A 230,686-nucleotide genomic window follows, 5' to 3' on the forward strand; every position below is an offset into this window, starting at 1 on the left:
CGCGCACATGGTGGGCCTCGATATCTGCGGCGTGGACGTCGTTTCCGACAGCATTCTGAAACCGCTGGAAGAGCAGAACGCCGGCATCGTCGAAGTCAACGCAGCACCGGGTTTGCGCATGCACCTGGCGCCGTCGTTCGGCAAGCCGCGTCCCGTCGGCGAAGCCATCATCGCCGCCATGTTCGCCGAGGGCGACGATGGCCGCATTCCCGTCGTCGCCGTCACCGGCACCAACGGCAAGACCACCACCGTGCGCCTGATCGCCCACCTGCTGACCACCTCCGGCCTGCGCACCGGCATGACGAACACGGATGGCGTGTACATCGAAGGACGCCAGATCGACAGCGGCGACTGCAGCGGCCCGCGCAGCGCGCGCAACGTGCTGCTGCACCCGGACGTGGACGCGGCCGTGTTCGAGACGGCGCGCGGCGGCATGCTGCGCGAAGGCCTGGCCTTCGACCGCTGCCAGGTCGCCGTGGTGACGAATATCGGCGCCGGCGACCACCTGGGCCTGAACTACATCACCACCGTGGAAGACCTGGCGGTATTGAAGCGCGTGATCGTGCAGAACGTGGCTGACAGCGGCGTGGCCGTGCTGAACGCCACCGACCCGGCCGTGGCCCGCATGGCCAAGAATTGCAGCGGCACGGTGACCTTCTTCGCCGCCGACAAGACGCATCCCGTGATGGCCACGCACCGCGCGCAGGGCAACCGCGTCGTGTACGTGGAAGACGGCAAGCTGGTCGCGGCGCAAGGCAAGGAACGCCACGAAATCGCCCTGTCGCAAGTGCCCATCACGCGCAACGGCGCCATCGGCTTCCAGGTCGACAACGTCATGGCGTCGCTGGCCGCCGCCTGGGCCGTGGGCCTGGACTGGAAAACCATCGCGCTGGGCCTGAAAACCTTTGCCAATGAAGCCGACAATGCGCCGGGCCGCTTCAACGTCTTCGACTATCGTGGCGCCACCCTGATCGCCGACTACGGCCACAATCCGGACGCCATCCTGGCGCTGGTGCAGGCCGTCGAAAGCATGCCGGCCAAGCGCCGCTCGGTGGTCATCAGCGGCGCCGGCGACCGCCGCGACGAAGACATCCGTCAGCAGACGGAAATCCTCGGCGCCGCCTTCGACGACGTGCTGCTGTACCAGGACCAGTGCCAGCGCGGCCGCGCCGACGGTGAAGTCGTGGCCTTGCTGCGCCAGGGCCTGGACGGCGCCAAGCGCACCAGCCATATCGATGAAATCAACGGCGAATTCGTCGCCATCGACAAGGCCCTGGCGCGTTTGAGCGAAGGCGATCTGTGCCTGATCCTGATCGACCAGGTGGAAGAAGCGCTGGCGCACATCGCCAAGCGCGTCGCCGAAGCGTAAGCGCGCCAACTGCGCACAAGGGCGGCCTGCGGGCCGCCTTTTTTTTCGCTCCTGCGCGGCCGGCGCACCGGCGCGCATTTCATCGGCAGCGAACAGCGATGCCTGGGGGCGCCGCCAGGGCGCATGAATGCAGCAGGGATACCGGAATTGATATTGACTTCGCAAAAGAAGTCATTTGTGGGGCAAAGTCATTCCCACCTACCATGTTTCTTGAGCAGGTTCCAGCTCTGGCGGCGACTGCCGCAGCGTTCTCAACATAACTAAAATACAGGTGGAGACAAGATGAAGCAATCGATGGCAACGGGCACCCGCACGTCCCGGCACAACACACGTCTGACCTTGAAGGCCACAGTGGCCGCGCTGGCCGGCGCCGGCCTGCTGAGCAGCGCGTCCGTCTGGGCGCAACAGGCACCCGCCGCGGAAACACCGGCGGCAGAAGCGGCAGAAACAGCACCGGCGGCAGCGCCAGCCGACAGCGGCATCGCCGTCGTCGCCGTCACGGGCGTGCGCAGGGCGGCACAGAGCGCGCAGACGATCAAGAAAAACAACGACCAGGTGGTCGACTCCATCGTCGCCGATGAAATCGGCAAATTCCCCGACAAGAACGTGGCCGAAATCCTCGGCCGCGTGACGGGCGTGCAGATCCGCCGCGAAAGCGGCGAGGCGGGCACCGTCATCATCCGCGGCTTGCCCGGCGTGGTGACCCTGCTCAACGGCCGCGAGATGTTCACCTCGGTGGGCCGCAGCCTGTACCTGGCCGACATTCCGACGGCCATGCTGCAGCGCGTGGACGTGTACAAATCGCAGGGCGCCGACATGGTCGAAGGCGGCACGGCCGGCGTGATCGACGTGCGCACCAACCGCCCGTTCGACTTCAAGGGCTTTACGGCATCGGGCAATGTGCGCGCCGAACACCGCGACAAGGCCGGCTCGACGGACCCGAACGTCAGCGGCATGGTCTCGAACCGCTGGAAGACCCCATACGGCGAATTCGGCGCCCTGCTCGGCCTGTCCTACCAGCGCGGCAGATACTATGACGAGACGATCTGGAACGCCGAACCCGTCAAACGCCCCGAAGCGGGCAACATCACGGGCCCCGATTCCGTCGGCATGATCCCGACCGTGGGCGACCGCAAGCGCTACGCGGCCAATGCAGCTTTCCAGTGGCGCCCGAACTCGCAGGTGGAAGTGTATGCGGAAGGCATGTCGACCCTGATCAAGCATGCGTTCGACAGCCAGTTCTTCGTCGGTTCGCTGCCCTGGGGCCAGAACCCGGACATCACGCTGATCCCCGGTACCAGCCAGGCGGCCACGGTGGGCAAGATCGACGGCCCGTGGTCGCCGTTTACCCTCGGTTCGACACAGGCGCGGCGCGACCGCTCGATCGGTTCGCAAGGCGCCATCGGCGCGCGCTGGGACATCACGCCGCAGCTGCGCGCCACCACGGAGCTGGCGCGCACGGTGAGCAACTTCGAGCGCGAATTTCCCATCCTCGACTTCCTCGCCCACCCGACCAGCGTGATCGGCAGCACGAATGTGAACGGCGGCGCGCAGATCAGCTACCCCGGCTACAACATGCTGGACCCGAAGAACTACACGCTGCTCGGCTTCTACGATAACCACAGCCACGACGAAGGCAGCTCGACCGACTGGCGCGGCGACCTTACCTACGACATGGACAGCACGGGCTTTTTCCGCGAATTTTCGGGCGGCGTGCGCCTGGCCAAGCGCAAGGCCGAATCGATCCGCGAAAAAAATGGCCAGGGCGGGTTGACGTCGATTATGACTGCGGACGCGATTCCCGGCCTGGCTTGCGCCTCGCACGAGAACACGGGCAACTTCGGCCTGCAAAGCTGGCTCACGCCCTGCCGCGACTTCATGCTCAACAACACGGCCGCGCTGCGCCAGCTGTTTACGGGCAGCAGCGAACGCAGCCCGGACGATCCGATGACCCACTACAAGGATGTGGAAAAAACCAATGCCGTCTACGGCAAGGCGCGCATCGGCTTTGACCTGGCGCAGGTACCGGTCGATGGCACGCTGGGCGTGCGCGTGGTGCAGACCAAGCAGGACTTGCAAGGCAATTCCTCGCAAAACGGCATCGTCACGCCCGTGCGCGTGAAGACGTCGGATACGGACGTGCTGCCCAGCCTGACCCTGAAAGCCCTGCTGCGCCAGGACCTGATCGCCCGCCTGACCGCCGGCAAAGCCGTGCAGCGCCCGAACTTCGCCGACTTCAACCCCGGCGTGAGCCTGGGCCAGAGCCTGGAAATGGTGCGCCCGACGGGCAGCGGCGGCAATCCCGACCTCAAACCCGTGGAAGGCAAGAACCTCGATGCGGCGCTGGAATGGTACTTCGCCCAGACGGGTTCCGTCACGGCCACCGTGTTCCGCCACAACTTCAAGAACTACATCCTCTCCGGCTCGGCCAAGGAAACGTACGGCGGCATCGAGTACGACATCACGCGTCCGCGCAACACCTCGAAGGGCCATCTGCAAGGTCTGGAAATGGCTTACCAGCAGTTCTACGACAAGCTGCCCGGCTGGATGAGCGGACTGGGCCTGCAGGCGAACGCCACCTACATGACGGGCGAGCTGGAAGAGTTGAATGGCAGCGTGCACCCGTTCACGGGCATGTCGAAGTGGTCGGCCAATATCGTCGGCCTGTACGAACAGGGACCGTGGTCGGCGCGCCTGGCCTACAGCTGGCGCGACAAATATGTCGACGACTACAACTACCGCGGCAAGGGCATCCACCTGACCGTGGCGCCGACCAAGACCCTGGACGCATCGGTCTCGTACAAGCTCAATCCGAACACCACGGTGACGCTGGACGCGAACAACCTGCTCGACTCGACCTACCGCGACTACCACGACACGCCGGACTATGTGCGCGATGTGCGGCGCTATGACAAGGTCGTCGGTTTATCGATACGCTGGAGCTACTAACTCATATCCCCCTTTCTTCCTTCGAGGGTTTTCAGCGCCAGCCGGCAACGGTTGGCGTTTTTTTTGCCTTGTGGAATCTATCCGACAGTGGAATTGATCTGGCGCAAAGCGATGGCATCGGGGCGCTTTTATGCTGGCAGCTTGACTAGCGAACCCGGCGGGGGACAGCATGCGCGATGCACGGCACGTCGATATACAGTTATTTCAACCCGACATCCCGGTACGGCTCGACATGCGCACGGCGGCGCTGGTCGAACATGCGCTGGCCTTGCAGGAAATGGCCGGCACGGGCGCCGCCGCCCTGTTTTTGCATTGCCACGACGTGCCGCTGCCCACCGCCTTGCGCGTGCTGACGACGGGACCGCGCCGCAAACCGGCCGGGCCGCATCTGTTTGCCCGCCTGCGTCCACGCACGGCCGCCCGGGTGCAAGGCGCGCCGCTACCGGCGCGCTGACGAATCCTGTACCATCGCCGCAACCTATCAAATGAGGCACGGCGATGCAGGCAGCGACACCCCACGATTCCTATGCGGCACTGATGGACCTGATCAAGGCGCGCCATGCGGAACTGAGCCCGCAATTCCAGGCCGGTGCCCGCTACCTGGCCGACCATCCGGACGAAGTGGCCGTCTCATCGATGCGCAGCATCGCCGCGCGCGCGCAGGTGCAATCGGCCGCCCTCGTGCGCCTGGCGCAGCAGCTGGGCTTTGCCGGCTGGCCCGAACTGAAAGCCATCTTCGTCGAACGCCTGCGCGCGGGCCAGGCCGGCTATGCGGCAAAGGCGGGCGCGCTGGCCGGCAAAGAGGGGAAAGAGCGCGACCTGGTCACGGAAGTGTTCACGGCGCAGCAGCGCAACCTGGCCGCCACGGAAAGCGCCAACCACACCGCCCTGGACGCGGCCGCCAGCCTGCTGCAGGCGGCACCCCGCGTGCACGTGGCCGGCTTTCGCGCCGCCCATCCGATCGCCTACACCCTGCACTACCTGTACCGGCTGCTGCGTCCCAGCGTGCAGCTGCTGAGCGGCCAGGGCGGCACCCTGGAAATGGACTTGCGCGCCCTGCAGGCGGGCGAAGCCGTCGTCATCGTCAGCTTCGCGCCGTATTCGAGCGAAGCGCTGCTGGTGGCGCAGGCGGCGCGCCAGGCCGGCTGCCAGGTCGTCGCCATCAGCGACAGCGCCATGTCGCCGCTGGCCCTGCAGGCCGACGCCAGCATCGTCATCGCCGTCGACAGCCCCTCGTTCTTCCCTTCCATCGTGGCCGGCGTCGCTGCCGTGGAAAGCCTGGTGGAATTGCTGGTGGCGCGCGCGGGACCGGACGCCGTGCACGCCATCGGCGCGGCGGAAAGCCAGCTGCGGGCGCTGGGCGCCTATGCCTCAACATCAAATGATGTAAATTAAAACAAAATACATCAATCGTTGCAATGCGGCGCAACGCCTCCTATAATCGGCCATTCCCCCCTTTGCCGATAAGAAAGCGATGCCATGAGCCATGTCTTCCACCGCAGCCTGACCGCCACCTACCCTGTCGCCACGGGCGGCGACGGTCCCTACCTGATCGATGCCGACGGCAAGCGCTACCTGGACGCCTGCGGCGGCGCGGCCGTCTCCTGCCTCGGCCATTCGGATGCGGCCGTGACCGCCGCCGTGCAGCGGCAGATTGCCACGATGGCGTACGCGCACAGCGCGTTTTTTACCAGCGAACCGATGGAGCAGCTGGCCGATTTTCTCGTCGCGCGGGCGCCTGCCGGCATCGACAGCGTGTATTTTGTCTCGGGCGGCTCGGAAGCGGTGGAAAGCGCGCTGAAAATGGCGCGCCAGTATTTCGTCGAGCGGGGCCAGCCGCAGCGCCGCCACGTCATCGCGCGCCGCCAGAGCTATCACGGCAACACCCTGGGCGCGCTGGCCACGGGCGGCAACGCCTGGCGCCGCCAGCAGTTCGAACCGCTGCTGATTGGCGTGACCCACGTATCACCCTGCTATGCCTGGCGCGACCAGCAGGCGCATGAAACGGATGCTGATTACGTGGCGCGCCTGGGCCAGGAGCTGGAAGACAATATCGCCGCACTGGGCGCGGAGAACGTCATGGCCTTCATCGCCGAACCCGTCGTCGGCGCCACGGCCGGCGCCCTGCCCGCCGTGGCCGGCTATTTTGCGCGCATGCGCGCCATCTGCCAGCGCCACGGCATCCTCCTGATCCTCGACGAAGTCATGTGCGGCATGGGGCGCACGGGCAGCCTGTTCGCCTGCGAGCAGGAAGCCATCACTGCCGACCTGATCTGCATCGCCAAGGGCCTGGGCGCCGGCTACCAGCCCATCGGCGCCGTGATGGTGTCCAAGGACATCCGCGAGACCATCCGCACCGGCACGGGCTTCTTCCAGCACGGCCACACGTATATCGGCCACGCCACGGCCTGCGCCGCCGCCCTGGCCGTGCAGCGGCAGATCGAGGAGCGCGATTTATTGGCCAACGTGCGCGCCATGGGCAGCTTGCTGCAGGAGCGGCTGCGCCAGCGTTTCGGCGAGCACCCGCACGTGGGCGACATCCGCGGCCGCAGCCTGTTCCTGGGGCTGGAACTGGTGCAGGAGCGCGCCAGCAAACAGCCGTTCGACCCCGCCCGCCGCCTGCACGCGCGCATCAAGGCGCAAGCCATGCAAAACGGACTGATGTGCTACCCCATGGGCGGCACCATCGACGGCCTGCACGGCGACCACATCCTGCTGGCGCCGCCCTACATCATCGACACCAGCCACGTCGAGGAAATCGTTGACAAGCTGGGCATGGCCATTGATGCCTGCATCAGCTAAGGCCGCCCACTGTTGCCCACGGTAGAGATCAGGCTGGCGCCGCAGCTCGTCTTGTGCCCCTCGAAGGCCACGGGCACGCCATCGATCAGCACCTGCGGATCGCCCTCGGCGATCACGCAGCGCACATGGCCCTTGATCGGGCAGACGCAAGGGTCGCCCTTGCGCGCCACGGCCACGCCCAGCACCGTGCTGTTCGGCGCCGCGCCTACCACCTTGCCACCGTGGCTGGTAGGGTCGTTCAAGCGGATCACGCCACGCATGCTCTTCTCCTTGAATAGGTCAAACGCCTCATTGCGAAAACCCCTGGTAATACTCGGGCGCATCGTGGCGCAAGCCCCACCAGGGCAGATACGCGTGATTACCGCTGCGCGCGCGGAACCAGGGTTTGCCGGGCTGGATCGGCCGCACGACGGCGGGCGGCGCCACCACCAGCGCCACAGGGGCAAGCAGGTCGCTGGTGCCGGCCACCAGCACGGGCTTGCCGAAATGGTGCGCGTAAGCGATGCCCAGCGCCACGTTCGTCAGCGCCGTGCCCGCGCCCGTCTCGCCCAGCACGGCCGTCAAGTTGAAGCTTTGCTTCAGCAGATCGAATTCCGGCAATTGCACGGTAAGCGTCTGCGCCAGCGCGCCGAGCCGTGCCGACGAGTCATGATGCGTATTGCCTGCGTCGTGGATGAGATAGCCGATGTCAGCATCCGGCCTGTTGGCCTTCGCCGCCGCCTCCTCGATGGCCGCCGTCCACGCCTGCACCAGGCGCGGCGGCTCGCCCTTTTTGATTTCAAAATCCGCCACCTGTTTGGTGCTCGGATAGCCTAGCCACGCCAGCGGCGCCCGTTCCGTCTTGTAGTCGGGACCAGCCAGCACCAGCAGCACCAGATTCTCGTTGATCTGCCGGTCCAGGGGACGGCTGGGCGCATCCCAGTTCATGGCCCAGACGGTTTCCTTGGGGTGGGTTTGCAGATAGTCGAGCGCGGCAGCCAAAGAGGTAAAACCGGCGTTGGGGCCGCCCATGGTGACGCGGACGTCGGGTGGGGTGGAACGGGTCCACAGGGTGGGAGAGTGGATGTTGCCGATGCTAAAAGTCCTTGCAACTCTTTTGCGCACAAATGCTATCGTTTCGACCGGATCGAGCTTACCTTCTGGCAGGGCATATTCGATATGAATACCAGCCAACTCTCGCCAGCGTGATTTGTCCTCGGCTGAATGAACGTTATAAAAATATTCCGAGTCGGAGTAATACACATCATGGTACAAGTTCATTAACTCATTAATGTATTTTTCATGGTATCCATCGAAAGTTTCAGAGCCTTCATTACCTATAGCAATGGAGGCAATACTCTGCAACTTAGAATATTTTTCAGGTTTTTCTTTTACCATATCATCGTTCGGATTAGGCCGTGCCAGGCCAAGGGTCCAAAGTAGCTGCCATTCAGTGGGATAGTCTCTACGATGCAAAGGATTTAACCATTGCAACCCGACTACCTGAGCCAGAAATGGTCTCTGCACTAAAGATCCATCAATAGGAACGACAGGAGTCACTATGTTTGCCGATGTACGTAAACGGGCGCAAGCTGACAAAACTAAAACAATCAAAAACGCACCGAGTATAGATAACAATATAGATCTAGCCATGACATGATCTCCAACAAGATAAATATTTACTTAATATTTAGGAATTTATATGAAATGTGATTTCTCTTTATAAAAATGCTCGTTCACCGAAATTAGGACGAGAATCAAGAGCAGGGTTCTCTCTCACGTCAACTATGGATACAGGAAGATTTCCTTCTCCACCAGTCTGCTGAGACCATTGAGTAATGGTCAAACCATGCAATTTCCCATCATTAAAATATTCTTCGAACAATTTAGCGGATTCAGTATTATTTAGTGCCCTCAACAACCGCCAATCCGCCGCCACCCTCAACTTGCGCAGCTGGTCCGGCTTGATGCGGCACACGCCCACCGCCACGTCATACGCAAGCGCCCGCTCTGAGTGCATGGGGTTGGTCAGGATGGTGGAATGGTCGGTGGCGTAGGCGCCGGCCTGACTGGACATCATTTCCCCTACCCGCGTGCTGCGCCATTGCAGGTACTCGGCGTCGGGCGTGGCGTTGGGCATTTCCTGTTGCACTTTTTGACCCTCGGGACTTTTCCCTTCCCGTACGGCTTGCGCGCGTATCACCGCGCGCTGCTCGAATCGCAGGCGCGCCTCGTCATCGGCCGTGCCCCTGGCCCTGTCCATGCGTTTGGCTTCATTTTTCGCCGCCCGCCCCTGCAGGCCGCCGGGCGGAATCTCATGATCGGCAAGGAGATCGTCGCCGGGCGCGCGCTGCTTGCCCACCTGGCGCGATTCGCCGGGGGGCTCGTAGCCTTCGTCGAATTCCTCGCTGGTCTGGCCAAAGCGCAAGGACTGCGGCTTGAAGGGCGGCAGCAGGTCGGGCGCGTTCAGTTCGATTTTCCAATCTTTGTGGGGCGAGGCATTGCAGGGGCTGCGAGCCAGGCCCGTGGCCACGATGAACAGGGGCGCAAACCCGACCGTCAGGATGGTGGACAAGCGGCTCTCCTGACTGGCCTCGACGCCCTGTTTAATGGAATACGACGCATATTTCTGCGCCGGAAACCAGAAATCGTTGCCGCCCGGCGCAGGCTTGCGCCAGTGATCGCGCCAGTAGTGATAGCTGCCCTGCTTGCCCACCTCAAAACCCTGGGCAAACACGCGCTGCACGCACACGCCTGCCGCCTCGGTGGCAGCCAGTTCGCCGCCGTCCTTGCCGTCCTTGGCCAGCGAACCCGACAGGCCGCGCCAGCCGATGCCCTCGATGGCCACGGACGACACCACCACATCGTGCGGATTGCAATAGATGGTCACCCTGCCATACGATGATTTCTTGCCGCCCCGGGCGGCGCCGGCAATCCCGTATTGCTCGCGGTCCGCCGCGGCGGAAAAACCGTGCTCCAGATTGGCCATGCAGCGGTCGATTTCCTCGTCTGTCTGCACCTCGCCCAGGCTGGCGCGCTGGCCGATGATGGCAAAGAAGTTTTTCAAGGTGGCAATGCGCGCCTGCACCGTCACCCTGCCCGTGCTGCCGTCCGCCGCGCGCAGGTTGCCGGCCACCCAGTTCTCGGCGCTATTGCATTTCGCCAGGCTGTACGGCGAATTACAAATCACATAGTTGTCGGCCACGCAGGGAACGCCATCCACCTTGGGCAGACGGGTGCCCAGAAAGGCCGCCGCCATCGCCACCATCGTGCCCTGGCTGTGGCACACGATGGTGACGGGCACGTCGGCCTGCTGTTGGCGGATGGCTTCGACCAGCTTGGCCAGGCGGTAGGCGGCCAGCACGAAATACGGGCGCGGCGGGCAGCTGTACACTTGCCGTTCCGGGAAGGGATTCATGTGCTGAATCTTGTTCCACAAGAATAAATCCTCGCTCAACCCTGTTTTCCACAAATCTGCCAGCGCGCTGCAGCCATTGGCAAACGGCCCGCCACCCCAGTAATTGTCTTCATTCAGGTAGATGCCCTTGCCGTATTGCTGCAGTTCCTCGCCGGAAGCCTTGTAGCCCCAGCGAAAACGGATCACGGGAGAAAAAGTGCCGGCATCGCGGATCAAGGTATCGGCCGACATCTCCGGATGGAGAAAGCCTTCGGCCGTGATTTCGGCGCCATAGCTGACCGGCTTCAGTTCGCCGCCTTCCACGCCACGGTGCTGCATATGATGGCAGGAACGCTTGAGGCGTTCGTTGAGGCCGTTGCACAGTCCCTCTTCGGCCGCCGCGTACCACTCGCCATCGGAATTGACGCCGTGCACGAAGATCACGATGCCGGGCAGCGGCAGTTGCTGCAGCGTGTCCCGGTCGCTGCTCTGGAAATTGGCGTTGCAGGAAAACTGACCGAGGATATCGATTTCGGGGTCGTCGCACAGCGGCGGGTGGGGATCGAATTGCATGGTGTGCTCTCCAGTGACGGGGGTTCAGGAACGGCGGCGGAAGAAAAATCCCTTCAGCCGCTGCAGGTGGTCGGTCGCCACCTTCGGCCCGCGCCCGTCGGCACCGCTGACGCCCGTCAAGGGACTGTCGCCTTCGCGCTCGATGTGCACTTCCACGCCTTCGACGGGCAAGCCGTCGGTGGGACGCAGCAAGCGCGGCACGCGGCCCAGCTCGCCTTCGCCGAAGGTGGGCAGTTCCGCCTTCATGCTGGCCGGGCCGCTCCAGTGGTGGCCATCGGTCTTCACCGTCAGTGCGCCGGGACCGCCCAGTTCCACCGCGCCGCCGGACAGTTTCAGGTAGGCGCCACCCGCCGTCATGAAGGTGATTTCGTCCTGCGCCATGCCGACCAGGCGCGTGCCGGCCGTCAGGCGGATGTCCTTGGCGGCGTCCGCCTGCAGCAGGTCGTGCTGGCTTTGCAGCAAAAATTTGCCGAAATGGGCCACCTGCACGATGCCATCCTGGTGCGCGAACAGGGAAATGCCCTTGCCCCCGTTGACGTTGCAGCGCTGGGCCGCGCTCAGTTGCAGATGCTGCTGGGCCACCATGTCGATATTCGCGCCCGCGTTGCCGGCAATGGTCCGGGGCGTGCTCAGCGCCACACCCTCGGGCGCCGTGATGCTGACGGCGGGCTGGTCGGCGGCAATCGCCGCTCCCAGCGCCTTGCTGCCGGCCGCGTCCAGCGCCAGTGCCTGGTGCTGGGCGGCAAACTCGCCCAAGGAGCTAAACAATTCCAGGCACTCCTTCATCACGGCGGCATGCTCGTTGCCGTCGAGCTGCTTGCCGCTGGCACCCAGCTGTTTCCAGGCCGAAATCAGCAGCGAGCGGGCCGTGCGCACGCTGCCGCTGGCGTCGCTGCGCAATTCAAAGCCGTCGCCGCGCTGCCGCCCTACGCCGTCGCTGCGCGGCTCGGTCAGGTAGCCGAGGTTCAATTGCGTGGCCGCCTGGTCGCTGGCCAGTTGCGCGCTGATTTGCGACGGCGTGTCGTCAAAGCACAGCTGGTTGCCGCGCCCGCCCCGCACTTCGCGGCTGCGCATGCCGGACAGATAACGGTTGCCCGGCAAGGCGCCGCGGCTGCTCAGGCCGGGTGGCGCGCCCACGGCGTTGTACAGCTGGCCCACGATGATGGGCCGGTCCGGGTCGCCGCCAAGAAAATCGATCAGCACTTCCGCGCCGATGCGTGGCAAGCTCAAGGTGCCGCATTGTTTGCCGCTGCCCGGGCCATTGCCGGTCCAGCTCGACGCCACGCGCACCCAGGCTGAATCGCGCTCCGTATCGGAAGCACCGGAACCGTTGGCATGCGCGTGGTCCGGCGCGCGCGTCGCAACAAAACGCACCTTGACGCGCCCCAGCGCATCGCAATGCACTTCCTCGCCGGCAGGCCCGACGACCAGCGCGCTTTGCAGGCGGACGACGGGGAAATCGCTGCGCGGATCAAAAGCGGGCACGATGGCGATGCCACGCCGCACGCAGGTAAAACGGTTGCGGTAGCGCAAAGCCGCCTGGCCATCGGCGCCGGCCCCTTGTGCCAGAGCGGCATCGCACTGCCAGCCGCTCTGTGCAAACAGGCGCCCGACCCTGGCATCGAGCCCTGTCGGCAAGTTATTGCTGGCAGCCACGCTCAAGGCCGTGATGACGAAACTGCGCTCGGCCACCGGGTGGCAGTCGATATCGGCATGCCCTTCCAGGCTGAACCATTGGCCCGCGCAAAAGTCGCGCACGCAGCCTTCTCCCTGGAAACACTTGCTGTCCATGTCGTGACGTGCCATCGCCAGCTGGCCCAATTGCCGCAATTCGTCATTGCTGCCGGCGGCCAGCGGCGGCTCCACGATATAGTCGTCGAGACTGGCCGCCAGGCGATTGCCATTCCCGCCCTGATCTGCTCCGCTGTGAGACTGCGTGGCCATGAACTGCGGACTGTGCGGGTGGCCATCGTCCCAGCTGTAGCATTCGAACTTTCCCGCTTGCAAGCGACGCACCGCACTCCAGGCCGTCACGGTATCCCTTTCCTCGGTGGCGTCGTCGCGGTGATAGCGTACCGTGCCGGCCGCATTTTCCGGCAGGCGGCTGGCGTCGTCGAACAGCAGCAGAGCATGCACGGGCATGGTGGTGGCGTTCGCGCTGGCGGTCGCTGCCGCCTGGAAACACCAGGCGATGCCGCGGCGCCTGAGCAGGCGGCGGATAAAGGCGGCATCGGATTCATTGTGCTGCATCGTGAATTCGCGCACGGGCAAGCTGCGCGCCGCCAGCGCCGCATCGATGGTGAGATCCAGGCTGGCGGCGAGCACGCTATTGCCCTGCCGCCACTCCTCAAACAGGAGCTGCACGATCTGCAATTCATGCTTGTTGCGAAACACGCGCGTGTTGACGCGTTTTTCCATCAACGCCAGGCCGTCGCGCAGCACCAGTTGATAGGTCGCCAGACCGCCATCGCTTTGCCCCGCGCTCGCTTCGGCGACGATGCCGCAGACCCTGCGCAGCTGCCCCTGGTCCGTCACGATCTGCAATTCGGCCGGCACGGCGATGAACTGTTTCAGCGGCAACCGCGCTTCGGTGGCGACGCACAGGATGCGGTATTCCAGGCCACCGCAGACGGCCTCGCTTCCGCTGATGCGCTGCGGCAGCAAGACATCCTCATTGCTGCCTTCCGGATAAGCGAGGCGCAGCCGCAAGGCTCGGTTACCAGCGGTCAAGGCCTTGTCCACGGCCAGCCATTGCGCGAAGTCTTCCATGGTTTTCTTCCTTCCAGCGGTCATCGGGGCACAATATGTATGGCGGTCTCAGGCGGAACCATCGAATCGTATGTCGTAATGCATGTCGTCACGGTCGCGAGCCGGCAGCTTGCCGGCCAGAAAGGCATCCTGCGCCAGGCAGGCGCCCATGCCCAGGACGCAGGTGCGCACGTCTTCCCGCCGCAGCACCAGGCGTATCTCGAAGCCCACGCCGGGCAAGCCGAACAGCGCCAGCATCTGGCGCAGGGCCAGCGCGCCCGTCCGGCCGGGCAAGAAATCCTCGTAGACACGGCGCTCCAACGGTCCCAGCACCAGGCGCACGCGCAAGTCGGCGCGCCGGCAGCGCTCGCCCAGCATGGCGCCGTGCCCCAGCCGGGCGTGCGCGGTGGCCAGCAGGGTGCGCTCCTGCGGCGCGCGCCGGAACCAGGCACCCACAAAACGCTGCATGCGCACGGGCACGCCAAAATACTCGGCCAGCACCGCCTGCATCACATCGGCCGCCACGGGCCGATGCCGCAGCAAGGCCGCGTAATGGGCCAGCACATGCGCAGGCAAGCCATCCGCCTGCCGTGCCACCTCGGCAGGCCAGGCACCGGCCAGGGCCAGTTGCAGGGGCAGGAAATCGCCGCCGTTGGCGTCCATCTGGCATTCGATGCGGTAACGTGCCCAGGCCTGGTAAAACAGGGCCAGCGCGCGCTGCGACAGCGTATCGAGCCAGTCACGGGGACCGCCATCGCCCGTTTGCCGTTCGTGGCGGGCGAACGTTTCCGTGTAATGCAGCGGCAAGCTGCCATGCACGCCCAAAAAACCCAGCATTGCCGCTCGCACATGCACCTGCGTATGACCATCTGCTTCCTGCTCCAGCCACAGCTGTTCGATTTCTCCCGGCGCAAACGACAGCGATGCGCTGCCATGCAGGCGCAGGCAATCATCAAACACCTGCTCCTGCGAGATACCCTGCTGCATCAGCCAGGCAGACAGCAGCCGCACCGCCTGAAAGAAAGTGGTGCCGGACGGGTCGGCCAGCAGGCGCGCGACTACACCAGCGCCTGGTTTCCATTGCGGGGCAGGCAGCACAGCAACTCCTTTCCAGTCTTCTGCGACAAGACGATCAGGCGGGTAAACGAGCCCAGGTGCACGTACAGTCCGAGAAAACGTTCGATCACCTGGGCAAACGCATGCAAGCCGCTGCCGACAAAGGCTTCCTCATCGACGGATAGCAGGACGTCAATGCCGAACACCAGGCTGCCGCCCGCCTCGTCGTGCAGCCAGGTACTGGCGGCGCGCTGGCGCAGTCCGGTCATGCCCGCGATCTGGCGCGCGGCGCTGGCCGAACCGGGCAAGTTGTACAACTCGAGTATTTGCTTGAAGAGCGGCAAACCCTGCTCGCTCAGCGACTGATGATTCAGGGACAGTTGCGCGATCAGCCGCCAGTGCGACGCCACTCCCGCAGGGAAGCGGCCTGCAGCGCTGGGCTTGCGCAGCAGGCGCACCGGCAAGGCGCTGGCCATGCCGTCATGGCGCAAATCGCCAGCGGCATTGCCGAACACCAGGCGGCTGGGCAAATCGCGGTTGCTGCAGGTGAGCATGATGGACACCGTTTGCGTCGCGTCGTGCAGCGGCTGCATGGCGCCATCGACAAAGGCGATGCGCATGTCATAGCCGGGATTGCTCAGCGCCATGTCTTCGTCGCGCCGCGTCACCCAGTAGCGCCCCTGACGGCCGCCCGCCTCGCCGTGGCGCATCGAATAGAACGGGTGAAACGTGTCCAGCGTGGCACCCTGCGGCGTTTCACCGAGCACCTGCACACTGTCGACGCTGTGGATATCGTAGCAATGCGCCTGCCTGACCGATGGCAGCAGCACATGCTCAGCGCTCGTGTGCGTCAGGCGGATGGGATTGGCCGCCTGGCGGAACAGGTTGACGACGGGCGTGCATCCCAACACCAGATGCCTTGCCGACAGCGGCCGCAGGATGCGCGCGATATCCGTATCGACCTGCACCTCGGCCAGCAGCAGATGCACGGTGCAACGCCGGCACGCCGGAGGCAACAGGGGACGCATCGCGGCCATATCCAGGTCGACGAAATTGAATTTATCCGGGAAGGCAAACCATTCGCCCAGCAGGCGGTAAGCGGGATGCGATGCGGCCGGGGCCGGTATCAAGGCGTCTTCGGCGGAAAAACCGACCGGATGCAAGGGCACCGCGTCCAGCGCATGCCAGGCGCCATCGACTTCCACACAGGCGCGCCGGGTGCGCAGGAACAGGCTGTCGCGCAAGGTGGCGCAAAACGCAGGCTCGCCGTCGAGGAACAGACGCAGCATCGACAGCGGCAGCCCATCCAGCGTGGCTGTGGCGCCCGTCGCTTCGAGCGTGATGCTGATCGCCGCCCCCAAATCCGACGTCAGGCGCAATGCGGGCGGCGCCGACACGATGGACTGAAAGCGCACGTCGGACAGGCGCAGCGGCGCCACGGCGACATCGTAGACAGTGGTGAACTTGCAGGTGACTCCCTGATGCTCGGCAGCATGCATGACCGTGCCGTACGGGATCATGGCCGGCTCGGTCACCGTCGCAAGGTCGTTATCGATGCGGGCAATGGCGCAGGCAGGAAACGGGCGCAAATAATGGGGGAAATTCACTTCCAGCAAGGTTTCGCTGAAGGTGCCGAAACCATCAGCCAGCCGTTTGGCCGTACGTGCGTTGAACATGGCAAACGCCTGCAGCATGCGCGCCAGGTGCGGGTCGCCCGTGTCTCCGCCCTGGATGCCCAGCGCCCCCGCGATGGCCGGATAGCGCCGGGCAAACGCCTCGTTGTGCGCATGCAAGGTGCCCAGCTCGTGCTCGTAAAATTGCAACAACTCATCCATGCCAGCTCCCAACGCCTGACCCGCATATGTAGGTACAGCCCCATCAGCATTATTGAGGAAGCGGGGAAAAGGAAAATTGAGTTTGAACAAGATTGCAAGCATGAATCGGCAAGCAATGCCTTGCCCACGGCAGCAACTTTTGTTCACTCCTTGTCAATACCAATTGACTTATTCGAAACAATCGTTTTAAATCAGGAAGTTACTCAAAATCAATCATTTTGCGCACACAGCCATCGCAATTCCCTTCCCGATGCCTGCTGCGCACCTTGATGCACTCTGAAGCCAAGGTATATGGAACTGCTCGACTCCCTGCGTCAGACCCCGTCGCAAGACGACACGATCAGCGGTCACTACGAAGTGCGCCGCTTGCTGGGCGAAGGCGGTTTCGGCCATGTATTCGAAGCGTGGGATGCCAAGCTGTGCCGTAGCGTGGCGCTGAAGCGCCTGAAACCGCAAGCCGATGTGCTGCATCCCGAAAAACTCATCAATGAAGCGCGCCTGGCCGCCTCGCTCAGGCATGCAGCCTTCGTACGCATTTTCGCCATCGAAGGCCAGGGCACGAGCCAGTCCATCGTCATGGAACTGGTCGAAGGCCAGACCCTGGGGCAATTCATGCACAGCGGCAAGGCTGACCTGCAGTCTGCGCTCGACATCGCCTACCAGATCGCCGACGCCATGGACGAGGCGCATGCGATGGACTTGGTCCATGGCGACCTGAAACCATCGAACCTGATGCTGGAAGCAAACGGCAGGGTGCGCATCCTCGACTTCGGCCTGGCGCGCCACATCGACCCGCAAGCCACACAAACGACCACCCTGTGCGACCTGCAGGGCACGATCGCCTACATGGCGCCCGAGCGCCTGATGGGGCGCCTGCCCGACACGCGCGGCGACGTGTATGCCTTGGGCGCCATGCTGTACGAAATGCTGGCCGGCCAGCGCCACTTCGCCCACCTGAACGGCCTGGCCCTGGCCGCCGCCCACATGCAGGCAACAGAACCGTGGCCCGACCTGCCGGACTCCGTCCCGCCCGCCATCAACGCCCTCGTGCGCGCGATGACGGCGCACGATCCGGCCGAACGGCCACGCACCATGCGCGACGTGCGCGAGGCGATAGGCGGGGGGCACAGGGAGACGACAACATTGGCAACACCTGTCGTGGCGACGCCACCGCCAGTAGATGTGGCGCCCGCAGTCTCTATCCGCTTGCCCATTCCACGCAAGCGCACATTACAAATCACTGCCGGGATTGCGCTGCTGGCTTTGGCTGCATGGCAAATGCCAATCATTTCTTCCACAGTGAAGTCATTCATCACAGCCAAAGAAGCGCCCGCACCTTTTTCGGAAATCGCCAGCATGGCAGCCGGTATGGAAGCTCTGCGGGTTTTCGACCGCGAGACCAGCCAGACGCAAGCGATCGAACATTTCAACACGGTACTCAAGCATAGTCCGCACAATGCGGCCGCAGCGGCAGGTCTCTCCCTCGCCTACAGCCTGCGCTATATTGGCGATGGCCGCGATGATACCTGGCTCCAGCGCGCCGATGCCAGTGCCCAGCAGGCCCTGATGTCCGACAATCAAGTGGCACTGGCCCATGTCGCCCATGCTTGGGTTCTGGATCTTCAAGGCAAGCAGGATGCGGCAATGCAGGCAACGGCGATTGCGCTCAATCTCGATCCACATAATATGCTGGGACTTGCAGGCAAAGCACGCCTGTTGATACAGGCAAGTAAATTTGACTTGGCTCAAGTGACGCTGGACAAGGCCATCGAAATTTATCCACGCGAACGCCTTTTCCCTTTGCTCTTAGGCATGATGCGTTATCGTCAAACAGATTATGCAATGGCAGAGCAAGCCTTCCGCACCAGCATAAAACTGGACCCGCAATCGTCAAACGCCTACGCCTATCTGAATGCGGTTCTCCTACGCCAGAATCGCAATGATGAGGCACTTCAAGTACTTCAACAAGGCTTGCAACTACAACCGCATTGGGAGCTATACAGCAACCTTGGTACAAGCCTCTTTGCGAAAGGCGACTATTTAGGAGCAGTGCAGGCTTTTGAAAATGCAGTCTCATCCAATAAGGGTGGCCCTGGTATTTATATGCTTTGGGCTAACCTTGCCGATGCACAACGTTGGATCCCTGCACAAGCCGCCGCCTCCAAAAAATCTTATCAACGCGCAGTCACATTGCTCAAGCCGATATTGGCGCGCCAGCCTGACAATGCCACCTTTAACTCCCGTATGGCGCTGTACTCAGCCTATCTGGGAGAAAAAAAATATGCCATGGAACGGATGCGGCAAGCTATTTCAATTGCACCTGACAGCGCTGATGTCCATTTCAGAGCAGCCTTGACCCATGAGTTACTTGGCAATCGTACAGAAGCGATTCAGGCAGTGCTACATGCCTCCAAACTCGGCTACCCCATCAACCTGATCGATTCGGCCCCCGATCTGTTGAACCTGCGGCGAGATGCCCGCTACCAGCAATTTCTTATCAACATGGAAAGAGATAGTAAAAAATGACACTTGTAAGCCCTTGGATGAAGCTATCCGTACACTTCGATGCAGATCAAATCACCAACCAATTGGATTACAGCTTCACCTCGTGCGATGGAACGGCAGACCCCCGCCACGGTCCCTACATGGGCGGCGTACACTTCCAGAAAGGCCAGCACGTTTACCTCGACGTTACCTGCTGTGGCTCCAAGGAAAGCGGCTTCACCTCGTTCCAGATCGTCGACTGCTGCATCATCACCGTACCGCAATTGACGCAAATCGGTCCGAAAGTACCGACCGTGTACTCGCCGCCATCCCCATTCTTGCAAGCCGTGGGCGCCACCTATCATTTACCACTGGACTTCGAAATTCAGCAACTGCTGGGCGAACCGGAACTGCCGCCCCTGCACCGCATCCGCCAGGAGTGGAAACACAATCTGGACGTAGGCTATGCTGCCGGTCGCTGGGAATTGTCCTTCGTCATGACCGTGCGCATTATGCGCGGCGAAGACGTTCAACCGGAACTGCGCGTATTTTCTTTCGACCCGGAAAGTTCGGTCGGCGGTACCGTCGCTCTTTAAGGTCTGGCACCACTGGCTGAAACAGAAACGCATTACTGGAACAGGGCGCGAGCCCTTACGCGCCACTACCCTGTAAAACGCGAATGACGCCAGGCTTTATGTCAGCACACAAGCTAGTGTGCTGACCGTCAGTAGTAGACGCGTTGTTGGCTGGAGATATTCCTTCCTCGCAGGTATCTACTCCGCCTCGGCCGACTTTGAAAAATGGACGTGTCCCGCGACCTTCGCCAGTTCCAGTGCCAAATTTCAGTAATATGGATGGTGACATAACCATTCTGACGCCACTCACTTCCTTGTCCTGACCGCATCGAAATAAAAGCCGTTCCAATAGACCAGGATGCGGCCCGGTTCCTTCAAAAAGAGGTGGGTGCAGCAGACGTCGATCGCCGTGACCGGGTCGGGCAACCCCATGTTTGCCGAGCTCACATGCCCCTGCTCTCGAAACGAGCGCGCCAAGTCGTTGACGCTTCGCTCGTAGCTCGGCGATGCACACGCCCCTCCATTAAACACGAACTTGTCCTTGGTGACCGCGACGGTTTTGCCGATCAACGCGCGCGCCTGCCGGTCCGACATCGAGGCGATGTCGGCGGCGTCGATCACCTTCGTCAACCGCTACTGGCCAAGGATGTCCGCGTTGAGCTCGGCTCCGGCGCGCACGCCAGGAACTGGCTCGGCATCCACAGCCGTCGTTATGACGGATGCCCACGCCAGCCCCACGAGGAAGAGCGCGAGACCACCTGCAATTTGCGGATCCTTCCAGGAACGGCGCTCATCGACATGACTCTTCCTTTCGTGATGTGGTCCTGATGCTCTGTGGCCTTATGCTGCGTGCCTTTGGTGCTGTGGCCAGGTGCTGAGCCTGAGCTGGCGGGCTACTTCGCCGCGTCGCGGAAAGGTGCGCGTTGCTGGTATGGCCGGTGAGAAAAGTCTATCCAATCGATTAGGTGTAGGGACGTATGACGCGCAGCGTGGCGTTTCCCCTCATGCGGCACCATAGCGATGCAGATGGCAATGCTAGATCAAATCCATACCTCGCCTGCTCTCGGTCTTGTTTTTCGCGCGGCAGTTGCGCCAGATTGCCACCGGCCATCGTGTAAAAATAGTCCAGAACCTGATTTGGGTCTTCGAGCTTCAGCATAGTGTGATGCCGATGCTCGGGCAGGACGATGGCCACGGCATGCGGCCCGCCTGTCCACATGCTACGCTCCATTGCGCCCCTTTGCAGTAGCCTGCGGAACAGATTCCATTCGTAGATTGCGACACCATCGATCTGATAAGCGCTGAAAGACGGCAGCGTGTGCACAACGACATAATGCGAGTTCGCGAGAATATGCTGGTCGGTCAGCCTGATATCGCCCAGTGCGCCCTTAATCTTTGCAAGCACGTCCTTTTCCGTAAGTCGTTGGCGCAAGGCGACCAGTCGCTTCACGCCTTTCGTCAGCGGCCAATTCTTGCCGCCCCAATAATTCAATTCATCGCCCAGATCAGCCGTACGGCTATTGCGCTTCCACTTCGCCTGGATGAAAAATATCTGCCGCCGCGCCACCTCGAAAATGATCAGGTCGCAGTCGTACATCTTGCCTTTGCCATTTTCGCTCCGCTTGAATCCGGCCCGCACCACATAATCCGCTGGAGAAACGCGTCGCGTGATGTATTCCGTAATTTCCTTTTCAAATTTTTCGCCGAGGTCACGGGCCTGCTCCCCGCTCAAGGCGGCGGATTTGCAGCAATGGACCGCGTGTCCGAGCCCCGTTTTTCCCAGGCTCAGGCAGCCGCCAGCGTGCACGTAAATGCCGCGATTAGATGGAATAGCAGCGGCGCGATCAGCCAGCACGAGGTTCAGCAGGTCTCGATCAAGTTCAAGTCGCTCACATAGAGCATCGTTCGGTATGACACCCGCTTCGTCGGCGAGTCGGACAATTTCAAGCAGCGCGAACCAACGACATAGTTCGCGCGCGCCGCTGATCAGTTCCGACGAGGAGGCATCGCGTGCCATATACGTGCCGATAGAGAAGAAACTGTCCAGAAAAGCGTCTTCCAGCGTGTCGAGCAGCTCGGGCCGCAACAGTGTCAGGATGCTGGCGGTGCGGGTCAGGTCGCCATGACGCAGGTGGGTAATAACGTCACGCAGCACCAGCGTCAACGACAGTTGAGACTGCGCCTCCATGGTCGTTGTGATCGTCCGGTTGTACAAGATTTCTCCACCGTGCGGCGTGAAGGAAAACGTCACCAGTTGGCGCGTTACCTGCGCTTCCAATATCCCCATCAGCGTCAGGAAGACCACTTCGTGGAAGCTGAATGCACGCACGGCAACCCGGCTGCTGTCAGCGTCGAGCTTGAACCGCTGGTTTGGCTGCTCGCTGCGCTGATGAACGAAGTCGGCGTGATCGCGGACGAGTTCCTCCAGCAGTTCGACCTGTCGGGCGAGCACCAGTTCCGGAACCAGCGGAAGTTGGTCAGGTCCCAACTGCGCGACCTGCTGAAAGACGCGCTCAGCCTGGTGCACCTGCGACAACAATGTTCCACCTCGCCACGTCGGCATTGAGCTTGCCAGCGCCCGATAAACCTGCGCCAGATGCGGCAACCGCTCAGCCACCAGCGCACAACTTTCGTCGGTAAAGGGCTTTCTAAAAAAACGGGAAAGTGTCTTCCTTTCCGGCTCTTCCAGCATGGCGGCATCGAGATATATCAGCATGGGCAACAGAAAGCGATGGCATCAGGTCGAATAATGATAAACGAGTTTATGATTGTTGCCACCTGTTGCTTTTGAGAGCGGCCCTATGACCAGCGTCTTTCCAGCTGCAATCGCCAGAGCGCAGCATGCCAAGATTGACTGGGCCCACGAATAACGATGGCCACTTTCGCGAAATGGAGAGCGGAGCCTCCCCGTCCCGAAACACTCGCTCGATGGTCTACTTGAAGACTTGCTCTGCAAAGGCGGCCACGGCCAAAGCAAGCACATCGTCTTGCGAAATGGAAATAGAATTTCATTCTACCCAGGCCGCCCCGACCTCCACAAGCGCGGCTTTTTCACATCCGCACGCAATACCCCGCTCCGCCCGCCGAAAGCGGTAAAATGACGGCCTTGAACCCAAGCTCCGCTCCACTGGCGCGGCTTGGCACGCACAACAGCACCACCCACAGCCCGGCACGCATGCCTTCCCTGCGGCCGGACCAACGACAAAGAACACATGACCACCGTCCCAAAAGAAATCAACGCCGCCGCGGCAAAGAAGAATTCGGCTGAAAAGCTCACGCCCATGATGCAACAATATATGGGCATCAAGGAAAACCACCCGACGATGTTGGTCTTCTACCGCATGGGCGATTTCTACGAGCTGTTTTTCGAGGATGCGGAAAAAGCGGCGCGCCTGCTGGGCATCACCCTGACGGCGCGCGGCGTGGCCAGCGGCAACCCCATCAAGATGTGCGGCGTGCCGTTTCACTCGCTGGACGGCTACCTGGCCAAGCTGGTCAAGCTGGGCGAGTCGGTGGCCATTTGCGAACAGATCGGCGACCCGGCCACCAGCAAGGGACCCGTCGAGCGCAAGGTCATGCGCGTGGTCACGCCCGGCACCCTGACGGATGCGGACTTGCTGCCGGAAAAGGCCGAGCGCCCGCTGCTGGCCATGTGCAGCATCACGCAGCGCAAGACGGTCACCACGGGCCTGGCCTGGCTGTCGCTGGCCAGCGGCGCCTTGAAACTGATGGAGTTTTCCGGCGACAGCGCCACCGTGGCGGCGCGCCTGCAGCAGGAATTGGAACGCATCGTGCCCGCTGAAATTCTCAGCGGCGACAACGGCAACCTGTTCGACGACTACGCGGGCACGCACATCAACCGCGTGCCGGATTGGCATTTCGATGTGGTGGGCGGCCACAAGGCCCTGCTCGACCAATTGGGCGTGGCGACCCTGACGGGCTTTGGCGCCGACGGCCTCGGTGCCGCGTTCGGCGCGGCCGGCGCGCTGCTGCGCTATGCGCAATCGACGCAAGGGCGGGGCTTGCAGCACGTGCGCTCCTTGACGACGGAAACGGAAAGCGAATTCATCGGCCTGGACGCGGCCACGCGCCGCAACCTGGAATTGACGGAAACCATCCGCGGGCAGGAATCGCCGACCTTGTTCTCCCTGCTGGATCATTGCCGCACGGCCATGGGTTCGCGCATGCTGCGCCACTGGCTGCACCATGCGCGGCGCGACCAGAACGTGGCGCGCGCGCGCCATGAAGCGATTGCCGCGCTGGCGCAAAGCGAGGCGGCCGGTCCGCTCGCCGCCACGTTGGCGCAAGTGCCCGATATCGAACGCATCACCACGCGCATCGCCCTGCTGTCGGCGCGTCCGCGCGACCTAGCCGCCCTGCGCGACGGCTTGCTGCAACTGCCGGCCCTGCGCGGCGACGTCGTGCGCTGCTATGGTCCCGGCCAGGGCGGCGAAACGGGTTTGCTGGCCGCCATCCACGCGGCACTGGCGACACCGACGGCCTGTCTGGACTTGCTGGTGCGCGCCGTGGCGCAGGAACCGGCCGCGATGGTGCGCGACGGCGGCGTGTTTGCCACCGGTTTCGATGCCGAACTCGATGAATTGCGCGCCCTGTCGGAGAACGCGGGCCAGTTCCTGCTCGACCTGGAAACGCGCGAACGGGCGCGCACGGGCATCGCCAACCTGCGCGTCGAATACAACAAGGTGCACGGCTTCTATATTGAAGTCACGCACGGCCAGACGGACAAGGTGCCGGACGACTACCGCCGCCGCCAGACCCTGAAAAACGCCGAGCGCTACATCACGCCGGAACTCAAAGTATTCGAAGACAAGGCCCTGTCGGCGCAAGACAAGGCCCTAGTGCGCGAAAAACTGCTGTACGACCTGCTGCTGGCCGAGCTGGCGCCACACATCGGCACCTTGCAGACGATTTCGCAGGGCCTGGCCCAGCTCGACACCCTGAATGCGCTGACGGAACACGCGCAGCAGCACAACTGGGCCGCGCCGCAACTGGTCGACGAGCCGTGCATCAACATCGTCGAAGGCCGCCACCCGGTGGTGGAAAAGCAGATCGAACGCTTCATCGCCAACGATTGCCGCCTCGTCAACGAACGCCGCCTGCTGCTGATTACCGGCCCGAACATGGGCGGTAAATCGACCTTCATGCGCCAGGTGGCATTGATCACCCTGCTGGCCTACGTGGGCAGCTACGTGCCGGCCGCATCCGCCACCATCGGCCCCATCGACCGCATCTTCACGCGCATCGGCGCCACCGACGACCTGGCCGGCGGACGCTCGACCTTCATGGTGGAAATGACGGAATCGGCAGCGATTTTGAACGGCGCCACCGAGCATTCGCTGGTGCTGATGGATGAAGTGGGCCGCGGCACTTCGACCTTCGACGGCCTGGCCCTGGCCTGGGCCATCGCGCGCCATCTGATCGACAGCAGCCGCAGCTTCACTCTGTTCGCCACGCATTACTTTGAGCTGACGCAATTGCCGGACAGCCATCCGAGCGCCGCCAACGTGCATCTGTCCGCCGTCGAACACAAGGACAGCATCGTCTTCCTGCACGCCGTGCAAGCCGGTCCCGCTTCGCAAAGCTACGGCTTGCAGGTGGCGCAGCTGGCTGGCGTGCCGCAACCCGTGATCAAGGCCGCGCGCAAGCACCTGGCGCGCCTGGAAGCGCAGGCGCTGGACGCCACGCCGCAGCGCGACCTGTTCGCGCTGCCTTCCGCCGATCCGTATGCGCAAGAGGAAGACGAGGCAGCGGCGGCGCCGCTGGCCGCATTGAACGCGGCGCAGCAAGCATTGCTCGACGCCATCGCCGACCTCGATCCCGACGCGCTCACCCCGCGCGATGCGCTGGAGCAGCTGTATCAGTTGAAACGGCTGGCCGCCGCATGACGATCCGGCGCGGCACGATCCGCCTGCTGGCTGCCGGCTTGCTGGCCGTCAGCCTGCCATGGCAAGCGGCGCTGGCGGCCCCGGGCGACCAGGCCGGCTTCGAGTTTGCCGTGCTGGGCCATTCCTTCAACGCGGGGCCCGACGATGGCCCCCTGAAAAAAGCCATCGCGGAAACCAGCGCTTTCAACGCGTCCTTCGTCGTGGCCACCGGCATCAAGGCCGCCAGCGAATCGTGCAGCGACAAGCTGTACAGCCAACGCAAGGACTTGCTGGACGCCAGCGGTCCGCCGCTGATCGTCTCGCTGTCGGCCAGCGACTGGGCCAACTGCCGCAATTCGCGCGGCCGCATCAACGCCATCGAACGCCTGAACCGCCTGCGCGACGTGTATTTCGCCGACGACCAGAGCCTGGGCCAGCGCAAGCTGACCCTGTCGCGATTATCATCGACGGCGAAATTCCGCAGCTATGCGGAAAACGCCCACTGGGAATACGGCGGCGTGCTGTTTGCCACCATCAACCTGCCCGCAAATAACAACCATTTCCTGCCAGAAGCCGGCCGCAACAGCGAATTCGAAGACCGGCTGGTCGCCAACCGTTCCTGGCTGCAGCGCCTGTTCGCCATGGCGCAACGCAAGAAACTCGACGGCATCGTGCTGTTTTCCGATGGCGACATGGGCGTGCTCGATGAAGACGACAATTCGCTGCTGCCCAGCTTCAGTTCGAAACAGGATGGTTTTGCCGGACCGCGCAAGCAGGTGCGCACCCTGGCGAAGAAGTTCAGCGGCAAGGTGTTATTGATCGATACGCAGCGCAAAGCCGAAGCGGACGGCAAGGAAGGCAAAAACAAAAAGGCTGCGGCCAGGACGGACGCGCCAAAAATCAGCTGGAAAGGCAACCTGGGCCACGTCAGCATCGACAACGACTGGTCCGCCATTGCCGTACGGCCCGGCAAGACGCCATTCTTTGAGGTACGTCAACGTGCCACCCGCCCATCGGCGCAAGCGAGGGCCAAGGCGTCAACGCTACGTCGTTAATTACAGCGGCACAAACGAACAGGCCGGCATATAGCCGGCCTGGAACAAGCGGTATTAATGAATCGGGTGCGTGCGGAAGTGATCGCCCTCTTCGCCTTCATCATCTTCATCGCCATGGTCATGGCCGTGTGCGCCATGCACGTGGCCATGGGCGATTTCTTCTTCGGTGGCTTCGCGCACGTCAGCGACGGTCAGCGAGAAGCGCAGCGCGATGCCGGCCAGTGGATGGTTGCCGTCCAGCACGACTTTGTCGTCGGCGATATCGGTCACGGTGAAGATCATCGCTTCTTCGTCCGGCGAATCGCTTTCCGGCATGCCTTCGAACTGCATGCCCACTTCCAGCGGCTCAGGCAGGCGATTGCGCGGCTCGACCTTGACCAGGGCGGGATCGTATTCACCGAAAGCATCATCCGGTTCGATCTGGATCGTGTTGGAATAGCCAACTTCCTTGCCGTCGAGCTCTTCTTCGATCTTCGGCAGGGTGTTTTCATAATCACCGTGCAGGTAGACCATCGGCTGACGGCCGTCTTCGATCAGATTGTCTTGCGCGTCTGACAGTTTGTAGTTGACAGTCACGACCGTATTTTTGGCAATCTTCATTATGCTTCCTTTCATTGTATAAGCTGGCAAATTATACCTTCACGCCGCCAACGGCAGGCGCATTCCTGCATTTCCGGTTGTTATAATGGGCGCATGAAAAAATTAACTCTCCTCGGCGATATCACGCCGGCGCAATTCCTGCGCGACTACTGGCATAAAAAACCCTTGTTGATCCGTCAAGCCGTGCCTGGCTTCAAGGCGCTGTTCGATGTCAAGGCCCTGGCCGAGCTGGCTACCCTGGACCACGTCGAATCGCGTCTGGTCAGCCATGCGGATGGCCACTGGAACATGCAGCAGGGTCCGCTGACCAGCCTGCCCTCGCTGAAACAGAAGGAATGGACCTTGCTGGTGCAGGGCGCCAACTTGCACAGCGCCAAGGCCGACGCCCTGCTGCGCCAGTTCCGCTTCCTGCCCGACGCGCGCCTGGACGACCTGATGGTCAGCTTCGCCACCGATGGCGGCGGCGTGGGCCCGCATTTCGATTCCTATGACGTGTTCCTGCTGCAAGGCCAGGGCAAGCGCCATTGGCGCATCGGTGCGCAGAAGGACCTGAGCCTCATCGACGGCTTGCCGCTGAAAATCCTCAGCAACTTCACGCCCGACGAAGAATTCACGCTGGAACCGGGCGACATGCTGTATTTGCCGCCCCACTACGCGCACGACGGCGTGGCCATCGGCGACTGCCAGACGTATTCGATCGGTTTCCGCTCGCCATCATTCCAGGAACTGGGCGAAGCTTTCCTGCAATTCATGGCCGATTCGATCGACTTGCCGGGCATTTACAGCGATCCCGACCTGAAAGCGTCGGGCAAGCCGGCGGAAATCCCCCGTGAAATGCTCAGCACCATCGCGGAAGAAATGAACAAGGTGCGCTTCACGGAAGAAGACGTGACCATTTTCCTGGGCGAACACCTATCGGAACCGAAGCACAATGTGTTTTTCACGCCGCTGTCCAAGCCGCTGACGGTGGGCCGCTTCGCGGATGCCGCACAGAAAAAGGGTGTCGTGTTGTCGCGCAAGACGCTGATGCTGTATCGTGGCAAGAATGTCTTCATCAATGGCGAATCGTTTGCCATTGGCAAGGCCGACAAAACGGCCCTGGAAACCTTGGCCAACGAACGCGCCCTCGATGGCGCCGCCGTGGCACAGGCGTCCGATGACGTGATGGATGCTTTGTATACCTGGTATCAGGATGGCTGGATCGAACTGGCTTGAATGAGCGTGTCGTAGCAAAGTGGTATTACAGTAGGTAAAATAACAGCTTCTGCGCCAGCGCAATGAAACATATTATTTTTATATCGTTTTGTCGCGCTTTCGCAAATCGCTTACACTTGCTTGCAATTTGCTTCGGCAAATATTGCGATATCACAAAATAGTTGCGAATTTGCCTCTTGCTCCTATTGCGACGCACCAAAAATCGCTATAATATTCGGTTAGGAAGTTTCCGTTGTCTGGCAGGCACCACCTGGTACGAAAAGCCTTCGAAGACGACCTAACGAGCGATAATTACCGGTAATTATTCATCGCAACAATATTGATTTATTTTTTGAAATAATTAAGGAAAACAAATGAAAAAATCCCTGCTGATCGCCTCCCTGATGGTTGTTGCTCTGGCTGCTTGCAGCAAAAAAGAAGAAGCTCCTGCACCAGCACCAGTAGTTGAAACCCCAGCACCAGCACCAGCAGTTGAAGCTGCTCCAGCTGCTGCTGCTGACGCTGCTGCTTCGGCCGCTACCGACGCTGCTGCTGCTGCTTCGAGCGCTGCTTCGGCCGCTTCGGACGCTGCTGCTGCCGCTTCGGCTGCTGCATCGGCTGCTAAGTAATTAGCACCCGGCACTAGAGAAAGCCGGCCTTAGGGCCGGCTTTTTTGTTGGGTAAACGCCCAACCAAACCTACTGCGCGCGGCGCTTTGCGGCCTGCGATGCTCACCGTACTAAAGTACGGTTGCGCTTCTTAGCCACAAATCACTGGCGCTCGCTACGGTTTTGTTGGGCGTTGCTACGTCCAAGTGCATTCACAATTAAAAAAGGCTGACCCGGTTTCCCGGGCCAGCCTTTTTAATGCGCGGCAGGTTCTGATGCCTGCCGCGAATGTAGCGCTTATTTCAACTGATCATTCAGCAGACCCAGGATCTTCTCGGCCACCGGCGAGGTATCGGGTTTGCCTTCGTTGCTGAGGACGCTGACCAAGCTGGTCGAGCCAGTGCCGGCCTTGACCAGGACGCGGTAGCGCTGCGCTTCCTTGTCCTTGTCGGACGACGAGCCCCAGCTGAACAGCTTCGAGAAGAAGCCATCTTTCTTGACCGCGTCCGGATCGACGTAACGCACGAAATACGTGCCTTGCGTGCGGTCGCGGTCTTCCACGGTGAAGCCGACGCGGTCCAGCGCCAGGCCGACACGGCGCCAGGCGCGGTCGAAACCCTCATCGACTTCGATGGCGCGCGCCGGCGTGGCGGCATCGCCCACCAGCTTGGCGTGCTGCGGCTGCACAATCGCGGCATCGACGGACGTCTTCGCTTGTGCTTCGTCGCTGGCCGCGCCCAGGCGCGTCATCAGCTTGGCCAGGAATTGCGCTTCCAGGCCCGGATCGTTCGGGCGAGCGGTCCAGGTGGTGGTTTCCTTGTCGCGGCCGGTGACAACCTCTTCCACGCCGCGGTGGCTGATGTAGATCTCGGTCGAACCGTCGGCCAGGCGCTCCACGCGGGTACGGAACTTGTCTTTTTCACCGGTCGAGTACAGCGAATCGAAGGCCTTGCCGATGGTGCTGCGGATAAAGTCTTGCGGCACCTTGGCGCGGTTTTCGTTCCACTCGGTTTCCATGATGCCAGCCGTCGGCTGGTCGACGGCAATGGTAAAGCCCGAATCTTCCCAGAATTGCTTGAGCTGCGGCCACAGCACCTCGGGCGACTGCTTGACGACCAGCCAGCGCTGGTTGCCCGCGCGCTCGACCTTCACGCCGCCTGCCGTGACCGGCACCACGCCGACCACGCCGTCGGCGCCCACGACGACCGGGGTACCGGCCGTGGCGTTGCGCTGCGCGTTGTAGCCGGACGCCGTGGCCACGCCGTTTTTCGCATCCGGCAAGGAGTAGCGGTTGTCCTGCTGCAATTGCGTCAGGTCAGGCGGCACGTCCAGGGTGCCGGCTTTCTTGACCGACTTGTAGTCGACCTTGTCGCCGCCGACTACCGAACTGATCATGCCGCAGCCCGCGAGGCTGGCTGCGACGGCGCCGATGACGATGCCGCGGACGGCGATGGTGGCAGGCGCCGATTGGTTTTTCTTGCAATTAGTCATGTCGTAACTGGATAAGAAGCTAAGTAGCAGCTGGAATCAGGGAAGGTCCGGACTGGTCAAGTCCGGGCTTGAAGTTCGGCCTTAAGACAGGACGCCGGCGTCACGCAAGGCATCGCGCACGGTGGCATGGCAGTTTTCAGCCAGCGGCACCAGTGGCAAGCGTATGCCGGCAGGCATCAGGCCCATTTCGGCCATCGCCCATTTGACGGGCACCGGGTTGGGCTCGACAAACAATTTCTGGTGCAGAGGGAAAACTTTGTTATTGATGGCAATCGCCTTGGCACGCTCGCCCGCCATGGCCGCGACGCACAGTTCGTGCATGGCGCGCGGCGCGACGTTGGCCGTCACGGAAATGTTGCCGTGACCGCCGCAGAACATCAGCGCCATGGCCGTCGGATCGTCGCCCGAGTACACGGCGAAGTCGGCCGGCACCAGGCGCAGCAGGTCGATGCCGCGGCCGATATTGCCGGTCGCATCTTTCACGCCGACGATATTCGGGATGGCGGACAGGCGCACGATCGTTTCGTTGCTCATGTCGGCAACCGTGCGGCCAGGCACGTTGTACAGGATGACGGGGATGTCGACGGCTTCGGCGATGGCCTTGAAGTGCTGGTACATGCCTTCCTGGGTAGGACGGTTGTAGTACGGCACCACTTGCAAGACAGCATCGGCGCCCGCTTCTTTCGCGTAACGCGTCAGTTTGATGGCCTCGGCCGTGGAGTTGCCTCCGGCACCGGCGATGATAGGAATGCGTCCCTTGGCATGTTCGACGGTCAACTGGATCAGTTCGCAGTGTTCCTCCACGCTGACTGTTGCCGATTCGCCCGTTGTGCCAACGATGACGATGCCGTCCGTACCCTCGGCAATATGCCAGTCGATCAGCTTGCGCAGACCTGGAAAGTCCAGACTGCCGTCTGCGTGCATCGGGGTGACGATTGCTACAATGCTGCCCTTGATCATAGTAAGTTTATAGCGCCGATAAATAAAACAACGATTGTAGCGGATAGCCCGCGCCTGTGGTGCATTCTGACATAGTATGGCCGCTCAAAACGTCGGCAGCAAGGCTGCCAACCGTGGAAAATCCGGCCGGACGGCACAAATTCGTTGCACCAGAGCAGCTTTTGGCTGTTCGACGCGCCCATCTTCATACGCTACCACACGCAAACCCTGCTGCACCGCCCAGGTCAGCATTTCGCCTTCCTTGAGCAGGAATTTCGGATTCGACGGCTTGCCGAACTGCTCATTACCCTCGGCAAACGTTTCATACAGCAGCACGCCATCGGGCGCCAGGCTGGCAATCATGGCTTCCAGCAACGGCCGGTGCAGATAATTGGTGACGACGATGCCGGCAAAGCGGCCGGGAGCGAAGGGCCACACGGCGCCCGGCGCCTCCAGGTCCACCAGCGAGGTGGTGATACCCGTGCCGGCCGCCTTTTCCAGCATTTCAGGATCATGGTCGAGCGCGAGCACCGGGTGGCCCAGGCTCACCAGGTGGCGCGCATGGCGGCCTGCGCCGCAGGCCAGGTCCAGCACTTCGCCGCCCGGGATCAGGGGCGCCCAGCGGCGCAGCCAGCCGGAAATCGCTTCGGTTTCTATTGTTGGTTCAGTTACTTGCATCGGTACTTCCATCAATTATTTACAACCATCCAGTTGCTTGCATCAAGTCAACAGGGCCGTCAGGGGCGTGACCACGGTGACAAAAATGCCTATGACAAATTCGATCGCCGTCAGCAGGGCGCGGTTCAGGATGCCCGTGTACATCAGCAGCACCAGGGCGCCGAACACATACAGGCTGTAGCGCTCGATGCTGGCGTACGGGCGCGCCAGCTGCATCGGCAGCAAGCCCGTCATGATGCGTCCGCCATCGAGCGGCGGCACGGGAATCAGGTTAAAGACGAACATGGCCGCATTGACGCTGACGCCGGCGCCCGCCATCTTGCGGAAAAACATGCCCATTTCCGTCGGCGGCAGCACGCTGAGCACGACAAAGGCGATCATCCAGCCCAGGCCCATGACGAAATTGGCGCCAGGCCCGGCAAACGCCACCCAGGCCATCTGTTTCTTCGGATTGCGCAGGCGGCTGAAATCGACGGGCACCGGCTTGGCATAGCCGAACGGTACCTGGATCGTGAAATACAGTATCAACGGCAGCAGGATCGTGCCGAAAGGATCGATATGCCGGATCGGATTGAGGCTCAGCCTGCCCTCGTTCGAGGCCGTGGGGTCGCCGAAATAGCGGGCGGCGTAGCCATGCGCCGCCTCATGCAGGGAAATGGCAAACAGCACCGGCACCAGGTACACCGCAACGGTCTGGACTATCGTATTGAAATCGCTCATGACCGCGATTCTACCAGAGGCGTCCCAGGCCCTTTCTTACGTTGTCATTAAGAACAAATGAAGAGCTGCGCCGCAACAGGTGGGCAATGCCCCTCTACAAGCCCAGCACGGCAGGGTCGCCGCGTCCCACGCGCACCACTTCCGGCTCTGGCCCCGTCAGGTCGATCACGGTGCTGGGGCCGTGCGCGCAGACGCCGCCGTCGATGATCAGGTCGACCAGTTTTTCCAGCCGTTCGCGGATCGTGTCGGCATCCGTCAGGCTCTCCTCGTCGCCGGGCAGGGTCAATGTCGCACCCAGCAGCGGCTGGCCCAGCTCTTCCAGCAGGCATTGCACGATGCGGTGCTGCGGCACGCGCAGGCCGATGGTCTTGCGCGAAGGATGGCTGAGGCGGCGCGGCACTTCCTTGGTCGCTTCCAGGATGAAGGTGTAGGCGCCCGGCGTGGCCGCCTTGAGCAGGCGGAACTGGCGGTTGTCGACTCTGGCATACACGCCCAGCTCGCTCAAGTCGCGGCACAGCAAGGTCAGATGGTGCTTTTCATCCACGCCACGGATGCGGCGCAGGCGCTCGACGGCGCCCTTGTCGTCGAGCTGGCACACCAGCGCGTAGCAGGAATCGGTGGGCAAGGCCACGACGCCGCCGGACTGGATGATCTGGGCCGCCTGCTTGATCAGGCGCAATTGCGGATTCTCAGGGTGAATCTGGAAAAATTGACTCATGTGTAAGCGTTCTGGCGAACCAGCTTGTTAAGTTAGCATTATTGTACGCTGCGCAGCGCGGCGATACGTTGTTCGATGGGCGGATGGGTGGCGAACAGCGCGCCCCAGCCGCCATTGCCGCCGCTGATGCCCAGCGCCTGCATCGATTGCGGCAGTTCGCCCGGCGGCACGCCGCCCAGGCGGGCCAGCGCATGCATCATCGGCGTGGGGCTGCCCAGCAGCTTGGCTGAACCGGCATCGGCGCGGAATTCGCGCTGGCGCGAGAACCAGGCGACGATGATGGAAGCGAGCAAGCCGAAGATCACTTCGCACACCATCACGGTCACAAAGTAACCGATGCCGCGCCCGCCGCCTTCGCGGTTGTTATTTTTCAACAGCACATTGTCGACAAAGAAACCCACTACGCGGGCCATGAAGACGACAAAGGTATTCACCACGCCCTGGATCAGGGTCAAGGTGACCATGTCGCCATTGGCAACGTGGGCGATCTCGTGGCCCAGCACGGCCTCGACTTCATCGCGGTTCATGCTTTGCAGCAAACCGGTGGACACGGCCACCAGCGCCGAATTCTTGAACGCGCCCGTGGCAAACGCATTCGCGTCGCCTTCGTACACGGCCACTTCCGGCATGCCGATGCCGGCCCGCTCGGACAGCGCACGCACGGTATTGACCAGCCACAATTCCGTCGACGAGGTCGGATTGTCGATCACGCGCGCGCCCGTGCTCCACTTGGCCATCGGCTTGCTAATCAACAGGGAAAAGATGGACCCGGTGAAACCCACCACCAGCGAAAACACCAGCAGGCTGCCCAGGTTCAGGGTACTGCCCCGCGCCGGATTGCCCACGCCCAACAAGCTGAGGACGAGCGACAGCACCAGCATCACGGCCAGGTTGGTTGCAATAAAAAGGACGATACGTTTCATGGGCGATGGCTCCAGATGACTATGTATAACAAGAATAACAAAAAGATATGCACGCAAACGCAGATTTCAAGCAGCGACACGACGGCGCATCGGCAGCCAGGAAAATCGTCGCGAGCGGCAGTGATTTGTGGCCGAGAAGCGCAACCGTACTGGAGTACGGTGAGCATCGCCGGCCGCAAAGCGCGCCGCGCAGCAGATTTGCCTGGCTGTCAGCTAAAACCAGTCGTGCCAGATGGGGGTCACGTTGGCAGGCAACGGCGGCAACATGGCAAAATCCACGCGCGATTCGCCCGGCGCATGGAAATCCGTGCCGCGCGAGGCGAGGAAGCCGTAGGCATTGGCCAGCTGCGCATATTCCGGATACTGGTCCGGACTGTGGCTGCCCGTGACGACTTCGATGGCCACGCCGCCGAGTTGCTTGAATTCATCGAACAGCACGCCTTGCGCCATGTCGCTGAAGCGGTAGCGGCCCGGATGGGCGATAACGGCCACGCCGCCCGCCCCGCGTATCCAGCCCACGGCTTCGGCCAGGGTGGCCCAGCGGTGCTCGACGTAGCCCGGCTTGCCTTCCGACAGGTATTTTTTGAACACGTCGGGGATATTCGCGCATTTGCCCATTTCCACGATGTAGCGGGCAAAGTGCGTGCGCGACATCAGGTCCGGGTTACCGACGAATTTCAAGGCCCCTTCATAGGCGTCGGGGATGCCAGCCAGGTCCAGCTGGCGGGCGATTTCCCGGCCGCGCGCATCGCGTCCCGAACGCGTCTGGTGCAAGCCCTGCACGAGGCCCGGGTTGTTTTCATCGACTTGCAAGCCCACGATGTGCACGGTTTCGCCGGCCCAGGTGATCGAGATTTCCACGCCGGCCACGAAACGCATGCCCAGGTCCAGCGCGGCCGCGCGCGCGGCAGCCACGCCGGACACTTCATCGTGGTCCGTCAGCGCCCACACATCGACGCCCGCCTTGCGCGCGTGCGCCGCCACGGCGGCCGGTGACAGCACGCCGTCGGAGATATTCGAATGACAATGCAGGTCGACTTTAAGCATGTGAAAACAATACCCTGCACGGGCTCAGCATGGAGGAGGGTAGGAAGGGCCTGTTACCAGAACCCCTCCCCCCTAAGAACCGTGCTTGCGACTTTCATCGCACACGGCTCAAGCTTAATAAAAATTCCTATACAGGAACAGGCTTAACAACTTGTAATTTCAGATTATGCACTTGATTATGACAGTTCGGGTGAAGTAGTACGCGATTTCCAAGGGCATCGGAGCCTCCCATCACACGGTATTCCATGTGGTGGTCGTGCCATCCAGTGTCCATGTTCATCTCATACCCACACAAAGCGCACAGGCCGCGTTGATCGAAATACAACTTCGCCCATTCCTTTCGGTAGCTCATCCTTTTCAGCATGCGCTCCTGTCGGAGGGTTTCGCCGTACACCTCCCATTGCGGATCATAGGGATGATAGTCCCCTTTGATCTTCCTGTGGCGCTCGATGAGCGTACCCGAAAGCGAATACAGCTCCATCACACCTTTACCGCCATCCTTTGTGACAACGTCCACAGCAAACACCCAATTTCGGTCACCGATTGTCCGCCAGTATTTCTTGCGAATCCAATCAGCATCTTTGTTCGGGTGTCTGCGCTTGGCCCACCTCATCAGTCGCCAGAATAGCAGCGACTGCATATACGAGAACGCCTGCTTGGCAACTACGGGACTGTGATATTGCGCCCAGCCTCGTAGCACCGGATTCAGCAGCCGGATCAAATCCTCCTGCTTTGCCGTCAATTGTTCGCCGATCACCTTCCTCAACTTTTCATAGAACGCTTTCACGTTTTTCTGACTCGGTTTGATGAGCAGCTTTCCCTCGTATTTCCGGAAATTCCACCCAAGGAAGTCAAAGCCTTGGTCAATATGTACGATATTGGTCTTGGCCTGCGACAGTCGCAGCCCACGCTTTGCGAGGAATGCTTCTATCCATGGCCGGATTTCTGTTTCCAGCAACTCTTGTGAAGCACTGGTTACCACGAAATCGTCCGCGTATCGCACGACACCAACTTTTAGCTTTTGGAATTTCGACGTTCCGAATCGGACACCGAGGTGTTCGATCAGTTCCGATTCCAGTCCATTCAGCGTCCAATTTGCCAATGCAGGGCTGATGATGCCGCCCTGCGGTGTTCCCGCTGTGGTTGCCAGCAATTGCGTCCGGTGAACCACCCCGGATTTCAACCACTTCCGAAGAATCAATTTATCCATGCAAACATGGTCAATCATCCAGTCGTGGTTGATGTTATCGAAGAAACCTTCAATATCCGCATCCAGTACCCATTGGGCCGAAGTCCTCTGGGACATTCTTACGAATATCTGGCTCATTGCATCGGCCGTTGAGCGGCTTTTCCGAAAACCATAAGAATTCGGGTCACTCACCGTTTCCAATACCGGATCAAGCGCCAGCAAATACAACGCCTGCATGGCTCGATCTTTCATGGTCGGGATGCCCAAGGGGCGCTCCTTCCCATTGGCTTTGGGGATATAAACCCTCCGTAGTGGCAGGGGTCGATACCGACGCTTCTCCAACTGCGCAATCGCCGCAAATTTCTGCGACGGCGTTTCCCATAACTGCCGGTCTACGCCTGCGGTACGCTTACCTTGATTCTCTGTCACCCGTTTAACTGCCAGCGCTTTTGCGCTGAACGAGCGGGTCAGCCACCGCTGCAAGGCTTTCACCCTGCGCCAGTCACCTTCCTGTGTTGCCTTCGTTAAACGAATCTGCATGACTTTCACGCTCTTCTGAACGCGTTGCCAGTTGATGGCAGCCCATTCATTGGGAACGTGCGAGGACGCAGAATCGATTGCGATACCTTCGATTACTTCCATTGCTGAACCTCGTCGTAGTAATGCCCGCCGAAGACGCAGCTTCCCCCGAAGGGGAGAACTGCATCCCTTCGGGGCGATTGAAATTAACCTACTTTTGTCTATGTAGTCGCTGACGACTATTGCACCAGATGGAAGTCTGCACGTTTTCACGTCGGGACAAATTTTGAATCCCTATTCCTGCCATTACAGCCGGACATTCACTTTTTCCATCCTCCCATACCCGCTCCGCCATGGGTTTCCCTCACGGGTTACTTGCCTTCGATGATCCGATAAGCGACGAGTCGGGCTTACCACGTTCCTTGAGATGCCCGCACGGCCGAATTGCGCCGCACATGACTGTTTAGGGTCTGACTTTCCCCCGGTGGTTTGACGACGACGTATCCCCAACTTCTACGGAGATATCCAACCACATACCTTTTGGTTCAGGCCAACAGCAGATTAGGCCTGTCAATGATCACGAGGGTTCAAGCGTCAGTTCACATTACATTACCCATGCAGCCTCACCTAGCCCCTCAACCGCCTTTCTGCTGGCAGTTTCCGCTCGACCATTCGCATGGCGTTCACGCCGCTTACGCGGGGGTACATTGTCATCGGAGCTTCAAAACCCCTCCGTTACCGGAGACGCATGTCCGAGTAGGTGACAAGTGGTCGCACACCCGGTCACAGCATCAGCATTCCAGGACGCAGAATAGTTGAGTGTGACAAGGCATCTCAGAGCTTGCGCGATCTTGCTGTTCCATTCTGTTTAGACAAGGCCGAAAATGACCTACCGTAGATTTCCTGCTAACGAGGAAATCAGATTGTTCAAAATCCCTAAAATTTCGTGGAATTTGTCGCAAATTAGCAACGCAATGACCGCCTTGTCAGCGGAGAATCGAGAAAAATAGTGCCTAAATTACAAATAACTCAGTAATCAAGACGTATTAAACCAAGTCATTGGAACATTGCGATTGTTTGATTTATCCCCGAATTTGCAGACGCAATTAGGGAGCCCACGGTGTTTAGTGCCAGTCTTATTTTTAAATTTAACGTAGTTAAATCAAAGACTTACCGCGAGGCTTGCAGGATGGATACAGCTTTCTTGATTACTACTTACTGCTTCGAATCAATGCCGCAGAGCGACGGATCGCGACTATCGTGTCGCACAGAAGTTTTCATTGTACGCTGCTTGTCAAATCGCGCTGCGGCGTTCCAGACACACATCAGGCCAAAAATGCTTCCACCAGCCGCGCCAATGCCGCCGGTTGATCATGATGCAGCATGTGGCCCGCATCCGCCATCATCTCGCAGCGCACATCCTTGATGCAGGCCAAACGCCGGTCGATCTCGATGCGCGCCTGTTCTTTTGGCCCCATCCATTGCCACATATTCGTCTCAATAGCCTCCACCCACAGCACGGGCGCCGTGATGCGGCGCCAGCAGGCCATCACTTCTTCCACCTGGTACAGGATGGGATTGACGCGCTTGTGCTGCGGGTCGCCCATGATGTCCCACTCGCCCGCCTCGTTCTGCGCCGACCAGTGTTCAGCCAGGAAGGCCGCGCGGTCGTCCGGCAGGCGCGGATTGGTCTTTTGCAGGCGCTCGGCCACGGCGCGCTGCGAAGGATAGCTGCGCATGGCGGGCGGCTCGCGCAATTCATCCAGCCACTTGGCGTAGCGGCCCGGCGCCTGCTCCGGTTTTGTTGCCATCATGCCGAAGCCCTCCAGGTTGATGAAGCGGCTGATGCGCTCGGGCCGCACGCCCGCGTACAGGCCAGCCACGTTGGCGCCCATGCTGTGGCCGAGCAGATTGACGGGTGCTTCCGGCGAATAGTGCAGCAGCATGGCGTCCAGGTCGGCCAGGTAGTCGGGGAACCAGTAGGTATCGGACTGCGTGTAGTCGCTCAGGCCAAAGCCGCGCCAGTCGGGGGCGATCACGTGCCAGTCGCCGTGCAACTCGTCGACGACGAACTGGAACGAGGCGGCCACGTCCATCCAGCCGTGCACCATGAACAGGATGGGCGCGCCTTCGCGGCCCCAGTGGCGCACATGCGTGCGGGCGCCGCGGATGTTGATGAATTCGGAACGGGAAAGTTTCATGGGTTTCATCTGATTGCCTGCCTTGAAAGTGGCGCAGATGGCGCCACATGCTGTGTCTGTAGATAGGATGGACATAAAAGTACGACCGTTCGATAATTATACCGGATTGACGGTCGGCGCTCGGACTTGTCTTGCAACAGCGTAAAATAGCGCAAAACTTTCGCGTCCGGCCGCGCCCGGCGCTTCCACCACCGCCACAGGCTGACGATGACACTCTACCAATTGGGCGACTATGCGCCGCAGATTGATGCTTCCGCTTTTGTTGCCGACACGGCCAACGTGATCGGCAAGGTGACCCTGGAAGCGAATACGTCCGTATGGTTCGGCGCCACGATTCGCGGCGACAACGAACGCATCACCGTGGGCGCCAACAGCAATGTGCAGGAAGGCGCCGTGCTGCACACGGACCCGGGCTACCCGCTGGACATCGGCCGGAACGTGACCATTGGCCACCAGGCAATGTTGCATGGATGCACGATCGGCGATGGCGCCCTGATCGGCATCCAGGCCGTGATCCTGAACGGCGCGAAGATCGGCAAAAACTGCCTGGTCGGCGCGGGCGCGCTGGTCACGGAAGGCAAGGAATTTCCCGACAATATGCTGATCATCGGCTCACCGGCGAAAGCCGTGCGGGCCCTGACGGCAGACGATATCACCAGGCTACAAGGCAACGCCGTGAACTATGTGCAGCGCGGCCAGCTATTTAATACGCAACTCAAGAAGATTGGATAAGAGAATGACGACTGAAACCACGGGCGCAGTCAGCGCAGCCGTTAGCGGCCAGGATACCCTGCAAAAATTTATTTTCGACAACGCCGCCGTGCGCGGCCAGTTCATCGACGTATCGACCACCTGGCAGGAAGTGGTGTCGCGCCACGCCTACCCCACGGCCGTGAAGAAAGTGCTGGGCGAAATGGTGGCCGCCGCCGCCCTGCTGTCGGCCAACCTGAAATTCAACGGCTCCATCATCATGCAAATCCACGGTGACGGTCCCGTGCGCCTGATGGTCGTCGAATGCGATTCCGACCTGCGCCTGCGCGCCACGGCCAAGCTGGACCCGGACGCCGCCATTCCCGACGTGGCTACCGTGCCGCAATTGCTCAACGCCACGGGCAAGGGCCGCTTCATCATCACCCTGGACCCGGCCGACAAGGTGCCGGGCCAGCAACCATACCAGGGCATCGTGCCGCTGGACGGCGACGACATGGCCACCGTGATCGAAAACTACATGTTGCGTTCGGAACAGCTCGACACGCGTCTGTGGCTGGCCACGGACGACACCGTCTCGCGCGGCCTGCTGCTGCAAAAACTGCCGCACCATGGCGGCAAGGCCGAGGCGACGCCCGTCTCGGAAGAAGACGCGCTCGACACGTGGAACCGCGCCGTGATGCTGGCATCGACCCTGAAAGAGGCGGAAATCCTGTCGACGGACATCGATACCCTGATGCAGCGCTTGTTCTGGGAAGAAACGATCCGCGTGTTCGATCCGCTGCACCCGAGCTTCCATTGCAGCTGCACGCGCGAAAAAGTGGGCAATATGCTCAAAATGCTGGGCGAGGAAGAAGTCAACAGCACCCTGGAAGAAGTGGGGCAAGTGGGAGTGAACTGCGATTTCTGCGGCCAGCATTACGAATTCGACAAGGTCGATTGCGCGCAGCTGTTCATCACGGATGCGCCGGCCGAGGTCTTGATTCCGCCAGCCGCCAGCATCAACTAAGCATTACAGTTTCGCCATGAATCTGCCGCGCCGCCCTTGAGGCGGCGCAATCGTTTCCACTGTCATCGTTCCGTCATCAGTTCGTCATCAGCCCGTCACGCGCCGCCGTTACGCTGCGCAGCTTGTATTACTTCCCACTTTCCACAGGCTGATGATGACCACCCACTTGACGCTGGCCCTGCGCCGCCATTCCTTCCACGTTTTGCTGGGCGCGTGCGCCGCGGGCTTGAGCTTGCCGGCCCTGGCGCAAACGGCCGTGGCCGCCGCCGTGGCATCCGCCACGACCGACATGGCAGCCGCTGCCGCCCCGGCTGCCGACGACAACGCCCCGATGGCCACCGTGGAGATTTCCTCGCGCAAGACGCGCTCCTCGGTTGCCCTGAGCAAGAATGAAATCCAGAAAATCCTGCCCGGCACGAATCCCCTGAAAGCCCTGCAAACCTTGCCAGGCGTCAGCTTCCAGACGGCCGATCCTTGGGGCAACAACGAGCAGAACCTGTCGCTGTTCGTGCATGGCTTTTCCGGCCAGCAACTCGGTTACACCATGGATGGCGTGCCGCTGGGCGACCAGCAGTACGGCAACTACAACGGCCTGTCGCCGCAGCGCGCCGTCATCAGCGAAAACGTGCGCAGCGTCGTGCTGTCCTCGGGTGCGGGCGACCTGGCGACGGCCTCGACCAGCAACCTGGGCGGCACCATCGAAACCTATTCCAGCGATCCGCTGGCCACGCAAGGCGCCAGCCTGCAGCAGACGGTGGGCAGCCACCGCACCTCGCGCACATTTGCCCGCTACGACACGGGCGTTTTCGGCGACGGCAGCAGCGCCTATTTTTCCATCCTGCACCACGAAGCGCGCGCCTGGGATTTCGATGCGCGCCAGGGCGGCGACCAGTTCAATGCCAAATACGTCAACCGCAGCGAGGCGGGCAAGCTGACCCTGTTCTTCAATTACTCGGACAAGATCGAGCCGAACGAAGACAGCACCGTGCACGTGGCGGGCGAAACGAGCGCACCGTACACGCGCCCCTTCCTGTACCCCGACTTCAAGGCGGCCCTGAACTACCTGTCGCCGACGGGCGCGACGCCTGCCGCGGACGGCAACAATTACCGCAATTACTACAGCGATGCGCAGCGCACCGATTACCTGGCCTACGCCAAGTTCGACGCAAACTTGTCAGATGGCATGACATGGTCGAACCAGGTGTATTACCACAAGGATGACGGCGCCGGCGTGGTGGCCGGCCCCATCGGCGTGGCCGGCTTGCCGGGCCTGTTCAGCGTGTACTACCCGAAACAGAACCTGAAACAAGTGTTCGGCAACTCGGGCTACGCCGTGCGCACCACGGAATACGACATCAAGCGCGGCGGCTTCATTTCCACCGTGCGCAAGGAAATTGGCGAGCATCAGCTGGAAGCGGGCCTGTGGCTGGAACAGAACCGCTCGTCCGCCTACCGCCGCTGGTATGCGCTGGACGTCAACAACCCCACCTCGCCGTATGACCGCCCCAGCAATCCTTTGATCACGCAGTACGGCAGCGAGATCGACAACAAGGTGGTGCAACTGCACCTGCAGGATGAATGGCGCATCCGCCCCGATATCGCCCTGCAGGCCGGTTTCAAGTCCAGCCTGCAGTTTGCCGACGGTCAATTCCCCGTGCAGCCGGCGCTGGGCGCCATCGCCGGCGGCTCGACGGCCTTGCCGGTCGGCACCATCAACACGAAAAAATGGTTCTTGCCGCAAGTGGGCGCGCGCTGGGACTTCACGCCGCAAGACCAGCTGTACTTCAACATCCAGAAAAACATGCGCCAGTTCGTCACCTATGGCGGCGGCGGCGCCTCGCCGTGGAGCTTGTCGAGTCAGGCCGCGTTTGATCTGTTCAAGCGCGACGCCAAGCCGGAAACGGCCCTCACCTATGAAGTGGGCGTGCGCGGCAGCCATCCTTTGAGCCTGGGCGCCATCACGGCCATCGATGGTCAGGTCAACGTCTACCACGTCGATTTCAGCAACCGCTTGCTGCAGATCAGCCCCACGCCCGTGATTTCGTCCATCATCGGCGGCAATCCCGTGCTGGCCAACGTGGGCAGCGTGCGCACGGACGGCATCGATATCGCAGGTACTATCCACTTCGGCAACAATTTTTCGTTCTACAATGCCCTGTCGTACAACCGCTCGCAGTACGCGGACAATTACAACAATGGCGCCGCGCTGGTCTTGACCGCCGGCAAGAACGTGCCCGGCTCGCCGGAATGGCTGAACAAGTTCGTGGCTTCGGCCACGTTTGGCGATATCGAAGTGCAACTGACGGGAGACTATGTGGGCAAGCGCTACGCGACGTACACCAACGATTTGTCGGTCCCCAGCTATTTCCTGATGGGCCTGGGAGTGTCGGGCAAGCTGCCGGCCATGGCCGGCTGGCTGAAAAACCCGCGCTGGCGCGTGAACGTCAGCAACCTGGCCAACCGCGAAGGATCGCTGAACGTGGTCGTGGGCGCGGCCGACAAGACGTACAACACCTTCCCCATCGCCCCGCGCCAGGGCTTCCTGACCTTGACGGCGGACTTCTGATGCGCGCGCCGCATCTCGCCCCTGTGCTGCCGCAACGGCACTTTTCGCGCCGCAACTTCGTCCAGGCGGCCGTGGGCGGCCTGGCCCTGGCGGCAGCACCGGGCTTTGCCGCCGGCCTGCTGGCCACGCCCCCGAGCCGCCCGCTCGTGTTCGCCCACCGGGGCGCCAGCGCCCTGCGCCCCGAGCATACCCTGGCGTCGTACGCCAAGGCCATCCTCGACGGTGCCGACTACGTCGAGCCGGACCTGGTGGCCACGCGCGACGGCATCCTCGTGGCGCGCCACGAAAGCAACCTGATCGACACCACCGACGTGGCGCGCCGGCCCGAGTTTGCCAGCCGGCGCGGCAAGAAGATGGTCGACGGCGAATGGCACGAAGGCTGGTTCGTTGACGACTTCACCCTGGCGGAACTGAAAACCCTGCGCGCCATCGAACGCTTGCCGAAAGTCCGCACCGGCAACACCTTGTACGATGGACAATTCCAGATCCCCACGTGGGAAGAAATCATCGATTTTGTTGCAGCGCAATCTACCGCCAGCGGCCGCGTCATCGGCCTCGTGCCGGAGCTGAAAAGCTCGACCTACTTCCGCGATGCGGGCCTGGCGCTGGAAGACCGTTTCCTGTCGACCATGCTGGCGCACGAATACACGCGCCGCGCGCCGATCGAAATCCAGTCCTTCGAAGTGGCGAATTTAAAGTACCTGCGCGAGAAGCTGGGACGGCGCGCCAACGTGCGCCTGATGCAGCTGGTGGTGGGCGGCGACGTGCGTCCGCTGGATGTCGTCAAGGCGGGCGGAAAGCTGACGTTCGGGCAGATGACCACGCCGGCCGGCCTGCGCGACATCGCCGCCTACGCGGACGTGGTGGCGCCGCCAACGCGAGCAATCATCCCGCTGGACGCCGACCAGCGCCTGGCAAAACCCTCGTCCATCGTCGACGATGCGCACCAGGCGGGCTTGCTGCTGCACACGTGGACCTTCCGCCCGGAAAACCGTTTCCTGGCGGCCGACTTCCGCGATGGCAATGGCGAGAATGCGCGCAACGAAGCCGGTTCCGTGGCGGAGATGCGGCGTTACATCGAGACGGGACTGGACGGCTTTTTCAGCGACGATCCCGGTCTGGGACGCATCGCCGCCGGATAAACATTTGGTAACAAATTCTTTTTCAGGGCGTGGCTGGCGGCTACGCCCTTATTATTCGTTTCTTGAATTTCTGAAATTGGAATTTGAAATTAGACATATATCGCCAACTCCATTATTGTGCAATGCAACAACAGACCATTCATGGAGGGCATATGTCCACTTTTACCAACACCTACAGCAACGACAACGACAACTACTTCAGCAACCTGGGCCGCGCCACGCGCGCCTTCCTGGGCGCCCTGCTCGCTTCCAAGCCGTACAGCGAACTGGCCCAGAAGGAAGTCATCGCCACCGCGACGACCAGCGCCGACGACGAGCGCTATGTGCGCCCAAGCAAGCGCGATTTCGCCCTGCTTAACTCGGAAGCGAACCGCTACGAAAAGCTGATGCCTAACCTCGCAGCCGAGTTGCGTTTCTTGGCCTCGCGCGGCTAACTAAATACTGAAAGGATTTTTATATGATGTTTCTCGAAACCGCACTGATCGCCGTAGCCGTCGTCGTTACCGGCATCCATTTCTACCTGATCTCGACCGGCAAGGCGCGTTTCTGATCAGCAAGCAACAAGGCAGTCGTGTATAGCAGTAGAAAGTAAGAAGTACCAGGTAGTAATACAGCTGTGATATGTCAGCCTGGCAATCGGTTCAGGCTGGCAAGTGGGAAGTACTCAGTGCGGCGCGGCAGCGTCCACCGGCGTTTCCTGCAGTGGCGGGGTTTGTCCCTTGCGCACGATCTGCACGAAAATCTCATTCTGTTTGACCATGCCCAGCTCATAGCGGGCACGCTCCTCGACGGCGCCGGTACCATCTTTCAGGTCGCGCACTTCGGATTCGAGCTTGGCGTTGCGCGCCTTCAATTCCATATTCTTTTTATTCGCCACCGCCACCTGGGCTTCCATGTCGGCAACGCGCAGCCAGCCGCCTTTACCCAGCCAGAGGGGAAATTGGATCAGCAGCAGCAGGGCTGCCAGGGCGAGCGTAATCAGGCGCATGGGGTAGTCGGTTAACAAACCGGCCGGATATCTCCGGCCGGCCAGTGGGTTTTACATCAGCTTACTTCAGATTATAGAACGCATCGCGGCCAGGGTAGCTGGCGATGTCGCCCAGGTCTTCCTCGATACGCAGCAGCTGGTTGTACTTGGCCATGCGGTCCGAACGCGACATCGAGCCGGTCTTGATCTGCAGGGCGTTCGTGGCAACGGCGATATCGGCGATGGTCGAATCTTCCGTTTCGCCCGAGCGGTGCGAAATGACGGCCGTGTAGCCGGCGCGCTTGGCCATTTCGATGGCGGCGAAGGTTTCCGTCAGCGTGCCGATCTGGTTGATCTTGATCAGGATCGAGTTGGCGATGCCTTTCGAGATGCCTTCTTTCAGGATCTTGGTGTTGGTGACATACAGGTCGTCGCCGACCAGTTGCACTTTCTTGCCCAGTTCCTGGGTGAGGATCGCCCAGCCGTCCCAGTCGCCTTCATGCATCGCGTCTTCGATCGAGATGATCGGGTACTTGTCGCACCAGGTCGCCAGCAGGTTGGTGAACTCGGTAGCCGTCAGGCTCAGGCCTTCGCCTTCCATTTCGTACTTGCCGTTCTTGTAGAACTCGGACGCGGCACAATCGAGGCCGATGGCGATCTGCGTGCCTGGCTCGTAGCCCGCTTCTTCGATGGCCTGGATGATCAGCTTGATGGCTTCTTCATGGTTGGCCAAGGATGGCGCGAAACCGCCTTCGTCGCCCACGTTGGTATTCAGGCCCTTCTTGTGCAGGATCTTTTTCAGCGTGTGGAACACTTCCGCGCCGTAACGGACGGCTTCCTTGAACGATGGGGCGCCCACGGGAATGATCATGAATTCCTGGATGTCCAGGTTGTTGTCGGCGTGCGCGCCGCCGTTGATGACGTTCATCATCGGCACCGGCATCTGCATGGCGCCCGAACCGCCGAAATAGCGGTACAGCGGCAAGCCCGCTTCTTCGGCGGCAGCCTTGGCGACGGCCATGGAGACGGCCAGGATGGCGTTGGCGCCCAGGCGCGATTTGTTTTCCGTGCCGTCCAGGTCGATCAGGGTACGGTCCAGGAAAGCCTGTTCATTGGCGTCCAGGCCCATGATGGCTTCGGAGATTTCGGTATTGATGTTTTCGCATGCTTGCAGCACGCCCTTGCCGAAGTAGCGCTTGGCATCGCCATCGCGCAATTCCACGGCTTCGCGCGAACCGGTCGAGGCACCCGACGGCACGGCCGCACGGCCCATCACGCCCGATTCCAGCAACACATCGCATTCGACGGTCGGGTTACCGCGCGAGTCCAGGATTTCGCGACCGATAATATCAACAATAGCACTCATGTCATTCTCCAAAGTTAAGCGTAACAGGGGCTGCACACTGCGTTCTGATGCGCAATTGCACAAAGGGGGCAAAGAAACTCCCGGCGGGAACCATCTGGCCGGGAGCTGTCTTACAGGTAATACTGTCGTGATCGACCGCGTTATTGCGCAGCGGCGTTGGCTTCTTTGTGCGCCAGCGCTGCCTTGATGAACGAGGTAAACAACGGATGGCCGGTGCGTGGCGTCGACTTGAACTCGGGATGGTATTGCACGCCCATATACCATGGGTGGGCATTTTCACCCGTGCGTGGCAATTCCATGATTTCGCACAAATCTTCGCTCGGCGTGCGGGCCGAGACGATCAGGCCAGCCGCTTCGACACGGGCCAGGTAGTGATTATTGGCTTCGTAGCGATGGCGGTGACGCTCGGTCACCACGCTGCCGTAGATCTCGGCGGCGAGGGTGCCCGGATTGACGGCGCAGGTCTGCGCGCCCAGGCGCATGGTACCGCCCAGGTCCGAGTTTTCATCGCGCAACTCGACTTTACCATCGTGGTTTTGCCACTCATTGATCAGTGCAACGACCGGTTGATCCGTATCAAGGTCGAACTCGGTCGAATTCGCGTTCGGCATGCCAGCCTTGTTGCGCGCGTATTCGATCAGGGCCACTTGCATGCCCAGGCAGATGCCCAGGTAAGGAATCTTGTGCTCACGGGCGAACTGGGCCGCCTTGATCTTGCCTTCCACGCCGCGCTTGCCGAAGCCGCCCGGTACCAGGATGGCATCGTACTTGGCCAGGTTCTCGCAACCCGTCGTTTCGATTTCTTCCGAATCGATGTACTCGATGTTGACGCGGCTTTCCGTGTGGATGCCGGCGTGGCGCAGCGCTTCGATCAGCGACTTGTACGACTCGGTCAGCTCGACATACTTGCCGACCATGCCGACGGTCACTTCCGCCTTCGGGTGCTCCATCGTGTAGATCAGCTTGCTCCAGATCGACAGGTCGGCCGGTGCGGGATCGAGGTCCAGCGCATCGCAGATGATCTTGTCGAGGCCCTGGTCGTGCAGCATTTGCGGCACTTTGTAGATGGTGTCGACGTCCCACACGGAAATGACGGCGTCTTCCTCGATGTTCGAGAACAGCGAGATTTTCGCGCGCTCGTCTTCCGGGATGGCGCGGTCGGCGCGGCACAGCAAGGCGTTGGGCAAGATGCCGATTTCACGCAGCTTTTGCACCGAGTGCTGGGTCGGCTTGGTTTTCAGTTCACCGGCCGAGGCGATGTACGGCACCAGGGTCAGGTGGACGAACGCCGTGTTCTTGCGGCCGGCGCGCAGGCTCAGCTGACGCGCCGCTTCCAGGAATGGCAACGATTCGATATCGCCGACGGTGCCGCCGATTTCGCACAGGGCCACGTCGTAGCCTTCGGCGCCACGGCGGATGTAATCCTGGATTTCATTGGTGATATGCGGGATCACCTGCACGGTCTTGCCCAGATATTCGCCCCGGCGTTCCTTGCGGATCACCGATTCATAGATCTGGCCAGTGGTGAAGTTATTCACCTTTTTCATGCGGGTGGAAATGAAGCGCTCGTAGTGACCGAGGTCGAGGTCGGTTTCGGCCCCGTCGTCGGTGACGAATACTTCACCGTGTTGCATAGGGCTCATCGTGCCAGGATCGACGTTGATGTACGGGTCGAGCTTGAGCATGGTGACTTTAAGGCCGCGCGATTCGAGGATCGCGGCGAGGGAGGCGGCGGCAATCCCTTTTCCAAGGGAGGACACAACGCCACCAGTGACGAAGACAAATTTGGTCATTGCAGATGGTGCCGAACGGCACGTGCGGGAAATTGAAATTATACACTAAAGCCCGCCTGCGTCGCCCCCCGCGCGCGGAAATTTGCGCCAAATACCGACTATCCCTCCCCCTCCTGCTGTCTACGCACAACAAAATTACCCGATAGCAAGAATTGAAATATTTCCAATTCCATACTTTGTGTGGGCGAGCGAACAGACCCTGCCGCGCCCTGGCCGCAGACTGGGATTTTTCAACAGGAGGTCACCATGAGCTACGAAGAACGCGACGCCTACGGCATGTATGTCAACCGCGGCCACAAAGGCCCCGGCCCTGAACTGATGGGTGCCGACACCCTGATCGGCGACCATGTGCACAACGCCAAGGATGAACACCTGGGCGAAATCAAGGAAATCATGATCGACATGCGCAGCGGCAAGATCGCTTATGCCGTCATGTCGCACGGCGGTGTCTTCACCATCGGCGAAAAACTGTTCGCCGTGCCCTGGGAAGCGCTGCTGCTCGACACCGTCAACAAGCGCTTCACCCTGAACGTCGACAAGGAACGCATCGAAAACGCGCCCGGCTTCGATACCGATAACTGGCCGAACATGGCGGACCAGACGTGGGCCAATTCGATCCACAGTTACTACGGCACCACGCCGCGTGAGTATTAATTAAGCCAAAGCGCGGGGCTGAGGTCTGCTCTAAAAGCGGTACTCCAGCCCCGCCACATAGGTCCTGCCCCGCGCCGTGCTCAGCGGCGTGTTGTCCTGCGACTGCGACGGCATCGAGTTCAGGCGGTTCAGCGCTTCCGAAAAATCCTTGTTCATCGCGTTCTGCACGGACAGGCGCAGGAACAAGTTTTTCGACATCTGGTAACTCGCATACAAGTCGATTACGGCCGGAATCTTCGGATTGTCGGCCTTCAGCACTTCACCCGTCGCTTCATCAGCTTCGTTGTCCGGCGACAGGCGGCGGTTCGACCCCGTGTGCTTGATGATCGCGCCGATCTCCATTTTATTGTCCAGCAAACGCGTGCCCACGTCGAGATTGTAATAAGTGCTGGGCAGCTCGCTGATGTCGGCCGCGCCAAACCAGGCGCTGGCGATCGAGGTGGGCTGGCTGGTCTTTTCACGCGTGTACGACAGGCGCGCATACGCCGAGCCCAGCTGGTACTGCGCTTCCAGCTCCCAGCCCCGCGTGCGCACGGGTGTGGCCGAGTTAATGTAGATATACATATTCGTCATGTAGTCATCGACATTCTGCCAATCATTGGCAAGCACTTCCGCGATATTGCACTTGCGGCCGCGGTCGCACACGAGGAAGGACTGGCTGGTGATATAGCCATCGATCTTGCTCTTGAAATACAGCGCCTTGAAATTCAGCACGTCATTCTTGCTCAGCAAGCCATGCAGGCTGGAATTGAAGCCCAGCTGATAGGTCGTCGCTTTCTCGCCCTTCAGAAACGGGTTCATCGAAGCCCCGCCGTCATTCGAGAAAAACACTTCCTGCGGATTCGGCCCGCGCATGGTGCGCTCGGCGCTGGCAAACGGCTGGAACCACGGCGTCACTTGCGCGGAAACGAGCAGCGAAGGGTTGATGCCGTGTTCTTTCAGCGCAATATTGCTCGCCCCCTGCGGGAAACACTGCACGCGCGGATCGCAGGCGGGCTTGTGGCCGGTCAAATCAAAGTGCGTGGTGTTCAGGCCCGCATTGACCTGAACCATGCCGCGGTTGTATTGCAGGCCCGCGTACAGACTGCTGATCTTTTGCACGCCCTCGGGGCCGAAGGTATTATTTTCAATCGATTGCTGGTTCGCATCCGGGTTGTCCGGATCGTCGACGAGGCTTTCCACGTGCTTGCTGTACTTGTTGCGCATCAGCTTGCCGCCGATGGTCACCAGCGCATCGCCGCCGGCCAGCTTGAAGCTGCTCGTGTTGTTGATGTCGATGGCATCGGCGCGGTTGGCCGCATTCGTGTTGATGAAATTGGTCAACGCTTCAGGCATATATTTCTGGTTACCACGGCTGCTGCTGGCCACCACATTGAGGTCGATCAATTCCGAAAACGGCGTGTAGTGATATTTGACGTAGTAGTCATTGCTGCGGATATCGCGGCGCGTAAACGTGCTGCGGTAGTCGCGCGCCGACAGCTCCAGGGCGTGGAAGTCGCTCAATGTGAGATCCAGCTTGAGCAGCTGCGACTTGGGCTTTTGCTTGTAATAGCGGTTGTAGCCGAAACCGAATTCCTCGCTGTTGACGCCCTTCGCATTCTTGTAGTTGTTGCCGATTACGCTCGCGCTGGTGGCGGCCATGAAGCCTACGCTGCCGCCATCGAAGGCCGGGTTTTTCATGGCCACGGCCAGCATGGCGCTGCGTCCGACACCGTTGTTCCCTGTCGACATCTTCGTGCGCGCGCCCACCTTTTCGCCGGCGAAGACCACGTCATCGACGCCGATGGTGCGGAAGTTGGCGCTGCCGGCCAGTGCATTGACGCCATCGCCGCCGACCACATTGCCGCGTGACACGTCCACGCCGATGATGAAGTTCGGGTCGATCAGGGCGCCGAACTGGCTGCTGGGCACGCCGCCGTGCGACACGGACGACGGTGCGCTGCCATAGTAATTCTGGCTCACGCCATCGACCATCATGTTGACGCGGCCCAGGCCCGACAAGCCGCGGATGTTGACGCTGACGGCGCCCTGCGCCGGATCGATCTGGGTAAACGTGCCCGGCATGCTGCGCACGATCTGGTCCACGGGTTGCAAGCGCGTGTCCGCGCCGCGTGCGCTGACGGCGCCCGGTTTTTCCAGCGCCTGCTGTTCCGCCGGAACCGTTTCACCCGATACATTCAGCGGCGAAAACACCACCTTGCCGTCGCTACTTTCTTGCGCCCATGTCTGCTGCGCCAGCAACGCCATGCAGACGCCCACGGCTCGTGTCATTGTCTTGATATGCATACACCCTCGATTTGTTATGGTTGGATTTTTAATGAATACAATCGGCATCCTCATGCCTTGTCCTGCCCTGGCTCCAGCTTGAACGAGACGGGCAAGGTGACGGTCACCGTGCCCTGGTGTAAGACCTTGTCGGGCGGCGCCGGCAGCGGCTGCGCGCGCTGCAGCACTTGCAGCGCTTCGCGGTCGAGCAGCACCGTGCCCGATGAAGTGACCAGTTCGCTGGCCAGCAGCTTGCCGTCGCGGTCCACCTGGAAGCGTACCCAGGCGGCGCCGGCCCGCTTGCGCTGGCGCGCGTCGCCCGGATAGCGTTTGAAATGGGCCAGGTGGCTGAGCACCCGGCTTTGCCAGCTGGCGGGCGCAGCGCTGGCGGGCGGCGTGTCGCTGTCGAACGGCGCCGCCTGCGGACCGCGCACCGAACTTGGCGCCGGCGTGGCGCTGCTGCTGGCCTGGGCTTGCATGGACGCTTCCCTGGCGGCATCCTTGCCGGGATCTGGCGACGGACTGGCGTCTGCCTTCGCTTCTTTTTCGGCCGCGACGATTTGCGGCGCGGCGGCGCGCGCCAGCACGGGCAGCGCTTGCTGCCTGGTCGTACTCTTTTTCGGTTGGGCTGCGCTGGACGCGGCCAACTGGCGCGCCCCTGCCGCTGCCGCCTGTTGCGTCTCCGGCGACATCGCTTGCGCGGCAAATACGACCATCACGCTGGCGGGCGGCTGCGCGGGCGCGACAGCGACGGGCTGCCAGGCCATCCACAGCAGCAGCGACAGTGCGGTAGCCGCCACCAGCGACGTGGCGATGCCCCAGCTCAATACCGGACGGGGATTCACCCGCCCTCCCGGCCCACCAGGCCCACTTTCAGATAGCCGGCCTGGCGCAGGGCATCCATCACGCCCAGCACGTCTTCATACGCGGCTTGCTTGTCAGCCTGGAAGAACAGCGTGCGCTGGCGGTCGCCGCCCGTCTGTGCATCGAGCAGGCTGCCCAGCTGCCCGCGCGCCACGGGCGACTCGCCCAGGTACAGGCTGTGGTCGGCTTTCAGGGAAACGAACACCGGTTTTTCGGGACGCGGCTCGGGCTTGGCCGTGGCGGCCGGCAAGTCGATCTTCAGGTCGACGGTGACCAGCGGCGAGACCACCATGAAGATGATCAAGAGCACCAGCATCACGTCGATGAAGGGCGTGACATTGATCTCACTCAATTCCGGCATGTCGGCCGTGTCGTCGTCCTGCGATGGGAAAAGGCTGGCCATGGCTCAGGCCTGCTGGCGCACGTCGAGGTCGCGGCTCAGCATCAGCAGCACTTGCGCGGAAGCGGCCCGCAGCTGCGCCTTGTACTGATTGATGCCACGGCTCAAGACGTTGTAGATGACGACGGCGGGTATCGCCGCCACCAGGCCCAGCGCTGTCGCCAGCAAGGCTTCCGCGATACCGGGCGCGACGGTCGCCAGATTCGTGCTCTGGCTGACGGCGATGCCGATAAAGCTGTTCATGATGCCCCACACGGTGCCGAACAGCCCCACGAACGGTGCCACGGCGCCGATGCTGGCCAGTAAACCGATGCCTTGCGTCATGCCGCGTACCTTGTGCGCGATCAATTGCTCCTGGCGAAACCCGGCACGCTCCTTCAGGGCCGCCGCCGGCGCGCTGGCATGCGACAGACTCAGTTCCTGCTGCACCTCGGCCAGCAGCTGCTGCGCCAGCGAATTGCTGCCTGCGCCCTCCACTTTGACGGCCGCGTCCGGCAAGGACGTTGCCGTCTTCAGCATGGCGACGGCTTGCGCCGCCGCGCGCCGCGCTTGCAGCAAGCTGGCGCCCTTCACCAGCAAGACCACCCAGGTGGCCAGCGCGGCGAGCAGCAAGCCGATGAGCACGCTTTTGACGATCTGGTCGGCGGCGAAGAACATGCCCAGCGGCGACATATCGTGCGGCAAGGCGGACGCTTGCGCCGTGGCATGGAACAGGGAAAGAAACACGCCGCCGGCGGCGGCTTTGATACAGAGGATACGCATGGGAGCTTCAACAGGTAACAGGCATGGCTGCGCCAACGGCGCGCACGCGCATGCAAAAAAATCGGAAAAACTACCTGGCTGCTGCGAAGAAGCTTGCTGGGGAGGAGTGCCGGGCTGAACGCCCGGCGGAGTTACAACGAATTACTTGGCGCTGGCGACGGCGGGTGCCGCCACCGGCGTGTACCACACAAAATCCGCCTGCGGCGCCAGCACCGTGGCGCCCTGCTGGGCGAGCATCAGCACCAGCGGCGCGGGGCCGCCCGTCAAGTCCTGTACATGCAGCGGCACGCCCAGGTCCTTGTGCGCATGGTAGGCGCCGGCGATCAGCACGGCGGGCGCGGGCGCGGCCAGCAGGCGCTCGGCCATGCGGCGGTCGCGCTGCTGCTGCACCGACAGCATGGCGGCCAGGCGCGGCGCATCGATCTGGTTGTCGTGCATGACGCGGATGATGTCTTTGAGTTTGTCATGCACCTTGCCATCATTGGCCAGATTCGAATGCTTGCCCTGCACGGCCGGCTGGTCGACAAACAGTTGCTTGATCTCGCTACGGTCCAGGTTGGCAGACCAGACGGGATAAGGCGCGCGCATCACGGTCATGACCAGGTCGCCATATTGCGCCCACTTCCAGCCCGGCTGCCAGGCCAGCAGCTCGGCCACGTGTTCGGGGCGCACGACGGGGTCCGTCTGCAGCCACGGCTTGACCTTGTCCACCTTGGCTTGCTGGTCCGGGTTCAGCATTTCCAGCAGCACGCTGCCTTGCGGACGCTGGCCCTGCAATTGCTGCAACAGCCACTGCTCGATCTTGTGGTGGCTGAGCTGGTCATGCTGCTCGCCCACGATGAGGCGCGGGGCGGCGGCCAGCCGGGCCAGCAATTGTTCGGCAGTCATGCGCTGGCCGCTGCGCAGGTCGATGATCTCGCCCAGCTGGCGCACATCCTGCGCCGTGGCGGCGGAGGCCGTGCCAGTGGCGGGCGCGACGCTGCTGCAGGCGCTCAGCGCCAGCACGCAGGCGGGCAGGATGGCGGCGAGGGACAGGGGGAGTTTCATGGCATGGCCTTTCGGGTGGAAGCACGCATTGCAAAATAACTACTGGCGGGCATTTTAATAGAAATGATTCTCATTTACAACCAATGCACGGCACGCCATGCGGATTTTTTTACAAGCGGCAAAAAATTAACTGGCGCTTCAGTGAAATCCCCGGGCGCGGAGTAGAATAAAAAAAACGGAGGACTTGCGTGAATCAAACTGACCAGTTGGCGGTACTGAAAAAACCGCTGCCCGTATCCCTTGCTGCCGTACTTTCCCTGATCTTTGCCGACCGCTTTTCCATGACGCAAGCCATGCGCGCACACCATGGCCGCGACGAGTCGAGCTATCCCCCCATGCTGCCCGATGCCGTCATCTTCGCCCATTCCACCGAGGAAGTGGCGGCCGCCGTCAAGCTGTGCAGCGCGCACGACGTGCCCGTCATCGCCTACGGCAGCGGCACTTCGCTCGAAGGCCATGTGCTGGCACTGCATGGCGGCGTGACGATTGATCTGTCGCAAATGAATCACATGGTCGCCGTGCACAATGAAGACTTGACGGCCACCGTGCAGGCGGGCGTGACACGCAAGCAGCTGAACGAGGACATCCGCGACACGGGCCTGTTCTTCCCCATCGATCCGGGCGCGAATGCCTCGCTGGGCGGCATGGCGGCCACGCGCGCCTCGGGCACGAACGCCGTGCGTTACGGCACCATGCGCGAAAACGTGCTGGCCCTCACGGTGGTGACGGCCGACGGGCGCATCATCAAGACGGGGACCAGGGCGAAAAAATCGTCGGCCGGCTACGACCTGACGCGTTTATTTGTCGGCAGCGAAGGGACCCTGGGCATCATCACGGAAGTGACGGTAAAACTGTATCCGCTGCCGGAAGCGATCTCGGCCGCAGTGTGCTCGTTCCCCGGCACGGGCGAGGCCGTCAGCGCCGTGATCCAGACCATCCAGATGGGTATTCCTGTGGCACGGGTCGAGTTTCTCGATGAAAATGGCGTGAAAGCCATCAACGCCTACGACAAGATGGCCTTGCCGGAAAAGCCGCTGCTGCTGTTTGAATTCCACGGCACGCCGGCCAGTGTGGCCGAGCAGGCGCAGCTGGTGCAAGCCATCACGGCGGAACATGGCGCCAGCGATTTCGAGTGGGCCAGCCGACCCGAAGAGCGCTCGCGCCTGTGGGCCGCTCGCCACAACGCGTACTTCGCCCTGCTGCAGATGCGGCCGGGCAGCCGCGCCATTTCCACCGACTGCTGCGTGCCGATTTCGCGGCTGGCCGAATGCATCCTCGCCACCAAGGCCGATTGCGAGGCGCAGGGCCTCGTCTATGCCATCATCGGCCACGTGGGCGACGGCAATTTCCACGTGCAGATGCTGGTCGACCCCGACGACCCGGCCGACATCGCGCGCGCCGAAAAGGTCAACAGCGACATGGTCACGCGCGCCATCGGCATGGACGGCACGTGCACGGGCGAGCATGGCGTGGGCATGCACAAGATGGCTTTCCTCGTGGAAGAACATGGCGAGGGCGCCATCGACACCATGCGCGCCCTCAAGCACGCGCTCGATCCGAAGAACATCATGAATCCGGGGAAGATTGTCAGATGGTAGGTCGCTCCCTTCGGGATCGGCATTTTTCCCACTGGGAAAATGCCCTCTCTGGGTACGTCTCCAGTCCTTGCCGTTGGCTTAATTTCTACGCCGTCATCAGAGTCATAAGCCCGCAAGCAAAAAATGGGGTCAGACCCGCCGGGTCTGACCCCAGCCTTGGCCATTTTACAATTCCATGCGCATCGGCACGAAAGCGATGCCGCCCGTTTCCACCTTCGGCCCCGTGGCGACAAAGCCCAGGCTTTGATACAGGGGCAAGGCGTAGGCCGAGGAATTGACGGTAAAGGCCGTCACATCGCCCTTGGCCAGCGACGCGTCGCGGGCTGCCTGCCACAGGCGGCGCGCCATGCCGCGCCGGTGCAGGGCGCGCGGCACGAACATGTGGAACAGATGCGTGTTGTCGCGCATGGCCACCACGCCGGCCAGTACGCCGTCGATATGCGCGAGCTGGTAGGCGTAATTGGGCAGCGACAGATAGCCTTCGATGGCGGGCTGGCGGCAGTTCTCGATGAACTTTTCCGCCCCCGCGCCGTCCGGGTGCAGGGTCAAAAAGGGCATCAGGTCGTCGATCAGGGCGACGATGGCGGGCGCGTCGGCGACCAGGGCGGGACGCAGTGTCGGTTCGGGGAGTGTCGTCATATTCAAATAATGCCATGCACTCCTCCCCGCCGGCAACTCTCAGCAAAAATCGCGGCTGCTGGTCCGCAAGCGCCCCAGCAAGTGCGACATATCGACCAGGTGCTTGGCCACCAGGTTGCGCACGATGCCTTCCCTTTGCCAAACACCGTACACGCCCAGCAGCGGCGCGCTCAGCACTTCACGCCGCTGGCTTGCCACCAGGTCGGGCCAGACGATGACGTTGACGGTGCCCGTCTCGTCTTCCAGGGTCATGAAGATGACGCCCTTGGCCGTGCCCGGACGCTGGCGCACGGTGACGATGCCGCAGGCGCGCGCCACTTGCCCGCTCGTGTACGTCATCAGCGTGGACGCCGGCATGAAGCGCTGTTCCAGCAATTGTTTGCGCAACAGCGCCAGCGGGTGGCGGCCCAGGGTCAGGCCTTGCGCGCGGTAGTCGCTGACGATGCTCTCGCCTTCCGTCGGCGCGGCCAGCACGGGCAAATCTTCCTCTTGCGTGGTATCGCGCAGCAAGTCCCTGTCGGGCACGGCGCCGGCCGCCTGCCACAGCGCTTCGCGCCGGTGCCCGGCCAGCGCATGCAGCGCGTTGCCGGCAGCGAGCACTTGCAAGTCATGGCGGTCCAGGCCGCCACGGCGGGCCAGGTCGGCCACATCGACGAAGGCGGCGATGGCACGCGCATCCTCGATGCGTTGGGCAGCCTGCGCGCGCATGCCGAACAGGCTATTCAAGCCCAGGCGCACGGCCGGTGCATCACGCTGCCCGCCCTGCCCTGCCGGCGCTTCCAGCGCCGCCTCCCAGCCGCTGACGGCCACGTCGACGGGCAGCACCTGCACGCCATGGCGGCGCGCATCCTGCACCAGTTGCGAAGGGCTGTAAAAACCCATGGGCTGGCTGTTGAGCAAGGCGCACAGAAAGACGGCCGGTTCGTGGCATTTCAGCCAGGAACTGGCGTAGGTCAGCAGCGCGAAACTGGCCGCGTGCGACTCCGGAAAACCGTATTCGCCAAAGCCCTCGATCTGGCTGAAGATGGCTTCCGCAAACTTGCGTTCATAATCATTTTTGACCATCGTTTCGACGATGCGTTCCTTGTAATTGTTCATGCCGCCCTTGCGTTTCCAGGCCGCCATGGCGCGCCGTAGCTGGTCCGCTTCGCCGGGCGTGAAATCGGCCGCGATGATGGCCACCTGCATCACCTGTTCCTGGAAAATCGGGATGCCCAGGGTGCGTCCCAGCGCCTTGTCCAGGCCCTTCGGATACTCGACCGGCTCTTTCTGCTGGCGCCGCTGCAGATAAGGATGCACCATGCCGCCCTGGATGGGGCCGGGGCGCACCAGCGCCACCTCGATGACGAGGTCGTAGAATTCACGGGGCCGCAGCCGGGGCAGCATGCTCATCTGCGCGCGCGACTCGATCTGGAATACGCCGATGGTGTCCGCCTGGCACATCATGTCGTAGGTGGCGGGGTCTTCGGCGGGAATATCCTGCAGGCGAAATTCCTCGCCGCGCCGCCCACTGACCAGTTCCAGGGCGCGGCGCAGGGCCGACAGCATGCCCAGCGCCAGCACGTCGACCTTCATCAAGCCCAGTTCTTCCAGGTCGTTCTTGTCCCACTCGATGACGCTGCGTTCGGCCATGGTCGCGTTTTCAATCGGCACCAGGCGCGACAGCTTTCCCTGAGCGATGACAAAGCCGCCCGGATGCTGCGACAGATGGCGGGGAAAGCCCAGCAGCTGCTGCGCCAGGCCCGCCCACTGCTGCGACAATTCCGCTTCCGGGTCCAGCCCGCATTCGGCCAGGCGCTCCAGCAGATCGCGCTTGCCGTCGAACCAGCGATGCGCCTTGGCCACTTTTTCCACGATGGCCAGATCGATTCCCAGCGCCCGCCCGCTGTCGCGCAAGGCACTCTTCGGCCGGTAGCTGATCACCACGGCGGCCAGCGCGGCCCGTTCGCGCCCATATTTGCCGTAGATATATTGGATGACCTCTTCGCGCCGCTGGTGCTCGAAATCGACGTCGATATCGGGCGGCTCGTTGCGCTCGCGCGACATGAAGCGCCCGACCAGGCAATTGCCGCGCGCCGGGTCCACTTCCGTGATGTGCAGACAATAGCAGACGGCCGAATTGGCGGCCGAACCCCGGCCCTGGCACAGGATGTTTTGCGAGCGCGCAAAGCGCACGATGTCGTAGACGGTCAAAAAATACGCTTCGTAGGAAAGATCCCGGATCAGCTCCAGCTCCTGCTCGATCTGTTCCTGCACGTTGGCTGGAATACCGAGCGGAAAGCGCAGCCGCGCGCCCGCATACGTTTCTTCGCGCAGATACGTCGCCGGCGTGTGGCCGTGCGGCACCAACTCGTCGGGATAGTCATAGCGCAAGCTGTCGAGGGAAAATGTGCACAGTTTGGCGATGCGCACGGTTTCCGCCAACGCTTGCGGCGGATACACATTGGCCAGGCGCAAGCGCGCGCGCAGATGCTGTTCCGCATTTTGCGCCAGCGCATAGCCGCACTCGCCCACGGGTTTGCCCACGCGGATCGCGCACAGGGTGTCGAGCAAGGGCTTGCGCGACCGCACGTGCATGCACACGTGGCCGACGGCCGCCACGGACAAGCCCAGCGCCTGCGCCGCCTCCTGCACGGCGCCGCGGTGCGCGTCATCCTGCGCCCGCTGCAGCAGGTTCAGGCCGATCCAGCTGCGTTCGCTGCCAAAAGTAGCCACCATCCACTCTCCCTGCGCGCGCACGGTTTCCGCCTTGGCCGGATAGCCAGGCAGCAAGATCATCAGGCAGCCGGGCAGCCCCCGCAAATGGGCAAACTCCGGCGACGGCGCCGTGAAATCGTCCGGCGTCAACAGATAGCGCCCCTTGGCCGCCCGCGTGCGCGCCATGGTGATCAATTCCGACAGGTTGCCGTAACCGTCGATATCGCGCACCAGCGCCAGCAGGGACGGCCCCGGACTGCCGTCGGCCTGCGTCAAATGAAAATGCGCGCCGATAATCAGGGGAAAACCGGCCCGCTTGGCCACCGCATGGGCACGCACGACACCGGCCAGCGAGCACTCGTCCGTGATGGCCAACGCCTTGTAACCGAGCTGGACTGCGCGCGCCACCAGCTCTTCCGCATGCGAGGCCCCATGCAGGAAGCTGAAATTGCTCAGGCAGTACAACTCAGCATACTCGGGTAAGACGGCGCCCCACATGATCTACCTCAATACTGTATATAAACACAGTATATTATACTCATCTGGAATCGCCCTTATCGTTTATGCTGGTGTTTTACCCTTTGCCTCGACCGCCATGATCGTTCACTTATTAAAATGTTTCGGCGCCGTACCCGGCGGCGGCAATGCGGCACTGGTCGTGGAAAACGACGGCAGCAGCGAAACGGCGCGCCAGACCTTCGCACGCGAACGCCAGGTCAGCGCCTGCGTCTTCCTCGACCGGCAGGCGGACGGTGCCATCGCGCTCGACTATTTTTATCCGCACACGCGCAGCCCCCTGTGCCTGCACGCTACCCTGGCCGCCGCGCATGTGCTGCTGACGGCGCCCGGCGCCCCGGCAACCTTGACGGTGAGCACGGCCATGCGCGGGCAAGCCTTGCAACTGGCGCGCCGCGCGGAAGGATTCTTCATCGGCCTGGCGCCGCAGCCGGCACCGGTCGTCATGCTGGAAAAATATGTGCCGTCGGAACTGATGGGCCAGCACATGCACTTGCTGTCGCCGCCCGTGATCGCCTCCGTCGGCAGCCCGAAGCTGCTGCTGGAAGTGGCCGACCGCACCACCCTGCGCGCACTGCGGCCGAACCTGGAACTGATCGCCGACTGGAGCGCCCTGCATCAGGTCAGCGGCTGCTATGCGTATTGCCGCACGGGCGAGCATGAATATGAAGGGCGCAACTTCAACCACCGCGATCCGGCGCTGGAAGACAGCGCCACGGGCGTGGCGGCGGGCGCGCTGTCAGCGCACCGACAACAGTCGCTGCGCCTGCATCAGGGCTACGTGACGCAGCAGCCGTGTCTGATCGAGGTGCAATACAGCACGCAGGCAATCTGGGTGGGCGGCATGGTGCAACGCAGCACCTGAACGGGGCATCACGCACCAGTACAAGGCAAGCCCGGCAGCGGCCAAAAGAGAATCAACCAGGAAACAACAGTTACAGCAAATTTGTAATAACAAAACAAAGTATCGCTGGTGAATGCTGAAATGATGGCACTAGAATCAAGTCACGAATCTTGCTCATCAGCCACTTGGAGATACTGCGTGCCGACCCTCACCACCTTGCGTAAAGCCATCCTCATCAGCCTGTACGGCAGCGCCGCCCTGGCCGCCGTCAGTCCCGCCGCCATGGCCCAGAGCACGGAAGCGGCCGCCACGGACGGTCCCGTGCAAACGGTCAGTGTGGTCGGCTCGCGCCGGGTCGCCAGCTCCGCCACCGATACCATGGTGCCCGTCGATATCATCCCCATTTCCCGGGTGGCCGAGCAAGGCGGCCAGTTTGATCTGGCGCAATCGCTGCAATACATTTCGCCCTCGTTCAACTCCACGCGCCAGACGGGCGCCGACGGGGCCGACCTGATCGATTCGGCCGCCCTGCGCGGCCTCGGCTCCGACCAGACCCTGGTGCTGGTGAATGGCAAGCGGCGCCACACGACGGCCCTCGTCAACCTGTTCGGTGCGCGCAACCGCGGCAACACGGGCACGGACATGAATGCGATTCCTTTGCTGGCGATCAAGAACGTGCAAGTGCTGCGCGACGGCGCGGCCGCCCAGTACGGCTCGGACGCCATTGCCGGCGTGATCGACATCGAACTGAAGAAAAGCCTGGGCTGCGAAGCGGTGGCCGGCTACAGCCAGTACTCGGAAGGCGACGGCAAGAATTACATGACCTCCGCCTACTGCGGCATCGCGCTGGGCGACAAGGGCACGCTTGCCATCACGGGCGAATACCTGGACCGGGGCCGCTCGAACCGGGCCGACGCGGACAGCATGCGCATCATCGGCGACACCAAGTCCAAGAACAAGACCCTGTACGTCAATGGCGACTACGCCACCAGCGGCACGGGCAAGCTGTACTTCACGGCCGGCGCGCAGACGCGCGACGCGTCCAGCGCCGCGTTCGGCCGGGGCGGCATCGGCAGCGACGACATCCCTGCGCGCAATTCGGCCGCCATGTACCCGGACGGTTTCGTACCGTTCATTAACGGCAAGATCGACGACCAGTACGCCACCATCGGCCACCGCAGCCAGATCGGCGAATGGCATGCGGACTTTTCGCAAACCTATGGCTACAACAAGATGCGCTACGACATCAGCCATACCCTGAACGCCTCGATCGCCAACCTCGACCTGATGAACGGCGGCAAGGGCGTCAGCGCCAGCAGCTTTGACGCGGGCGGCTTCTCGTTCCAGCAGCTGACCAGCAACGCCGATTTCAGCCGCTACTACGACACGGTGATGAGCGGCATGAACGTGGCCTTCGGCGCCGAGTACCGCAGCGAGGAATACAAGATCATGGCCGGCGAGCCGAACTCCTACATCGATGCCGACGGCGTGGGCATGGGCGGCAATGCGGGCAGCCAGGGCTTTCCCGGCTTCCAGCCCGGCGACGCCACCAAGGCCAAGCGCCACAGCATCGCCGCGTATGCCGATGTGGAACTGGACTGGACGGAACGCCTAAAAACCCAGGCGGCCCTGCGCTACGAAAAATTCAGCGATTTCGGCTCCACCGTGACGGGCAAGCTGGCCGCCAGCTATAAAGTGGCGCCCAACGTGCTGCTGCGTGGCTCGGCCAGCACGGGCTTCCGCGCGCCATCGTTGCAACAAGTGTATTTCTCGTCCACCTTCACCGACTTCATCGGCGGCGTGCCTACCGACGTGGTGCTGGCGCCGAACGGTGGCACCGTCGCCAATGCGGCCGGTATTCCCAAGCTGAAAGAGGAAAAATCCACCAGTTTTACGTTCGGCACCACATGGACGCCGACGCAAGCCATTTCCGTGACGGCCGACTTGTACAATATCAAGATCAAGGACCGCATCGTGCTGTCGGGCCGCTTCAATGCCGACAACTACCCGGACCTGGCCGCGCGCCTGGCCCTGCTGGGCGTGGGCGAAGCGCAATTCTTCGTCAACTCCATCGACACGCGCACGCGTGGCCTGGACCTGACGGCCTCGCACAAGGGAGAATTCGCCGGCAACCGCCTGAACACCTTCCTGGCCTTGAATTTGAGCAAAACGGAAGTGACGAAAGTCAAGACGCCCGCCTCGCTGACGGGCTTCGAGGATGTCTTGCTGTCCGAACGCGAACGCCTGTTCATCGAACAGGGCGGCCCCCGTTCGAAAGCCACCCTGGGCTTCGACTACATCACGGGCAAGCTGGAGTCGGACCTGCGCATCATTTATTTTGGCCCGCAAACCCTGGGCACCTTCAGCGGCACGGCCGAGGGCGTACCGAACGCCCGCTACGCGGCCAAGACCTCGGCCGACCTGAGCTTCACCTACAGCATCAATAAAAATACCAAGCTGACCTTTGGCGGCAACAACATCTTCAACGTCAAGCCCACCACGCAAAACGCGGACGAGACGGATAACGGCTTCAAATACGACAGCGTGCAGTTCGGCCTGAACGGCGCCTCGTATTTCGGACGGCTGTGGGTGAAGTTCTGATCGCCGTGTCCACCTGAAGAAACAGCGGCTGCGCCGGCATGGGCAGCCGCTGTTTTTTTGCATCAACTCCCGGTCGGCAGACGCTGGACGAGGGATGGTTCCCCCTCGTCTAGGCAATTCAGACAGGACAGTTCAACATCCACTGCACCCCGAACCGGTCGGTCAATTTACCGAAATAATCGCCCCAAATCTGTACGGCGAGCGGTGTCGTGACCACACCTTGATCCGCCAACTTGTCAAACAGCTGTTTTGTTAACTGCCTGTCCTTCATCTGCAAAATATGCGCAGACCCTCGCATTGGCTCCGCATCATCATTATCCGAAGCAAAGAACAACACGCCTGGCCCCTCAAACCGTGCATGCATGATTTTCCCGCGCATGGCTTCATGCGGGACAGGCATGCCATCGACGCCAAATCGCAATACCTCGGTAATCTTGCCCAGCCCGCATTGCGTGTAGAACCCCAGTGCTTGTTCGCACGTCGTGGTAAAGAATAAATAATTAGACAATTGCATCAGCTCATCCTTACAGTAATGTAGGCAACGCGAAAGTAAAAAGACGGTGAACCCGCATGGGACCCAGTGGCGGTCAACACCCCGGTACTGCTCCCATGGAGGATAGCCACTTATCGAACCGAAAAACTCATGCATTGTCACGACAACAGGGGGGGACCGCTCCCGGCCAGCGCTGCCGCGGCGAACAATCTTTGTCCCGCGGCGGAAAGCAAGGATAATAGCGCCTAACTCATAAGCACAGTATTGGATTACCTCATGGAAATTAAAGTCAACTTTCTCGACAAGCTGCGTCTCGAAGCCAAGTTCGACGATTTTACGGTCATCGCCGACCAGCCCATCCGCTACAAGGGCGATGGCTCGGCGCCTGGCCCGTTCGATTACTTTTTGGCATCGTCGGCACTGTGCGCCGCGTACTTCGTGAAGTTGTATTGTGATACGCGCAATATTTCCACGGAAAATATCCGTCTGTCGCAAAACAATATCGTCGATCCGGAAAACCGTTACCAGCAGATTTTCAAGATCCAGGTCGAGCTGCCGGCCGATATCTCGGCCAAGGACCGCCAGGGCATCCTGCGCTCGATCGACCGTTGCACGGTGAAAAAAGTCGTGCAGACGGGCCCCGAGTTCCTCATTGAAGAAGTCGAGAACCTGGATGCCGATGCCCAGGCCTTGCTGGCCCTGAATCCCGCCCCGGGCGCGAGTACCTATATCGTCGGCAAGGATTTGCCGCTGGAACAGACCATCGCCAATATGTCGGGCCTGCTGGCGGGCCTGGGCATCAAGATCGAAATCGCCTCGTGGCGCAACATCATTCCGAACGTGTGGTCGCTGCATATCCGCGATGCGCATTCGCCCATGTGCTTTACCAACGGCAAGGGCGCAACCAAGGAAAGCGCGCTGGCGTCGGCCCTGGGCGAGTATATCGAGCGCCTCAGCAACAACCATTTCTACGCCGGTTCGTTCTGGGGCGAGGACATCGCCAACGCGGATTTTGTCCATTACCCGAACGAGCGCTGGTTCAAGCCGGGCCGCAAGGATGCGCTGCCGAAGGAAATTCTCGACGCATATTGCCTCGACATCTACAACCCCGATGGCGAACTGCGCGGCTCGCACCTGATCGACACCAACTCCGGCAATGCCGAGCGCGGCATCTGCTCGCTGCCATACGTGCGCCATTCCGACGGCGAGGTCGTGTATTTCCCGTCGAACCTGATCGAAAATCTATATGTCAGCAATGGCATGAGCGCCGGCAATACTTTGGTCGAAGCCCAGGTGCAATGTCTGTCGGAAATTTTCGAACGGGCCGTCAAGCGCGAAATCATCGAAGGCGAGATCGCCCTGCCCGACGTGCCGCAGGAAGTGCTGGCGAAATATCCGGGCATCCTGGCGGGCATACAGGGGCTGGAAGAACAGGGTTTCCCCGTGCTGGTGAAAGATGCGTCGCTGGGCGGCGTGTACCCGGTGATGTGCGTCACCCTGATGAACCCGCGCACGGGCGGCGTGTTTGCCTCGTTCGGCGCGCACCCGAGCCTGGAAGTGGCGCTCGAGCGCAGCCTGACGGAATTGCTGCAGGGCCGCAGTTTCGAAGGCTTGAACGACTTGCCGCAGCCGACGTTTGCCAGCGAAGCCGTCACCGAGCCGAACAACTTCGTCGAACACTTCATCGATTCGAGCGGCATCGTCTCGTGGCGCTTTTTCAGCGCCAAGGCCGATTACGATTTTGTCGAATGGGATTTTTCCGGCCACGGCGAAAACTCGAATGCCGAGGAAGCGGCGACCCTGTTCGGCATCCTCGCCGGCATGGGCAAGGAAGTGTACACGGCCGTGTATGACCAGCTGGGCGCCACCGCCTGCCGCATCCTCGTGCCCGGTTATTCGGAAGTGTATCCGGTCGAAGATTTGATCTGGGACAACACCAATAAGGCGCTGCTGTTCCGCGCCGACATCCTGAACCTGCATCAGCTGGACGATGCCAGCCTGGAAGACTTGCTCGACCGGCTGGAAAACAGCGAACTCGACGAGTACGGCGACATCGCCACCCTGATCGGCATCGAGTTTGACGAAAACACGGTGTGGGGCCAGCTGACGACCCTGGAATTGAAGCTGCTGATTCATCTCGCCTTGCAGCAATTCGAGGAAGCAAAAGAGCTGGTGGAAACCTTCCTGCAGTACAACGACAACACGCTCGAGCGCAAGCTGTTCTATCAAGCCTTGAACGTGGTGCTGGAAGTGGAACTCGATGACGAACTGGAGCTGGACGATTACGTCGTCAATTTCCGCCGCATGTTTGGCAAGGAACGCATGGACGCGGTGCTGGGCTCGGTAGATGGCAGCGTGCGCTTCTTCGGCCTGACCCCGACCAGCATGCAGCTGGAAGGCCTCGACAGGCACCAGCGCCTGATCGACAGCTTCAAGAAACTGCACGCGGCGCGCGCCAGGGCGGCTGCGGCCTGACCTGGGAGCGATACCATGGCGGCACTGGAATTCTGGTTCGATTTCGGCAGCAACTACAGCTACCTGAGCGCCATGCGCATCGAAGCGCTGGCGCGTGAAAAGCAGGTCCCTGTGATCTGGAAACCCTTCCTGCTGGGCGTCGTCTTCAAGGCGCTGGGCTGGGAGACGTCGCCCTTCATCCTGCAAAAACTCAAGGGCGATTACATGTGGCGCGACATGGCGCGCCAGTGCGAAAAGTACGGCTTGCCATGGCGGCAACCGGGCACCTTCCCCCGCACGGCCCTGCTGCCCATGCGCGTGGCGCTGATCGGCGCGGACCAGGGCTGGATTGCGCCCTTTGCGCGCAGCATGATGACGATGAATTTCGCCGAAGACCGCGACATCGACAACCTCGAAGCCGTCAGCGAGGCTTTGGAAGGGCTGGGCCTCAATGCACGCGCCACCCTGGCGCTGGCTTTGACGCAGGACAACAAGCTACGGCTGCGCCGCCAGACTGAGCAGGCACAAGCGCTGAAGCTGTTCGGCGCCCCCAGTTTCCTCAGCGGCGGCGAACTCTTCTGGGGCAACGACCGGCTCGACGATGCGCTGGCGCATGCGGCAGCCAGCCGCCGTTAAACTCAGCCGCCCGCCAGCGCTGCGATCTCTTTCTGCATGTTGTCAATCGCCCGCTCGTTGTACTGGTCAGCGAAATACGCATCGCCAAACAGCTGGCCCGCCTGCGCCTTGGCGCACAGATGCTGCAGGGCCAGGCCCCGCTGTTCGTTGAAACGCGCGGGGTCCACGTGCGCGTATTCTCTTCCGATGGCTTGCGTGTAGGCTTGATACACTTCTTCATCTTGCCCGAGGATGGCCAGGTCGGCGCTGAGCATGGCGTCTTTCAACGCGTGGCTGATGCCGGGGCCCTGGAAATGGTCGGTGGCACGTATCAATTGCGCCACATCCTGGTTGTCGCCCGCATCGAGGCCGCTGGCCAGCCACAGCTGGGCACTCGCCTCTTCGCTCGAATACAGGGCGTCGTCGTCGTGGCTGTAGACGGCGTCGTGGAACCAGAACGCCTTCTTGACCAGCGCGCTGTCGCGCTTGGGCGTATAGGTGTTGTCGGCCCACACGCGGATTTCGGACAGGCCGTGCACCAGATGGTCGAGGTTGTGATAGTGGCGGTCCGCGCCGCCATACGCCTGCGGTCCCGTCAGGTGCGCGAACCAGTGATCCGCCAGCGCGATGTCGGCCTGCGAGGCGGTCGCGTAGTGCCACAGCGCTTCCCACTCCTTGCGCAGGCAGTCGAGTATCCATGCCTGGTAGGCGGGGCCGGGAACGAATTTCTTCATGGTCCAGTTCCAGCCGACAGGCCCTTCCAGCGCCTTGACGAAACTGGAACTGACGGAGCCGAGGTCGCGCGGCGGCATGACGAAGATCGTCTTGGCGCCCTGCAACACGTCCACATTGGTTTGCTGGATCAGGTTTTCATAGTCGAAATCGGCCGTCGTGCGGATGCCGCGGATCAGGTAGTCGCAGCCGTGCTTTTTCGCCGCGCGCGCCGTGTAGTCGCCCTTGACGATGACCACCTGCACATTGTCCCAGCCGCACTCGCGCGCGCTCTGCTCGATGATGCGCTTGCGGTCTTCGGCGGGAAATTGGGGACGCTTGGCGGGGTTTTGCGACAGGAACACGATCACCTCGTCGGCGAGCGAACGCGCTTCACCGATCACCCACATGTGGCCGTTGGTGATGGGGTCGAGGGTTCCTGAAAATCCGATTCTCTGCATGCTGCGCTCCGTGGTCTGGTTCTGCTTGTTTCGCAGACAATATAGGGCCACGGCGCGCGCGTCAATGCAACATGCCAAAGATGACGATTAAAACGCTCATTTCACGGCTTGCGGGAATTCCACGCGCACGCACAGGCCGCCCAGGCGCTCGGATTTGTCGAGCACCAGGCGCGCGCCATGGCGTTCGGCGATGGCCTTGATGATGGCCAGCCCCAGGCCGCTGCCGTTGGCGTCCGTGCCGGGCACGCGGTAGAAGCGGCTGAAGACGCGCTCGCGCTCCTCGGGCGGGATGCCGGGGCCGCTGTCTTCCACCGATAACGTCACGCCGACGGGGCTGGCGCGCAGGTCGATGTCGACCGTGCCGCCCTGCGGCGTGTACTTGATGGCGTTGTCGACCAGATTGCGCAGCATGATGTTGAGCGCATCGGCCTGGCCGGCCACCTTGGCCGCATCCATGTGGTGCAGGCCCAGATCGATCTTGCGTGCCTGCGCGATGCCGGCCATGTCGCCCAGCGCGCGCTTGACGACGTCGTTCAAGTCCACGACCTGCAGCTGGTCGCCGCTGGCGGCGCTCGCTTCCTGGCGCGCCAGCACCAGCAGCTGCTCGACCAGGCGCGTGGCCCGCTCGATGCCGGCGCTCACGCGGCTGATCGCCAGGCTGCGCTTTTCTTCCGATTCGGCCCGTTCCAGGCTCAATACCTGCAGTTTCAATGCCGCCAGCGGCGTGCGCAATTCATGCGCGGCATCGGCGACGAAATGCTGCTGTGCGTCGAACGCCGTCTTGACACGGCCGAACAGCAAATTGAGTTCATGCACCAGGGGCCGCACTTCGTCGGGCAAGCCCGCTTCCGATACGGGAGATAAATCGTCCGCCTGGCGCGCCGCCACCTGCTTGCGCACGCGCGAGACGGGCGCCAGCGAACCGCTGACGACCCACCAGACGACGAGCATCAAGATAGGCGCCATCAGGGCGATGGGCCCCACCGTGCGCAGCGCGAGGCTGCCGGCCATGCGCTTGCGCACGGCCATGTCCTGCGCGATCTGCACGGTCTGGGAACTGGTTTGCACGGAAAAGATGCGGTAGGTGGTGCCGTTGGCTTTCACGTTGGAAAAGCCCAGCACGGCGCGCTGCGGCAGTTCCGCGCGCGTGATCGAACGGAACACCTGCACGCCGTCCGGCGTCCATACCTGCACCACCATATCGTTGTTGACGGGGTCGGCCGGCAAGGCTTGCGCGTGGTTGGCCAGCGGCGCGCCGGAACGCAGCGACAGGGCCATCTGCTGCATGTGGTAATCGAAAATCTGGTCGGCGTCGTACAGGGCGCTGCGGTAGGCGATCGACGCCTGCGCCAGGGCCGCCATGATGATGGCCGCCAGCAAAAACCACAGCAGGCGGCCGCGCAGCGAGTGCGTCACCGTAACCTTCATCCTCATGCCTTGGGCACCATGTAGCCGAGGCCGCGCACGTTCTGGATCAAGTCGCTGCCCAGTTTCTTGCGCAAGCCGTGGATATACACTTCCACGGCATTGCTGTTGACTTCATCCTTCCAGCTGTACAGTTTTTCTTCCAGCTGCGCGCGCGACAGCACGATGCCGGGGCGCGCGATCAACGCTTCCAGCACGGCCCATTCGCGCGCCGACAGGTTGACGGGATGGCCTTCGGCGATCACTTCGCGCGTCAGCGGATTGATGGAGACGCCCTGGTGCTCGAAGACCGGTTCCGGCCGCCCCGAGGCGCGCCGCAGCAGGGCGCGGATGCGCGCCAGCAATTCGTCGAGGTCATACGGTTTCAAGACGTAATCGTCGGCGCCCGCGTCGAGGCCGGCGATGCGCTGCTCGACGGCGTCGCGCGCCGTAGCGACCAGCACGGGCGTGTCGAGCTTGCGCAAACGCATCGAGCGCAGCACGTCGAGACCGTCCTTGCGGGGCAAGCCCAGGTCCAGCAGCACCAGGTCATAGGTCTGCGTCTGCAGGGCCGTATCGGCCATGTCGCCATCCTTGACCCAGTCCACCGCGTAATGCTCGGCGCGCAGCAAGTCGAGCACCACCTCGCCGATCATCGTGTCGTCTTCTACCAGCAATAGCCGCATGGCCGCTCCTTTTTTATTTATTTGCCCCATAGCGGAAGGCTGGGGTCAGACCCGGCGGGTCTGACCCCGGTATTTACCCCAGCCGCACGGGAATGAAGATCTTATCGGGGCCGCGCTGTATCAGCAAGGCCACCGACTTGGCGGATTTTTCCACCACGTCGCGCACCTGCTCGACCGTGTTGACGGGACGGCCATTGACCGACAATAGCACGTCGCCCGGCTGCACTCCGGCATTCGCGGCGGCACCGCCCGCGTCTTCCACCAGCAGGCCGGCGCTGATGCCCGCCTCGCGTTTTTCATCCGATTGTAACGGACGCAGGGCCAGGCCCAGCTTTACCTTGCCGGCGGCGCTGTCGCTCTTGGCCACTTCGGCCACCTTGTCGGCCGCATTGCCCAGGGTTGCCGTCAGGCTGACGATCTTGCCGTCACGCCAGACATCCATGGTGATCTTGTCGCCTGGCAAGGACGTGCCCACCAGCGCCGGCAAGTCGGCCGAGCCGATGATGCGCTGGCCATTCACCTTGCGCACGACGTCGCCCGATTTCAGGCCCGCCTTGTCGGCCGGGCTGCCCCGCTCGACGTTGGCCACCAGCGCGCCTTCCGGCGTGGCCAGCTTGAACGAGTCGGCAAAGCCCTGGTTGACTTCCTGCACCGTCACGCCCAGCTTGGCGTGGCTGGCCTTGCCCGTGGCGACGATCTGGTCCTTGATGCGGCCGGCCAGGTCGATCGGGATGGCGAACGACAAGCCCTGGAAGCCGCCCGTCTGGCTGTATATCTGCGAATTGATGCCGACCACTTCGCCGCGCGTGTTGAACAGCGGACCGCCCGAGTTGCCGGGGTTGACCGCCACGTCCGTCTGGATGAACGGCACATTGCTGTCGTCGGGCAGGGAACGCCCCTTGGCGCTGACGACGCCGGCCGTCACCGTGCTGTCAAAGCCGTAGGGCGAACCGATGGCCAACACCCATTCGCCCACTTTCAGGTCGCTCGAATGGCCGAGCGGCACGACGGGCAGGTTGTTGGCGTCGATTTTCAGCACGGCGATGTCGGTCTTCGGGTCTGTGCCGAGCACCTTGGCGCGGAATTCGCGGCGGTCGTTGAGCTTGACGGTCACTTCGCGCGCATCGCGCACCACGTGGGCGTTGGTCATGATGACGCCGTCGGGGCTGACGATGAAGCCCGAACCGAGGCCGTGCGTGGGCACGTCGCGCCCGCCCCGCTGTCCGCCTTGCGGGCCCTGGAAGCGGCGGAAGAATTCGAAGAAGGGGTCGTTGCCGAAGTCGTCGTTGCCGGCCTGGGCCGATGGGTCGTAGGCCACCTTGGTGCTGCCCGTGACGCTGATATTGACGACGGCCGGGCTGTTGCGCGCGGCGATCTGGCTAAAATCGGGCAAGGCCACCAGCGGCGCGCTGGCTGCAGGCGCCACGGCGGCAGCCACGGGGGCGGCGGGGGCGCCAGCGGCGGCGGCATTCGCGCCGGCATTGTTCTGATGCACCACCATGGCGCCGCCGGCGCCCAGCACACCGATCGCGGCCAGCGCGGCTACGGTGCGTTTGATTTTCAGGGATGCGGTATTCGTTTGCTGTTCCATGAATTGCTCCTCATTCAATGAGATTTTGATGTATGCAATATTGGGCCACGAGTCTTAGGCGGTGCTTAACATTTTTCCATTTGGAAACAGGCATTTGCGCCTTTAAGCAGGGTTTAATCTTGCGTGCCGCATGACAATCAATGGAAGCCCGAACGGGCTCCGGACGTGACACTGGCCGGATCAACCGGCCAGTATTTTACTGCATGGGAGAAGCTAGCCCGGGCGCCCTAGGGGCGCCGCGATCAGATCAGGCTGCCTGGCGCTGTTCCAGCACACTGACGGTATCGCTGCCGGTGCCGGTACCGATCTCGATCTTGCGCGGTTTCAGCGCTTCCGGCACTTCGCGCACGAGGTCGATGGTCAGCATGCCGTTTTCAAACGTGGCGCCCGTGACCTTCACGTGGTTGGCCAGCTGGAAACGCTGTTCGAAATCGCGGGCAGCGATGCCGCGGTGCAAGAACGTGCGCTCGACGCCATCTTTCTGCTTGCGGCCCGTGACGTGCAGCGAGTCGCGTTCGGTGATGATGTCGATCTCTTCGCGCGAGAAGCCCGCCAATGCCATCACGATGCGGTATTTATCTTCCGACACCAGTTCGATGTTGTAGGGCGGATAGCTCGGTTGCGCATCGGCGCGCTGTTCGTTGAGCAGCTGTGCCAGGCGGTCAAAGCCGATGGCGGAACGATACAGAGGAGCAAGGTCAAAAGTACGCATGATAAATATCCTTTTCAAATGAAGCGATAAGAGGGGCGGACCTCACCATGAGCATCCGCCTGTTACCGATATACGGCCTCTCCAGTCCCTTTCAAGGCCTTGAAATTGGCGTAAAACGCCCCAGACGCCCTCAAATTTGTAAGAAATTTTTACAGAATGCTAGACTCGGCCTTTGTCCTCCCCGCCGCCCCGCTCCATGCCCTATTCCCGTGCCGTCCTGTCCCTGTCCTTCTCGCTTCTCGTTTCCACTGCGGCCCAGGCCGCCTCGCCCACTGCTGCCCCCATCGTGCTGCACGTCGATGCCAGCAACGTGGCGCAGCAACTGTTCAGCATCCGCGCAAGCATTCCCGCCGCGCCCGGCAAGCTGACCTTGCTGTATCCGCAATGGGTGCCGGGCAACCACGGCCCCAGCGGCCCGCTGAACCAGCTGGCCGGCCTGCGCCTGTCCGCCAACGGCCAGCCCCTGGAATGGCGGCGCGACCCCGTCAATATGTTCGCCTTCCACCTCGACGTGCCGGCCGGCGCCACGGCCGTGGAAGCGCAATACCAGCTCCTTTCGCCCGTCGACACGAGCCAGGGCCGCATCACCATGACAAGCGCCATGCTGGGCGTGCAATGGCATGCGATGACCCTGTATCCGGCGGGCCGCGCCGCGCGCGACATCCTCGTGCAACCGAGCCTGACCCTGCCGGCCGGCTGGGAATTTGCCAGCGCCCTGGAAGTGCGCGCGCGGGCGGCCACGCCGGCCAGCCAGCAAGTCGATTTCGAGCCGCTGGACCTTGACACCCTGGTCGACTCGCCCGTCTTTGCCGGCCGCCATGTCGGGCGCATCGACCTCGACCCTGGCGCCAAGGTGCCCGTGCTGCTGAACGTGATGGCCGACAGCGCCGACAGCCTGGAAGCGTCGCCGCAGCAAGTCGAGCAACACCGGGCCATGCTGCAGCAAGCCTACAAATTGTTCGGCGCACGCCATTACCGCCACTATGATTTCCTGCTGGCATTGAGCGACGAGTTCGGCGGCATCGGCCGCGAACACCTGCAGTCGAGCGAAAACGGCGTCAAGCCCGGCTATTTCAGCGAGTGGGACAAGAACGAGGCGGGCCGCGTGCTGCTGCCGCACGAGCTGGTGCACTCGTGGAACGGCAAGTTCCGCCGTCCCGCCGGTCAGGACACGCCGGATTTCAACACGCCGCTGCAAAACAGCCTGCTGTGGGTCTACGAAGGCCAGACGCAATATTGGGGCAATGTGCTGGCGGCCCGTTCCGGCCTGGTGGCGCCAGCCAACATGCGCGACCTGTTCGCCGCCACGGCAGCCCATTACGACGTGATGCCCGGGCGCAGCTGGCGCACCATGCAGGATACGACGAACGATCCCATCATCAATGGCCGGCGCCCCATAGCCTGGAGCAGCTGGCAGCGCGACGAGGATTACTATATGGAAGGCGCGCTGATCTGGCTCGACGTCGACACCACCATCCGCGCACTGTCCCGCGAGCGCCGCTCGCTGGACGACTTCGCCCGCAGTTTCTTTGGCATGCAGGATGGCAGCACCACGCCCCTGCCCTACACCTTCGAGGATGTGGTGGCGGCCCTGAGCGCCGTGCAGCCGCACGACTGGGCCGCCTTCCTGCGCACGCGCCTGGAGAGCCACGGCCCCGGCGCACCGCTCGATGGCCTGGCCCGCGCCGGCTGGAAACTCGTCTACCGCGACACGCCGACGCCCTTCCTGAAAGCGAATGAAGAGCGCAGCGAGAGCACGGACCTGAGCTATTCGCTGGGTTTGACGATCGACAAGGATGGCAAGCTGGGCAAACTGCTGTGGGACGGCCCCGCCTTCCAGGCAGGTTTGTCCGGCAACACGACCTTGCTCGCCGTGAATGGCACGGCTTACACGCCCAAGCTGCTGAAGGCGGCCATCCAGGCGGCCAAGACGAGCCCGCAGCCGATCAACTTGCTGGTCAAAAAGGGCAAGCAATTCCAGACGGTGGCGCTCGACTACCACGGCGGCTTGCGCTACCCGCAGCTGGAGCGCATCGCCGGCACGCGCGACCGCCTGTCGGCCATCCTGCAGGCGCGCTGAGGCGTGGATTGCCCAGTGATTTTGCGCCGCGCCCCCTATGCGGGGCCGGCTTTTGGTGTATGCTGGCGGCATGAACAATGACACCGACATCCAGCTCAGCGGCCCCTTCAAGGCCACCGACGGCTCCGGCCGTGCCCATGACATCAAGGCCATCCGCATCTTCGACGAAGGCTACGGCATCATCGACGTCTACGTCGATTTCGCTGCCCCGCTCGAAGCGGGCGCGTACAAGGACAAGACCCTGGTCGGCCACATCCTGACCCGCCTGCGCAGCCTCGGCTACGTAGGCCCCGACTTCGGCCACGGCGACCTGGGCTTGCAAGACAAGAAACTGATCGTCCTGGAAGCGCCCGAGGAATTTTCCGCCTTTGCCGTCAGCAAGGGCTGGAAGGATCTTTCGGCCGAATTTGACGAAGACTGAGAACACCTGACCAAATCTACTGCGCGTCGCGCTTTGCGGCCGGCGATGCTCACCGTGCTTTAGCACGGCTGCGCTTCTCGGCCACAAATCACTGCCGCTCGCTACGATTTTGTCAGGTGTTGTAAAGTACCAATAGTATCTGCGCCGCGCCAGCTTCTGCTGACGCGGCGTTTTTCATGGGCGACCGCTTAGTTCAGCTTAGTTGATATAACGCGCGCTCCACGCGGCGATGACATTGGCGACATAGGCCGCATCATCGCGCCCCGTCAATAAGTGGTCGGCATCGTCGAGCGAGACGAAGCTTTTCGGGTGCTTGGCTGCCGTAAAGATATCCATCGCGTTCGACAGGCTTACCGTCGTGTCGTTCGGCGCGTGCATCACCAGCAGGGCGCGGCGCAGGCCGGCGATGTGCTCCTTTAAACTGTGGCTGCCAGCGTCGTCGACGAATTGCTGGCGGATGCGGAAAGGCCGCCCTTCCAGCTGCACCAGCGCTTCGCCTTCGGCGGCGATTCGCTCCAGATGCTCGCTGAACATGCGCGTCACGTAGGCGGGCGTGCTCGGCGCGGCCAGGGTGGCAATGGCGGTCGCTTCCGGCACGTGCGCGGCCGCGGCCAGCACGGCGGCGCCGCCCAGGCTATGGCCGATAAGCAATTGCGGAGCAGCATGTCTGGCCCGCAGAAAATCGGCGGCGGCAACCAGATCGTCCACGTTCGACGAAAAATTCGTGGCGCCAAACTCGCCTTCGCTGGCGCCCAGTCCCGTGAAGTCGAAGCGCAGCACGGCGATGCCGTGTTCCGTCAAGCCTTGCGCGATGCGCCGCGCGGCCAGCACGTCCTTGCCGCAAGTAAAACAGTGGGCGAACAGCGCGTAGGCGCGGATGGCGCCGTCGGGCGCGTCGAGGCGCGCCGCCAGCACATGGCCGTGGGCGCCGGGAAAATCTTGCCGTGTGGATTTCATTGTCTCAGATTAAAGCTGCCGCACAGGGCGACCGATGGCGCATTGTAGCGCCGGCCGGCCGCCGCCTGTTTTAACCACGTTTGGGAATATCCACGCCCCTGGCAACGGCTGGCCTGGCCAGGAAAGCGTCCAGCACGCGCTGCACGTTCGGGAAATTGTTAAACCCGACGAGCTCGCCTGCGCCATAGAAGCCCACCAGGCAGCGCACCCAGGGGAAGATGGCGATATCGGCAATCGTGTACTGATTACCCATGATCCAGTCGCGGCCCTGCAGGCGCTGCTCGAGCACGCCCAGCAAACGCTTCGCTTCGCCCAGATAGCGTTCGAGCGGACGCTTGTCTTCGTACTCCTTGCCGGCGAATTTGTGGAAGAAGCCCACCTGGCCGAACATGGGGCCGATACCGCCCATCTGGAACATCAGCCATTGGATGGTTTCATAGCGCAGGCCCGCGTCCTGCGGCAGGAACTTGCCCGTCTTTTCCGCCAGGTACAGCAGGATGGCGCCCGACTCGAACAGGGCCAGCGGCTTGCCGTCGGGACCGTTCGGGTCGAGGATGGCGGGAATCTTGTTGTTGGGATTGAGGGACAGGAAAGCGGGCGACAGCTGGTCGTTCTGCTCGAAGCTGACCAGGTGCGGCTCGTACGCCAGGCCCAGCTCTTCCAACAGGATCGAGACCTTGATGCCGTTCGGCGTGGGCAGCGAGTACAGCTGCAGGCGCTCGGGGTGCCGGGCAGGCCATTTTTGGGTGATAGGAAAGTCGGAAAGCGGTGTCATGGATATCCTTCATTTCAATTAAAGACGCGACGCAAGAAAGCAAGTATAGCCAAGCATGGCCGTTTCAGCAGGACAACCCTTTCAGCCAAACAAGCCATGCAAAAACCAGCGCGGCGCGGCGTCTTCGCCGCTGCCGGCGATGCGTTCGCGGTAGACCCAGTAGTGGGCGTGGTCGAGGCCTTCCGCAATGAAATAATCGCGCGCCTGCGACTGGCCCCACCAGCCCGCTTCGATGCGCTCGGCAACGGACACCATTTTCAGGGGCGAGCCATAGAAGGGCCTGTGCTCGCGCATCAAGAGGGCGATGGGCTGGGCCAGCAGCCAGCCGGGACGGGGCATGCCGGACAAGCCGGGCGGCAAGTCGGGTGGCGCGTTCTTGCCACTGCCCCTGGCCGGCAGCGGCAGCCACTGGTTGGCCGCCTCGGGGCGGTAATCGGCGCGCGGCGCAGCCTGCAAGACATTGTCTGTACCTAGGCGCGCCACCAGCAATTCCAGCAGGCGCTGACGCTCCTGCGGCGTGCCGCCCGGCTCGGGGAACAGGGTCTCGCTGGGCGGCGCCATCGCTTGCACCTGCAGCGCTTCCAGGCTCAGGCCGATCACGGGCGCCTCCAGCACCAGTTGCGCCAGGCGTTCCTTGAGCAAACGCACCAGATGCTCGTCGCGCCAGACGGCTTCGCCCAGCGCCAGGTCGATGACGGTGGGCGGGCGCGCCACCCTGCCCCGCTCGTGCGCCAGCAGCAGCTGTATGCGCTCGACGGCAAATTGCCGCGCGCACAGCCAGCCCGTCATTTGCTGCAGCAGGCGGCGCGCGCCGAACAGCAGCGCGTCGGCGTGCTCCACGCGGTCGAACAGTTCCAGGCTGGCGCGGAACGTGGGCGGCGCCTCGAGCCAGACGAACAGTTCCGTGCTGTGGCCATGCGCGTCGTCGAGCATGTCCAGCAAGGCCCCGCCGCAGCGGCGCTGCAAGCCGGGCCGGGGCAAGTGGCGCAACTGCCCCAGGGTGCGGCAGCCGATGCCCTCGAACCAGTCGAGCCAGGGGCGCGCGGGCGGCAGCAAGGCGCACGGCAAGCCATCGAGCCGGCGCACCAGGCTGGCCATGCTCAAGGTCCGGCCCCGGCGCGTACTGGCGCGCGCCAGCAGCCAGGCACCGCGTGCCGTGGGAGCGCACGACAGCTGGGCCGTGTAGCCGAGCGCGCGCAAGCTGGCCGCAATGTGCCGGCACAGGGCGCGCACGCCGCCGAACAGGCGCAGGCTGGCGCCCGCGTCGACGAGCAGGGTCGCTTCCTCGCCCTGCGCCACCAGCGGCGAATATTGCAGCAGCGCCAGCGCCACCGCCTGCAGGGCCTGCGCTTCCAGCTCGGGCGAGCGCTCGTGCAAACGCGCCTGCGGTGCCAGCATCAGCGCGCCCGCCCGGCGCATGCCGGGCCGGATGCCGGCCGCCAAGGCCAGCGGCGACAGGGCCATCACTTGCTCCTGCTCCAGCACCACGCCGAGGTGGTCAGCCGACCAGCGCGGGCAAAATACTTCGAGCGGGAGCCGGGGCAGGCACAGGCCGATCCAGAGTCGCATGGCGCAGCAATAATGAAGGAGGTTGCAGGGGCAGGAACAACGGCGCGTCGCGCTGCGGTCCCCGGCGCTTGATGAAGCCGATCTCGATGCCGCCGGCGGCCGGGCGCACGGACAGGCGCAGCGGCGCGGGCGACGCATCCTGCGCGCCGTGCAGGGGGCGCAGCATGCAGAACAGGGTGTTGCCCGACTGCGCCGCCAGGTGCAGCCGGCGCAGGCTGTCGGCGCGCACGTGCGATTGCCAGAACAGCAGGGCGCCGCACGTGCCGCTGCGCAAGATGTTCTCGGCCGCCCACAGGGCATCCTTGCTGCCGGCGCTTTTGAGCCACAGCAATTGCGACGGCGCCAGCCCCTGCGCGGCCAGGGCCAGCGCCTGCGGCGGATGGGGCGGCTGCAGCAGCACGATGGGCAAGCCCGGCAGCTGCGCCAGCGCGGGCGCCAGCAGCCGCAATTCGCCGCTGCCCGGCTGCTGCACCAGCAGATCGATAAGGCTGCCGCTGGGCCAGCCGCCGCCGGGCAGCTGCGCCGACAGGGCGGCAAAGCCCGTATCCAGGCAGCGCGCGGCGCCCTGGCCCAGCTGCGACGCACGCCACAGGGACGGGTGCAAGGCTTCCGGCGACGCCATCAATTGGGAATGTTGCATAATTGAATATCAAGATGAATACTGTATGCATATACAGTACTATCCGGACCCGCTTTTGGCAAGGCTTATCTGCGCAGCGCCTGCCCGCAGGCCGCTCCGCCATGTCCGAAAAACCCCGTTTCTGGCATCGATTGCTGTACCATAAGCACTCTCCTTACCGCTCGGCAATGCACCGGGCGGCTTCCTCCGTCCATAAGGAAACGCATTTGACCACCATCCAACTCATCAGCGCCATCGTCTTCGGCCTTGCGCTCATCCACACCTTCGCCGCCAAATCGTTTGAAACATTATCGCGGCGCCACCCCCGCCATGCGGGCTTGCTGCATCTGCTGGGCGAAGTGGAAGTCGTGTTCGGCTTCTGGGCCTTCATCCTGATCATCATCATGGCCTTTGTCTCGGGCAGCGATGCGGCCATCGAGTACGCCGAGTCGCGCCATTACACGGAACCGCTGTTCGTCTTCGTCGTCATGGTCGTGGCCGCCTCGCGCCCCGTGCTCGACGCCGTGCAGCGCCTGTTGAAAGGCGTGGCGCGCGTGATGCCGCTGCGCACGGAACTGGCCCTCGTCTGGCTGGGCCTGGCGCTCGTGCCGCTGACGGGCTCCCTGATCACGGAACCGGCCGCCATGACCCTGGCCGCGCTGATGCTGGCGCCGCAAATCTTCCGCCCGGGCATCCCTGAATGGCTGAAATACGGCGCCTTGGGCGTGCTGTTCGTCAACGTTTCCATCGGCGGTACCCTGACCTCGTATGCGGCACCACCCGTGCTGATGGTGGCCACCACATGGAACTGGGACAGCGCCTTCATGGCCACCCATTTCGGCTGGAAAGCCGCCATCGCCGTGCTGGTCAACGCCACGGGCGTGAGCATTTTGCTGCGCAAATATCTGCACAGCAATACCTCCGACATCAAGCCGAAAGCCGGTGAAGTCGAAGCGCCGAAAGTGCCGCTGGCCGTCAGCCTCGTGCACATGATCGTGCTGGCCGGCGTCGTGACCCTGGCGCATCATCCCGTGCTGTTCATCGGCCTGTTCCTGTTCTTCCTCGGCTTCGTGCAGGCGTATGAGCGCTATCAAAGCCCGCTGATCCTGAAAGAGGGTTTATTGGTCGGCTTCTTCCTCGGCGGCCTGGTGGTACTGGGCGGCATGCAGCAATGGTGGCTGCAACCGATCGTCTCGAGTCTGAAGCCGCTGGCCCTGTTCTTCGGCGCCCTGGGCTTGACGGCAATTACCGACAATGCAGCCCTCACCTACCTCGGTTCGCTGATCGTCGGCATGACGGACGAAGCGAAATACATGCTGATGGCCGGCGCCGTGGCCGGCGGCGGCCTGACCGTCATCGCCAATGCGCCGAACCCGGCCGGCGTGGCCCTGCTGCGCCGCGGCTTCAAGGATGAATCGATCGGCGCCGTCGGCCTGCTGGCCGGCGCCCTGCTGCCGACGGCCGTGGCGGGCCTGGCCTTCCTGGCCTTGTAATCACCCCAGTGCGGCGGCCACCCTGGCCGCCGCTTTAATTGCCTTCGTAGACGAGGAAATGCAGCCGGTCATAGAACAGGCTGTAGGCATAGTCGAACGTGCCCACGCTGCGAAAACCCTTGTGCAGATACACTTGCAGCGCTTCGCTCTTTTCCCACACCGTCAGGGTGATGCGCGCACAGCCCTTACGGCTGGCCAGGTCACGGATTTCATGGAACATCTGCCTGAATAAACCCTGGCCCCGGTATTTCTCGTCGATGGCCAGGCTGCTGACGAAACAGTCGTCGGCGCGCGCATGCGCGAGCACGAAGGCGTCATACGCATCGTCGAGCGCCTTCATATCGTCGCGGTAATATGACACGGCGCCGCAAGCCTGGAACTCGTCCATCGTCGCGGCCGTGAAAAAGCCGATGAAGCGCTCGTCCTCGTCATGCAGGCCGTGGATGTGCGCCAGATACGGATCGATGTTCTGCCGCCGCTGCAATTCGACGAACTGCAGATTGAGTTTATTGCCGAACGAGCAGTATTCCAGATAACTGGTGGCAAACAGCAGTTTGGCCATGCGGTTCTTCGCCTCGTCGCCCAGCAGTTCGCCTGCCACCAGCTTGAGCGGCGCATGCGACAGCAAGCCCGCCTGCGCCTCGTCACCGGGCGGGGCGGCATCGCTGACGGCCGGCATGCGGCTGCCGTGGCGGCCGACGGTGGGGCGCCAGAAATTGCCGGCGGCAATATGCTGCGAACGGTGGGCCAGCAGGTAGCGGCAAAAGACGTCATTTACGCGATCGAGCTGCGGATCGTCCGACAGCACCGAATAATAGTGGAAGTGATCGATGTCCGCCCGCAGCTGTGCCGCATACGCCATGCGCGGCACTTCCTCGATGTCGAACACGTCGACGATGTCGGGCAGGCGCAAAGGATCATCGAGTTGCCAGTCGATCTCGTCGAGCCGCGCCACGCAGCGCGCATACGCGCGCCGCTCTTCGTCGCTCAAGGGGATGTGCATGCCGGTAATGATATCGTCCAGCAGCCGCATGCCGCGGATGCCGCCCGCCACCGCTTCGCGCACGCCGTCATACAGCACGCAATAGCGCTGGTAGAACTCGGCATGGCTGAGCAGGGTCACGCCCAGGTTTTTCTTCCATTCGGCATAGAACTGGCCGAACAGCTGCGCCTCGAACTGCGGACAGGAACGGGGAACCTGCGCAGCGATACCCGCATAGGCGAGGTTCACATTGCGCTGGATCACGCGCAGCGCGGCGTCGTTCTTCTTGGCGATCAGCATGCCCGTTTCATCGAGAAACAGATTCATCCAGCTGACGTGCCGGCGCTCTTCGCTGTCATCACTCTTGCGCTGGAAATAATCGGGCACTTCCGGCTTCATCAGGAAAATCGTCGCCGGATTATGCGGGATCGTATCGACGTCCATGTACATGCCGCCGTATTCGCACATGATGAGGATGCGGAAATAATCGGACAAGGTGGCGAAGTAGCGCTGCGTATGCAGGGTGTCGAGAATGTCGAAGCGGGCCGGCGCGAAATCGAGCGCCAGCGCGCGCAGCGAGTTGATGTGCAGGGTCGTGCCGCCGATGGCATAGCGGCCTATCGTGTAGCGCCCGGCGCCGCCCGTGGGGCTGAAGCGTTCGTCATTGCGCAGCTGCTGCGCATCCCACACCCACAGGATGGAGACATACGGCGCGCCGCCGTTGTGCCGTACTTCTTCCAGCGCCGCGCCCCACTGCCCGATCGCGTCAAATGCGATGGCCGGCAGCGGTCCGCCCATCCAGATGCGGTGCAGGTAGCGCTCGTCGTCACCGAGCGCGCGCGTGGGGATGCAGCTGAGCGAGGAACAGCTTGCCGCATTGAAATGGTTGAAGTTCAGGCCGACGAAGCTGCGCAGGGCGGCGATCCCCGCCTGGTGTTCCGCGGCCAGTTGTTCCAGATCAATGCCTGGGGGCCGCACATCGGCCAGGGTGATGTAATCGAGCTTCAGCCGGTTGATGCGGAACTCGTATTCCAGGTTGAAAATCTTTGCTTGATCGTGTTTTGAGGCCAGGTCATCTATTTTCATGGGCGCACCATTTTCCGCAGGAGAGTGTCAATAAACGTCGCAGGAGGTAAAACAAGGTCGAGAACATGCGCTGCGCCATCAGTGCCGGGCCAGCCGCACCTCGCTTTCCCGGCGCCCCGCCATGCCCCGCGTAAACAACAGCAGGCAGGCGGCGATGACCACGATGACGGGAATATTCAGCAACGCATACGTTTCCAGCGCATAGCCGAAGCGCTGGCACAGCACGTTGTACAGCTGCAGCCAGGCGGACAGATAAATGCAGTACAGCAAGCTCATGGCGGCCGTCGTCAATGTCATCGACTCCTTGCTGGCCGTGATCGCGCTGCGGATCAAGGCGCCGTTGAACAGGCCGAAGCCGATGGAATAGACAAACATGCAGGCCGCAAACACATCGACGTGATGGCGGCCCGCGCCGGCGCCCAGCATGCCGGCCGCCGCGATCAGCCCTCCCATGCGCAGTAGATGGACGAGGGGGAAATCCTGGCGCAGGCGCTGGATGGCGATGCTGCTGAGGACGAAGCCCGACAGAATCACGCATTGCAGTGCGATATAGGTGGCGTAGGAGGCGCCCATTTCCTGCAGCACGAAGATGGGCGAGAAACCGATCCAGGCCGTCAGGGGCACGGTGGCCAGGCCGGCCGTGAACATGCCGAACATGAAGCGCCCGTTGCTGAAAATGGCGGCATAGCTTCGCACGATGGCGGCAAGGTCCAGGCGCGTGACCGTGGGCGCCGTGCGCGGCATGGTCTTGAACAGGCCCAGCAGGGACAACAGCGCCAGCAGGCCCGAGAGGAAAAACACGTAGCGCCAGTCCAGCCGGCTGATGATGGCGCTGCCGAGGATGGGACCGGCCAGGGGCGCAAGGATGGTGGTACTCGACAGAATACTGCTGAGCTTGACGGCGGCCATGTCGTCGAACAGTTCATGGATCATGGCATAGCCGACAAAGATGAAGCAGCAGCCCATGCCCTGGATGAAGCGCACGGCGAGAAATTGCTCGATCGAGGCGGTCAATGGCACGGCCAAGGTGGCCAGCAGGAACAAGGCATTGCCGGTCAACACCAGCTTGCGCTTGCCGATGCAGTCGGCCAATGGCCCCAGGAAAATCTGCAGGGAACTGCCGCCCAGCAAATACAGGCTCAGGGACAGGGGGACAAACTTTTTCTCCGCCCGGAACTCGTCGACGATGCCCAGCATCGCCGGCATGATCATGTCATTGGACAGATAGATATTCAGTTCAAAGACGAGAAAAAACGCAAAAAAACACAGCAACTGCCTGGATTTGATGGACATGGCGCGTTCCGTAACGTGGGTGGCTGCCGTCAGTGCATGCCAGCCGTCGGGGCATGGGACGGCGGACACATCTCACACTGAAAACGTGTACCAATTGTATACCAATTAGTATTTTTAACACTTATTTTTGTGATTTTTAAATACCGCAACAATACCACTTACGATAATTCCATGGCATTGCGGGAATGGCGCCTGCCCTGAAAAGGGCGCGCCAGCATGCCGGCGCGTTGGCGCGGGCATGCCGGGAAGGGAAAAACGATGCGTACCAGTGGGCGCGCGGGGAGCCGCTTACCGGCGGCGGTGGCCGGCGAAGAAATCGAGCAGCATCTTGCTGGCGTCGGGCTTGGCCTTGTCGTTGAACGGCAGGCTGGCGTCGCCGCCGCTCCACGCGTGCTCGAGGTGCTCGATCTGCGCCACGCGCAGCAGCACCTGCTTGCCCACCTGATAATCGTGCAGCGCATAGGCATGGGCCGGATTGCGCCCGCCCGCAGCGCCGCCGGGCAGACGCTGCGCCGTTACCAGCGTGTCGGCGGGCATGCGGTTCACACGCACGCTCTGGCGTACCAGCTGCGTCTGGTTAATGGGACGCACCACCTTGTCGGACAGCCCTTGCAGCAGGATGGTGGGCAGGCGGGGGAACGCGGGCTGGCGCGCCAGCACTTCATCGATGGCCGCATCGGCGCGGGCACTGGCGCCATGCTGCATCACGCCCAGCGCGCCGATCAGGTTATGGCCGGCGCCAAACACAGGGCCCGAATGCAGGCCCAGCGCGGCGAACAGATGCGGGTGATTCAGGGCCACGATATGCGCCATGCCGGCGCCGGCGGAAATGCCGCAGATATAGATGCGCGCGCGGTCGATCGCATAGCGGGCCGCCACCTGCTCGATGGCGCCGACGATCAGGCGCACGTCGCCGCCGCCCTCCTGCGTCAGCTTGTCGTACCACTTCCAGCAGCGGCGCGCATGCGAGCGCAGCGATTGCTGCGGATACAGCACGGCATAGCCCTTGCGCTCGGCCAGGCGGTTCATGCGCGTGCCGTCGGCAAACTGCGTGGCGCTCTGCTCGCAGCCGTGCAGCATCACCAGCAGCGGCCGGCCACGGCTGCGCATGGCGGCGCTCGGCGCTTTTTCGGGCAGGTACAAAAAATAAGGCAGGCGCCGTCCGGGCAACTGCCCCAGTTCCGCCAACGGCGCGTAGTGGGCGGCCAGCCACTTGCCCGGCGGGGGCGCCGTTCGCTTGCGCACGCGCGGTGGCGACAGGGGCGTGGCAAACGGCGCCAGCGAGGGCACGGCGTCGCTGGCGGGCCTGGCGCGCGGCGTCGGCCTGGTCTTGGCCACAGGCTTGCTGCGGGGCTTGGCCCTGGGCTTGGCCCTGGGCTTGGCAGGCACGGGCCCGAACAGCACCTTGGCCAGCTTGGTTGCCGTGCGCTGCTGTGCCTTACCGGCGCGCAATAGCCCGCGCAGCCATTTGGTGGCGGGCTTTACCATGGCGCTCGGCGCGCGTGTCTTGGTGGAGCGTACCGCAAGTTCATCCCTCTGCATCGTTGCATCGTCAGCATGTGCGGCCTCCTCCGTAGAACGCATAGAGTACCGCAATTGGCCGACCACACCGTACGTTTGCACACGGATAAAAGTGCCGCTAAGTAATCCTCAGGAAATTATTGTGAATTTATGACGAACAGAACCGGATGCTATGCAAGGCGCCCACTGCAACGCAGTGCGAGCACTGCTAGCAGTGGGCAAGCCTCGTCGGCCACCTTGCAGAGCGCCGGTTATGGAAGTCAGAAATCATAATAATTTATTGGGGGTTACTTAACACCATTGAGGCAGATCAAACGCGAACAGGTGCGTAAGCTTAATCTGCATGTTCGATCAGCATTTCACCAGAGGAGAGAACACCATGAGCTATCTGGACCGCGACATCCTGGGCATGTACCGCAACCACGACGGCCCGGGGCCAGCCCTGATGGGGGCCGACACCCTGATCGGGGACGAAGTCTACAATCACAACGACGAGGAGCTGGGTGACATCAAGGAAATCATGCTCGACATGCGCACCGGCCAGATCGCCTATGCCGTGCTGTCGTTCGGCGGCATCCTGGGCATGGGCGACAAATTGTTTGCCGTGCCCTGGGAACGCCTGACCCTGGACACCGTCAACAAGCGCTTCCTGCTCAACGTGGATAAAGACCTGCTGAAAAATGCTCCCGGCTTCGACAAGAACAACTGGCCCGACATGGGCAGCGATGCCTGGAACCAGCAGATGGAAGCGTTCTATGGCAGCGGCACGCGCTACAGCAGCGGCGCCATGGCCGGCAGCCGCATGCCATCGGGCAGCGACCTGCGCGGTGGCGCCAGCCTGCAATCGGGCAGCGAAGGCAGCCTGTCCGGCAGCTCCATGAGCGGCAGCCGCGCCGGCACCAGCAGCCAGAGCGGCTCGCGCTCATCGCTCAGCGACGATGATCTCAATAAAGATAGAACGTAGATCGGGCAGACCGGACAGGTCGCACTGGTCGGGTAGGTCGGGTAGGTCGGGTAGGTCGGATTAGCGGCGCAGCCGCGTAATCCGACACCACCAGCGACACCGTTAACAGCGCACCATCCAGCACAGCGCACCATCCAGCGCACCATCGCCCAGGCCAACGATGACGTCGGATTACGCGCGCCCTGCGGACGCGCTAATCCGACCTACCGCTGCATCGATTCCCACACCTTCTGCAAACGCTTGGCAGACACGGGCATCGGCGTGCGCAGTTCCCGTACGAACAATCGGGTAGATCGGGTAGGCCGGATAGGTCAGGTAGGTCGGATTAGCGGCGCACCCGCGTAATCCGACACCACCAGCGACACCGTTAACACCCATCGAAACCCATCAACACCCGTCGACACCATTGACACCATTGACACCCGTTGACACCATCAACACCACCCCATCGCCCAGGCCAACGATGACGTCAGATTACGCGCGCCCTGCGGACGCGCTAATCCGACCTACCGCTGCATCGATTCCCACACCTTCTGCAAACGCTTGGCAGAAACGGACATCGGCGTGCGCAGTTCCCGTGCGAATAATCGTGTAGGTCGGGTAGGTCGGATTAGCGGCGCAGCCGCGTAATCCGACACCACCAGCGACACCGTTAACAGCAGCGCACCATCCACCACCCCATCGCCCAAGCCAACGATGACGTCAGATTACGCGCGCCCTGCGGACGCGCTAATCAGACCTACCGCTGCATCGATTCCCACACCTTCTGCAAACGCTTGGCAGACACGGGCATCGGCGTGCGCAATTCCTGCGCAAACAGCGACACGCGCAGCTCTTCCAGCATCCAGCGGAACTCGACCAGTTTCGGATCCGTGTTCTTGCCGGCCTGACGGTCCTTGGCCTGGCGCAGATACGGCGCGGCGGCCGATTGCCATTCGGCCATCAACTTGGTGTCGCGCGCGGGGTCGGCGCGCAGTTTTTCCAGGCGTACATTGATCGCTTTTAAGTAGCGGGGGAAATGCGCGAGCTGCGTGTATTCGTTTTCCGTCAGGAAACGTTTATGCACGAGGCCCTGCAGCTGCGCCTGGATATCGGTGGCCGCCGCTGCGGGAATATTTTGCAGCCGCTTCGGCAAGCCGTGGAATTCCGTCAGCACTTGCGACAGCAAACGGGCGATTTCATTGACCAGCAAGACCAGGCGCGACTTGCCTTCCGCCTGTCGCTTGGCAAACGAGGCGGCGTCCAGCGGCAGCGGATCTTGCAAGCAAGCAATGTCGAGCGCCTTGTTGATGATTTGCTCGCGCAACTCCTCCTGCGAACCCAGGGCCATGAATTGCATGCCCATCTGCTGCAAGCCGGGGATGCTTTTCTCGACGTACTTGATCTGCTCCTTCATTTGCAGCGCAAATAAACGGCGCAAACCGACCTTGTGCGTACGCGCGGCCACGGTCGGGTCGTCAAACACTTCCAGGTCGCAATGCGTGCCCTTGTCGACGAGGGCAGGGAAACCGATCAAGGTCAGCTTGCCCTGCACGATTTCGAGCAGCTCCGGCAATTCGCCGAAGGTCCAGGCCGTCAAACCCATGTGCTGCGAGACGGTGGCGTTCGGAGGCGCCGGCGCGGCGGCGGATGCGCCCTTGCCTGCTGCAACTGTAGCGCCCTGTGCCTGCAGCCGCGACGCCACTTGCGCGCCGGCCACCTTGGCACCGGGCGTGCCCGTGCCCGAGACGCCCGACACTTCGGCCAGCTTCTGGAAACTCTGGCGCGCCTGGCCGCCGAATTCCGCCTGCAGGGTGGCCAGGTTGCGGCCCATGTCCAGCTGGCGGCCATGCTCGTCGATCACCTTGAAATTCATGAAGTGATGGGCAGGCAGGGTTTCCGGCTTGAAATCCGTCGTCAGCACGTTGATGGTGATCTGCGTGCGGATATCGAGGATGATGGCGTCGATCAAATCACCGCGGCCGAACACGCCCGCTTCATGCACGCGCTCGCAGAATTTCGCCGCGTAATCGGGCAGCGGCACGCAGTGGCGGCGCAGCTTTTGCGGCAAGGATTTTAATAGCAGATGCACTTTTTCCTTCAGCATGCCCGGCACCAGCCATTCGCAGCGCTCGCGCGGCAACTGGTTCAAGGCATATAGCGGCACGCTCAAGGTCACGCCATCGCGCACGCTGCCCGGCTCGAAGTGGTACGTGAGTCCCATTTCCAGGCCCGTCACGGACATGGTTTTCGGGAACAGGTCCGTCGTCACGCCGGCCGCTTCGTGGCGCATCAGCTCTTCGCGGTTCAGGTACAGCAGCTTCGGGTTCTCGCGCGTGGCTTCCTTGTGCCACTTCTCGAAACCGGCGCCATTGCACACGTCCGCCGGCAGCAGCTTGTCGTAGAAAGCGGCGATCAGCTCATCGTCGACCAGCACGTCCAGCCGGCGCGATTTGTGCTCGAGGTTTTCGATATCCTTGATCAGTTTGTGGTTGTGCGCAAAGAAGGGCGCACGCGTGTCGAAGTCGCCGCCAACGAGCGCGTCGCGGATGAAAATCTCGCGCGCTTCCGGCAAGTTGAAATTGCCGTAATTGATGCGGCGCTGGCTGTACACCACCAGCCCGTACAAAGTCGCGCGTTCGGACGCCGTCACTTGCGCCGAGCGTTTTTCCCAGCGCGGCTCGCCCCACGATTTCTTCAGCAGGTGCTCGCCGACTTTTTCCAGCCACTCGGGCTGGATCTGCGCCACGCAGCGCGCGTACAGCCGCGTCGTGTCGACCAGTTCGGCCGCCATGATCCACTTGCCCGGCTTTTTCAGCAGCGAAGAACCGGGCCAGATATGGAACTTGATGCCGCGCGCGCCCAGATACCCGGCGCCCGGCTCGTCCTCGCCCTTGAAACCGATATTGCCCAGCAAGCCAGTCAGCAAGGCCATGTGCAGATTGTCGTAGGTGGCCGGCGCTTCATTCAGGCGCCAGCCCTGCTCCTTGACGATGGTCAACAACTGCGAGTGCACGTCGCGCCATTCGCGCAAGCGCATCTGCGACAGGAAATTCGTGCGGCAATTATCCTGCAGCTGGCGGTTGGTTTTCTTGTGCTCGATGGCGGACTCGAACCAGCGCCAGATCTTCAGGTAGCTGAGGAACTCCGACTTTTCATCGGCGAATTTCTTGTGCGCTTCGTCGGCCGCCTGCTGGTGTTCCATCGGGCGGTCGCGCGGGTCTTGCACGGACAGAGCGGAAGCGACGATCAGCACTTCCGTCAGACACGCGTTATCGAGCGCGGCCAGGATCATGCGGCCCACGCGCGGGTCCAGCGGCAGCTTGGCCAGCTTGTTGCCCAACGGCGTCAGTTTATTGACTTCATCGACAGCACCGAGTTCCTGCAGCAGCTGGTAACCGTCGGCGATGGCGCGCGCCAGCGGCGGCTCGATGAAGGGGAAGGTTTCCACGTCCGTCAGGTGCAGGGACTTCATGCGCAGGATGACGGCGGCCAGCGAGGAGCGCAGGATTTCCGGCTCCGTGAATTTGGGCCGCAGCAGATAATCCTGCTCTTCGTACAAACGGATGCACACGCCGTCGGCCACGCGGCCGCAACGCCCGGCGCGCTGGTTGGCGGCCGACTGGGCGATCGGTTCGACCTGCAGCTGTTCGACCTTGTTGCGGTAGCTGTAGCGTTTCACGCGCGCCAGGCCCGCGTCGACCACGTAGCGGATGCCGGGCACCGTCAGCGAGGTTTCCGCCACGTTGGTGGCCAGCACGATGCGGCGCGCATTGCTGGTCTTGAAGACGCGTTCCTGCTCCTCGGCCGACAGGCGGGCGAACAGCGGCAAAATCTCCACATGCGGCGGATGGTGCTTGCGCAGCGCTTCGGCGCAGTCGCGGATTTCGCGCTCGCCGGGCAGGAACACCAGCACGTCGCCCGAGCCGATGCGGCACAGCTCTTCCACGCCATCGACGACGGCATCCATCAAGTCGCGCTTTTCGCGCGCGGCGGCGGTGCGCTGGCCGGGCTTGTCGGCGCTCGCGGCACCCGGCATGGCCACCTGCTCGCGTTCCACGGGACGGTAGCGCACTTCCACCTGGTACAACCGGCCCGACACTTCGATCACGGGTGCCGGTTTTTCCGGCGTGCCGAAATGGCGCGAGAAGCGCTCGGCATCGATGGTGGCCGAGGTGATGATGATCTTCAGGTCGGGCCGGCGCGGCAGCAGCTGCTTTAAATAACCAAGCAGGAAGTCGATGTTCAGGCTGCGTTCGTGCGCTTCATCGATGATGATGGTGTCGTAGTTTTTCAACAACGGGTCGGTCTGCGTCTCGGCCAGTAGAATGCCGTCCGTCATCAGCTTGACGGACGCGCCACGGCTCAGGGTATCGTTAAAGCGCACCTTGAAACCCACGGTTTCGCCCAAGGGCGTGCCCAGTTCCTGCGCGATGCGCTTGGCCGTCGACGAGGCGGCGATGCGGCGCGGCTGCGTGTGGCCGATCATGCCCTTCTGTCCGCGTCCCAGTTCCAGGCAAATCTTCGGCAACTGCGTCGTCTTGCCGGAACCCGTCTCGCCCGAGACGATGATGACCTGGTTTTCCGTCAAGGCCTTGGCGATTTCTTCGCGCCGGCCCGAGACGGGCAAGTCTTCCGGATACGTAATCGGTGGCAGCGGATTGCGGAAGGCCTTTTCCGCCTCGCGCGCGGCGCGCGCGGCGTCACGGCTCTCGCGCTCTTCGCGGCTGGCCTGGTCATCGCGCGGCGCCTGCCCCTCGCGCGGCGGACGCGGCGCGCGCTGCTGCTGTTGCTGTCGCTGTTGCTCTTTCTGCTGTTCCGCGCGCGGCGCTTGCTGCCTTTGCTGGCTCACGGGCGGGCGCTGGCGGCCTTGCACAGGCGTGGCGGCAGGCGTGGCAACACCCCCGCTGGCGGGCACATTTGCAACGTTGGAAGGAGGGGAAGACTTATTGCTGGCTGAAGACATTGTTTTTTACAGGTATTTTAAGCGCGCACATCGCGCAGCGAATTATAATGCGCTTAATGGAAAACCCTACCCAATTCGTCCAATGGCTGCGCTCCGTCGCGCCCTACATCCACGCCTTTCGCGGCAAGACCTTCGTGGTCGCCTTCCCCGGTGAACTCGTCAGCGCCGGGGCGCTGCAGGTGCTGGCCCATGATTTGTCCCTGCTGCATGCGCTGGACATCAATGTCACCGTCGTCTACGGCTCGCGGCCGCAGGTGGCGGAACAACTGGCCTTGCGTAACGTCGAAGGCCGCTTCCACAACGGCGTGCGCATCACGGACATCGCCGCGCTGGAATGCGCAAAGGAAGCGGCCGGCGAGCTGCGCCTCGATATCGAGGCCGCGTTCAGCCAGGGCTTGCCGAACACGCCCATGTCGCATGCGGCCATCCGTATCATTTCCGGCAACTTCATCACGGCGCGCCCGCTGGGCGTGATCGATGGCGTGGACCTGGAACTGACGGGCATCACGCGCAAGGTCGACGCCGAAACCATCCATTCCATCCTTGGTTCGGACGGCCTGGTGCTGCTCTCGCCCCTGGGCTTCTCGCCCACGGGCGAAGCGTTTAATCTCACCATGGAAGACGTGGCGTGCAGCGCCGCCATCGCCCTGCACGCGGACAAGCTGATCTTTATTACCGAAACGCCGATGATGGAAGACGCCACGGGCGTGGAAATCCGCGAACTGTCGTCGCACCAGGCCGAAGCCGTGCTGATGGCCGGTTTCCTGCCCGACGCCACGGCGTTTTATTTGAAGCATTGCGTCAAGGCTTGCCACAACGGCGTCGAACGCTCGCATATCGTGCCGTTCTCGATGGACGGTTCGGCCCTGCTGGAATTGTTTACCCATGATGGCGTGGGCACCATGATCAGCCATGAAAATCTGGAAAGCCTGCGCCAGGCCACCATCGAAGACGTGGGCGGCATCATCAAACTGATCGAACCGCTGGAAGCGGACGGCACTTTGGTGAAGCGGGGCCGCGAGCTGATCGAGCGCGAAATCGATTATTTCTCCGTCATCGAGCATGACGGCGTGATCTTCGGCTGCGCCGCCCTGTACCCGTTCCCCGCGCAAAAGATGGCGGAAATGGCCTGCTTGACGGTCAACCCGGAAGTGCAAGCCCAGGGCGACGGCGAGCGCATCCTGAAACACATGGAAAACCGCGCGCGCGCCGCCGGCCTGAACAAACTGTTCGTGCTGACCACGCGCACCTCGCACTGGTTCAAGAAACGGGGCTTTGTGCCGGCCACCGTCGACGATCTGCCGAAGGACCGCCAGCATATGTATAACTGGCAGCGCAAGTCGCAGGTGTTGATCAAGACCCTGTAATCGGCGTCACTGAACACGCAAAAAGCCTGGCATTGCCAGGCTTTTTGCATTGCAGACAAGGGCAGCCGATAGCTTACCTTACCCAGCCTGCCTGGAACAGCAGGCGCGTGCGCGATGCCGATTCGCTGCTCGGCACCCCGCCTACCGTGCGGTGCACCAGTTGCAGGTTGAGCAGGATGCCGCCAGCCATGGCGCTCAGGCCCAGGCCGATATCGCCCAGCTTGCGCGAGGCGACGCCGCCGGCCGGCGCCGCGACAGACCTGGCCCAGCCATAGTCGCTAAAGATGCTGCCGCTCAGCTGCGCCGTGCCGCCGCCCGCCAGCGGCCGGGCCAGTTCGGCGCGCAGCAGCGCCGCATGATCGCCACTGAGTTCGCCGATCGGATACGCGGCTACGCCACCGTCGCCGGAAATGCTCATGCGCTCGACGCCATCGAGGCTTTTATTGTTCAGCGACGCCTGCGCCTTGACGCTGGTGGTCAGCAGGAATTGCGACGGCAGCACGCTGACGCGCGACGCCGCCAGATTCAGCCTGGCATAGCCGCCCTGCGTATCGGCGCCGGCAGCATCGAGCGCTTCGGCAGCCGCTTCCTTGAAGTGCAAGCGCCCCACCGTCAGGCTGGCGCTGCTCTGGGTCAAGCCATCCCAGCCCAGCAAGGCATGCATACGCCGGTCCGCGATGCTGGCGCTGATGCTGCTCAACTGCTTGCCCACCGAGGTGCGCGTGGCACCGATTTCATCCTTTAAATCCTTGTACGCCACGCCCAGGCCCGCTTCCACCGTGTGCTCGCGGGTACGCTTGAGCGGCTTACTCAGGAGCAAGTCCACGCCATTGGCGTTGCCAGAGGCGTCAAGCGCGGCATACACGTCGCTGAGTTCATAGGTAGTGCGGCTGAGCGCCCCTTCGAGGCGGGCGCCGTCCGTGCCCAGCAACATCGAATAGCCAAGACGGCCGTTCAGCAAGCCACTGTTGCGCGTAGCCATGCCGCTGGCCGACAGGCGGTCGCCGCGGCCGCTGGGCGAATTCCAGTCGGCATTGAAACGCAGGCGCTGCTTGCCCGTGTACGTAGAGCCATAGTTATCCAGCAACACGTAGCCGCCCCAGGCGGGCGTGGCCTCGGTACGGATGGCAAAATCCGAGGTGCCGACCTGCTCGCCCGGCATCACGTCGGCCTGCACCACCTTGACGCCAGGCGTGTCATTGATGATCAACATCGCCCGCTCCAGGGTATCGAGGGACACGACATCGTGCCGCCTGGCCTGGTCCAGCAAGCCTTGCACCACGCTATCGTGCACGCGCGAAGTATTGCTGAGGATAAATTTTCCGTATTGACCTTCCACCATGCGAATGATCAACTTGCCATCAGTCAATTCCTGCGCCGGGATATAGGCGCGCGCCACAAAGTAGCCGGCGGCACGGTAATGGCGCGTGATACGGGTGGCCATCTCTTCGAGCTGGGCCAGGGTCAGCGTCCGGCCCAGCTCCGGCTGCAGCAGCGCCAGCAGAGTGGCGCTGTCAATGGCGTGGTTGCCCTCCAGCACGAACTGCGTCACCCTGACCTTGCTGGCGGCATCGCCGGTCAAGGCCTGCAGCGGTGGCGCGGCCGGCACGCCGCCCAGCGCAGGCAGGGACGGCGGCGGCGTCACCGGCGGCGGCACCGGCTGGCTCTGGCGCACAACGTCGCCGATGGTCGGTACCTGCTGGGCCTGCGCCATGGCGGTCGCGCCCAAGGCCAGGCCCAGCGCCAGCGACATGGCCGTGCGTTTGCAGGCCGCCCGGCGGGCGGTGGGGACGATGGAGGTACGGATAAGCATGCTCATTTATTGGGCCTTCACGACAAACAGCAACTGGTCCACGCCATCGGGCAACTTGACGCCGCCATTGACGATCTCCATCAGGGAATTGCGGCTGACGGGCAAGCGCAATGGCTGCGATCCGCCATTGCCTTGGGCGCCGGCTGGCTGCAGCAAGCGCTGGGTTTGCGCCAGGGTAAGACTTTCGCTCATCTCGTTCGCGCCGGGACTGTACAGCACGCTCAGCGGCGCATTCGCGCCAAAGGCGGCGCCCAGTGGCACGACACTGCTATTCACGGTGGGTGGCACGGAAACGAACGGGATCAAGTCGCTTTGCAACGACAGGCCGGCATCGCGCAAGACCTCGCGCTTGCTGGGAACGCTGGTCCGGGAGACCTCGCCTATGGTGCTGGCCAGGCTCGCCTTTGGCGCTTCCGGCGTTTCCGCTTCCAGCGGGAGGATCTCCACGGTGCCGCTGGCATTCGCGCCGGCCAGCGTGTAATTGCTGTTGGACACAGTCAAGCCCGACAAGCCGACGATGGATTGCTTGCCCGCCTCCTTGGAAGACAGCGTCGCCTTGCCGCCCAGCACAGCGCTGTCGCCGGCCAGCACGCCGTTCAAGGCCAGCAAATTGGCGGCCGCATCCGCAGTATCGTCAAACGCCCGGCTCGCGCCAGAGACTGCCGCCACATTGACGGGCAAGGCCGTGATGGCCACGCTGCCGGCAGGCAGCACGCCGCTCAAGGTGTAATTGGCATTGTCCAGGCTCAAGGTACCCAGGCCGCTGATGGATTGCGTACCGACATTCTTGCCTGCCAGTAGCGCATTGCCGCTCAGGCTGGCGCTATCGCCCGCCAGCACACCGGCCAGGTTCAGCAGGCCGGCGGCCGCATTCACGCTGCCATCGTAGCGACGCGTGGCGCCGCCAGCCGCATTCACGCTGACCGCGCGCGGCGTCACCAGCACGCTGGCGCCCAGGCTGGCTGGCGCGAACGTGTAGTTGCTGTTGTCCAGCACAAGGTCCGCATAGCCTGCCAGCGCCTGCGTACCGGCGTTGCGCGACGCCAGGGTAGCTGTGCCGCTCAGGTTGACGGTGTCGCCACCGAGCACATTCGTGATCTGCAGCAAGCTGGCGTTGAGCTTGTCGGTCGCGTCGTATTCCTTGCCGCCCAGGCTGGCGAGATGCACTTCCAGCGCACGGATGGTCGCCGCCAAATTGATGGTCGGCGTGGACAGGATGTAATTGCTGGCCAGGCCCGCGTTGGCGCCGCTGCCGTCGCCCACCAGCAAGCTGGCCGCCACCGTGCGGGCGCCGGCGTTGGCGCTGTCGAAGGTGCCGCTGGCCGACAGCGACAGGTTTTCGCCATTCACAAGGCCCACCAGGGTGCCGGCATTGATGCTGGCCGCGTTCGTGCGGTCATACGTCTTGTTGGCGGCGCCGATGCCGGCAATGGTCAGCACGGCCGGCGTGATCGACAGGGTACCCGTGCTGTAGGTGATGTCATAATCGCTCAGCTTGCCATAGCCGGCGCCCAGGGTCGGCGCGAACAGGCTGGCGCCGTAATTGAGCGTGCCGACGGAGGTGGTGGGCAGCAAGGCCGCACTCCAGTCGACGCCGCTCACGCATGCCAGGTTGTTGTCGCAGCCGCTCACCGTCCAGCCGCCTGTCAGGACCGGATTGGCCCCGCCATAGGTTTTCGTCAAGGCTGGATTGTTCAGCGTGATGGTGATCGGATCGACGTAGCCAAACGTGCGCAAGACGGGATAGCCGTCATTGAGCGTTGCCTTGCGTCCCCATACTCCGCTGTGGAAGGTGAAATCCCAGCTGTTGGTGGTAAACAAGTTGCTATCTTTCATTTGCGCCGTGGTCTTGCCCGTGCCGTCGCCACTACTGTTCTGCCCGCTGGTCTGTGTATCCCAGAAACTGTTGCTGACGCCGCCAATGCTGACACCCATCAAGCCGCCCACGCCCGCGCCCGGGCTGCTCACGAGGCCGGTCGAGTAGCTCTTGTCGACGGTGCCCAGGTTGTTGCCGATCAAACCGCCCACATAATTGCCGCTGGTACTGACGGCGCTGCGGGAATAGGTATTGACGACGTTGTTGCCATAATTTAAGCCAATCAGGCCGCCGACATTGTCGCCGCTGGCATTGACGGTACCGCTCGTATAACTGGTATTGACTTCATTGTCCGGCGTGGCGGTGCCACCGGCGGCGCTACTTCGGCCGATCAAGCCGCCCACCGTGCTCGTGCCGGTAACGGCGCCGCTGGCGTAGCTGCCGCTGACCTTGCCGTTATTGTTGTTGCCGACCAGGCCGCCTGTATTCGTGGTGCCGGTCACGGTGGCGGTGGCGTAGCTGCCGGTGACTCTGCCGCTGTTGTTATTGCCGACCAGACCGCCCGTGTCGCCCTTGCCAATGACGCTGCCGCCGGCATGGCTGTCGACGATGTAGCCGTAATCGTTTTGCCCGACCAGGCCGCCAGTCCAGGTGCCGGCCGTATTCGTCACCGTGGCGTTGGCATAGCTGTTGGCCAGGGTGATCTGGTACGCCAGGTAACCGGTCAGTCCGCCGATGTTATTGCCCTGCGAATTGACCGTGCCGTCGAAATGCAGGCGGGTGAGCGTGCCATCGAAGATCGCACCGATCAGGCCGCCCACGTAACCGCCCGGCCCCGTCACGCTGCCCGCGGCGTAGCTGTTGTAAACGCTGCCCATGTTCAATCCGATCAACGCCCCCACGCCCTGATTGGCGCTGACCACCGCATTCGACATCGCCACGTTGCGCACCCGCCCGTTGTTGCTGCCAAACAGGCCAACATACGTGCCGGACGGCTGGGTGATGCGCAAGCCGCTGACGGTATGACCCAGGCCGTCGAACACGCCGGAGAGGGATACGGGAGCGAAGCCGGCGCCGCCGTTCCAGCCGCTGGTGGCGCTGGCGTCGATATTGCCGGCCAGTGCATAGTGGCCGCCGGCGCCGCCGTTGATGCCCTGCAAATCGAGACTGCTGGTGCTGCCGGCGCTGCCCAATGCATTGATCAGGGTATAGCCGATGTTATTAATCGTCAGCAACCCCGTACCGGCGCGGTCGACATCGATGCGGCCCTTGAAGACGCCGGCGTCATCGATACCCACCAGCACATTCTTGCTCGTGTTAAACGTCGGGCTGCCGGGATTGAAGTTGTAGCCTGTTTTCAGGTTCAAGGTCGAACTGCCGGTGGCGCTCATGACGGCGTTGACATTGATGTCGCCGTGCGCTTCCAGGGTCAGCTGGTTGGCGTTCCAGGCCAGCGGCGCGTTGACGTGGATATCGCCCGCTTCGCTGCCGGCCGCCTGGGTCTGAATCGTGACATTGCCGGCAGCCAGCGCCGCTTGCAGGGTATCGACGCCGATGCCGCTCGCGCCTTGCGCGGCGCTGCCGCTGCCGATCGTGAAATCGGTGGGATCGATCAGCCAGGAGCCGCTGCGGCCCGCAACGGCGCTGCTGTCGACGCGCGTGCCGTCAGCCACGCGCAGCACCGGCCCCGAGGTTTCGATGAAGCCGCCATTGCCGCCCTGCGGCGCGCTGGCATCGAGCTTGCCGGCCACTTCCACGGCGCCGCCTTCGCCCAGCAGGAAAATCCGCCCGCCGCGCTCGTTGATGGTGCGCGCGCGCACTTCGCCCGTGTTGTTGACGACGGTACTCAACAGACCGTCGGCGCCTTTCGCCGTCAGCACCACCAGGCCGCCATCGGCGTGCACGGCGTTGCCATTGGCGACCAGCGCGGCCAGCGCCGCCTCATCGACGGCCACGCCCACCAGCGCGCCGCCGTCGAAAGTCAGGCTGACCTTGTTGCCGGCCGCCAGCGCCACCGTCCCCAGCCTGGCGCTGATCACGCCGTCATTGCGCACTTGCGCGCCCAATAACGCGATGTAGCCGCCATCCCTGGCGTTCAGACTGCCCAGATTGCGGACGGCGCCGCCCTTGCCGGTGAAACTGGTCTTGCCTGCCAGAAAATCGGCATCGCCGAGATTGAGCGTGCTCGCTACCAGGCCCGCCGTATCGACTCTGGCGCCCTTGCCGAACAGCACGCCATTCGGATTCAAAATGAACACCTGGCCATTCGCATGCAGCGCGCCGTCGATGACCGAGCCTTCATTGCCCCGGACCCGGTTCAAGGTCACGGCGGCGGCATTCGGCTGCACGAAATTGACCCTGGCATCCTTGCCGATCGAAAAACTGTTCCACTCGATGGCCGCCTTGCCGCTGGCCTGGGTTACGGTCATGGCCGCGCCCTGCTGGCCGACGTGCGCCTGTCCCGCCGTCACCACGGCGCCGCTGGGCAAGGCCGTGGCGGCAAGGTCCGCCGCCTGCGCCCCGCCGCCCAGCATCACGCCGGTCAGCACGCTGGCCAGCAGCGTCCCTGTGGTGCCGGAGCGCTTGCCCCCGCTGCCGGCATGTTCTGCCACGACCATGACCGCGTTGCGGCGGCGGTTCCATACCGTGCGATGAATTCGATTCATGTGATGTTCCGATCTGACGTGATGACATCGGGGCTTGCCAGGACTTTTCGGCAAAAGCAATTAATGGCATTATAAAATGCTGCAAGTAAGCAATTTCGACAAATTCTCCCCATCGGGCGTTAACACAACACGCATGCCAGACAACAGCACCCGCAGCCGCTGCAGGCAAAAAAAAACACCACCGGAACCGGTGGTGTTTTTGCTCACAGAGCGCGCGAAAAACAGCTGCTAGTGACTAGTTACTTGATATTCAGCGGCGCAAACGACTTGACCAGATCGTCGAGCGCCTTCAACTGCGCCAGGAACGGCTCCAGCTGGTCCAGCGGCAAGGCGCTGGGGCCGTCGCAGCGGGCATTGTCCGGGTCCGGATGGGCTTCCAGGAACAGGCCGGCGATGCCGACGGCCAGGCCGGCGCGGGCCAGGTCGGCCACCTGCTGGCGGCGGCCGCCCGAAGCGGCGCCGCCGGGATCGCGCTGCTGCAGGGCGTGCGTGACGTCGAAGATGATGGGCAGGTCGTCGCAGGTCTTTTTCATGACGCCAAAACCCAGCATGTCGACCACCAGATTGTCGTAGCCGAGGCAAGTGCCGCGGTCGCACAAGATCAACTGGTCGTTGCCCGCTTCCTTGAATTTCTCGACGATATTGGCCATCTGGCCTGGGCTCAAAAATTGCGGCTTCTTGATGTTGATCACTTTACCCGTTTTCGCCAGCGCCACGACGAGGTCCGTCTGGCGCGCCAGGAAGGCGGGCAATTGCAGCACGTCGACCACTTCGGCCACCTGCTGCGCCTGCCATGGCTCATGCACGTCGGTAATCACGGGTACGCCGAACGCCGCCTTGACGTCCTGGAAGATGCGCATGCCTTCTTCCAGGCCCGGTCCCCGGTAGGAATGGATCGAGGAACGGTTGGCCTTGTCGAAGCTGGCCTTGAACACATAGGGAATGCCCAGTTTTTGCGTGACGCGCACATATTCTTCGCAGGCGCGCATGGCAAGATCACGCGATTCGAGCACGTTGATGCCGCCAAACAGCGCGAAGCTGCCGGTATTGCTGACATCGATGCCATGGACTTTCACTGAGGTCATAGGGATTCCATATTGGTTAATTGTTACTACTTGCTTGGAAGAGGCGCAGCCAGCGGCTGGCGCGATAAGGCATCTTACTAGCTAGGGCGGCGCAGATCAAATTTGATCCAGCGCAAGGGCGCGGCAAACGGCGTGTCGCCAGGCCGCGACGACCCCGCGAGGGCAGGCGCAAAGTGCCTTATAATCACGCTTTATCTCTACACTGATTCAGGAGCACAGATGGCCCGCACGATCCACTGCATCAAACTCAACAAGGAAGCCGAAGGACTGGATTTCCCGCCGTACCCGGGCGAACTGGGCAAGAAGATTTACGAATCCGTGTCGAAGGAAGCATGGGCCGCCTGGCTCAAGCACCAGACCATGCTGGTCAATGAAAACCGTTTGAACCTGGCCGACGCGCGCGCCCGCAAATACCTGGCCACGCAGATGGAAAAGCATTTCTTCGGCGATGGCGCCGATGCCGCCATGGGCTACGTGCCGCCAACGGAATAAGTTTTATCGCTTGCCCGTGGCCGCCGCGTCACGGGCAGTTTCACCTGCGTTTCACGCCCTCCTCCGCTGTTTCACGGCACCGCCTCCCCGTTTCGTCGCACACCGCTCGCCGCCCATGCCGCCCGCTGGCACAGTACGTCCATCGACAACCTCACTCCAAAGGCGGACACCATGTTGCAGCACATCTTCAGCCACACTCCCCTCTACGTCTGGGCCATCCTGGGCTTGCTCGTCTACCGGGGCGTGCTGGCCAGCCGCGCACGCGAAGTGACCTTGCGCAAGCTGTGCATCATTCCCTTGGTCATGCTGGCCCTGTCGCTGAGCGGCGTGCAGGGCAGTTTCGGCCTGGCCGGCGTGGCGCCGTTCGCCTGGGCCGCCGGCGCCCTGGCCGGCGCGGCGCTGGCATGGACACTGAGCGATGCGCGCAAGATCGTCGCCATACCCGAACGGACCAGCGTGCAGCGCCCCGGCAGCTGGGTGCCGTTGATGCTGATGATGAGCATTTTCTGCATGAAATATGCGGTGGCCGTGACCCTGGCCATCGCGCCGGCCTACGCCCATGCGACCGGCTTCATCGTGCCCGTCTGCCTCGCCTATGGCTGCTTCAGCGGCATCTTCCTCGGCGGCTTGCTGCGCACCGTGGCCGTGTAGCGCCAGGCACACATGACAAGCGGCCCGCAAGGGGCCGCCGTGTAAGACAAGTGCAAATGCCGGCAGACGCCGGCTATCACCTTAGTACGCCAAGGTACGCACGCCTTCCGGCATGCCCAGCAGGCAGACATTCGCGCCGCGCACGGCGAACAGCCCGACGGCGATGACGCCGACGATCTGGTTGATCTGCTGTTCCAGCGCCACCGGGTCGGCGATCTGCAAGCCCAGCACGTCGATGATCTCGCCGCCGTTGTCGGTGATGAATGCTTCCGTGCTGCCAGGCTTCAGGCGCAAGCGGGGCGTGCCGCCCAGCGCGGCCAGCTGGCGCGAGACGGCGGCGCGCGCCATCGGCACCACTTCCACCGGCAGCGGGAAGGCACCGAGGGTCTCGACGAGCTTGGAGCCGTCGGCGATGCAGACGAACTGTTTCGCGACGGACGCGACGATCTTTTCACGCGTCAATGCCGCGCCGCCGCCCTTGATCATGGCGCCGCTGGCCGTGATCTCGTCGGCGCCGTCGATGTAGACGGCGATCAACTCGACGTCGTTCAGGTCGAAGACGGGAATGCCATGACCGGCCAGGCGCGCGGCCGTCGCTTCGGACGACGCGACCGCCCCCTTGATGCGGTCCTTGATCTTGGCCAGTTCATCGATGAAAAAGTTGGCGGTGGAACCGGTGCCGACACCGATGATTTCACCGTCCACCACATAGTTAATGGCGGCGCGGGCTACGGCTTGCTTCAATTCGTCTTGGGTCATGGCAAAAAAAGGCTAAAGTGAGGAATGCCGCTATTTTAACGGATTGCCGGCCCGGCCAGCCGGCCATGATGACGGACCAGGCGACGGGATACAACAGGCAAGTGGAAAAGACTTGCCCCAAGGCAATTGCCCAGCCAATTACTCTCTATGCCCTCTAAAATATGCGAAAATGGAACGATTGACCGATATGACGTTTCAGGAATAGCACATGAATCACAGTAAGCAGGTACTTGTTGTCGATGACAGCCGGGTTTCACGTCTGATGTCGCATCAGTTCATCCTCAGCAAACATGCCGACTGGCAAGTGATTGAGGCGGCGACGGGTGAGGAAGCCCTGGAAAAAGTCAAGACTGTCAGCCCTGTGCTGATATTACTGGATGTCAACATGCCCGGCATGGGCGGTGTGGCGGCGGCGGAACAATTGCGCGCGCTGTGCCCCCAAACGCACATCGTTCTCGTCACGGCGAACGTGCAAAACGCCATCCGCAACCGCGCCATCGAACTTCGTGTCGGCTTCATGGAAAAACCGATCACGGAAACCCGCATCCACCAGCTGATCGAGTCACTGGGACTGTGAGCATGGTCAATCTCTCCGAACTGGAAAACGATGCCCTCGTGGAGATATTCAACATCGGGGTGGGCCATGCGGCCGCCGCGATGAGCGAGATCGTCAATGAAGAAGTCACCATGTCGGTGCCGTCGATCACTTTCCTGAACCGTGCCGATGCGGCTGCCCTGCTGGGCAGCAAGAAGGATGGCGAACGCATCTGCGGCGTCAGCCAGCATTACGATGGCGCCTTCGCCACCGAAGCCATCCTGATGTTCCCGGAAGATAAAAGCCTGGAAATCGTGCGCCTGATGGTGGGCGACGCCATGCCGCTGCAGGAACTGACGGAGATGGAACAGGAAGCGATGAGCGAAATCGGCAACATCATCCTCAATTCCTGCGTAGGGACTTTGGCCAACCTGTTCGACAGCGAACTGCATGGCTCGCTGCCCCTGTACCACGTGGGCACCAGCGCGGAAATCCTGTCTTCGTTCGGCGGCCACGATGACGAGGCCGTCGTACTGATGCTGCATATCGACTTCGTGCTGTCCAAGCACCAGATCCACGGTTATGTGGCATTCGTGCTCGACCTGTCCGCCCTGCACGACCTGAAGCAGCAGGTCAGCCACTATCTGGCCAAGGTCCTGGGACAGGCGTGACGATCATGCCGGATGCCTTACACCGACTCGCCCTGCTCGAGAGCATACTCGGCGCCGTCAACCTGGGCGCCATCGTGCTCGACGAGCAGCACCGCATCGTGCTGTGGAACCACTGGATGGCGCGCCACTCGGCATGCCAGGCCGACGCCGTGCTGGGCCAGGATTTCTTCACCGTCTATCCGGAACTGCGCCACAAGCGCATCGATTCGGCCATCACCCAGGCCCTGCGCGACAATTTCCAGTCGCTGCTGTCGCAAACCCTGCACAAGGCGCCGTTTCCCCTGTACACGCATGGCGCGGCCGAAGGCCGGGAGCGCATGCAGCAGGCGATCGCCGTCACGCCGATCAATTTGCCCGATTCGCCGCGCCACTGCCTGATCCAGATCAATGATGTCACCATCGCCGTGGGCCGCGAAAAGCTGCTGCGCGAACAGACCATGGTCTTGCGTTCGCAAACCTTTGCCGATGGCTTGACGGGCATCGCCAACCGCCGCCACTTCGACGTGGCGATCGAGAAGGAAATGCGGCGCGCCATGCGCACGGGCAGCCCCCTGTCGCTGCTGATGATCGATATCGATCACTTCAAGGATTACAACGACCATTACGGCCACCAGCAAGGTGATGATTGCCTGATCCGCGTCGCGGCCGAACTGGCCGCCATGCTGCAGCGCCCCACAGACTTGCTGGCGCGCTATGGCGGCGAGGAATTTGCCGCCATCCTGCCCGACACGGACGCGGCGCAGGCGCTGCGCATGGCCGAGGTAATCCGCCAGCACGCGGCCGGACTGCGCATTCCGCATGCCAAGACGGGTAATGAGGTCAAGCACATCACGGTCAGCATCGGCATCGCCACCCAGCACCCGCAGCAGCAGCCGACCATCTCCGCCCTGATCGGCGCCGCCGACCGCGCCCTGTACCTGGCCAAGGGCGCCGGGCGCAACCGCGTGATGGTGCAGCCGCTGTAAAAAAAGCAACGCAGGGCAAAGGATTCCAGTAGACATCTTTATGGCGTGTGCGTAGACTCGTCATTGATTGCAGCAACAATAACAAGAATTTATCTGTGGTATCTATCCCTGCGCATGGCTCACCATGCGGGACACGGCCAGGAGCGCTTGTGAATCTCGATCCTCCCCTCAGATCCGGCTTGCCGGGTGCCGGCATGGATACGACCATGGTCAACGGCATGCGCCTGCTGCTGTCGAGCGCCACCTTGCTGACCCTGTTCATCGACCCCGAAAGCGCCGGCAAGCTGAGCAAGATTACCTGGCTGATCTTTTCCGCCTACACCATGCACAGCCTGCTGCTCTACGTGCTGGCCGTGCTGGGCTTCAGCCTGCCCCAGGACATCTTGCTGTACTGGCTCGACGTGGCCTGGTATGCGCTGATCGTGTTTTCCACCAGCAGCCACAACAATTTATTCTTCCTGTTTTTTTTCTTTGCCATCCTGACCTCGTCGTTCCAGCGGGGCTTCGAGGAAGGCGCGCGCGTGACCCTGGCCTCGGCCGGCCTGTTCGCCGCCACGGCCCTGTTCGGCGAATCGGATGCGGAGCTGTCGCGCCTGCTGCTGCGTACCACCTTCCTGCTGGCGCTCGGCTACATGATCGCCTACTGGGGCGGTTCGGCCATCACGCAGCGCAGCCACCTGGCGCTGCTGCGCGATGTCAGCCAGCTGTCCAATCCGCGCTTTGGCGTCGACCAGACCATTACCTCCGTGCTGGAAAAAACCCGCAGTTATTTCAACGGCCGCAGCTGCCTGCTGATCATGCAGGACAAGGGCACGCGGGTCTGGTCGCTGCGCAGCGTGCTGCAAACGGCAACGGGCGTCGTGCACACCAGCTCGCTCCTCAGCGATGACGCGGCCAGTCCCCTGCTCGCTTTCCCGCACGATAAAATCGCCTTGTACAACCAGCCCGCCGGCCGCTGGCTGCCGTGGACAGGCGGCGCGCGCATGCTCGATCCCGACAGCGGACGCTGGCTGCGGCACGACGACGCGGCAGGCGACCGCCTGGCCGAGCTGCTCGAAGCGCACGCCTTCATCAGCGCACCGCTGCCCCTGCGCAATGGCAAGGGCCGCATCTTCATCGTCTCCGCCACCAGCATGAGCAAGACGGACGCCCTGTTTCTCAGTCATATCGGCGCGCAGGCGTTTCCCGTCATTGAAAACATCGACCTGCTCGACCGCCTGGCGTCGCAGGCGGCCTCGCGCGAGCGCGAAAAGATCGCCCGCGACCTGCATGACACGGCCGTGCAGCCGTATATCGGCCTGCGCCACGGCCTGGCCGCCCTGCGCAACGAAGCCACGCCCGGCAACCCGCTGCTGCCCGAACTGGAAAAACTGATCATCATGTCGGGCCAGGTGATCGCCGACCTGCGCAGCTACGCGCGCACGTTCAAGAACGGCCAGGTGCAAAGCGAGCCGGAACTGCTGGTCGCGCTGCGCCGCCAGGCCACGCAGATCCGCGAATTCTATGGCATCGACATCGCCCTGCAAATCGAAGGCGACCTGCACATCAACGACCGTCTGGCGGCCGAGGTGTTCCAGATCGTCAACGAAGGCATGAGCAATATCCGCAAGCATACGTCGGCGCGCCACGGCGCCGTCAAGCTGACCTGCGTGCAGGGCGCGCTGCACATCAGCATCGACAACGAATGCGCGGCCGCGCACGTCCCCGATTTTCTGCCCGACTCGCTGGCCGAACGCGCAGCTGCCCTGGGTGGCACGGCCCGCGTCACGCATGGCATGCTGGGCAACACCTCCGTGCAGATCGAGATCCCCATATGAACGACTTACGCTACACGCCCCCGGCCAGCCATGTCATCAGCGTCATGCTGGTGGACGATCACAAGACCATGCTGTGGGGCCTGGAGCGGCTGATCGGCGGCGAGCACTCGGGCATGCGCGTGGTCGCCACGGCGTCCGACAGCGCCGAGGCGCTGGAGCAGGCGAAGGCGCTGCAACCGGATGTGATCGTGCTGGACCTGGACCTGGGCGGCATCAGCTCGCTGGCCATCCTGCCCGCGCTGGCGCAGTGCGGCAGCACGCGCGTGCTGGTGCTGACGGCCAGCCACGACCAGGCCGTCCTGGACCAGACGGTGCTGAAAGGCGCGCGCGGCATCGTCAGCAAGGATGCGCCGGCGGAGATGGTGCTGAAGGCCATCGAAAAGGTATACCAGGGCGAGCTGTGGCTGGAACACGCGATGCTGGGACGCATGCTGACGCAGCTGACCCAGCCCGGCGGCGGCTCGGCGCAAGCCATCGCCATCGCCAGCCTGACCCTCAAGGAAAGAAAGATCATCGCCGCGCTGGTGCACGGCAGCGGCACGCCGGCCAAGCTGCTGGCGGACCAGCTGTTCATCTCCGAACACACCCTGCGCAACCACCTGACGTCGATCTACCGCAAGCTGGGCGTATACAACCGCCTGGAACTGTACGCCTACGCCACCAAGCACCAGCTGGGCCAATTGCCGCCCGGCGCCTGACGCCGCTGTCCCCCGGCACGGCCACTGCCCGGCCGCGCACTCCCTCCGCCGCCCCCTTCGCCAGCCACCGGCGCTGCCTGCGCCCGCGCGCTCGCACGCCAGACTCGACCATGACAATTGTCACGAAAAAAACAAGCAATTCCTCCTTGCAATAAAAGGATGTTCTTCTGATGTAGATCAAGGTGCCAACTTCTATAGTGGATTTACCGGAGTGCAAATCACCGCGCGGCCCACCACGACACGGAGCACAGCATGCGCCTTGACAAGTTTCTTCCGACAGCCCTGATCACCTATTTGCAGGGCAAGGAAAAGGCTGCGTTCTACCGCTATGCCCTGGTGGCGGCCCTCATGGCGGTGGTGTGCATCATCGGACTGCTCGCACTGGGCGAAAGCCCATGAGAGCGTAGCAACAGGAAGCAACACCGCCATGCCGTTTTACCCACCGCCGTAGCTTAACCACCACCAGGAGTTGTCATGAACCTCATCAAAAACTTTATCCGCGAAGAAGATGGCGTCACCGCAATCGAATATGGCCTGATCGCCGCCCTGATCGCCGTGGTGATCATCGCCGCCATCACCATCGTCGGCACGCAGCTGAAAAAAACCTTCAGCACCATCGGCACCAAGCTGACCACCGCCAATGCCTGACGCGGTGCCGTCCGGGCCGGCCCAGCCCCAGCCCGGACTACGCTTCCCCATATTTCCGGCACGCCCACCTTGATACCGCCTAGCGAGGCCCATCGTGAAATCTCTCTTCAGCCGTTTATCCGACGAGTCCGCCGTTACAGCGATCGAATACGCGTTGCTGGCGGGCCTGATCGCGGCAGTGCTGGTGCTCACGATCACCGTGCTGGGCGACCAGGTCAAGCTGCTGTTTGTCTACGTCAAGGACCAAGTGGTCCTGGCCCTGTCATGAACACCCTGCGCGCCTCGCTGCGCACCCACCGCGCCCTGCTGCTGATCGTGCTGCTGTACGCCGCCGCAGCGACCATGCTGGCCGGCGGCCTGCCCAGCGCATCGGAGATCCTCAACGTGCTGGCCGGCTTCCTCGTGGCCATCCTCACGGGTCCCGTCTTCATCCTGTGCGGCTACACCATCCACGTCATGGTGATGAAACGCCCGCACCGCCTGTGCCACTATCTGTACCACGATCTGCGCCGCTACCTGAGCAACGAACGCCTGCTGCACGCGCTGCCGGCCATGCTGCTGATTCCCGTCTTCGCCTCCAGCTTCACCGTCTTCAAGGGCGCCATTCCGCGCCTGCACCCCTACACCTGGGATGCCACCCTGTCCGCCTGGGACATGGCGCTGCATGGCGGCATGGCCCCATGGGAAAGGCTGCAGCCGCTGCTGGGCCACCCGCTCGTCACGGGCTTGCTCAACTTCAGCTACCACTTCTGGTTCTTCCTGTTCTACGCCATCCTGTACTGGCTGATCCTCGACACGCGCCGCCCGCTGCTGCGCATGCAGTTCCTGCTCAGCTTTGCGCTGACCTGGATCGCCCTGGGCAGCATCCTGGCCGTGCTGTTTGCCTCGGTCGGTCCCTGCTACTACGGCCACCTGCACGCCAGCGATCCGTATGCGCCGCTGATGGCCTACCTGCATGACGCCAACCAGCACGTTCCCGTCTGGGCCCTGCAGGTGCAGGAGATGCTGTGGCAAGGCTATCAAAGCAAGGGCGCGAACGGTGAACTGGGCATCTCCGCCATGCCCAGCATGCATGTGGCCACCGCCGTGCTGATGGCCATCATGGGCTGGAAGGTCAGCCGCGCCGCAGGGATCGCCCTGTCCGCCTTCGCCATGCTGATCCTGCTCGGCTCCATCCACCTGGGCTGGCACTATGCGCTTGACGGCTATGTGGGTGCGGCCGGCGCGGCGCTGGTGTGGCGCCTGGTGGGACGGCTGCTGGGCAACCAGGCCGCGGCACCGGCCATGCACATGGCCACGGCGCCCTGCATGAGCAAGGAAGGACTGACGTCATGAACGCCCACCTGCCCATGCTGCTGTGCCTGGCCGTGCTGGCCACCCTGCTCGCCAGCGCCCTGTGGCACGACCTGCGCACGCGCCGCATCCCGAACCGGCTGGTGTTGTGGGGCACGCTGGCGGGCTTGATCCTCAACGGCTTCGTGCCATCGGGCGCCGGCCTGTTCGACGCCTCCTTCGGCGGCCTGGGACTGCTGCAGGCGCTGGCCGGCGCCGCCGCCGGACTGGCCCTGCTGCTGCCCATGTACCTGCTGCGCTCCCTGGGCGCCGGCGACGTCAAGCTGATGGCCATGTGCGGCGCCTTCCTCGGTCCCGACGCCGTGCTCGAAGCGGCCCTGCTGACCTTCCTGTGCGGCGGCGTGCTGGCCCTGGCCGCCGCGCTGGCCGGCCAGCGCCTGCGCCAGGTGCTGAAAAATACCTGGCACATGATGCTGGGCGCGCTGCTGCACAGCCTGGCCGGCGGCGCCGCCACGATCGCCGAACCGCCGCCGGCCACCGGCAAGCTGGCCTACGCCTTCGCCATTGCCAGCGGCACCGGCTTGCAGGTCTTCCTGCAATACACCCACCTGTGGAGCCTGCGCTGAAACGCGCCGCTCCGACGACCAGCCACCATAGGACTCGACCATGGACACCCTCGCCACCCTCTGCCACTCGCGCCACGCCAGCCTGTTCACCAGCATCGCCATGGCTTGCCTGTGGACGTTCTTTGCCAGCGCCCACGTGGTGGGATTCCTGCACAGCGGCGACTGGAGCTATCTGCTGTTCTGCGCCGCCGAAACCCTGGCCGCCCTGTTCTTCATCGTGCGTTCGGCCCCCGTCAGCGTCTCCACCGATGCGGGCGACTGGCTGCTGGCCATCGGCGCCACCTTCGCGCCCTTCCTTCTGTCCCCCGCCGACATGGCCATCTGGCCCGGCGCGCGCTACCTGCTGGCCGTCGGCAGCCTGCTGCAGATCGCCGGCCTGCTGTCGCTGAACCGCAGCTTCGGCCTGGTGGCGGCGCAGCGCGAGATCAAGACGGGCGGCGTCTACCGCGTGATACGCCATCCGCTGTATGCCAGCTACCTGATTTCCCTGAGCGGCTACCTGCTGGCCAACACTTCGCCCGCCAACACCGTCATCTATGTCGCGACGATGGGCATGATGGTGATGCGCCTGCTGCGCGAAGAGCGTTTCCTGTCCGCCGACGTGCGCTACCGCGTCTACATGCGCCAGGTGAAGTACCGCCTGCTGCCCTTCATCTTCTGATATCCGGCCATCCGAACAAGAGGAGTATCCATCATGCCTGACACCTATCCAGAACGCAGCGACGGCGGCGGCGTCGAACCGGCGGCCAAGCGCGCGCCACGCACGGTCGAGGAAACGGGATTGCCCTTCCTGTTCCTGGTCGAACTGCTGGTCAAGATACTCTTCCTGCGCGGCCAGATCGGCCTGCCCGCCCTGTCGACGCACGTGAAACTGGGCGCCGGCGTGCTCGAACCGCTGCTCACCTTCATGCGCGCCGAAAAGCTGTGCGAAGCGCGCCGCAACGGCGGCAGCGGCACCGACGCCGACCTGTATTACCTGCTGGGCGACCAGGGCCGCCTGCGCGCCGCCGAATACATGCGCCGCAACGCCTACAGCGGTCCCGCCCCCGTCACCCTGGCCGATTACAGCAACCAGGTGCTGGCGCAAAGCGTGGCCGACATGCATGTCACGCGCGACGACGTGCAGCGCGAATTTCGCGACGTGGTGGCCAGTTCGGCCGTGCTCGACCAGCTGGGCGCAGCCATGAATTCCGGACGCGCCCTGTTCTTTCACGGCCCCGCCGGCAGCGGCAAGAGCTACCTGGCCGAGCGCCTGAACGGCTTGCTCAGCGGCGCCATCGCCCTGCCCCATGCCGTGATGGTCGACGGCGAAGTGCTGCCCTTCCTCGATCCCATGCTGCACACCCTGTCAAACAAAGGCCGCGTGCCATCCGACCCGCGCTGGGTGCGCGCCGAACGCCCCGCCGTGCTGACGGGCGGCGAGCTGACGCTCGACATGCTGGACCTGCAATTCGACCAGGGCACCCGCCTGTACCAGGCGCCGCCGCACCTGAAGGCCAACAACGGCATCTTCATCATCGACGACCTGGGCCGCCAGCGCTGCTCGCCCGTGGAACTGATGAACCGCTGGATCGTGCCGATGGCGCGCCACATCGATTACCTGTCGCTGCACACGGGCTACAAATTCCCCGTGCCCTTCGACGTCATCGTCGTGTTCTCGTCGAACCTGGCGCCGCAGCAGCTGGCCGACGATTCCTTTCTGCGCCGCATCGGCTACAAGATCCATGTGGGCCCCCTGAGCGCCTACCACTACCTGGCCGTGTTCCGCAGCACCTGCGCCCAGCTGGGCATCAATTTCGACGAAGCCTCCTACACCTACCTGCTGCACCTGCATAGCCTCTACAAGCGGCCCTTGCTCGCCTGCTATCCGCGCGACATCCTCGCGCAGGTCTGCGACCAGGCGCGTTATGAAGACCACCCGGCGCAACTGTCTCCGGAAGTCCTGTTCTGGGCATGGCAAAACTATTTCGGCAGCGATAACGACCTCGCAAGCACACACACCGGACCGGCAGCGGTCCAGCACAAAGGGGAAGCAAAATGAGAAACGCACGCGCTCTGACGATGATGGCCATTGCGGTCATCCTGGCGTTCGCCGCGGTCATCGTGGCCGCGCGCTGGATCAATGCCCAAGCCTCGGGCAACATCAACAAGGTGGCCGTGGCCCAGGTCGACATCAGCCTGGGGGCGCGTCTCACGCCCGACATGGTGCGCATGGTCGACTGGCCATCGAACGCGCTGCCGCCCGGTGCCATCAACGATCCGAAACTGCTGGAAACGCGCGTCACGCGCACCAGCATCCAGCACGGCGAGCCGATCATGGAAGGCAAGCTGGCGCCTCCCGGCACGCAAGGCGGCCTGTCGGCCGTCGTCGCCGAGGGCAAGCGCGCCATGACCGTGCGCGTCAACGACGTGGTGGGCGTGGCCGGCTTCGCCCTGCCCGGCAACTTCGTCGACATCCTCGTCAACACCCAGGGCGAAGGGGCCCGCAAGACGCCGGACCGCGATCCGAACATTTCCAAGATCGTGCTCGAACGCATCCTCGTGCTGGCCATCGCCCAGGAATCGAGCCGCGACGACACCAAGCCCAAGGTGGTCAACGCCGTGACCCTGGAGCTGACGCCGGATCAGGCTGAAAAACTCGACCTGGCGCGCAGCGTGGGCACCCTGTCGTTGGTGCTGCGCAATCAGATCGAGGACAAGCCCGTCAACACGGAAGGCGCCACCAAGTCCAGCTTGCTCGATGAAAAGGTCGCCATGGCCGCCCCCGCCGCCATGGTGCAAGCCAAGCCGCTGCCACGCCGCCGTCCCGCCGCCGCACCCGCGCCTCAGGCCGGTCCACGCGTCGATGTCATCAAGGGGCTGGAACGCAGCTCCCAACAATTCTAACCTGCACCAGAGGAGTCACGCCATGAGCACATATTGCACAGCAAGCGGAAGCCGGGTACTGAGCCTGGCGCTTGCCCTCGCCATGATCGGCGCCCTGGCGCCCCAGGCACGCGGCGAACCCGTCGCCGCTGCCGCCACCGCCGCCGGCACCGACACGGGCGCCGCCAGGAGCAGCCGGGCCGCCGCCCGGCCCAGGGCCACGCCGCCGCAAAGCGAATCGCGCGCCGGCCGCACCGAAATGGCGCCGCAAATGAGCCTGGCCGAAGGCAAGTCGACCCTGATGCGCCTGCCGTTCGCCGCCAGCCGCATGTCCGTCGGCGACCCGCGCATCGCCGACGTCATCCTGCTCAATCCCAACGAGGTGTACTTGCTGGGGCGTTCCGTCGGCACCACCAACCTGATCCTGTGGAACAAGAGCAATGACGCCACCATCATCGACCTGGCCGTCGGCATCGACAGCAGCAGCCTGCAGGCACGCATGGCCGAACTGCTGCCGAACGAAAAGATCCACGTCACGGTGGCGGGCGACACCCTGATCCTGTCGGGCATGGTCAGCGACGTCGTCAAGGCCGACCAGGCCCTGTCGCTGGCCAACGCCTATGTACAGCGCAGCGCCCGCAGCGGCGCGGCCAGCTCCGGCGCCACGCCAGCCGCGGGCGCCGCCGCTGCCGCTCCCGCCGCCACGCCCGATGCGGCCGCACCGCGCGTGATCAACCTGCTGTCGATCGCCGCGCCGCAGCAGGTGATGCTGGAAGTGAAGGTGGCCGAAGTGTCGAAGGTGCTGGTCGACCAGCTGGGCGCCAGTCTGGGCATCAACAAGACCATCGGCAGCTGGTCGTATTCGCTGCTGTCCAGCCTTCTCAGCAACAATCCCAGCGGCTTGAGCGGCGCCAGCAAGAACAACTTCTTCAACCTCGACGCGCAAAAACGCGATGGTCTGATCAAGGTGCTGGCCGAACCGAACATCATGGCCATCAGCGGCCAGGAGGCCAGCTTCCTGGCCGGCGGCAAAATCTTCATCCCCGTCAGCCAGAGCAACAATAACGGCGTGCCCACCATCACCCTGGAAGAGAAGGAATTCGGCGTGGCCGTGAAATTCACGCCCACCGTGCTCGATGGGGGGCGCATCAACCTGAAGGTGGCGCCGGAAGTGTCGGACCTGAACAAGGACGGCATCGGCATCACCGCCACCGGCATCTCGGCCACGGCCATCCTGCCCTCGTTCACGACGCGGCGCGCCACCACCACGGTGCAGCTGTTTGACGGCCAGAGCTTCGCCATCGGCGGCCTGATCAAGAACAACGTGACCAGCAATATCAAGGCCCTGCCAGGCCTGGGCGAAGTGCCCGTGCTGGGCGCCCTGTTCCGCAGCACGGACTTCCAGACGGACCGTTCGGAACTGGTCTTCATCATCACGCCGCACCTGGTCAAGCCGCTGCCAGCCGACTACAAGCTGCCCACCGACGGCTACATCCAGCCGACGCGCGGCGACATGTTCATGCAGGGAAAAATGGAAGGCAGCGCGCCCACTCCTGCTGCCGCCCCCGCAGCGCCGGCAGCGCCCATGCAGCCGCAAGCGGCCGCGCCCCAGTCCGCCGCCGGCTTCGACCTCAAATAGGAGAACACCATGAAAACCGCACATTGCCTTCCTTGCGCCACCCTGCTGTCGCTATTGCTGTTAGCCGGCTGCGCCGCCACCACCACGCCCGTGCTCGATTCGCACTTCGGCGAATCGGTGGCCCTGCTCAAGGCGCAGCAGATCATGTATCCGGACGCCTACCGCAACATGGACCCCGTCAGCGGCATCGACGGCAAGGCCGGCGCGAGCGCCTACCAGCGCTACCAGAAATCGTTCGCCGCGCCGGAACCGCAGCCGAATGTCTTCACCATCGGCGTGGGCGGACGCCAGTAGGCGCCAGTTTCGCGACGCACTCCCCCCAGGCCACCAGGAGACAGCCATGAAGACCGCATTTCGCAGGCACGACAAGCAGCACGGCGCGATCGCCATCGTGCTGGGGCTGACCCTGGTGGTGCTGTTCGCCATGGGCGGCCTGGTGCTGGACCTGGGCCACCTGTACATCGCCAAGACGGAACTGCAGAACGGCGCCGACAGCGCCGCCCTGGCGGGCGCCGTGGAACTCAATCAAAGCGCCGCCGGCATCGACAACGCGCAGACGAAGGCCATCGCCATCGCGCAAAAGAACCGCTACGATTTTTCCACCGCGCTGACCATCACGGCCGCCAACATCAGCTTCGGCCCCAGCCCGGACGGTCCCTGGTCGTCCGGCGCCAGCGCCCGCACCAGCCCGCAGGGGATGACCTTCATCCAGGTCGACACGGGCAGCAAGACCTTCGCCACCTACCTGATGGGCATCGCCGGCATCGCCAGCACCAGCACCTCGGGCGTGGCCGTGGCGGGCCGCTTCGTCAACGACGTCACGCCGATCGGCGTGTGCGCCGTCGATCCGGCCAACAAGACGGCGCAATACACGTATCCGGCCGCGCCGGCCGGCACGGGCCTGACGGAACTGGTCGAATTCGGCTTTCGCCGCGGCGTCACCTACAACCTGTTCGGCCTCAATCCGCTGGGCGGCCCGTCCGATCCCTACCTGATCAACCCCGTCGACGCGCCGCCCGGCAGCTGCAGCGCCTCGCACGCGAGCGCCGCCTCCACCGCGCCCTTCATGTGCACGGGCAGCAGCGCCGTCATCACCAGCGGCACGGGCCAGGTCTACACGAACACGGGGCTGACGGCGTCGCTGGCCGCCTCGCTCAATTCGCGTTTCGACGACTACGGCGGGCCATCCGTGTGCGACCCCGCGACGGCACCGCCCGACACCAACATCAAGGAATATCCGTGCGTGGGCGCCGCGTCGCCCTGCGCCGCCACTGCCGCCAACTCGCCGCCCACCGGCTGGATGCAGCCGGGCGCCAGCACCTTGCCCAGCCAGCAGCCCGTCAGCCTGGCCGGCAACAAACCGAATTACCAGCTGCCGTCGGCCGGTCCCGTCCCGGCACCGTCGGCCACGTTCGCGCAGTTCGCCGGCTACGGCGTGCTGTGGTCCTACGGCCCCGCCTACCAAAGCAATGGCGCCACCCCGGCCAAGGCCGGCACGGCCTACAGCGTCGCGGACGGCAACGCCAACCCCATGTACAGCACGGCCAAGGCGAATTACTTCGACACGGCCAGCTACCCCGTCAGCGCCGGCGCCGGCTTTCCTGCCAGTACGCCGCCTGCGCCGTACAACCAGACCAGCGGCCCCACGTTCCAGGCGCCATCGGTGGCCCATCCGGGCCAGCGCAACCGCCGCATCCTCAACGTGGTGCTGGTCGACTGCCGCACGGCGCCCGTCGGGCCGGCTTCGTGCGGCACCATGAACGCGGTGGGCATCGGCAAATTCTTCATGACGATGAAAGCCGATTTCAGCGGCGGCACCAAGCGCCTCGACGTCGAGTTCGCGGGCCTGATCGAGCCCGTGCCGAATTCCGAAATCAAACTCTACAAGTGAGGCGGCCATGCGCATCCACCTTTCCCCTCTCAGCCAGCGCGGCGGCGCCGCCGTCGAATTCGGCATCGTGCTGGCCCTGCTGATCACCCTGCTGGCGGGCATCTTCGGCTTCGGCCGCGCTTTTTGGTACTACGACGCGCTGAACAAGGCCACGCGCGACGCGGCGCGCAACATGTCCGTCAAGGCCAAGGCCGGCATCGCCTCGCAGGGCGTGCCGGCGGCCAAACAGACGGTGGCCGATGCGGCCGTCAGCGCCGGCATCAGCGACTTCACCACGGCCAACGTGACGGTCACCTGCCTGGACGCGGCATTCAACGACAGCAGCTGCACCGACGGCACGGCGCCGGGCGGCATCCGCGTCGAAGTCGTCAACTACACGCTGTCGGTGGGCCAGTACCTGCCCTTCGTGATCGGCGCGGCCAGCACCTATGCCACGCCGCTCGCACCGCGCACCACCATGCGCTACATGCTGTAAGGAGAACGCCATGCGCCACCGCCTTTCATCGTCTCCTCCAGCCGGGCGCCAGCGCGGCGCCGCCGCCGTCGAATTCGCCCTGGTGTCGCTGCTGTTTTTCACCCTGCTGTTCGGCATCCTGGAATTCGGCCGCATGCTGTACCTGTACAACACGGTGCAGGAAGTGAGCCGCCGCGCCGCGCGCGAAGCGGTGGTGCGCTGGATCGACCAGACCGACGCCGTCAAGACCCTGGCCCTGTTCGGCGGCACGGCCCTGCCGGCCGCGCCCGAACTGACGGCTGCCAACATCACCATCCGCTACCTGAACAAGAGCGGCGCCGAAGTGACCTTGCCGCCGACTGACCCGGGCGACAACCTGTCGGCCTGCGGCGACATCACGCGCACGGCCAGCTGCATCGACAGCGTGCGCGTATCGATCGACAACGTCAGCTACACGCCGATGGTCAGCCTGTTCGGCTTTCTGAATATCGCCGTGCCAGCCTCGGTGGTGGTCATGCACGCCGAAAGCCTGGGCTTCCAGATCAACTGAACGCCTTTACCGAATGCCTTTACCGGGGAGTACCAAGTGAATATCGTCATCGTCTCGAAGAATGAAGCCCAGCTCAAGCGGCTGACCCGTTTGCTGCGCGAACGCAGCGCGGCCGACCGCGTCTCGCTGCTGGCGAGCATACCGGATGTGTTCGACAACGGCGTCACGCCGGACTTGCTGCTGCTGGAGCAGGAGCAGACGGGCGAGGCGGAACTGGAGCGGCTCGAACTGCTGGGCGGGCGCCATCCGAACCTGGCCATCATCGTGCAATGTCCGCAGCAAAGTCCGCAATTCCTGCTGCGCTCGATGCGCGCCGGCGTGCGCGAAGTGCTGCAGCCCGACGACGACGCGGCCCTGTGCGCCGCCTTGCGCCGCATCGAGGACAAGCTGCAGAAACAGGTCACGCGCAAGGGCCAGGTGCTGGCCTTCGTCTCGTGCAAGGGCGGCAGCGGCGCCACCTTCATCGCCGCCAACCTCGGCTACGCGCTGGCCGCCGGCGAACAGCGCAAGGTGGCGCTGTTCGACCTGAACCTGCAGTTCGGCGACGCCGCCCTGTTCGTCTCGGACCACAAGCCGGCCACCACCCTGTCGCAGCTGTCGCAGCAGATCGTGCGCCTCGACGCCTCGCTGCTCAGCGCCAGCATGATCCAGATCACGCCCGCCTACAGCGTGCTGGCCGCCGCCGACGACCCGGCCCATGCGGCCGACGTCGAGGCCGACCATATCGACCGGCTGCTGACCCTGGCGCGCAGCCAGTACGACTACATCCTGCTCGACGTGGGACGCGGACTCGACCCCGTCAGCGTGCGCGCGCTGGACCGGGCCGACCTGATCTTCCCCGTGCTGCAGGCAACCTTGCCGTATGTGCGCGACGGCAAGCGCCTGCTCGACGTGTTCCGCGGCCTCGGCTACCGCGAAGACAAGGTCCGCCTGATCCTGAACCGCTATGCCAGCAGCGACAGCATCCGCGTGGCCGACCTGGAAGCGGCGTATGGCAAGCACGTCTACAAATCCATCCCCAACCACTATGAAGCGGTGGCGGCCTCCGTCAGCCAGGGCGTGCCCATTCTGAAGCTGACGCCGCACAACGCCGTCTCGCGCGCCCTGCAGGAACTGGCCGCCAGCCTGGCAGGCGAAACCCCGCCCGCCGCGCAAAGCTGGGTTTCGCGGCTGCTCGCGCGCGCCTGAGGCTCCAGCCTGATCCTCGAGCCTGATACCGCCCCACTCACCGGAGACCGACCATGACTGCCGAAAAACTCACCCTGCGGGACCGCCTGGGCTATGCCCAGGATGACGCCAGCCTGAATGACGATGCCGCGCACCAGGGCGCAGCGAGCCACAGCTACCAGCAGCTCAAGCACCGCACCCACCAGGCGCTGCTCGACCGCGTCGACCTGGAGGGCATGCAGCGCCTGTCGCGCGAGCAGATCCGCGAAGAGCTGAAAATCCTCGTCAGCGACGTGCTCACGGAAGACAATGTGGTGATCAACGAGCTGGAACGACGCTCGCTGATCCGCGACATCCAGGACGAGGTGCTCGGCTTCGGCCCGCTCGAACCGCTGCTGGCCGATCCCGGCGTGTCCGACATCCTCGTCAACACCTATCGGCAGGTGTATGTCGAGCGCCATGGCCGCCTGGAGCTGAGCGACGTCTGCTTCACCGACGACGCCCACCTGATGAAGATCATCGACAAGATCGTCTCGCGCGTGGGCCGGCGCATCGACGAATCGAGCCCCATGGTCGATGCGCGCCTGCCCGACGGTTCGCGCGTGAACGCCATCATCCCGCCGCTGGCCATCGACGGCCCCGTGATGTCGATCCGGCGCTTCTCGGCCCAGCCGCTGCGCCTGGCCGACCTGCTGCTCAAGCACAGCCTGACGGAGGAAATGAGCACCACCCTGCAGGCGCTGGGCAAGGCCAAGGTCAACATCCTGATCTCGGGCGGCACGGGCAGCGGCAAGACCACCATGCTCAATGCGATTTCCGGTTTCATCAGCACGGCCGAACGCATCGTCACCATCGAGGACGCGGCCGAACTGCAGATGCAGCAGCCGCACGTGGTACGCCTGGAAACGCGGCCCGCGAACATCGAGGGCAAGGGCGAGGTAACGCAAAGGGCGCTGGTGCGCAACGCGCTGCGCATGCGCCCCGACCGCATCATCCTGGGCGAGGTGCGCGGCGCCGAGGCGCTCGACATGCTGGGCGCCATGAACACGGGCCATGAAGGCTCGATGGCCACCATCCACGCGAACACCCCGCGCGACGCGCTGACGCGGCTGGAAAACATGATCAGCATGGCTTCCGCGGCCCTGCCCGTGAAAGCAATGCGCCAGCAGATCAGTTCGGCCATCAGCGTGGTGGTGCAGGTGTCGCGCCTGACGGACGGCAAGCGCAAGGTCACGTCGATCCAGGAAATCACAGGCATGGAGGGCGAGATGATCACCATGCAGGAAATCTTCACCTTCCGCCAGACGGGCATCGGCGAGGACGGCACGGTGCAGGGGCATTTCCATGCCAGCGGCGTGCGGCCGCGCTTCCTGGAACGCCTGCGCGCCTTCGGCATCAGCCTGCCGGAAACCCTGTTCGATCCCGCCCGCCAGTACCATTAAGGGGAGCATCATGGACTATCTCTATTACGTATTCGCCATCCTCACCTTCATCGCCGTGGTACTGCTGATCGAGGGCGTGTACCTGGCATGGAACACCTCGCGCGGCCCGGAAGCGGAAAGGGTCGCGCGCCGCCTGCGCATCATGTCGGCCGGCGCGCATGGCGACACGGGCAGTTCGATGATCAAGAAGCGCCTGCTGAGCGACACCCCGGCCCTGCAGCGCGTGCTGCTCAGCGTGCCCCGCGTGCATGCGCTCGACCGTCTGCTCGAGCAGTCGGGCCTGAGCTGGAGCGTGGCAAGCTTCGCCGGCGTGATGCTGGCCTCGGCCGGCGCCGCATTTTTGCTGCTCATCTACCTCAGTGTGCCGTGGCTGCTGCTCCTGCCGCTGGTGGCGGGCGCGGCACTGCTGCCGCTGCTGGTGGTCTTGCGCGCCAAGGCCAAGCGCCTGCAGCGCATCGAGCAGCAATTGCCCGACGCGCTGGATCTGATGGCGCGCGCCCTGCGCGCCGGCCATGCCTTCCCCACCGCCCTGAAAATGGTCGGCGATGAAATGAACGCGCCGCTGGCCGTGGAATTTCGCGCCACCTTCGACGAAGTCAATTTCGGCATCGCCATGCAGGACGCCCTGATGAACCTGGCCACCCGCGTGCCCAGCACGGACTTGCGCTACTTCGTCATCGCCGTGCTGATCCAGCGGGAAACGGGCGGCAACCTGGCCGAGCTGCTCGACAGCATCAGCCGCATCATCCGCGAGCGCATCAAGCTGCTGGGACAGGTGCGCGTGCTGTCGGCAGAAGGCAAGCTGTCGGCCTGGATCCTGTCGCTGCTGCCCTTCGGTGCGGCGGCCATGATCCACCTGACCAATCCGCAGTTCCTGGAAATGCTGTTCGTCGACCCGGGCGGACGCAAGATGCTCGCCGGCGCCCTGGTGATGATGGTGTGCGGCATCCTGGTCATGCGCAATATCATCCGCATCCGCGTCTGAGCCCGCAAGGAGAACCCTCATGAATCCCGTGCATATCGCCTTTCTCGCCCTGCTCTTCATTGCCGTCTTCGGCACCGTGCTGGTGGCCATGCGCAGCTTTGCGCCCGATCCCTTGCGCCAGCGCATGGACAACGCCACCGGCAAGAGCGCGGCGGCGCCCGGCGCATCGGCGCCCAGCCCCTGGCTGGCGCGCATGGTGCGCCTGAGCGGCCCCCTGGCCAGACTGTCGCTGCCCGAGCAGGGCTGGGAAGGCTCGGTGATGCGCCGGCGCTTCATGAATGCCGGCCTGCGCCAGGCATCGGCGCCCATCCTGTTCTTTTCCGCCAAGACCATGCTGGCCATCGGCCTGCCCCTGCTGCTGTTCCTGGGACTGAGCGCCTCGGGCAGCCAGATGGCGGGCAAGGCATTGCTGTTCTGGCTGCTGATCGTGGCCGCCATCGGCTACTACCTGCCCAATATCGTGCTGGCACAAATGATCAAGCGGCGCCAGCGCGATATCTTCGAAAGCTTTCCCGATGCGCTGGATTTGATGACGGTGTGCGTGGAAGCGGGCCTGGCCATGGATGCGGCGCTGGCCCGGGTGGCGGCCGAGATCGCCCTGAAAAGCGCCGTGCTGGCCGAGGAATTGCATCTGGTGATGCTGGAACTGCGCGCCGGTAACACCAAGGAGCGGGCGCTGCGCAACCTGGCCCTGCGCACGGGCGTCGAGGATGTCGACGCGCTGGTAGCCATGCTGATCCAGGCCGAGCGCTTCGGCACCAGCATCGCCGCCTCGCTGCGCGTGCAGTCGGACCAGCTGCGCACCAAGCGCCGCCAGATGGCCGAGGAAGAAGCGGCGAAGATCGCCCTCAAGCTGCTGTTCCCGCTGATCTTTTTCATCTTCCCTTCGCTGCTGGTCGTCCTGATGGGGCCAGCCTTCCTGCAAATTTACCGCGTGCTCCTGCCCAGCATGGGCAGCGGCAGCTGACCGGAGAACCGCCATGTCACAGCACACCACCCTGATGCTCATGCTCGCCTGCGCCGGCCTGCTGCCCGCCTGCGGCCACCTGCCCGGTCCCGCCAGCCAGCACAGCCAGGCCAATCACGCCGCGCCGCCCCAGGCGCGCAGCGATGACAGCCCCGCCGCCCGCAGCGCCGCGTTCTGCAAGCTGGGCAAGCGCATGCAGGAACTGGGCGACCCGCGCGCGGCACTGGCCGCCTACCGCGAAGCGCTGCTGCTTGAGCCCGGCTCGGCCGACGCGCGCAATGGCGCCGCCGTGCTGCACGCGCAGCTGGGCCAGCTGGACGCGGCGCGCACCATGCTGCAGGCCCTGGCGCAAGAAGCGCCGACGGCCCGGACCTACAACAACCTCGGCTACGTGCTGTACCTGCAGGGCGACTACGCCCAGGCGGCGGCCGTGCTGCGCCAGTCGCTGCAGCTCGACAATGGCCAGCAGCCGGCGCGCGCCAACCTGGAGCTCGCCATCGCGGCGCTGGCGCGCAGCATAGCGACGGTCGATGCGGCCGATGCCACCGCGGACGCCGTCGCGCCCGATCTGGCGCCGGCGCCCAAGCCGGCGGCACCGGCCAGCCGCCTGCAGCTGACGCAGTCGCAGCCGAATATCTTCACGCTGAGCTGGCGCGACACGCCCGTGGCGCCACGCGCCGCGCCGGCCGCCGTGCCCGCCCTGGCGAAGCAGGCGGCGCCGCTGCCACGGCTGGAAGTCATCAACGGCAATGGAGAAACGGGGATGGCGGCGCGCATGCGCGGCATGCTGGGCGGCATGGGCATCAGCGTGCTGCGGCTGGGCAACCAGCGGCCGTACGGCATCCAGGCCAGCAGCATCGTCTACCGCCCCGGCCATGCGCAGGCGGCCGCCGCCCTGGCGCTGGTCTTGGGCGGCATGCCGCAACTGCAGGCGGCCGGCGACAGCGGCATCGGCGCGGGCGCCGACCTGCGTTTATTGCTGGGCAAGGATGCGGCGGCCAGCCTGCGCGCGCCGGACGTGCGCCTGGCATCGAACGCGCAGTAACGGCGGCATCAGCGCGGCAGCAGGCGGCGGTCGGCGGGGTTGATCAGGAAGCCTTGCAGGATGTCCTGCAGCTGCGGCAGCTTCGCCACGTAGGCGGGAATGCCCAGCTGGCGCGCGCCGAAGTAGTGGGCGATGATGTCGCCCTGCTGCTCCATGTTGAAGTCGGACAGGACGCCGCCTGCCTGCGCATCGTAGCGGTAGGCGCGCTGGGCAATGTAGCCGCCGCGCAGCGCCAGCAGCACGCCATGCAGCAGCACGCTGTAGCCGAGCTGGTACTGCCACACGTGCACCATTTCGTGGATGAAAAACAGCTTGCCGCTGTTGCCTTCGCGGGAAAAGTCGTCGCGGTACTGGGCCGGCATGAAATGCAGGCTGCCGCGCGGCGTCATCGCCGTGTTCTGGTCCTGCAAGCCAAACGGAAGAAAGGAGCCGCGCACGACGCGCACGCGCGCGTAGTCGATGGCGCCCTGGAAGACGCTGCGGGCCATGGCGGTTTCGCCGATGGTGAGGGGGCGGCGCAAGACTCGCATAAGAAGAAGAGAAGAAAGCGCGGCAAGCGTAAAGCCTGCCGCGCCGGTGCCGCTTAAGCCAATCGAAGACCGCTGGCGGCCTTGGCGATTTCCGTGATGCGGTCCCAGTTGCCGGCCGCGATCGCGTCTTTCGGCGTCAGCCACGAGCCGCCCACGCAGGCGACGTTCTTGCACGCCAGGAACTGCGATGCCGTCTCTTGCGAGATGCCGCCCGTCGGGCAGAAGGTGATGTCCGGCAGCGGGCCGTAGATCGCGTTGAGCATGCCGATGCCGCCCGCCGGTACGGCCGGGAACAGTTTCAGCTGCTGGAAGCCGTTTTCACGCGCCGCCATCACTTCGCCTGGCGTCATCACGCCTGGCAGCAAGGGCAGGCCGCTGCTTTTCGCCGCCGCCACCAGGGCGCTGGTCAGGCCCGGCGAAACGCCGAAGACGGCGCCCGCATCGCGTGCCTGCACGAATTCCTCGGGACGGGTCAGGGTACCCACGCCGACGATGGCGCCCGGCACGGCCGACATGGCGCGGATCGCTTCGAGGCCGTGCTTGGTGCGCAGGGTCACTTCCAGCACGCGGATGCCGCCCGCCACCAGCGCGCGCGCCAGCGGTACGGCGTGTTCAGGATCGTCGATCGCAATCACGGGGATCACGCTCGAGGTGCGCATAATTTCCAGTAGTGTCATGGTCATCTCTTATTTCCTAGCCAAAAAGTCTTCATCGGAACCCGGTACGGTATCGCCGACATTGTCGGCGTCGTGCAAGGCGACGGTGGTGGGAATCGGCGACGGCAGGCCGAAGGTGGTGGCACCCTCTTCCGCCGCGCTGACGGTGGAACGGAACATGGAAAACAGCTCGCGGCCCATGCCGACGTGGTTCGGCGACAGGTCAGCCGTGACCAGCGCACGCGCGTGCCAGACGTCGGCCGGCACCAGCGCCTCCAGTACGCCCGTAAAGGCGTCGAGACGGATGATGTCGCCGTCGCGCACGAGGCCCAGCGGGCCGCCGGCGAGGATTTCAGGCGAGACGTGGATGGCGGCCGGCACCTTGCCCGACGCGCCCGACATGCGGCCATCGGTGACCAGCGCCACGTGACGGCCCGCATCCTGCAGGTTGGCCAGCGCCGGGGTCAGCGCATGCAGTTCCGGCATGCCGTTGGCGCGCGGACCCTGGAAGCGCAGCACGGCGACGAAATCGCGGTCCAGCGTGCCGGCCTTGTAGGCGGCCATGAAGTCTTCCTGCGAATTGAATACCAGGGCAGGCGCTTCGACCGTGCGGTGCTGCGGCTTGACGGCCGACACCTTCATCACGGCGCGGCCCAGGTTGCCCGCCACCAGGACCATGCCGCCGTCCGGCGCGAAAGGATTGCTGGCCGGGCGCAGCACGTTTTCGTCGGCGCTGGCGGCCGGCGCATCTTTCCAGAAGACCTTGCCGTCTTCGCCGAGGAACGGCTCCATGCAATGCGCGCGCAAGCCGTGGCCCAGGATGGTGTTGACGTCTTCGTGCAGCAAGCCCGCGTCCAGCAATTCGCGGATCAGATAACCGGTACCGCCGGCAGCGTGAAAATGGTTCACGTCGGCGTCGCCGTTCGGGTAGATGCGCGTGAGCATCGGCACGATGGCCGACAGTTCATTGAAATCGTTCCAGTCGATGACGATGCCGGCCGCCTTGGCGATCGCCACCAGGTGCAGGGTGTGATTGGTCGAGCCGCCCGTGGCCAGCAAGCCCACGACGGCGTTGACGATACATTTCTCGTCGACGATATGGCCAACTGGCAAGTAGCTGCCGCTTTGCGCCGTGATGACGGCCGCGCGCTGGGCGGCGGCCCTGGTCAGCGCATCGCGCAGCGGCGTGTTCGGCGTGATGAAAGCGGCGCCCGGCAAATGCAGGCCCATCACTTCCATCAGCATCTGGTTGCTGTTCGCCGTACCGTAGAAGGTACAGGTGCCGGCGCCATGGTAGGCTTTCGACTCGCCTTCAAGCAAGTCTTCGCGCGTGGCCTTGCCTTGCGCATACAGCTGGCGCACCTTGGCTTTTTCCTGGTTCGACAGGCCCGACGTCATCGGACCGGCCGGCACGAAGACGGCCGGCAAGTGGCCGAAGTGCAGCGCGCCGATCAAGAGGCCCGGCACGATCTTGTCGCACACGCCCAGGTACAGGGCCGCGTCGAACATATTGTGCGACAGCGCCACGGCAGTCGACATGGCGATGGTGTCGCGCGAAAACAGCGACAGTTCCATGCCCGGCTGGCCTTGCGTCACGCCATCGCACATGGCGGGCACGCCGCCGGCGAACTGGGCGACGGCGCCCACTTCGCGCACGGCTTGCTTGATGATCTGCGGGAAGCCTTCGAACGGCTGGTGCGCCGACAGCATGTCGTTGTACGAGGAAACGATGGCCACGGACGGCTTCTTGTATTCCTTCAGCGACAGCTTGTCGTTGGCGGGAAAGGCGGCAAAGCCGTGCGCCAGGTTGGTGCACGACAGGGCGCCGCGCTGCACGCCCTGGATGCGGGCCGCATCCAGATGCGCCAGGTAGGCGCCGCGCGATGGCCGGCTGCGCGCGATGATGCGCGCTGTTACGGATTCGACTACTGGATGCAGCGCCATATGGATTTCCTTAAAAATGAGTATTTCGTGAAATTTTACTACAAAACGGTGAAGAAGAAGCACTCTTGCATGGGCCGATAACACAAATAAGCCACGGATTGCGGCGTATCAAGGCAAGCCCGGCAAATATCGCGTATCGGCAGCTGTCAACATAGCTCTTATATGGCACGGGTGCAATCGCTAAAAAAAGCACAACAAAAATCGGCTTCACGTCACAAACTGTAGTGAAATTACGTTTTTCTGATGTATTATTCTCATACCAATGCCGGACCCGCTGTTCGCCACCACGAACGCGCCGCGCTCCTTTCAACCGAGACAAGCACCCAAGCCGACCGCCATGCGCCAGCCAGCACCTACTCCTGCCATCACCGCCACCGCCAGTTTCCAGTCCCTGCAAGCGCATAGCGCCAGCCTGCGCGAAGTGCATCTGCGCCAGCTGTTCGCCGCCGACCCCGCACGTTTCTCGACGATGACGGTCGATGCGGCCGGCCTGCTGCTCGATTACTCGAAGAACCGGGTCGACGCCACCGCCATGGCGCTGCTGATGGACCTGGCCCGCGAGCGCGGCGTGGAAGCGCAGCGCGAAGCCATGTTCACCGGCGAGAAAATCAATCTTACCGAACATCGGGCCGTTCTGCATACCGCCTTGCGCGCGCCGCGCGGCACCAGGCTGATGGTCGATGGCCAGGATATCGATGCTGACGTGCAAGATGTACTGCAGCGCGTCAAGGCATTTACGGACAAGGTCCGCAATGGCAGCTGGCTCGGCTACACAGGCAAACCGATTTGCGACATCGTTAATATCGGCATCGGCGGCTCGGACCTGGGCCCGAAAATGGCGTGCCTGGCGCTGCGCTCGTATGCCAACCCGGGGCTGGAAATGCACTTTGTTTCCAACGTCGACGGTCACGACATGGAAGCGACCCTGTCGAAAGTCGATCCGGAAACCACCCTGTTCATTGTTGCCTCGAAAACCTTTGTTACCGCTGAAACCATGCTCAACGCCAATACGGCGCGTGCCTGGTTCCTGCTCGAAGGCGAAGAAAAGGATCTGGCGCAACACTTTGTGGCCGTCTCGACCAACACGCAAGCCATCGTCGATTTCGGCATTTCGCCGGACAATATGTTCCCGTTCTGGGACTGGGTCGGCGGCCGTTATTCCGTCTGGTCCTCGATCGGCCTGGCCGTGGCCCTGTCCGTCGGTTTTGAATATTTCAGCGATTTCCTCGCCGGTGCGCATGCGATGGATCAGCATTTCCGCCAGGCGCCCCTGGAAGACAACATGCCCGTCGTGCTGGCCATGGTCGGCTTCTGGAACCGTCAGTTCCTCGATTGCGGCTCCGTTTCCATCGCACCGTATCACCAGGACCTGAGCCGCTTCGCCGCCTACCTGCAACAGCTGGACATGGAAAGCAACGGCAAGCGCGTCACCAAGGATGGCGTGCCCGTCGACGTGCCGACCGGCCCCGTCATCTGGGGCGATTGCGGCACGAATGCCCAGCACGCGTATTTCCAGCTGCTGCACCAGGGCACGGACATCACCCCCATCGACTTCATCGCCGCCCTGCGCGCCACGCACGATTTGCCGGGCCACCACGATGCCCTGCTGGCGAACTGCTTCGCCCAGTCGGAAGCCTTCATGACGGGCAAGACGGCCGAGGAAGTGCGCCTTGACCTGCAGGCGCAGGGCTTGCCGGAAAGCGAAATCGAAGCGCTGGTGCCGCACAAGACTTTCCCCGGCAACCGCCCCAGCAACACCATTTTGATGGACCAGCTGACCCCGACCACCCTGGGCGCCCTGATCGCCTTGTACGAACACAAGACCTTCGTGCAGGGCGTCTTGTGGAACGTCAACAGTTTCGACCAGTGGGGCGTGGAACTGGGCAAGGTGCTGGCCAAGAAAATCCAGGCCGAACTGACGGGCGAAGCCCGTCCCGACCACCACGACAGCTCGACCAATGGCTTGATTGCCCTGGCGAAAGCCGCCAAGGCGGCGTATTAACTTAATTGAGGTTTATGAATATTTACGAAATCAAAGTAGTCAGCGACAAGCCCATGCAAGTGGGCGAATGCCCGCTCTGGCATGGCAAGGAAGCGGCCCTGTACTGGGTCGACATTGATGGCCGCGCCGTGCACCGGCTGCACCCGGCCAGCGGCAAGCATGCGCAGTGGACCATGCCGACGGAACCGTCGGCGCTGGCCATCAACGCCGGCGGCGGCCTGATCGTCGCCCTGCGCAGCGGCTTTGCCCACCTCGACACGAAGACGGGCAGCCTGGCGCACATCGCGCCGGCGCCGTTCGACATGGCCACCACGCGCTTCAACGACGGCAAGGTTGACCCGGCCGGCCGCTTCTGGGTCGGCACGATTTTCGAGCCGCGCAACACTGACGCAGCGGAAATGTTCGTGCTGGAAAAGGGACAAGTGCGCAAGGTCTGGTCGGGCGGCATGACCGTGTCGAACGGCCTGGGCTTCAGTCCCGACGGGCGCACCATGTATCACTCGGATACCACCACGCACCGCATCGACCGTTTCGACTTCGATGCGGCCACGGGAGCCATTTCCGCGCCACAACCGTTCCAGCGCTTTTCCATGGACAAGAAGGCGTTTGATTACGGCGGGCGCCCCGATGGCGCGGCCGTCGACAGCGAAGGCAATTACTGGTCGGCCATGTTTGAAGGCGGCAAGATCTTGCGCTTCGCCCCCGATGGCCATTTGCTGGGCGAAATTACGGTGCCCGTGCGCTGCCCCACCATGGTGACGTTCGGCGGCCCCGACCTGCGCACCCTGTACATCACCAGCGCCAGCCACAACCGCTCGGCAGCAGAAATCGCCGACTATCCGTTGACGGGTCACGTGCTGTCCGTGCGCGTGGACGTGGCGGGCCAGCCGGAAACGCCTTACCAGGCGTAACACGGTCAGGTACGAAAAAAGCGCCCGCACCCGCGAGGGTCCGGCGCTTTTTTAACGCTCACGTAGGTCGGATTAGCGGGGCAAGGCCCCGCGTAATCCGACAACAGTGTTGGCCATGGTGCCGTCGGATTACCGCGACAGCACCTTGCGGATCGTCTCGGCCAATTCAGCCGCGACGAACTTGGCCACATAACCGTCGGCGCCCACGCCCTTGACGTGGTCTTCGTTGGTCGAGCCCGTCAGCGACGAGTGGATCACCACGGGAATGTTGGAGAAGCGGCCATCGTTCTTGATGTTGCGCGTCAGGGTAAAGCCGTCCATTTCCGGCATTTCCAGGTCGGTCAGCACCAGCGCGACCTTGTCTTTCGCCGTCTTGCCTTCCGTGGCCGCCTGGGCCGAGATCGCTTGCAGGCGCTCCCACGCTTCCTTGCCCGTCTTCGTCATGATGAAAGGCACGCCCATCGCTTCGAGGCCCTTTTCGATCAACGAGCGGGCCAGCGAGGAATCGTCGGCCGCGAGAATCACGGCGCCGGCCGGCAAGCGCACTTGCGGGCCGATGCTGTTTTCGTCCACGTCCGGGTCGCCCGACGGCAGCACGTTGCGCAGGATTTGCTCCACGTCCAGCACTTGCGCCAGGCGTGTCTTGTCCGTGTCGCCGTCGAGGCGGGCGATGCTGGTGACGAGGCCGCCGCCGACGCTCGATTCGGCCGACAAGACCTGATTCCATTCGAGGCGCACGATTTCATCGACCTCTTCCACGGCAAACGCCTGTGTCGAACGGGCAAATTCCGTCACCATCAGGATCTTCAAGCCGCTGCTCTTGCAACCGACCGCCATCGGCAAGTCGATCACGGGAACGATCTGACCACGGATATTGACCACGCCCAGCATGTGCGGGTGCGAACCAGCCACCGCCGTGATGGCCGGCATTTCCATGATTTCACGGACTTTGAACACATTGATGCCGAACAGTTCGCGGCTGGCCGAGTGATCACTGGTCCCCAGCTTGAACAGGAACAGTTCGAATTTGTTATTGCCTGTCAGGCTGGTGCGTTCATCGACATCTTGCTGCATTGAATTCATTGTGTCCCCTTGAGCCGTCTTGTAAAGTTAAGTCGCCCGCCCCTGATGCTGCGGACAGTGCGGACTGCACGTCGCATGGACGCCGGACGGCGGGTTTGGGGCATGGCCGGCGCTAACGGTGCAGTGTATATCGTACAACTTCATACAACCAATAGTTGCTATCGATTCGAGCTTGAATTATACGTTTTTTTACTTTCTTCAAAGCTACTTTACGCTGCCAACGGCGATCCTGACAGCATTTCTTGATTTCCTTGTTGCTACAGCGCAAATGATGACGGAGAGAATCGAAAATTTCCCTGGCAACCATGGTTGCTTTGCAAAGCCGATAACCAGCATGACGCTGCGCCGGCGCCGGCGAACGGCATATAATGGCCATGCCGGCATCGCAGGCAGGCATACCGGGAAAAATGGCGACGGCAGCGGATGGAATGTAGTAAAATTTCTTGCAATTGCCTGTTCTACGTAGTAAATTTACACCATCGATTATAGTAGCGACAGACTGGCACTTCCGGTCGGCTTTCTCCCCGCTCCGGCCCTTTTACTTTTGCGACGACACTCACTTATGGCACTTACCGATTTTGACCTGGTCCTGTTTGGCGGCAGCGGCGATTTAGCAATGCGCAAGTTGTTGCCTGCAATGTATGCGCGCGACGTCGCGAACGATTTGCCGCCGACGGCGCGCATCATCTGTGTGGGCCGCCAGGACAGCGGCCAGGATGCCTTCCTGAAAATGGTGGAGACCAATTCGCGTCCCCACATCAAGGCCAGCACCCTGAACGCCGCCACCTGGAGCAAATTCTGCGCGCGCATCGTGTATGTGTCGCTCAACGCCAGCGATGCGGCCACGTACGCGCCGCTGGTCGAAGCGCTGCGCGGCGATGCCGACCTGACGCGCGTGTACTACCTGGCCACGCCGCCGCACCTGTTCGCCCTCATCTGCGACAACCTCGAAGACAACGGCCTGGTCACGCCGAATTCGCGCGTGGTGCTGGAAAAGCCGCTGGGCCGCGACCTGGCCAGCGCCAAGCAGATCAATGCCGAAGTGGGCAAGGTCTTCCAGGAATCGCAGATCTACCGTATCGACCATTACCTGGGCAAGGAAACCGTGCAGAACTTGCTGGCCCTGCGCTTCGGCAACATCCTGTTCGAACCGCTGTGGCGCCGCGAATGGATTTCCGACGTGCAGATCACCATCGCCGAAAAGCTGGGCGTGGGCAACCGCATGGGTTACTACGACACCTCGGGCGCGCTGCGCGACATGCTGCAAAACCACTTGCTGCAACTGCTGTGCATCGTCGCCATGGAGCCGCCGACCTCGATCGCGCCGGACGCCGTGCGCGATGAAAAGCTGCAAGTGCTGCGCTCGCTGAAAAAATTCACACCGACCACCCTGGCGCAAAACATCGTGCGCGGCCAGTACCGCGCCGGCCACGTCGATGGCGCCACAGTGCCGAGCTACCGCGACGAGCCCGATGCGCCGGAACATTCGCGCACCGAAACCTTCGTTGCGCTGAAGGCGGAAATCGACACCTGGCGCTGGGCCGGCGTGCCGTTCTACCTGCGCACGGGCAAACGCATGGCCGACAGCCTGGCCGAGATCGTCGTGCGCTTCAAGCAGATTCCGCATTCGATCTTCAACCAGCCGACGTCCAGCTTCCAGCCGAACTGCCTGGTGATCCGTTTGCAGCCGGACGAAGGCTTGCGCATGAACCTGATGGCGAAAACCCCGGGCGACGGCATGCGCTTGAAACCGGCGGAACTGGAACTCGATTTCCGCGAATCGTTCAAGACCCCGCGCATGGACGCCTACGAGCGTTTGCTGCTCGACGTCCTGCGCGGCCAGCTGACCCTGTTCATGCGCGGCGACGAGCTGGAAGCGGCCTGGGAATGGGTCGAGCCGATTCTCGACAACTGGGAACAGAACGACAGCGCGCCGATTCCGTACACGGCCGGCACCTGGGGCCCGGCGGCCGCCAGCGCCCTGATCGGCCGCGATGGCTTGCAGTGGCGTGAAGAGGCCTTGCCAGAGGACTGAAGCCGTTAAGATTTGGCTTAACCCTGAACGGCGAAATACTGGGGTCGGACCCTGAGGGTCCGACCCCGGAACTTTGCTTTTGGGGTGAAAAGGACGCAAACTTACGGCATTACTGCCAGAAGATCAATCAATGCTACTCGATTCCATCCGCACCCAGCTCGATTCGCTCTCCAAGTCGGAGAAAAAGGTCGCGCTGGCCGTGCTTGACCAGCCCAACCAGACGGTCAGCCAGAACATCACGGCGCTGGCGAAAAGCGCGCAGGTGTCGGAACCGACCGTGGTGCGCTTTTGCCGCACGCTGGGCTATGACGGCTGGCATGAATTCAAGCTGAAACTGGCGCAGGGCCTGGCGCTGGCCATGCCGGGCGCGAATGAGCAGCCGGCGCAGGACGACCTGGCGGCCGACCTGGTGAATAAAATCTGCAGCCGCTCGATCAATACCCTGCTCGACCTGCGCAACAACCTGAATCCGGAAGCGATACAGCGCGCACTCGACATCCTCTCGCGCGCCAGCAAGATCGAATTCTATGGGCAGGGCACGTCGGGCATCGTGGCGGCCGACGCGCAGCACAAGTTCTTCCGTTCGGGCGTACCGACGGTGGCCTACAGCGACCCGAACATCCACAGCATCGCGGCGGCCCTGCTGCGCGGCGGCGACTGCCTGGTGGCCATCTCGCAGCGCGGCAACAGCCCCGCCCTGGTGCGCTCAGTGAAACTGGCGCGCCGCGGCGGCGCCGACGTTGTCGTGCTGGCCCCATCGGGCACGCCGCTGGCCGACCTGGCGACCGTGCTGATCCCGATCGACCTGGTCTTCAACACCGACCCCTACACGCCCATTTCGGCGCGCCTGGCCTACCTGGTCGTGATCGACGTGCTGGCCGTGGGCCTGGCCCTGCAACGGGGACCGGAATTCCGCAAGAAGATGCAGAATGCGCAAAAGGCGCTGCAGGAATTCGACATGCAGTTTGATTCGTTTATCGGCTAAAAAGCGGCAATCCGGGGCCAGACCCGCCGGGTCCGACCCCGGCACTTTAGCCCTTGGGTTAAAAGCGCCGCCACCGTCCCGCATTCGGTACAATACCCTGGCAAGCCCATTCACTCTTTCCTGTGCAGCCATGAACCAACTCGAACAACTGAAGCAATTTACTACCGTGGTGGCCGACACCGGCGACTTCCAATCGATCCAGGCCTACACGCCGCGCGATGCGACGACGAATCCGTCGCTGATCCTGAAGGCCGTGCAGAAGGATGAATACAAGCCGCTGCTGGAAAAGGCCGTGAGCGACCATCCGAACGCCTCGACCACCGAGATCATCGACCGCCTGCTGATCGCCTTTGGCGTGGAAATCCTGCAAACCATCCCCGGCCGCGTCTCCACCGAGGTCGATGCGCGCCTGTCGTTCGACACGCAGGGCACGGTGGCCAAGGGCCGCGACCTGATCGCCCTGTATTCGAACGCGGGCATACCACGCGAGCGCGTGCTGATCAAGATCGCCTCCACCTGGGAAGGCATCCGCGCCGCCGCCATCCTGGAAAAGGAAGGCATCCGCTGCAACATGACCCTGCTGTTCTCGCTGGCCCAGGCGATTGCCTGCGCCGAAGCGGGCGCCCAGCTCATTTCCCCGTTCGTCGGCCGCATCTACGACTGGTACAAGAAATCGACGGGCATCGACTACATGGGCGCGGAAGACCCGGGCGTGCAATCGGTGCGCCGCATCTACAATTACTACCGCAAGTTCGGCTACAAGACCGAGGTGATGGGCGCAAGCTTCCGCAACACGTCGCAAATTCTCGAACTGGCCGGCTGCGACCTGCTCACCATCAGCCCCGACCTGCTGCAAAAGCTGGCCGACAGCGATGCGCCGGTGGAACGCAAGCTGAGCGCCGAAGCGGCGCCATCGACCAATATCGTGCAAATGTCGCTGAACGAAGAAGCCTTCCGCTTCATGATGAATGAAGACGCGATGGCGACGGAAAAACTGGCCGAAGGCATCCGCGCCTTCTGCGTCGATTCCGGCAAGCTGAAACAGATGATCGCGGCGCTGCGGTAATCGCATCATTCCGACCGGCGAAAAAAAGCGGCGCCGTGCATTGCACGGACGCCGCTTTTTTTATTCTAGTCGTCCTCGTTGGCCTCAGGGCGACTGACGGCACCATTGCGAGCGGCCGCAAATCACGACGCGCAGCAGGTGCCGTCAGGCGTCATCAAGAGCAACGGAAGGTGGCCACGCCCTGGTAGTTGGCGCCATTCGCCAGCTGCGCCTTGTAGGCGGCGATCAGCAGATAGCGGCCAGCGCCGCCGTCGCCCAGCATCAGCTGCGCGCCCGTGCCATTCGACAGGTAGCCACCGGTGATGCTGCTCGACGCGGCCGACGCCATGGTCGTCGAAGCCGATACCTTGCCCGTGCTGCCGCCGGCGCTGGCGTCGATGGCCAGCACGACCTTGGCGCCCGAGGCATCGAAGGACATGCTGGCAGTGCCGCTGGCCGTGCCGAAGTTGGCGGTCGACGAGACGCTGCTGCCGCCCGTATAGCTAGGCGCCGTGAACGTGCCCGCATCGCAGGTGAAGGTGCCGGTCGCTGGCAGCGCGGCGAGCACGTTATAGGCGACGTAATGCCCACTGGCATTGTTGCCGCTCAACGTAGTGGCGCCCGTACTATTGCTGAACGCGCCCTTGAACCAGCGTCCCTGCGCAAAGGCCGCGTCGCCGCTGATTTCGCGCGTCACGGCCGGGTTGCCCGTGAAGACGATGCCGCTGATCGTGCTCAGGGCGCCGGAGGCATCCTGTACCAGCGGGCTGGCCTTGCCACTGCTCTGCAAGCCGATCGACGTAAAGATGTAGCGGCTGTTGTCGCCATTGGCGAAACGGGCGCTGACGGCACCCGTGTTTTCGCCGGTAGCCGTTGGCACGACGGGAACGACGGGCGTCACCGGATCGGCAGGCTTGGCCGTATTCACGACAGCCGTCGTGTCGGATGGGGAAGACGAACCGCCGCCACCGCAAGCGGCGAGCGAAGCGGCGATCAGGGTCAGAACAAAAGCGTGATTCAGTTGCATACGATTCCAATAAAAAAAAGCAAGACATAAGGAATCCTTGGCACATGCCAAAAATTCAACGTCCAATATTATGCAACATTTCTCAATAGAATGGTTGCCTTAAAGAAATTTATTAATACTAACAATGTGACTATACCGAGCGCGTCTGTGCCGTGTCGCCGCGCTGGCGGTAAAATACCTGGCTACAGGCCGCCAGCGACTACTCATGCAATCACCGATCACCATCCGCCTGGGCCGCCGCGCCCGGGCGCGCATCGCCGAAAACGGGGTGCGCGCCAGCGACATCGCCATCGTTCCCGCCGCCGCGGGCGGGCCGAAAGGCTTGATCCTGCACCAGCTCGATTGCTGGCTGTTCGGCGACTTCCTGGCGCAGGCGCCGCGCCCGCGCCAGTTCGTCGGCGCCTCGATCGGCGCCTGGCGCATGGCCGCCGCCGTGTTCCCCGACCCGGTGGCCGCGCAGCGCCGCCTGGTGCGCGAATACGTGGGCCAGCGCTATCCCGACAAACCCGATGCGGCGCACGTCAGCCGCACGTGCCGCGCCCTGCTCGACGCCGTCCTCGATGGCCAGGATGCGCAACTGCTGCGGCACGAGCGCCATAGCCTGTCGGTGCTGGCCGTGCGCGGCATCGGCGCGCTGGCGCAGCCTGGCAAATGGCGCGACCGGCTCGGCTTCCTGCTGGCGGCCGCCGGCAACGCCGTGGCGCGCGCGCGGCTGGCCGCCTCGCTGGAACGCACCGTGTTCCATGCCGGACCGGACGGCGCCAGCTGGCTGCGCTCGCGCTTCGACGCCTTTCATTCGCATTTCGTGCCGCTGGCGCAGGACAACCTGCGCGACGCGCTGCTCGCTTCCGGCTCCATCCCGCTGGTGCTCGACGCGGTCACGGACATCGCCGGCGCGCCGCCAGGGCGCTACTGGGACGGCGGCCTGGTCGACTATCATTTGCACCTGCCCTACCAGCGCGAACCGGACCTGGTGCTGTACCCGCATTTTGCCGACCATATCGTGCCGGGCTGGCTGGACAAGACCATGCCCTGGCGCCGCGCGCGCCGCGGCGATGGCGCACTCGACAACATGATCCTCGTCTCGCCCTCGCCCGCCTTCGTGGCCAGCCTGCCCAATGGCAAATTGCCGGACCGGCGCGACTTCCCCCATTACGGCCAGGACCACGCGGCGCGCATGCGCGACTGGCGCCGCGCCATCGCGGAAAGCGAGCGCATGGCGGCCGCCTTCGCCCGCTGGGCCGAGCAGCCGGACTTGCGCCAGGCGGGCGATCTGTAGCACGGGCGTGGCTGCAACAGGCGCAAAGACAAGCGCGCTTTTCCCTCGCCTCTTGGTCACTTATCAGTGCATACTATGTCGCACAGGCAACCTTTAATCTCTCTGCGACAGGAGTTCCAACCATGCACGCCCTCTCCCACCTTCGTATCGGCACGCGCCTGGCTGCAGGCTTCGCGCTGGTGCTGCTGCTGTCCGTGATCTCCACCTCGTACGCGCTGTACAGCGCCAGCGTGAATGCCGAAGCGACGCGGCAAATGATGGAAAAGCCGCTGGCCAAGGAACGCCTCGTATCGGACTGGTACGTACTGATTTACTCGGCCATCGCGCGCACTTCGATGATCGCCAGGAGCACGGATGAAACCCTGTCGAACGTGTTTGCCGACACCATCGCCGACAGCACCAAGCAGGGCGGCGAGCTGCTGAAGCAAATCGAAACCCTGCTCGTCAGCGACGAGGAAAAGGCCATTTTCAAGGCGTCCATTGCCGAACGCGTCAAGTACCAGGATGCCAAGACCCTGGTGATGAATGCGCGCAAGGGCGGCAATGCGGCGCAGGCGGAAAGCGTCTACCGCGACAGCTTCGCGCCGGCCGCCGCCAAGTACCAGAACAACGTCAAGGCCCTGCTGTCGCAGCAGCGCCAGGCCATCGACGCCACGGCGCACGCGATCGAGGCGGCCAACGGGCGCAGCTTCACCCTGCTGCTGACCTTGTGCGCGCTGGTGGTGGCGCTGGGCAGCGTCTGCGCCTGGCTGATCACGCGCTCGATCACGCAGCCGTTGAAAGCCGCCGTGAAAGTGGCGGAAACGGTGGCCGACGGCGACTTGCGCACGCATTTCGGCACGCCTGCCAGCGATGAAATCGGCGACCTGATGCGCGCGCTGCACGGCATGAACGAGGCGCTGCGCAAGGTGGTGTCGGAAGTGCAGACGGGCACCAACGCGATCGCCACGGCGTCGGGCGAAATCGCCGCCGGCAACCAGGATCTGTCGGCGCGCACGGAACAGCAGGCCAGTTCGCTGGAAGAGACGGCGTCGTCGATGGAAGAATTGACCAGCACCGTCAAGCAGAATGCGGACAACGCGCGCCAGGCCAACCAGATGGCGGTGGCCGCATCCGGCGTGGCCGAACGGGGCGGCGGCATCGTCAGCCAGGTGGTCGACACCATGGGCGCCATCGATACGGCCTCGACGAAAATCGTCGACATCATCGGCGTCATCGACGGCATCGCCTTCCAGACGAATATCCTGGCCCTGAACGCGGCGGTCGAAGCGGCACGCGCCGGCGAGCAGGGGCGCGGCTTTGCCGTCGTCGCCACGGAAGTGCGCAGCCTGGCGCAGCGCTCGGCCGCGGCGGCGCGCGAAATCAAGACCCTGATCGGCGACTCTGTGGAGCAAGTCAACAACGGCACGCGGCTGGTGCAGCAGGCCGGCAGCACCATGGGCGAAGTGGTCGACAGCGTGCGCAGGGTCACCGACATCATGGCCGAGATCACTGCCGCCAGCGCCGAGCAAAGCATGGGCATCGACCAGGTCAACCAGGCCATCGCGCAGATGGACCAGGTGACGCAGCAAAATGCGGCGCTGGTGGAAGAAGCGGCGGCGGCAGCCGAAAGCATGCAGGACCAGGCGGCGCGCCTGGCGCAGGTGGCGGCCGGCTTCCAGCTCGAGCACGTGGCCACGGCGGCGCCGGTGCGCGCCGCGCGGCCGGCCAGGGCCGCCATTGCCACCACGCAAAAACTCGCGCCACGCCCGCCCCAGGCCAGGGCCGGCAAACCCGCAGCACCCAAGGCGGCCGGCGCCGCGGCGCGCAAAACGCCATCGCACATCGCCGGCGAGCAGGACTGGGAAGAGTTTTAAGCCCGCGGTTTTAAGTCCGGCGTTACACCCGCTTTCCAGCACCGTGCAGGCGGCGGCAAGGCGCTTGAAACCATTTGACAGCGGCGCCAGGCGCGCCGATACTGGTTTCAGGTGGGACTGGCGCGCCACCGCGACATGAGACAGCCGGCGCCTCCAGGGAGAGACCATGCGCCCCTATCTTGTTTTCGCCGCTTGCTTCAAGCGCCTGGGCGCCGCCCTGCTCTGCGGCGCTTTGGCGGCCTGCAGCGTAGCACCGCCAGCCAGCCTGCCCCCCATCTTCAACGACGGCGATTTCGCGCCGGCCGCCGCCATCGACGCCAGCCAGGTCTTTGCCATCGACGAGACCATGCGCCAGTATGTGCGCACGCAAGTGCGGCGCGAAGCGCGCAACAAGAATGACCGCGCGGCCCTGTATGACGCCCTGTACGACAAGAGCAGGCTGAAACTCGAGTACGATGCGGCCATGACCCGCAATGCGCGCGAAACGTTCGCCGCGCGCCAGGGCAACTGCCTGTCGCTGGTGATCATGACGGCGGCGCTGGCACATGAAATGGGCTTGCAGGTGCGCTACCAGGAGGTGCTCGGCGAAGAAAGCTGGAGCCGCAGCGGCGACATGTATTTTGTCGCCGGCCACGTCAACCTGGTACTGGGCCAGCGGCTGGACGACAAATCCGGCAGGTACGATGCCAAGGGCATGATGGTGATCGATTTCCTGCCGTCCGCGGAGATAGGCGGCTACCGCACGCGAGAACTCGACGAAGCGACCGTGCTCGCCATGTACATGAACAACCGCGCCGCCGAAACCATGAGCGAGGGCCAGCTGAATCAGGCATACTGGTGGGCCCGGGCAGCGCTGCTGCAAGACCCCTCGTTCAGCGGCGCCTACAACACCCTGGGCGTGATCCAGTTCCGCCATGGCGACCTGGCGCAAGCGCGGCGCACTTTCGCCCATGCGCTGACGCGCACGCCGGACAACACGGTGCTGCTGTCGAACCTGGCGCAGGTGCTGGAAGCGTCCGGCCTGCCCGAAGAAGCGCTGCCGCTGCGCCGGCGCCTGCTGGCGCTGCAGCCGCAGCCGCCTTTCCACTACTTCAACCTGGGCAAGGCGGCCATGCAGCAAAACGATTACGTGCGGGCGATACAGCTGTTTTCACGTGAAATCGCGCGCGACCCGTACTACCACGAATTTCACTTCTGGCTGGCGCAAGCCTATGCGCGCCTGGGCCAGATGGAGCAGGCCGGCAAGCAGCTGGAACTGGCGATGAACAACAGCACCACGCGCAGCGACCATACTCTGTATGCGGCCAAGCTGCAGCGCCTGCGCGCCGTCACCACGCATTAATCCTCCAGGAACATCTGCTGCAGGTCATTCAGGAAGCACAATCCCCGTTCCGTCGGACGGATGACCTGGTGGTCGCGGTACAGCAAGCCTTTCGCTTCGGCCGCATTGAGCGGCTGCTCGATGGCGTTGAGGGCCAGGCCCGTACGCTCGGCGAACAGGTTCGGCGCAAAGCCCTGCGTCAGGCGCAGGGTATTCAACATGAATTCGAAGCCCATTTCCTCGCGCGCCAGTTCGCGCTCTTCCTGCACCGGATTACCGGCCAGTACCGCGTCCATGTAGGCGCGCGGCTGCTTGTAGCGGGCCTGGCGCAGCACGCGGTGCGGGAACGAAATCTTCGAGTGCGCGCCCGCGCCGATGCCGAGATAGTCGCCAAATTCCCAGTAATTGCGGTTGTGGCGTGCCTGGCGGCCCGGCTGCGCATAGGCCGACACTTCGTAGCGGCCATAGCCGGCCTGCGCGGCGCGCGCGGCCACCATGTCGGCGATATCGGCGCTCTCGTCGTCGTCCGGCAGCGCGGGCGGATACTTGGCGAACAGGGTGTTCGGTTCCAGGGTCAGGTGGTACAGCGACAGGTGCGGCGGCGCGAACGACAGCGCCGTCTCCAGGTCCTGCCGCGCTTCGTCCAGCGTCTGCGTGGGCAGCGCGTACATCAGGTCGAGGTTGAAATTGTCGAAGTTGGCATGCGCGATCTCCACCGCGCGGCGCGCCTCGTTGTCGTCATGGATGCGCCCCAGCGCCTGCAGATGGCGGCCATTGAAGCTCTGGATGCCGACCGACAGCCGGTTGATGCCGCTGGCCCGGTAAGACTTGAATTTTTCCGCTTCAAAGGTGCCAGGATTGGCTTCCATGGTGATTTCGCAATCGGGCTCCAATGGCAGCAGGGTGCGCACGTCCGACATCAGCCGGTCCAGGCCCGCCGCCGACATCAGGCTGGGCGTGCCGCCGCCGATGAAGATGGTGTGGATCTTGCGGCCCCAGATCAGCGGCAGTGCCATCTCCAGGTCCAGCCGCAGGGCCGCCAGGTATTCGGCTTCCGGCAGGTCGCCGCGCACCTCGTGCGAATTGAAGTCGCAATACGGGCATTTTTTCACGCACCACGGAAAGTGAATGTACAGCGACAGCGGCGGCAGGGCCGTCAGGTTCAGCGCGCCCGGCTGCAGGTACTTCAGGGCCGCCCCGGCCGCGCCGGAAATGCCTTCCTGCGGCGCGGGCCTGGCTGCCGACCTGGCGGCCGATTGGGCAACGGCGCCCACCAGTTTGATCGGGATCATCGCAGCTTTTCCACCAGCGCGCGCAGGGCCTGGCCGCGGTGCGACAGCGCGTTCTTTTCATCGGACGTCAGTTCGGCCGCGCACTTGCCCAGCGCGGGAATGAAGAAATGCGGATCGTAGCCGAAGCCGCCGTTGCCGCGTGGCGTGGCGATCATCTCGCCGTTCCAGCGGCCGTCGGCGATCACGGGCTGCGGGTCGTCCGCATGGCGCACATACACCAGCACGCAGTAGTAATACGCGGACTTGTCGGCATGCGCCTCAAGGTCGGCGATCAGCCTGGCGCTGTTGGCCGCATCCGATTTCGGCTCGCCCGCATAGCGGGCCGAATACACGCCGGGCGCGCCGCCGAGCGCATTGACGCACACGCCGGAATCGTCTGCCAGCGCCGGCAAGCCCGTCAGGCGAGATGCGTGGCGCGCCTTTTGCAGGGCGTTTTCAACGAAGGTGTGGAACGGTTCGTCGCTTTCCGGCACATCGTATTCGCCCTGGGCGTGGACGGAAAAACCGATGGTCGAGAGCAGCTCGTTGAATTCCTTGAGCTTGCCGGCGTTGTTGGAGGCGAGGATGAGGCGTTGGGTCATGTCAGTAGTCCGGTTGAAGTGCCGACATTGTAAACCTTTTGCGCTCCCCTCACCCTGGCCCGCCGCTGCCGAAAAAAACGGCAGGTGTGGGCTTTTTGCCCGGCGCAGCGGGCAATGACATGTAAATTTATGTAAAGATTACATGCCGAGAGCTTGCTTTTGCAGGGCGATCAGGTCGGCGATGCCGCCCTGCGCCAGGTCCAGCAGGCGGTTCATGCCGGCGCGGTCAAAGGCGGCGCCTTCGGCCGTGCCCTGCACTTCGATGAAGTGGCCCGCTTCCGTCATCACCACATTCATGTCCGTGTCGCAGCCCGAGTCTTCCACGTAGTCGAGGTCCAGCACCGGCATGCCCTGGTAGACGCCCACCGAGATGGCGGCGACGAAGCTTTTCACGGGGATGGCGGCGATCGCGCCGCGCGCCTGCAGCTGGGAAAACGCGTCATACGCGGCCACCATGGCACCCGTGATCGAGGCCGTGCGCGTGCCGCCGTCGGCCTGGATCACGTCGCAATCGAGGTGCAGGGTGCGTTCGCCGAACGCCTGCAAATCGAAGGCGGCGCGCAGCGAGCGGCCGATCAGGCGCTGGATTTCCTGCGTGCGGCCCGACTGCTTGCCGCGCGCCGCTTCGCGGTCCATGCGCGTGTGCGTCGAGCGCGGCAGCATGCCGTACTCGGCCGTCAACCAGCCCTGGCCCTTGCCCTTCAGGAAGCCCGGCACCTTGTCTTCGATGCTGGCGGTACAGATGACCTTGGTGTCGCCGCACTCGATCAGCACCGACCCTTCGGCATGTTTGGTGTACTGGCGGGTGATGCGGATGGCGCGCAGCGCATCGACGGCGCGGCCGCTCGGGCGGGATTCGAATGTCATGGGGATGTCCTGTGTGATTGGGGTTGCGGCAGCGATTCTACCACCGCGCGCGCGCCCATTTGCAGCCATGCAACAGCGCAGGGCGCAATGGCGGGCGGCGCACACATGATCCCTACAATCCTGCCCCGCCAAACACAATTTTCTTTACAATGCCGTAAAACGCACACTATTCAGCAATTTTCAGGCCATCGGGCACTTCGGTCCTGTTTCGCGGCGCGGGCAGTATTGCCTGCGCTGGCTGATTAAGTGTATAAGTGACTGTATACAAGATCAAATCGGGGAATCCTTTGAGCATTTCAAGCATGACAGGCTACGCGGTTGCCACCAGCGAAGGTGCTGCAGGCACACTGACAATTGAAATCAAGAGCGTCAACTCACGCTTTCTCGACCTGCAATTCCGGATCAACGACGATCTGCGGGCCCTGGAACCTGACTTGCGCGCCGCCGTCATGTCCGCCATCACGCGCGGCAAAGTCGAGGTACGCCTGAGCTTTGGCCGCAAGGCTGCGACCGCCGGCACGCAGGCGCTGAACGTGCCCCTGCTGACCGAACTGGCGCGCCTGCAAAACGAAGTGGGCCAGCATTTTGTCTCCGCCCCCGTCATGACGGTGGCAGAACTGCTGCGCTGGCCTGGCGTCATCGAAGAAGCGCAAGTGGGACAGGAGTCCCTGCAGGCGGACGTGGGCGCGCTGACCAAGCGCACCGTGGCCGCCTTCGTCGACAGCCGCAAGCGCGAAGGCGCGGCGCTCGAAGCGGTGCTGGTGTCGCGCATCGAAGCGATGGAAGCCATCGTCAAGCGCATCACGCCCTTGATTCCGCAAGTGGTGGCGGCCTTCCAGCAAAAAGCCATCGAGCGCATGCAGGATGCGCTGGGCCTGGCCAGCCAGGGCTCGAATTCGGCCCTGTCGCGCCAGGACGCCATGGAACGCATCCGCCAGGAAGTGATCTTGTACGGCATCCGCATCGATGTGTCCGAAGAACTGGCGCGCCTGTCGGCCCACCTGGGCGAAACGCGCCACATCCTCACCAAGGGCGGGCAAGTGGGCAAGCGCCTCGACTTCATGATGCAGGAACTCAACCGCGAAGCCAATACGCTGGGCGCCAAGGCCTCCGTCAAGGAACTGGCCGACGCCTCGATGGACTTGAAGCTGCTGATCGAGCAGATGCGCGAACAGGTGCAGAACCTGGAATAAGCCATGACCGCACCACGCATCCTGACGCTCGCCAGCGTCACCCTGGCGCTGCTGGCGGCAGGCGCGCAAGCGCAACCTGCGCAGCAGCCGTCGCCGTATGCGGTTGAAGGCTGCGCCTCCGGGTGTTTCGCTCTCAAGGAACGCGGCGCCGCCATCTACACGGGCGCCGACGCCGCCTCCTACCGCATCTGCTCGCGCAGCAACCTGGGCGCGGAAGTCTCGGTCGACAGCGCCATCGTGCGCATCAGCAACCGCGACTGCACCGATGTGAATGGCCGGGCCATCGTTCTCAATAGCGGCGAAATCGCCCTGGGCCGGCTGCCCCGCTGAGACAAGGCATGCAACTTACGCCAGGCGCGCTCCGGTGCGCGCCCTGTCGCTGGCGGCGATGACGACGCAGGCGACAAACAGCACGATGCTGTACTCCACGCCGCCGGCGCCATGCTCGCCCACGAACCAGCCCTTGGCCGCATGCACGATGACGATGCCGCCAAGGCAGATCACCATCAGGCCGGCCGCCGCCCAGCGCATGTATTTGCCGGCGATCAGCAAACTGCCGCAAACGATCTCGACGATGGTAATCGCCCACACGACAGCCAGGCCATAGATAAATCCCTTGTCTTCCAGAAAACCGGCAAAGCGGGGAATGGTGCCGTTGGCGATGCGCGTGATGGCATGCGCCATGAACATCACGGCGATGGCCACGCGCAGCAACAGCATGGCCTGGGCAATACTGAGAAACGGGAAATTTTTCATGCGCACATCCTGTCGATAAAGAAAAATATTCCAAATTAGATAACTATTTCTTCAGGATAACAAGCAAAAAATGCGCAGGCGCGGCGGCCAGGCGCATCGCAGGGCTGGCTCGTCGCCTTGCCTCTTGGTAAAATACCGAATTGGGCGGCGCCCATGCAAGCGCACGCGCCGCCATCACACGCAAATGGAAAGATCCGCATGAGCCACCCTACCGCCTTCTCCGGCAGCCTGTTCGTGGTCGCCGCGCCATCGGGCGCCGGCAAATCGACACTGGTCAATGCATTGCTGGCGCAAGAGCCCGGCATCAAATTGTCGATCTCGACCACCACGCGCGCCCCGCGTCCGGGCGAGCAGCATGGCCGCGAGTACTATTTCACGACGGCGGAAGACTTTGTCGCGCGCGCCGACCAGGGCGAATTCCTGGAATGGGCGGAAGTGCACGGCAACTACTACGGCACCTCGCGCATCATGGTGGAACAGCAAATGGCCGCCGGCACCGATATCCTGCTGGAAATCGACTGGCAAGGCGCGCGCCAGGTGCGCAAGCAATTCCCGCGCGCGGCCGGCATTTTCATCCTGCCGCCATCGATCGATGCGCTGGAAGAACGCCTGAACAAGCGCGGCCAGGACGAGCCGCACGTGATCACGCGCCGCCTGCTGGCGGCCGGCGGCGAAATCGCACACGCTCCCGAGTTCGAGTATGTTATTATCAATGAAGAGTTTACGGTCGCTTTGTCCGAACTGAGCGCGATCGTGAGAGCGGCCCGTTGCCGGTTTGCGCAACAAGCGGCCCGCAACGCATCGCTATTCGCCCAGCTGGGCCTGCACGCAGAGTAAAAACGCTGCAACGGCACGCCAGTTCACACAGCACCACGCAAAAATTTTAGGAGTTACTATGGCCCGTATCACAATCGAAGATTGTCTGAAGCAGATCCCTAACCGTTTCCAGCTGACCCTGGCTGCGACCTATCGCGCACGTCAGTTGTTGCAAGGCCACACCCCAAAGGTGGAAGCCAAGGACAAGCCTACCGTCGTCGCACTGCGTGAAATCGCTGCCGGTAAAGTCGGCATCGAAATGCTGAAAAAGGTCCCGATGTAAGTGGGAACCCGCGTGCCGGAACAGTGCTGACCCCTGGTTCTACCGTATCCTTTATTCACACTGTGAAGCAACGCGACGTTTTATGAGTCTGACCCCAGCCGACACGACTTCCGCAGCACTGCCGCCCCTGGCCTCGCGCCAGGCGGCAAAATCGCAGGGCGCTTCCGCGCCCGGCGCCGGCACGTCCGGCAGCAACACCCCCGCAGCACCGCCAGCGCCCGCCCTCGGCGTGGCTTCCGTCAGCCACCTGGCCGACAAGCTGGCCGAATACCTGTCTCCCGCCGACCTGAAAAAAGTCAAGGAAGCCTACCGCTTCTCCGACGAAATGCACCTGGGCCAGATGCGCCGCTCGGGCGAGCCGTATATCTCGCATCCGATCGCCGTCGCCGAAATCTGCGCCGACTGGAAGCTCGACGCGCAAGCCATCATGGCCGCCCTGCTGCATGACGTCATGGAAGACCAGGACGTCAAGAAGGAAGAATTGATCGAGCGCTTCGGCGCTCCGGTGGCGCACCTGGTCGACGGCCTGTCGAAGCTGGAAAAGATCGAATTCCAGAGCCAGATCGAAGCGCAGGCGGAAAACTTCCGCAAGATGCTGCTGGCCATGGCATCCGACGTGCGCGTGATCCTGATCAAGCTGGCCGACCGCCTGCATAATATGCGCACCCTGGACTTCATGACGGCGGCGAAAAAACGCCGCATCGCCAGCGAGACCATGGAAGTGTACGTGCCGATCGCGCACCGTCTCGGCCTGAACAACATCTACCACGAGCTGCAGGACCTGTCGTTCTCGCACCTGTATCCGATGCGCTACCGCACCCTGGCGAAAGCCGTCAAGGCGGCGCGCGGCAACCGGCGCGAGGTGGTCAACAAGATCATGGAAGCGGTGAAAAGCACCTTGTCCATGGCCGAGCTCGAAGCCGACGTCACGGGCCGCGAAAAGACCCTGTACGACATCTATAAAAAGATGCGCAGCAAGCATTTGTCGTTCTCGCAAGTGCTGGACGTGTACGGTTTCCGCGTGGTGGTGGGCAGCTTTGCCGACTGTTACGTGACCCTGGGCACCCTGCACAGCCTGTACAAGCCCATGCCGGGCAAGTTCAAGGATTACATCGCGATCCGCAAGCTGAACGGCTACCAGTCGCTGCACACGACCGTCATCGGCCCGTACGGCACGCCCGTGGAATTCCAGATCCGCACGCAGGAAATGCACCGCACGGCCGAGTCCGGCGTGGCGGCGCACTGGCTGTACAAGAGCGGCGAATCGAACCCGTCCGACCTGCAGCAGCGCACCCATGCGTGGCTGCAATCGCTGCTCGACATCCAGCAGCAGACGGGCGACTCGGCCGAATTCCTCGAACACGTCAAGGTCGACCTGTTCCCCGATTCCGTCTACGTGTTTACGCCGAAGTCGAAGATCATCGCCCTGCCGCGCGGCGCCACGGCCATCGACTTCGCCTACTCGATCCACACGGGCATCGGCGACCAGACCGTGGCCGTGAAAATCAACAACGAAACCTCGCCCTTGCGCACCGAGCTGCACAATGGCGACATCGTCGAAATCATCACCGATTCCTCGTCGCGCCCCAGCCCGACGTGGCTGTCGTTCGTGCGCACCGGCAAGGCCCGTTCGGCCATCCGCCACCACTTGCGCACGATCAACCTGCCCGAATCGATCGCCCTGGGCCAGCAATTGCTGTCGCAGGCGCTGCACACCCTGAACATCGACGCCGACCTGCAAGCGCCATTGGTCGAACGCCTGCTCAACGAATCGAGCGCCAATTCCATGGACGAGCTGTACGCGGACATCGGCATCGGCAAGCGCATGGCCACCCTGGTGGCGCGCCACATCTTCGGCTTGATCGGCGGCGAAGCGGCCAGCATGCCCGTGGAACACAACAGCGGCAGCGAACTGGACCCCGTCACCATCTGCGGCAGCGAAGGCGTGTCCGTGCAACTGGCGCCCTGCTGCCTGCCGATTCCCGGCGACCAGATCATCGGCCAGCTGCGCCGCGACCAGGGCTTGCTCGTGCACACGAGCGACTGCTCGCAAGCGAAACGCCAGCGCGCCAAGGAACCGGACCGCTGGATCGCCGTGCGCTGGGGAACCGAACTAAACCGCCGCTTCGACTGCCGCATCAAGGTCTTGATCAACAGCGAACGGGGCATCCTCGCCCGCGTGGCCGCCGAAATCGGCGAATCGGACGCCAACATCATCTATGTGGGCATGGACGAAGACAAGGACAACGTGCTCGACCAGCTGCGCTTCACCGTGCAGGTCAAGGACAGGGTCCACCTGGCCGCCCTGCTGCGCAATGTGCGCCGCGTGGCCGGCGTCAACCGCATCCTGCGCGAGCGTAACTGATTCACGCGGCAAAAAGCTGGGGTCAGACCCGCCGGGTCTGACCCCGGATCTCCGCTGCGGGCTACCGGTTCAGTTCCGCAACGCGTCGTAAAAACGCCTGATCCCCCACCGCAAATTCAGCATTGACTGCTTCTCGCAGTTGTCCGATGCAGCGATCGCCTAATTCATCCTGAAATAACGATTGGTATGTCTTTTGCCGCTCAAGCACATCACATCCAAGTTGCATATATAAAGAATGCGGAGACAGCAGATCATCATGCACGCCCTGCGCATTGCTTCGATAACTGGACCAGCAATATTGACCAGGCAATGCCACGATACCGGCCCTGACAGGGTTAAGTTCGATATAGCGCTGGCAAATCAATAAATAACGCTCGCCCTGTACCAGGCAAGATTTGTAGCGGCCCTCCCACAAACTGCCGGTGCGGCCATAACGCCAGTTGAAATACTGCACATAACGCTGGTTCAGCATTTTCATCAGCAACGACAGGGACGTTGTGCTTTGCGTGGAAAGCAATAGATGCACATGATTATTCATCAGCACATACGCATGCAGATGGCATGGTGCAAGCGCCAAACAACTGTGCAGATAATCCAGATAACGCTGCTTGTCTTGCCTATCAAGAAAGCAGGCTTGGCGATTCACGCCACGTTGCACCACATGTAAGGGAACGCCGGGCAAGACGAGCCGAAGGCGACGGGGCATGGCAACTCCTGATACCAACTGAATGGTCAGTGTGCCAGCGTGCGCGTCTGGCGTCCTGCGTCACCGCAAGCTTACCCCTCCCCCGGCGCCGGATACGTCACTTCCAGCAACTCCAGTTCCTGCTCGCCCAGCGGCGTGTTGAGGGTGATCACATCGCCTTCGCGCGCCTTGGTAATGGTGCGGGCCATGGGCGAGACCCAGCTGATCTTGCCGTTCAGGGGGTCGAATTCGTCGATGCCGACGATGGTGATGGTGTGCGTTTCGCCGTCGCTGGTGCGGTAGGTTACCGTGGCACCGAAAAACACCTGGTCGTTGCCATGGTGCACGCTGGGATCGACGATGGCGGCCAGGTCCATGCGTTTGGTGAGGAAGCGGATGCGGCGGTCGATTTCGCGCAGCCGGCGCTTGCCATAGATATAGTCGCCATTTTCCGAACGGTCGCCATTCGACGCCGCCCAATGGACGATGCGCACCACTTCCGGACGGTCGACGTCGATCAGCTGCAGCAGCTCTTCCTTGATGCGCTGGTAGCCGGCCGGCGTGATGTAGTTCTTGGCGCCGGCGGGAATGGCCAGCGCCAGCGCGACCGCTTCTTCATCGTCGTCGTTGTCCGATTCTTTTACAAAGGCTTTATTCATCCGCCTATTGTAGCCCCGCCAGGAAGCCATGGGCACACGGGATGCGGGCGCAGGCGGGCTTTTTTGACGTATCATCGTGGCAATCGCGGCAAACGTGGGCCGCACACGGAGACGGATGAAAAAAATCTACAGAGTCAGGCGCTGGCTGTTCGCGCCGCTGGTCTACCTGGCCGCCATCTGCCTGCTGATCGAGGAATGGCTATGGGCGACGGGCGCGCGCATCATGCAGGTGGTGTCGCAATTCCCTCCCCTGCATGCGCTCGAAGCGTGGATCAAGCGCCTGCCCCCGTACTGGGCGCTGGCCATCTTCGTGCTGCCGGCCGTGCTGCTGTTTCCCGTCAAGCTGCTGGCCCTGCTGGCGATCGCGCGCGGCCATGCGTTTTCCGGCATCGGCGTGATCGTCATCGCCAAGCTGGGCGGCGCGGCCGCCGTCGCGCGCCTGTATTCGCTGACGCGCCCTACCCTGCTCAGTTTGCCGTGGTTTGCGCGCTGGCATGGCCTCTTCATGGAAACCAAGGACCGCTGGATCGCCCGGCTGCGCGCCACGCGCCCGTGGCGCCGTGTCAGCCGCCTGTCGGCCGCCCTGGGCCGCGCCCGCCGCGCCTGGTGGCAGCGCTTGCGCAAGGGCACGCCAGGGCGTCATAATTCCCGCCCAGCCAGGGTGCTGCGCCGCTTTGCCGCCTTCTGGCGCGCCCGCCGCTGATGAAGAAAGGCAACTCCATGCACGACACTCCCCGGCTGGCCCCCGCCCTGCGCGCGGCGGCGCCGGAAATCTACCTGTACGACGCGGCCAGCTTGCAATTGCTGGACGCCAACGATGCCGCCAGCGACAACTTGCAGTATGCACGCAAGGAATTGCTGGCGATGACGCCCTTCACGCTGGCGCCGCAGCTCGACGCGCAGCAGCTGGCCGCCGTGCTGGCCACTCTGGACGACAGCATCGGCGCGCAAGCCCGGCTGCACGTGCAGCAGCGGCGCCGCGATGGCAGCCTGTATTCGCTCAGCCTGCACCTGTCGCGCGCCCAGCGCCAGGGGCGCCCCCTGTTGCTGGCCGAGGGCGAAGACTTGCGTACGCCGCAGGCGACGGCCGCCGCCCTGGCGCAGGTGCAGTCGCGCTTCAACGCCATCGTCTCGAATACGCCGGGCCTCGTGTACCAGTTCTGCCTGCATGCGGATGGACGGGCGTCCTTTGCCTACCTGAGCGAAGGCTGCCAGGCCCTTCTGGGCCTGAGCCCGGCGCTGCTGCACGCGCGCCCGGAACTGTTTTACCAGTTGATCCTGGCCGACGACCGCGCCTCGTATCTGGAATCGATGCAAGCCTCGAAAAGCGCCTTGTGGAGCTGGAACTGGGAAGGCCGGATCTGGATCGATGCCTGGAAGGACGTCAAATGGATCAACCTGCGCTCGACGCCGCGCGCGCTGGCCGACGGCACGGTGCAGTGGGAAGGCATCATGACGAATATCACGGAAAGCCGGCTCGAACAGATCGAAGTGCGCCAGTCGCGCGCGCGCCTGGCCGAGCTGACGGCGCATATCGACAAGGTCAAGGAACACGAACGCACGCGCCTGGCGCGCGAATTGCACGATGACCTGGGCGGCAATTTGACGGCCATCAAGATGGCCTTGGCCATGCTGGCGCGCCGCCTGCCGCCGGACGACCCGCTGCTGCAGGAAAAGGCCGACTATGTCGATGCCCTGGTCGACCGCAGCATCGACGCCGTGCACCGCATTTCGCTGGACTTGCGCCCCTCCATGCTGGACCTGGGCCTGGTCGCCGCGCTGGACTGGCAGGTCAAGGAATTCGCGCGCCAGGCCGGCATCGAGTGCCAGTTCATTTCCAACCGCCAGCACATCGAACTGGAGCTGGACCAGGCGACCAGCCTGTTCCGCATCGCCCAGGAGGCGCTGACGAATATCGCCAAGCATGCGCAGGCGAGCAAGGTCAGCGTGCGCCTGGCCCGGCAGCGCCAGCATATCAGCCTGACCATCGCCGACAATGGCGTCGGCATGCGCCTGTCCGACCGCGCCAAGCCGCAGTCGTTCGGCATCCGCGGCATGGCCGAACGGGCCAGCGCGCTGGGCGGCAGCCTGAGCCTGATGGATGGGCCGGACGGCGGCACCATCCTGAGCATAAAAATCCGTCTGACCACCCCGCGAGAGGCGATAATAGCGGCTGCAGCCAGTGCGCCCGCGCACAGCGGGCCGCCGCCAGACGCGGCCTAGTGGGTGAATTAGATAGGAAACAATGCAGTCATGAAAGAAAAAGCCACCATCCGGGTATTCATCGCCGACGATCACGCGATCGTGCGCGAAGGCTTGAAGCAAATCCTCGCCGACACGAAGGACATCATCGTAGCCGGCGAAGCCGAAAATGGCCACGACGCCATCAAACTGTTCCGCGGCTCGAAATGCCAGGTGTTGTTGCTTGACATCTCCCTGCCCGACCGCAGCGGCATCGAGGTACTCAAGCAGATCAAGAAGGAAAAGCCGGAACTGGCCGTGCTGATGCTGTCCATGCACCGCGAAGACCAGTACGCCATCCGTTCGCTCAAGGCGGGCGCGGCCGGCTACCTGACGAAACAGAGCGCGCCGCGCGAGCTGGTCACGGCCATCCGGCAAGTGGCGCAAGGGTTGAAATACATCAGCGCCTCGCTGGCGCAGGAACTGGCCAACACGGTGGGCGAAGACCACGAAACGGCCTTGCACGACACCTTGTCGGACCGCGAGTACCAGACGCTGGTCATGATTGCCTCGGGCAAGGCGGTGGGCGCCATCGCCGAAGAGCTCAAATTGTCCGTGAAAACCGTCAGCGAATACCGCGCCCGCTTGCTGGTCAAGATGAAGCTCAAGAACAGCGCGGAACTGACGCATTACGCCATCCGCAACCAGCTGGTGGATTGACGGCAAAGCGGCATGCCCGCTGGCATCGGGCGAATTGACAGGACTTCTCCTTGCTTCTCGCACAATAAGTTCTTTGCCAACTCGCATATCATGAGGATAATGAGAAATATCTAAAAAGGCTGTGCCTACATGTCCAGTAAATTGCCATCCTCACCAGCAGGCGCTCCCGCTGGCGCCACGAATACCGCCGCCGCTGCGGCGATGAACCCGGCCGATATCGCCCGCGAAGCGTTTCGCCGCCTGGCCACGCGCCGCATCGCCCCCACGCCGAGCGCCTACCGCGATATCTACAATGAAATCGCGGGCATCAGCGAAGCGGCCGAGACGCCGGCTACGCCGGGAGCCGTGCTGGCCGCCAGCGCCCCCACGGAGAGCGGTGCGGAAAACGTCCTGACGCAATTCGCGGCCAAGATGAGCGAATCGGCGGGCGAACTGGGCGACTTTGGCAAGCGTTTCCAGCGCGCCCTGAAAGCGCGCGACTGGGATGGCTATGCACGTACCCTGGCGCAACTGGCCGAGAAACAGGTCAAGAAAAGCGGCGGCATCGAATTGCCGCCCCTGCCGGACGGCGAACAGACGCGCACCCTGCGTGAATTGCTCAGCCGCACCCTGGGCTTTGCCGTCGCCACCTTGCTGACGGGCACGCCCGCGCTGGTGGAAGAGGCAGAGTCCCTGGGCGCGGCCATCAAGCTGGCCCACACGGAAGAAGCGCTGAACGAAGCGGCCCTGCGCCTGAAACAGCTGTGCTATCAGATCGAACTGAAGAGCGGCGACACGGCCGAGCAGCAGGAACTGCTGCTGCGCCTGTTCAAGCTGCTGCTGGACAACGTCAGCCAGTTGCTCGACGACGACAGCTGGCTGCGCGGCCAGGTCGACGCCGTGCAAAACCTGATCGCCGGTCCGCTCGACCAGCGCGCGCTGGAAGACGCCACGCGCAGCCTGAAGGAAGTCATCTACAAGCAAAGCCAGCTCAAGCACAGCCTGTCCGACGTCAAGCTGACGGTCAAGAACATGATGATGACCTTCATTGACCGCCTGGGGCAAGTGGCGGCCAGCACGGGCGACTTCCACGAAAAGATCGGCGGCTATTCGGAAAAGATCAGCCAGGCGGAAAATATCAGCGAGTTGAACAGCGTTCTCGACGAAGTCTTGCGCGAAACGCGCATGGTGCAGAACGAGGCCTTGCGCGCGCGCGACAAGATGGTGCTGGCGCGCCAGGAAGTGCAGGATGCGGAACAGCGCATCCACACGCTGGAAGCGAAGCTCCAGCATATGAGCGAACTGGTGCGGGAAGACCAGCTGACGGGCAGCCTGAACCGTCGCGGCCTGGACGATGTGTTCGAACGCGAGACGGCCCGCTCGGACCGCCGCGGCACGCCGCTGTGCATCGCCATGCTGGACCTGGACGACTTCAAGCGCCTGAACGACACCTATGGCCACCTGGCCGGCGACGCCGCCCTGAAACATCTGGTGAAAATCGTCAAGGAAACCCTGCGCTCGATGGACGTCATCGCCCGCTTCGGCGGCGAGGAATTCCTCATCCTGCTGCCGGAAACCACGGTCGAAGCGGCCTCATCGACGATGACGCGGCTGCAACGCGAACTGACCCGGCATTTCTTCCTGCACGACAACGAAAAAGTCTTGATCACCTTCTCCGCCGGCGTGGCCCTGCGCCTGCCCAACGAAGACCAGGCCGAACTCGTCAAACGCGCCGACCGCGCCATGTACCAGGCCAAGCAGACGGGCAAGAATCGGGTGGTGGTGGCGGATTGACGCCCGCCCGCTTCGCCACATGCCGTCCCGCCACTCGGCCGGACGGCATTTTTCATGGCACAAACAACAACACCCCTCACCCCCTGCAGCATGCCGCCAGCGTCCGCGCGATATGAAAATAAAACTATTTTTACCCTCAAGTTTTCTCAAACGCCGTCGTTTAGCGCGCGGCCAGCAGCAAACTGAAGGGCTAAAAATTAAAATTTAAAGCACTTTCCGCTATAAATTTTCCCGCAGAGCAACCGTTACCCTAAACAACAGCGGCTTGATTGTCCCGGAACAGCGGGGCAGGCCAAAGTGAACGGCACTTAGCACAATGTAGTATCTGTTTGGAGAATTAACATGGCTGCAGTAATTAATACCAACATCGCCTCCCTGAACTCGCAACGCAACCTGTCGACTTCGCAATCGGCCTTGACCACCTCGCTGCAACGCCTGTCTTCCGGTATGCGCATCAACAGCGCCAAGGATGACGCTGCTGGTCTGGCGATTTCCGACCGCATGACGTCGCAAATCCGCGGCATGACGCAGGCAACCCGCAATGCAAACGACGGCGTCTCGCTGGCTCAAACGGCCGAGGGTGCACTGTCGAGCTCGGGCGACATCCTGCAACGTATCCGCGAACTGGCAGTTCAATCGTCGAACGCCACCAACTCGTCGAGCGACCGTCAGGCTCTGCAAACCGAGGTTGGTCAACTGGGTTCGGAATTGAACCGCATCGCTCAAACCACTTCGTTCAACGGCCAGGCGCTGCTGGACGGCACCATGGGCACGGCCAACTTCCAGGTCGGCGCGGACGCGAATCAGCTGATTTCGGCCAGCGGCGCAAACTTCCTGACCAATACCTACGGCAACAACCGTATTGAGAATGATGCTGTTGCAGTCAAAGCAACGTCAACCAACGTTGCCGATGCAAAAGCCATCACCATCAACGGCAAGCTCGGTTCCGCCACCTACACTACGGCTACCGCTGCCGTAGGTCCTCCAGCTGTCCTGTCGGACACGGCTAAATCGATCGCTGCTGGCATCAACCAGAAAACCAGCGCTACCGGTGTCACCGCTACGGCAAAAACGGAAACCAACCTGGCCCTGGCCGCCGAATCGTACTCGTTCCAGATCGCATCGGACAACGATCCAGCCCAGACTCCTGTCACCGTGTCCTTCGCAGTTGGCGGCAGCGCAAGCAGCGCCACCGACTTCGCAGCAGGCATCAACGCCATCAATGCCCAATCGGCAAAGACCGGCGTGACGGCTCAGTACGACACGAAAAACGGCGGTATTAAGCTGAGCAATGCCAATGGCGCTGACATCAAGCTCACCAACGGCGCTACTGCGAACACCAAGTTCGATGTCGCAAGCTACAAGCTCGACGGCACCAAGACCACAGCGGTCGATAACAAAGGCGCTGTAGCTGTCGCTGTTGCAAACGGCACCGTGACGTTCGACTCGGACAGCAGCTTCTCCGTCACCGATGCCGGTTCCGGTCTGGGTCTGGGTGCGACTGGTGCAGGCGCCGCCAACCAAGGTTCGTCACTGAAGTCCGTCGCGTCGATCGACATCACGACGTTCGATGGCGCTCAGCTGGCCTTGAAAATCGCCGATGCAGCCTTGTCGACGGTCAATGGCCAACGTGCTCAGTACGGTGCATTGCAATCGCGCTTCGCTTCGGCGATCTCGAACCTGCAATCGACCACGGAAAACCTGTCGGCATCGCGCAGCCGCATCGTCGATACGGACTTTGCGTCGGAAACGGCCAACATGACCCGCGGCCAGATCCTGCAACAAGCTGGTACGGCCATGCTGGCGCAAGCGAACTCGCTGCCAAACGGCGTCCTGAGTCTGCTGCGCGGCTAATCTCCGATTAGCCAGGCAACAGCGTAGGACTCTGATTCCCCTGCCGGATTTTTTCGGCAGGGGAATTTTCACTAGGAGAGCACCATGACTATCGATACGATAGCGGCCGCCTCCGCGGCCAGGATAGACAAGAGTTACACCGCGACGGATACGTCGGCGGCGCGCCCGGCAACGCCACGCACGACGACGGAAAACGACGCAGTTGCACCACAACAAGTCAGCAAAGAACCCAGCCGCGAGCAGTTGAACAAGGCGGTATCGGAGCTGAACCAGTCATCGCAAATAAAAACGCAAGGCATTGAATTTTCCATCGACGAGGACAGCCAACGCACAGTGGTCAAGGTCATCGACCAGGAAACCAAAGAAGTGCTGCGCCAGATTCCCACCCGGGAAGCGCTGGAGCTGGCCAAGACGTTCGATTCGGCCAAGGGTTCCCTGATTAGCCAAAGCGCATAAGATGATGGCATTGTCCACGGAAGCGCAGCATCGTGGCAGCACGCATCAGCAGTTTACCGGGGCCAGGTAGCCTGACTACCGGGCCTCGTATTTTATTGCAAATACAGCAATATTCCCTTTTTTCCTCCCGCCTTTTTGTTTCGCCTGAAAACAGCGCGGTAATTCCCCCTCTCAAGTCCTGATTGATTCTGCCGATAACAGCTTATATTAGCGTTTTCCTAGGAGCATTCCGTGGCCATCACCCCTACAATTTCATCCGTTGGCATCGCCGCCGGCGCCAGCGGCCTGGACGTGAACGCCATCATCGACAAGCTGATGGCGGCCGAAGCCGTGCCACTGAATACCTTTGACAAGAAAACAGCGTCCTACCAGGCCAAGCTCAGCGCGCTGGGAACGCTCAGCGGTTCCGTCAGCAGTTTTCAGAGTTCGCTGTCGGCACTGACCAACTCGAATAACTTCCGCGCCGTCAGCGCCACGCCATCGGACCCGCTGGTGTTGTCGGCCAGCGCTGGCGCCAAGGCAGTGGCCGGCAGCTACAACATTAATGTTTCCCAGCTGGCCCAGGCGCAGACACTGACGTCCGGCGGCATGGCCAGCAAACTGTCGACCATCGGCAGCGGCGCCAAGACCACGGTGTCCTTCCAGCTTGGCGCACTCGCCGGCGGCACATTTGGTGTAACAGGCACGGCACTGGGCGGCAGCACCCTGCTCACGGGCGTCAGCAACGGCTCGCTGATTATCAATGGCACGGCCATCCCGACCGATGCCAGCACCAAGAGCGCGCGTGCGCTGGCCGACGCCATCAACGCCAAGAGCAGTACCACGGGCGTGACGGCCACTGCCCAGCCGACGGCCAGCAGCGCCAGCATGTTCACCGGTTTCGGCAACATTGCCACCGGCGCGGATGGCACGTATTCACTGTCGGTTGGCGGCATCGAGATCGTTACGCAAGGCAACGGCGTTGCCGCAGGCAGCGGCATCACGGCCGCCTCGCTCGATACGACACTGGCGGGCCCGAATGCCGTCTCAAACGCGCTGGCCGCCGCGAATATCACCGTCACAGGCACGGCAGCCGGCGGCAATCTGCAATTTACGCGCGCCGATGGTTCCAATATCAATATCGAGGAAGTGGTCACGGGCAGCACCATGGGCGGCATCGGCCATGCCTCCAATGCCGCCAACAACGGTTCGAACGTGACGATTGCCAGTTCGATCACCCTGGCTTCGGGCAATGCCAGCCCCATCACCATCGCCGGCAGCAATCCAGCGGCAGCCGGACTGACGGCAGGTTCGGGCGGCGCCTATATGAATACGGGCTTCACGCAGGATGGCACGCAAGCCACTGGTTCGGTGGTGATCGACTCCACCAACAACACCTTGCAGGGCATACGCGACGCCATCAACAACGCCAGTCTTGGCGTGACCGCCAGCATCGTTTCCGATGGCAGCGACAAGCCGTATCACCTGGTGCTCAGCTCGACAAAGACGGGCGCCAATTCAGCCATGAAGATCACACTCAGCGGCAGTGATGGCCAGCCCGCCGACAGCGCCTTGAGCGGTTTGCTGGCCTACGATGTGGCTGGCGCACAAAACTTGAAACAGAACAGCGCGGCCCAGAACACCATGTTCAGCGTCAACGGCATCGCCATCACCAGCAGTTCGAACAGCGTCGATACGGCGATCGAAGGCGTCACCTTGGGCATTACCAAAATAGGCACGTCCAGCCTGTCGGTGGCCAAAGATACAACAACGGTCAAAACCAGCATCACCGCCTTCGTCAAGGCCTACAACGATCTGAACACCGCGATCGGCAAAATGACGGCGTATAACCCCGATACCAAGACCGGCGGGGTTCTGCTCGGCGACTCCACCGTGCAATCGATCCAGACCCAGTTGCGTCGGCAGCTGGGCGTGCCGATTACAGGCCTGGGCAGCAGCATGAACACCTTGAGCCAGGTGGGTATCTCCTTTCAGAAGGATGGCAACCTGACTCTGGATACAAGCAAACTCGACAAGGCGATCAGCGCGAACTTCAGCGACATCGCCGGTCTGTTCTCGGCCATCGGCAAGGCCAGCGACAGCAACGTCGCGTTTACCAGCTCGACCGCGGCCACCAAGCCCGGGACCTATGACCTGACCATCACCACGATGGCCAGCCAGGGTTCGCTCACATCGGATGCTGCCATACCGGCCAGCACCACGATTGCCAGCGATACCACCTGGAATGTCACCGTGAACGATACGGAACCCTCGGCCGCGAAGAACACGGCCAAGGTGACGATACCGGCTGGCACTTATACCCCCACGCAACTGGCATCACTGGTGCAGTCATCAATCAACGGCATCAAAGCTTTCTCGGACAATGGCACCACGGTTTCCGCCGCGATCGATGGCACCGGCAAACTGGTCCTTTCCTCAAGTCGCTATGGTTCCGTCTCCAACCTCGCCGTGAGCAGCGACACCGGGACTGGCATTGGAACCCTGTTTGGCGCAGCCAAACCCGTCAAAGGCAGCGACGTGGCCGGTACGCTGGGCGGGCAACCGGTCGTCGGCTCGGGCCAGACCCTGACGGGCGCCCCGGGCTCGCCAGCCGAAGGCTTGAAAATTGAAGTCACCGGAGGCGTCATCGGCTCGCGCGGCACGGTCAGCTTTTCGCAAGGGTATGCCTACCAATTGAACAACCTGGCGACTTCCTTCCTGGGCACGGATGGCATGATCACCGGACGCACGAACGGCATCAATGAAACCCTGAAGTCAGTGGCGGCGCAGCGCGACAAATTCAGCGCAAAATTGACCGAAATCGAAGCACGCTACCGCGCCCAATACACGCGCCTCGACGTTACGCTAAGCAAATTGCAGTCCACGCAAACTTATTTGACCCAGCAGTTGGCTTCCATCGCCGCCAACCGTTAAGCGCTATCATCAGGAGAAATATATGTTTGGAACCCAACAACGCGGCGTCAACGCCTATGCCAAGGTCGGCCTGGAAACGGGCATCGGCTCGGCCTCGCCGCACAAGCTGATCGTCATGCTGTACGACGGCGCCCTGGTGGCCGTGCTCAGCGCGCAGATGCACATGAATTCAGGCAACATCCCGGAAAAGGGCAAATCCATCTCGAAAGCCATCCAGATCATCGACAATGGCTTGCGCGCCAGCCTGGACAAGGAAGTGGGCGGCCAGATCGCCGAAGGCCTCGACGCCCTGTATGAATACATGAGCGCGCGTCTGCTGGCGGCCAACATCCGCAACGATCTTGGCATGCTGGAAGAAGTACAGCGCCTGCTGACCGACCTGCGCGAAACCTGGAACGCCATCGGCGCCACGCCGGCCGCCATTCCCGGCGCCGATTTGAAACGTATGCCCAGCCTTGCGAGCGCCTGATCCATGATGACCCACCAAGAAGTCCTGACCACCTACGAAGCCATGCAGACCCTGACGGGCCGGATGGTGACCGCCGCCACCAACGCCGACTGGGACGAGCTCGAAGCGCTGGAACAGCGCATCAGCGCGCATGTGGCCGCGCTGAAGGCGAATGAAGAAAAAGTCGTGCTGGAAAGCGCCGGCCGCCAGCGCAAAGTCGCCCTGATCAAGCAGATCCTGGAAGACGACCGCAAGATCCGCGACCTGACCATGCCGTGGATGGCGCAATTGTCCAAGCTGATCAACAGCACGGGCACCGAGCGGCGCCTGGCCAACGCCTACGGCGTCTAAACGCCCACGGGGCAAGGCGAGCTATCATGTTGCCGAAGATGGATGCGATCGGCATGACGCCCCTGACCCCGGTCAAGCCCACGCGGGCTGCCGATGCCGTCGCCGACCCGCGCCAGGCCGAGTTCCAGCGCTCGCTGCAGGGACTGATCGGCAAATCCATGCAGGGACAAGTGCTGGCCCGCATGGGCGACGGCAGCTTTCTCGTGCGCGTGGCCGGCACGCCGGCCCGTATGCAGCTGCCCGCGGGCGCCCAGGCGGGCACGGAAATCCCGCTGACCTTGATTGGCATCAATCCCCGCCCTTCTTTTCAAATCGGCAATAACCGCGACCAGCCCGCCAGCGCCCTGCTGACATATGCGGACGCGGAAGCCGAGCCCGAGGCTGCCGACCTGCGCGGCCCCCAGGCCGGCGCCGCCCAGGCCGGCACGCGCGCCAGCAGCACGGCGGCCACCCTGCTCAGCCGTGCACCGCTGACGCCAGCCAATCTGCTGCCCGCCCTGGCCGGCGACACGCCGGCGCCGGAGCTGAGCACGACCGCGCGCGCCATCAGCACAGTGCTCAGCCAGGCGGAAAGCGTGCCCGGCGCGCCCCTGTCCCTGGTCGGCAAGACGCCGCTGATGGCCTTGCCAAGCGCCGCCCCGGCCCAGGTGGCCCAGAAACTGCAGGATGCCGTCGGCAGCAGCGGCCTGTTCTATGAATCGCATGTGGCCGAATGGGCCGAGGGCAAGCGGCCGCTGGCCTCGCTGTTGCTGGAACCGCAAATGCAGAAGGCGGCTCAGGGCGAGACGGCCAGGACGGGCACCGACCTGGCATCGGCGCAACTGATCAATTTGCAGCTGCATACGCACGAACAGGCGCGCGTGCAATGGCAGGGCGAAGCCTGGCCCGGGCAGAAGATGCAGTGGGATATCAGCCGCGATGCGCCGGAAGGACAGCAGCACGAGAGCCGTGACGCCGACGAGGAAGCGACGGCCTGGCGCAGCAATGTGCGCTTCCAGTTCCCCCTGCTGGGCGACTTGGCCGCGCACGTGGTGTTGCAGGGCGGCAGCGTGGCCATCCAGCTGCAAGCGGGCAGCGAAGGCAGCGCCGATACCTTGCGCCAGCATGCGGCGCGGCTGGAAGCGTCGCTGGCCGCGGCCGGATGGCCATTGTCATCCTTGACGATCGCCGGCAAGCCGCAGGCGGCTGGAGAAGACGATGCTTGACGACACCAAGCGCAAGGTGCCGCAGACAGCCGTTGCCCTCGCTTACCAGAGCGGCACGCCGGCGCCCAAGGTGGTGGCCAAGGGCAGCGGCCTGATCGCGGACCAGATCATCAGCACGGCGCGCGAACACGGCGTCTTCGTGCATGAGTCGAAGGAATTGGTGGCGCTGCTGATGGATGTCGACCTGGACCGCCAGATTCCGCCCGGCCTGTATCGGGCGATTGCGGAACTGCTGGCCTGGTTATATCATATTGAATCTGCGAATGGCGGGCCGATTCCGCCGCCGCCCGACACCAGCGTCAACCTCACCGATACATAGACAGGCATCAATGCAAGCACATATTATGGATTCCGGCCTCGAAAACTGGCACGATTTTGAAGTGGAATCGCGGCGGGAAATCATTGCCTTGCTGCGCGGCATCAGCGAAAAGAACCAGCTGATCCGCATGCTGATCCACGGTGAGTCCGATGTGTGCGTCACGTCCATCCTGGAAGTCGATGCCGACCACAACACCGTCATCCTCGACCGTTCCGTGAACGCCGACCAGAACCGGCGCATGGTGGCCGCCACCGGCATTTCGTTTGAAACCTCGCTCGACAAGATCCGTATCCTGTTTGCCAGCGCCCTGGTGGAAGAGTGCAACCATGGCGGCACGCCCGCCCTGAAAATTGCCATTCCTGAAACACTGATCCGCCTGCAGCGGCGCGAGTATTACCGCATGACGACGCCCGTGAGCAATCCCGTGCGCGTCTCGATTCCCCTGCCGCCCTCGCTGGGCGGCGCCGACACCCTGTTTCCGCTGGCCGACATCAGCTGCGGCGGCATCGCCATCCTCGACAATAAACTGATGCTGGGCGAAACCATCGGCAGGGACTATCCCGGTTGCCGCATCGACCTGCCCGATGTCGGCATCGTCACCGCGACTTTGCAAATTCGCAATTCGCTGGACATGACCCTGCTGAACAACAAACTGAACCGCCGCCTCGGCTGCCAGTTCGTCGACCTGCCGCGCAGCATGCTGGCGCACGTGCAGCGCTATATCACGCGCCTTGAACGAGAACGCAATGCGCGCATGGCGGGGCTGGGTTAATTCAATCCAGAGTCAAAGCTTAACGTTTCGCAAAAGCGTAGCGAGCGGCGATGATTTGCGGCCGAGACGCGCAGCTGTGCTATAGCACAGCGAGCATCGCAGGCCGCAAAGCGCGCCGCGCAGTAGCTTTGGCGATACGTTAAACTTGCATATTCATGATCTCATGATATGCAGCAACTAATTTATTCCTTACCTGCACCGTCGCCTGGAATTCGATGCTCGACTTTTGCATCGATACCATCACGTCCGACAGGCTGACCTTTTCGTCACCCATGGTAAAGCGCTGCCCCAGCGCCGACGAAGCCTGTTGCGCGCCGCTCACGGAGTCCAGCGCGCTCTTGAAGGCATCGGCAAAATTCACCTTCGCCGCCGGCATCTCGGTCTGGATCGCCGGTATTTTCGCCTCCGGCCGCGTGGCCGCCGACTTCAGTTGCGCGATCATCGCCTCGATCCTGCTGCTATCGATACCGCCTGTTTTCACTTCGCCTCCCGATTCTGGTGTGCTTCATAACTGTTCCATGCCTGTTGCACCCAGAGAACAAAACCCTGGCTTGCAAGGCAACGACGGGTACAATAACTTCCGTCACATGTTGCCAGGGTTCCACAATACCAGCGCCAACGCCAGCCGCTCGGCCGAGCAGGCGGCAAAAGCGCCTTCTATTTGGACGATTGAAGCGCGTGACAGTGGCGGATAATTCTGCATATCGCCCCCTCCTCCAGTGGAAGCGGCCCCCACTCACTACCCAACATACGCGCCCCGGAAGGCAATCATGGCTGTAGCCGAAGAAATCGATGTGAACCGCATACCACCGGAACCGGCGCCTGGCCGCTCGCCCGTGGAGTCCGTGCAAGCTTTCGCCAAGACGCCGATGGGCAAGAATTTCCTGCGCGGCCTGGGCGTGGCGGCACTGGTTGCCATCGGCGTTGCCCTGTACATGTGGAACCAGCCGCCCGAGTACAAGGTCCTGTTTTCCAACTACACGGACCGCGACGGCGGCGCCATCACCGCTTCGCTGGACCAGCTGGGCATCAAGCACAAGTTTTCCGAAGGCGGCGGCGCCATTCTCGTGCCGTCCGAGCAAGTCCATGACGCGCGCCTGAAACTGGCCGCGCAAGGCTTGCCGAAGGGCGGCAACGTGGGCTTCGAGCTGATGGAAAACCAGAAGCTCGGTGTCTCGCAATTCCTCGAACAGGTCAATTTCCAGCGCGCACTCGAAGGCGAACTGGCGAAATCGATCGAATCCGTGTCTGCCGTCGATACGGCGCGTGTCCACCTGGCGCTGCCCAAACCGTCCGTCTTCGTGCGCGAACAGCAAAAACCGACGGCTTCCGTGCTGCTGAACCTGCACCCGGGGCGCGGCCTGGACCAGCTGCAGGTGAGCGCCATCGTGCACCTGGTGGCGTCGAGCGTGCCGGAATTGCTGCCAATCAATGTCACCGTGGTCGACCAGGCCGGCACCCTGCTGTCGAACCAGGAAAAGGACAAGGACCGCGCCAACGGCATCAAGAGCCTGGACCCGAACCAGCTGAAATACGTGCAGCAATTGCAGCAAAGCGTGATCAAGCAGGTCGAATCGATCCTGCTGCCCATCGTCGGCGAAGGCAATGTGCGCGCCGAAGCGACGGCCGACGTCGATTTCTCGCAAAGCGAGCAGGCGGCCGAAACCTACAAGCCGAATTCGCCGCCGGAAGCGTCCACCATCCGCAGCCAGCAAACGAGCGAGTCGACGGGCGCCGGCAATGCCAACCCGTCCGGCGTGCCGGGCGCGCTGTCGAACCAGCCGCCAGGCGTGGCGACGGCGCCATTGACGGCCGAGGCGCCGGGCGCCCCGGGCGGCGCGCCGACGGCGCCGACCCAGAAGGAATCGACGACCAATTATGAAGTCGACAAGACCGTGCGCTACGAACAGAAATCCATGGGCGGCCTGCGCCGCCTGTCGGTGGCCGTCGTCGTCAACTACCGCCGCAGCTTCGACAAGGATGGCAAGGTCACGGTCAAGCCGATTTCCCCTGCCGAAATGGTCCAGATCAACAATCTGGTCAAGGAAGCGATGGGCTACAACAAGGAGCGCGGCGACAGCTTCAGCGTGGCCAACTCGCCGTTCGACGGCATCGACCGCGCGCCGGAAGGCAAGCTCGAGTGGTGGCGCGACCCGGCCAACTTGCCGCTGGCCAAGGAACTGGCGAAATTCCTCATCACGGCCCTGATCCTGCTGTACATCTTCATCAAGATCGTGCGCCCGATGCTGCGCCCCGTGATGCGCAAGATCGACGATTTCGGCGCTCCGCCGCCCGTCATCGAGCCGGAACTGGCCAAGGAGGGCGAAGAAAACGAAGTCCTGCTCAGCGAAGCGGAGCTGGAAGAACTGGAAGAAGATACGGCGCGCGGTTATCGCGAAAACCTGGCCATGGCCAGAAAACTGGCGCAGGAAGACCCGCGCGTGGTGGCCAACGTAATCAAAGCATGGATAGGCAATAATGACTGAGACAACGGGACTGCAAAAAGCATCGATCCTGATGCTGGCACTGGGCGAGAGCGAAGCGGCCGAGGTCATGAAATTCCTCGGCCCGCGCGAAGTGCTGAAACTGGGCGCCGCCATGGCCACCATGAAGGGCATCGCGCACGAGCAGGTGGTCGAGGTGCTCGGCGACTTCCGCGCGCAGACGGAACTCAATTCCACCGTCGGCCTCGATTCGGACGAATATATCCGGCAAGTGCTGACCAAGGCGCTGGGCGACGACAAGGCGTCCGTGCTGCTGTCGCGCATCCTGGGCGGCAAGGATGCCTCCGGCATCGAATCGCTGAAATGGATGGACTCGCAATCCGTGTCCGAGCTGATCCGCAACGAACACCCGCAGATCATCGCCACCATCCTCGTCCACCTGGAACGCGACCAGGCCTGCGAAATCCTCGGCCACTTCACGGACCGCCTGCGCAACGACGTGGTCTTGCGCATCGCCACCCTGGACGGCGTGCAGCCGGCCGCCTTGCGCGAACTCAACGACGTGCTGACGAAACTGCTGTCGGGTAACGAAAACATCAAGAAATCGTCGCTGGGCGGCGTGCGCGCGGCAGCCGAAATCCTGAACTTCATGAGCGGCGAGCAGGAAGGCTCCGTCATGGACAATATCAAGAACTACGACAACGACATGGCGCAAAAGATCATGGACGAAATGTTCGTGTTCGACAACGTGATCGATATCGACGACCGCGGCATCCAGCTGCTGTTGCGCGAAGTGCAGTCGGAAATGCTGATCATCGCCCTCAAGGGCGCCTCGCAGGAACTGCGCGACAAGATCTTCAAGAACATGTCGCAGCGCGCCGGCGAGATGATGCGCGAAGACCTCGAATCGAAAGGCCCCGTGCGCCTGTCGGAAGTGGAATCGCAGCAGAAACAGATCCTGCAGATCGTGCGCCGCCTGGCGGACGAGGGACAGATTGTCTTAGGCGGAAAAGGCGAGGATTCGTTTGTCTAATTTGATTCCCAAAGAGCAGCAAACCGCGTACCAGCGCTGGGAAATGACCTCGTTTGGCGACGAGCGCCCCAGCGTGGTGGCGGCGCGCAAGCTGCTCGAACCGGATCCCGAACCGGAATTCGATCCATTTGCCGAGCTGCACGAGGAAGAGCCGGCCCCGCCGCTCGAATACCCGACGCAGGAAGAACTCGACGCCATCCGCGAGGAAGCGCGCGCCACGGCCTTCGAGGAAGGCCGCGCTGCCGGCTATGCGGAAGGCCACGCGGCCGGGCATGCCGACGGCCATGCCGAATCGTATGCACAAGGCAAGGCTGCCTCGGCCGTGGAACTGGCGCACCTGCAAACCATCGCCGTCGACTTCGGCACGGCCGTGCACCAGGCCGACGAACTGATCGCCAACGACGTGATGGAACTGGCCCTGCAGCTGGCCAAGGGCATGCTCAAGACCGCCTTGCCCGTGCGCCCCGAACTGATGCTGCCGATGGTGCGCGAAGCCATCGAATACTTGCCTGTGCTGCAACAACCGGCCTTGCTGATGCTCAATCCGGAAGACGCGCAAGTAGTACGCGACGGTATCGGCGATGAACTCGACAAAGGTGGCTGGCGCGTCATCGAAGATCCGTCCGTGGAACGCGGCGGTTGCAAGATCGACACGGCCAGCAATCAGATCGACGCGCAGGCATCCACCCGCTGGCAGCGCCTGACGCATGCGCTGGGCAAAGACCTGGACTGGCTGGCGCCGTGAGCGAGCCCGTCAAAGGCCCCACTGCCCATGCGGCGCGCTGGCGCGCCTACCTGAGCGATTGTTCGGCCGTGGTCGGCTTTGTCGAACCGATGCAAATTTCAGGCCGCGTCACGCGCGTGGCCGGCCTGGTGATGGAAGCGGTGGGCCTGCGCCTGGCCGTCGGCGCCGCCTGTACCGTGCCGCTGCCCAATGGCGGCCGGGTCGAGGCGGAAGTGGTGGGTTTTGAAGGCGACCGCCTGTTTTTGATGCCGCAAAGCGACGTCGAGGGCATCGTGCCCGGCACGCGCGTGTTTTCCGTCGAGCCGGCCATCCCCCGCCCCGGCAGCGTGGCGCACCCGCGCCGCCGCCCCAGCGACCGCGCGCGCCACCTGCCCGTGGGGCCGCAACTGCTGGGCCGCGTGCTCGACGGCGCGGGCCGTCCGCTTGACCAGCTGGGCCCGCTGCACACGACCGACAGCGCCCCCATCAACGTACGCCCCGCCAATCCCCTGGGCCGCGCGCCCATCGTCGATACGCTCGACGTGGGCGTGCGCTCGATCAACGCGATGCTGACCGTGGGCCGCGGCCAGCGCATGGGCCTGTTCGCCGGTTCCGGCGTCGGCAAGAGCGTGCTGCTGGGCATGATGGCCCGCTACACGGAAGCGGACGTGATCGTCGTCGGCCTGATCGGCGAACGGGGCCGCGAAGTGAAGGAATTCATCGAGCAAATCCTCGGCCCCGAAGGCCTGGCCCGTTCCGTCGTCGTCGCCGCACCGGCCGACACGCCGCCGCTGATGCGCCTGCAAGGGGCCGCGTATGCGACGGCGATTGCCGAACATTTCCGCGATCAGGGGCAAAATGTGCTGTTGATCATGGATTCGCTGACCCGCTACGCCATGGCGCAGCGCGAAATCGCCCTGGCCATCGGCGAGCCGCCCGCCACCAAGGGCTATCCGCCATCCGTCTTCGCCAAGCTGCCCGTGCTGGTGGAACGGGCCGGCAATGGCGAGGAAGGCGGCGGCTCGATCACGGCCTTCTACACCGTGCTGACCGAGGGCGACGACCAGCAGGACCCGATCGCCGACTCGGCGCGCGCCATTCTGGACGGGCATATCGTGCTCAACCGCCGCCTGGCCGAAGCGGGCCATTATCCGGCCATCGACATCGAGCAATCGATTTCGCGTGCCGCCCACTCGATCACCACGCACGAGCACCAGCAGCAGGCGCGCAAGCTGAAACAGCTGTATTCGCGCTACGAGCGCAGCCGCGACCTGATCAGCGTGGGCGCCTACAGCGCCGGCACCGACCCCGTGCTGGACCAGGCCATCGCCCTGCATGAAAAGATCGAGGCGTTTTTGCAACAGCAAATCACGGAGCGGGTCAGCATGGATGAGAGCTTGGGGCAACTTACCGCTCTATTCGACTGATTAGGACTTGCATAGCGGGAATATAATCAGCCATGGCTTCTCCTTCCCAACTTGCTACCCTGATCGACCTTGCCCAGCGCGAAACGGACGATTGCGCCAAGCGCCTGGGCGCGGCCCTGAAAGCGCTCGACGATTGCCGCCAGAAGCTCGACATGCTGTCCGGCTACCGCGACGACTATGCCAAGCGCTTCGAGGCGAGCATGAGCAACGGCATCACGCCCATGGCTTACCGCAACTTCCAGGCCTTCATGGTCAAGCTCGACAGCGCCATCCTGGGCCAGCAGCAAGTGGTCGAGCATGCGCAGACGCGCAGCGAGAATGAAAAGATGCGCTGGCAGCTGGCCGAACGCAAGCGCATGTCGTACACCACTCTGAACAACCGGGCGCAGGAACAGGCGCTGAAGCTGGAAAACAAGCGCGACCAGAAAGCAATGGATGAGCACGCGGCGAGACAAGCCTATTACAAACGCTAAGCAACACTGAGGCAGCATCATGCAAACCCAGCCAACACCGATTTCCCAGATCATCTCGCCAAACGCCACGCCCGGTGCCGCCAACCGCAGCCAGCCCTCCACCAGCGGCGCGGCGGGCGACTTCCAGCGCACCCTGAACCGCCAGATCGAGCAACGCCAGGCCAGCCGTAATATGGCGCAAGCACCAGCGCCGGCGCCGGCACGCCCCGCCAGTCCTGCGGCCGCGCCAGCACCCGCGACGCCGGCGCCCGCCAATGAAACGAAGCCGGCGCAAGCGGGCACCGAACAGGCGGCCAGCAGCGAGCAGCCGCCCGCACCAGCTACCGAGGCGGCGCCCCCCGCCAACGGCGACAATGACAGCGCCACGGCAGAGGCCAGCGTGCCCGCCGTTCCCGCGACGACAGTCACGCCGCCAGCCGATCCGGCCGCCGAGATGCTGGCCCTCGTGGGCAGCATCCAGCTGGCCATCCAACCGCCGGCGGCAGCCGCCAAGGCCGTGCCGGAACTGCCGGCGCGCGCCAGCGTCAAGGCCGACGGCAAGGGCCTGGCAACCGGGCCGTTACTGGCAGCCGGCCAGGGCAGCGGCAAGGCAGCCGCCACCGTCATCGCGCAAGCGGACAGCGGCGACTTTGCCGACAGCCTGGGCCAGGCCCAGGGCAAGGCGGCCGCCACACCAGGCGCCAGCGTGCCGGCAGGCAAGGCCGAGCCGGGCAAGCTGGCCGTCGACGCCCAGTTGGCGGCCACCGCCAAGGCGGGCGCCGCCGTAGCCGAACCGATCCTCAAGGAAACGCCTGCCGACCTGAGCCGCCTTGCGGCCCAGTTGCAGCCGAGCGCGCTGCAGCAGGCCGCGGCCGCCGTGGCCGTGCCGGCCGACAAGCTGACGGGCCGGGTCGGCTCGCCGGCCTGGGACCAGCAACTGGGGCAGAAAGTCGTGTGGATGGCGGCCGGCGGCGACCAGAGCGCCACCCTGACCCTGAATCCGCCCGATCTGGGGCCCGTGCAGGTGGTCCTGACGGTCACCAATGACCAGGCCGATGCCGCCTTCATGTCGGCCCAGCCGGAAGTACGCCAGGCGCTGGAAGCGGCCATGCCGCGCCTGCGCGAAATGATGAGCGAAGCGGGCATCGCCTTCGGCAGCGCCACCGTCTCGGCCGGCACGCCGGAACAGCAAAACAACGGCGAGCGCGCCGCCTCGGGCGAACGCCGTGGCAATGGTCAGGGTGGCGGCACCTCCGGCGGCGAGATCGCCATCGCGCCGGCAGCCGGCGGCCGCAGCCGACCCAGCCTGAGTGCCGTCGATACCTTTGCCTGACGACAATTCGTCGTCCGCAGGCCACAGGCGCGCGCCGCGGCATAACTTTTCGTATAAAAACAGCGAGTTGAGGGCGCTTCCGCCCTCTTTTCACTGCATCCTTCTGCGCAGAATTTGCCGATAATGACATAATGGCGTCGTGATCCACTTCCATGCACCCGAGTACCATTGAAAGCAAATCCAAAAATGAAAGCAGATCCGAAAGCAGATGCAGGCCTGGCCCCCGCCGGCGCCTCGAAAAAGAAGCTTCTGATCATCGTGCTGGCCTCGGTGCTGGTGGCCGGCGGCATCGGCGGCGGTGCCGCCTGGTACTTCTTGCATGGCAAGGCCGATAAAGAAGAAGCGGCGCCGAGCAAGAAAAAACACGCCGCTTCCAAGGCAGGTCCGCCCGTTTTCGTCCCCGTCGATGCCTTCACCGTCAACTTGCAGCCGGAAAATGGCGAGCAATATCTGCAGATCGCGTTTACCCTGCAGGTGGGCAGTCCGGAAGAAATGGATAGCATCAAGCTGAACATGCCGAAAGTGCGCAGCCGCTTGTTGCTGCTGCTGTCCGGCAAGAAGGCGTCCGAACTCAATACCGTGGAAGGCAAGCAGCAGCTGGCGGCCGAAATCATCAATCAGGTGAACCAGCCGTTCGAGGACAAAGGGCCGGAGCAGGACGTGACGGACGTATTATTTACCGCATTCATCATTCAATAAGCAGCCATGGCCGATAATTTCCTCTCCCAGGAAGAAGTCGATGCCCTTCTGAAGGGCGTCAACGGAGACCAGGACGACGCGCAGACGCCGGAAGATGTCACGGGAGTTCGTACCTACAACCTGGCAACCCAGGAGCGCATCGTGCGCGGCCGGATGCCGACGTTGGAAATTATCAACGAGCGTTTCGCCCGGCTGCTGCGCGTGGGCCTGTTCAACTTCCTGCGCCGCAGCGCCGAGGTGTCGGTCGGCTCCGTGCGCGTCTCGAAGTACAGCGAGTTCATCCGTAATCTGGTGGTGCCGACCAATCTGAACCTGGTGCACATGAAGCCGCTGCGCGGCACGGCCCTGATGGTCTTCGATCCGGGCCTCGTGTTCCTGCTGGTCGACAATCTGTTCGGCGGCGACGGACGCTTCCATACCCGCGTCGAAGGGCGCGACTTTACGCAGACGGAGCAGCGCATCATCCTGCGCATCCTCGATATCGTCTTCGAGGCCTATACCAAGTCGTGGGAGCCGGTCTTCCCCGTCGAATTCGAATATATCCGTTCAGAAATGAACACGCAGTTCGCCAACATCGCCACGCCGAACGAGGTGGTGGTGGCGTCCACGTTTACGGTGGAACTGGGTTCCGTTTCCGGACAAATCCACTTCTGCATGCCGTATTCGATGATCGAGCCGATCCGCGATTCGCTGACCTCGAGCCTGCAGGGCGAGGCGCTGGAAGTGGACAAGCGCTGGATCCGCCTGATGACGCAGCAGATCCAGATCGCCGAGGTCGAGCTGGTGGCCTCGCTGGGCACGGCGCGCGTGTCGTTCGACGAGATTTTGAACATGAAGGTGGGCGACATCATCCCCCTGAATATTCCCGAACTGATCGCCGCCACCGTCGACGGCGTGCCCGTGATGGATTGCACGTATGGCGTGTTGAACGGACAATATGCGCTGAAAGTCGAAAAGTTGCTGGCGAATGCCGACAATATGAATAACCATTAAGAAATACCCGGATCGCGCTGCGGTCCGTATCCGTACAACAGGAGAAACACATGTCTGACAACCAAGACGACCAAAGCGCGGAAGACGATTGGGGCGCGGCCATTGCCGAGCAGGCCAAGGCGGAAGCCGAAGCGCTGCAGAACCAGGCCGCCACTACGGCCAGCGCGGCGAGCGCCGCCGTGTTCAAGGACTTTTCCAAGCAGGCATCGAAGTCGGAAACGCACAACGATATCGATTTCATCCTCGATATTCCCGTGCAGCTGACGGTCGAACTGGGCCGCACCAAGATCGCCATCAAGAACCTGCTGCAACTGGCGCAGGGTTCCGTGGTCGAGCTCGACGGCCTGGCCGGCGAACCGATGGACGTGCTGGTCAACGGCTGCCTGATCGCCCAGGGCGAAGTGGTGGTGGTCAATGACAAGTTCGGCATCCGCCTGACCGACATCATCACGCCTTCCGAACGTATCCGAAAATTGAATAAATGAAGCCTGGCCTGTTGATTTCCACCGTGCTGCCGCTCCTGGCGGCATGCAGCATTGCCCACGCGGAACCGGCAGCCGCGTCGGCGCCGGCGGCCAGCGCCGCCAGCGCTTCCGTCGCGGCAGCAAGCGAGACACCGCCCGTTGCCGCAGCAACGGTGCCGGCCACCTCGCCTGCCGCCGCCCTGCCCGCCATGCCGGCGGGTGCGCCCATGACGATGGCGCCGACAAGCTCGGCCGGCAGCCTGCTGCAAACCATCTTCGCGCTCGTATTCGTGCTGGCCCTGCTGATCGGCCTGGCCTGGTTCATGAAACGCTATGGCCCCAAGGTCATGGGCGGCAACAACAAGATGCGCGTCGTCAGCTCGCTCAACCTGGGCGGACGCGAACGCATCGTCCTCGTTGAAGTGGCCGACCAGTGGATCGTCGTCGGCGCCTCGCCCGGCAGGATCAACGCGCTGGCCACCATGCCGCGCCAGGAAGGCGAGTTGCCGCAACTGGCGACGGCGCAAAACGGCCCTGCGGCCGCCAATTTTTCCGAGTGGCTGAAACAGACCATCGAAAAACGCAATGGGAAATAAGCAGCAGATGGCGTGGTCCACCTTGAAGACTCCCCTGACCTGGCTGCTGGCGGCCGCCGCCCTGGCCTTGCCGCTGTGGGCGCTGGCCGAACCGGGCATCCCGGCCTTCAACAGCACGCCGGCGCCGGGCGGCGGCCAGAATTACTCGCTGCCGGTGCAGACGCTCATCCTGATGACGTCGCTCACCTTCCTGCCGGCGGCCCTCTTGATGATGACCTGCTTTACGCGCATCATCATCGTGCTGTCCCTGCTGCGCCAAGCCATCGGCACGCAATCGGCGCCACCGAACCAGGTGCTGGTGGGGCTGGCCCTGTTTTTGACCCTGTTCGTCATGGGCCCCGTGTTCGACAAGATCTACACGGATGCGTATCAACCGTATCAGGAAAACAAGATCAGCATGCAGCAGGCGATGGACAAGGGCGTCGATCCCCTGAAAACCTTCATGCTCAAGCAGACGCGCCAGGCCGACCTGGCCCTGTTCGCCAAGATGTCGCGCTCGGCGGCCCTGCAAGGTCCGGAAGACGTGCCGCTGCGCATCCTCGTGCCCGCCTTCGTCACCAGCGAACTGAAGACGGCGTTCCAGATCGGCTTTGCCATCTTCATCCCGTTTCTGATCATCGACATGGTGGTCGCCAGCGTGCTGATGTCGATGGGCATGATGATGATGTCGCCGGCGACGATCTCGCTGCCGTTCAAGCTGATGCTGTTCGTGCTGGTCGACGGCTGGCAGTTGCTGCTGGGCTCGCTGTCCCAGAGTTTTTACTAGGGGAAGTACGATGACACCCGAAAGCGTCATGACCCTGGGCCGCCATGCGATGGAAATCACCCTGATGGTGGCCGCGCCCATGCTGCTCGTCGCCCTCATCATCGGCTTGATCGTCAGTATTTTCCAGGCGGCCACGCAGATCAACGAGGCGACCCTGTCCTTCATTCCCAAGCTGGTCGGCATCTTCGTCGCCATCGTCGTGGCCGGCCCGTGGATGCTGTCCGTCATGCTCGACTACATGCGCCAGGTGTTCACGGGCATCCCGAACCTGGTCGGCTAGTGCAGCGATTGTTGCCATGCTGACCCTGTCGAGCATCGAACTGAACACGTGGATCGCAGCACTGCTGTGGCCGCTTAGCCGCATCCTCGGCTTGATCGCGGCCGCCCCCCTGTTCGGCAACGCGGCCGTGCCGGCCACCGTCAAGGTGACCCTGGGCGCCCTGCTGGCCATGATCATCGCCCCCACCGTGCCGGCCTTGCCTGCCATCAACCCGATGTCCCTGGCCGGCCTGCTGATCCTCACGCAAGAGATGCTGGTCGGGCTGGCCATGGGTTTTTCCATCCGCATCGTGTTTTCCGCCATTGAAATGGCCGGTGAACTCAGCAGTCTGACCATGGGCCTGGGCTTCGCCTCGTTCTTCGATCCGCAAACCAAGGGCAGGTCGTCCGCCATCAGCCAGTTCCTCGTCATGCTGGCCACCTTGATGTTTTTGACCGTCAACGGCCATCTGGTCTTGCTGGCGGCGCTGGCGGAAAGCTTCGTCAGCCTGCCGATTTCATCGAGTCCCATCAGCGGCGGCGGTTTCCAGCAATTGGCGGCCTGGGGCGGAGAAATCTTCCGTTCCGGCCTGCAAATTTCGCTGCCCATCATCGCCGCCCTGCTGCTGACCAACGTGGCGCTGGGCATCTTGACGCGGGCCGCGCCGCAGCTGAACATTTTCGGTATCGGTTTCCCCGTCACCCTGGGCGTGGGCTTGCTGGTGATCGGCATGGTCCTGCCCTATCTGGCCACGCCGTTCCAGAACATGTTCCTGCGCGGCATAGAAACGGCACGGCTGCTGCCGCGCGGCTTTGCCACGCGCGACCGGCCACCGCCGCCGGCGCCGCCGCATCCCTTGCGCCCGGCACTGCCTGCGCCTGCGCCGCTGCCGCCCGCGCGCTGATCAAGGCTGCCAGCCCAGCGCGTGGCGCAACAGCAGCGCCGACAATACGAACATGGTCACGCCGATCAAGCCATCGAGCACTTGCCAGGCCCGGGGCCGCGCAAACCACGGCGCCAGCCAGCGCGCGCCATAGCCGAGCGAGGCAAACCACAGCAGGCTGGCCGCGCTGGCGCCGGCGATGAAGCAGCCACGCAGCGCGCCCGGTTGCTGGGCGCCGATGCTTCCCACCAGCAAGACCGTATCTAGATAGACATGGGGATTGAGCAAGGTAAATGCGGCCGCCTGGGCCAGGATGGCGCCCAGCGCCAGCCCGGCACCGCCTTCGGCCGCGCGCAGCTGCTGCGGCCGGCGCGCGCGCCGCAGCGCTTGCCAACCGTAGACGGCCAGGAAAACGGCGCCGCCCAATGCCAGCGCGCTGGCCAGCAAGGGGCGCTGCCCCAGCGCATGGGCCATGCCCAGGACGCCGGCGGCAATCAGGGCCGCGTCGGCCAGCGAGCAAAACAGCACGATGGCGCCCACATGTTCGCGGCGCAAGCCTTGCCGCAAGACAAAGGCATTTTGCGAGCCGATGGCAACGATGAGTCCCAGGCCCAGGGTCAAGCCCTGGAGAAAGACGGAAAAAACGAGTGGGGTGGTGGCGGTCGACAGTGTCATGCAGCGATCTTGCCAGCCGCACGCAATGAAGGCAAACTACCTTTACTGCAGTAAGTTAAGGAAAACTTCATTCATGCTCGATTATGCCGCCCTCGCCGCCCTGGCCGCCGTCCTCCGCGAAGGCAGTTTCGAGCGCGCCGCGCGCGCCTTGCACGTGACGCCATCGGCCATTTCGCAGCGCATCCGCCTGCTGGAAGAGCGCGTCGGCTGCGCGCTGGTGATACGCGACCAGCCCTGCCGCGCCACGGAAACGGGCCGGCGCCTGTGCCAGCACGTGGACCAGGTGCAGCTGCTCGAACAGGATTTGCAGGGCACCTTGCCGGCGCTGGCGCAGACAGCACTGGGCGTGTCGCGCGCCAGCGTGCCCGTCGCCGTGAATGCCGACAGCCTGGCCACCTGGCTGACGCCCGCCATCGCCGCCTTTGCGGCCGGGCACCCGGTGCTGCTGCAAGTGGCCGTCGACGACCAGGATCATACGGCCGAATGGCTGCGCAGCGGCGCCGTGCTGGCCGCCGTCAGCGCCACGGCCCGGCCCGCATCGGGCTGCAACAGCCGCCCGCTGGGCGCCATGCGCTACCTGGCCGCCGCCAGTCCCGCCTTCGTGCAGCGCTATTTTGCCCACGGCGTCGGCGCCGCCAGCCTGGCGCTGGCACCCAGCCTCGTCTTCAATGCCAAGGACGAACTGCAGGCGCGCTGGGTGCGGCGCCTGTGCCACCGGCACGTGGAGCTGCCGCGCCATGCCCTGCCTTCGTCGCATGCCTTCGTCACGGCCGCCCTGGCCGGCATGGGCTGGGGCTTGCACCCGCAGGCGCTGATCCAGCCGCATCTTGACAATGGCAGCCTGGTCGAACTGCTGCCGGATACCCCGCTCGATATCGCCCTGTACTGGCATACGGCGCGCGCCGCCTCCGGCCTGCTCGACGGCTTGAGCGCAGCCATCGTGGCCGCCGCCCGCACGGCCCTGCTGCCGCCCTGACGGGCCGCCTCAATGCTGGTCGCTGCTGAATGCGAAGCGCCGGCGCCGCAGGTCGACGTTCAGGCGCAACTGGTGATGTTTGACCAGGTAGCGCACGCCGACGACGGCGGCCGCCAGGCCCGACAGGGCGGCGATGCCCAGCGCCCAGCGCGGGCCGAAGGTGTCGGCCACCCAGCCCACGATGGGCGCGCCCAGCGGCGTGCCGCCTGCCGAGATCGCCAAAAGGATGGCCATCACGCGGCCCCGCATGGCGGGCGCCGTCGACAGTTGCACGCTGCTGTTGACGCTGGTGGTAAACGTTTGCGCGGCGATGCCGATGACCACCAGCATCATGCCGAACAGCCAGTAATTGGGCATCACGGCGGCCAGCGCGCAGGCCAGCCCGAACAGCGCGGCCGCCCCCAGCAGCAGGGCCAGCGTCGGCTGGCCGCGCCCCGCCGCCAGCAGGGCGCCGGCCACGGAGCCGCATGCCATCACGGAGCTGAGCACGCCATACTGGCCGGCGCCCGCATGGAAGGCCGTCACGGACATGGTCGAGAGGAAAATCGGGAAGTTCAGGCCGAAGGTGCCGATCAGAAACAGCATCAGCAGGATGGCCATCAGGTCGGGCCGCTGGCGCACGTAGCGGAAACCCTCGCCGAGGCTGGCGCGCGTGGCCTTGACGCGCGGCGCATGGCGCAGCAGTTCTACGCGCAGCAGCAACAGCGAACCGATCACGGCGGCAAAACTGACGGCGTTGATGATGAAGACCCAGCCGCTGCCGACGCTGCTGATCAGCAAGCCGGCGACGGCAGGACCCAGCATGCGCGCCGCATTGAACGAGGTGGAGTTAAGCGCCACGGCGTTCGTCAGATCTTCCTCGCCGACGATTTCAGCCACGAAAGTCTGGCGCACGGGCGAATCGAAGGCCGTCACGCAGCCCAGCAGGAAAGCAAACACATACACGTGCCACAGTTGTACCAGACCGCTGATGCACAACATCCCGAGTCCCAGCGCCAGCAAGCCCATGGCCGCCTGCGTGCACAGCAGCAGTTTCCTGCGGTCGAGCAGGTCGGCCGCCATGCCCGTCAGGGGCAGCAACAGCAGCTGCGGGCCGAATTGCAAGGCCATGACGATGCCGACGGCGCTGGCATTGTGCTGCGTCAATTCGCTCAGCACCAGCCAATCCTGCGCCGTGCGCTGCATCCACGTGCCGATATTCGACACGAGGGCGCCGCCGGCCCAGATACGGTAATTGGGAATGCGTAGCGAACGGAATGTGTTGTTCATCTGGGCGTGCGGGCTCCTTGCCGGGGTCGTGGTGAAAAATTCAGCGGATCACTCCGCCAAGCGTTTGAGTAAGGCCACCGCCTTGTCGAGCTCGGTGACTTCGGCCGGCGTGAGCCGGGTTTCGATGGTGCGCGCCAGCCAGTCTTCGCGTGCGGCGCGGCTCGCCGCGATCCAGGCGCGGCAGCTGTCCGTCAGGGTCAATAGCGTCTGCCGGCCATCGAGCGGATCGGGCGAACCCGTCACCATCCGCGCTTGCGTCAAGGCTTGCACGGTGGCGGCCATGGACTGGGGGCGCATGCCTTCGGCGCGCGCCAGGCTGCTGACGGTGGCGGGGCCGTCGCGCTCGAGACGGCTGAGCACGGACGCCTGCGACATGCTGACGTCTCCCAGGTGCGCCTCTTCGCGCAGGCGGCGGCGCAATTTGCCGACCAGGATGCGCAATTCGCCGGCCAGTTGCAGAACTTGTTCGTGGTCTTCTTGCGCGGTGGTCATGGTGGCCGTGTGGTGTATCAACGGACTCCACTATAACAGATATGCAGTTAGACTGCACAGTTTGCCTGCATATATTGCCAGAACAGCCAGATTCCGCGCGCAAAAAAGCCGGGGCGGGAGATGCACTCCCAGCCCCGGCTTGCCGGCCCATCCCGCGATGCCGGTGCGTCAGCTGATGTAATTGAACAGCGACAAGCCCGAGATCGAAGTGAACGATTTTTGCGCCGCCTGCAGGGTCACTTGCTGCTGGCTGAAGGTGGAAATGGCTTTCACCATGTCCAGGTCTTGCAGGTCCGACAAGGTGGTGGCGTACTGGATGTCGAGATCGTCGCCGGCGCTGTCGAGGTAATCGAGTTCCTTCATGCGGGAACCGACATCGGCGCGCACGGACAGCACATTGTCATAGGCCGTGTCGAGGATGTTGTGCGCGGCGTTCAAGCCGTTCGTCAGGCGCGCCTGGCCCGCATCGCCGCTGCCAGGCTGGCGCAGCACGCCGATCAGGTTTTTCACGGTGGTAAACAACGATTCCTTGGCGCTCGGCTCCAGGGTAAAGCTGTCCAGGTCGGCCGGCTTGCCCGTGATGTTCACTTGCTGGCCGTCGAAGGTGATGGCGTCGCCCGCCTTGTAGGGGATGGGCACGGCAGGATTGGGCACCGTCTGGCCCAGGGTGGCGTCGGTGACGGTATAGGTGGTGACGGCGTCCGTTCCCGTGCCCGTGACCTTGAAGTCGATCGAATACTTGTGCCCCGTCAATGCCGACGGGTCCGTCACCGTGCCGCCCGAAATCACGCCCGAGCCGCCGCGCGTGAAGTTGGCGGTAGCGGCGGCCGTCGTGAACTTGCCGTTGCCCGTCAGGTTGTTTTCAAACACGGTGGCGCCGGAATCGCTGGTGGCCAGGTAGCGCGCCGAACCCACCTGCAATTCGCGCTGTCCCTGGTCGCCCACATAGCTGGCGCCCGTCGGCGTCTGGCTGAATGGCTGGGTCGTGGATTTGTAGCCGGAAAACAGGTAGCCGCCCGCGCCGTCGGCCGTATTCGCGATGCCCAGCAAGTCGGTCAGCCGGCCTTCCAGCTCTCTCGCCAGCGTATCGCGGTCGACATCCTTCAGGGAAGGGTTACCGGCCTTGAGCACCAGGTCCTTCACGTCGGCGATCAGCGAGGTGGTGCTGGCCAGCGCCAGCTCTTCCTGCGACAGGAAGTTCTTCGCATTCGAACGGTTCGTCACGAACTGGGTGTTGATCGATTGCGACTGCGTCACTTCCAGCGCGCGCGCCGAGGCGATCGGATCGTCGGCCGGCGTCAGGTTGCGGCGGTTCGACGACAGCTGCATCTGCGTACGGTTCAAGGCGCCCTGCAGATTGTTCAGCTGCGAGCTGCCCTGGTCATAAATCATTCGTGTGCTGATGCGCATGATGCTGCCCTTCCAGAAAGCCGCCGCGCGCTATGTCGCGGCAAAAATTGATTAACGTCCCAGGCCGATGACGACGTCGAACAGGGTGCTGGCGATCTGCATGACCTTGCCGCACGCCTGGTAGGACTGCTGGTAACGCAGCAGGTTGGCCGCCTCTTCATCGAGGTTGACGCCGGAAACGGCCTGCTGCTGGGTGCTGACCTGCTGCAGCAAGGCCAGGCTGGCCAGGCCGCTCACCTGCACTTCGCGCGTCTTGTTGCCCACGAAGCTGACGGTTTGCGCATACGAACCCTGGAACGTGGCATTGCCGCCATCGAGGATATTCTTCGTCTGCAAGCCCGCCAGCAGCGCGGCATTGCGGTTGTCGCCCACGCCGCCCGTATTGGGCTTGATGACGAAGGTATCGCCCTGCGCCGGCGTGCCCGTCATGCTGACATTGATGCCGCCAAAGCTGAAGTTGTCGCCTTCCGTGTAGGGGATGTTCGCCGTGCCGGCCGGATAGGTCGTGGTCGCGCCATTCAAGCCCTTGACCGTCACCGCCTGGCCCGCCGGGAAACCCGTCAGCGAGGTGGTCGCCTTGTCATACGTCAAGGTCAGGGGACCGGTCAGGGCATTGCCCGGCGTCAGGTAGGCCTTGTCGACGGAGCCGGCGCTGAGCTTGCCGGAACCCGTATTGGCCACCGGCGCCGAGGTGGCGATCGGCGCGGCGGCCGCGATCTTGTTGCGGTCGGTGATCAGCACGTTCAAGCCGGCCGCGCCATTCGCCGTCGGCTTGATGACGTAGTTGTCGCCTTGGGCGGCCGTGCCCGAGATCGAGAAATCGACGCCGTCGATGGTTTGCGGCCCCGTTTGCGGATACGGATTGATGATGGTGTGCGTGCCGTCGGATTCGCGCGTTACCACATAGTTGCTGCCGTCGTATTTCAGGCTGTAATCGCTGGCCGTCAGCTTGGTCGGGTCGCTGACCTTGGCCGACAGCACCGTGGTGCTGCTGGCGTTGTTGCCGCGGTCGGCACCGATCACGGGGTCGGGTATCTTGAAAAAGTCGCCGCCCATGGCGCCATTCAAGTCCTGGCCCAGCTTGTGCTGGTCGTTGAAGGTGCTGGCCAGCGCGATGGCGACCTTGCCCAGCGAGTTCTGGACATTGTCCAGCGTACCGCTGCGAAATTCCAGCAAGCCGCCCAGCGAACCGCCGGTCAGGGAACTGTCCGGCAGCACGGTGACGGTGCTGCCCGTGACATAGCCCACCTCGATGCGGTTCGGGTCCGTCCGCGAAGGCGTGGCCGCCAGTTCGAAGCTGCGGTCCGCCACCACCAGGGGCTGGCCGGCGCCGATGGAAATGGTGACGGTATTGTTGGCGGCGGGCTGCACCGTCGCCTTCACATATTTGTTCAATTCCGTGATCAGCTGGTCGCGCTGGTCCAGCAGATCGTTGGGCTGGTTGCTGGCATCGACCGACAACTGGGAAATCGACTTGTTCAGCTCGGCGAGCTGCTTGGCATAGGTATTGATCACCGTCACATTCGACGTGATCTGCGAATTGACGCCGTCACCGATCTCCGTCAGGCGCGCGCTCAGACCCTGAAAGCGCGAAGCGAGCGAGCCGGCGCTCGACAGCAGCGCCTGGCGCGACGCGACCGACGAGGGATTCGAGCTGAAATCCTGCACGCCCTTGAAGAAATCCTGCATGGCGGGCGACAGACCGGCCGTGGGATCGGCCAGCAGATTGTCGATCTGGCTGATCTGCGTGTAATACGTGTCGAGCGCACTGGTCGCGCTTTGCGCGGAATTGACCTGAGTGGCCATGAAGCTGTCGTACTGGCGCTTGATCTGCGACACTTCCGTGCCCGTGCCGACAAAGCCATAGCCGGCATAGTTGGACTGCGACGTCTGCTGCAGCACCACCTGGCGGCTGTAGCCGGCCACGTTGGCGTTGGTGATGTTATGCCCGGTCGTCGACAGGCCCACCTGCGCTGCAAGCAAACCGCTCTTACCGATGCTGAGTAGATTCGAAGTCATGGTGTCTTATTGGTTACCGTCAAATGTATTTACGGCAGCCGCGGCGAAAACTTGAAGCGCGCGGCTTGCGCAGGGGACAGGCGGGGAATTAGCCGACCAGCGAATTTTTAATAATTTTTGTCAATTTGGCAGCGTAATTCGGGTCCGTCGCGTAGCCGGCCTTTTGCAAGCCCTGGGCAAACGTGCTGGCGTCGCCCGCGCTGGCCAGCACTTTTTCGTAGCGCTTGTTGTTGGTAATCAACTGCGCATAATCCTTGAAGCTGTCCGCGTAGCTGTCGTAGGCGCGGAATTTTTCCACCTTGCGCTGCGCCTTGCCATTTACATATTCCGTGGTGACGGCTTCCGTGACCTTGCCCTTCCAGTCGCTCGACGCCTTGATGCCGAACAGGTTGTGGCTGCTGCTGCCGTCGCGGCTGATGATTTCGCGCTTGCCCCAGCCCGTTTCCAGCGCCGCCTGGCCCAGCATGAACTTGGCCGGGATGCCGGTGGCGCGGCTCGCCTCTTCCGCATGCACGCCCAGCTTTTCCTGGAAGGCGCGCACGTGCGGCGCCTGCGTGGCGTTGGCCTTGTCGCTCAGGGTCTTGCCGGTGCCGGCGGCGCTGCCTGCACCCTCGGTCAGCGCGCCCTGCTGCTGGCGGAACGCGGCCAGGGCCTGCGCCATGCTCGACGAACGGGGCGACGGCGCTTCGGCGCCGTCGGCGGCCAGCGCCTGGTTCGACGACGACAATTGACGGATCAGCACGTCCGCCAGGCCCGTGCCCCGCTTGGCCAGGTTCTGGCTCGTCTGCTGGTCCAGCATCGAGGTGTACATCTTGCTCTGCTGGCTATCCATGATGCCGTCCTGCGGCGTGGCCTCGCGCATGCTTTTCATCATCATGTTGATGAACATGGCTTCGAATTGCGTGGCCGCCTCTTTCAGGGCGGCGGGGTCCTTCGCCTTGGCGGACTGGCGCAAGCCATCCATGCCCTTGACGTCATAGGCGGCGGTATTGCTGAGGTCGGTTTGGCTGATCATGGCGTGTCCATCAAATGATTTCGAGTTCGGCGCGCAGCGAACCTGCCGCCTTCATCGCCTGCAGGATGGCCAGCAAGTCTTGCGGCGAGGCGCCAATGGCATTCAAGGCCTTGACCACGTCGGACAGCGAAGCGCCGCCCTTGACCAGCATCACCTTGCCCGGTTCCTTCTTGATATCGATCTGCGCCGTCTGCGTGACCACCGTGCGTCCGCCCGACAGCGGCGCCGGCTGGCTCACCTGCGGCTCGACATTGATGGTGACGGACAGGTTGCCATGCGAAATGGCGCACGTTTCCAGCGTCACGGACTGGTTCATCACGACGGAACCGGTGCGCGCATTCATGATGACCTTGGCCGCCAGGCGGGCCGGATTGACTTCGATGCTTTCCAGCTGGCCCAGGAAGGACACGCGCTGGTCGCTGCCGCCCGGCGACTGCACCTGGATCACGCGCCCGTCCAGCGCGGCGGCCGTGCCGGCGCCGTAGCGGCTGTTGATGGCGTCGACCACGCGGCTGGCCGTGGCGAAATCGGTGGCGTTCAATTCCAGGCGTATCGTGTTGTTGGCGCCCAGCACCGAAGGCACGGTACGCTCGACCGTGGCGCCGCCCGAAATGCGGCCCACGCTCAGGTGATTGATGACGACGGAGCTGCCGGCCGCCTGCGCGCCCACGCCGCCCACCAGCACGTTGCCCTGCGCCATGCCGTACACCTGGCCGTCGGCGCCCTTCAATGGCGTCATCAATAAAGTGCCGCCGCGCAAACTTTTCGCATTGCCCATCGACGAGACCGTCACGTCGAGCAGCTGGCCCGGCTGGGCAAACGCGGGCAAGGCCGTCGTCACCATCACGGCGGCCACGTTTTTCAGCTGCAAACTGGTGCCTTGCGGCAAGTTAATGCCCTGCTGCTGCAGCATCGCCGCCACGCTCTGGATGGTGAATGGCGTTTGCGTGGTCTGGTCGCCGCTGCCGTCGAGGCCGACGACGAGGCCATAGCCCATCAGCTGATTCTGGCGCACGCCGGCGATGCTGGCCAGGTCCTTGATGCGCTCGGCCTGCGCCACGGGCGCCAGCAGGGAGATGGCCAGGCCGAAAACAGCGGCAAAGCGGGGGAAAGTAAAAGTGGCCATGATCAGAACGGCAGCAGGCTGAGGAAGAAGCGCGACGCCATCGAGGCCATTTCGGCGCGGTCGATCTGACTGTTGGTACGGTATTCGACGCGCGCGTCGGCCACCTGGGTCGATGGCACGACGTTGCCCGTGCCGATGGTATCGGGATTGACCATGCCCGAGAAGCGGATGAATTCCGTGCCCTTGTTCATGGCGATCTGTTTCTCGCCGGCCACGATCAGATTACCGTTCGGCAGCACTTCAATCACCGTCACGCCGATCGTGCCGGAAAAGGTATTGCTGGCGGACTGGTTGTCGCCGTCCGCAAACTTGGTGGCGCCATTCGCCGAGACGGTGCCGCCCAGACGGCCCTGCAGCATGCCTGGCGTGGAAAAGCCCACGCTGCCCGACTTGTTGCCGGAACTGGCGCCCGCCTTGACGGCATTCGTGCGCTCGGTGATGGCGATCGTCATGGTGTCGCCCACGTGGCGCGCGCGGCGGTCTTCGAAGGCGGGACGATAAGTCGACGGCTGGTAGATGGAGCCGTTACTGACGACCACGGGTTCGGGCATCGGCGCGCGCGTGGTGGTCGGGTACTGCACGATCGAGGTGGGCGTGATGGCGCAGCCGGACAGCAGGACTGCGGACAACAGGGCGATGATGGGGTATTGCATGACGAACCTCCGCTGCCATCCGGCGGCGGATGGCATGACGACTATGAAAATTAAAGTTGCGACAATTTCTGCAGCATTTGATCGGACGTGGTGATGGCCTTGCTGTTGATCTCGTAAGCGCGCTGCGTCTGGATCATGTTGACCATTTCCTCGGCCACGTTGACGTTCGACGTTTCGATATAGCCCTGCATCAGCACGCCGGCGCCGTTGGTGCCCGGGGTGTTGGTCTGCGCCACGCCGGAGGCGCCCGTTTCCATGTACAGGTTTTCGCCCTTCGATTCCAGGCCGGCCGGATTGACGAAGGTGGTCAGCTGCAGCGAGCCGATTTGCGATGGCGCAACAGTGTCGGGCAAGGTGACGGAGACGGTGCCGTCGCGCGCCACGGTCAGGCTCAGCGCATTGGTCGGCACGGTGATGGCGGGCTGGATGACGAAACCTTCGGAAGTGACGAGCTGGCCGTTGGCATCGGTCTGGAAGGAGCCGTCACGCGTGTAGGCGGTGGCGCCGTCCGGCAGCAGCACCTGGAAAAAGCCCGTGCCGTTGACCATCACATCGCGTGAATTGCCCGACGCCTGGGGATTGCCCTGCGTATGGATGCGTTCGGTAGCCACGGTGCGTACGCCCGTGCCGATCTGCAGGCCCGATGGCAGTTGGGTCTGCTGCGACGATTGCGCGCCCGGCTGGCGCACATTTTGATACAGCAAGTCTTCAAACACGGCGCGCGACTTCTTGAAGCCCGTGGTGCTGACGTTGGCCAGGTTATTGGCGATCACGTCCATCTGCGTCTGCTGCGCTTCCAGGCCGGTCTTGGCAATCCAAAGGGAACGAATCATGATTTTTCTCCAATAACAGCGCTAGACTATTTCTATGCGACCATTATGCGGGCGCCCCCATCAATTCAAAGCGAGGATCTGGGTGGCTTTCGCCGCGTTATTCTCGGCATTCTTCAACAAGCTCATTTGCGTTTCGAACTGGCGCGCCAGGGCGATCATGCTGACCATGGAGTCGACGGGGCTGACATTGCTGCCTTCCAGGGCACCGGTGGTCAGCTTGACGGCCTGGTCGGCCTGCGCCACCGTGCCATCCTTCAGACGGAACAGGCCGTCGTCGCCGCGCACCAGTTGCTGCTCGGGCGGGTTGACCAGCTTGATGCGTCCCAGCACCGTCGACGGGCCTGGCGGCACGTCCGTGGATATCGTGCCCACCGTACCGTCGCTGGCGATGGCCACCGTCACGCCGGGCGGAATGGCCATGGGGCCCGTATCGCCCTGCACCATCAGGCCCGACTGCGTCTGCAGCATGCCGTTTTCATTGAGCTTCAGGGCGCCGTTGCGCGTGTAGGCTTCGGAACCATCGGCCGACTGCACCGCGATCCAGCCGCCGTTTTCCACGGCCACGTCGAGCGCGCGGCCCGTGTGCTGCATCGGGCCTTGCGTGAAGTCGGAACCGACCGTCGAATCGACGACGAAGGCGCGCGTCGGCATCATGCCGTCGGCCACCACGGGCACGGCGCGGAACGAGTCGAGCTGAGCGCGGAAACCCGTGCTGGTGGCGTTCGCCAGGTTGTTCGCCGTGGTCGCCTGCTTGTCCAGGATGTGCTTGGCGCCGGAGCCGGCGGTGTAGATGAGACGGTCCATTTTTTATTTCTCCTGTTGCCTTCAACCCAAGGCAGAAAGCTGGGGTCAGACCCGGCGGGTCTGACCCCGATACTATTAACGCAGGTTGACGAGTGTTTGCATGACGGAATCCTGCGTCTTGATGGTCTGCGCATTCGCCTGGTAGGCGCGCTGGGCCGTGATCATGTTGACCAGTTCCGCCGTCAGGTCCACGTTCGACACTTCCACGGCCGAGGCGCGCAAGTCGCCCAGGCCGCCCGAGCTCGGCTCGCCCGTCATCGGGCTGCCTGAAGTCGAGCTTTCCGCCCAGGCATTGTTGCCCAGCGGCTCAAGGCCATTCGGATTGGAAAACTTGGTCAGCACCACCTGGCCCAGGTCGCGCGTCTTGCCATTGTTGTACTGGCCCTGGATCACGCCATCGGAACCCACGACGAAACGATCCAGCTGGCCAGCCGCATAGCCATCGGCCACGGTGCGCTTTTCGCTGGTGGACGAACTGAGCTGGGTCGAATTGGTGAAGTCGACCTTGATCGCCAGATTCGCGTTCGCGCCCGTGGCGGGGAAGACGGGCAGGTTGACCGTCACCGGCAGGGTTTGCGGCGGCGTCAGGGCCAGCATGGCGGCCTTGTCCAGGCTGCCGACGCTGTTGAACACCAGCGACGCCGACTTCACGGCGGGCACTTCCGTCACCGCGGAGATCCTGCTGTCGATCTGGTCCGGCGTGAGGCTGGAATTGACGCCGTTGGGCACGGCGCTGCCATAGGTGGCGCTGATGGCGGCCAGCTGGGCCGGGCTGGCGCCGGCCGCGGCGGCGGCAGTGCGTATGGCGACACCGGCTGCATTGCCATAGGCAACGGCGGCGGCCGTGATATTGGCGGGCACCAGCGGCACGGCCGTGACGGCGGCCTGATAGGCGGCGCGCGCGGCCAGCGAGGCGGCATCGGTTTGCGCCGCGGCGACCACTTTCGCGCTGGTGATTTCCTTGCCGTCAGTGGCCGTGTAGACATCCCAGGTATTGGTGCCCGTCTTGACGTAGAAATTGGACATGGTGTGGGAGTTGCCCAGCGAATCGTAGACGGGCACGGGGAATTGCTTGGTCCACGACTTTTGCTCGCCCACGGTGAACGGCACCACGGTCGGCATGGCCGAATTGGAATCGAGGTTGACCTGGGTATCGACCTTGGTGGTCGCCTGCGGCGCCATGTCGGACGGGTCGATCTGCAGCGGCACGGTGGCGCCGGCCAGGATCTTGCCGTTCACATCGGCCGGATAGCCCGTCAGCTGGGCTTTCTGGGCATTGACGATGAAACCGTTCTTGTCGACCTGGAACTGGCCGTTGCGCGAGTACTGGATGGCGCCGTTCACGCTGGTGCGGAAGAAACCGCCGCCGTTGATGGCGATGTCGAGCGGATTGGACGAACTTTCCAGGTTACCCTGGTTGAACAACTGCGCCACCTGCGACACGGACACGCCGATACCGGGCTGGTTGCCGCCCACGCCATACAGCGAGTTGGCATAGATGTCGGCGAACTGCGCCTGCGATTGCTTGAAACCCACGGTGGCCGAGTTGGCGATGTTGTTACCGATGACGTCCAGCGATTTGGCGGCGCCGTTCAAGCCGCTCAGGCCTTGTTGGAAAGACATTGTGTTCTCCTGGTAGAAAATAGGGGTAGAGGGTCTACGCTACAAATGAGCGGCTTACAAAATCTGTTTCACATCGGCCATGGTGATACTGCCCACGCCCGGCACATTCAACTTCACGCCGCCGGCGCCCGTCGACACGCTGGCGACCGAACCGAACATCAGCGCCGCCGCATCGGTCAGCTTGGCGCCGCCCCGCTTGGCTTCCACCGAGAACGTATAGGCGCCGTCAGGCAGCACGATGTTCTTGCCGTCCTTGTCGAGCTCTGCCGTGGAGCCGTTCCAGCCCAGCGGCAAGGTACCCGCGTCCTGCGGGCCCAGGTCGATGGAATGGACTTCCTTGCCCGTACTGTTGTAGATGGTGACCTTGACGCTGTCGGCCGGCGTCGCCAGGTCCACGCCCAGCAGGGCCGCGCTCTTGCTCAGGTTAATGCTCTTGCCTGCAGTCAAGACGCCGTGGCCGATGATATTGGCCGCCTGCATGGATTCGGCTTGCTGGTAGCTGGTCTTGAGCGTTTCCAGCGTGGTATTGAGCTTGTTGACGCCCGTCACCGTGGACAGCTGGGCCAACTGGCTGGTCAGCTGCGCATTGTCCAGCGGGTTCATCGGATCCTGGTTTTGCAGCTGGGTCACCAGCAGGGTCAGGAATTTGTTCGTTTCTTCCTCGACGCTGCCCTTCGCGGCCGTCGTCTTCTTCGGATTCATCGTCGCCATCAGGTCGGTGGTGACGGTTTTGCTCGTATCGATGGTTGCCATAATGGTCAGTCAGCCTTATTGGCCGATGGTGAGGGTTTTCAGGAGCAGCGACTTGGCCGCGTTCATGGTTTCCACGTTGGTCTGGTACGAGCGCGAGGCCGACAGCATGTTGACCATCTCGTCGACCGTATTCACGTTGGGCATGGTGACGTAGCCCTTCTCGTCGGCCAGCGGATTCTTCGGGTCGTAGACCAGCTTCATTGGCGACGGATCTTCGATCACCTTCTGCACCTTGACGGCCGTGGCGCCGTTGGCCATGGGCACGGCTTCGAACACCACCTGCTTGGCGCGGTAGGCTTCGCCCGTGGCGCTGGTGGCGCTGTCGGCATTGGCCAGGTTGCTGGCCACCGTGTTCAGGCGCTGCGCCTGGGCGCTCATGGCCGAACCGGAAACATTGAAAATATTAAATAGCGACATGATTATTGTCCTCCCTGGATGGCCGTCAGCATGCCCTTGATCTGCGAGTTGAGGAACGTTACGGCCGCCTCGTAGCGGATGGCGTTATCGGCAAAGGCATTGCGCTCGAGGTCCATGTCGACCGTGTTGCCATCGACGGCGCCCTGGGCCGGCGCGCGGTACAGCAGCGGCGTGCCGTCGGCCAGGGTCTCGACCTTGCCGCCCGTGCTGCCACCCACGGCGGCGGCGACGCCCTTGCCCGGCATATGCTGCGGCGCCGTGCCCTTCAGGGCCGGCTGCACGCCATCCTTGCGCGCCATCGCTCCCTTCAGCGCGCTGGCGAAATCGACGTCGCGCGCCTTGTAGTTGGGCGTGTCGGCATTGGCGATATTCGAGGCGAGCAATTCCTGGCGCGTCGAGCGCAGGCTCAGCGCCGTCTCGTTGAAGCGCATGTAATCGTCGAGTTTCCCTATCATGTCAGGCTTCGGAAAGATCTGCCACTGGCGCCTGAGATGGCGGAAGGATGGCGGTATAGTGATGACAGGAAACATAGTACGGCGCCCGCCGGCAAGACCATCGCCGGATCAGACCGTACTTTTACCCCTTAATCGTCGCTTCAAACGGGGCGGCGCGCACTATCATGGCACTATTCCAGAGGCCTATACCATGAAAACACCGCTTGCTTTCTTCTTCGCTCTTGCCGCCCTGCCACTGCTGGCGCAGGCGCAAAACGCCGGCCGGCAGACGCCGGAAGCGCTGCGCAACAGCGTGGAACAATTCCTGCAAGTGCAAAGCAACGGCTTGCCGGGCAAGGTGACGGTCACCGTCGGCGCCGTCGATCCGCGCCTGAACCTGGCCGCCTGCCCCGCGCCGCAAGCCTTCATGGCGCCAGGCGCGCGCGCCTGGGGCAAGACGACCGTGGGCGTGCGCTGCACGGCCCCCTCCAACTGGACCATCTATCTGCAGGCGAACGTGGCCGTCGTGGGCGACTATGTGGCCAGCGCCGTGCCGCTGGCGCAAGGGCAAGCCATCGATGCCAGCCAGCTGGTGACGATGCAGGGCGACCTGGCAGCATTGCCGGCAGGCATCGCCACAGACATGGCCCAGGTCGTGGGCGCCAGCACGAATATTTCCTTGCCGCCAGGCACGCCGATGCGCCTCGACACCCTGCGCCGCAAGCCGGTGGTGATGCAGGGCCAGCTGGTGCGCGTCGTTTCCAGCGGCAACGGTTTCCAAGTGGCATCAGAAGGACGCGCCATCGGCAGCGCCGGCGACGGTCAGACGGTACAGGTGCGCACGCAGAGCGGCCAGCAGATCAGCGGCGTGGCGCGGGCTGGCGGCATGGTGGAGGTCGCCTTTTAAACTCGGATGGACAGCGATATTGTGGTCTGGCGCACTAAAGTTTCGGCAGAAGGTGCCGATAAAGACACATATCCCGGAGTTTTTTGACTTCGACCAGACGAGGATCACGCTGTGAAAATTACCGATAACACCATTAAAAGCAATCCCGGCCTGCCGGTGGCGCCCGCGAATACCTCGGGCGCCCGGAATGCCGAGAAAGCCCAGGCAACACCGACAACGTCGGACAATGTACGCCTGTCGCCGCAAGGACAGGCATTAGCGGCCAGTGCAACTGCCGGCAGCGGCGCCGTGTTCGACACGAAGAAAGTCGAACGCATCAAGCTGGCGATCGCCGACGGCCAGTTCCAGGTCAACTCTGAAAAAGTGGCGGACGGTCTCCTCGACACGGTCAAGGACTTGCTGCACTCACGAAATAGATAGGTTACCTCATGCAATCAGTGACTCCGTTTTCCAGCCTGCGCGACGAGCAACAGCTCATGACCACATTGCTGGCATTGATGAAAGAAGAACAGCGGCATCTGGTTGCGGCTGACATCGATGCAATCACGGAGCTCACGGCCCGCAAGACGGCGCTCGTCGGACAATTGAGCCAGCTGGCGGCGCAACGCCACCAGGCGCTGGCGGCGGCGGGCTTCACGGCCGCCGAAGCGGGCATGGAAGACTGGCTGGTCAGCACCAGCGACGCCGAGGCGGCGCCCCTGTGGAAAGCCCTGCTCGAGACGACGCGCGAAGCGAAGGAGCAGAACCGGCTGAACAGCCTGCTGGTCAACAAACACATGCTGCACACGCAAGGCGCCCTGAACGCCATGCGTCCCACTGCCCAAAGCGGCAATTTCTACGGTCCCAGCGGCCAACCGATGGCAAACACGGCCAGCCGGCGCGTCGTCATCGGCTAAGCGCCTCCCGTCTTCCCCCAGCGCAGGCAACAGCAGCGACAGGCACAGCAATAAGCCATTGTTGCCCGCCTGACGCCGTCCCGAACAGCGGCCCCATATCACGACCATCCTGCACATCACCGCCGCGCCGCCTCCTCCAGGGAGGCTGCGGCGGAGCCGGCATGCCCGCATTCCCGCCACAACGCCGCACGCAGAAACAACAGCGCCCCCCCTTCACGCCCACACATTTGAGCACGCTCAAACTTGAGGGGAATGATGACTATATGCTAATCCCTAGCATACGCCGCACCAATACATGGTGGGACTTTCCTCGCCGACACGAACATCATTCCCGCAGGCATAGCTAATCCATTGCACGCGTCCGGCTTGCGCTTTTGCGCTGCGCCATGACGCACACCACTTCAACTGCAAGTACACAGGAGCATGATATGAACTCTCTCTCAGTAACCAAGGCTGGCGCGGCGCTGCTGCTCGGCTGCACCCTGCTGGCGCCAGCCGCGCAGGCCGAGACGCAAGCCGTGTTCTACAACCATCTCGTATCGACGGCCGTGGTGGCCACGCCGCTGCTGGCGCAAGACACCTTGTTCGTCGACACCTTCACGACGGAGCGCGGCTCGCTGCTGCAAACGACCACGTTTACGGTCGGCAGCGGCGTGCAATCGTTCACGGGCAACGCCGCCTGGCTGGTCACGGGTGCCAGTGAATTCGGTCCCCGCCTGACCGGGGTCAACATCGACTTGTTCGACTCCAGCAACAACCTGGTGCAATCGGATACGTTCACGGGCGTACTGGGCAGCTTCGCCCATTCCACCTTCAACGGCCTGCTGGGACCTGGCACCTATACCCTGGTAGCAAGCGGCCTCGGCGTGCGTGATTCCGTGCTGGACATTTCCATCACCACGGCCGTGCCCGAACCGGAAACCTACGGCATGCTGCTGGCAGGACTGGGTCTGATCGGGTATAGCGTACGGCGCCGCAAGACGGCTGCCTGACCCGCACCCGGCGCCTGCAAGCACTGCCGTAGCTGGCAGACCTGGCGCCGGTGCGGCGACGCCATGCACGGACTGGCCTATGCACGGACTGGCTTATGCACGGGCCAGCCTGTGCAGGGGCCACCCTGCGCAGGGGCTGGTCTACGCACTCAACCGTGCGTGTGCCGGCCCGTATGCTGACGGAATTTCGCGGCGATGCCATTCGCCTTGATCAGGGCGGCGGCCTGCTGCTCGGGTGTCAACTCGTTTTGCAGCCAGTGCCAGTAGCTGTCCTGGTAGGGATTCGTGGTGCCGGGCGTGAGGATGTCGTCGTAGACCATGCGCAGGGCCAGCAGGTAGCCATACGCTTGCGGCGCGTCTTTCTGCACCACATCGCCATCGCGCAGGTAGGCCATCATCAGGGTCGACACGCTGGTCAGTTCCGCCTCATCCGCCTGCGCCGTCAGCTGGGCGATGGCTTGCCGCTTCCATGCCTGCACCAGCGGATCATCGGGACGGTTGCGCAGCGCGCTGCGGTCGCCGAACGGACCTTCCGACAGGAACAGGGTAGCCGCGCCCGGTACGCCGCCTTGCGCGGCAGTGGCCAGGTAGCCGAGGCGGTCCTCGCGCTGGCGCTGCGTCAGACCCGCGCACAGCTGCTGCTGGGCGGTTTTTTCTTCCACCGTCATCTCGCGCCCCAACTCGAATTCCATCCCCGGCAAGCGGTTTTCGCGCTGGAAGACGATGCAGTCGTCGATCAGGTTGTAGGCCGCATACGCGTCCTCCGGCTTGCCGCTGGCGCCCAGGCGTTCGAGCCGCTGTGCCAGGGACACGACAACGGGCGCGGCATCGGCGACCGGGGTGGCGTCGATATTCAAATACGACGCCAGGCTGCGTCCCGCCGGCGCGCTGGCGGCAGCGGTGGCGCCAGCGTCCGGCGCGCCGCCATCGGGTGCGGGCCAGTACACGAGCGCCAGCACTGCCGCGATGGCAGCGGCGATGGCGATACCGGTCAGTTTGCTGTTCATATGAGGTGGCGCATAAAAGGAAAAGCACGTTACCACAGGCGCACGGCAGCAGGCCGCACGCCTCCGCACGCTCAGCCGCCGGCCTTTTTCGGCTGGTGGCCCAGCTTGGCCAGCGCCGCCATCACCGTTTCGACATGGTCGCCCTGCACTTCGATCACGCCATCCTTGACCGTGCCGCCCGAGCCGCATTGCGTGCGCAGCTGCTTGCCCAGCAGGGCCAGCGCGATGGCGTCCAGCGCCAAGCCCTTGACCACGGTCACGCTCTTGCCGCCCCGGCCCTTGGTCTGGCGCGACACGCGCACCACGCCATCGCCCGCCGGCGCCGTCCTGGCTTGCGCCTTGCACGCGCATTGCGCCAGCGGCTGGCGGCAGGCGGGACACATGCGGCCCGTTTCAGTGGAATAGACGAGACCGCCCAGGGAGCTGCTTTTCATGATGGAGAGATAATAGGTAGAAATAAAGGAAAGATGGCCGCGCTTGTAGCAAGCGGCGGCGTTCAGTTGGCGGGAACCGGTGCCGGCGCCACAGGCGCCGTCGGCACTTCCGTCACCGTTTCCGGGATGCCCGAGAGGATCGTCACGGCGACCCGGCGGTTGCGCGCGCGCCCTTCCGGGGTTTCGTTGGGCGCCACGGGGATATTGTCGGCGTGGCCCACCGCCGTCAGGCGCGACGCCTGCACGCCGCTGGCGATGAACAGGCGCACCACGGCGCTGGCGCGCGCGGCCGACAATTCCCAGTTCGAGGCAAAATTGGAATTGCTGATCGGCTGCACGTCCGTATGCCCTTCCACCTGCACGTCGTGCGTGTCATCCTTGAGCAGCACGGCGACGGCGCGCAGGGCCTGGTCCGATTCCGCCGTCAGGCGCGCCGCGCCCGGGTCGAACAGCACGCTGGCATTGATTTCCACGCTCACGCCGCGGCTCGTCTGCGTGACCCGCACCTTGCCTTCCTTGACCAGCGGCGCCAGCGTGGATGTGAGGTCCTGCGCCAGGCGCGTCATGTGCTCGCGCTCGCGGCGGATCGCTTCCGTGCGGCGTTTCAGGGCAGGGTTCGGCAGCGGGATCGCCTGCGGCGCTTCCATGATGATGGGCGGCGCGCCCTTTTCCAGGCTGAAGGCCTGGCCGATGGCATTCTGGAAGACGCGGTACTTGCCCTCGTTGACTTGCGAAATCGCGTACATCACGACGAAGAACGCGAACAGCAAGGTGATGAAGTCGGCGTACGAAATCAGCCAGCGGTCCTGGTTGTCCGGTTCCTCGTCATACTTCCTGCGCGCGCGCCGCATCATGATCAGTGCTCGTGCAGCAGGCTGGACACGCGCTCTTCGATGATGCGCGTATGGTCGCCCGTGGCGATGTCGTACAGCACGGCGGCCGTGATTTCATACTGCAGCACGCGGCGCGAGACGATGGCCTTGAGCTTGTTCGCCACCGGCAGGAACAGCAGATTGGCCAGGCCCACGCCATAAATCGTCGAGACGAAGGCCACGGCGATGCCACTGCCCAGTTTGCTCGGGTCGGTGAGGTTTTCCATCACGTGGATCAGGCCCAGCACGGCGCCCAGGATGCCGATGGTGGGCGAATAGCCGGCCGCCGATTCCCACACCTTGACGGCCTGGCGCTCGGCCATTTCATAGGCGGAAATTTCCACGTCGAGCAGCTGGCGCAGCTTGTCGGGCGCGATGCCATCGACGATCATGCGCAAGCCCTTGGCGTTGAAGCGGTCGGCCGTGTTTTCCATCAGGCGCTCGAGCGCCAGCGGGCCGTCGCGGCGCGCCGTCAGACTCCATTGCCCGATATCGCGCGCCAGCGCGGCGCGCGTGTCGGCGGGCGGCAGGAAGACCCAGCGCAGCATTTCCAGGCCGCGGACAAAAGTGCGCAACCGCGTTTGCAGCAGCACGGCGCCGAAGGTGCCGATGATGACGATGGCAAAGGCGGCCGGCTGCAGCAGGGAGGCCATCTTGCCGCCTTCCAGTGCCTGGCCGACCAGCAGGCCCGCCAGCGCCAGCGCCAGCCCGATTACGCTGGACCAGTCCACGCCTGCTCCCTCAAGGTTGCGCGCAGGCGCGCGACGGCCTGGGTATGCAGCTGCGAGACGCGCGATTCGGATACGCCCATCACCGCGCCGATCTCCTTCAGGTTCAGCTCTTCTTCGTAATACAGGCCCATGAGTATTTTCTCGCGTGGTGGCAGCGCGTCGATGGCATCGATCACGGATTGCCGGAAATCGGTATCGAGCAGGGAACGCAAGGGGTCGCTGTCCTCGTCCACGCAGTGGCGGTCGAGGAAGCTGTCATTGCCGTCCGGGTCATGAAAGTCTTCGTAGTACACGAGCTGGTGGCCGCCGCCGTCGCCCAGCATTTCCTGGTAGTCGGCCAGCGACATCTTGAGCAGTTTCGCCACTTCCGATTCCGTCGGCGGATGGCCAAGGCGCTGCTGCAAGGTGCTCATCGCCTCCTCGATCTTGCGCATGTTCTGGCGCATGCTGCGCGGCAGCCAGTCGCTGGTGCGCAATTCGTCGAGCATGGCGCCGCGGATGCGCAGCACGGCATAGGTCTCGAACTGCGCGCCATGCGTCTCTTCATAGCGGCTAATGGCATCGAGCAGGCCGATCATGCCGGCCTGGATCAGGTCATCGACCTCGACCGAAGGCGGCAATTTCGCCTTCATATGGTGCGCCAGACGCTTCACCAGCGGAATGTGCTCCGTCAGCAAATAGTCCTTGTTCGATTTCCCTTTGACCGTGTACATAGGCTGCTTATTGTTTTCTCATCTTATCTGGTGCTGCGGTTCGATTCAGGCGCTGAACTGGTGCGGGCTCCCCGTCTGGTACAAGGTGCCGCCAAGCACCGGCGCCGCCGAACGGGCCAGCCGCTCGGCCAGTCCGCGAAACGCCACCGAGGCGCCCGCCAGCGGAAACGCATCGACCACGCTGCGGCCCAGGCGCGCCGCGCGGTGCAGATATTCATCGGCAGGCACCGAACCCATCGAGGTCAGCTTCACGGCCAGGTAGCGGCTCGCCGCCTGTGCCATATTATCGTATACCACTTTTGCCTCGGATTCGGAAGCGCCCGTGACGAGAATGCCGAACGGACGGCGTCCCAGTTCCTGGCTCAGGCGCTTGATCAGGCAGTACGCCGCCTTGATCGAGGTGGCGCTGGTCGACACTTGCACCACGATATCCGACGAGGCCATCAAGGGCACGGGGAAGCAATCGCCCTCGTCGGCCACGACGCCGTCGACCAGCACGATGCCGCTCTGGCGCGCCAGCACCTCGAAAGTCTTGCCCAGGCGGCGCAATTCGTCCTCGCCCGCATAGTCCATGCTGTCCATCAGGTGGTTGCGCGCGCCCAGGCTGGCCACGCCGAAGCCTTGCGGCACCTGATGGATGACCTGGTTCAGGCCGCACTGCTGGCGCGCCACGTCGCGCAGGCTGGCGCCGTGCGCCAGTCCCAGGCGTGCAGCCACGCCATCGCTGCCGCCGCTGGCGTCAAGCAGCAGCACATCATTGCCGCCATAGGCGAGCGAAGCGCCCAGGTTGACCAGCATGGCGCCCTTGTCGTCCTGCGGCGTGGCCGAGAGGAACGTCATGACGCGCGGCTGCGGGCCGGCCAGCATGCGGCGCAAGCCTTCGGCCTGGTCGAAATCGAAATTAGCCAAGGTGCACCCCGCGCGCTTCATTGTTGCGGGCGGCCGCCTGCGCCATCAGGAGCGGCAGTTCGGCGTCGGAAAACTGCGTGGCCGCCGAGTCGCGCTTGAGCTTGAAGGCGCGGTCGATCAGGTAGCCGCGGTCGGCCAGGTACAGGTCTTCCGGCACGCGCTGGCCGTTCGACACATAAAACAGGTTCAGCTTCTGGCGGATCACCACGTCGAGCACGTTGCCGATCGACGCCGCTTCATCGAGCTTGGTCATGATGCAGCCGGCCAGGCCGCTGCCTTGATACGCGCGCACCACTTCGTTCAGCGTTTCCTGCGTCGCCGTGGAGTTCAGGCACAGCAAACGCTTCACGTCGGCGCCGGCGCCCGACAGCATGGCCACCTGTTCCGTCACCATCTGGTCGCGCTGGCTCACGCCCACGGTATCGATCAGCACCGTGTGCTTGTTCTTGAGTTCCTTCAGGGCGATGCGCAAGTCCGCTTCGTCCTTCACCGAATGCACCATCACGCCGAGGATCTTGCCGTAGATGCGCAGCTGTTCGTGCGCGCCGATACGGTAGGCGTCCGTGGTGATCAGGGCCAGCTTTTCCGGGCCGTGGCGCATCACGCAGCGGGCAGCCAGCTTGGCCGTGCTGGTGGTCTTGCCGACACCGGTCGGGCCGACCAGCGCGAACACGCCGCCCTGCTCCAGCATGGCGTCTTCATTGGCGACCGTGTTCAGGTTGCGGCTCAGGACGGTCTTGATCCAGCGCATGCTTTGCGCACCGTCGAGGCCGGCGGGCAGCTTGTCGATCAGGTAGCGCGCCAGGCTGGCCGAGAAGCCGGCGGCCAGCATTTCACGCAGCACGACGGCTTTTTGCGGCTCGCGCTGCTGCGTCGAACCCCACGAGATTTCCGCCAGCTGGGTTTCCATCATGCCGCGCATGGCGCGGATTTCATTCATCATGCCGCTCATCTCGGCGGCGGCGTTTTCCTTGACGTGCGCCAGCGCGCTGGCCATCATCTGCTGCATGCGGGCCATGTCCACTGGCTCGCCGGCTGCCTGGCGCGGCGCGGCAGGACGGGGCGCGGCCGGGCGCTGGGCCGGGGCGGCCGGACGCTGCGGCGTGGCGAACTGGGTCTGCAACTGGGGACGGGGCTGGGCCATTTCCGACGCTGCCGGCGGCGACGCCAGCGAAGCGGCATCGTCATTGGCCAGCGCGAGGATTTCCACCACGCCATCGGTCTGGCGGTTCGACAGGATCACGGCGTCGGGACCCAATGCTTCGCGCACCTTGCGCAGCGCATCGCGCGACGAGGCGCCCGTAAATTTCTTCACATTCATGACCGGCCTCCCAAGGCGGGGGTGGCGCAATATTGGCTGAACTGTGTGACCATCATCGACTCCTGTTGCTTGGGTGCTGTCTTCCACATGGACACAGATCACCCGGACAGTTTCTATTATTAGCGATGCTTGCAGGAAATGATCGAAGGAACAGGACGGGAAAGTACCCGTTATTCAGTTTGCCGGCAGGAAATTGATGTTTATTTGACCAAAAGCAAGGGCTGAGAAGCTGGGGGTCAGACCCCCACTAACGCTAACGCAAAGCTCCGCGCTAACGCTGGAGGGGGTCTGACCCCGGTACTAATGCTGTCGACTATTGCGCGCCCACCAGGCTGGTGACGCGGATCGTCTTGGTTTCCGGCACTTCCGCATGCGACAGCACTTTGAGCTGCGGCAAGGCGCGGCGCAGGAAGCGCGACAGCAGGGCGCGCAGCGGCGCCGGCACCAGCAGCACGGGCGTCAGGCCCAGCGCTTCCTGCTGCTGCGCGGCCAGGCCCGCCTGGTGCGCGATGGTGTCGGCCAGGCCCGGCTCGATCCCGGCGCCGTCGCCGCCATTGCCCATCGCCTGCATCAGCAGGCGTTCCAGGCGGCTGTCGAGGGTCATCACGGACAACTCGGCCGCGCCGGGGAACAGCTGCTGCACGATGGCGCGGCCCAGCGAGACGCGCACCAGCGCCGTCAGGTCGTTCGGGTCTTGCGTATGGACCGTATGCTCGGCCAGGGTTTCGATGATGGTGCGCATGTCGCGGATGTGCACGCCCTCGGCCAGCAGGTTCTGCAGCACTTTCTGCAGGGTCGACAGCGACAGCATCTTCGGCACCAGGTCTTCGACCAGGCGCGGCGCATCCTTGCCCAGGTGGTCGAGCAGCGACTGCACTTCCGCGCGGCCCAGCAGCTCGGACGCATGCGAGGTGATCAGGTGATTCAAGTGCGTGGCCACCACGGTGCCCGCATCGACGACCGTGTAGCCCATCGATTGGGCCTGGTCGCGCAGGCTGGCGTCGATCCAGGTGGCAGGCAAGCCGAACGCGGGGTCGCTCGTGGCCAGGCCCGGCAAGGTGCCGCTGGCCATGCCGGGATTGATCGCCAGGAACTGGCCGTTGAACGCTTCGCCCACGCCCACTTCCACGCCCTTGAGGGTGATGCGGTAGGCGGACGGCTTCAATTCCAGGTTGTCGCGGATATGCACGGGCGGCGCCAGAAAACCCACTTCCTGGGCAAATTTCTTGCGGATGCCTTTGATGCGCTTGAGCAATTCGCCGCCCTGCGTCTTGTCGACCAGGGGGATCAAACGGTAGCCCACTTCCAGGCCCAGGGTGTCGACGGGCATGATGTCTTGCCAGCTGGCTTCTTCCTGCTCGGGCGCCACCGTGGCTGGCGGCGCTTCGGCCGGCTTTTCGGCCGCCGCTTTTTCCTGCGTGCGTTTCTTGCTGATCAAATAGGCGGAGCCGGCCAGCAATGACGCCAGCAGGATGAAGACCATGTTCGGCATGCCGGGAATCAGGCCCATGCCGCCGATGATGCCGGCGGTAATGTACAGCACTTGCGGTTTCGCAAACAATTGCCCCACCAACTGGGTGCCGATGTCCTGTTCGCTGGCCACGCGCGAGACGACGATACCGGCCGCCGTGGAAATGATCAGCGAAGGAATCTGCGCCACCAGGCCGTCACCGATGGCCAGCAGCGTGTAGTTCTTCAGTGCATCGGCAAAACCCATGTCATGCTGCAGCAAGCCCACCAGCAGGCCGCCGACAATATTGATGACGGTCACCATGATGCCGGCGATGGCGTCGCCGCGCACGTATTTGCTGGCGCCGTCCATGGCGCCGTAGAATTCCGCTTCCTGCGCCACTTCCGTGCGGCGGCGGCGCGCTTCGTCTTCGCCGATCAGGCCGGCGTTCAGGTCGGCATCGATGGCCATCTGCTTACCAGGCATGGCGTCCAGCGCGAAGCGGGCGCCCACCTCGGCAATACGGCCCGCACCCTTGGTCACGACGGTAAAGTTGATGATCGTCAAAATGATAAACACCACGATACCGACCGTGTAGTTGCCGCCAATTAAGAAGTGACCGAACGCTTCGATCACTTTACCGGCCGCGTCGGCGCCCGTATGGCCTTCCGTCAGCACGACGCGCGTGGACGCCACGTTCAGCGACAGGCGCAGCATGGTCGACACGAGCAGGATGGTCGGGAAGGCCATGAAGTCGAGCGGCTTGACCGTGTACAGCGCCGTCAGCAGCACGATGATGGACAGCGCGATATTAAAGCTGAAGAAAATGTCGAGGATGAAGGCCGGCAGCGGCAACACCATCATCGCCAGCAGCATGATGATGATGATCGGCGCGGCGACACCCTTGCTGGCATTGTTGCCCATTCCGCTGAGCCAGGCTGGCAATCTCAGGCCGTTCATGGTGTACTTCCTTTATTCTTGTCTGCCGCGTCTGCCGCGGGTTTGGTCTGCGATGCGGGGTCGAGCGGATCGAGCTCGGGCGGCACGTCGAGTTTTTTCGGCTTGTCGGGGCGCTCGCCATGGCCGTTGCCGTAGCTGCGCAGCTGGAACACGTAGGCCAGTACTTCGGCCACGGCGCCGTACAGCGCCTCGGGAATCTCGTCGCCGATGTCCGTGTGCTTGTACAGCGCGCGCGCCAGGGCGGGCGCTTCCAGGATGGCGACCTTGTGTTCGCCCGCCAGTTCGCGGATCTTCGCCGCCACTTCGTCGATACCCTTGGCCACCACCTGCGGCGCGCCGCGCGAATTCTCGCCATACTTCAAGGCCACGGCGTAGTGGGTAGGATTGGTCACCACCACGTCGGCCGTCGGCACGTCGGCCATCATGCGGCGGCGCGACATTTCATGCTGCATCTGGCGTATCTTCGCCTTGATCTGCGGATTGCCGTCCGACTCCTTCGCCTCTTGCTTGACTTCCTGCAAGGACATTTTCATCTTGTTGGCGTAATGCCACATCTGGTACGGACCATCGATGGCGGCGATCAGGCCCAGCGCGCCGACGATCAGCAGGAAGGCCGTGATCAGCAGGCTGATCAGATGGGCCGAACCGGCGCGCAGGGATTCCACCGACAGGCCCAGCACGGCATCCTTTTGATGCTGCATCACCATCCAGGCGACGACGCCGACGACGAGGGTCTTGGCGATGGCCTTGAGCAGCTCCACCAGCGCATTCTTCGAAAACATATTGCCCAGGCCGCGAATCGGGTTGAGCTTGCCAAAATTGGGGGTGAACGCCTTGGAACTGAACAGCCAGCCGCCCACCAGCACGGGCGACGCGAGGGCGACGAGCATGATGGCCGCGGCGTACGGCAGGCAAGTCAGCAGAACGGAACCCACGTCGTAGCCGATGCGCAACATCATCGCGTCGGGATTGAGGATCTGTTCCCGGTCCAGGGTCAGCCCGGAAACCATGACAGCCGTCAGTCGCCGCACGATGGCGTCGCCGGCAAACCACAGACAGCAGCCGGACGCCATCAACACCGTAAACGTGGCCACTTCACGCGATCGCGGAACGTCGCCTTCCTCACGCGCCTGCTCGAGGCGCTTCGGTGACGCGGCTTCGGTCTTTTCTGCGTCGCTGTCTTCCGACATCAATCAACTCCGGTGAAGTCCTGCAGCCTGGCTAGGCGCAATACGGACTGGGCATGACGCATTATCGGTTCAAGCGGGCGCGCGCCATCGGCGGAACAGGGGGGCAAATCCCCTGTATTTCCTTTACTCTCCGGTAACCTTAGCGGGACTTGCGCGCCTCGGCCTGTTTCACCGTCTGCTCGATGGCGCCAAACAGCGACTTGCCGTCATCGCCCAGCATTTCCAAACGAACAACATCACCAAACAGCAAGTACGGCGTGCTGGCGACGCCATCGGCGATCATCTCCTGGTTACGTCGCTCAACGATGCTGGAAAATCCCTTCTTGATCTCCTTGTTGGCGACGCCGCCCGCGCTGACCACACTGCCGGCGCGCGCGTTGCGCGTCTGGCACAGATGGGCGAGCAATTGCGGGTAATTGAACGCCATGTCGGCGCCCGCGTGGGGCTGGCCCGTCAACTTGCCGTTCAGGCTGCAACGCAAGGCGTAGTGCACTTTGCCGCCGCGCCAGGCGTCGCCCAGTTCGTCTGGCGTGACGGCGACGGGCGAACACGCCATGGCCGGCTTCGCCTGCAGGAAGCCGTAGCCGCTCGCCTGTTCGTCCGGCGCCAGGTTGCGCAAGGTGATGTCGTTGACCAGCATCAACAGCTTGATGTTCAGGTGCGCCTGGTCCGGCGTCGAGCCCATGGCCACGTCGTCCGTGATGGCGGCGATGCCCGCTTCGTAATCGATGCCCCACTGCTCGTGCGCCAGGATGATGTCGTCGTGGGCGCCGAGAAAATCGTCGCTGGCGCCCTGGTACAGTCGCGGCGATTCGCGCAGATTCGCGGGCACTTCAGTTCCCGCCGCCTTGCAGGCCCGCTCGATCTGCTGCAGATAAGAAGCGCCGGCCACGCGCAAACTGCTGCGCGGCAAAGGCGCCATGCAGTTGGCGGGATCGAACTCGAAGGCGCGATGGCCGCGGCCGCTATTGATGGTCTGGTACAACAAGTCCAGCTGGGGCGCGATGAAACTCCAGTCGTCGAGCGCCTTTTGCAGGGTCGAGGCGATGCCGTCGGCCAGATGGGCCGTTTTCAGGTCGCGCGAGACGACAGCCAGCTGGCCATCGCGCGTGCCATCGTTCAGGGTTGCTAATTTCATGTAGGGAAAACTTCGTCAAATGCAGGCAATTGAAGGCTAAAGACGCCAAAAAGCCGGGATATTCCCGGCTTTGACGGTCAGAAGAGTTTTACGCGAGGAGAGCGATCTGCTCGGGCGTCAGGTAGCACCACTCGCCTTCCGCAATGCCCAGCGATTCCAGGGTCAGGCTGCCGATGGCGGAACGGTGCAGCGCGCTGCAATGGTTGCCGGCGGCGGCCAGCATGCGCTTGACCTGGTGGTATTTGCCTTGCTCGAGCACGATTTCCAGCTGGTACTCGCCGCGCTTGACACAGACGAGGGCGGCCAGCGGGGCCGGTTCGTCGTGCAATTGCACGCCGGCCAGCAGCAGGGCCACCAGTTCATCGGTCACGGGCTCTTGCGTCGTGGCCTGGTAAATTTTCGGAACGTGACGCTTCGGCGACGATTGTGCATGGATAAAGGGGCCATCGTCGGACATCAGCAGCATGCCCGTCGTATCGTGGTCGAGCCGGCCGACGGGCTGGACTTCGCGCCAGGTAAACTGTTCCGGCAGCAGGGTCAGCACGCCGGGATGATGGCTGGGTTTGCGCGAGCATTCGAAGTTGGCGGGCTTATTCAGCGCCAGGTACAGGTGGGCGCGGTACACCCACTCTTCTTCGAACACGTGCAGCACCAGGCCGTCGGTCTCGACGGTGGTGCGGTAATTGGTCTGGGTGACGCCATCGATGACGACATCGCCATCTTCGATAAGGGAACGGCAATATTTACGGGTGCCAAAACCCTGCGATTGCAGGATGCGGTCTAGGGATAATTTACTCATGGGCGTGACTTTACCAGAAGCGGCTGGCAGCGTGAAGCGGCCCTGTACCAGGCCGCCGAGGTCGCACCAGCCTTGCGCAGGCACAGATGAGCTGAAGTGCAAGGTGAGATTTCGATATAAATGGTCAATTCCTTTGAGAAATATCAAGCGCTTGGAATATCGCATTGATAGACTGAAACTTCGTTAGGAATCCGCCTAACGAGCTTTAGGAATAATAACCAGGCAACGACTCACAAGGACATTGTATGAAGCATACCGATACCATCGCCTTAGAAGGCAGCATCGCCGACATGCGCCAGCGCATCGCTACGGAACAGGCGGCCATGCACAAGGTCAGACTCGGCGTGGCGCGCTGGAGCAACACCCCTGCGCAGCAGGACGGGAACGCAACGCCGTCGCCAGCAAGCCAGACGCACTGGCATGCCGAGGCTCAATGCCATTTCATGTGCTGGCTGGAGCTGGGCGGTTTTGCGCAAACGGATGCGGAAACCGAGAACGTGCCGGCGCCCGCCATGGCGGACACGCCGCCTGACATCAGTTCCGGCGCCAACGCCAGCACCATCGCGACGCCGGCCCGGCAGGCAAGCAGCGTGTCCGCGCACTGCAACGGCTGCGCCGTCTGAAACCGGCCCATTCACCCAGCCATGCCCTGCCCTCGCATGCCTGCCTTGCCAGCACGCCCAGACACCACATCCGGCAACACCGGTCCATCCGGCACGAACGAGGAACAAAAGGAAACGGCGGCATTGCGCCGCCGTTCCCAAGCCCCATCGGGACTTTAGTGAGGAATGTAAATTCACTCAAAACCACATCTGCGATGCGGCGAGTAGTTCCAAGACTTGCCAATCAAGTTAGTACTGACAACATAGTTGATATATCGCCCCTCCTTGAAAAGAACTACGCTTTCACTATAGCCCAAGCAGCCCCATTTTCAAGCCAATTTACCACCTTATTGAAAATCATTCTCGACTGGCTTGCCTGCCAGCCAAGAGTGATGTCCTCAGCGCAACGCCGGTTGTGACTGCTGCACGGCCGCCTTCATGGCGCCCGCGCCCATGGCGGCGCCAAACTTTTTGAGCACGCGCTCCGGCAAGCCTTCATGTTGCGTGTAGTCGACGATGTCTTCCGCCTTGACGACGTCGCGCGCCACGCTGTCGACCGTGCCGAAATCGTCGGCCAGGCCCATTTCCACGGCTTTCGCCCCCGTCCAGTACAGGCCCGAGAAGGTATCGGCCGTTTCCTTCAGTCGCTTGCCCCGCCCCGCCCGCACCACCTCGATGAATTGCTGGTGGATTTCATTGAGCATGCCTTGCGCATACGCCTTGTGCTTTTCCGTCAGGGGGCTGAACGGGTCCATGAAGCCCTTGTTCTCGCCCGCCGTCAGCAGACGCCGCTCGACGCCGACCTTTTCCATCACGCCCGTAAAGCCGAAGCCATCCATCAGCACGCCGATCGAGCCGACCACGCTGGCCTTGTTGACGTAGATGCGGTCGGCGGCGGCCGCGATGTAATAGCCGCCCGAGGCGCACATTTCATCGACCACCACATACAAGGGCTTGTCCGGATAGCCCTTGCGCAAGCGCTGCATCTCGTCGACGATCATGCCGGCCTGCACGGGACTGCCGCCCGGACTATTAATATGCAGCACCACGGCCACGGAGCCGCTATCGGAAAACGCCTTGTCCAGCGCGGGGATGACGACGGCGGCCGAGCCGCTGCCTTCGGACTCGATGGCGCCGCTGATGTCGATCAGGGCCGTATGGCGGCCCAGGGTCTCGCTGTCGTCGGCCGTGTTGTAGTCATAAAACACCCACAGCGCAAACAGCACGATCAGCAGGCCGAAGACCTTGAAGAAGATGCTCCAGCGGCGGTGCGCGCGCTGCTCTTGCAAAGTGGCAAATACCAGCTTTTCCAGCACGTCGCGCTCCCAGTTGCCCGCAGGGGCGCCGTGGCCGGCGGCTGGCGCGCTGCTGTCCAGCTTGTCATTCGTGTTTTCGCTCATGGTTCACTTTGTTTAAATTGCAATAATGCCGCTGCCGGACTTCAGGCTGGCAGCGGCTGGACATACTCATCGGGCTGCCAGTACAGCTGGCCATCGCGCTCGGTCACGGGTATCGGACGCAAGCGGCCGCCCTTGCACGGGCCGCCCGCGCAGTAGCCGCTCTCCGGCACATAGATGGCGCCATGCGTCGAACACATCAGGTACAAGCCGCTGGACTCGAAAAACTCGCCTTCGGCCCAGTCCAGTTCGATCGGTACGTGGGCACAGCGGTTCAGGTAGCCATATGCCTTGCCGCCGTGGCGCACGACAAAGCCCGTGGTCGTTTCGCCGCCGGCCGCGACGGGAAAGCGCACGCCCTTGCCGCCATCGGCCACGGCGTCGGCCGCACAAATCAACACTTCCGTAACATCAGTCATCATGCGTGCTCGCTCAGCCATTGGTGCAGGTCGGCCACCGTGGCGGCCGAATACAGCGGATTGCAAGCCTGCAACTGCGCCACCGGATGCGCTCCATACTCTACGGCAATACCCGCCGCACCTGCATTGCTTGCCATCAACAAATCATGGCTGGTGTCGCCGATCATCACGGTGCGGCGCATGTCCTGGCCCAGTTCGCGCGTCAGCTCCTGCAGCATGGCCGGATGGGGCTTGGAAAACGTTTCATCGGCGCAGCGCGTCGCATCGAACAGGGACAGCAGCTTGACGGCATTCAGCGAACGATTCAGGCCGACACGGCTCTTGCCCGTGGCGACGGCGAGAAAGTACGCTTGCTGCGAGAGTTCCAGCAGCATCTCGTGTACGCCGGGAAACAGGGTCAGCTCATGGTCGCGCGACAGATAGTGATAGCGGTAGCGCTCGGCCATGCGCGCATGGTATTTCGGCTCCACGTCGGGCATCACCAGCTGCATCGCCTCTTGCAAACCCAGGCCGATCACATGCGAGGCCAGCAACTCGGTGGGAATGGGCAAGCCCAGGTCTTTGGCCGATGCCTGGATGCACTTGACGATGGTCGAGGTACTGTCTATCAGGGTACCGTCCCAATCGAAGACGATCAGATCAAATTGCTTTCTTGCCATGTTTCCCGACGGCATAGCCGCCGGCTCCTTGAGAATGAATGATGGCGACTGACTACCTTGTGAGTAGTGTCGCGCGCACGCGGTGGATCGTTAAGTAACTCCCAATTATCGTGCGGCAACGGCCAATGGTTTGCCCAAGCTTACCAAGAAACGCTCGCATTCGGCAGCCAGCGGCGCGTTCAGGGTCATCGTCTTGCCCGTTTCAGGGTGCGTAAACGTGATCTGGTGCGCGTGCAGGAACATGCGCTTCAGGGCGCCGCGCGTGCTGTCGGCTTTCAACAGGGCACGGTTGAGGGCAAAGTCGCCATATTTATCGTCGCCGGCGATGGGGAAACCGGACGACGACAGGTGCACGCGGATCTGGTGCGTGCGTCCCGTCTTCAATTCCGCTTCCAGCAAGGCGAAGTTGTGATATTTATGCAACAGTGAAAACACCGTGTGCGACGCCAGGCCATCGGCCTGCACGGCCACCCGGCGCTCGCCTTCGGCCGTCGTATATTTATGCAGCGGCAACTTGATATGCTGGCGCGCATTCTTCCAGTCGCCGGCCACCAGCACCAGGTAGCGCTTGTCGGTAAGGCCGTCGCGCATCTGCTCGTGCAGGTTGGTCAGCGCCGTGCGTTTCTTTGCCAGCAACAGCAAGCCGGACGTGTCGCGGTCCAGGCGGTGCACCAGTTCCAGGAACTTGGCGTCGGGGCGCGAGGCGCGCAATTGCTCAATCACGCCGAACGATACGCCCGAGCCGCCATGCACGGCCACGCCGGCCGGCTTGTCGATGACGAGCAGCTGCGCATCTTCGAAGATGATCTTGAATTCGGCGGCCGGCGCGCCCGTGGGCGCCTTTTCGGCCACGCGCACGGGTGGAATGCGCACCACGTCGCCGGCGGCGAGGCGGTACAGCTGATCGATACGGCCTTTATTCACGCGCACCTCTCCCGATCGCAAGATCCGGTAGATGTGGCTTTTAGGCACTCCCTTGCACACTCTTAATAAGTAGTTGTCGATGCGCTGGCCTGCTTCTTCCTCGGCGATCGTTACGAATTGGGCTTGCGGCTGAACCGGGGGTGTTGAAGGGGGAACAACATCATTTTGACTCTTCATTTACTATGTCTTCCCAGAAATCTCTCTAAGTCCTTCATTTTGAATATATAATTGTTTTTGCTGCGGCCCTGGCTGCTGCGAGTGTAAGAATAAAAGCACATTTTACACAGGGGCGTCTCCACCGGCCTCGCCAAATTGCAAATTCGGTGGAAAAAAATGTATATGCACCATCCCTGCGCGAATCAAGGTTGCACCGTAGTTGTAATCGGATAACGCGTGGAGATGCTGAAGTGAGTGTGGGATTATAAGGATAAGTACCCGTTAGCGCGACTTATCGAGTCGGGCTCGCGGGTTGATGAAGTTGATAACGCTTGCCGTTTTCGCCAAACCCGTATGCGGTCACCTGAGGTTGTCGATGAATAGGCTGAGGCCAAGCCTCGCCATCGCGATCCCTGTAATGAGCCGGCTTACGATTTGGCTCTGAATTTGCTGACCACTTGCATTCTCTGCCCCCGATGCAGTTCATTCTCATCCGGGCTGTTACAGATGAGTTGCAAGTGTCCCGTGCACTCGGCATGACGATTGACCTCACCGCGCCTGTTGCGGCCGTAACGTATACCTCGTACGCGTTGTTGCTCCGCACGCCTGGGCATTTCCCCCGCCAGCACTCCCGTTCTCGCATATATCCCTGTACTTCGCCGCTTCCCCGGAAGCGGCTTTGAGATGGCCTACGGGTCGCGGAGTTATAAAAATGAAACGCATGTTGTTTAATGCCACGCAGCAAGAAGAACTGCGCGTAGCGATTGTCGACGGACAAAAACTGATCGACATCGATATCGAGACAGCCGGGCGCGAACAGCGCAAATCCAACATCTACAAGGGCGTGATCACGCGCATCGAGCCATCGCTCGAAGCGTGCTTCGTCAGCTATGGCGAAGACCGCCACGGCTTCCTGCCTTTCAAGGAAGTTGCCCGCACGTATTTCCGCGAAGGCGTCGACGTCCGTAACGCCTCCGTCAAGGAAGCGCTGCGCGAAGGCCAGGAAATCATGGTGCAAGTGGAAAAGGAAGAGCGCGGCAACAAGGGCGCCGCCCTGACCTCGTTCGTCTCGCTGGCCGGCCGTTACCTGGTATTGATGCCGAACAACCCGCGTGGCGGTGGCGTATCGCGCCGCGTGGAAGGGGAAGAGCGCCAGGAATTGCGCGAAACCATGGATAAACTGGACTTGCCTGCTGGCATGTCCGTGATCGCCCGCACCGCCGGCATCGGCCGCAACGTCGATGAACTGCAGTGGGACTTGAATTACCTGATGCAACTGTGGCGCGCCATCGAAGGCGCCGGCAAGTCGGCCAACGGCGCGTTCCTGATCTACCAGGAATCGTCGCTCGTCATCCGCGCCATCCGCGACTACTTCCAGCCCGACATCGGCGAGATCCTGATCGACACCGACGAGATCTACGACCAGGCGCACCAGTTCATGAGCCACGTGATGCCCGACATGGTGCACCGCGTAAAACGCTACAGCGACGACGTGCCGCTGTTCTCGCGCTTCCAGATCGAACATCAGATCGAAACGGCCTACAGCCGCACCGTGCCGCTGCCATCGGGCGGCGCCATCGTCATCGACCACACGGAAGCGCTGGTCTCCGTCGACGTCAACTCGGCCCGCGCCACGCGCGGCTCGGACATCGAGACGACCGCCTTCAACACCAACTGCGAAGCGGCCGAAGAAGTGGCCCGCCAGCTGCGTTTGCGCGACCTGGGCGGCTTGATCGTCATCGACTTCATCGACATGGAAGTGGCAAAAAATCAACGCGAAGTGGAACAGCGCCTGAAAGATGCGCTGCACCATGACCGTGCCCGTGTACAAATGGGCAAGATTTCCCGCTTCGGCCTGATGGAACTGTCGCGCCAGCGCCTGCGCCCTTCGCTGTCCGAAGGCTCGCACGTGACGTGCCCGCGCTGCTCCGGCACCGGCCACATCCGCGACACGGAATCGTCCGCCCTGCAGGTGCTGCGCATCATCCAGGAAGAGGCGATGAAGGAAAACTCGGCCACCATCCACGTGCAGGTGCCCGTGGACGTGGGCGCCTTCCTGCTGAACGAAAAGCGCGGCGAAGTACTCAAAATCGAGAACCGTCACCGCATCGCCGTGATCCTGATCCCGAACAAGCATCTGGAAACGCCGCACTACAAGCTCGAACGCATCAAGCACGACGATCCGCGTCTGGAGGACAGCCAGGCCAGCTACAACCTGGCCGAAAGCGCTGAAACCGACATGGCGTACAGCAAGCGCCAGAAGGAAGAAGCGAAGCCGCGCCAGGAAGCCGTCGTCAAGACGATCACCCCTGACCAGCCGGCACCGCTGGTCGAGCGCAAGCCCGTCGAAGCAAAACCGGCCCCAGTGGCCGCGCCTGCCGCGCCGCAAGGCCTGATCGCCAAGATCATCAGCTTCTTCACCGGCGCCCCGGCACCGGTGGCGCCAGCGCCCGCCCCTGTCGCACCGGCCAAGCCGGCCGGCACGGACCGTGGCGACCGCAACAGCCGTGGCCCGCGTGGCCGTGGCCGTAACGGCAAGCCTGGCCGCGAAGAGCGCGAACCTGGCCAGGGCCGCCCAGCCCAGGACGACGCGGCGAAAGAAGCGGAAGCACTGGAAAAGGCGGCCCGTCCGCCACGCCCGCCGCGTCCGCCACGCGAACCGCGTGAAGCCCGCGAGAACGGCGATACGGCAGCGGCACCACGCGAACGGGGTGAACGTCCTGAGCGCGCGGAACGTCCCGAGCGCGCAGAGCGTCCGGAACGTGCCGAGCGTCCGCCACGCCAGCCACGCGAAGGCCGCGAACCACGCGCCGACAAGGCTGTTGTTGCTGAAGTGAAAGCTGAAGAACTGGCCCTGGTTGGCGCCAGCGCCAGCGCCATCAACGTGGTCGTGGCGTCAAACGGCCCCGAATCCGACGCCGCGCCAACGAGCTTGCTGAAAGCGCCGGCAAATGCCGGTCCTGAAGGCGAAGAGACGGAAAACGACGTGGAAGGCGAAGAACCGCGCCGCCGCCGTCGTCGTGGTGGCCGCAACCGCAACCGCCGCGACCGCGAAACGGGCGAGCTGATCGAATCGGCAAACGGCGAGAACGATGGCCAGGACGCGCCAGTGATCAGCTTTACGGTCGCTCCGGCGCCGGAAGCTGCCGCTGATGCTGCTCCGGTCGCCGTCGTGGCCGCCGCCGCTGTCGTCGCCGTCGCGGCGCCGGTGGAAGCTGCCGTCGTGGAAGTGGTGGAAGTGGTAGAAGTGGCCAAGGTGGTGGACATCGCCAAGGTCGAGGAAGCCGCTCCTGCCGCTGAAGCAGCGCCAGTTGCTGCACCGGTCGTAGCGCAAGCCCCTGTCGAAGTGGCTGCAGCGCAAGCTGAACCAGCCGCTGCCGAGCCAGCGCCAGCTGCCGAGTACAGCTTTGCCGAGAAAGCGGAAGCTGCACCGGCGCCAGCGCCTGTTCCAGCGGAAGTCATCGTCGAAGCGGCACCGGTCGTGGAAACGGTTGCTGTCGTGGAAACCGTCATCGTGGCTGAGGAAGTTCCAGCAGCAGCGCCAGTCGCCGAAGCGGCGCCGGCCGTGGCGCAAGCCGCACCGGTAGTTGCCGAAGCTGCACCTGCTCCGGTACCAGCACCTGTCGTTGCTCCTGCACCGGCGCCTGTCGCTGCTCCAGCTTCCGCACCGGCTCCATCGCCGGTGCCTGCGCCGCTGGACCTGGACGCAGTGCTCGGTTCGGCCGGTCTGACCCTGGCTGCCACCGATCCGGAAAAACTGCGCCTGGCGCAGGAAGCGGCCGCCAAGGCAGTCGCTCCCGTGCGCAAGCCGCGCGAACGCAAGCCATTGCCGCCGCAATCGGATGAGCCGTTGATCCAGGTCAACACGCAACGTCCATAAGCGCGCCGGGTTCGCCCAGCCGCCAATGATGAAAGGGGGAGCTCAGGCTTCCCCTTTTTTACGTCCCCACCTTTGCCAGCCAGCCGCCATGCACGAGAACGCCAACCTTCCCCCTCCCGCCCCCGTCAGCCTGCGCAGCGCCTTCTGGTACTGGCTCAAGCTGGGCTGCGTCAGCTTTGGCGGCCCGGCCGGCCAGATCGCCATGATGCATGCGGAACTGGTGGAAAAGCGGCGCTGGATTTCGGAGCAGCGTTTCCTGCACGCCCTCAATTACTGCATGCTGCTGCCGGGGCCGGAAGCGACCCAGCTGGCCATCTACATCGGCTGGCTGATGCACCGCACGCGCGGCGCCCTGGTGGCGGGCCTGCTGTTTTTGCTGCCCTCGCTGCTGGTGCTGATCGCCCTGTCATGGCTCTACATGGCGTACGGCAACGTGGGCGCCATCGCCGGCATCCTGTACGGCATCAAGCCGGCCGTCGTCGCCATCGTGCTGGCGGCCGCCTGGCGCCTGGGCCGGCGCACCTTGCGCAGTCCCAGCCTGATCGCCATCGCGGCGGCGGCATTTGTCGCCATCGCCGCGCTACGGCTGCCATTTCCGCTGATCGTGCTCGCCGCCGCCCTGCTGGGCATGGCGGGCGGCCGCTGGCTGCCGGGCCATTTTCATGCCAGCGGTACCTCGCATGGCGGTGCGGCCCGCTACGGCGCCGCCCTGATCGATGACGACACGCCCACGCCGGACCACGCGCGCTTCCGCTGGCCGCGCCTGCTTGGCACGGCCGCCGTGGGCCTAGGGCTGGCCTTCTTCGCCTGGCTGGGCCTGGCGCTGGCGAGCGGGGCGGACCAGCCGCTGGCGCAGATGGGCGTGTTTTTCAGCAAGGCCGCCCTGCTCACGTTCGGCGGCGCGTACGCCGTGCTGCCCTATCTGGTGCAGGGCGCCGCCGACCACTACCACTGGATCACGAGCGCGCAGATGATGGATGGCCTGGCGCTGGGCGAGACGACGCCCGGCCCCCTGATCATGATCGTCGCCTTCATCGGCTTTGTCGGCGGCTGGAGCCATGCCGTGACGGGAGAACAGCTGTGGCTGGCGGGCATATGCGGCGCGTTCGTCGCCAGCTGGTTTACTTTCCTGCCCTCGTTTATCTTCATTTTGGCCGGTGCGCCGCTGGTGGAAGCGTCGCGCGGCAATTTGCGCCTGAGCGCGCCGTTGACGGCCATCTCGGCGGCCGTGGTGGGCGTCATCGCCAGCCTGGCCCTGTTCTTTGGCCGCCATGTGTTCTGGCAAACAAATCCGCTGCCCCACTGGGATTGGCTGGCGATGATCATCGCGCTGGCAGCCGGCGTGGCGCTGATCAGGTTTCAAGCGGGAACCATCAAATTGCTGCTGGTCTGCGCCGCCATCGGCCTGGCGCGTGCCTGGCTGGCTTGAACACGGAAGCGTCGCGCCAGACAATCATCGCATCCCGCCGGCATCAACAGAATCTCCACCAACAAGCGCGGAGGATATTATTTCCTTATTATTAATAATCAGGATTTGATGCAGGTTAATTTAATTGGCGGCATATATATACCATTAATAAATAGAATATTTATTTCAGCAATTTAGTATCTCCCCATTCTCACGCCAGCAACCAGACCTGGACCCGGCAGGCATGGCGCCACACTCTGCGCGGCTGCGCCCGACCTGCGAGCACAGCCGCACCGTGATCGATTTGTCATCCCCCCGACATATCATTCTCAAATAAATAAATGTGGCATATATGCAACAAATGAAAAATTGATTATTTGAATGAGTGCGACGTCATATACTTACTCGAAAGCAAATTACTGTTTCACCGTCATTAACCCGGCAGTTTCCTCGAGAATATCCATTAATGCGCGCTCAACAATTACATCATCCCATGCCCACTTCCGCGATCAGGACACTCATGCTCGGCTGCGCCAGCTTATGGCTGCTGAGCGCTTGCTCGACACTCGACGTCGGCACGGCCAAGCTCTCCACGGCAGAGGTCCGAGCCACGCTGCAGGACGACAAGGCGGCCCTGGCGCGCGACGTGGAGGCGCTGAACGGCCCCCTGACCCTCGATGGCGCCATCGCCCGCGCCATCAAATACAACGCCGAACGCCGCTACAAGGCCATGGAGGAAGCCGTTGCCATGGGCACCTTCGAGGCAGGGCAGTTCGACATGCTGCCCAAGCTGATCGCCTCGGCCGGCTACCGCGACCGCAACAATGACCTGATCACGCGCAGCGTCGATTCCGTCACGGGCGCGCCGTCGCTGGCCAATCCCTACATCTCGTCCAGCCGCCAGGTGCTGAGCACGGAACTGGGCATTTCCTGGAGCCTGCTCGATTTCGGCCAGAGCTACTACGCGGCGCGGCAGAATGCGGACCGCGTGATGATCGCCGGCGAGCGCCGCCGCAAGGCCCTGCACAACCTGATACTCGACGTGCGCACCGCCTACTGGCGCGTGGTGGCGGCGCAGAAGCTGGTGCCCCTGCTGCGCAGCACCATCGCCGAATCGGAAGCGGCCCTGAAGGATGCGCGCACGGCGGAGAGCGACCGCATCCGTTCGCCACTGGAACCGTTGCGCTACCAGCGCCAGCTGCTGGAAAACCTGCGCCTGCTGGAAACCATCGAACAGGAACTGTCGACGGCGCGCGTGGAACTGGCGGCCCTGACCGCCCTGCCGCTGAGCAGCGGCTATAGCGTGGTCGAAGCGGGCGGCGACGTCAATACGGCCTGGCTGAACCAGCCGATCGAAAAAATGGAAGAAGTGGCGCTGCTGCGCAATCCCGACCTGCGCGAAGGCATCTACAACGCCCGCATCGCCCAGCAGGAAACCCGGCGCACCATGCTCAAGCTGTTCCCCGGCCTGTCATTCAACTATGGCGTCAAGCACAGCAACGACGATTACCTGATCCACCAGAACTGGAACGAGGCCGGTGCGCAGATCTCGTTCAACCTGCTGGGCCTGTTATCGGCGCCGGCGCAGATGCGCCTGGCCGACGCGGGCGTGAGCCTGGCCAACCAGCGCCGCATGGCCATGCAGATGGCTGTGCTGAGCCAGCTTCATATTGCTCGTCAGCAATACGCCAACACGGCCCGCCAGTATGAGCGCGCCGACGCCATCGCCGAAGTGGACGGGCGTATCGCCCAGCACATCGCCAACCAGGCCGAGGCGCAGAAACAGTCGGCGCTGGACCGCATTTCGCAGCAAAGCACGGCCGTCCTGTCGCAGCTGCGCCGCTACCAGGCACTGTCGAACGCGCAGGCCGCCGCATCGCGCCTGCAAGCGACCCTGGGTATGGAACCGGTGGTCAACGGCTCGTCCGACATGCCGCTGGCCGAACTGACGGCGGCCGTCGCGCAATCGCTGCAGACCTGGAACCAGGCACAGCTGCCATCACCTGAGGACCGTCCATGAAGTTGGTCGCACCCGCAATACGCATGACCCTGGCCGGCGCGCTGGCCCTGACCTTGCAGCACACCGCGCTGGCCGCCGCGCCGCAGCCGGCCAGCGCCGGCGCCACGCTGGAAACGCGGGAAATCCGCGCCCAGCTGGCGCCGCGCCGCTACACCACCCTGGCCGCCGAGATCGGCGCCAAGATCAACCGCCTGCCGCTGCCGGAAGGCGCGGCCTTCAAGCAGGGACAGTTGCTGGTGCAGTTCGACTGCGTGCTGCAGCAGGCGCAGCTGGCCAAGGCGGAAGCGGCGCGGATGGCGGCCGAGACCAACTGGCAGGGCAACCAGAAACTCGCCGACCTCAATTCCGTGGGCAAGGTCGAACTCGACATTTCCAGGGCCGAAGCGCTCAAGGCGCAGGCCGAAGTGGCCGCCAACCGGGCGTTGCTGGGCAAATGCCAGATCGTCGCGCCGTTCGCCGGCCGCATCGCCGAGCAGAAGGCGCGCGAACAGCAGTACGTGCAGCCGGGCCAGGCCCTGCTGGAAATTCTGGACGACAGCACCCTGGTGCTGGAATTCATCATTCCATCTCGCTGGATGAGCTGGGTGCGCAACGGCACGCCCTTCCAGGTCAGCATCGACGAAACGGGCAAGAGCTATCCGGCCAAGGTGCAGCGCATCGGCGCCCGCGTCGACCCCGTCAGCCAGTCCGTCAAGCTGAGCGCCGTCATCGACGGGCGCTTCGGCGAACTGGTGGCCGGCATGAGCGGCAAGGTGCTGATGCAGCCGCCGGCAAAATGATTTTTTCACCCTGCTTAGACCAAAAGGAGAGCCCATGAAATCTCGTCCGCACCGCGTCGCCCGCTGCCTGACGCTCGCTGCCGTCGCCGCAGCCGCAGCCAGCTGGAGCACAGCCAGCTATGCCTGCCCCGCCGAACCCTATGTTTCCAGCATCTGCGTGATGGCCTGGACCCGCAATGACCTGTACGGCTACTTGCCGGCCAACGGCCAGTCCCTCAACGTCAACCAGAATGCCGCGCTGTACTCGCTGCTGGGCACGACCTATGGCGGCAGCGGCAACACCACCTTCAACCTGCCGGACCTGCGCGGCCGCACCGTGATCGGTGCCGGCACCGTCGACGCCAACACCAGCTACACGGTGGGCCAGAAGGTAGGCACCGTCAGCGCCACCCTGACCATGGCCAATCTGCCGGCCCATGCGCATACCTTGCCGGCGGTCGACTTGAGCAAGGTCAGCGGCTCGGTCAACCTGGCTCAGACGACCGGCACGCCCACCACCATTTCGATGGCGCCCGTCACCTACACCGCCAATACCAGTGCGCTGACACTGACGCTGAAAGCCAGCAGCGCCGCGGGTGCGTCGGCCACGCCGCTGGCCGGCGGCGTGCCGGGAGCGGTAAATACCCCGGTGGCGAAGCTGTATAACACCAGCGCACCCGACGTGGTCATGGGCGGCGGCTCCCTGGGCGGCAGCATTACCGTCACCTCCGCCGGCTCGCCTGCCATTACGCTGGCCGGTACCGCCCCGGTGACGCTGAACGGCTCCCTGCCGGCAGCCGTCAGCGGCCCTGCAGGCACGGGCGCCGCGTTCAGCATCATGCAGCCGTCCATGGCCATGTATTACTACATCGCCTCCGTCGGCATCTACCCGCAGTCGAACTGACGGACCTCGCCACCTAACCTTGTGTTGCGCGGCCGCCTCCGAGCGGAGCGGCCGCCGAAATCATCATGCAGCCATACCGCCTCTTTCAAGTCTTGCTGTCCCTGACGCTGCTGGCGACGCCGGGCGCGCGCGCCGGGCGGCCGGCCGACCATGCCCTGCCGCTGCAAGCCGCATATGCCTTGCTGGCCAAGGGCGACTATGCCAGCGCCTACCCGGCCTTCCTGCGCCACGCGGAGAACAATCCCCTCGCCCAGTTCACCCTGGCCCAGTTCCACCAGAATGGCTGGGGCCGGCCAGCCGACCCCGACGCCGCCTGCGCGTGGTTCGGCAAGGCCGCCCAGGGCAAGATACCGACGGCCCTGCATTTCGCCGGCGACTGCCTGATGCGCACTCCGGACGCGCCAGGCAATGCCGCCGCCGCGCTGTCCAGCTACCTGGCCGCCGCCGCGAACGGCCACCTCATTTCACTGTGCTCGGCCAGCGAATTTTATGTCCGCGGCCGCTACGTCGCCCGGGACGTGCCGCACGGCCTGGCGCTGTGCGCCCAGGCGGCGCAGGCCGGTTCGCCGCCGGCCATGCTGAAACTGGCCAATTACCTGCGCAACGACCGCGACGTGCCGCACGACGCGGCCATGGCGCGCCACTGGTACCGCATGGCGGCGGAACGCCAGATCGACGAGGCGCGCTACCAGCTGGCCATCATGCAAGCGCAGGGAGAAGGCGGCGAAGCCGAGGGCGAGGCGGCGCTGCTTGCCCTGGAAGAACTGGCGAGCAAGGGCTACGTCCCCGCCTACCTGCCCACGGCGACGCTGTACGCCCATCTGCCGCCCGACGCCGATACGGGCGCGCCCGGCGCCGCCAACCTGGCCAAGACCTATCTGTGGGCCAGCGCCGCCCGCAGCCGCCTGAGCGACCCCGCCCTGCAAGACCAGGCGCGGCAGCTGCAAGACCAGGTGCTGGCCATCATGCCGCCCGAATGGCGGCCGGCGCTCGACCGCAAGATCGACGCCCACCTCGCCCAATTCGCCGCCCCGGGCACGCCGCTCAAGCGCGCCAGTCACGTATCACCAGGAGCCTGACATGAACCATTCCCTCTTCCCTGCCGCGGCAACGACTTCCGTGCGCCGTCCGCTGCGCCGCGCCTCGCAACTGCTGCCGCTGGAGCAGCGCTTCATGTTCGACGGCGCCGTGGCCGACGCCGCCCACGCGGCGCAGGCGCACGAAAGCGCGCCGCTGCCGCCGGCCGTCACGGTGCGCGCGGCCGAGCCGGCCAAGGACCAGGGCAAGAAGGAAGTGGTGCTGGTCGACACCTCGGTGGACAACTACAAGAGCCTGGAGGCGGGCGTGCGCGCCGGCGTCGGCATCGTCGAATTCGACGGCAGCCGTGACGGCCTGGCGCAGATCGCGCAATGGGCGGCCAGCCAGAGCGGAATCGACGCGATCCACATCCTGTCGCATGGATCCGAAGGCACCATCAATCTCGGCACCGCGCGCCTGACCGATGCCTCCCTGTCGTCGGCTGCCGTCCAATCGGAACTGGCGCAGCTGGGCCAGGCCCTGAGCGCCGACGGCGACTTGCTGCTGTATGGCTGCGATGTCGCCGCCGGCGGCCATAACGCGCTGATCGCCGACCTGGCGCGCATCACGGGCGCCGATGTAGCGGCGTCGCGCGACGCCACCGGCGCGGCAGCCATCGGCGGCAACTGGACGCTCGAAGCGCATGCCGGCAAGATCGACGCCAAAGCGCTGGACATCGCCGACTACCAGGGCCTGCTCACACAGGTCAGCTTCTCCGGCAGCGACGCCGACTACAGCTCGACCACCGTGGTCAAACAGGTCAACGGCCAAAACGTCACGTTTTACGGCGGCGCCAGCGCCGGCGGCCTGGGCATTGACGGCACCTACGGCACCGACGGGCTGTATGCCTACCAGGGGCCCACCAATGAAGTCAGGCTGACGGTCACCATCGCTTCCGGCTACACCTTCGACATCAGCTCGTTCGATGTCGGCGTCCTGACCGGCTCGCTGACGATCAACTTAACGTATGGCAACAACACCACAGACACGTTAACAGTGAACTCGCTGGCCAACGGCTGGCAGACCCTGCTCAATTCCGGCCTGAGCAAACCGATCAACGACGTCAAGCAGGTGGTGTTCAGTTCCGGCGATTTCGGTCTGTTCCAGAATTTCGACATCACCGACGTCAAGGCTATTTCGCACCCGCCCACGGTCACGGTCAGCAGCGCCAGCCTGTCGGACGACACCGGCACCAGCGGCAGCGACTTCATCACCAAGACCGCCGCGCAAATCATCAGCGGCACGCTGTCGACCACGCTGAGCACGGGCGAAAAGGTCCAGGTGTCATATGACAACGGCAGCAGCTGGAGCGACGCCACCACCTACACGATCGGCTCCAGCAGCTGGAGCACCGTCACCACGCTGGCCGGCAGCAGCACCTTCCAGGCCCGCGTCACCAACGCCGACGGCTCCAGCACCGCCTACACGCACAGCTACACGCTCGACACCACGGCGCCGACCACGTCCTTCACCGGCATCTCCTTGTCGGCTGACACCGGCGTCAACAGCACCGACTTCATCACCAAGACAGCCAGCCAGACCATCACCGCCACGCTCAGTGGCGCGCCGGCCGGCACCGACGTGGTCTGGGGTTCGGTCAACGGCGGCGCCAGCTGGACCGACGTCACCAGCAAGGTGTCCGGCACCACGCTGACCTGGAACGGCGCCACCCTGGGTGCCGGCAACAGCTCCATCATGCTCAAGGTGACCGACGCGGCGGGCAACGACAGTTCGCTGAGCTTCCAGAACTACACGCTCGACACCACCGCACCCACCACCAGCGTGGCCACGGTCAGCTTTTCGGCCGATACCGGCACGTCGCCGACCGACTTCATCACCAAAACGGCGGCGCAGACCATCAGCGGCACCCTGTCGGCCAACCTGGCCAGCGGCGAGAGCGTGCTCGTCTCGCTCGACAACGGCACCACCTGGGCCGCCGCCAGCGCCACCGTGGGCCAGAACACCTGGTCGCTGGCCCGCACGCTCAGCGCCAGCAGCACGCTGAAGGTCAAGGTCAGCGACACGGCCGGCAACGACGGCACCGTGCTGTCGCAAGCCTATACCTTCGACACCAGTTCGCCGACGATCACCTTCAACGGCCTGGCGCTGTCGGCCGACACGGGCTCCAGCGCCAGCGACTTCATCACCAAGATCGCGGCGCAGACCATCGGCGCCACCCTGAGCACCACCTTGGCCGCCGGCGACATCGTCTACGGCTCGCTGGACAACGGCGGCAGCTGGACCGACATCACCAGCAAGGTCAGCGGCACGAGCCTGAGCTGGAACGGTGTCACCTTGGCCGGCAGCGACACGCTGCAGCTGAAGGTCGTCGACGCCGCCGGCAACACCGGCAGCGTCAAGACCCAGGCCTACGTGTTCGATACCAGCACGCCGGCCACGCCCGGCACACCGGTGCTGGCCATGGCCAGCGACACCGGCGTGCAGAACAACGACAGCATCACCAGCGACACCACGCCGACGCTGAGCGGCACGGCCGAGAACGGCAGCACCGTCACCGTGTTCGACGGCGCCACGCTGCTGGGCACCGTCACCGCCGGCGCCGGCGGCTGGACGCTGACCACCGGCGCGCTGGCCCAAGGCTCCCACACCATCACGGTCGTGTCCACCGACACCGCCGGCAACGCCTCGGCCGCCTCGGCCGCGCTGACGATCGCGGTCGACACCACCGCCCCGGCCGTCGCCACTGTGGCGGTGCCGGCCAACGGCACCTACTACAGCGGCGGCGCGCTGGACTTCACGGTCAACTTCGACGAGGCCGTCCTTGTCGACACCACCGGCGGCACGCCGCGCATCGCCCTCGTGGTCGGCGCCACTACCCGCTACGCCGACTACGTGTCCGGCTCCGGCACCAGCGCGCTGCTGTTCCGCTACACCGTGCCCAGCGGCGACATCGACGCCAACGGCATCACGGTCGGCGCACTGTCGACCCACGGCGGCACGCTGCGCGACACGGCCGGCAACGACGCCGTGGTCACGCTCAACAGCGTCGGCAGCACGGCCGGCGTCAATGTCGACGGCAGCAACCCCAGCGTCACCGGCGTCGGCGCCAGCACCGCCGACGGCGCCTACGGCGCCGGCCAGACCATCACCATCACGGTCGACTTCTCCACCGCGGTCAACGTCGACACCACGGGCGGCACGCCGACCCTGGCGCTCGACGGCGGCGGCCAGGCCACCTATGCCGGCGGCTCGGGCACCAGCACGCTGACGTTCAGCTACACGGTCGGCGCCGGCCAGAACAGCGCCGATCTCGACTACAGCTCGAGCGCCGCGCTGGTGCTCAACGGCGCCACCATCGTCGATGCCGGCGGCGCCAACCAGCCGGCCGACGTCACGCTGGCCACGCCGGGCACGGCCGGCTCGCTGGGCGCCAACAAGGACCTCGTCATCGACTCCGCCGCGCCGACCAACACCGTGGCCAACGCCACCTTCTCGGCCGACACCGGCACTTCCGGCACCGACTTCATCACCAGGACCGCGGCCCAGACCATCAGCGGCACGCTGGCGGCCAACCTGGCGGCCGGCGAGAACGTCTACGTCTCGCTCGACAACGGCGGCAGCTGGAACCTGGCCACGGCCAGCACCGGCACCAACACCTGGTCGCTGGCCGGCCAGACGCTGTCGGGCAGCGGTACCCTGAAAGTGCGCGTCACCGACGCCGCCGGCAACAACGGCACCGCCTACGCGCAAGCCTATGTGCTCGACACCATGGCGCCGACCACCAGCTTCAGCGGCATCGCGCTGTCGGCCGACACCGGCGCCAGCAACACCGACCTGATCACCAACACCGCGGCGCAGACCATCAGCGCCACCCTCAGCGGCGCGCCGGCCGCCGGCGACATCGTCTACGGCTCGCTCGACAACGGCGCCACCTGGACCGACATCACCAGCAAGGTGTCCGGCACCACGCTGACCTGGACCGGCGTCACCCTGGCCGCCAGCGACACCTTGAAGCTGCGCGTCACCGACGCGGCCGGCAACAATGGCGCTGCCACCAGCACGGCCTACGTGCTCGACACAAGCGCCCCCGCCACCAGCGTGGCTGGCATCGCTTTTTCCGCCGACAGCGGCGCCTCGTCCACCGATTTCATCACCAACGTGGCGGCGCAAACCGTCAGCGGCACCCTGTCGGCCAACCTGGCCAGCGGCGAGCGCGTGCTCGTCTCGCTCGACAACGGCGCCACCTGGGCCACCGCCGCCGCCACCGTCGGCCAGAACACCTGGTCGCTGGCCGGCCAGACCCTGACCTCCAGCAACACCCTGCTGGTCAAGGTGGCCGATACGGCCGGCAACGACGGCGTCACGGCGAGCCAGGCGTATATCTATGACACGGCAGCCGGCGTGCCCACCGTGGCCACCTTGGCGACGATGAGCACCACGCCCGTGCTGAGCGGCTCGGCGACGCTGTCGGCGGGCGAAACCATGACCGTCTCCGTCGGCGGCGCCACCTATGCCGTCGTTCCCGCGGCGGGCGCCTGGAGCCTGGACCTGGCCACCGCCGTACCGCTCAGCGGCACGCTGACGCTGGCCCTGAACCAGCGCTACGAGGTGGTGGCGAGCGTCACCGACCTGGCCGGCAACGTCGCCAGCGACAGCAGCAATGGCGAACTCACCATCGGCACGCTCCTGACCCCGCCCACGACCGGCATCACCGGCACCACGCTGTCGGCCGACACGGGCGCCAGCGACAGCGACTTCATCACCAACGTGGCCGCGCAAACGATCAGCGGCACGCTGTCCGCGCCGCTGGCCGCCGGCCAGCGCGTCGAAGTCTCGCTCGACGGCGGCGCCAGCTGGCGCAGCGCGGCGGCTACCGGCGGCGCGACGGCGTGGTCGATCAATGTCACGCTGGGCGGCAGCGGCACCCTCATGGCGCGCGTCAGCAACGACGCCGGCAACGGTCCCGCCTTCGCGCAAGCGTATGTGCTCGACACCGTCGCCCCCGTCGCCACGGCCACCTCGGCCACGCTATCGGGCGAGAATGTGCTTGGCGGCAACCTCTCGGCGCCGCTGGCGGCGGGCGAATCGGTACTCGTCTCGCGCGATGGCGGCGCCAGCTGGCAGGTGGCTGGCGTGGCCGGCAACAGCTGGTCGCTGGCCGGCGTCGCCGCCGGCCAGGTGCAAGTGGTGGTGCGCGATACGGCCGGCAACAACGGCGCCATCCTGGCGGCGCAAGTGAGCATACCTGTGAAGCCGCCCGTGGTGGTGGTGCCGCCCGTGGTGCCTCCCGTGGTGGCGCCGCCCGTGCGCGTGCTGCCGGAAGCCCCCGCGCCGGCGGACAAGGTTGCCGAAAAGGCCCCCGCCAGCGCTGCCGCCGGAGCCCTTCCCGGCGTGCTGGCACCGGACACGCTGGCGCTGTTCAGCCCGAGCAGCGGCGCCAACGGCGGCCGAGCGGCCGACGTTGCCAGGAACCCGCTGGCCCCCGTCAGCATCGCCGCCCTGACCAACCCCGCCATGCTGCTGACGGCCTTCACGCCGACCGGCTTGCCGGAACTGCCGTCGCGCAGCGATGCGCTGCTCTCGCAGGTGCCGATCGGTGACAAGGCGTTCAACAGCGGCGAACGCATCGCGGTGCAACTGGCGCCCGACACCTTCGTGCAGTCCGGCGGCGGCACGCCGTTCCAGCTCAGCGCGCAGCAGACCGACGGCAGGCCCCTGCCTGCCTGGCTCAGGTTCGACAGCCGCGCGGCGCGCTTCGAGGGAACGGCGCCGCCGGGCTTCGAAGGCACGCTGCACTTCACGGTCACCGCACGCGATGCCCAGGGACGCGTCGCCGTGCAGACCTTCAAGATCGTCATCACCAGGGATGGCCAGGTCATCAAGACCTCGGCGCGCGACGCCGGCCCGGCCGACCCCGTGGGACGTCCCGGCCTGAGTGCGCAACTGGGCGCCGTGCGCGGCGCGGGCGCCGAGCGCCTGGCGGCGTTGTCGCGTAGCGCGGCGGCGGCGAAAGCGCATGCATGAACGACGCGGTGGCATTTGATCCCCTGCTGACCTTGCTCGAACTGGCCCAGCGCGCACGCGCCGCGGCCAGCGCCAATGAACTGGCCTTCCTGCTGGTGAACGACAGCCGCGCGCTGGCGCCGTACCGCCAGGCGGCGCTGTGGTTCGACGCCGGCGGCGTGCACACCCTGTCCGGCGTGGTGGAAGTGGAAGCCAACGCCCCGTATGCCCAGTGGCTCGCGCAGCTGTGCCGGGCGCTGGCAGAGCGCCATGCGGACGCCGCGCCGCTGGCCGTCGAGGCCGCGCAACTGCCGCCCGCCATCGCCGCCGCCTGGGACGAATGGCTGCCGGTGGCCGTCACCTGGGTGCCGCTGCGCGCCACGGGCCGCGCCGGCGGGCAGGCGGGCCTGCTGCTGGCCGGCGACGCGCCGCTGCAGCCCGGGCAGCTGGCCCTGCTCACCGAATGGGCCGATATCTGGCAGCATGCGTGGCGCGCCAGGCAAGGTCCCGCGCGCTGGTCGCCGGCGGCGCTGCCGGCGCGGCTGCGCCTGTGGTGGCAGGGCGATGGACAAGGCCAGCGCTGGCGCCGCCGGCTGGGCGCCGCGCTGGCAGTGCTGGCGGTGCTGCTGTTTCCCGTGCGCCTGACGGTACTGGCGCCGGGCGAGCTGGTGGCGGCCAATCCGGCCACCATCCGCGCGCCCCTCGATGGCGTGATCGCCGAATTTTCCGTGCGCCCGAATCAGGTCGTGCGCGCCGGCCAGCCCCTGTTCTCGTTCGACCAGGCGCCCATCGGCAGCCGCCTCGACGTCGCGCGCGAAGGGCTGGCCACGGCGCAGGCCGAGTACCGGCAGACGGCGCAGATGATACTCAACGACCCGCGCGCCAAGACGCAGCTGGCCGCGCTGCTGGGCAAGATCGCCGAGAAGCAGGCGCAGGCAGCGTTCCTGGAGGGCCAGGCGCAGCGCTCGCGCGTGCTGGCGCCGCATGCCGGCATCGCCCTGTTCGACGACCCGTCGGAATGGATAGGCCGGCCCGTGCAGACGGGCGAACGCATCATGCAGGTGGCGGCCGCCGACGACGTGGAGATCGAAGCGTGGGTGCCGATCGGCGACGCCATTCCGCTGGCCGAGCGGGCCCCGCTCAAGCTGTACCTGGCCGCCGCGCCGCTGACGCCGCTCGAAGCGTATGTGCGCTACATGAGCCACCGCGCTACCGCGCGCCCCGACGGCAGCTATGCCTACCGCGTGCGCGCCAGGCTGGACGGCGCCACCGGCCAGCGCATCGGCCTGAAGGGCACGGCCAAGCTGGGCGGCGAACGGGTGCCGCTGCTCTACTGGATACTGCGACGGCCGCTGGCCAGCATCCGCCAGTTCATCGCCCTGTAGAACGGAAACGCATGCACGCCTTACCCTTGCTGCGCCAGGAGCTGTCCATCCATGCCGGCCCACGCCTGCCCGACGGCCAGCCCAGCTGGACCTTGCACGACCCCGTGCGCAACCTGTTCTTCCAGCTCGACTGGCCCAGCTTCGAGATGCTGCGCCGCTGGGAGAACAACGACGCCCAGGCCCTCATCGACGACATCAACCAGAGCACCACCCTGCAACTCGACGGCGGTGCCATCGAGCGCCTGCTCGACTTCCTGCGCGAGCAGCAGCTGCTGCAGCCGCGCCAGGGCGCCGCGGCGGCGATGGCGGCCACGCGCCAGCGCCAGCGCGGCAGCTGGCAGCAATGGCTGCTGCATAACTACCTGTTTTTCCGCATCCCGCTGGTGCGCCCTGACCGCTGGCTGGACTGGCTCGCGCCGCGCCTCGGGTGGCTGTTTTCGCCCGCCTTCCGCTGGCTGACGCTGGCCGCCGGCCTGCTGGGAGTGGCCGGCGCCTACCGCGACTGGGAACGCTTTTCCGCCACCCTGCTCGACACGCTGAGCTGGCATGGTGCCCTGCTGTACGGCGCCGCCATCACCTTCGCCAAAGTCTGCCATGAGATGGGCCACGCGCTGACGGCCAAGCGCTACGGCTGCCGCGTGCCGACCATGGGCCTGGCCTTCCTGGTGATGTGGCCCGTGGCGTACACGGACACCAACGAAGTGTGGAAGCTGGCGCGCCGTGAGCAGCGCCTGGCCGTGGCGGGCGCCGGCATCATGACGGAACTGATGATCGCCGCCTGGGCCACGCTGGCCTGGACCTGGCTGCCCGATGGCGGCCCCAAGCAGGTCGCCTTCCTGCTTTCGACCACCACCTGGATCACCACCGTGGCCATCAATGCCAGTCCCTTCATGCGCTTTGACGGCTACTTCCTGCTGTCCGATTACCTGGGCCTGCCCAACCTGCACAGCCGCGCATTCGCGCTGGCCCGCTGGGACTTGCGCGAACGCCTGTTCGCGCTGAACGAGCCGGCGCCGGAATCGTTTCCGCCGCGCCGGCGCGCCGGCCTGATCCTGTTCGCCTGGGTCGTATGGCTCTACCGGCTGGTGCTGTTTCTGGGCATCGCCGCACTCGTGTACCACTTCTTCATCAAGGCCGTCGGCATCCTGCTGTTCCTCGTCGAGATCTGCTGGTTTGTCGCGCTGCCGCTGTGGCGCGAACTGCAGGTGTGGCGCTCGCGCCGCGAAGCCCTGCGGCACAGCCGCCGCGCCTGGCGCAGCGCCGGCCTGGCCGCGCTGCTGCCGCTGCTGCTGATGCTGCCGTGGCCGGACCGGGTGCTGACCTCCGGCGTGCTGCAGCCGCAGGCGCGCCTGGCGCTGTACGCGCCCGCGCACGCGGCGCTTGAAGCGCTGCCGGTGGCCAATGGCCAGCGCGTCGCCGCCGGCCAGCCCCTGCTGCGCCTGTCATCGCCCGAACTGGCGCTGCGCGAAGGCGAGACGGGCGCGCGCCAGGACTTGCTGGCATGGCAATCGGCGGCGGCGGGCCTGGACGCCGCCAGCCGCAAGGACTGGCAAGTGCTGAACGACCAGCTGGCCTACGCCAGCGCCGAGCATGCGACGGTGGGCGCGGACTTGCAGCGCTACCGGCCGCTGGCGCCGTTCGCGGGCGTGCTGGTCGACGTCGATCCCGACCTGCGGCCCGGTGAATGGCTCAAAGGGCAGGAATATCTGGGTTCGCTGGTGGGCGCCGGGCGCTGGCAGGTGGTGGCCTACGTCGACCAGGATGCCGTACGGCGCATCGCGCGCGGCGACCGTGCCCTGTTCCTCGCCGACGGCCTGGCCGGCCCCTCCCTGCGCCTGACCGTGGCCAGCATCGACCGCGATGCCAGCCGCACCCTGAACGAGCCGGAACTGGCGGCGCTGTTCGGCGGCGACGTGCTGGTGCGCGAAAAGAACGGCGTGCTGTATCCCGAACAGGCCGTGTACCGGGTGCTGCTCGATGCGGACGCCGAACTGCCGGCCAGCAGCCCTGCCTGGCGCGGCAGGGTCGCCATCGCCGGGGAATGGGAAGCGCCGGCATGGCGTTTCCTGCGCGCGGCCGCGGGTGTGGCGCGCCGCGAAGCGGGTTTCTAGCCGGCCGCCGACGACCGCGCCCCGATCGTGGTATGGTTAGCGAATCAGGCGGCCCTTATGCGGCGCCGGAATTAGAAAAACAGCAAGATTATTAGGCTCATGTCAGAAAAAATCATCATGATGACGGAGCGGCGACTGGCCGCTCCGGCCATCCCGGCCGCCCTGGAAGCGCCAACAGGCCTGCTGAACGATCAACTGGGCCGGCCCCTGCACGACTTGCGCATCTCGATCACCGACCGCTGCAATTTCCGTTGCGTGTACTGCATGCCCAAGGACGTGTTCGACAAGAACCACGTGTATCTGCCGCATACGGATTTGCTGTCGTTCGAGGAAATCACGCGCATCGCGCGCCTGTTCGTCGCACATGGCGTGGAAAAGATCCGCCTGACGGGCGGCGAGCCGCTGCTGCGCAAGAATATCGAAAAGCTCATCGCCATGCTGGCCGCACTGCGCACGCCGTCGGGCCAGCCGCTGGACCTGACCTTGACGACCAACGGTTCCTTGCTGGCCAGAAAGGCGCAAGCCCTGAAGGATGCGGGCCTGAACCGCGTCACCGTGTCGCTCGATTCGCTCGACGACGCCACCTTCAAGCGCATGAACGACGTCGATTTCGCCGTGGCCGACGTGCTGCAAGGCATAGCTGCCGCGCATGCGGCGGGCCTGGGACCGATCAAGATCAACATGGTCGTCAAGGCCGGCATGAACGAGCAGGAAATCGTGCCCATGGCGCGCCACTTCAAGGGCACGCCCTACATCTTGCGCTTCATCGAATACATGGACGTGGGCGCCTCGAACGGCTGGAACTTGCGGGAAGTCATTCCGTCCGCCGAGGTGGTGCGCCGTATCGGCGAACACATGCCCTTGCTGCCCATCGACCCGAACTACACGGGCGAGACGGCGGCGCGCTGGCGCTACGCCGATGGCGGCGGCGAAATCGGCCTCATTTCCAGCGTCACGCAAGCGTTCTGCGCCGACTGCAGCCGCGCCCGCCTCTCGACCGAAGGCAAGCTGTACACGTGTCTGTTCGCCAGCAGCGGCCACGACTTGCGCAGCCTGCTGCGCGGCGGCCACAGCGACGCGGAAATTTCCTCGGCCGTGGCGCAACTGTGGCGCGGCCGCGGCGACCGCTATTCGCAATTGCGCACCAGCCAGACGGATTTGACGGGCGGCGCGCTTGAGCACGGTAAAAAGAAAGTGGAAATGTCGTACATCGGCGGCTGAATCGGGCTCGGCGCGCGCCCGCCGCTGCTACCATGGCACATGCACCCATTTTCCTACCTGACATGATCAACAAACACGACATTACCGGCCTGATCCTGGCCGGCGGCCTGGGCACGCGCATGGGCCAGCGCGACAAGGGCATGCTGCCCCTGCATGGCCAGCCCCTGGTGCGCCACGTGCTGCAGCGCCTGGCGCCGCAAGTGGGCCAGCTGGCCATCAGCGTCCACGCCGATGCCGGCGAGTACGCGCGCTTCGGCCTGCCCGTGTGGCCGGACGCGCTGCCGGGCCAGCTGGGTCCGCTGGCAGGTTTACACAGCGGCATGCGGCACGCCGGCACGCCCTACCTGCTCACCGTGCCGTGCGATTCGCCCCTGCTGCCGCCCGACCTGGCCGCGCGCCTGGCCGCCGGCCTGGACGAGAACGATGCCGACCTGGCCATCGCCGTCACCGAGGAAACCGATCCGGCGACGGGATCGGCCGTGCGCCGCCCCCATCCCGTCTTTTGCCTGGTGAAAACATCGGCCCTGCCCCAGCTCGATGCCTACCTGCGCGGCGGCGAACGCCGCATGCGCACCTGGCACGGCCCCTTGAAGCTGGCCGAAGTGCTGTTCGAGGATGGCGCCGCGTTCGGCAACATCAATACCCCGGACGAGCTGGCCGCCTTGCAGGCGCGGGGCTTGAGCGTGCCGATGGCGCAAGCCATCCTGGCCGACACCGTCGCACCCGTGGCCGGGATCGAGGAATTGCCGCTGCCGCAGGCGTTCGAGCGCATGCTGGCGGCCGACATCGTCTCGCCCATCAGCGTGCCCGCGCACGACAATTCCGCCATGGATGGCTATGCGCTGCATGGTGCCGACCTGGGCGGCGACACGCCAGTGACTTTGGCCGTGGTCGACACCATCCTGGCGGGCCGTCCCGGCACGGTCAAAGTGGGGCGCGGCCAATGCGCGCGCATCATGACGGGCGCCGTCATGCCCGACGGCTGCGACAGCGTGGTGCCGCAGGAACTGGTGCTGCAAGCCAATGAAACCAGCATCACGCTGGCGCCGGACTGCATCCGCCCCGGCGACAACCGCCGCTTCAAGGGCGAAGACTTGATGCAGGGCCAGCCGGCCTTGCTGCAAGGCAAGATACTCGGGCCGGCCGAACTGGGCTTGCTGGCCTCGCTGGGCATCGCCACCGTCCCCGTGCGCCGCCGCCTGCGCGTGGCCTTCTTTTCCACCGGCGACGAATTGCGCTCGATCGGCGAGCCGCTGGCCGCGGGCTGCATCTACGACAGCAACCGCTACACCCTGCTGGGCATGCTGACCCGCCTCGGCTGCGAGGTGCTCGACATGGGCATCGTCAAGGACAATCCGCAGGCGCTGGAAGCGGCCCTGCGCGGCGCCTGCGCCAAGGCCGACGTCATCGTCACTTCGGGCGGCGTGTCCAGCGGCGCGGCCGATTTTACGCGCGAGATCCTGGCCCGCCTCGGCGACGTGGCCTTCTGGCAAATCAACATGCGCCCGGGCCGCCCCATGGCCTTTGGCCGGATTGCCAGCGAGGGCGACACGGCCTTGCTGCTGGGCCTGCCCGGCAACCCCGTGGCCGTGATGGCGGCGTTTTATTTCCTTGCCCGCCCCACCCTGCTGCGCCTGATGGGCGCCGATGCGGACACGTCCACACTGCCCCTGCTGCAGGTGGCGGCGCAGGCACCGATCCGCAAGAAACGGGGCCGCACGGAATACCAGCGCGGCATCGTCGAGCGCGGCGCGGACGGGCGCCAGCACGTGCGCGTGACGGGCGCGCAAGGCTCGGGCATCCTGCGCTCGATGACGCAAGCCAATTGCATGATCGTGCTGCATGAAGCGCAAGGCCAAGTGGCGGCCGGCGACCTCGTCGACGTCGTGCTGTTCCATGGCCTGATGTAAAGCAACTGCCCTCCCCTCTCCTTGACGGCCCGCCCTGCGCGGGCCGTTTGCATTTCCCCTTCGCAATCAATTTTCTCCTGCGCGGCACACCTGCGCCTGCCGAGATAAAAATATTAATCATTTCTTGTCAAAATAAATCAATAAACACAACACTAATTGTAATAATTTTATTTATTAGTTGATATTGAAGTTTCTTCGGTGATAACATTCGAACTCACGCAAAAGTTCAATTTTGATATTGTTTTCACGAGGAAACTAACAATGAAACACGGCCCATGGTTGGCGAGCACCTGCATGCTGGGTGCGGCAGTCCTATTCGGCATGTTGTCTCTGGCTCCCCTGCCCGCGTATGCGAAAGGCGTGGCCCGCGCCGACGTGCTGGACAACTGCAACTGGAACCGTCCCGGCGTCGACCCGTTCATGGGTGACGTGGTGGCGGCCGTGGACCGCTATACGGATATCGCGCCGCCCGTGCGCGAACAATTGAAGGCGCGCATGCGCGCGCGCCAGTACGATGAGATCGTGGTGATCAGCCGCGACGCCATCCGCGGCAAGGGCAATTACAACGCGCGCATCAGCGACATGCATTTCGGCCCCGGCCGCGTCTGCCGCAACGTCACGCGTGCGGGCTGGAACGAGCAGATGCAGGAACGGGGACTCGTGTATTGCGTGCAAGGCCAGTGCATCCTGGTGCCGACGATTTGCCGCAACGTCAGCCGCATCACGCAGGCGCCCGCGTCGGCGCCGCCAGCCGCCGGCGCAGCTCCCGGTGGTGCCGCTCCCGGCGGTGCAGCGCCCGCTGCCGCCGCGCCCGCCGCCCCGGAAACGGCAGGCGTGCCCCTGATCGACAATCCCGACGCCTTGCGCGGCGGCTCGTTCACGGGCGGCGCCATGCCGCCCGAGGTGGCCAGCATTCCTTTCCTGCCCTTCGATTATGTACGTACCGCCGGCGGCATCACGCCGCCTGCCGGCATGGGCGGCGGCGGCGGCGGTGGTGGTGGAGGCGGAAGCGTGCCGCCGGACCGGGGCAGCAGCATCATCGTGCCGCCCACCGTGATCATCCCTAGCTTGCCACCGACGGTGCCGACCGTCTTGCCGGCGGTGCCGGAACCGCAAACCTGGGCCA

Annotated in this window: 196 protein-coding genes (2 of these 196 only partly in view); 109 read left to right on the forward strand and 87 right to left on the reverse strand. The window is 63.6% G+C overall.

Annotated elements, in window-relative coordinates; translation table 11 throughout:
* From cphA to JAB4_RS22900, 5 genes are all read left to right on the forward strand, one after another.
* On the forward strand, positions 1-1,369 hold the 3' portion of the coding sequence (gene cphA, locus JAB4_RS22880; RefSeq protein WP_070221408.1) for a cyanophycin synthetase. 1,202 nt of this gene lie to the left of the window's left edge; 1,369 of the gene's 2,571 nt are visible here — the last part of the coding sequence; its start codon lies beyond the left edge, outside the window; the stop codon is at positions 1,367-1,369.
* 282 nt (positions 1,370-1,651) lie between these two features.
* The gene (locus tag JAB4_RS22885; protein ID WP_070221409.1) at positions 1,652-4,318 is read left to right on the forward strand and encodes a TonB-dependent receptor; all 2,667 of its coding nucleotides are present in this window, start codon (positions 1,652-1,654) and stop codon (positions 4,316-4,318) included.
* A 169-nt stretch (positions 4,319-4,487) separates the two neighbouring features.
* Positions 4,488-4,772 carry a hypothetical protein gene (locus JAB4_RS22890; protein ID WP_139143546.1) on the forward strand — a complete coding sequence of 95 codons (285 nt, stop codon included), beginning with the start codon at positions 4,488-4,490 and terminating at the stop codon, positions 4,770-4,772.
* 44 nt (positions 4,773-4,816) lie between these two features.
* A complete protein-coding gene (locus JAB4_RS22895; RefSeq protein ID WP_083286937.1) occupies positions 4,817-5,713 on the forward strand; it encodes a MurR/RpiR family transcriptional regulator in 897 nt (298 codons plus the stop codon).
* Positions 5,714-5,797: 84 nt separating this feature from the next.
* The gene (locus JAB4_RS22900; RefSeq protein ID WP_070221411.1) at positions 5,798-7,120 is read left to right on the forward strand and encodes an aspartate aminotransferase family protein; all 1,323 of its coding nucleotides are present in this window, start codon (positions 5,798-5,800) and stop codon (positions 7,118-7,120) included.
* Here JAB4_RS22900 and JAB4_RS22905 read toward each other — a convergent pair.
* From JAB4_RS22905 to tssF, 6 genes are all read right to left on the reverse strand, one after another.
* Positions 7,117-7,380 carry a PAAR domain-containing protein gene (locus tag JAB4_RS22905; protein WP_070221412.1) on the reverse strand — a complete coding sequence of 88 codons (264 nt, stop codon included), beginning with the start codon at positions 7,378-7,380 and terminating at the stop codon, positions 7,117-7,119. The two genes, JAB4_RS22900 and JAB4_RS22905, sit on opposite strands and share 4 nt — an antisense overlap.
* A gap of 28 nt (positions 7,381-7,408) precedes the next feature.
* The gene (locus JAB4_RS22910; protein ID WP_227742016.1) at positions 7,409-8,224 is read right to left on the reverse strand and encodes a hypothetical protein; all 816 of its coding nucleotides are present in this window, start codon (positions 8,222-8,224) and stop codon (positions 7,409-7,411) included.
* A 595-nt stretch (positions 8,225-8,819) separates the two neighbouring features.
* The gene (locus JAB4_RS22915; RefSeq protein WP_070221414.1) at positions 8,820-11,069 is read right to left on the reverse strand and encodes a DUF3274 domain-containing protein; all 2,250 of its coding nucleotides are present in this window, start codon (positions 11,067-11,069) and stop codon (positions 8,820-8,822) included.
* Between the two features lie 24 nt (positions 11,070-11,093).
* The gene (locus tag JAB4_RS22920; RefSeq protein ID WP_070221415.1) at positions 11,094-13,838 is read right to left on the reverse strand and encodes a type VI secretion system Vgr family protein; all 2,745 of its coding nucleotides are present in this window, start codon (positions 13,836-13,838) and stop codon (positions 11,094-11,096) included.
* A 48-nt stretch (positions 13,839-13,886) separates the two neighbouring features.
* Complete coding sequence (tssG, locus tag JAB4_RS22925; protein WP_083286936.1) at positions 13,887-14,915, reverse strand: type VI secretion system baseplate subunit TssG; 1,029 nt, start codon at positions 14,913-14,915, stop codon at positions 13,887-13,889.
* Positions 14,876-16,708 (reverse strand): type VI secretion system baseplate subunit TssF, encoded by a 1,833-nt coding sequence (gene tssF / locus JAB4_RS22930; protein WP_070221416.1) that lies wholly within the window; start codon positions 16,706-16,708, stop codon positions 14,876-14,878. The genes tssG and tssF overlap by 40 nt, the downstream gene beginning before the upstream one ends.
* A gap of 291 nt (positions 16,709-16,999) precedes the next feature.
* Between tssF and JAB4_RS22935 the strand changes: the two genes are divergently transcribed.
* Positions 17,000-19,234, forward strand: coding sequence for a serine/threonine-protein kinase (locus tag JAB4_RS22935; RefSeq protein ID WP_070221417.1), 2,235 nt, complete (start codon positions 17,000-17,002; stop codon positions 19,232-19,234).
* A gap of 17 nt (positions 19,235-19,251) precedes the next feature.
* A complete protein-coding gene (locus JAB4_RS22940) occupies positions 19,252-19,788 on the forward strand; it encodes a hypothetical protein (protein WP_070221418.1) in 537 nt (178 codons plus the stop codon).
* Between the two features lie 285 nt (positions 19,789-20,073).
* On the opposite strand, the gene JAB4_RS22945 is transcribed toward JAB4_RS22940, so the two are convergent.
* Both JAB4_RS22945 and JAB4_RS22950 read right to left on the reverse strand, forming a co-directional pair.
* Entirely contained in the window at positions 20,074-20,397 is a 324-nt protein-coding gene (locus JAB4_RS22945) for a hypothetical protein (RefSeq protein WP_070221419.1), read from the reverse strand.
* A 331-nt stretch (positions 20,398-20,728) separates the two neighbouring features.
* Positions 20,729-22,483, reverse strand: coding sequence for a hypothetical protein (locus JAB4_RS22950; protein WP_070221420.1), 1,755 nt, complete (start codon positions 22,481-22,483; stop codon positions 20,729-20,731).
* Between the two features lie 496 nt (positions 22,484-22,979).
* On the opposite strand from JAB4_RS22950, the gene mutS reads away from it, so the two are divergent.
* On the forward strand, positions 22,980-25,673 hold the full coding sequence (mutS, locus tag JAB4_RS22955; protein ID WP_070221421.1) for a DNA mismatch repair protein MutS: 2,694 nt from the start codon (positions 22,980-22,982) through the stop codon (positions 25,671-25,673).
* On the forward strand, positions 25,670-26,707 hold the full coding sequence (locus JAB4_RS22960) for a hypothetical protein (protein ID WP_070221422.1): 1,038 nt from the start codon (positions 25,670-25,672) through the stop codon (positions 26,705-26,707). Before mutS ends, JAB4_RS22960 begins: the two co-directional genes overlap by 4 nt.
* Before the next feature lie 54 nt (positions 26,708-26,761).
* Here the strand turns inward: JAB4_RS22960 and JAB4_RS22965 are convergent, their stop codons facing one another.
* Complete coding sequence (locus tag JAB4_RS22965) at positions 26,762-27,307, reverse strand: peptidylprolyl isomerase (protein WP_070221423.1); 546 nt, start codon at positions 27,305-27,307, stop codon at positions 26,762-26,764.
* Between the two features lie 93 nt (positions 27,308-27,400).
* Here JAB4_RS22965 and JAB4_RS22970 point away from each other — a divergent pair, with 93 nt between their 5' ends.
* Both JAB4_RS22970 and JAB4_RS22975 read left to right on the forward strand, forming a co-directional pair.
* A complete protein-coding gene (locus JAB4_RS22970; protein WP_070221424.1) occupies positions 27,401-28,522 on the forward strand; it encodes a cupin domain-containing protein in 1,122 nt (373 codons plus the stop codon).
* A gap of 353 nt (positions 28,523-28,875) precedes the next feature.
* Positions 28,876-29,130, forward strand: coding sequence for a hypothetical protein (locus JAB4_RS22975; protein ID WP_071650198.1), 255 nt, complete (start codon positions 28,876-28,878; stop codon positions 29,128-29,130).
* A gap of 276 nt (positions 29,131-29,406) precedes the next feature.
* Here JAB4_RS22975 and bamC read toward each other — a convergent pair whose 3' ends face one another.
* The 9 genes from bamC to JAB4_RS23020 all read right to left on the reverse strand — a co-directional run bounded on the left by bamC (position 29,407) and on the right by JAB4_RS23020 (position 39,534).
* Positions 29,407-30,600: an outer membrane protein assembly factor BamC gene (gene bamC / locus JAB4_RS22980; RefSeq protein WP_070221425.1), complete on the reverse strand. Its 1,194-nt coding sequence runs from the start codon at positions 30,598-30,600 to the stop codon at positions 29,407-29,409.
* A gap of 81 nt (positions 30,601-30,681) precedes the next feature.
* Positions 30,682-31,560: a 4-hydroxy-tetrahydrodipicolinate synthase gene (gene dapA / locus JAB4_RS22985; protein ID WP_070221426.1), complete on the reverse strand. Its 879-nt coding sequence runs from the start codon at positions 31,558-31,560 to the stop codon at positions 30,682-30,684.
* An 84-nt stretch (positions 31,561-31,644) separates the two neighbouring features.
* The gene (locus JAB4_RS22990) at positions 31,645-32,217 is read right to left on the reverse strand and encodes a class I SAM-dependent methyltransferase (protein ID WP_070221469.1); all 573 of its coding nucleotides are present in this window, start codon (positions 32,215-32,217) and stop codon (positions 31,645-31,647) included.
* A gap of 42 nt (positions 32,218-32,259) precedes the next feature.
* Positions 32,260-32,937 carry a site-2 protease family protein gene (locus JAB4_RS22995; RefSeq protein ID WP_070221427.1) on the reverse strand — a complete coding sequence of 226 codons (678 nt, stop codon included), beginning with the start codon at positions 32,935-32,937 and terminating at the stop codon, positions 32,260-32,262.
* Positions 32,938-33,031: 94 nt separating this feature from the next.
* Positions 33,032-33,655: an L-threonylcarbamoyladenylate synthase gene (locus JAB4_RS23000; protein WP_070221428.1), complete on the reverse strand. Its 624-nt coding sequence runs from the start codon at positions 33,653-33,655 to the stop codon at positions 33,032-33,034.
* A gap of 38 nt (positions 33,656-33,693) precedes the next feature.
* On the reverse strand, positions 33,694-34,578 hold the full coding sequence (htpX, locus tag JAB4_RS23005; RefSeq protein ID WP_070221429.1) for a protease HtpX: 885 nt from the start codon (positions 34,576-34,578) through the stop codon (positions 33,694-33,696).
* 213 nt (positions 34,579-34,791) lie between these two features.
* Complete coding sequence (locus JAB4_RS23010) at positions 34,792-35,625, reverse strand: 3',5'-nucleoside bisphosphate phosphatase (RefSeq protein ID WP_070221430.1); 834 nt, start codon at positions 35,623-35,625, stop codon at positions 34,792-34,794.
* A gap of 127 nt (positions 35,626-35,752) precedes the next feature.
* On the reverse strand, positions 35,753-37,456 hold the full coding sequence (ltrA, locus tag JAB4_RS23015; RefSeq protein WP_070221431.1) for a group II intron reverse transcriptase/maturase: 1,704 nt from the start codon (positions 37,454-37,456) through the stop codon (positions 35,753-35,755).
* A 1,202-nt stretch (positions 37,457-38,658) separates the two neighbouring features.
* Entirely contained in the window at positions 38,659-39,534 is an 876-nt protein-coding gene (locus tag JAB4_RS23020; RefSeq protein ID WP_070221432.1) for an alpha/beta hydrolase, read from the reverse strand.
* Positions 39,535-39,741: 207 nt separating this feature from the next.
* Here JAB4_RS23020 and JAB4_RS23025 point away from each other — a divergent pair, with 207 nt between their 5' ends.
* From JAB4_RS23025 to JAB4_RS23045, 5 genes are all read left to right on the forward strand, one after another.
* Positions 39,742-40,266, forward strand: coding sequence for a gamma carbonic anhydrase family protein (locus JAB4_RS23025; protein WP_070221433.1), 525 nt, complete (start codon positions 39,742-39,744; stop codon positions 40,264-40,266).
* A gap of 4 nt (positions 40,267-40,270) precedes the next feature.
* Positions 40,271-41,251 carry an Hsp33 family molecular chaperone HslO gene (gene hslO, locus JAB4_RS23030; protein ID WP_070221434.1) on the forward strand — a complete coding sequence of 327 codons (981 nt, stop codon included), beginning with the start codon at positions 40,271-40,273 and terminating at the stop codon, positions 41,249-41,251.
* A 151-nt stretch (positions 41,252-41,402) separates the two neighbouring features.
* The gene (locus tag JAB4_RS23035) at positions 41,403-43,817 is read left to right on the forward strand and encodes a TonB-dependent receptor (RefSeq protein WP_227742017.1); all 2,415 of its coding nucleotides are present in this window, start codon (positions 41,403-41,405) and stop codon (positions 43,815-43,817) included.
* Positions 43,817-44,959: a glycerophosphodiester phosphodiesterase gene (locus JAB4_RS23040; protein ID WP_070221435.1), complete on the forward strand. Its 1,143-nt coding sequence runs from the start codon at positions 43,817-43,819 to the stop codon at positions 44,957-44,959. The genes JAB4_RS23035 and JAB4_RS23040 overlap by 1 nt, the downstream gene beginning before the upstream one ends.
* 152 nt (positions 44,960-45,111) lie before the next feature.
* Entirely contained in the window at positions 45,112-45,393 is a 282-nt protein-coding gene (locus JAB4_RS23045) for a hypothetical protein (RefSeq protein ID WP_058049567.1), read from the forward strand.
* A 230-nt stretch (positions 45,394-45,623) separates the two neighbouring features.
* On the opposite strand, the gene ftsB is transcribed toward JAB4_RS23045, so the two are convergent.
* The 3 genes from ftsB to JAB4_RS23060 form a co-directional block, all read right to left on the reverse strand.
* Positions 45,624-45,947, reverse strand: coding sequence for a cell division protein FtsB (ftsB, locus tag JAB4_RS23050; protein ID WP_070221436.1), 324 nt, complete (start codon positions 45,945-45,947; stop codon positions 45,624-45,626).
* 61 nt (positions 45,948-46,008) lie between these two features.
* Positions 46,009-47,292 carry a phosphopyruvate hydratase gene (gene eno / locus JAB4_RS23055; RefSeq protein WP_070221437.1) on the reverse strand — a complete coding sequence of 428 codons (1,284 nt, stop codon included), beginning with the start codon at positions 47,290-47,292 and terminating at the stop codon, positions 46,009-46,011.
* Between the two features lie 140 nt (positions 47,293-47,432).
* Complete coding sequence (locus JAB4_RS23060; protein WP_070221438.1) at positions 47,433-49,085, reverse strand: CTP synthase; 1,653 nt, start codon at positions 49,083-49,085, stop codon at positions 47,433-47,435.
* Between the two features lie 246 nt (positions 49,086-49,331).
* On the opposite strand from JAB4_RS23060, the gene JAB4_RS23065 reads away from it, so the two are divergent.
* A complete protein-coding gene (locus JAB4_RS23065; protein ID WP_070221439.1) occupies positions 49,332-49,739 on the forward strand; it encodes a PRC-barrel domain-containing protein in 408 nt (135 codons plus the stop codon).
* Positions 49,740-49,769: 30 nt separating this feature from the next.
* On the opposite strand, the gene JAB4_RS23070 is transcribed toward JAB4_RS23065, so the two are convergent.
* The 5 genes from JAB4_RS23070 to JAB4_RS23090 all read right to left on the reverse strand — a co-directional run bounded on the left by JAB4_RS23070 (position 49,770) and on the right by JAB4_RS23090 (position 55,077).
* Positions 49,770-52,025, reverse strand: a complete 2,256-nt coding sequence (locus JAB4_RS23070; RefSeq protein ID WP_070221440.1) for a TonB-dependent receptor — start codon at positions 52,023-52,025, stop codon at positions 49,770-49,772.
* A gap of 50 nt (positions 52,026-52,075) precedes the next feature.
* Positions 52,076-52,849, reverse strand: coding sequence for an energy transducer TonB (locus tag JAB4_RS23075; protein WP_070221441.1), 774 nt, complete (start codon positions 52,847-52,849; stop codon positions 52,076-52,078).
* A complete protein-coding gene (exbD, locus tag JAB4_RS23080; RefSeq protein ID WP_070221442.1) occupies positions 52,846-53,271 on the reverse strand; it encodes a TonB system transport protein ExbD in 426 nt (141 codons plus the stop codon). Before exbD ends, JAB4_RS23075 begins: the two co-directional genes overlap by 4 nt.
* Before the next feature lie 3 nt (positions 53,272-53,274).
* Positions 53,275-54,030, reverse strand: coding sequence for a tonB-system energizer ExbB (gene exbB, locus JAB4_RS23085; RefSeq protein WP_070221443.1), 756 nt, complete (start codon positions 54,028-54,030; stop codon positions 53,275-53,277).
* Positions 54,031-54,171: 141 nt separating this feature from the next.
* A complete protein-coding gene (locus JAB4_RS23090) occupies positions 54,172-55,077 on the reverse strand; it encodes a ChaN family lipoprotein (RefSeq protein WP_070221444.1) in 906 nt (301 codons plus the stop codon).
* Between the two features lie 281 nt (positions 55,078-55,358).
* On the opposite strand from JAB4_RS23090, the gene JAB4_RS23095 reads away from it, so the two are divergent.
* Positions 55,359-56,675, forward strand: a complete 1,317-nt coding sequence (locus tag JAB4_RS23095; RefSeq protein WP_083287071.1) for an FAD-linked oxidase C-terminal domain-containing protein — start codon at positions 55,359-55,361, stop codon at positions 56,673-56,675.
* Positions 56,676-56,840: 165 nt separating this feature from the next.
* Here the strand turns inward: JAB4_RS23095 and JAB4_RS23100 are convergent, their stop codons facing one another.
* Together JAB4_RS23100 and JAB4_RS23105 are read right to left on the reverse strand one after the other, a co-directional pair.
* A complete protein-coding gene (locus tag JAB4_RS23100; RefSeq protein ID WP_071650199.1) occupies positions 56,841-57,314 on the reverse strand; it encodes a GNAT family N-acetyltransferase in 474 nt (157 codons plus the stop codon).
* A gap of 39 nt (positions 57,315-57,353) precedes the next feature.
* On the reverse strand, positions 57,354-60,509 hold the full coding sequence (locus JAB4_RS23105) for an error-prone DNA polymerase (protein WP_070221446.1): 3,156 nt from the start codon (positions 60,507-60,509) through the stop codon (positions 57,354-57,356).
* A 97-nt stretch (positions 60,510-60,606) separates the two neighbouring features.
* On the opposite strand from JAB4_RS23105, the gene JAB4_RS23110 reads away from it, so the two are divergent.
* A complete protein-coding gene (locus JAB4_RS23110; RefSeq protein WP_070221447.1) occupies positions 60,607-61,392 on the forward strand; it encodes a PhzF family phenazine biosynthesis protein in 786 nt (261 codons plus the stop codon).
* A gap of 177 nt (positions 61,393-61,569) precedes the next feature.
* Complete coding sequence (locus JAB4_RS23115) at positions 61,570-63,972, forward strand: TonB-dependent receptor (protein ID WP_070221448.1); 2,403 nt, start codon at positions 61,570-61,572, stop codon at positions 63,970-63,972.
* A 118-nt stretch (positions 63,973-64,090) separates the two neighbouring features.
* Here the strand turns inward: JAB4_RS23115 and JAB4_RS23120 are convergent, their stop codons facing one another.
* Positions 64,091-64,486 (reverse strand): glyoxalase/bleomycin resistance/extradiol dioxygenase family protein, encoded by a 396-nt coding sequence (locus JAB4_RS23120; protein ID WP_070221449.1) that lies wholly within the window; start codon positions 64,484-64,486, stop codon positions 64,091-64,093.
* Positions 64,487-64,741: 255 nt separating this feature from the next.
* On the opposite strand from JAB4_RS23120, the gene JAB4_RS23125 reads away from it, so the two are divergent.
* Both JAB4_RS23125 and JAB4_RS23130 read left to right on the forward strand, forming a co-directional pair.
* Complete coding sequence (locus tag JAB4_RS23125; protein WP_070221450.1) at positions 64,742-66,940, forward strand: OsmC domain/YcaO domain-containing protein; 2,199 nt, start codon at positions 64,742-64,744, stop codon at positions 66,938-66,940.
* 15 nt (positions 66,941-66,955) lie between these two features.
* Positions 66,956-67,555: a 2-hydroxychromene-2-carboxylate isomerase gene (locus tag JAB4_RS23130; protein ID WP_070221451.1), complete on the forward strand. Its 600-nt coding sequence runs from the start codon at positions 66,956-66,958 to the stop codon at positions 67,553-67,555.
* Positions 67,556-67,557: 2 nt separating this feature from the next.
* Here JAB4_RS23130 and coaD read toward each other — a convergent pair whose 3' ends face one another.
* From coaD to JAB4_RS23155, 5 genes are all read right to left on the reverse strand, one after another.
* Positions 67,558-68,706: a pantetheine-phosphate adenylyltransferase gene (gene coaD, locus JAB4_RS23135; RefSeq protein ID WP_070221452.1), complete on the reverse strand. Its 1,149-nt coding sequence runs from the start codon at positions 68,704-68,706 to the stop codon at positions 67,558-67,560.
* Between the two features lie 96 nt (positions 68,707-68,802).
* Positions 68,803-70,134 (reverse strand): ATP-binding protein, encoded by a 1,332-nt coding sequence (locus tag JAB4_RS23140; RefSeq protein ID WP_070221453.1) that lies wholly within the window; start codon positions 70,132-70,134, stop codon positions 68,803-68,805.
* 2 nt (positions 70,135-70,136) lie between these two features.
* Positions 70,137-70,796 carry a response regulator transcription factor gene (locus JAB4_RS23145; RefSeq protein WP_070221454.1) on the reverse strand — a complete coding sequence of 220 codons (660 nt, stop codon included), beginning with the start codon at positions 70,794-70,796 and terminating at the stop codon, positions 70,137-70,139.
* Positions 70,797-70,869: 73 nt separating this feature from the next.
* Positions 70,870-72,387: a Do family serine endopeptidase gene (locus JAB4_RS23150; protein ID WP_070221472.1), complete on the reverse strand. Its 1,518-nt coding sequence runs from the start codon at positions 72,385-72,387 to the stop codon at positions 70,870-70,872.
* Positions 72,388-72,634: 247 nt separating this feature from the next.
* A complete protein-coding gene (locus tag JAB4_RS23155) occupies positions 72,635-73,099 on the reverse strand; it encodes an Hsp20 family protein (protein ID WP_070221455.1) in 465 nt (154 codons plus the stop codon).
* 196 nt (positions 73,100-73,295) lie between these two features.
* Here JAB4_RS23155 and JAB4_RS23160 point away from each other — a divergent pair, with 196 nt between their 5' ends.
* Positions 73,296-75,179, forward strand: a complete 1,884-nt coding sequence (locus JAB4_RS23160) for a M61 family metallopeptidase (protein WP_070221456.1) — start codon at positions 73,296-73,298, stop codon at positions 75,177-75,179.
* A gap of 70 nt (positions 75,180-75,249) precedes the next feature.
* Positions 75,250-75,600, forward strand: a complete 351-nt coding sequence (locus JAB4_RS23165) for a hypothetical protein (protein WP_070221473.1) — start codon at positions 75,250-75,252, stop codon at positions 75,598-75,600.
* Positions 75,601-75,798: 198 nt separating this feature from the next.
* Here the strand turns inward: JAB4_RS23165 and JAB4_RS23170 are convergent, their stop codons facing one another.
* The 4 genes from JAB4_RS23170 to imuA form a co-directional block, all read right to left on the reverse strand.
* Positions 75,799-76,557 (reverse strand): alpha/beta fold hydrolase, encoded by a 759-nt coding sequence (locus JAB4_RS23170; RefSeq protein ID WP_070221457.1) that lies wholly within the window; start codon positions 76,555-76,557, stop codon positions 75,799-75,801.
* A 70-nt stretch (positions 76,558-76,627) separates the two neighbouring features.
* Complete coding sequence (locus tag JAB4_RS23175) at positions 76,628-77,332, reverse strand: glutathione binding-like protein (protein WP_070221458.1); 705 nt, start codon at positions 77,330-77,332, stop codon at positions 76,628-76,630.
* A gap of 81 nt (positions 77,333-77,413) precedes the next feature.
* Positions 77,414-78,901: a DNA polymerase Y family protein gene (locus tag JAB4_RS23180; RefSeq protein ID WP_071650200.1), complete on the reverse strand. Its 1,488-nt coding sequence runs from the start codon at positions 78,899-78,901 to the stop codon at positions 77,414-77,416.
* Complete coding sequence (gene imuA, locus JAB4_RS23185) at positions 78,831-79,541, reverse strand: translesion DNA synthesis-associated protein ImuA (RefSeq protein WP_070221460.1); 711 nt, start codon at positions 79,539-79,541, stop codon at positions 78,831-78,833. The genes JAB4_RS23180 and imuA overlap by 71 nt, the downstream gene beginning before the upstream one ends.
* A 206-nt stretch (positions 79,542-79,747) precedes the next feature.
* Here imuA and JAB4_RS23190 point away from each other — a divergent pair, with 206 nt between their 5' ends.
* Positions 79,748-81,013 (forward strand): putative Na+/H+ antiporter, encoded by a 1,266-nt coding sequence (locus JAB4_RS23190; protein ID WP_070221461.1) that lies wholly within the window; start codon positions 79,748-79,750, stop codon positions 81,011-81,013.
* A gap of 34 nt (positions 81,014-81,047) precedes the next feature.
* On the opposite strand, the gene JAB4_RS23195 is transcribed toward JAB4_RS23190, so the two are convergent.
* From JAB4_RS23195 to JAB4_RS23205, 3 genes are all read right to left on the reverse strand, one after another.
* Positions 81,048-83,081 carry a GNAT family N-acetyltransferase gene (locus tag JAB4_RS23195; protein WP_070221462.1) on the reverse strand — a complete coding sequence of 678 codons (2,034 nt, stop codon included), beginning with the start codon at positions 83,079-83,081 and terminating at the stop codon, positions 81,048-81,050.
* Positions 83,082-83,159: 78 nt separating this feature from the next.
* Entirely contained in the window at positions 83,160-84,374 is a 1,215-nt protein-coding gene (locus JAB4_RS23200) for an MFS transporter (RefSeq protein ID WP_070221463.1), read from the reverse strand.
* A 288-nt stretch (positions 84,375-84,662) separates the two neighbouring features.
* On the reverse strand, positions 84,663-85,862 hold the full coding sequence (locus tag JAB4_RS23205; protein ID WP_070221464.1) for a PHB depolymerase family esterase: 1,200 nt from the start codon (positions 85,860-85,862) through the stop codon (positions 84,663-84,665).
* 412 nt (positions 85,863-86,274) lie between these two features.
* Between JAB4_RS23205 and JAB4_RS23210 the strand changes: the two genes are divergently transcribed.
* Positions 86,275-86,859 (forward strand): PRC-barrel domain-containing protein, encoded by a 585-nt coding sequence (locus JAB4_RS23210; RefSeq protein WP_070221465.1) that lies wholly within the window; start codon positions 86,275-86,277, stop codon positions 86,857-86,859.
* A 739-nt stretch (positions 86,860-87,598) separates the two neighbouring features.
* On the opposite strand, the gene hrpA is transcribed toward JAB4_RS23210, so the two are convergent.
* Positions 87,599-91,690, reverse strand: a complete 4,092-nt coding sequence (hrpA, locus tag JAB4_RS23215; RefSeq protein ID WP_070222470.1) for an ATP-dependent RNA helicase HrpA — start codon at positions 91,688-91,690, stop codon at positions 87,599-87,601.
* A 170-nt stretch (positions 91,691-91,860) separates the two neighbouring features.
* Here hrpA and argA point away from each other — a divergent pair, with 170 nt between their 5' ends.
* A complete protein-coding gene (argA, locus tag JAB4_RS23220) occupies positions 91,861-93,171 on the forward strand; it encodes an amino-acid N-acetyltransferase (protein ID WP_046685875.1) in 1,311 nt (436 codons plus the stop codon).
* Between the two features lie 73 nt (positions 93,172-93,244).
* Here argA and JAB4_RS23225 read toward each other — a convergent pair whose 3' ends face one another.
* From JAB4_RS23225 to kdsA, 3 genes are all read right to left on the reverse strand, one after another.
* Positions 93,245-94,990 carry a ShlB/FhaC/HecB family hemolysin secretion/activation protein gene (locus JAB4_RS23225; protein WP_071650229.1) on the reverse strand — a complete coding sequence of 582 codons (1,746 nt, stop codon included), beginning with the start codon at positions 94,988-94,990 and terminating at the stop codon, positions 93,245-93,247.
* The gene (locus tag JAB4_RS23230; RefSeq protein WP_071650228.1) at positions 94,991-99,466 is read right to left on the reverse strand and encodes a YDG domain-containing protein; all 4,476 of its coding nucleotides are present in this window, start codon (positions 99,464-99,466) and stop codon (positions 94,991-94,993) included.
* 239 nt (positions 99,467-99,705) lie between these two features.
* Positions 99,706-100,551: a 3-deoxy-8-phosphooctulonate synthase gene (gene kdsA, locus JAB4_RS23235; protein WP_034750794.1), complete on the reverse strand. Its 846-nt coding sequence runs from the start codon at positions 100,549-100,551 to the stop codon at positions 99,706-99,708.
* A gap of 219 nt (positions 100,552-100,770) precedes the next feature.
* On the opposite strand from kdsA, the gene JAB4_RS23240 reads away from it, so the two are divergent.
* Positions 100,771-101,043 carry an oxidative damage protection protein gene (locus JAB4_RS23240; protein ID WP_034750797.1) on the forward strand — a complete coding sequence of 91 codons (273 nt, stop codon included), beginning with the start codon at positions 100,771-100,773 and terminating at the stop codon, positions 101,041-101,043.
* A gap of 171 nt (positions 101,044-101,214) precedes the next feature.
* On the forward strand, positions 101,215-101,694 hold the full coding sequence (locus tag JAB4_RS23245) for a DUF6622 family protein (protein ID WP_070222447.1): 480 nt from the start codon (positions 101,215-101,217) through the stop codon (positions 101,692-101,694).
* An 81-nt stretch (positions 101,695-101,775) separates the two neighbouring features.
* Here the strand turns inward: JAB4_RS23245 and rpiA are convergent, their stop codons facing one another.
* Positions 101,776-102,453 (reverse strand): ribose-5-phosphate isomerase RpiA, encoded by a 678-nt coding sequence (gene rpiA, locus JAB4_RS23250; RefSeq protein ID WP_070222445.1) that lies wholly within the window; start codon positions 102,451-102,453, stop codon positions 101,776-101,778.
* Between the two features lie 208 nt (positions 102,454-102,661).
* Between rpiA and JAB4_RS23255 the strand changes: the two genes are divergently transcribed.
* From JAB4_RS23255 to JAB4_RS23365, 23 genes are all read left to right on the forward strand, one after another.
* Positions 102,662-103,030, forward strand: coding sequence for a response regulator (locus tag JAB4_RS23255; RefSeq protein WP_070222443.1), 369 nt, complete (start codon positions 102,662-102,664; stop codon positions 103,028-103,030).
* A gap of 2 nt (positions 103,031-103,032) precedes the next feature.
* Positions 103,033-103,659, forward strand: a complete 627-nt coding sequence (locus JAB4_RS23260) for a chemotaxis protein CheC (RefSeq protein WP_070222465.1) — start codon at positions 103,033-103,035, stop codon at positions 103,657-103,659.
* Positions 103,660-103,664: 5 nt separating this feature from the next.
* Positions 103,665-104,624 (forward strand): GGDEF domain-containing protein, encoded by a 960-nt coding sequence (locus tag JAB4_RS23265; RefSeq protein WP_070222467.1) that lies wholly within the window; start codon positions 103,665-103,667, stop codon positions 104,622-104,624.
* Between the two features lie 149 nt (positions 104,625-104,773).
* Positions 104,774-106,441 (forward strand): histidine kinase, encoded by a 1,668-nt coding sequence (locus JAB4_RS23270; protein WP_139142972.1) that lies wholly within the window; start codon positions 104,774-104,776, stop codon positions 106,439-106,441.
* Positions 106,438-107,139 (forward strand): response regulator transcription factor, encoded by a 702-nt coding sequence (locus tag JAB4_RS23275; RefSeq protein WP_070222441.1) that lies wholly within the window; start codon positions 106,438-106,440, stop codon positions 107,137-107,139. The genes JAB4_RS23270 and JAB4_RS23275 overlap by 4 nt, the downstream gene beginning before the upstream one ends.
* Positions 107,140-107,391: 252 nt before the next feature.
* A complete protein-coding gene (locus JAB4_RS23280) occupies positions 107,392-107,538 on the forward strand; it encodes a hypothetical protein (protein ID WP_157814672.1) in 147 nt (48 codons plus the stop codon).
* Positions 107,539-107,613: 75 nt separating this feature from the next.
* A complete protein-coding gene (locus JAB4_RS23285; RefSeq protein ID WP_070222439.1) occupies positions 107,614-107,787 on the forward strand; it encodes a Flp family type IVb pilin in 174 nt (57 codons plus the stop codon).
* Between the two features lie 94 nt (positions 107,788-107,881).
* A complete protein-coding gene (locus tag JAB4_RS23290) occupies positions 107,882-108,055 on the forward strand; it encodes a Flp family type IVb pilin (RefSeq protein WP_071650227.1) in 174 nt (57 codons plus the stop codon).
* On the forward strand, positions 108,052-109,122 hold the full coding sequence (locus JAB4_RS23295; protein WP_070222437.1) for a phosphatase PAP2 family protein: 1,071 nt from the start codon (positions 108,052-108,054) through the stop codon (positions 109,120-109,122). Before JAB4_RS23290 ends, JAB4_RS23295 begins: the two co-directional genes overlap by 4 nt.
* Complete coding sequence (locus JAB4_RS23300) at positions 109,119-109,706, forward strand: A24 family peptidase (protein ID WP_217494568.1); 588 nt, start codon at positions 109,119-109,121, stop codon at positions 109,704-109,706. Before JAB4_RS23295 ends, JAB4_RS23300 begins: the two co-directional genes overlap by 4 nt.
* A 40-nt stretch (positions 109,707-109,746) precedes the next feature.
* Positions 109,747-110,367 (forward strand): methyltransferase, encoded by a 621-nt coding sequence (locus JAB4_RS23305; protein WP_070222435.1) that lies wholly within the window; start codon positions 109,747-109,749, stop codon positions 110,365-110,367.
* A gap of 33 nt (positions 110,368-110,400) precedes the next feature.
* Entirely contained in the window at positions 110,401-111,747 is a 1,347-nt protein-coding gene (locus JAB4_RS23310; RefSeq protein ID WP_070222432.1) for an ATPase, read from the forward strand.
* Complete coding sequence (cpaB, locus tag JAB4_RS23315; protein ID WP_058049598.1) at positions 111,744-112,592, forward strand: Flp pilus assembly protein CpaB; 849 nt, start codon at positions 111,744-111,746, stop codon at positions 112,590-112,592. Before JAB4_RS23310 ends, cpaB begins: the two co-directional genes overlap by 4 nt.
* Before the next feature lie 22 nt (positions 112,593-112,614).
* On the forward strand, positions 112,615-114,210 hold the full coding sequence (locus JAB4_RS23320) for a type II and III secretion system protein family protein (protein ID WP_070222430.1): 1,596 nt from the start codon (positions 112,615-112,617) through the stop codon (positions 114,208-114,210).
* Positions 114,211-114,219: 9 nt separating this feature from the next.
* On the forward strand, positions 114,220-114,504 hold the full coding sequence (locus tag JAB4_RS23325; RefSeq protein WP_070222427.1) for a hypothetical protein: 285 nt from the start codon (positions 114,220-114,222) through the stop codon (positions 114,502-114,504).
* Positions 114,505-114,550: 46 nt separating this feature from the next.
* Entirely contained in the window at positions 114,551-116,101 is a 1,551-nt protein-coding gene (locus JAB4_RS23330) for a TadE/TadG family type IV pilus assembly protein (protein ID WP_070222425.1), read from the forward strand.
* A gap of 7 nt (positions 116,102-116,108) precedes the next feature.
* On the forward strand, positions 116,109-116,576 hold the full coding sequence (locus JAB4_RS23335) for a TadE/TadG family type IV pilus assembly protein (RefSeq protein WP_070222422.1): 468 nt from the start codon (positions 116,109-116,111) through the stop codon (positions 116,574-116,576).
* 10 nt (positions 116,577-116,586) lie between these two features.
* Entirely contained in the window at positions 116,587-117,105 is a 519-nt protein-coding gene (locus tag JAB4_RS23340) for a TadE family protein (RefSeq protein ID WP_070222421.1), read from the forward strand.
* A 36-nt stretch (positions 117,106-117,141) separates the two neighbouring features.
* Positions 117,142-118,293 carry an AAA family ATPase gene (locus JAB4_RS23345; protein ID WP_070222419.1) on the forward strand — a complete coding sequence of 384 codons (1,152 nt, stop codon included), beginning with the start codon at positions 117,142-117,144 and terminating at the stop codon, positions 118,291-118,293.
* A 53-nt stretch (positions 118,294-118,346) separates the two neighbouring features.
* The gene (locus tag JAB4_RS23350; RefSeq protein ID WP_070222417.1) at positions 118,347-119,714 is read left to right on the forward strand and encodes a CpaF family protein; all 1,368 of its coding nucleotides are present in this window, start codon (positions 118,347-118,349) and stop codon (positions 119,712-119,714) included.
* A gap of 10 nt (positions 119,715-119,724) precedes the next feature.
* A complete protein-coding gene (locus JAB4_RS23355) occupies positions 119,725-120,699 on the forward strand; it encodes a type II secretion system F family protein (RefSeq protein WP_070222415.1) in 975 nt (324 codons plus the stop codon).
* A gap of 19 nt (positions 120,700-120,718) precedes the next feature.
* Positions 120,719-121,666, forward strand: a complete 948-nt coding sequence (locus JAB4_RS23360) for a type II secretion system F family protein (RefSeq protein WP_070222413.1) — start codon at positions 120,719-120,721, stop codon at positions 121,664-121,666.
* Positions 121,667-121,679: 13 nt separating this feature from the next.
* Positions 121,680-122,711: a LytR C-terminal domain-containing protein gene (locus JAB4_RS23365; RefSeq protein ID WP_070222411.1), complete on the forward strand. Its 1,032-nt coding sequence runs from the start codon at positions 121,680-121,682 to the stop codon at positions 122,709-122,711.
* A gap of 8 nt (positions 122,712-122,719) precedes the next feature.
* On the opposite strand, the gene JAB4_RS23370 is transcribed toward JAB4_RS23365, so the two are convergent.
* The 3 genes from JAB4_RS23370 to edd form a co-directional block, all read right to left on the reverse strand.
* The gene (locus JAB4_RS23370; RefSeq protein ID WP_083287059.1) at positions 122,720-123,232 is read right to left on the reverse strand and encodes a hypothetical protein; all 513 of its coding nucleotides are present in this window, start codon (positions 123,230-123,232) and stop codon (positions 122,720-122,722) included.
* A gap of 62 nt (positions 123,233-123,294) precedes the next feature.
* Positions 123,295-123,924 carry a bifunctional 4-hydroxy-2-oxoglutarate aldolase/2-dehydro-3-deoxy-phosphogluconate aldolase gene (gene eda / locus JAB4_RS23375; protein WP_070222407.1) on the reverse strand — a complete coding sequence of 210 codons (630 nt, stop codon included), beginning with the start codon at positions 123,922-123,924 and terminating at the stop codon, positions 123,295-123,297.
* Between the two features lie 3 nt (positions 123,925-123,927).
* Entirely contained in the window at positions 123,928-125,841 is a 1,914-nt protein-coding gene (gene edd / locus JAB4_RS23380) for a phosphogluconate dehydratase (RefSeq protein ID WP_070222405.1), read from the reverse strand.
* A 337-nt stretch (positions 125,842-126,178) separates the two neighbouring features.
* On the opposite strand from edd, the gene pgi reads away from it, so the two are divergent.
* Both pgi and JAB4_RS23390 read left to right on the forward strand, forming a co-directional pair.
* Complete coding sequence (pgi, locus tag JAB4_RS23385; protein WP_070222459.1) at positions 126,179-127,843, forward strand: glucose-6-phosphate isomerase; 1,665 nt, start codon at positions 126,179-126,181, stop codon at positions 127,841-127,843.
* A 14-nt stretch (positions 127,844-127,857) separates the two neighbouring features.
* Positions 127,858-128,754 (forward strand): SMP-30/gluconolactonase/LRE family protein, encoded by an 897-nt coding sequence (locus JAB4_RS23390; RefSeq protein ID WP_070222402.1) that lies wholly within the window; start codon positions 127,858-127,860, stop codon positions 128,752-128,754.
* 129 nt (positions 128,755-128,883) lie between these two features.
* Here JAB4_RS23390 and JAB4_RS23395 read toward each other — a convergent pair whose 3' ends face one another.
* Entirely contained in the window at positions 128,884-129,837 is a 954-nt protein-coding gene (locus JAB4_RS23395) for a chemotaxis protein (RefSeq protein WP_070222400.1), read from the reverse strand.
* Positions 129,838-130,009: 172 nt separating this feature from the next.
* On the opposite strand from JAB4_RS23395, the gene JAB4_RS23400 reads away from it, so the two are divergent.
* From JAB4_RS23400 to tal, 4 genes are all read left to right on the forward strand, one after another.
* On the forward strand, positions 130,010-130,303 hold the full coding sequence (locus JAB4_RS23400) for a hypothetical protein (RefSeq protein WP_139143602.1): 294 nt from the start codon (positions 130,010-130,012) through the stop codon (positions 130,301-130,303).
* Between the two features lie 96 nt (positions 130,304-130,399).
* Entirely contained in the window at positions 130,400-131,872 is a 1,473-nt protein-coding gene (gene zwf / locus JAB4_RS23405) for a glucose-6-phosphate dehydrogenase (RefSeq protein ID WP_034750861.1), read from the forward strand.
* Between the two features lie 130 nt (positions 131,873-132,002).
* A complete protein-coding gene (locus JAB4_RS23410; protein WP_034750862.1) occupies positions 132,003-132,857 on the forward strand; it encodes an SIS domain-containing protein in 855 nt (284 codons plus the stop codon).
* Between the two features lie 130 nt (positions 132,858-132,987).
* Positions 132,988-133,923 (forward strand): transaldolase, encoded by a 936-nt coding sequence (gene tal, locus JAB4_RS23415; RefSeq protein WP_070222399.1) that lies wholly within the window; start codon positions 132,988-132,990, stop codon positions 133,921-133,923.
* Between the two features lie 154 nt (positions 133,924-134,077).
* On the opposite strand, the gene JAB4_RS23420 is transcribed toward tal, so the two are convergent.
* Complete coding sequence (locus JAB4_RS23420) at positions 134,078-134,929, reverse strand: hypothetical protein (protein WP_070222398.1); 852 nt, start codon at positions 134,927-134,929, stop codon at positions 134,078-134,080.
* A 205-nt stretch (positions 134,930-135,134) separates the two neighbouring features.
* Between JAB4_RS23420 and JAB4_RS23425 the strand changes: the two genes are divergently transcribed.
* From JAB4_RS23425 to JAB4_RS23435, 3 genes are all read left to right on the forward strand, one after another.
* On the forward strand, positions 135,135-136,208 hold the full coding sequence (locus JAB4_RS23425) for a patatin-like phospholipase family protein (RefSeq protein ID WP_070222397.1): 1,074 nt from the start codon (positions 135,135-135,137) through the stop codon (positions 136,206-136,208).
* 122 nt (positions 136,209-136,330) lie between these two features.
* Complete coding sequence (locus JAB4_RS23430) at positions 136,331-138,064, forward strand: methyl-accepting chemotaxis protein (protein ID WP_070222396.1); 1,734 nt, start codon at positions 136,331-136,333, stop codon at positions 138,062-138,064.
* Between the two features lie 166 nt (positions 138,065-138,230).
* The gene (locus JAB4_RS23435; protein ID WP_070222394.1) at positions 138,231-139,406 is read left to right on the forward strand and encodes a tetratricopeptide repeat protein; all 1,176 of its coding nucleotides are present in this window, start codon (positions 138,231-138,233) and stop codon (positions 139,404-139,406) included.
* On the opposite strand, the gene hemW is transcribed toward JAB4_RS23435, so the two are convergent.
* From hemW to rph, 3 genes are all read right to left on the reverse strand, one after another.
* Entirely contained in the window at positions 139,403-140,677 is a 1,275-nt protein-coding gene (gene hemW / locus JAB4_RS23440; RefSeq protein ID WP_070222392.1) for a radical SAM family heme chaperone HemW, read from the reverse strand. The two genes, JAB4_RS23435 and hemW, sit on opposite strands and share 4 nt — an antisense overlap.
* On the reverse strand, positions 140,674-141,258 hold the full coding sequence (rdgB, locus tag JAB4_RS23445; RefSeq protein WP_070222390.1) for an RdgB/HAM1 family non-canonical purine NTP pyrophosphatase: 585 nt from the start codon (positions 141,256-141,258) through the stop codon (positions 140,674-140,676). The genes hemW and rdgB overlap by 4 nt, the downstream gene beginning before the upstream one ends.
* Before the next feature lie 138 nt (positions 141,259-141,396).
* The gene (rph, locus tag JAB4_RS23450) at positions 141,397-142,125 is read right to left on the reverse strand and encodes a ribonuclease PH (protein WP_046685905.1); all 729 of its coding nucleotides are present in this window, start codon (positions 142,123-142,125) and stop codon (positions 141,397-141,399) included.
* A gap of 302 nt (positions 142,126-142,427) precedes the next feature.
* Here rph and JAB4_RS23455 point away from each other — a divergent pair, with 302 nt between their 5' ends.
* Entirely contained in the window at positions 142,428-143,318 is an 891-nt protein-coding gene (locus JAB4_RS23455; RefSeq protein ID WP_070222388.1) for a YicC/YloC family endoribonuclease, read from the forward strand.
* 3 nt (positions 143,319-143,321) lie between these two features.
* Positions 143,322-143,648, forward strand: a complete 327-nt coding sequence (locus tag JAB4_RS23460) for a hypothetical protein (RefSeq protein ID WP_070222386.1) — start codon at positions 143,322-143,324, stop codon at positions 143,646-143,648.
* Positions 143,649-143,663: 15 nt separating this feature from the next.
* Here JAB4_RS23460 and JAB4_RS23465 read toward each other — a convergent pair whose 3' ends face one another.
* Entirely contained in the window at positions 143,664-144,074 is a 411-nt protein-coding gene (locus JAB4_RS23465; RefSeq protein ID WP_071650226.1) for a DoxX family protein, read from the reverse strand.
* A gap of 198 nt (positions 144,075-144,272) precedes the next feature.
* Here JAB4_RS23465 and gmk point away from each other — a divergent pair, with 198 nt between their 5' ends.
* The 3 genes from gmk (at position 144,273) to JAB4_RS23480 (ending at position 147,538) form a co-directional block, all read left to right on the forward strand.
* On the forward strand, positions 144,273-144,911 hold the full coding sequence (gene gmk / locus JAB4_RS23470) for a guanylate kinase (RefSeq protein WP_080753685.1): 639 nt from the start codon (positions 144,273-144,275) through the stop codon (positions 144,909-144,911).
* A gap of 58 nt (positions 144,912-144,969) precedes the next feature.
* The gene (gene rpoZ / locus JAB4_RS23475) at positions 144,970-145,173 is read left to right on the forward strand and encodes a DNA-directed RNA polymerase subunit omega (protein ID WP_010400723.1); all 204 of its coding nucleotides are present in this window, start codon (positions 144,970-144,972) and stop codon (positions 145,171-145,173) included.
* An 82-nt stretch (positions 145,174-145,255) separates the two neighbouring features.
* Positions 145,256-147,538: a bifunctional (p)ppGpp synthetase/guanosine-3',5'-bis(diphosphate) 3'-pyrophosphohydrolase gene (locus tag JAB4_RS23480; protein WP_070222384.1), complete on the forward strand. Its 2,283-nt coding sequence runs from the start codon at positions 145,256-145,258 to the stop codon at positions 147,536-147,538.
* Positions 147,539-147,599: 61 nt separating this feature from the next.
* Here the strand turns inward: JAB4_RS23480 and JAB4_RS23485 are convergent, their stop codons facing one another.
* Positions 147,600-148,244, reverse strand: a complete 645-nt coding sequence (locus JAB4_RS23485; protein WP_071650225.1) for a transposase — start codon at positions 148,242-148,244, stop codon at positions 147,600-147,602.
* 71 nt (positions 148,245-148,315) lie between these two features.
* Entirely contained in the window at positions 148,316-148,882 is a 567-nt protein-coding gene (gene greB, locus JAB4_RS23490) for a transcription elongation factor GreB (protein WP_070222382.1), read from the reverse strand.
* 115 nt (positions 148,883-148,997) lie between these two features.
* Between greB and JAB4_RS23495 the strand changes: the two genes are divergently transcribed.
* The 12 genes from JAB4_RS23495 to JAB4_RS23550 all read left to right on the forward strand — a co-directional run bounded on the left by JAB4_RS23495 (position 148,998) and on the right by JAB4_RS23550 (position 161,874).
* Positions 148,998-149,585 (forward strand): hypothetical protein, encoded by a 588-nt coding sequence (locus JAB4_RS23495; protein ID WP_070222380.1) that lies wholly within the window; start codon positions 148,998-149,000, stop codon positions 149,583-149,585.
* Between the two features lie 17 nt (positions 149,586-149,602).
* Positions 149,603-151,105 carry a sensor histidine kinase gene (locus JAB4_RS23500; RefSeq protein WP_227742018.1) on the forward strand — a complete coding sequence of 501 codons (1,503 nt, stop codon included), beginning with the start codon at positions 149,603-149,605 and terminating at the stop codon, positions 151,103-151,105.
* A 30-nt stretch (positions 151,106-151,135) separates the two neighbouring features.
* A complete protein-coding gene (locus JAB4_RS23505) occupies positions 151,136-151,783 on the forward strand; it encodes a response regulator transcription factor (protein ID WP_034753998.1) in 648 nt (215 codons plus the stop codon).
* Positions 151,784-151,984: 201 nt separating this feature from the next.
* The gene (locus JAB4_RS23510; protein ID WP_070222378.1) at positions 151,985-153,556 is read left to right on the forward strand and encodes a diguanylate cyclase; all 1,572 of its coding nucleotides are present in this window, start codon (positions 151,985-151,987) and stop codon (positions 153,554-153,556) included.
* A 342-nt stretch (positions 153,557-153,898) separates the two neighbouring features.
* On the forward strand, positions 153,899-155,410 hold the full coding sequence (locus tag JAB4_RS23515; protein WP_070222376.1) for a flagellin: 1,512 nt from the start codon (positions 153,899-153,901) through the stop codon (positions 155,408-155,410).
* Positions 155,411-155,494: 84 nt separating this feature from the next.
* Positions 155,495-155,866: a flagellar protein FlaG gene (locus JAB4_RS23520; RefSeq protein ID WP_070222374.1), complete on the forward strand. Its 372-nt coding sequence runs from the start codon at positions 155,495-155,497 to the stop codon at positions 155,864-155,866.
* Positions 155,867-156,097: 231 nt separating this feature from the next.
* Positions 156,098-158,779, forward strand: coding sequence for a flagellar filament capping protein FliD (fliD, locus tag JAB4_RS23525; protein ID WP_227742019.1), 2,682 nt, complete (start codon positions 156,098-156,100; stop codon positions 158,777-158,779).
* A gap of 22 nt (positions 158,780-158,801) precedes the next feature.
* A complete protein-coding gene (gene fliS, locus JAB4_RS23530; RefSeq protein ID WP_070222372.1) occupies positions 158,802-159,248 on the forward strand; it encodes a flagellar export chaperone FliS in 447 nt (148 codons plus the stop codon).
* Between the two features lie 3 nt (positions 159,249-159,251).
* Positions 159,252-159,578 (forward strand): flagellar protein FliT, encoded by a 327-nt coding sequence (locus tag JAB4_RS23535; RefSeq protein ID WP_070222370.1) that lies wholly within the window; start codon positions 159,252-159,254, stop codon positions 159,576-159,578.
* A gap of 26 nt (positions 159,579-159,604) precedes the next feature.
* A complete protein-coding gene (locus JAB4_RS23540; protein WP_070222369.1) occupies positions 159,605-160,783 on the forward strand; it encodes a flagellar hook-length control protein FliK in 1,179 nt (392 codons plus the stop codon).
* Positions 160,776-161,102, forward strand: coding sequence for an EscU/YscU/HrcU family type III secretion system export apparatus switch protein (locus JAB4_RS23545; protein WP_035821344.1), 327 nt, complete (start codon positions 160,776-160,778; stop codon positions 161,100-161,102). The genes JAB4_RS23540 and JAB4_RS23545 overlap by 8 nt, the downstream gene beginning before the upstream one ends.
* Positions 161,103-161,127: 25 nt before the next feature.
* Positions 161,128-161,874: a flagellar brake protein gene (locus JAB4_RS23550; RefSeq protein WP_083287058.1), complete on the forward strand. Its 747-nt coding sequence runs from the start codon at positions 161,128-161,130 to the stop codon at positions 161,872-161,874.
* A gap of 139 nt (positions 161,875-162,013) precedes the next feature.
* Here the strand turns inward: JAB4_RS23550 and fliE are convergent, their stop codons facing one another.
* Positions 162,014-162,316, reverse strand: a complete 303-nt coding sequence (fliE, locus tag JAB4_RS23555; protein ID WP_230502628.1) for a flagellar hook-basal body complex protein FliE — start codon at positions 162,314-162,316, stop codon at positions 162,014-162,016.
* Positions 162,317-162,644: 328 nt separating this feature from the next.
* Between fliE and fliF the strand changes: the two genes are divergently transcribed.
* The 13 genes from fliF to fliR all read left to right on the forward strand — a co-directional run bounded on the left by fliF (position 162,645) and on the right by fliR (position 173,968).
* Positions 162,645-164,360: a flagellar basal-body MS-ring/collar protein FliF gene (gene fliF / locus JAB4_RS23560; protein ID WP_070222363.1), complete on the forward strand. Its 1,716-nt coding sequence runs from the start codon at positions 162,645-162,647 to the stop codon at positions 164,358-164,360.
* Positions 164,353-165,351, forward strand: coding sequence for a flagellar motor switch protein FliG (gene fliG, locus JAB4_RS23565; protein WP_034754023.1), 999 nt, complete (start codon positions 164,353-164,355; stop codon positions 165,349-165,351). Before fliF ends, fliG begins: the two co-directional genes overlap by 8 nt.
* Positions 165,352-165,394: 43 nt before the next feature.
* Positions 165,395-166,096: a flagellar assembly protein FliH gene (locus tag JAB4_RS23570; RefSeq protein ID WP_070222451.1), complete on the forward strand. Its 702-nt coding sequence runs from the start codon at positions 165,395-165,397 to the stop codon at positions 166,094-166,096.
* Positions 166,097-166,185: 89 nt separating this feature from the next.
* Entirely contained in the window at positions 166,186-167,502 is a 1,317-nt protein-coding gene (gene fliI, locus JAB4_RS23575) for a flagellar protein export ATPase FliI (RefSeq protein WP_227742184.1), read from the forward strand.
* Between the two features lie 32 nt (positions 167,503-167,534).
* Complete coding sequence (gene fliJ, locus JAB4_RS23580; RefSeq protein ID WP_070220122.1) at positions 167,535-167,975, forward strand: flagellar export protein FliJ; 441 nt, start codon at positions 167,535-167,537, stop codon at positions 167,973-167,975.
* 19 nt (positions 167,976-167,994) lie between these two features.
* Positions 167,995-169,287 (forward strand): flagellar hook-length control protein FliK, encoded by a 1,293-nt coding sequence (locus JAB4_RS23585; protein WP_070220124.1) that lies wholly within the window; start codon positions 167,995-167,997, stop codon positions 169,285-169,287.
* Positions 169,288-169,473: 186 nt separating this feature from the next.
* On the forward strand, positions 169,474-169,986 hold the full coding sequence (gene fliL / locus JAB4_RS23590) for a flagellar basal body-associated protein FliL (RefSeq protein WP_070220126.1): 513 nt from the start codon (positions 169,474-169,476) through the stop codon (positions 169,984-169,986).
* A gap of 6 nt (positions 169,987-169,992) precedes the next feature.
* Positions 169,993-170,979 (forward strand): flagellar motor switch protein FliM, encoded by a 987-nt coding sequence (fliM, locus tag JAB4_RS23595; protein ID WP_070220128.1) that lies wholly within the window; start codon positions 169,993-169,995, stop codon positions 170,977-170,979.
* 50 nt (positions 170,980-171,029) lie between these two features.
* Positions 171,030-171,464 carry a flagellar motor switch protein FliN gene (fliN, locus tag JAB4_RS23600; protein WP_070220130.1) on the forward strand — a complete coding sequence of 145 codons (435 nt, stop codon included), beginning with the start codon at positions 171,030-171,032 and terminating at the stop codon, positions 171,462-171,464.
* A complete protein-coding gene (gene fliO / locus JAB4_RS23605; RefSeq protein ID WP_070220132.1) occupies positions 171,461-172,039 on the forward strand; it encodes a flagellar biosynthetic protein FliO in 579 nt (192 codons plus the stop codon). Before fliN ends, fliO begins: the two co-directional genes overlap by 4 nt.
* Positions 172,029-172,805: a flagellar type III secretion system pore protein FliP gene (gene fliP, locus JAB4_RS23610; protein ID WP_070220134.1), complete on the forward strand. Its 777-nt coding sequence runs from the start codon at positions 172,029-172,031 to the stop codon at positions 172,803-172,805. The genes fliO and fliP overlap by 11 nt, the downstream gene beginning before the upstream one ends.
* Before the next feature lie 10 nt (positions 172,806-172,815).
* The gene (fliQ, locus tag JAB4_RS23615) at positions 172,816-173,085 is read left to right on the forward strand and encodes a flagellar biosynthesis protein FliQ (protein WP_034754044.1); all 270 of its coding nucleotides are present in this window, start codon (positions 172,816-172,818) and stop codon (positions 173,083-173,085) included.
* 16 nt (positions 173,086-173,101) lie between these two features.
* Positions 173,102-173,968 (forward strand): flagellar biosynthetic protein FliR, encoded by an 867-nt coding sequence (fliR, locus tag JAB4_RS23620; RefSeq protein ID WP_070220135.1) that lies wholly within the window; start codon positions 173,102-173,104, stop codon positions 173,966-173,968.
* Here the strand turns inward: fliR and JAB4_RS23625 are convergent, their stop codons facing one another.
* Positions 173,969-174,622, reverse strand: coding sequence for a LysE/ArgO family amino acid transporter (locus tag JAB4_RS23625; RefSeq protein WP_070220137.1), 654 nt, complete (start codon positions 174,620-174,622; stop codon positions 173,969-173,971).
* Positions 174,623-174,695: 73 nt separating this feature from the next.
* On the opposite strand from JAB4_RS23625, the gene JAB4_RS23630 reads away from it, so the two are divergent.
* Complete coding sequence (locus JAB4_RS23630; RefSeq protein WP_070220139.1) at positions 174,696-175,598, forward strand: LysR family transcriptional regulator ArgP; 903 nt, start codon at positions 174,696-174,698, stop codon at positions 175,596-175,598.
* A gap of 9 nt (positions 175,599-175,607) precedes the next feature.
* On the opposite strand, the gene JAB4_RS23635 is transcribed toward JAB4_RS23630, so the two are convergent.
* From JAB4_RS23635 to flgB, 13 genes are all read right to left on the reverse strand, one after another.
* On the reverse strand, positions 175,608-176,867 hold the full coding sequence (locus JAB4_RS23635; protein WP_070220141.1) for an MFS transporter: 1,260 nt from the start codon (positions 176,865-176,867) through the stop codon (positions 175,608-175,610).
* 48 nt (positions 176,868-176,915) lie between these two features.
* Positions 176,916-177,359 carry a MarR family transcriptional regulator gene (locus JAB4_RS23640; RefSeq protein ID WP_070220143.1) on the reverse strand — a complete coding sequence of 148 codons (444 nt, stop codon included), beginning with the start codon at positions 177,357-177,359 and terminating at the stop codon, positions 176,916-176,918.
* Positions 177,360-177,527: 168 nt separating this feature from the next.
* Complete coding sequence (flgL, locus tag JAB4_RS23645; RefSeq protein ID WP_070220145.1) at positions 177,528-178,769, reverse strand: flagellar hook-associated protein FlgL; 1,242 nt, start codon at positions 178,767-178,769, stop codon at positions 177,528-177,530.
* Between the two features lie 51 nt (positions 178,770-178,820).
* Entirely contained in the window at positions 178,821-180,788 is a 1,968-nt protein-coding gene (gene flgK, locus JAB4_RS23650) for a flagellar hook-associated protein FlgK (RefSeq protein ID WP_070220147.1), read from the reverse strand.
* 88 nt (positions 180,789-180,876) lie between these two features.
* Positions 180,877-181,803, reverse strand: coding sequence for a flagellar assembly peptidoglycan hydrolase FlgJ (gene flgJ, locus JAB4_RS23655; RefSeq protein WP_070220149.1), 927 nt, complete (start codon positions 181,801-181,803; stop codon positions 180,877-180,879).
* Positions 181,804-181,813: 10 nt separating this feature from the next.
* On the reverse strand, positions 181,814-182,929 hold the full coding sequence (locus tag JAB4_RS23660; RefSeq protein ID WP_070220151.1) for a flagellar basal body P-ring protein FlgI: 1,116 nt from the start codon (positions 182,927-182,929) through the stop codon (positions 181,814-181,816).
* A gap of 2 nt (positions 182,930-182,931) precedes the next feature.
* On the reverse strand, positions 182,932-183,582 hold the full coding sequence (locus JAB4_RS23665; protein ID WP_070220153.1) for a flagellar basal body L-ring protein FlgH: 651 nt from the start codon (positions 183,580-183,582) through the stop codon (positions 182,932-182,934).
* 50 nt (positions 183,583-183,632) lie between these two features.
* Positions 183,633-184,415 (reverse strand): flagellar basal-body rod protein FlgG, encoded by a 783-nt coding sequence (gene flgG / locus JAB4_RS23670; protein WP_070220155.1) that lies wholly within the window; start codon positions 184,413-184,415, stop codon positions 183,633-183,635.
* A gap of 60 nt (positions 184,416-184,475) precedes the next feature.
* On the reverse strand, positions 184,476-185,219 hold the full coding sequence (locus JAB4_RS23675; RefSeq protein ID WP_034787153.1) for a flagellar basal body rod protein FlgF: 744 nt from the start codon (positions 185,217-185,219) through the stop codon (positions 184,476-184,478).
* A gap of 75 nt (positions 185,220-185,294) precedes the next feature.
* A complete protein-coding gene (locus JAB4_RS23680; RefSeq protein WP_070220157.1) occupies positions 185,295-186,842 on the reverse strand; it encodes a flagellar hook protein FlgE in 1,548 nt (515 codons plus the stop codon).
* A gap of 54 nt (positions 186,843-186,896) precedes the next feature.
* Complete coding sequence (locus JAB4_RS23685; RefSeq protein WP_070220159.1) at positions 186,897-187,595, reverse strand: flagellar hook assembly protein FlgD; 699 nt, start codon at positions 187,593-187,595, stop codon at positions 186,897-186,899.
* Positions 187,596-187,610: 15 nt separating this feature from the next.
* A complete protein-coding gene (flgC, locus tag JAB4_RS23690; RefSeq protein WP_034754081.1) occupies positions 187,611-188,012 on the reverse strand; it encodes a flagellar basal body rod protein FlgC in 402 nt (133 codons plus the stop codon).
* Between the two features lie 2 nt (positions 188,013-188,014).
* Positions 188,015-188,467, reverse strand: coding sequence for a flagellar basal body rod protein FlgB (gene flgB, locus JAB4_RS23695; protein ID WP_070220161.1), 453 nt, complete (start codon positions 188,465-188,467; stop codon positions 188,015-188,017).
* 190 nt (positions 188,468-188,657) lie between these two features.
* Here flgB and flgA point away from each other — a divergent pair, with 190 nt between their 5' ends.
* The 4 genes from flgA (at position 188,658) to JAB4_RS23715 (ending at position 191,241) form a co-directional block, all read left to right on the forward strand.
* Positions 188,658-189,353, forward strand: coding sequence for a flagellar basal body P-ring formation chaperone FlgA (gene flgA / locus JAB4_RS23700; protein ID WP_070220163.1), 696 nt, complete (start codon positions 188,658-188,660; stop codon positions 189,351-189,353).
* 111 nt (positions 189,354-189,464) lie between these two features.
* Positions 189,465-189,773: a flagellar biosynthesis anti-sigma factor FlgM gene (flgM, locus tag JAB4_RS23705; RefSeq protein WP_034754089.1), complete on the forward strand. Its 309-nt coding sequence runs from the start codon at positions 189,465-189,467 to the stop codon at positions 189,771-189,773.
* 8 nt (positions 189,774-189,781) lie between these two features.
* Positions 189,782-190,249, forward strand: coding sequence for a flagellar protein FlgN (locus tag JAB4_RS23710; RefSeq protein ID WP_070220165.1), 468 nt, complete (start codon positions 189,782-189,784; stop codon positions 190,247-190,249).
* 428 nt (positions 190,250-190,677) lie between these two features.
* A complete protein-coding gene (locus tag JAB4_RS23715; protein ID WP_070220166.1) occupies positions 190,678-191,241 on the forward strand; it encodes an FxDxF family PEP-CTERM protein in 564 nt (187 codons plus the stop codon).
* 149 nt (positions 191,242-191,390) lie between these two features.
* Here the strand turns inward: JAB4_RS23715 and JAB4_RS23720 are convergent, their stop codons facing one another.
* The 11 genes from JAB4_RS23720 to JAB4_RS23770 form a co-directional block, all read right to left on the reverse strand.
* Positions 191,391-192,248 (reverse strand): hypothetical protein, encoded by an 858-nt coding sequence (locus tag JAB4_RS23720; protein ID WP_070220167.1) that lies wholly within the window; start codon positions 192,246-192,248, stop codon positions 191,391-191,393.
* A 71-nt stretch (positions 192,249-192,319) separates the two neighbouring features.
* Positions 192,320-192,682, reverse strand: coding sequence for a translation initiation factor Sui1 (locus JAB4_RS23725; protein WP_070220168.1), 363 nt, complete (start codon positions 192,680-192,682; stop codon positions 192,320-192,322).
* Positions 192,683-192,744: 62 nt separating this feature from the next.
* Positions 192,745-193,533 (reverse strand): flagellar motor protein MotD, encoded by a 789-nt coding sequence (gene motD, locus JAB4_RS23730; RefSeq protein ID WP_070220198.1) that lies wholly within the window; start codon positions 193,531-193,533, stop codon positions 192,745-192,747.
* Positions 193,534-193,538: 5 nt separating this feature from the next.
* Entirely contained in the window at positions 193,539-194,285 is a 747-nt protein-coding gene (locus tag JAB4_RS23735; RefSeq protein WP_046685945.1) for a flagellar motor protein, read from the reverse strand.
* The gene (locus JAB4_RS23740) at positions 194,267-194,998 is read right to left on the reverse strand and encodes an RNA polymerase sigma factor FliA (RefSeq protein WP_010400804.1); all 732 of its coding nucleotides are present in this window, start codon (positions 194,996-194,998) and stop codon (positions 194,267-194,269) included. Before JAB4_RS23740 ends, JAB4_RS23735 begins: the two co-directional genes overlap by 19 nt.
* Positions 194,999-195,043: 45 nt before the next feature.
* Positions 195,044-195,907, reverse strand: a complete 864-nt coding sequence (locus JAB4_RS23745; RefSeq protein ID WP_070220170.1) for an antiactivator of flagellar biosynthesis FleN protein — start codon at positions 195,905-195,907, stop codon at positions 195,044-195,046.
* Positions 195,900-197,228, reverse strand: coding sequence for a flagellar biosynthesis protein FlhF (gene flhF / locus JAB4_RS23750; protein ID WP_070220172.1), 1,329 nt, complete (start codon positions 197,226-197,228; stop codon positions 195,900-195,902). Before flhF ends, JAB4_RS23745 begins: the two co-directional genes overlap by 8 nt.
* A gap of 313 nt (positions 197,229-197,541) precedes the next feature.
* Complete coding sequence (gene flhA, locus JAB4_RS23755) at positions 197,542-199,638, reverse strand: flagellar biosynthesis protein FlhA (RefSeq protein ID WP_070220174.1); 2,097 nt, start codon at positions 199,636-199,638, stop codon at positions 197,542-197,544.
* Positions 199,635-200,828 (reverse strand): flagellar biosynthesis protein FlhB, encoded by a 1,194-nt coding sequence (flhB, locus tag JAB4_RS23760; protein WP_070220176.1) that lies wholly within the window; start codon positions 200,826-200,828, stop codon positions 199,635-199,637. The genes flhA and flhB overlap by 4 nt, the downstream gene beginning before the upstream one ends.
* Before the next feature lie 139 nt (positions 200,829-200,967).
* Complete coding sequence (locus JAB4_RS23765) at positions 200,968-201,966, reverse strand: fumarylacetoacetate hydrolase family protein (protein ID WP_070220178.1); 999 nt, start codon at positions 201,964-201,966, stop codon at positions 200,968-200,970.
* Positions 201,967-202,054: 88 nt separating this feature from the next.
* Positions 202,055-202,765, reverse strand: coding sequence for a 16S rRNA pseudouridine(516) synthase (locus JAB4_RS23770; RefSeq protein WP_070220200.1), 711 nt, complete (start codon positions 202,763-202,765; stop codon positions 202,055-202,057).
* A 245-nt stretch (positions 202,766-203,010) separates the two neighbouring features.
* Between JAB4_RS23770 and JAB4_RS23775 the strand changes: the two genes are divergently transcribed.
* Complete coding sequence (locus tag JAB4_RS23775) at positions 203,011-203,388, forward strand: hypothetical protein (protein WP_070220180.1); 378 nt, start codon at positions 203,011-203,013, stop codon at positions 203,386-203,388.
* Positions 203,389-203,765: 377 nt separating this feature from the next.
* On the opposite strand, the gene JAB4_RS23780 is transcribed toward JAB4_RS23775, so the two are convergent.
* From JAB4_RS23780 to JAB4_RS23795, 4 genes are all read right to left on the reverse strand, one after another.
* Positions 203,766-204,767 (reverse strand): S49 family peptidase, encoded by a 1,002-nt coding sequence (locus tag JAB4_RS23780; protein WP_070220183.1) that lies wholly within the window; start codon positions 204,765-204,767, stop codon positions 203,766-203,768.
* A gap of 41 nt (positions 204,768-204,808) precedes the next feature.
* Positions 204,809-205,186, reverse strand: a complete 378-nt coding sequence (locus tag JAB4_RS23785; RefSeq protein ID WP_175444725.1) for a Rieske 2Fe-2S domain-containing protein — start codon at positions 205,184-205,186, stop codon at positions 204,809-204,811.
* Entirely contained in the window at positions 205,183-205,842 is a 660-nt protein-coding gene (locus JAB4_RS23790) for an HAD-IA family hydrolase (protein ID WP_070220184.1), read from the reverse strand. Before JAB4_RS23790 ends, JAB4_RS23785 begins: the two co-directional genes overlap by 4 nt.
* A gap of 105 nt (positions 205,843-205,947) precedes the next feature.
* Positions 205,948-206,943 carry an RluA family pseudouridine synthase gene (locus JAB4_RS23795; protein ID WP_070220186.1) on the reverse strand — a complete coding sequence of 332 codons (996 nt, stop codon included), beginning with the start codon at positions 206,941-206,943 and terminating at the stop codon, positions 205,948-205,950.
* 691 nt (positions 206,944-207,634) lie between these two features.
* Here JAB4_RS23795 and JAB4_RS23800 point away from each other — a divergent pair.
* The 12 genes from JAB4_RS23800 to JAB4_RS23855 all read left to right on the forward strand — a co-directional run.
* The gene (locus JAB4_RS23800) at positions 207,635-210,802 is read left to right on the forward strand and encodes an Rne/Rng family ribonuclease (RefSeq protein ID WP_070220188.1); all 3,168 of its coding nucleotides are present in this window, start codon (positions 207,635-207,637) and stop codon (positions 210,800-210,802) included.
* An 88-nt stretch (positions 210,803-210,890) separates the two neighbouring features.
* A complete protein-coding gene (gene chrA, locus JAB4_RS23805; protein ID WP_070220190.1) occupies positions 210,891-212,231 on the forward strand; it encodes a chromate efflux transporter in 1,341 nt (446 codons plus the stop codon).
* A gap of 499 nt (positions 212,232-212,730) precedes the next feature.
* The gene (locus JAB4_RS23810) at positions 212,731-214,230 is read left to right on the forward strand and encodes a TolC family protein (protein WP_070220192.1); all 1,500 of its coding nucleotides are present in this window, start codon (positions 212,731-212,733) and stop codon (positions 214,228-214,230) included.
* Positions 214,227-215,009, forward strand: a complete 783-nt coding sequence (locus JAB4_RS23815; protein WP_227742020.1) for an efflux RND transporter periplasmic adaptor subunit — start codon at positions 214,227-214,229, stop codon at positions 215,007-215,009. The genes JAB4_RS23810 and JAB4_RS23815 overlap by 4 nt, the downstream gene beginning before the upstream one ends.
* A 34-nt stretch (positions 215,010-215,043) precedes the next feature.
* The gene (locus JAB4_RS23820; protein ID WP_070220194.1) at positions 215,044-215,892 is read left to right on the forward strand and encodes a tail fiber protein; all 849 of its coding nucleotides are present in this window, start codon (positions 215,044-215,046) and stop codon (positions 215,890-215,892) included.
* A gap of 65 nt (positions 215,893-215,957) precedes the next feature.
* Positions 215,958-216,971, forward strand: coding sequence for a tetratricopeptide repeat protein (locus JAB4_RS23825; protein ID WP_083287055.1), 1,014 nt, complete (start codon positions 215,958-215,960; stop codon positions 216,969-216,971).
* A 1-nt stretch (position 216,972) separates the two neighbouring features.
* Positions 216,973-222,954 (forward strand): Ig-like domain-containing protein, encoded by a 5,982-nt coding sequence (locus JAB4_RS30975; protein WP_070220196.1) that lies wholly within the window; start codon positions 216,973-216,975, stop codon positions 222,952-222,954.
* Positions 222,951-224,318 (forward strand): HlyD family efflux transporter periplasmic adaptor subunit, encoded by a 1,368-nt coding sequence (locus tag JAB4_RS23835; RefSeq protein WP_070300416.1) that lies wholly within the window; start codon positions 222,951-222,953, stop codon positions 224,316-224,318. Before JAB4_RS30975 ends, JAB4_RS23835 begins: the two co-directional genes overlap by 4 nt.
* An 11-nt stretch (positions 224,319-224,329) precedes the next feature.
* A complete protein-coding gene (locus tag JAB4_RS23840; RefSeq protein ID WP_070308425.1) occupies positions 224,330-226,429 on the forward strand; it encodes an HlyD family efflux transporter periplasmic adaptor subunit in 2,100 nt (699 codons plus the stop codon).
* Between the two features lie 99 nt (positions 226,430-226,528).
* On the forward strand, positions 226,529-227,650 hold the full coding sequence (gene moaA / locus JAB4_RS23845) for a GTP 3',8-cyclase MoaA (RefSeq protein ID WP_070224556.1): 1,122 nt from the start codon (positions 226,529-226,531) through the stop codon (positions 227,648-227,650).
* Between the two features lie 62 nt (positions 227,651-227,712).
* Positions 227,713-229,560, forward strand: coding sequence for a gephyrin-like molybdotransferase Glp (glp, locus tag JAB4_RS23850; protein WP_070224555.1), 1,848 nt, complete (start codon positions 227,713-227,715; stop codon positions 229,558-229,560).
* Between the two features lie 261 nt (positions 229,561-229,821).
* Positions 229,822-230,686, forward strand: the 5' portion of a protein-coding gene (locus tag JAB4_RS23855; RefSeq protein ID WP_139143601.1) for an MHFG family PEP-CTERM protein. 71 nt of this gene lie beyond the right edge of the window; the window shows 865 of its 936 coding nt (coding positions 1-865); the start codon lies at positions 229,822-229,824; its stop codon lies beyond the right edge, outside the window.

It is taken from the genome of Janthinobacterium sp. HH102, from assembly GCF_001758625.2.
In the GTDB taxonomy this organism is placed as follows: Bacteria; Pseudomonadota; Gammaproteobacteria; order Burkholderiales; family Burkholderiaceae_D; genus Janthinobacterium.

Bases quoted from the DNA above. Each gene is read 5' to 3' on its own strand.
- JAB4_RS23070 (WP_070221440.1), bottom strand. From the start codon at position 52,025: ATGCATATCAAGACAATGACACGAGCCGTGGGCGTCTGCATGGCGTTG.
- dapA (WP_070221426.1), bottom strand. From the start codon at position 31,560: ATGATCAAGGGCAGCATTGTAGCAATCGTCACCCCGATGCACGCAGAC.
- JAB4_RS22990 (WP_070221469.1), bottom strand. From the start codon at position 32,217: ATGCAAGTAACTGAACCAACAATAGAAACCGAAGCGATTTCCGGCTGG.
- JAB4_RS23155 (WP_070221455.1), bottom strand. From the start codon at position 73,099: ATGCGTACTTTTGACCTTGCTCCTCTGTATCGTTCCGCCATCGGCTTT.
- JAB4_RS23810 (WP_070220192.1), top strand. From the start codon at position 212,731: ATGCTCGGCTGCGCCAGCTTATGGCTGCTGAGCGCTTGCTCGACACTC.
- JAB4_RS23060 (WP_070221438.1), bottom strand. From the start codon at position 49,085: ATGACCAAATTTGTCTTCGTCACTGGTGGCGTTGTGTCCTCCCTTGGA.
- JAB4_RS23065 (WP_070221439.1), top strand. From the start codon at position 49,332: ATGAGCTACGAAGAACGCGACGCCTACGGCATGTATGTCAACCGCGGC.
- JAB4_RS23225 (WP_071650229.1), bottom strand. From the start codon at position 94,990: ATGAGCATGCTTATCCGTACCTCCATCGTCCCCACCGCCCGCCGGGCG.
- fliS (WP_070222372.1), top strand. From the start codon at position 158,802: ATGTTTGGAACCCAACAACGCGGCGTCAACGCCTATGCCAAGGTCGGC.
- JAB4_RS22995 (WP_070221427.1), bottom strand. From the start codon at position 32,937: ATGAGCGATTTCAATACGATAGTCCAGACCGTTGCGGTGTACCTGGTG.
- exbD (WP_070221442.1), bottom strand. From the start codon at position 53,271: ATGGCCAGCCTTTTCCCATCGCAGGACGACGACACGGCCGACATGCCG.
- fliL (WP_070220126.1), top strand. From the start codon at position 169,474: ATGAAAGCAGATCCGAAAGCAGATGCAGGCCTGGCCCCCGCCGGCGCC.
- fliO (WP_070220132.1), top strand. From the start codon at position 171,461: ATGAAGCCTGGCCTGTTGATTTCCACCGTGCTGCCGCTCCTGGCGGCA.
- JAB4_RS23140 (WP_070221453.1), bottom strand. From the start codon at position 70,134: ATGAAGGTTACGGTGACGCACTCGCTGCGCGGCCGCCTGCTGTGGTTT.
- motD (WP_070220198.1), bottom strand. From the start codon at position 193,533: ATGCGGCGCGCGCGCAGGAAGTATGACGAGGAACCGGACAACCAGGAC.
- JAB4_RS23540 (WP_070222369.1), top strand. From the start codon at position 159,605: ATGTTGCCGAAGATGGATGCGATCGGCATGACGCCCCTGACCCCGGTC.
- JAB4_RS23570 (WP_070222451.1), top strand. From the start codon at position 165,395: ATGACCTCGTTTGGCGACGAGCGCCCCAGCGTGGTGGCGGCGCGCAAG.
- JAB4_RS23545 (WP_035821344.1), top strand. From the start codon at position 160,776: ATGCTTGACGACACCAAGCGCAAGGTGCCGCAGACAGCCGTTGCCCTC.
- JAB4_RS23635 (WP_070220141.1), bottom strand. From the start codon at position 176,867: ATGAACAACACATTCCGTTCGCTACGCATTCCCAATTACCGTATCTGG.
- JAB4_RS23510 (WP_070222378.1), top strand. From the start codon at position 151,985: ATGAACCCGGCCGATATCGCCCGCGAAGCGTTTCGCCGCCTGGCCACG.
- kdsA (WP_034750794.1), bottom strand. From the start codon at position 100,551: ATGACCTCAGTGAAAGTCCATGGCATCGATGTCAGCAATACCGGCAGC.
- JAB4_RS23285 (WP_070222439.1), top strand. From the start codon at position 107,614: ATGAACCTCATCAAAAACTTTATCCGCGAAGAAGATGGCGTCACCGCA.
- flhA (WP_070220174.1), bottom strand. From the start codon at position 199,638: ATGAACGGCCTGAGATTGCCAGCCTGGCTCAGCGGAATGGGCAACAAT.
- JAB4_RS23815 (WP_227742020.1), top strand. From the start codon at position 214,227: ATGAAGTTGGTCGCACCCGCAATACGCATGACCCTGGCCGGCGCGCTG.
- JAB4_RS23035 (WP_227742017.1), top strand. From the start codon at position 41,403: ATGATGACCACCCACTTGACGCTGGCCCTGCGCCGCCATTCCTTCCAC.
- JAB4_RS23480 (WP_070222384.1), top strand. From the start codon at position 145,256: ATGAGTCTGACCCCAGCCGACACGACTTCCGCAGCACTGCCGCCCCTG.
- rpoZ (WP_010400723.1), top strand. From the start codon at position 144,970: ATGGCCCGTATCACAATCGAAGATTGTCTGAAGCAGATCCCTAACCGT.
- flgL (WP_070220145.1), bottom strand. From the start codon at position 178,769: ATGCGCATCAGCACACGAATGATTTATGACCAGGGCAGCTCGCAGCTG.
- JAB4_RS23275 (WP_070222441.1), top strand. From the start codon at position 106,438: ATGAACGACTTACGCTACACGCCCCCGGCCAGCCATGTCATCAGCGTC.
- JAB4_RS23020 (WP_070221432.1), bottom strand. From the start codon at position 39,534: ATGAAACTTTCCCGTTCCGAATTCATCAACATCCGCGGCGCCCGCACG.
- hslO (WP_070221434.1), top strand. From the start codon at position 40,271: ATGACGACTGAAACCACGGGCGCAGTCAGCGCAGCCGTTAGCGGCCAG.
- JAB4_RS23260 (WP_070222465.1), top strand. From the start codon at position 103,033: ATGGTCAATCTCTCCGAACTGGAAAACGATGCCCTCGTGGAGATATTC.
- zwf (WP_034750861.1), top strand. From the start codon at position 130,400: ATGGCACTTACCGATTTTGACCTGGTCCTGTTTGGCGGCAGCGGCGAT.
- JAB4_RS23335 (WP_070222422.1), top strand. From the start codon at position 116,109: ATGCGCATCCACCTTTCCCCTCTCAGCCAGCGCGGCGGCGCCGCCGTC.
- JAB4_RS23145 (WP_070221454.1), bottom strand. From the start codon at position 70,796: ATGCGGCTATTGCTGGTAGAAGACGACACGATGATCGGCGAGGTGGTG.
- cpaB (WP_058049598.1), top strand. From the start codon at position 111,744: ATGAGAAACGCACGCGCTCTGACGATGATGGCCATTGCGGTCATCCTG.
- bamC (WP_070221425.1), bottom strand. From the start codon at position 30,600: ATGACTAATTGCAAGAAAAACCAATCGGCGCCTGCCACCATCGCCGTC.
- fliE (WP_230502628.1), bottom strand. From the start codon at position 162,316: ATGATCGCGCAACTGAAGTCGGCGGCCACGCGGCCGGAGGCGAAAATA.
- JAB4_RS23170 (WP_070221457.1), bottom strand. From the start codon at position 76,557: ATGAAATCCACACGGCAAGATTTTCCCGGCGCCCACGGCCATGTGCTG.
- JAB4_RS23305 (WP_070222435.1), top strand. From the start codon at position 109,747: ATGGACACCCTCGCCACCCTCTGCCACTCGCGCCACGCCAGCCTGTTC.
- JAB4_RS23350 (WP_070222417.1), top strand. From the start codon at position 118,347: ATGACTGCCGAAAAACTCACCCTGCGGGACCGCCTGGGCTATGCCCAG.
- JAB4_RS23420 (WP_070222398.1), bottom strand. From the start codon at position 134,929: ATGCAACTGAATCACGCTTTTGTTCTGACCCTGATCGCCGCTTCGCTC.
- JAB4_RS23330 (WP_070222425.1), top strand. From the start codon at position 114,551: ATGAAGACCGCATTTCGCAGGCACGACAAGCAGCACGGCGCGATCGCC.
- JAB4_RS23485 (WP_071650225.1), bottom strand. From the start codon at position 148,244: ATGCCCCGTCGCCTTCGGCTCGTCTTGCCCGGCGTTCCCTTACATGTG.
- JAB4_RS23180 (WP_071650200.1), bottom strand. From the start codon at position 78,901: ATGCGACTCTGGATCGGCCTGTGCCTGCCCCGGCTCCCGCTCGAAGTA.
- exbB (WP_070221443.1), bottom strand. From the start codon at position 54,030: ATGCGTATCCTCTGTATCAAAGCCGCCGCCGGCGGCGTGTTTCTTTCC.
- JAB4_RS22920 (WP_070221415.1), bottom strand. From the start codon at position 13,838: ATGGAAGACTTCGCGCAATGGCTGGCCGTGGACAAGGCCTTGACCGCT.
- JAB4_RS23820 (WP_070220194.1), top strand. From the start codon at position 215,044: ATGAAATCTCGTCCGCACCGCGTCGCCCGCTGCCTGACGCTCGCTGCC.
- JAB4_RS23160 (WP_070221456.1), top strand. From the start codon at position 73,296: ATGCCCTATTCCCGTGCCGTCCTGTCCCTGTCCTTCTCGCTTCTCGTT.
- mutS (WP_070221421.1), top strand. From the start codon at position 22,980: ATGACCACCGTCCCAAAAGAAATCAACGCCGCCGCGGCAAAGAAGAAT.
- JAB4_RS23785 (WP_175444725.1), bottom strand. From the start codon at position 205,186: ATGATGACTGATGTTACGGAAGTGTTGATTTGTGCGGCCGACGCCGTG.
- JAB4_RS23395 (WP_070222400.1), bottom strand. From the start codon at position 129,837: ATGAATTCAATGCAGCAAGATGTCGATGAACGCACCAGCCTGACAGGC.
- glp (WP_070224555.1), top strand. From the start codon at position 227,713: ATGATCAACAAACACGACATTACCGGCCTGATCCTGGCCGGCGGCCTG.
- JAB4_RS23175 (WP_070221458.1), bottom strand. From the start codon at position 77,332: ATGACACCGCTTTCCGACTTTCCTATCACCCAAAAATGGCCTGCCCGG.
- JAB4_RS23365 (WP_070222411.1), top strand. From the start codon at position 121,680: ATGTCACAGCACACCACCCTGATGCTCATGCTCGCCTGCGCCGGCCTG.
- rpiA (WP_070222445.1), bottom strand. From the start codon at position 102,453: ATGACCCAAGACGAATTGAAGCAAGCCGTAGCCCGCGCCGCCATTAAC.
- JAB4_RS23840 (WP_070308425.1), top strand. From the start codon at position 224,330: ATGCACGCCTTACCCTTGCTGCGCCAGGAGCTGTCCATCCATGCCGGC.
- JAB4_RS23105 (WP_070221446.1), bottom strand. From the start codon at position 60,509: ATGTGGGGCGCCGTCTTACCCGAGTATGCTGAGTTGTACTGCCTGAGC.
- tal (WP_070222399.1), top strand. From the start codon at position 132,988: ATGAACCAACTCGAACAACTGAAGCAATTTACTACCGTGGTGGCCGAC.
- JAB4_RS22950 (WP_070221420.1), bottom strand. From the start codon at position 22,483: ATGCTGATATATCTCGATGCCGCCATGCTGGAAGAGCCGGAAAGGAAG.
- JAB4_RS23425 (WP_070222397.1), top strand. From the start codon at position 135,135: ATGCAATCACCGATCACCATCCGCCTGGGCCGCCGCGCCCGGGCGCGC.
- JAB4_RS23045 (WP_058049567.1), top strand. From the start codon at position 45,112: ATGTCCACTTTTACCAACACCTACAGCAACGACAACGACAACTACTTC.
- JAB4_RS23500 (WP_227742018.1), top strand. From the start codon at position 149,603: ATGCACGACACTCCCCGGCTGGCCCCCGCCCTGCGCGCGGCGGCGCCG.
- JAB4_RS22975 (WP_071650198.1), top strand. From the start codon at position 28,876: ATGAAAAAATCCCTGCTGATCGCCTCCCTGATGGTTGTTGCTCTGGCT.
- moaA (WP_070224556.1), top strand. From the start codon at position 226,529: ATGTCAGAAAAAATCATCATGATGACGGAGCGGCGACTGGCCGCTCCG.
- JAB4_RS23095 (WP_083287071.1), top strand. From the start codon at position 55,359: ATGACGCAAGCCATGCGCGCACACCATGGCCGCGACGAGTCGAGCTAT.
- flgK (WP_070220147.1), bottom strand. From the start codon at position 180,788: ATGACTTCGAATCTACTCAGCATCGGTAAGAGCGGTTTGCTTGCAGCG.
- JAB4_RS22890 (WP_139143546.1), top strand. From the start codon at position 4,488: ATGCGCGATGCACGGCACGTCGATATACAGTTATTTCAACCCGACATC.
- JAB4_RS23340 (WP_070222421.1), top strand. From the start codon at position 116,587: ATGCGCCACCGCCTTTCATCGTCTCCTCCAGCCGGGCGCCAGCGCGGC.
- JAB4_RS23725 (WP_070220168.1), bottom strand. From the start codon at position 192,682: ATGAAAAGCAGCTCCCTGGGCGGTCTCGTCTATTCCACTGAAACGGGC.
- JAB4_RS22905 (WP_070221412.1), bottom strand. From the start codon at position 7,380: ATGCGTGGCGTGATCCGCTTGAACGACCCTACCAGCCACGGTGGCAAG.
- JAB4_RS23000 (WP_070221428.1), bottom strand. From the start codon at position 33,655: ATGAGTCAATTTTTCCAGATTCACCCTGAGAATCCGCAATTGCGCCTG.
- tssF (WP_070221416.1), bottom strand. From the start codon at position 16,708: ATGGATGAGTTGTTGCAATTTTACGAGCACGAGCTGGGCACCTTGCAT.
- rph (WP_046685905.1), bottom strand. From the start codon at position 142,125: ATGACATTCGAATCCCGCCCGAGCGGCCGCGCCGTCGATGCGCTGCGC.
- fliN (WP_070220130.1), top strand. From the start codon at position 171,030: ATGTCTGACAACCAAGACGACCAAAGCGCGGAAGACGATTGGGGCGCG.
- JAB4_RS23825 (WP_083287055.1), top strand. From the start codon at position 215,958: ATGCAGCCATACCGCCTCTTTCAAGTCTTGCTGTCCCTGACGCTGCTG.
- JAB4_RS23680 (WP_070220157.1), bottom strand. From the start codon at position 186,842: ATGTCTTTCCAACAAGGCCTGAGCGGCTTGAACGGCGCCGCCAAATCG.
- JAB4_RS23130 (WP_070221451.1), top strand. From the start codon at position 66,956: ATGGCGGCACTGGAATTCTGGTTCGATTTCGGCAGCAACTACAGCTAC.
- JAB4_RS23240 (WP_034750797.1), top strand. From the start codon at position 100,771: ATGGCCCGCACGATCCACTGCATCAAACTCAACAAGGAAGCCGAAGGA.
- JAB4_RS23775 (WP_070220180.1), top strand. From the start codon at position 203,011: ATGAAGCATACCGATACCATCGCCTTAGAAGGCAGCATCGCCGACATG.
- JAB4_RS23295 (WP_070222437.1), top strand. From the start codon at position 108,052: ATGAACACCCTGCGCGCCTCGCTGCGCACCCACCGCGCCCTGCTGCTG.
- eda (WP_070222407.1), bottom strand. From the start codon at position 123,924: ATGACCATGACACTACTGGAAATTATGCGCACCTCGAGCGTGATCCCC.
- JAB4_RS23280 (WP_157814672.1), top strand. From the start codon at position 107,392: ATGCGCCTTGACAAGTTTCTTCCGACAGCCCTGATCACCTATTTGCAG.
- coaD (WP_070221452.1), bottom strand. From the start codon at position 68,706: ATGCAGAGAATCGGATTTTCAGGAACCCTCGACCCCATCACCAACGGC.
- JAB4_RS23835 (WP_070300416.1), top strand. From the start codon at position 222,951: ATGAACGACGCGGTGGCATTTGATCCCCTGCTGACCTTGCTCGAACTG.
- JAB4_RS23410 (WP_034750862.1), top strand. From the start codon at position 132,003: ATGCTACTCGATTCCATCCGCACCCAGCTCGATTCGCTCTCCAAGTCG.
- ftsB (WP_070221436.1), bottom strand. From the start codon at position 45,947: ATGCGCCTGATTACGCTCGCCCTGGCAGCCCTGCTGCTGCTGATCCAA.
- JAB4_RS22970 (WP_070221424.1), top strand. From the start codon at position 27,401: ATGAAAAAATTAACTCTCCTCGGCGATATCACGCCGGCGCAATTCCTG.
- JAB4_RS23255 (WP_070222443.1), top strand. From the start codon at position 102,662: ATGAATCACAGTAAGCAGGTACTTGTTGTCGATGACAGCCGGGTTTCA.
- JAB4_RS23800 (WP_070220188.1), top strand. From the start codon at position 207,635: ATGAAACGCATGTTGTTTAATGCCACGCAGCAAGAAGAACTGCGCGTA.
- JAB4_RS23795 (WP_070220186.1), bottom strand. From the start codon at position 206,943: ATGAAGAGTCAAAATGATGTTGTTCCCCCTTCAACACCCCCGGTTCAG.
- JAB4_RS23770 (WP_070220200.1), bottom strand. From the start codon at position 202,765: ATGAGTAAATTATCCCTAGACCGCATCCTGCAATCGCAGGGTTTTGGC.
- eno (WP_070221437.1), bottom strand. From the start codon at position 47,292: ATGAGTGCTATTGTTGATATTATCGGTCGCGAAATCCTGGACTCGCGC.
- JAB4_RS23515 (WP_070222376.1), top strand. From the start codon at position 153,899: ATGGCTGCAGTAATTAATACCAACATCGCCTCCCTGAACTCGCAACGC.
- JAB4_RS23150 (WP_070221472.1), bottom strand. From the start codon at position 72,387: ATGGAACAGCAAACGAATACCGCATCCCTGAAAATCAAACGCACCGTA.
- JAB4_RS22915 (WP_070221414.1), bottom strand. From the start codon at position 11,069: ATGCAATTCGATCCCCACCCGCCGCTGTGCGACGACCCCGAAATCGAT.
- fliF (WP_070222363.1), top strand. From the start codon at position 162,645: ATGGCTGTAGCCGAAGAAATCGATGTGAACCGCATACCACCGGAACCG.
- JAB4_RS23715 (WP_070220166.1), top strand. From the start codon at position 190,678: ATGAACTCTCTCTCAGTAACCAAGGCTGGCGCGGCGCTGCTGCTCGGC.
- JAB4_RS23780 (WP_070220183.1), bottom strand. From the start codon at position 204,767: ATGAGCGAAAACACGAATGACAAGCTGGACAGCAGCGCGCCAGCCGCC.
- argA (WP_046685875.1), top strand. From the start codon at position 91,861: ATGGAAAACCCTACCCAATTCGTCCAATGGCTGCGCTCCGTCGCGCCC.
- JAB4_RS23720 (WP_070220167.1), bottom strand. From the start codon at position 192,248: ATGAACAGCAAACTGACCGGTATCGCCATCGCCGCTGCCATCGCGGCA.
- JAB4_RS23230 (WP_071650228.1), bottom strand. From the start codon at position 99,466: ATGAATCGAATTCATCGCACGGTATGGAACCGCCGCCGCAACGCGGTC.
- JAB4_RS23205 (WP_070221464.1), bottom strand. From the start codon at position 85,862: ATGGTAAAGCCCGCCACCAAATGGCTGCGCGGGCTATTGCGCGCCGGT.
- JAB4_RS23360 (WP_070222413.1), top strand. From the start codon at position 120,719: ATGAATCCCGTGCATATCGCCTTTCTCGCCCTGCTCTTCATTGCCGTC.
- JAB4_RS22885 (WP_070221409.1), top strand. From the start codon at position 1,652: ATGAAGCAATCGATGGCAACGGGCACCCGCACGTCCCGGCACAACACA.
- JAB4_RS23625 (WP_070220137.1), bottom strand. From the start codon at position 174,622: ATGACACTGTCGACCGCCACCACCCCACTCGTTTTTTCCGTCTTTCTC.
- JAB4_RS23495 (WP_070222380.1), top strand. From the start codon at position 148,998: ATGAAAAAAATCTACAGAGTCAGGCGCTGGCTGTTCGCGCCGCTGGTC.
- JAB4_RS30975 (WP_070220196.1), top strand. From the start codon at position 216,973: ATGAACCATTCCCTCTTCCCTGCCGCGGCAACGACTTCCGTGCGCCGT.
- JAB4_RS23110 (WP_070221447.1), top strand. From the start codon at position 60,607: ATGATCGTTCACTTATTAAAATGTTTCGGCGCCGTACCCGGCGGCGGC.
- JAB4_RS23630 (WP_070220139.1), top strand. From the start codon at position 174,696: ATGCTCGATTATGCCGCCCTCGCCGCCCTGGCCGCCGTCCTCCGCGAA.
- JAB4_RS23025 (WP_070221433.1), top strand. From the start codon at position 39,742: ATGACACTCTACCAATTGGGCGACTATGCGCCGCAGATTGATGCTTCC.
- ltrA (WP_070221431.1), bottom strand. From the start codon at position 37,456: ATGGAAGTAATCGAAGGTATCGCAATCGATTCTGCGTCCTCGCACGTT.
- JAB4_RS22895 (WP_083286937.1), top strand. From the start codon at position 4,817: ATGCAGGCAGCGACACCCCACGATTCCTATGCGGCACTGATGGACCTG.
- JAB4_RS22965 (WP_070221423.1), bottom strand. From the start codon at position 27,307: ATGAAGATTGCCAAAAATACGGTCGTGACTGTCAACTACAAACTGTCA.
- greB (WP_070222382.1), bottom strand. From the start codon at position 148,882: ATGAATAAAGCCTTTGTAAAAGAATCGGACAACGACGACGATGAAGAA.
- flgA (WP_070220163.1), top strand. From the start codon at position 188,658: ATGAAAACACCGCTTGCTTTCTTCTTCGCTCTTGCCGCCCTGCCACTG.
- JAB4_RS23505 (WP_034753998.1), top strand. From the start codon at position 151,136: ATGAAAGAAAAAGCCACCATCCGGGTATTCATCGCCGACGATCACGCG.
- JAB4_RS23640 (WP_070220143.1), bottom strand. From the start codon at position 177,359: ATGACCACCGCGCAAGAAGACCACGAACAAGTTCTGCAACTGGCCGGC.
- fliR (WP_070220135.1), top strand. From the start codon at position 173,102: ATGCTGACCCTGTCGAGCATCGAACTGAACACGTGGATCGCAGCACTG.
- JAB4_RS23195 (WP_070221462.1), bottom strand. From the start codon at position 83,081: ATGAAAATAGATGACCTGGCCTCAAAACACGATCAAGCAAAGATTTTC.
- JAB4_RS23585 (WP_070220124.1), top strand. From the start codon at position 167,995: ATGCAAACCCAGCCAACACCGATTTCCCAGATCATCTCGCCAAACGCC.
- JAB4_RS22900 (WP_070221411.1), top strand. From the start codon at position 5,798: ATGAGCCATGTCTTCCACCGCAGCCTGACCGCCACCTACCCTGTCGCC.
- gmk (WP_080753685.1), top strand. From the start codon at position 144,273: ATGAGCCACCCTACCGCCTTCTCCGGCAGCCTGTTCGTGGTCGCCGCG.
- JAB4_RS23010 (WP_070221430.1), bottom strand. From the start codon at position 35,625: ATGCTTAAAGTCGACCTGCATTGTCATTCGAATATCTCCGACGGCGTG.
- rdgB (WP_070222390.1), bottom strand. From the start codon at position 141,258: ATGACCCAACGCCTCATCCTCGCCTCCAACAACGCCGGCAAGCTCAAG.
- JAB4_RS23660 (WP_070220151.1), bottom strand. From the start codon at position 182,929: ATGGCCACTTTTACTTTCCCCCGCTTTGCCGCTGTTTTCGGCCTGGCC.
- JAB4_RS23100 (WP_071650199.1), bottom strand. From the start codon at position 57,314: ATGACGACACTCCCCGAACCGACACTGCGTCCCGCCCTGGTCGCCGAC.
- JAB4_RS23460 (WP_070222386.1), top strand. From the start codon at position 143,322: ATGACCGCACCACGCATCCTGACGCTCGCCAGCGTCACCCTGGCGCTG.
- JAB4_RS23245 (WP_070222447.1), top strand. From the start codon at position 101,215: ATGTTGCAGCACATCTTCAGCCACACTCCCCTCTACGTCTGGGCCATC.
- JAB4_RS22960 (WP_070221422.1), top strand. From the start codon at position 25,670: ATGACGATCCGGCGCGGCACGATCCGCCTGCTGGCTGCCGGCTTGCTG.
- fliQ (WP_034754044.1), top strand. From the start codon at position 172,816: ATGACACCCGAAAGCGTCATGACCCTGGGCCGCCATGCGATGGAAATC.
- JAB4_RS22940 (WP_070221418.1), top strand. From the start codon at position 19,252: ATGAAGCTATCCGTACACTTCGATGCAGATCAAATCACCAACCAATTG.
- JAB4_RS23465 (WP_071650226.1), bottom strand. From the start codon at position 144,074: ATGAAAAATTTCCCGTTTCTCAGTATTGCCCAGGCCATGCTGTTGCTG.
- fliM (WP_070220128.1), top strand. From the start codon at position 169,993: ATGGCCGATAATTTCCTCTCCCAGGAAGAAGTCGATGCCCTTCTGAAG.
- JAB4_RS23310 (WP_070222432.1), top strand. From the start codon at position 110,401: ATGCCTGACACCTATCCAGAACGCAGCGACGGCGGCGGCGTCGAACCG.
- JAB4_RS23090 (WP_070221444.1), bottom strand. From the start codon at position 55,077: ATGAAACTCCCCCTGTCCCTCGCCGCCATCCTGCCCGCCTGCGTGCTG.
- flgG (WP_070220155.1), bottom strand. From the start codon at position 184,415: ATGATTCGTTCCCTTTGGATTGCCAAGACCGGCCTGGAAGCGCAGCAG.
- flgC (WP_034754081.1), bottom strand. From the start codon at position 188,012: ATGTCGCTATTTAATATTTTCAATGTTTCCGGTTCGGCCATGAGCGCC.
- JAB4_RS23165 (WP_070221473.1), top strand. From the start codon at position 75,250: ATGAACAATGACACCGACATCCAGCTCAGCGGCCCCTTCAAGGCCACC.
- JAB4_RS23535 (WP_070222370.1), top strand. From the start codon at position 159,252: ATGATGACCCACCAAGAAGTCCTGACCACCTACGAAGCCATGCAGACC.
- JAB4_RS23300 (WP_217494568.1), top strand. From the start codon at position 109,119: ATGAACGCCCACCTGCCCATGCTGCTGTGCCTGGCCGTGCTGGCCACC.
- JAB4_RS23550 (WP_083287058.1), top strand. From the start codon at position 161,128: ATGGATTCCGGCCTCGAAAACTGGCACGATTTTGAAGTGGAATCGCGG.
- JAB4_RS23790 (WP_070220184.1), bottom strand. From the start codon at position 205,842: ATGGCAAGAAAGCAATTTGATCTGATCGTCTTCGATTGGGACGGTACC.
- fliP (WP_070220134.1), top strand. From the start codon at position 172,029: ATGGGAAATAAGCAGCAGATGGCGTGGTCCACCTTGAAGACTCCCCTG.
- JAB4_RS23200 (WP_070221463.1), bottom strand. From the start codon at position 84,374: ATGTCCATCAAATCCAGGCAGTTGCTGTGTTTTTTTGCGTTTTTTCTC.
- JAB4_RS23355 (WP_070222415.1), top strand. From the start codon at position 119,725: ATGGACTATCTCTATTACGTATTCGCCATCCTCACCTTCATCGCCGTG.
- flhF (WP_070220172.1), bottom strand. From the start codon at position 197,228: ATGAATGTGAAGAAATTTACGGGCGCCTCGTCGCGCGATGCGCTGCGC.
- fliJ (WP_070220122.1), top strand. From the start codon at position 167,535: ATGGCTTCTCCTTCCCAACTTGCTACCCTGATCGACCTTGCCCAGCGC.
- JAB4_RS23210 (WP_070221465.1), top strand. From the start codon at position 86,275: ATGAGCTATCTGGACCGCGACATCCTGGGCATGTACCGCAACCACGAC.
- htpX (WP_070221429.1), bottom strand. From the start codon at position 34,578: ATGAAACGTATCGTCCTTTTTATTGCAACCAACCTGGCCGTGATGCTG.
- JAB4_RS23710 (WP_070220165.1), top strand. From the start codon at position 189,782: ATGCAATCAGTGACTCCGTTTTCCAGCCTGCGCGACGAGCAACAGCTC.
- JAB4_RS23265 (WP_070222467.1), top strand. From the start codon at position 103,665: ATGCCGGATGCCTTACACCGACTCGCCCTGCTCGAGAGCATACTCGGC.
- JAB4_RS22935 (WP_070221417.1), top strand. From the start codon at position 17,000: ATGGAACTGCTCGACTCCCTGCGTCAGACCCCGTCGCAAGACGACACG.
- JAB4_RS23120 (WP_070221449.1), bottom strand. From the start codon at position 64,486: ATGCAATTGTCTAATTATTTATTCTTTACCACGACGTGCGAACAAGCA.
- hemW (WP_070222392.1), bottom strand. From the start codon at position 140,677: ATGATCCCGATCAAACTGGTGGGCGCCGTTGCCCAATCGGCCGCCAGG.
- JAB4_RS23430 (WP_070222396.1), top strand. From the start codon at position 136,331: ATGCACGCCCTCTCCCACCTTCGTATCGGCACGCGCCTGGCTGCAGGC.
- JAB4_RS23685 (WP_070220159.1), bottom strand. From the start codon at position 187,595: ATGGCAACCATCGATACGAGCAAAACCGTCACCACCGACCTGATGGCG.
- fliI (WP_227742184.1), top strand. From the start codon at position 166,186: ATGCAAATTTCAGGCCGCGTCACGCGCGTGGCCGGCCTGGTGATGGAA.
- flgB (WP_070220161.1), bottom strand. From the start codon at position 188,467: ATGATAGGGAAACTCGACGATTACATGCGCTTCAACGAGACGGCGCTG.
- flhB (WP_070220176.1), bottom strand. From the start codon at position 200,828: ATGTCGGAAGACAGCGACGCAGAAAAGACCGAAGCCGCGTCACCGAAG.
- pgi (WP_070222459.1), top strand. From the start codon at position 126,179: ATGCGCCAGCCAGCACCTACTCCTGCCATCACCGCCACCGCCAGTTTC.
- JAB4_RS23765 (WP_070220178.1), bottom strand. From the start codon at position 201,966: ATGAAATTAGCAACCCTGAACGATGGCACGCGCGATGGCCAGCTGGCT.
- JAB4_RS23325 (WP_070222427.1), top strand. From the start codon at position 114,220: ATGAAAACCGCACATTGCCTTCCTTGCGCCACCCTGCTGTCGCTATTG.
- edd (WP_070222405.1), bottom strand. From the start codon at position 125,841: ATGGCGCTGCATCCAGTAGTCGAATCCGTAACAGCGCGCATCATCGCG.
- fliG (WP_034754023.1), top strand. From the start codon at position 164,353: ATGACTGAGACAACGGGACTGCAAAAAGCATCGATCCTGATGCTGGCA.
- chrA (WP_070220190.1), top strand. From the start codon at position 210,891: ATGCACGAGAACGCCAACCTTCCCCCTCCCGCCCCCGTCAGCCTGCGC.
- JAB4_RS23390 (WP_070222402.1), top strand. From the start codon at position 127,858: ATGAATATTTACGAAATCAAAGTAGTCAGCGACAAGCCCATGCAAGTG.
- flgJ (WP_070220149.1), bottom strand. From the start codon at position 181,803: ATGATCAGCCAAACCGACCTCAGCAATACCGCCGCCTATGACGTCAAG.
- JAB4_RS23040 (WP_070221435.1), top strand. From the start codon at position 43,817: ATGCGCGCGCCGCATCTCGCCCCTGTGCTGCCGCAACGGCACTTTTCG.
- JAB4_RS23520 (WP_070222374.1), top strand. From the start codon at position 155,495: ATGACTATCGATACGATAGCGGCCGCCTCCGCGGCCAGGATAGACAAG.
- imuA (WP_070221460.1), bottom strand. From the start codon at position 79,541: ATGCAACATTCCCAATTGATGGCGTCGCCGGAAGCCTTGCACCCGTCC.
- JAB4_RS23665 (WP_070220153.1), bottom strand. From the start codon at position 183,582: ATGCAATACCCCATCATCGCCCTGTTGTCCGCAGTCCTGCTGTCCGGC.
- JAB4_RS23740 (WP_010400804.1), bottom strand. From the start codon at position 194,998: ATGTACACGGTCAAAGGGAAATCGAACAAGGACTATTTGCTGACGGAG.
- JAB4_RS23675 (WP_034787153.1), bottom strand. From the start codon at position 185,219: ATGGACCGTCTCATCTACACCGCCGGCTCCGGCGCCAAGCACATCCTG.
- JAB4_RS23435 (WP_070222394.1), top strand. From the start codon at position 138,231: ATGCGCCCCTATCTTGTTTTCGCCGCTTGCTTCAAGCGCCTGGGCGCC.
- JAB4_RS23320 (WP_070222430.1), top strand. From the start codon at position 112,615: ATGAGCACATATTGCACAGCAAGCGGAAGCCGGGTACTGAGCCTGGCG.
- JAB4_RS23455 (WP_070222388.1), top strand. From the start codon at position 142,428: ATGACAGGCTACGCGGTTGCCACCAGCGAAGGTGCTGCAGGCACACTG.
- JAB4_RS23125 (WP_070221450.1), top strand. From the start codon at position 64,742: ATGGAAATTAAAGTCAACTTTCTCGACAAGCTGCGTCTCGAAGCCAAG.